At 63.2% G+C, this 228,935-nt stretch carries 207 protein-coding genes, 2 pseudogenes and 1 riboswitch (2 of these 210 running past the window's edge); of the genes and pseudogenes, 104 read left to right on the top strand and 105 right to left on the bottom strand.

Annotation, left to right across the window (positions count from 1 at the left end):
- The 3 genes from EV686_RS01310 to EV686_RS01300 form a co-directional block, all read left to right on the top strand.
- Positions 1–159 carry the end of a peroxiredoxin family protein gene (locus EV686_RS01310; protein ID WP_132472682.1) on the top strand. Its footprint begins 339 nt before the window's first position, so the window shows 159 of its 498 coding nt (coding positions 340–498); its start codon lies off the left edge, out of view; its stop codon occupies positions 157–159.
- A 48-nt stretch (positions 160–207) separates the two neighbouring features.
- A complete protein-coding gene (argB, locus tag EV686_RS01305; RefSeq protein WP_132472680.1) occupies positions 208–1,104 on the top strand; it encodes an acetylglutamate kinase in 897 nt (298 codons plus the stop codon).
- A gap of 76 nt (positions 1,105–1,180) precedes the next feature.
- A complete protein-coding gene (locus EV686_RS01300; RefSeq protein ID WP_132473608.1) occupies positions 1,181–1,903 on the top strand; it encodes a pyrimidine 5'-nucleotidase in 723 nt (240 codons plus the stop codon).
- A gap of 46 nt (positions 1,904–1,949) precedes the next feature.
- Here EV686_RS01300 and EV686_RS01295 read toward each other — a convergent pair whose 3' ends face one another.
- The 7 genes from EV686_RS01295 to glmS form a co-directional block, all read right to left on the bottom strand.
- A complete protein-coding gene (locus tag EV686_RS01295) occupies positions 1,950–2,426 on the bottom strand; it encodes a MarR family winged helix-turn-helix transcriptional regulator (RefSeq protein WP_132472678.1) in 477 nt (158 codons plus the stop codon).
- A gap of 122 nt (positions 2,427–2,548) precedes the next feature.
- Positions 2,549–3,049, bottom strand: a complete 501-nt coding sequence (locus tag EV686_RS01290; RefSeq protein ID WP_132472676.1) for a cupredoxin domain-containing protein — start codon at positions 3,047–3,049, stop codon at positions 2,549–2,551.
- A gap of 250 nt (positions 3,050–3,299) precedes the next feature.
- Entirely contained in the window at positions 3,300–3,632 is a 333-nt protein-coding gene (soxZ, locus tag EV686_RS01285; RefSeq protein ID WP_132472674.1) for a thiosulfate oxidation carrier complex protein SoxZ, read from the bottom strand.
- 21 nt (positions 3,633–3,653) lie between these two features.
- Entirely contained in the window at positions 3,654–4,166 is a 513-nt protein-coding gene (locus tag EV686_RS01280) for a thiosulfate oxidation carrier protein SoxY (protein WP_132472672.1), read from the bottom strand.
- Positions 4,153–5,481 carry an FAD-dependent oxidoreductase gene (locus tag EV686_RS01275; protein ID WP_132472670.1) on the bottom strand — a complete coding sequence of 443 codons (1,329 nt, stop codon included), beginning with the start codon at positions 5,479–5,481 and terminating at the stop codon, positions 4,153–4,155. The genes EV686_RS01280 and EV686_RS01275 overlap by 14 nt, the downstream gene beginning before the upstream one ends.
- Before the next feature lie 114 nt (positions 5,482–5,595).
- Entirely contained in the window at positions 5,596–6,063 is a 468-nt protein-coding gene (locus EV686_RS01270) for an anti-virulence regulator CigR family protein (RefSeq protein ID WP_132472668.1), read from the bottom strand.
- Positions 6,064–6,204: 141 nt separating this feature from the next.
- Positions 6,205–8,037: a glutamine--fructose-6-phosphate transaminase (isomerizing) gene (gene glmS / locus EV686_RS01265; protein WP_132472666.1), complete on the bottom strand. Its 1,833-nt coding sequence runs from the start codon at positions 8,035–8,037 to the stop codon at positions 6,205–6,207.
- Between the two features lie 227 nt (positions 8,038–8,264).
- On the opposite strand from glmS, the gene EV686_RS01260 reads away from it, so the two are divergent.
- The gene (locus EV686_RS01260; RefSeq protein ID WP_132472665.1) at positions 8,265–8,753 is read left to right on the top strand and encodes an Lrp/AsnC family transcriptional regulator; all 489 of its coding nucleotides are present in this window, start codon (positions 8,265–8,267) and stop codon (positions 8,751–8,753) included.
- 34 nt (positions 8,754–8,787) lie between these two features.
- On the opposite strand, the gene EV686_RS01255 is transcribed toward EV686_RS01260, so the two are convergent.
- The 6 genes from EV686_RS01255 to EV686_RS01230 all read right to left on the bottom strand — a co-directional run bounded on the left by EV686_RS01255 (position 8,788) and on the right by EV686_RS01230 (position 15,307).
- A complete protein-coding gene (locus EV686_RS01255; protein WP_207901660.1) occupies positions 8,788–9,897 on the bottom strand; it encodes a glycosyltransferase family 9 protein in 1,110 nt (369 codons plus the stop codon).
- The gene (locus EV686_RS01250) at positions 9,894–10,652 is read right to left on the bottom strand and encodes a glycosyltransferase family 2 protein (RefSeq protein WP_132472663.1); all 759 of its coding nucleotides are present in this window, start codon (positions 10,650–10,652) and stop codon (positions 9,894–9,896) included. The genes EV686_RS01255 and EV686_RS01250 overlap by 4 nt, the downstream gene beginning before the upstream one ends.
- Before the next feature lie 143 nt (positions 10,653–10,795).
- The gene (locus tag EV686_RS01245) at positions 10,796–12,241 is read right to left on the bottom strand and encodes an MFS transporter (protein ID WP_132472661.1); all 1,446 of its coding nucleotides are present in this window, start codon (positions 12,239–12,241) and stop codon (positions 10,796–10,798) included.
- A 13-nt stretch (positions 12,242–12,254) separates the two neighbouring features.
- Positions 12,255–13,622 carry a bifunctional UDP-N-acetylglucosamine diphosphorylase/glucosamine-1-phosphate N-acetyltransferase GlmU gene (glmU, locus tag EV686_RS01240; RefSeq protein WP_132472659.1) on the bottom strand — a complete coding sequence of 456 codons (1,368 nt, stop codon included), beginning with the start codon at positions 13,620–13,622 and terminating at the stop codon, positions 12,255–12,257.
- A gap of 91 nt (positions 13,623–13,713) precedes the next feature.
- Positions 13,714–14,430, bottom strand: a complete 717-nt coding sequence (locus tag EV686_RS01235) for a PhaM family polyhydroxyalkanoate granule multifunctional regulatory protein (protein WP_132472657.1) — start codon at positions 14,428–14,430, stop codon at positions 13,714–13,716.
- Positions 14,431–14,479: 49 nt separating this feature from the next.
- The gene (locus EV686_RS01230) at positions 14,480–15,307 is read right to left on the bottom strand and encodes an NUDIX hydrolase (RefSeq protein WP_132472655.1); all 828 of its coding nucleotides are present in this window, start codon (positions 15,305–15,307) and stop codon (positions 14,480–14,482) included.
- Positions 15,308–15,561: 254 nt separating this feature from the next.
- Here EV686_RS01230 and coxB point away from each other — a divergent pair, with 254 nt between their 5' ends.
- The 5 genes from coxB (at position 15,562) to EV686_RS01210 (ending at position 19,722) form a co-directional block, all read left to right on the top strand.
- Complete coding sequence (coxB, locus tag EV686_RS01225; RefSeq protein ID WP_132472653.1) at positions 15,562–16,722, top strand: cytochrome c oxidase subunit II; 1,161 nt, start codon at positions 15,562–15,564, stop codon at positions 16,720–16,722.
- Positions 16,723–16,810: 88 nt separating this feature from the next.
- On the top strand, positions 16,811–18,418 hold the full coding sequence (ctaD, locus tag EV686_RS01220) for a cytochrome c oxidase subunit I (protein ID WP_132472651.1): 1,608 nt from the start codon (positions 16,811–16,813) through the stop codon (positions 18,416–18,418).
- A gap of 46 nt (positions 18,419–18,464) precedes the next feature.
- Entirely contained in the window at positions 18,465–18,584 is a 120-nt protein-coding gene (locus EV686_RS18770; protein ID WP_243650692.1) for a cytochrome oxidase small assembly protein, read from the top strand.
- A 3-nt stretch (positions 18,585–18,587) separates the two neighbouring features.
- A complete protein-coding gene (locus EV686_RS01215; RefSeq protein WP_132472649.1) occupies positions 18,588–18,812 on the top strand; it encodes a DUF2970 domain-containing protein in 225 nt (74 codons plus the stop codon).
- 34 nt (positions 18,813–18,846) lie between these two features.
- Entirely contained in the window at positions 18,847–19,722 is an 876-nt protein-coding gene (locus EV686_RS01210; RefSeq protein ID WP_132472647.1) for a cytochrome c oxidase subunit 3, read from the top strand.
- 84 nt (positions 19,723–19,806) lie between these two features.
- On the opposite strand, the gene EV686_RS01205 is transcribed toward EV686_RS01210, so the two are convergent.
- Positions 19,807–20,013 (bottom strand): twin transmembrane helix small protein, encoded by a 207-nt coding sequence (locus tag EV686_RS01205; RefSeq protein WP_132472645.1) that lies wholly within the window; start codon positions 20,011–20,013, stop codon positions 19,807–19,809.
- Positions 20,014–20,058: 45 nt separating this feature from the next.
- On the opposite strand from EV686_RS01205, the gene EV686_RS01200 reads away from it, so the two are divergent.
- The 5 genes from EV686_RS01200 to EV686_RS01180 all read left to right on the top strand — a co-directional run bounded on the left by EV686_RS01200 (position 20,059) and on the right by EV686_RS01180 (position 24,868).
- On the top strand, positions 20,059–20,865 hold the full coding sequence (locus tag EV686_RS01200; protein ID WP_132472643.1) for an SURF1 family protein: 807 nt from the start codon (positions 20,059–20,061) through the stop codon (positions 20,863–20,865).
- A gap of 52 nt (positions 20,866–20,917) precedes the next feature.
- The gene (locus EV686_RS01195; protein ID WP_132472641.1) at positions 20,918–21,553 is read left to right on the top strand and encodes an SCO family protein; all 636 of its coding nucleotides are present in this window, start codon (positions 20,918–20,920) and stop codon (positions 21,551–21,553) included.
- 87 nt (positions 21,554–21,640) lie between these two features.
- A complete protein-coding gene (locus EV686_RS01190; protein WP_132472639.1) occupies positions 21,641–22,735 on the top strand; it encodes a COX15/CtaA family protein in 1,095 nt (364 codons plus the stop codon).
- Entirely contained in the window at positions 22,732–23,622 is an 891-nt protein-coding gene (cyoE, locus tag EV686_RS01185; RefSeq protein ID WP_132472637.1) for a heme o synthase, read from the top strand. The genes EV686_RS01190 and cyoE overlap by 4 nt, the downstream gene beginning before the upstream one ends.
- 472 nt (positions 23,623–24,094) lie before the next feature.
- On the top strand, positions 24,095–24,868 hold the full coding sequence (locus tag EV686_RS01180) for a TorF family putative porin (RefSeq protein WP_132472635.1): 774 nt from the start codon (positions 24,095–24,097) through the stop codon (positions 24,866–24,868).
- A 33-nt stretch (positions 24,869–24,901) separates the two neighbouring features.
- Here the strand turns inward: EV686_RS01180 and EV686_RS01175 are convergent, their stop codons facing one another.
- Positions 24,902–25,138 carry a hypothetical protein gene (locus tag EV686_RS01175; protein ID WP_132472633.1) on the bottom strand — a complete coding sequence of 79 codons (237 nt, stop codon included), beginning with the start codon at positions 25,136–25,138 and terminating at the stop codon, positions 24,902–24,904.
- Positions 25,139–25,336: 198 nt separating this feature from the next.
- On the opposite strand from EV686_RS01175, the gene EV686_RS01170 reads away from it, so the two are divergent.
- Positions 25,337–25,780, top strand: coding sequence for a DUF488 domain-containing protein (locus EV686_RS01170; RefSeq protein ID WP_132472631.1), 444 nt, complete (start codon positions 25,337–25,339; stop codon positions 25,778–25,780).
- 133 nt (positions 25,781–25,913) lie between these two features.
- On the top strand, positions 25,914–27,299 hold the full coding sequence (locus EV686_RS01165) for a CoA transferase (protein WP_132473604.1): 1,386 nt from the start codon (positions 25,914–25,916) through the stop codon (positions 27,297–27,299).
- A gap of 206 nt (positions 27,300–27,505) precedes the next feature.
- Here the strand turns inward: EV686_RS01165 and rpoH are convergent, their stop codons facing one another.
- Both rpoH and EV686_RS01155 read right to left on the bottom strand, forming a co-directional pair.
- Positions 27,506–28,390: an RNA polymerase sigma factor RpoH gene (rpoH, locus tag EV686_RS01160; RefSeq protein WP_132472629.1), complete on the bottom strand. Its 885-nt coding sequence runs from the start codon at positions 28,388–28,390 to the stop codon at positions 27,506–27,508.
- Positions 28,391–28,590: 200 nt separating this feature from the next.
- Positions 28,591–29,433 (bottom strand): ComF family protein, encoded by an 843-nt coding sequence (locus EV686_RS01155; protein ID WP_132472627.1) that lies wholly within the window; start codon positions 29,431–29,433, stop codon positions 28,591–28,593.
- Positions 29,434–29,519: 86 nt separating this feature from the next.
- Here EV686_RS01155 and EV686_RS01150 point away from each other — a divergent pair, with 86 nt between their 5' ends.
- The 6 genes from EV686_RS01150 to EV686_RS01125 all read left to right on the top strand — a co-directional run bounded on the left by EV686_RS01150 (position 29,520) and on the right by EV686_RS01125 (position 34,739).
- Positions 29,520–30,440, top strand: a complete 921-nt coding sequence (locus EV686_RS01150; protein ID WP_132472625.1) for a methyltransferase domain-containing protein — start codon at positions 29,520–29,522, stop codon at positions 30,438–30,440.
- A 175-nt stretch (positions 30,441–30,615) separates the two neighbouring features.
- Positions 30,616–31,599 (top strand): tripartite tricarboxylate transporter substrate binding protein, encoded by a 984-nt coding sequence (locus EV686_RS01145; RefSeq protein WP_132472623.1) that lies wholly within the window; start codon positions 30,616–30,618, stop codon positions 31,597–31,599.
- A 210-nt stretch (positions 31,600–31,809) separates the two neighbouring features.
- Positions 31,810–32,178, top strand: coding sequence for a Rieske (2Fe-2S) protein (locus EV686_RS01140; protein ID WP_132472621.1), 369 nt, complete (start codon positions 31,810–31,812; stop codon positions 32,176–32,178).
- Positions 32,162–32,512 (top strand): hypothetical protein, encoded by a 351-nt coding sequence (locus EV686_RS01135; RefSeq protein WP_132472619.1) that lies wholly within the window; start codon positions 32,162–32,164, stop codon positions 32,510–32,512. Before EV686_RS01140 ends, EV686_RS01135 begins: the two co-directional genes overlap by 17 nt.
- Positions 32,513–32,524: 12 nt before the next feature.
- A complete protein-coding gene (locus tag EV686_RS01130; protein ID WP_132472617.1) occupies positions 32,525–33,757 on the top strand; it encodes an amidohydrolase family protein in 1,233 nt (410 codons plus the stop codon).
- Between the two features lie 13 nt (positions 33,758–33,770).
- Positions 33,771–34,739, top strand: a complete 969-nt coding sequence (locus tag EV686_RS01125; protein ID WP_165972456.1) for a LysR substrate-binding domain-containing protein — start codon at positions 33,771–33,773, stop codon at positions 34,737–34,739.
- 9 nt (positions 34,740–34,748) lie between these two features.
- On the opposite strand, the gene EV686_RS01120 is transcribed toward EV686_RS01125, so the two are convergent.
- From EV686_RS01120 to def, 6 genes are read right to left on the bottom strand one after another with little or no spacing between them, the layout of a single operon-like run.
- The gene (locus EV686_RS01120) at positions 34,749–35,435 is read right to left on the bottom strand and encodes a response regulator (RefSeq protein ID WP_132472613.1); all 687 of its coding nucleotides are present in this window, start codon (positions 35,433–35,435) and stop codon (positions 34,749–34,751) included.
- 12 nt (positions 35,436–35,447) lie between these two features.
- Positions 35,448–37,835 (bottom strand): sensor histidine kinase, encoded by a 2,388-nt coding sequence (locus tag EV686_RS01115; protein ID WP_132472611.1) that lies wholly within the window; start codon positions 37,833–37,835, stop codon positions 35,448–35,450.
- The gene (locus tag EV686_RS01110) at positions 37,784–38,365 is read right to left on the bottom strand and encodes a DUF4390 domain-containing protein (protein WP_132472609.1); all 582 of its coding nucleotides are present in this window, start codon (positions 38,363–38,365) and stop codon (positions 37,784–37,786) included. The genes EV686_RS01115 and EV686_RS01110 overlap by 52 nt, the downstream gene beginning before the upstream one ends.
- A gap of 53 nt (positions 38,366–38,418) precedes the next feature.
- On the bottom strand, positions 38,419–39,804 hold the full coding sequence (gene rsmB, locus EV686_RS01105; RefSeq protein ID WP_132472607.1) for a 16S rRNA (cytosine(967)-C(5))-methyltransferase RsmB: 1,386 nt from the start codon (positions 39,802–39,804) through the stop codon (positions 38,419–38,421).
- 27 nt (positions 39,805–39,831) lie between these two features.
- Positions 39,832–40,785, bottom strand: coding sequence for a methionyl-tRNA formyltransferase (gene fmt, locus EV686_RS01100; protein WP_132472605.1), 954 nt, complete (start codon positions 40,783–40,785; stop codon positions 39,832–39,834).
- 11 nt (positions 40,786–40,796) lie between these two features.
- The gene (gene def / locus EV686_RS01095; RefSeq protein ID WP_132472603.1) at positions 40,797–41,309 is read right to left on the bottom strand and encodes a peptide deformylase; all 513 of its coding nucleotides are present in this window, start codon (positions 41,307–41,309) and stop codon (positions 40,797–40,799) included.
- A gap of 154 nt (positions 41,310–41,463) precedes the next feature.
- Here def and dprA point away from each other — a divergent pair, with 154 nt between their 5' ends.
- Positions 41,464–42,621, top strand: a complete 1,158-nt coding sequence (gene dprA, locus EV686_RS01090; RefSeq protein WP_132472601.1) for a DNA-processing protein DprA — start codon at positions 41,464–41,466, stop codon at positions 42,619–42,621.
- Positions 42,622–42,802: 181 nt separating this feature from the next.
- Positions 42,803–43,714, top strand: a complete 912-nt coding sequence (locus tag EV686_RS01085) for a hydroxymethylglutaryl-CoA lyase (RefSeq protein WP_132472599.1) — start codon at positions 42,803–42,805, stop codon at positions 43,712–43,714.
- Between the two features lie 15 nt (positions 43,715–43,729).
- Here EV686_RS01085 and EV686_RS01080 read toward each other — a convergent pair whose 3' ends face one another.
- Entirely contained in the window at positions 43,730–44,731 is a 1,002-nt protein-coding gene (locus tag EV686_RS01080) for a LysR family transcriptional regulator (RefSeq protein WP_243650690.1), read from the bottom strand.
- A 107-nt stretch (positions 44,732–44,838) separates the two neighbouring features.
- Here EV686_RS01080 and EV686_RS01075 point away from each other — a divergent pair, with 107 nt between their 5' ends.
- The 6 genes from EV686_RS01075 (at position 44,839) to EV686_RS01050 (ending at position 51,111) form a co-directional block, all read left to right on the top strand.
- Complete coding sequence (locus EV686_RS01075) at positions 44,839–46,674, top strand: gamma-glutamyltransferase family protein (RefSeq protein ID WP_132472597.1); 1,836 nt, start codon at positions 44,839–44,841, stop codon at positions 46,672–46,674.
- A 77-nt stretch (positions 46,675–46,751) separates the two neighbouring features.
- Positions 46,752–47,726 (top strand): Bug family tripartite tricarboxylate transporter substrate binding protein, encoded by a 975-nt coding sequence (locus EV686_RS01070; RefSeq protein WP_132472595.1) that lies wholly within the window; start codon positions 46,752–46,754, stop codon positions 47,724–47,726.
- A 21-nt stretch (positions 47,727–47,747) separates the two neighbouring features.
- Positions 47,748–48,248, top strand: coding sequence for a GAF domain-containing protein (locus tag EV686_RS01065; protein WP_243650689.1), 501 nt, complete (start codon positions 47,748–47,750; stop codon positions 48,246–48,248).
- A gap of 235 nt (positions 48,249–48,483) precedes the next feature.
- Entirely contained in the window at positions 48,484–49,350 is an 867-nt protein-coding gene (locus EV686_RS01060) for an isocitrate lyase/PEP mutase family protein (RefSeq protein ID WP_132472591.1), read from the top strand.
- A gap of 58 nt (positions 49,351–49,408) precedes the next feature.
- Positions 49,409–50,398: a Bug family tripartite tricarboxylate transporter substrate binding protein gene (locus EV686_RS01055; RefSeq protein WP_132472589.1), complete on the top strand. Its 990-nt coding sequence runs from the start codon at positions 49,409–49,411 to the stop codon at positions 50,396–50,398.
- Positions 50,399–50,400: 2 nt separating this feature from the next.
- Positions 50,401–51,111, top strand: coding sequence for an enoyl-CoA hydratase/isomerase family protein (locus EV686_RS01050; protein WP_165972455.1), 711 nt, complete (start codon positions 50,401–50,403; stop codon positions 51,109–51,111).
- A gap of 34 nt (positions 51,112–51,145) precedes the next feature.
- Here EV686_RS01050 and EV686_RS01045 read toward each other — a convergent pair whose 3' ends face one another.
- The 3 genes and pseudogenes from EV686_RS01045 to EV686_RS01035 form a co-directional block, all read right to left on the bottom strand.
- Entirely contained in the window at positions 51,146–51,943 is a 798-nt protein-coding gene (locus EV686_RS01045) for a GntR family transcriptional regulator (protein ID WP_132472585.1), read from the bottom strand.
- 446 nt (positions 51,944–52,389) lie between these two features.
- Positions 52,390–53,556 carry a PDDEXK nuclease domain-containing protein gene (locus tag EV686_RS01040; protein ID WP_132472582.1) on the bottom strand — a complete coding sequence of 389 codons (1,167 nt, stop codon included), beginning with the start codon at positions 53,554–53,556 and terminating at the stop codon, positions 52,390–52,392.
- Positions 53,553–53,947 (bottom strand): annotated as a pseudogene (locus tag EV686_RS01035) (site-specific integrase); the annotation flags it as partial. The gene EV686_RS01040 and the pseudogene EV686_RS01035, both read right to left, overlap by 4 nt.
- Positions 53,948–54,131: 184 nt before the next feature.
- Between EV686_RS01035 and EV686_RS01030 the strand changes: the two are divergent.
- From EV686_RS01030 to EV686_RS01010, 5 genes are all read left to right on the top strand, one after another.
- Positions 54,132–54,743, top strand: a complete 612-nt coding sequence (locus EV686_RS01030) for a 2OG-Fe(II) oxygenase (protein ID WP_132472580.1) — start codon at positions 54,132–54,134, stop codon at positions 54,741–54,743.
- A 78-nt stretch (positions 54,744–54,821) separates the two neighbouring features.
- Positions 54,822–55,106, top strand: coding sequence for an Rdx family protein (locus EV686_RS01025; protein WP_132472578.1), 285 nt, complete (start codon positions 54,822–54,824; stop codon positions 55,104–55,106).
- Positions 55,107–55,181: 75 nt separating this feature from the next.
- A complete protein-coding gene (locus tag EV686_RS01020) occupies positions 55,182–56,378 on the top strand; it encodes a CaiB/BaiF CoA transferase family protein (protein WP_132472576.1) in 1,197 nt (398 codons plus the stop codon).
- A 76-nt stretch (positions 56,379–56,454) separates the two neighbouring features.
- Positions 56,455–56,826 (top strand): MbcA/ParS/Xre antitoxin family protein, encoded by a 372-nt coding sequence (locus tag EV686_RS01015; RefSeq protein ID WP_132472574.1) that lies wholly within the window; start codon positions 56,455–56,457, stop codon positions 56,824–56,826.
- Positions 56,823–57,593: an RES family NAD+ phosphorylase gene (locus EV686_RS01010; protein WP_132472572.1), complete on the top strand. Its 771-nt coding sequence runs from the start codon at positions 56,823–56,825 to the stop codon at positions 57,591–57,593. Before EV686_RS01015 ends, EV686_RS01010 begins: the two co-directional genes overlap by 4 nt.
- Positions 57,594–57,606: 13 nt before the next feature.
- Here the strand turns inward: EV686_RS01010 and EV686_RS01005 are convergent, their stop codons facing one another.
- Both EV686_RS01005 and EV686_RS01000 read right to left on the bottom strand, forming a co-directional pair.
- Positions 57,607–59,058, bottom strand: coding sequence for an N-acyl-D-amino-acid deacylase family protein (locus EV686_RS01005; RefSeq protein WP_132472570.1), 1,452 nt, complete (start codon positions 59,056–59,058; stop codon positions 57,607–57,609).
- Between the two features lie 13 nt (positions 59,059–59,071).
- Positions 59,072–60,178, bottom strand: coding sequence for an alanine racemase (locus EV686_RS01000; protein ID WP_132472568.1), 1,107 nt, complete (start codon positions 60,176–60,178; stop codon positions 59,072–59,074).
- Positions 60,179–60,411: 233 nt separating this feature from the next.
- Between EV686_RS01000 and EV686_RS00995 the strand changes: the two genes are divergently transcribed.
- From EV686_RS00995 to EV686_RS00980, 4 genes are all read left to right on the top strand, one after another.
- Positions 60,412–61,392, top strand: coding sequence for a Bug family tripartite tricarboxylate transporter substrate binding protein (locus EV686_RS00995; RefSeq protein WP_132472566.1), 981 nt, complete (start codon positions 60,412–60,414; stop codon positions 61,390–61,392).
- Between the two features lie 212 nt (positions 61,393–61,604).
- Entirely contained in the window at positions 61,605–62,528 is a 924-nt protein-coding gene (locus EV686_RS00990; protein WP_132472564.1) for a MurR/RpiR family transcriptional regulator, read from the top strand.
- Positions 62,529–62,602: 74 nt separating this feature from the next.
- Positions 62,603–63,643, top strand: coding sequence for a Dyp-type peroxidase (locus EV686_RS00985; RefSeq protein ID WP_132472562.1), 1,041 nt, complete (start codon positions 62,603–62,605; stop codon positions 63,641–63,643).
- Positions 63,624–64,433: a family 1 encapsulin nanocompartment shell protein gene (locus EV686_RS00980; RefSeq protein ID WP_132472559.1), complete on the top strand. Its 810-nt coding sequence runs from the start codon at positions 63,624–63,626 to the stop codon at positions 64,431–64,433. Before EV686_RS00985 ends, EV686_RS00980 begins: the two co-directional genes overlap by 20 nt.
- A 93-nt stretch (positions 64,434–64,526) precedes the next feature.
- Here EV686_RS00980 and ssb read toward each other — a convergent pair whose 3' ends face one another.
- Positions 64,527–65,033 carry a single-stranded DNA-binding protein gene (gene ssb / locus EV686_RS00975; RefSeq protein ID WP_132472557.1) on the bottom strand — a complete coding sequence of 169 codons (507 nt, stop codon included), beginning with the start codon at positions 65,031–65,033 and terminating at the stop codon, positions 64,527–64,529.
- Between the two features lie 95 nt (positions 65,034–65,128).
- The gene (locus tag EV686_RS00970) at positions 65,129–66,346 is read right to left on the bottom strand and encodes an MFS transporter (RefSeq protein WP_132472555.1); all 1,218 of its coding nucleotides are present in this window, start codon (positions 66,344–66,346) and stop codon (positions 65,129–65,131) included.
- Positions 66,347–66,495: 149 nt separating this feature from the next.
- On the opposite strand from EV686_RS00970, the gene uvrA reads away from it, so the two are divergent.
- From uvrA to EV686_RS00955, 3 genes are all read left to right on the top strand, one after another.
- The gene (gene uvrA / locus EV686_RS00965) at positions 66,496–69,345 is read left to right on the top strand and encodes an excinuclease ABC subunit UvrA (protein ID WP_132472553.1); all 2,850 of its coding nucleotides are present in this window, start codon (positions 66,496–66,498) and stop codon (positions 69,343–69,345) included.
- A gap of 188 nt (positions 69,346–69,533) precedes the next feature.
- Positions 69,534–70,208 carry an RraA family protein gene (locus tag EV686_RS00960; protein ID WP_132472551.1) on the top strand — a complete coding sequence of 225 codons (675 nt, stop codon included), beginning with the start codon at positions 69,534–69,536 and terminating at the stop codon, positions 70,206–70,208.
- A gap of 101 nt (positions 70,209–70,309) precedes the next feature.
- Complete coding sequence (locus EV686_RS00955; RefSeq protein WP_132472549.1) at positions 70,310–71,302, top strand: Bug family tripartite tricarboxylate transporter substrate binding protein; 993 nt, start codon at positions 70,310–70,312, stop codon at positions 71,300–71,302.
- A gap of 70 nt (positions 71,303–71,372) precedes the next feature.
- Here the strand turns inward: EV686_RS00955 and EV686_RS00950 are convergent, their stop codons facing one another.
- From EV686_RS00950 to EV686_RS00925, 6 genes are all read right to left on the bottom strand, one after another.
- Positions 71,373–72,158 (bottom strand): SDR family oxidoreductase, encoded by a 786-nt coding sequence (locus EV686_RS00950; RefSeq protein WP_132472547.1) that lies wholly within the window; start codon positions 72,156–72,158, stop codon positions 71,373–71,375.
- A 47-nt stretch (positions 72,159–72,205) separates the two neighbouring features.
- Entirely contained in the window at positions 72,206–73,009 is an 804-nt protein-coding gene (locus EV686_RS00945; RefSeq protein ID WP_132472545.1) for an aspartate dehydrogenase, read from the bottom strand.
- A 52-nt stretch (positions 73,010–73,061) separates the two neighbouring features.
- Positions 73,062–74,078: a LysR substrate-binding domain-containing protein gene (locus EV686_RS00940; protein WP_132472543.1), complete on the bottom strand. Its 1,017-nt coding sequence runs from the start codon at positions 74,076–74,078 to the stop codon at positions 73,062–73,064.
- A gap of 184 nt (positions 74,079–74,262) precedes the next feature.
- Positions 74,263–75,384, bottom strand: coding sequence for a deoxyguanosinetriphosphate triphosphohydrolase (locus EV686_RS00935; protein WP_132472541.1), 1,122 nt, complete (start codon positions 75,382–75,384; stop codon positions 74,263–74,265).
- Between the two features lie 4 nt (positions 75,385–75,388).
- Positions 75,389–76,483, bottom strand: a complete 1,095-nt coding sequence (aroB, locus tag EV686_RS00930) for a 3-dehydroquinate synthase (RefSeq protein WP_132472539.1) — start codon at positions 76,481–76,483, stop codon at positions 75,389–75,391.
- Entirely contained in the window at positions 76,480–77,088 is a 609-nt protein-coding gene (locus tag EV686_RS00925; protein WP_132472537.1) for a shikimate kinase, read from the bottom strand. The genes aroB and EV686_RS00925 overlap by 4 nt, the downstream gene beginning before the upstream one ends.
- A 114-nt stretch (positions 77,089–77,202) precedes the next feature.
- Between EV686_RS00925 and EV686_RS00920 the strand changes: the two genes are divergently transcribed.
- The 4 genes from EV686_RS00920 to EV686_RS00905 all read left to right on the top strand — a co-directional run bounded on the left by EV686_RS00920 (position 77,203) and on the right by EV686_RS00905 (position 84,446).
- On the top strand, positions 77,203–79,638 hold the full coding sequence (locus EV686_RS00920; RefSeq protein WP_132472535.1) for a penicillin-binding protein 1A: 2,436 nt from the start codon (positions 77,203–77,205) through the stop codon (positions 79,636–79,638).
- Positions 79,639–79,661: 23 nt separating this feature from the next.
- Positions 79,662–79,862, top strand: a complete 201-nt coding sequence (gene lptM, locus EV686_RS00915; RefSeq protein ID WP_132472533.1) for an LPS translocon maturation chaperone LptM — start codon at positions 79,662–79,664, stop codon at positions 79,860–79,862.
- Positions 79,863–79,898: 36 nt separating this feature from the next.
- Positions 79,899–81,179, top strand: coding sequence for a diaminopimelate decarboxylase (gene lysA, locus EV686_RS00910; RefSeq protein WP_132472531.1), 1,281 nt, complete (start codon positions 79,899–79,901; stop codon positions 81,177–81,179).
- A gap of 342 nt (positions 81,180–81,521) precedes the next feature.
- Positions 81,522–84,446, top strand: coding sequence for a putative bifunctional diguanylate cyclase/phosphodiesterase (locus EV686_RS00905; protein WP_132472529.1), 2,925 nt, complete (start codon positions 81,522–81,524; stop codon positions 84,444–84,446).
- Between the two features lie 67 nt (positions 84,447–84,513).
- Here EV686_RS00905 and ccsB read toward each other — a convergent pair whose 3' ends face one another.
- From ccsB to EV686_RS00890, 3 genes are all read right to left on the bottom strand, one after another.
- Positions 84,514–85,875: a c-type cytochrome biogenesis protein CcsB gene (gene ccsB, locus EV686_RS00900; RefSeq protein ID WP_132472527.1), complete on the bottom strand. Its 1,362-nt coding sequence runs from the start codon at positions 85,873–85,875 to the stop codon at positions 84,514–84,516.
- A gap of 12 nt (positions 85,876–85,887) precedes the next feature.
- The gene (locus tag EV686_RS00895; RefSeq protein ID WP_132473600.1) at positions 85,888–87,873 is read right to left on the bottom strand and encodes a cytochrome c biogenesis protein ResB; all 1,986 of its coding nucleotides are present in this window, start codon (positions 87,871–87,873) and stop codon (positions 85,888–85,890) included.
- A 166-nt stretch (positions 87,874–88,039) separates the two neighbouring features.
- Positions 88,040–88,738 carry a c-type cytochrome gene (locus EV686_RS00890; protein ID WP_132472525.1) on the bottom strand — a complete coding sequence of 233 codons (699 nt, stop codon included), beginning with the start codon at positions 88,736–88,738 and terminating at the stop codon, positions 88,040–88,042.
- A 165-nt stretch (positions 88,739–88,903) separates the two neighbouring features.
- Here EV686_RS00890 and yihA point away from each other — a divergent pair, with 165 nt between their 5' ends.
- Together yihA and hemB are read left to right on the top strand one after the other, a co-directional pair.
- Positions 88,904–89,527 (top strand): ribosome biogenesis GTP-binding protein YihA/YsxC, encoded by a 624-nt coding sequence (gene yihA / locus EV686_RS00885; RefSeq protein WP_132472523.1) that lies wholly within the window; start codon positions 88,904–88,906, stop codon positions 89,525–89,527.
- Positions 89,524–90,537 (top strand): porphobilinogen synthase, encoded by a 1,014-nt coding sequence (gene hemB, locus EV686_RS00880; RefSeq protein ID WP_132472521.1) that lies wholly within the window; start codon positions 89,524–89,526, stop codon positions 90,535–90,537. The genes yihA and hemB overlap by 4 nt, the downstream gene beginning before the upstream one ends.
- Before the next feature lie 75 nt (positions 90,538–90,612).
- Here the strand turns inward: hemB and dsbD are convergent, their stop codons facing one another.
- From dsbD to EV686_RS00775, 21 genes are all read right to left on the bottom strand, one after another.
- A complete protein-coding gene (gene dsbD, locus EV686_RS00875) occupies positions 90,613–92,547 on the bottom strand; it encodes a protein-disulfide reductase DsbD (RefSeq protein WP_132472519.1) in 1,935 nt (644 codons plus the stop codon).
- An 81-nt stretch (positions 92,548–92,628) separates the two neighbouring features.
- A complete protein-coding gene (gene cutA / locus EV686_RS00870; protein WP_243650688.1) occupies positions 92,629–92,991 on the bottom strand; it encodes a divalent-cation tolerance protein CutA in 363 nt (120 codons plus the stop codon).
- A 143-nt stretch (positions 92,992–93,134) separates the two neighbouring features.
- Positions 93,135–93,524, bottom strand: a complete 390-nt coding sequence (gene rplQ, locus EV686_RS00865) for a 50S ribosomal protein L17 (protein WP_132472517.1) — start codon at positions 93,522–93,524, stop codon at positions 93,135–93,137.
- A 184-nt stretch (positions 93,525–93,708) separates the two neighbouring features.
- Positions 93,709–94,710: a DNA-directed RNA polymerase subunit alpha gene (locus tag EV686_RS00860; protein WP_132472515.1), complete on the bottom strand. Its 1,002-nt coding sequence runs from the start codon at positions 94,708–94,710 to the stop codon at positions 93,709–93,711.
- 157 nt (positions 94,711–94,867) lie between these two features.
- On the bottom strand, positions 94,868–95,491 hold the full coding sequence (gene rpsD, locus EV686_RS00855; RefSeq protein WP_132472513.1) for a 30S ribosomal protein S4: 624 nt from the start codon (positions 95,489–95,491) through the stop codon (positions 94,868–94,870).
- A gap of 11 nt (positions 95,492–95,502) precedes the next feature.
- The gene (gene rpsK, locus EV686_RS00850; RefSeq protein ID WP_132472511.1) at positions 95,503–95,901 is read right to left on the bottom strand and encodes a 30S ribosomal protein S11; all 399 of its coding nucleotides are present in this window, start codon (positions 95,899–95,901) and stop codon (positions 95,503–95,505) included.
- Between the two features lie 14 nt (positions 95,902–95,915).
- Positions 95,916–96,281: a 30S ribosomal protein S13 gene (gene rpsM / locus EV686_RS00845; protein WP_132472509.1), complete on the bottom strand. Its 366-nt coding sequence runs from the start codon at positions 96,279–96,281 to the stop codon at positions 95,916–95,918.
- Positions 96,282–96,311: 30 nt separating this feature from the next.
- Positions 96,312–96,425: a 50S ribosomal protein L36 gene (gene rpmJ / locus EV686_RS00840; protein ID WP_014752488.1), complete on the bottom strand. Its 114-nt coding sequence runs from the start codon at positions 96,423–96,425 to the stop codon at positions 96,312–96,314.
- A gap of 33 nt (positions 96,426–96,458) precedes the next feature.
- Positions 96,459–96,677: a translation initiation factor IF-1 gene (gene infA, locus EV686_RS00835; RefSeq protein WP_009523889.1), complete on the bottom strand. Its 219-nt coding sequence runs from the start codon at positions 96,675–96,677 to the stop codon at positions 96,459–96,461.
- Positions 96,678–96,688: 11 nt separating this feature from the next.
- Entirely contained in the window at positions 96,689–98,014 is a 1,326-nt protein-coding gene (gene secY, locus EV686_RS00830) for a preprotein translocase subunit SecY (RefSeq protein WP_132472507.1), read from the bottom strand.
- Positions 98,015–98,027: 13 nt separating this feature from the next.
- Positions 98,028–98,468, bottom strand: a complete 441-nt coding sequence (rplO, locus tag EV686_RS00825) for a 50S ribosomal protein L15 (RefSeq protein WP_132472505.1) — start codon at positions 98,466–98,468, stop codon at positions 98,028–98,030.
- A gap of 11 nt (positions 98,469–98,479) precedes the next feature.
- A complete protein-coding gene (rpmD, locus tag EV686_RS00820) occupies positions 98,480–98,668 on the bottom strand; it encodes a 50S ribosomal protein L30 (protein ID WP_132472503.1) in 189 nt (62 codons plus the stop codon).
- A gap of 3 nt (positions 98,669–98,671) precedes the next feature.
- Positions 98,672–99,193 (bottom strand): 30S ribosomal protein S5, encoded by a 522-nt coding sequence (rpsE, locus tag EV686_RS00815; RefSeq protein ID WP_132472501.1) that lies wholly within the window; start codon positions 99,191–99,193, stop codon positions 98,672–98,674.
- Between the two features lie 15 nt (positions 99,194–99,208).
- Positions 99,209–99,562 (bottom strand): 50S ribosomal protein L18, encoded by a 354-nt coding sequence (rplR, locus tag EV686_RS00810; protein WP_132472499.1) that lies wholly within the window; start codon positions 99,560–99,562, stop codon positions 99,209–99,211.
- Between the two features lie 21 nt (positions 99,563–99,583).
- Positions 99,584–100,117 carry a 50S ribosomal protein L6 gene (gene rplF, locus EV686_RS00805; RefSeq protein ID WP_132472497.1) on the bottom strand — a complete coding sequence of 178 codons (534 nt, stop codon included), beginning with the start codon at positions 100,115–100,117 and terminating at the stop codon, positions 99,584–99,586.
- Between the two features lie 12 nt (positions 100,118–100,129).
- Positions 100,130–100,525, bottom strand: coding sequence for a 30S ribosomal protein S8 (gene rpsH / locus EV686_RS00800; protein WP_132472495.1), 396 nt, complete (start codon positions 100,523–100,525; stop codon positions 100,130–100,132).
- Positions 100,526–100,535: 10 nt separating this feature from the next.
- Positions 100,536–100,841, bottom strand: coding sequence for a 30S ribosomal protein S14 (gene rpsN, locus EV686_RS00795; protein ID WP_132472493.1), 306 nt, complete (start codon positions 100,839–100,841; stop codon positions 100,536–100,538).
- Between the two features lie 11 nt (positions 100,842–100,852).
- Positions 100,853–101,392, bottom strand: a complete 540-nt coding sequence (rplE, locus tag EV686_RS00790; protein ID WP_132472491.1) for a 50S ribosomal protein L5 — start codon at positions 101,390–101,392, stop codon at positions 100,853–100,855.
- A gap of 12 nt (positions 101,393–101,404) precedes the next feature.
- Positions 101,405–101,725 (bottom strand): 50S ribosomal protein L24, encoded by a 321-nt coding sequence (gene rplX / locus EV686_RS00785; RefSeq protein ID WP_132472489.1) that lies wholly within the window; start codon positions 101,723–101,725, stop codon positions 101,405–101,407.
- A gap of 12 nt (positions 101,726–101,737) precedes the next feature.
- Positions 101,738–102,106, bottom strand: coding sequence for a 50S ribosomal protein L14 (gene rplN / locus EV686_RS00780; protein WP_132472487.1), 369 nt, complete (start codon positions 102,104–102,106; stop codon positions 101,738–101,740).
- Positions 102,107–102,331: 225 nt separating this feature from the next.
- Positions 102,332–102,523, bottom strand: a complete 192-nt coding sequence (locus tag EV686_RS00775) for a hypothetical protein (protein WP_132472485.1) — start codon at positions 102,521–102,523, stop codon at positions 102,332–102,334.
- Between the two features lie 152 nt (positions 102,524–102,675).
- On the opposite strand from EV686_RS00775, the gene EV686_RS00770 reads away from it, so the two are divergent.
- The 6 genes from EV686_RS00770 (at position 102,676) to EV686_RS00745 (ending at position 110,152) form a co-directional block, all read left to right on the top strand.
- Positions 102,676–103,602, top strand: coding sequence for a Bug family tripartite tricarboxylate transporter substrate binding protein (locus EV686_RS00770; RefSeq protein WP_243650726.1), 927 nt, complete (start codon positions 102,676–102,678; stop codon positions 103,600–103,602).
- Positions 103,602–105,206, top strand: a complete 1,605-nt coding sequence (locus EV686_RS00765; RefSeq protein ID WP_132472481.1) for a gamma-glutamyltransferase family protein — start codon at positions 103,602–103,604, stop codon at positions 105,204–105,206. The genes EV686_RS00770 and EV686_RS00765 overlap by 1 nt, the downstream gene beginning before the upstream one ends.
- A gap of 320 nt (positions 105,207–105,526) precedes the next feature.
- On the top strand, positions 105,527–106,906 hold the full coding sequence (locus tag EV686_RS00760; RefSeq protein ID WP_132472479.1) for a DEAD/DEAH box helicase: 1,380 nt from the start codon (positions 105,527–105,529) through the stop codon (positions 106,904–106,906).
- 130 nt (positions 106,907–107,036) lie between these two features.
- The gene (locus tag EV686_RS00755) at positions 107,037–107,666 is read left to right on the top strand and encodes a LysE family translocator (protein WP_132472477.1); all 630 of its coding nucleotides are present in this window, start codon (positions 107,037–107,039) and stop codon (positions 107,664–107,666) included.
- A 65-nt stretch (positions 107,667–107,731) separates the two neighbouring features.
- Positions 107,732–109,339, top strand: coding sequence for a peptide chain release factor 3 (locus EV686_RS00750; protein WP_132472475.1), 1,608 nt, complete (start codon positions 107,732–107,734; stop codon positions 109,337–109,339).
- Positions 109,340–109,489: 150 nt separating this feature from the next.
- The gene (locus EV686_RS00745; RefSeq protein ID WP_132472473.1) at positions 109,490–110,152 is read left to right on the top strand and encodes a hypothetical protein; all 663 of its coding nucleotides are present in this window, start codon (positions 109,490–109,492) and stop codon (positions 110,150–110,152) included.
- Positions 110,153–110,236: 84 nt separating this feature from the next.
- Here EV686_RS00745 and bfr read toward each other — a convergent pair whose 3' ends face one another.
- Both bfr and EV686_RS00735 read right to left on the bottom strand, forming a co-directional pair.
- Positions 110,237–110,710 (bottom strand): bacterioferritin, encoded by a 474-nt coding sequence (bfr, locus tag EV686_RS00740; RefSeq protein ID WP_132472471.1) that lies wholly within the window; start codon positions 110,708–110,710, stop codon positions 110,237–110,239.
- Positions 110,711–111,130: 420 nt separating this feature from the next.
- Positions 111,131–111,352, bottom strand: a complete 222-nt coding sequence (locus EV686_RS00735) for a DUF3820 family protein (RefSeq protein WP_132472469.1) — start codon at positions 111,350–111,352, stop codon at positions 111,131–111,133.
- Between the two features lie 348 nt (positions 111,353–111,700).
- Between EV686_RS00735 and ggt the strand changes: the two genes are divergently transcribed.
- Positions 111,701–113,458 carry a gamma-glutamyltransferase gene (gene ggt, locus EV686_RS00730; RefSeq protein ID WP_132472467.1) on the top strand — a complete coding sequence of 586 codons (1,758 nt, stop codon included), beginning with the start codon at positions 111,701–111,703 and terminating at the stop codon, positions 113,456–113,458.
- Positions 113,459–113,784: 326 nt separating this feature from the next.
- Here ggt and EV686_RS00725 read toward each other — a convergent pair whose 3' ends face one another.
- Both EV686_RS00725 and rpoN read right to left on the bottom strand, forming a co-directional pair.
- Positions 113,785–114,063 carry a (2Fe-2S)-binding protein gene (locus EV686_RS00725; RefSeq protein WP_132472465.1) on the bottom strand — a complete coding sequence of 93 codons (279 nt, stop codon included), beginning with the start codon at positions 114,061–114,063 and terminating at the stop codon, positions 113,785–113,787.
- 170 nt (positions 114,064–114,233) lie between these two features.
- Positions 114,234–115,619, bottom strand: a complete 1,386-nt coding sequence (gene rpoN, locus EV686_RS00720) for an RNA polymerase factor sigma-54 (RefSeq protein ID WP_132472463.1) — start codon at positions 115,617–115,619, stop codon at positions 114,234–114,236.
- 15 nt (positions 115,620–115,634) lie between these two features.
- Between rpoN and EV686_RS00715 the strand changes: the two genes are divergently transcribed.
- Positions 115,635–116,246: a hypothetical protein gene (locus EV686_RS00715; RefSeq protein WP_207901656.1), complete on the top strand. Its 612-nt coding sequence runs from the start codon at positions 115,635–115,637 to the stop codon at positions 116,244–116,246.
- Positions 116,247–116,277: 31 nt separating this feature from the next.
- On the opposite strand, the gene EV686_RS00710 is transcribed toward EV686_RS00715, so the two are convergent.
- The 4 genes from EV686_RS00710 to EV686_RS00695 all read right to left on the bottom strand — a co-directional run bounded on the left by EV686_RS00710 (position 116,278) and on the right by EV686_RS00695 (position 120,739).
- Positions 116,278–117,075 carry an SDR family NAD(P)-dependent oxidoreductase gene (locus EV686_RS00710; RefSeq protein ID WP_132472461.1) on the bottom strand — a complete coding sequence of 266 codons (798 nt, stop codon included), beginning with the start codon at positions 117,073–117,075 and terminating at the stop codon, positions 116,278–116,280.
- 1 nt (position 117,076) lies between these two features.
- The gene (locus tag EV686_RS00705; protein ID WP_243650686.1) at positions 117,077–118,078 is read right to left on the bottom strand and encodes a Bug family tripartite tricarboxylate transporter substrate binding protein; all 1,002 of its coding nucleotides are present in this window, start codon (positions 118,076–118,078) and stop codon (positions 117,077–117,079) included.
- A 103-nt stretch (positions 118,079–118,181) separates the two neighbouring features.
- Positions 118,182–119,909: a thiamine pyrophosphate-binding protein gene (locus EV686_RS00700; protein WP_132472459.1), complete on the bottom strand. Its 1,728-nt coding sequence runs from the start codon at positions 119,907–119,909 to the stop codon at positions 118,182–118,184.
- A complete protein-coding gene (locus tag EV686_RS00695; protein WP_207901654.1) occupies positions 119,906–120,739 on the bottom strand; it encodes a hypothetical protein in 834 nt (277 codons plus the stop codon). The genes EV686_RS00700 and EV686_RS00695 overlap by 4 nt, the downstream gene beginning before the upstream one ends.
- 187 nt (positions 120,740–120,926) lie before the next feature.
- Here EV686_RS00695 and EV686_RS00690 point away from each other — a divergent pair, with 187 nt between their 5' ends.
- The 6 genes from EV686_RS00690 (at position 120,927) to EV686_RS00665 (ending at position 128,194) form a co-directional block, all read left to right on the top strand.
- Positions 120,927–121,706, top strand: a complete 780-nt coding sequence (locus tag EV686_RS00690; RefSeq protein ID WP_243650685.1) for an IclR family transcriptional regulator — start codon at positions 120,927–120,929, stop codon at positions 121,704–121,706.
- A gap of 400 nt (positions 121,707–122,106) precedes the next feature.
- Entirely contained in the window at positions 122,107–123,804 is a 1,698-nt protein-coding gene (leuA, locus tag EV686_RS00685; protein WP_132472455.1) for a 2-isopropylmalate synthase, read from the top strand.
- A 294-nt stretch (positions 123,805–124,098) separates the two neighbouring features.
- Positions 124,099–125,133 (top strand): ABC transporter ATP-binding protein, encoded by a 1,035-nt coding sequence (locus tag EV686_RS00680; protein ID WP_132472453.1) that lies wholly within the window; start codon positions 124,099–124,101, stop codon positions 125,131–125,133.
- 34 nt (positions 125,134–125,167) lie between these two features.
- Positions 125,168–126,463 carry an ABC transporter substrate-binding protein gene (locus EV686_RS00675; protein WP_132472451.1) on the top strand — a complete coding sequence of 432 codons (1,296 nt, stop codon included), beginning with the start codon at positions 125,168–125,170 and terminating at the stop codon, positions 126,461–126,463.
- A 25-nt stretch (positions 126,464–126,488) separates the two neighbouring features.
- On the top strand, positions 126,489–127,388 hold the full coding sequence (locus EV686_RS00670; RefSeq protein ID WP_132472449.1) for a carbohydrate ABC transporter permease: 900 nt from the start codon (positions 126,489–126,491) through the stop codon (positions 127,386–127,388).
- Positions 127,385–128,194, top strand: coding sequence for a carbohydrate ABC transporter permease (locus EV686_RS00665; protein WP_132472447.1), 810 nt, complete (start codon positions 127,385–127,387; stop codon positions 128,192–128,194). The genes EV686_RS00670 and EV686_RS00665 overlap by 4 nt, the downstream gene beginning before the upstream one ends.
- 92 nt (positions 128,195–128,286) lie before the next feature.
- On the opposite strand, the gene EV686_RS00660 is transcribed toward EV686_RS00665, so the two are convergent.
- The 3 genes from EV686_RS00660 to EV686_RS00650 form a co-directional block, all read right to left on the bottom strand.
- Positions 128,287–128,631, bottom strand: coding sequence for a DUF1840 domain-containing protein (locus tag EV686_RS00660; RefSeq protein ID WP_132472445.1), 345 nt, complete (start codon positions 128,629–128,631; stop codon positions 128,287–128,289).
- 177 nt (positions 128,632–128,808) lie between these two features.
- Positions 128,809–129,792: a Bug family tripartite tricarboxylate transporter substrate binding protein gene (locus EV686_RS00655; RefSeq protein WP_132472443.1), complete on the bottom strand. Its 984-nt coding sequence runs from the start codon at positions 129,790–129,792 to the stop codon at positions 128,809–128,811.
- A gap of 65 nt (positions 129,793–129,857) precedes the next feature.
- Positions 129,858–130,466 (bottom strand): RraA family protein, encoded by a 609-nt coding sequence (locus EV686_RS00650; RefSeq protein ID WP_132472441.1) that lies wholly within the window; start codon positions 130,464–130,466, stop codon positions 129,858–129,860.
- A 139-nt stretch (positions 130,467–130,605) separates the two neighbouring features.
- Here EV686_RS00650 and EV686_RS00645 point away from each other — a divergent pair, with 139 nt between their 5' ends.
- Complete coding sequence (locus EV686_RS00645) at positions 130,606–131,511, top strand: LysR family transcriptional regulator (protein WP_165972454.1); 906 nt, start codon at positions 130,606–130,608, stop codon at positions 131,509–131,511.
- A 90-nt stretch (positions 131,512–131,601) separates the two neighbouring features.
- Positions 131,602–135,321: a DUF6531 domain-containing protein gene (locus EV686_RS00640; protein WP_132472437.1), complete on the top strand. Its 3,720-nt coding sequence runs from the start codon at positions 131,602–131,604 to the stop codon at positions 135,319–135,321.
- Here EV686_RS00640 and EV686_RS00635 read toward each other — a convergent pair.
- Positions 135,318–135,728 carry a hemerythrin domain-containing protein gene (locus EV686_RS00635; protein WP_132472435.1) on the bottom strand — a complete coding sequence of 137 codons (411 nt, stop codon included), beginning with the start codon at positions 135,726–135,728 and terminating at the stop codon, positions 135,318–135,320. The genes EV686_RS00640 and EV686_RS00635 overlap by 4 nt on opposite strands.
- Before the next feature lie 193 nt (positions 135,729–135,921).
- Here EV686_RS00635 and argS point away from each other — a divergent pair, with 193 nt between their 5' ends.
- From argS to EV686_RS00620, 3 genes are all read left to right on the top strand, one after another.
- The gene (argS, locus tag EV686_RS00630) at positions 135,922–137,607 is read left to right on the top strand and encodes an arginine--tRNA ligase (protein ID WP_132472433.1); all 1,686 of its coding nucleotides are present in this window, start codon (positions 135,922–135,924) and stop codon (positions 137,605–137,607) included.
- Positions 137,608–137,613: 6 nt separating this feature from the next.
- On the top strand, positions 137,614–138,249 hold the full coding sequence (locus EV686_RS00625) for an SPOR domain-containing protein (protein ID WP_132472431.1): 636 nt from the start codon (positions 137,614–137,616) through the stop codon (positions 138,247–138,249).
- A 69-nt stretch (positions 138,250–138,318) separates the two neighbouring features.
- On the top strand, positions 138,319–138,948 hold the full coding sequence (locus EV686_RS00620) for a thiol:disulfide interchange protein DsbA/DsbL (RefSeq protein WP_132472429.1): 630 nt from the start codon (positions 138,319–138,321) through the stop codon (positions 138,946–138,948).
- Positions 138,949–139,191: 243 nt separating this feature from the next.
- Here the strand turns inward: EV686_RS00620 and EV686_RS00615 are convergent, their stop codons facing one another.
- From EV686_RS00615 to metC, 3 genes are all read right to left on the bottom strand, one after another.
- On the bottom strand, positions 139,192–139,776 hold the full coding sequence (locus tag EV686_RS00615; RefSeq protein ID WP_132472427.1) for an HdeD family acid-resistance protein: 585 nt from the start codon (positions 139,774–139,776) through the stop codon (positions 139,192–139,194).
- Complete coding sequence (locus EV686_RS00610) at positions 139,773–140,192, bottom strand: DUF6491 family protein (protein WP_132472425.1); 420 nt, start codon at positions 140,190–140,192, stop codon at positions 139,773–139,775. Before EV686_RS00610 ends, EV686_RS00615 begins: the two co-directional genes overlap by 4 nt.
- Before the next feature lie 104 nt (positions 140,193–140,296).
- On the bottom strand, positions 140,297–141,499 hold the full coding sequence (gene metC, locus EV686_RS00605; protein ID WP_132472423.1) for a cystathionine beta-lyase: 1,203 nt from the start codon (positions 141,497–141,499) through the stop codon (positions 140,297–140,299).
- Positions 141,500–141,560: 61 nt separating this feature from the next.
- On the opposite strand from metC, the gene EV686_RS00600 reads away from it, so the two are divergent.
- Complete coding sequence (locus tag EV686_RS00600) at positions 141,561–142,187, top strand: LysE family translocator (RefSeq protein WP_132472421.1); 627 nt, start codon at positions 141,561–141,563, stop codon at positions 142,185–142,187.
- Between the two features lie 8 nt (positions 142,188–142,195).
- Here EV686_RS00600 and EV686_RS00595 read toward each other — a convergent pair whose 3' ends face one another.
- Positions 142,196–143,263, bottom strand: coding sequence for an MBL fold metallo-hydrolase (locus EV686_RS00595; protein ID WP_132473594.1), 1,068 nt, complete (start codon positions 143,261–143,263; stop codon positions 142,196–142,198).
- Between the two features lie 251 nt (positions 143,264–143,514).
- Between EV686_RS00595 and EV686_RS00590 the strand changes: the two genes are divergently transcribed.
- On the top strand, positions 143,515–144,696 hold the full coding sequence (locus tag EV686_RS00590; RefSeq protein ID WP_132472419.1) for an acetyl-CoA C-acyltransferase: 1,182 nt from the start codon (positions 143,515–143,517) through the stop codon (positions 144,694–144,696).
- Between the two features lie 349 nt (positions 144,697–145,045).
- On the opposite strand, the gene EV686_RS00585 is transcribed toward EV686_RS00590, so the two are convergent.
- Positions 145,046–146,221, bottom strand: a complete 1,176-nt coding sequence (locus EV686_RS00585) for an MFS transporter (RefSeq protein ID WP_165972453.1) — start codon at positions 146,219–146,221, stop codon at positions 145,046–145,048.
- Between the two features lie 167 nt (positions 146,222–146,388).
- On the opposite strand from EV686_RS00585, the gene EV686_RS00580 reads away from it, so the two are divergent.
- Both EV686_RS00580 and gluQRS read left to right on the top strand, forming a co-directional pair.
- The gene (locus EV686_RS00580) at positions 146,389–146,850 is read left to right on the top strand and encodes a Smg family protein (RefSeq protein ID WP_132472415.1); all 462 of its coding nucleotides are present in this window, start codon (positions 146,389–146,391) and stop codon (positions 146,848–146,850) included.
- 32 nt (positions 146,851–146,882) lie between these two features.
- Positions 146,883–147,782, top strand: a complete 900-nt coding sequence (gene gluQRS / locus EV686_RS00575; RefSeq protein ID WP_132472413.1) for a tRNA glutamyl-Q(34) synthetase GluQRS — start codon at positions 146,883–146,885, stop codon at positions 147,780–147,782.
- Positions 147,783–147,797: 15 nt separating this feature from the next.
- Here the strand turns inward: gluQRS and EV686_RS00570 are convergent, their stop codons facing one another.
- Positions 147,798–150,461 (bottom strand): GDYXXLXY domain-containing protein, encoded by a 2,664-nt coding sequence (locus tag EV686_RS00570; protein WP_165972452.1) that lies wholly within the window; start codon positions 150,459–150,461, stop codon positions 147,798–147,800.
- A gap of 62 nt (positions 150,462–150,523) precedes the next feature.
- Here EV686_RS00570 and EV686_RS00565 point away from each other — a divergent pair, with 62 nt between their 5' ends.
- Positions 150,524–153,190 (top strand): DNA topoisomerase III, encoded by a 2,667-nt coding sequence (locus EV686_RS00565; protein WP_132472409.1) that lies wholly within the window; start codon positions 150,524–150,526, stop codon positions 153,188–153,190.
- A 43-nt stretch (positions 153,191–153,233) separates the two neighbouring features.
- Here EV686_RS00565 and EV686_RS00560 read toward each other — a convergent pair whose 3' ends face one another.
- The 3 genes from EV686_RS00560 to EV686_RS00550 are packed head-to-tail and all read right to left on the bottom strand — an operon-like array spanning position 153,234 to position 155,828.
- On the bottom strand, positions 153,234–154,055 hold the full coding sequence (locus tag EV686_RS00560) for a hydroxypyruvate isomerase family protein (RefSeq protein ID WP_132472407.1): 822 nt from the start codon (positions 154,053–154,055) through the stop codon (positions 153,234–153,236).
- Between the two features lie 7 nt (positions 154,056–154,062).
- Complete coding sequence (locus tag EV686_RS00555; RefSeq protein WP_132472405.1) at positions 154,063–155,022, bottom strand: Bug family tripartite tricarboxylate transporter substrate binding protein; 960 nt, start codon at positions 155,020–155,022, stop codon at positions 154,063–154,065.
- Positions 155,019–155,828 (bottom strand): alpha/beta fold hydrolase, encoded by an 810-nt coding sequence (locus EV686_RS00550; RefSeq protein WP_165972451.1) that lies wholly within the window; start codon positions 155,826–155,828, stop codon positions 155,019–155,021. The genes EV686_RS00555 and EV686_RS00550 overlap by 4 nt, the downstream gene beginning before the upstream one ends.
- 156 nt (positions 155,829–155,984) lie before the next feature.
- Between EV686_RS00550 and EV686_RS00545 the strand changes: the two genes are divergently transcribed.
- Positions 155,985–156,902 carry a LysR family transcriptional regulator gene (locus tag EV686_RS00545; RefSeq protein WP_132472401.1) on the top strand — a complete coding sequence of 306 codons (918 nt, stop codon included), beginning with the start codon at positions 155,985–155,987 and terminating at the stop codon, positions 156,900–156,902.
- A gap of 16 nt (positions 156,903–156,918) precedes the next feature.
- Here the strand turns inward: EV686_RS00545 and EV686_RS00540 are convergent, their stop codons facing one another.
- From EV686_RS00540 to EV686_RS00520, 5 genes are all read right to left on the bottom strand, one after another.
- Positions 156,919–157,224 carry a DUF202 domain-containing protein gene (locus tag EV686_RS00540; protein WP_132472399.1) on the bottom strand — a complete coding sequence of 102 codons (306 nt, stop codon included), beginning with the start codon at positions 157,222–157,224 and terminating at the stop codon, positions 156,919–156,921.
- Complete coding sequence (locus tag EV686_RS00535) at positions 157,221–157,583, bottom strand: YidH family protein (RefSeq protein ID WP_132472397.1); 363 nt, start codon at positions 157,581–157,583, stop codon at positions 157,221–157,223. The genes EV686_RS00540 and EV686_RS00535 overlap by 4 nt, the downstream gene beginning before the upstream one ends.
- A 99-nt stretch (positions 157,584–157,682) precedes the next feature.
- Positions 157,683–158,960 (bottom strand): TRAP transporter large permease, encoded by a 1,278-nt coding sequence (locus EV686_RS00530; RefSeq protein ID WP_132472395.1) that lies wholly within the window; start codon positions 158,958–158,960, stop codon positions 157,683–157,685.
- Positions 158,961–159,002: 42 nt separating this feature from the next.
- Entirely contained in the window at positions 159,003–159,500 is a 498-nt protein-coding gene (locus EV686_RS00525; protein ID WP_132472393.1) for a TRAP transporter small permease, read from the bottom strand.
- Between the two features lie 194 nt (positions 159,501–159,694).
- Positions 159,695–160,675 (bottom strand): TRAP transporter substrate-binding protein, encoded by a 981-nt coding sequence (locus EV686_RS00520; RefSeq protein ID WP_132472391.1) that lies wholly within the window; start codon positions 160,673–160,675, stop codon positions 159,695–159,697.
- A gap of 294 nt (positions 160,676–160,969) precedes the next feature.
- Between EV686_RS00520 and EV686_RS00515 the strand changes: the two genes are divergently transcribed.
- From EV686_RS00515 to EV686_RS00500, 4 genes are all read left to right on the top strand, one after another.
- A complete protein-coding gene (locus EV686_RS00515; protein ID WP_132473592.1) occupies positions 160,970–161,461 on the top strand; it encodes an SET domain-containing protein in 492 nt (163 codons plus the stop codon).
- 79 nt (positions 161,462–161,540) lie between these two features.
- Positions 161,541–162,083, top strand: a complete 543-nt coding sequence (locus EV686_RS00510; protein ID WP_132472389.1) for a TRAP transporter small permease — start codon at positions 161,541–161,543, stop codon at positions 162,081–162,083.
- A complete protein-coding gene (locus EV686_RS00505) occupies positions 162,080–163,378 on the top strand; it encodes a TRAP transporter large permease (protein ID WP_132472387.1) in 1,299 nt (432 codons plus the stop codon). Before EV686_RS00510 ends, EV686_RS00505 begins: the two co-directional genes overlap by 4 nt.
- 46 nt (positions 163,379–163,424) lie before the next feature.
- A complete protein-coding gene (locus EV686_RS00500) occupies positions 163,425–164,456 on the top strand; it encodes a DctP family TRAP transporter solute-binding subunit (protein WP_132472385.1) in 1,032 nt (343 codons plus the stop codon).
- 79 nt (positions 164,457–164,535) lie between these two features.
- Here the strand turns inward: EV686_RS00500 and EV686_RS00495 are convergent, their stop codons facing one another.
- Positions 164,536–166,038 (bottom strand): AMP nucleosidase, encoded by a 1,503-nt coding sequence (locus EV686_RS00495; RefSeq protein WP_132472383.1) that lies wholly within the window; start codon positions 166,036–166,038, stop codon positions 164,536–164,538.
- 116 nt (positions 166,039–166,154) lie between these two features.
- Here EV686_RS00495 and EV686_RS00490 point away from each other — a divergent pair, with 116 nt between their 5' ends.
- Both EV686_RS00490 and EV686_RS00485 read left to right on the top strand, forming a co-directional pair.
- A complete protein-coding gene (locus tag EV686_RS00490; RefSeq protein WP_132472381.1) occupies positions 166,155–167,084 on the top strand; it encodes an AEC family transporter in 930 nt (309 codons plus the stop codon).
- A 153-nt stretch (positions 167,085–167,237) separates the two neighbouring features.
- Positions 167,238–169,403: a malate synthase G gene (locus EV686_RS00485; protein WP_132472379.1), complete on the top strand. Its 2,166-nt coding sequence runs from the start codon at positions 167,238–167,240 to the stop codon at positions 169,401–169,403.
- Positions 169,404–169,513: 110 nt separating this feature from the next.
- Here the strand turns inward: EV686_RS00485 and EV686_RS00480 are convergent, their stop codons facing one another.
- Together EV686_RS00480 and EV686_RS00475 are read right to left on the bottom strand one after the other, a co-directional pair.
- Positions 169,514–169,924, bottom strand: a complete 411-nt coding sequence (locus EV686_RS00480) for a DoxX family protein (RefSeq protein ID WP_132472377.1) — start codon at positions 169,922–169,924, stop codon at positions 169,514–169,516.
- A 126-nt stretch (positions 169,925–170,050) separates the two neighbouring features.
- Positions 170,051–170,851 carry a dioxygenase family protein gene (locus tag EV686_RS00475; protein ID WP_132472375.1) on the bottom strand — a complete coding sequence of 267 codons (801 nt, stop codon included), beginning with the start codon at positions 170,849–170,851 and terminating at the stop codon, positions 170,051–170,053.
- 147 nt (positions 170,852–170,998) lie between these two features.
- Between EV686_RS00475 and EV686_RS00470 the strand changes: the two genes are divergently transcribed.
- The gene (locus tag EV686_RS00470) at positions 170,999–171,889 is read left to right on the top strand and encodes a LysR family transcriptional regulator (protein ID WP_132472373.1); all 891 of its coding nucleotides are present in this window, start codon (positions 170,999–171,001) and stop codon (positions 171,887–171,889) included.
- A 39-nt stretch (positions 171,890–171,928) separates the two neighbouring features.
- Here the strand turns inward: EV686_RS00470 and dinB are convergent, their stop codons facing one another.
- From dinB to EV686_RS00455, 3 genes are all read right to left on the bottom strand, one after another.
- Positions 171,929–173,092, bottom strand: coding sequence for a DNA polymerase IV (gene dinB / locus EV686_RS00465; RefSeq protein WP_132472371.1), 1,164 nt, complete (start codon positions 173,090–173,092; stop codon positions 171,929–171,931).
- Positions 173,093–173,188: 96 nt separating this feature from the next.
- A complete protein-coding gene (gene sigJ / locus EV686_RS00460; RefSeq protein ID WP_132472369.1) occupies positions 173,189–174,070 on the bottom strand; it encodes an RNA polymerase sigma factor SigJ in 882 nt (293 codons plus the stop codon).
- Complete coding sequence (locus tag EV686_RS00455; protein ID WP_132472367.1) at positions 174,067–174,504, bottom strand: carboxymuconolactone decarboxylase family protein; 438 nt, start codon at positions 174,502–174,504, stop codon at positions 174,067–174,069. The genes sigJ and EV686_RS00455 overlap by 4 nt, the downstream gene beginning before the upstream one ends.
- A gap of 135 nt (positions 174,505–174,639) precedes the next feature.
- Here EV686_RS00455 and EV686_RS00450 point away from each other — a divergent pair, with 135 nt between their 5' ends.
- The 5 genes from EV686_RS00450 to EV686_RS00430 all read left to right on the top strand — a co-directional run bounded on the left by EV686_RS00450 (position 174,640) and on the right by EV686_RS00430 (position 181,096).
- Positions 174,640–175,572, top strand: a complete 933-nt coding sequence (locus EV686_RS00450; protein WP_132472365.1) for a LysR family transcriptional regulator — start codon at positions 174,640–174,642, stop codon at positions 175,570–175,572.
- A gap of 185 nt (positions 175,573–175,757) precedes the next feature.
- Positions 175,758–177,155 (top strand): FAD-dependent tricarballylate dehydrogenase TcuA, encoded by a 1,398-nt coding sequence (tcuA, locus tag EV686_RS00445; protein ID WP_132472363.1) that lies wholly within the window; start codon positions 175,758–175,760, stop codon positions 177,153–177,155.
- A gap of 33 nt (positions 177,156–177,188) precedes the next feature.
- Entirely contained in the window at positions 177,189–178,370 is a 1,182-nt protein-coding gene (tcuB, locus tag EV686_RS00440) for a tricarballylate utilization 4Fe-4S protein TcuB (RefSeq protein WP_132472361.1), read from the top strand.
- Between the two features lie 86 nt (positions 178,371–178,456).
- Entirely contained in the window at positions 178,457–179,437 is a 981-nt protein-coding gene (locus EV686_RS00435; RefSeq protein ID WP_132472359.1) for a Bug family tripartite tricarboxylate transporter substrate binding protein, read from the top strand.
- 181 nt (positions 179,438–179,618) lie between these two features.
- Positions 179,619–179,707, top strand: a riboswitch (glycine riboswitch).
- Between the two features lie 147 nt (positions 179,708–179,854).
- Positions 179,855–181,096, top strand: coding sequence for a D-amino acid dehydrogenase (locus tag EV686_RS00430; protein WP_132472357.1), 1,242 nt, complete (start codon positions 179,855–179,857; stop codon positions 181,094–181,096).
- A 75-nt stretch (positions 181,097–181,171) separates the two neighbouring features.
- On the opposite strand, the gene EV686_RS00425 is transcribed toward EV686_RS00430, so the two are convergent.
- From EV686_RS00425 to EV686_RS00415, 3 genes are all read right to left on the bottom strand, one after another.
- Entirely contained in the window at positions 181,172–181,510 is a 339-nt protein-coding gene (locus EV686_RS00425; protein WP_132473590.1) for a YegP family protein, read from the bottom strand.
- A 221-nt stretch (positions 181,511–181,731) separates the two neighbouring features.
- Complete coding sequence (locus EV686_RS00420) at positions 181,732–182,706, bottom strand: Bug family tripartite tricarboxylate transporter substrate binding protein (protein ID WP_132472355.1); 975 nt, start codon at positions 182,704–182,706, stop codon at positions 181,732–181,734.
- A gap of 99 nt (positions 182,707–182,805) precedes the next feature.
- Positions 182,806–183,816 carry a LysR family transcriptional regulator gene (locus EV686_RS00415; protein WP_132472353.1) on the bottom strand — a complete coding sequence of 337 codons (1,011 nt, stop codon included), beginning with the start codon at positions 183,814–183,816 and terminating at the stop codon, positions 182,806–182,808.
- A 167-nt stretch (positions 183,817–183,983) separates the two neighbouring features.
- Here EV686_RS00415 and EV686_RS00410 point away from each other — a divergent pair, with 167 nt between their 5' ends.
- Genes EV686_RS00410 through EV686_RS00400 form a run of 3 tightly spaced genes read left to right on the top strand, consistent with a single transcriptional unit; the run spans position 183,984 to position 187,369 of the window.
- Positions 183,984–185,354: an MmgE/PrpD family protein gene (locus EV686_RS00410; RefSeq protein WP_165972450.1), complete on the top strand. Its 1,371-nt coding sequence runs from the start codon at positions 183,984–183,986 to the stop codon at positions 185,352–185,354.
- 45 nt (positions 185,355–185,399) lie between these two features.
- Complete coding sequence (locus EV686_RS00405) at positions 185,400–186,179, top strand: enoyl-CoA hydratase/isomerase family protein (protein ID WP_132472349.1); 780 nt, start codon at positions 185,400–185,402, stop codon at positions 186,177–186,179.
- Between the two features lie 2 nt (positions 186,180–186,181).
- Positions 186,182–187,369 carry a CaiB/BaiF CoA transferase family protein gene (locus EV686_RS00400; RefSeq protein ID WP_132472347.1) on the top strand — a complete coding sequence of 396 codons (1,188 nt, stop codon included), beginning with the start codon at positions 186,182–186,184 and terminating at the stop codon, positions 187,367–187,369.
- Positions 187,370–187,532: 163 nt separating this feature from the next.
- Here EV686_RS00400 and EV686_RS00395 read toward each other — a convergent pair whose 3' ends face one another.
- Entirely contained in the window at positions 187,533–188,297 is a 765-nt protein-coding gene (locus EV686_RS00395; protein ID WP_132472345.1) for an SDR family NAD(P)-dependent oxidoreductase, read from the bottom strand.
- A 484-nt stretch (positions 188,298–188,781) separates the two neighbouring features.
- On the opposite strand from EV686_RS00395, the gene EV686_RS00390 reads away from it, so the two are divergent.
- Positions 188,782–189,885 carry an SMP-30/gluconolactonase/LRE family protein gene (locus EV686_RS00390; RefSeq protein WP_132472343.1) on the top strand — a complete coding sequence of 368 codons (1,104 nt, stop codon included), beginning with the start codon at positions 188,782–188,784 and terminating at the stop codon, positions 189,883–189,885.
- A gap of 153 nt (positions 189,886–190,038) precedes the next feature.
- Here EV686_RS00390 and gyrB read toward each other — a convergent pair whose 3' ends face one another.
- The 3 genes from gyrB to dnaA all read right to left on the bottom strand — a co-directional run bounded on the left by gyrB (position 190,039) and on the right by dnaA (position 195,093).
- The gene (gene gyrB / locus EV686_RS00385) at positions 190,039–192,489 is read right to left on the bottom strand and encodes a DNA topoisomerase (ATP-hydrolyzing) subunit B (protein ID WP_132472341.1); all 2,451 of its coding nucleotides are present in this window, start codon (positions 192,487–192,489) and stop codon (positions 190,039–190,041) included.
- An 82-nt stretch (positions 192,490–192,571) separates the two neighbouring features.
- Complete coding sequence (dnaN, locus tag EV686_RS00380) at positions 192,572–193,681, bottom strand: DNA polymerase III subunit beta (protein ID WP_132472339.1); 1,110 nt, start codon at positions 193,679–193,681, stop codon at positions 192,572–192,574.
- Positions 193,682–193,683: 2 nt separating this feature from the next.
- Entirely contained in the window at positions 193,684–195,093 is a 1,410-nt protein-coding gene (gene dnaA / locus EV686_RS00375) for a chromosomal replication initiator protein DnaA (protein ID WP_132472337.1), read from the bottom strand.
- A 274-nt stretch (positions 195,094–195,367) separates the two neighbouring features.
- Here dnaA and rpmH point away from each other — a divergent pair, with 274 nt between their 5' ends.
- The 15 genes from rpmH to EV686_RS00300 all read left to right on the top strand — a co-directional run bounded on the left by rpmH (position 195,368) and on the right by EV686_RS00300 (position 222,853).
- Positions 195,368–195,502 carry a 50S ribosomal protein L34 gene (gene rpmH / locus EV686_RS00370; RefSeq protein ID WP_132472335.1) on the top strand — a complete coding sequence of 45 codons (135 nt, stop codon included), beginning with the start codon at positions 195,368–195,370 and terminating at the stop codon, positions 195,500–195,502.
- 115 nt (positions 195,503–195,617) lie between these two features.
- Positions 195,618–195,935, top strand: coding sequence for a ribonuclease P protein component (gene rnpA / locus EV686_RS00365; protein ID WP_243650684.1), 318 nt, complete (start codon positions 195,618–195,620; stop codon positions 195,933–195,935).
- Positions 195,932–196,204: a membrane protein insertion efficiency factor YidD gene (yidD, locus tag EV686_RS00360; RefSeq protein WP_132472331.1), complete on the top strand. Its 273-nt coding sequence runs from the start codon at positions 195,932–195,934 to the stop codon at positions 196,202–196,204. Before rnpA ends, yidD begins: the two co-directional genes overlap by 4 nt.
- 186 nt (positions 196,205–196,390) lie before the next feature.
- On the top strand, positions 196,391–198,073 hold the full coding sequence (gene yidC / locus EV686_RS00355; RefSeq protein WP_132472329.1) for a membrane protein insertase YidC: 1,683 nt from the start codon (positions 196,391–196,393) through the stop codon (positions 198,071–198,073).
- Positions 198,074–198,155: 82 nt separating this feature from the next.
- The gene (locus EV686_RS00350) at positions 198,156–199,133 is read left to right on the top strand and encodes a GGDEF domain-containing protein (RefSeq protein ID WP_132472327.1); all 978 of its coding nucleotides are present in this window, start codon (positions 198,156–198,158) and stop codon (positions 199,131–199,133) included.
- A gap of 186 nt (positions 199,134–199,319) precedes the next feature.
- On the top strand, positions 199,320–200,081 hold the full coding sequence (locus EV686_RS00345; RefSeq protein ID WP_132472325.1) for an SDR family oxidoreductase: 762 nt from the start codon (positions 199,320–199,322) through the stop codon (positions 200,079–200,081).
- A gap of 12 nt (positions 200,082–200,093) precedes the next feature.
- Positions 200,094–201,509 carry a tRNA uridine-5-carboxymethylaminomethyl(34) synthesis GTPase MnmE gene (gene mnmE, locus EV686_RS00340; protein WP_132472323.1) on the top strand — a complete coding sequence of 472 codons (1,416 nt, stop codon included), beginning with the start codon at positions 200,094–200,096 and terminating at the stop codon, positions 201,507–201,509.
- A 183-nt stretch (positions 201,510–201,692) separates the two neighbouring features.
- Positions 201,693–202,883, top strand: coding sequence for a tyrosine-type recombinase/integrase (locus EV686_RS00335; protein WP_132472321.1), 1,191 nt, complete (start codon positions 201,693–201,695; stop codon positions 202,881–202,883).
- Between the two features lie 210 nt (positions 202,884–203,093).
- Positions 203,094–203,285, top strand: a complete 192-nt coding sequence (locus EV686_RS00330; RefSeq protein WP_132472319.1) for a type II toxin -antitoxin system TacA 1-like antitoxin — start codon at positions 203,094–203,096, stop codon at positions 203,283–203,285.
- 65 nt (positions 203,286–203,350) lie between these two features.
- The gene (locus tag EV686_RS00325; protein ID WP_132472317.1) at positions 203,351–206,269 is read left to right on the top strand and encodes a DEAD/DEAH box helicase; all 2,919 of its coding nucleotides are present in this window, start codon (positions 203,351–203,353) and stop codon (positions 206,267–206,269) included.
- Entirely contained in the window at positions 206,266–211,215 is a 4,950-nt protein-coding gene (locus EV686_RS00320; RefSeq protein ID WP_132472315.1) for an Eco57I restriction-modification methylase domain-containing protein, read from the top strand. The genes EV686_RS00325 and EV686_RS00320 overlap by 4 nt, the downstream gene beginning before the upstream one ends.
- A 4-nt stretch (positions 211,216–211,219) precedes the next feature.
- Positions 211,220–212,500: a DUF4209 domain-containing protein gene (locus EV686_RS00315; protein ID WP_132472313.1), complete on the top strand. Its 1,281-nt coding sequence runs from the start codon at positions 211,220–211,222 to the stop codon at positions 212,498–212,500.
- The gene (locus EV686_RS00310) at positions 212,493–214,376 is read left to right on the top strand and encodes an ATP-binding protein (RefSeq protein WP_132472311.1); all 1,884 of its coding nucleotides are present in this window, start codon (positions 212,493–212,495) and stop codon (positions 214,374–214,376) included. Before EV686_RS00315 ends, EV686_RS00310 begins: the two co-directional genes overlap by 8 nt.
- A gap of 1 nt (position 214,377) precedes the next feature.
- Entirely contained in the window at positions 214,378–220,743 is a 6,366-nt protein-coding gene (locus EV686_RS00305; protein WP_132472309.1) for a DEAD/DEAH box helicase, read from the top strand.
- Between the two features lies 1 nt (position 220,744).
- Positions 220,745–222,853 (top strand): UvrD-helicase domain-containing protein, encoded by a 2,109-nt coding sequence (locus EV686_RS00300; protein ID WP_132472307.1) that lies wholly within the window; start codon positions 220,745–220,747, stop codon positions 222,851–222,853.
- A gap of 54 nt (positions 222,854–222,907) precedes the next feature.
- On the opposite strand, the gene EV686_RS00295 is transcribed toward EV686_RS00300, so the two are convergent.
- The 5 genes and pseudogenes from EV686_RS00295 to EV686_RS00275 form a co-directional block, all read right to left on the bottom strand.
- Positions 222,908–223,771, bottom strand: a complete 864-nt coding sequence (locus EV686_RS00295; protein ID WP_132472305.1) for a phage integrase N-terminal domain-containing protein — start codon at positions 223,769–223,771, stop codon at positions 222,908–222,910.
- Between the two features lie 746 nt (positions 223,772–224,517).
- Positions 224,518–224,792, bottom strand: a pseudogene (locus EV686_RS18765) (HigA family addiction module antitoxin).
- Between the two features lie 69 nt (positions 224,793–224,861).
- A complete protein-coding gene (locus tag EV686_RS00285; protein ID WP_165972449.1) occupies positions 224,862–226,046 on the bottom strand; it encodes an STY4528 family pathogenicity island replication protein in 1,185 nt (394 codons plus the stop codon).
- A gap of 129 nt (positions 226,047–226,175) precedes the next feature.
- The gene (locus EV686_RS00280; protein WP_132472301.1) at positions 226,176–228,542 is read right to left on the bottom strand and encodes a TOTE conflict system archaeo-eukaryotic primase domain-containing protein; all 2,367 of its coding nucleotides are present in this window, start codon (positions 228,540–228,542) and stop codon (positions 226,176–226,178) included.
- Between the two features lie 10 nt (positions 228,543–228,552).
- A protein-coding gene (locus tag EV686_RS00275; protein ID WP_132472299.1) for a hypothetical protein crosses the window boundary here: on the bottom strand, positions 228,553–228,935 show its 3' end. 763 nt of this gene lie beyond the right edge of the window; only the last 383 of its 1,146 coding nucleotides appear in the window; its start codon lies beyond the right edge, outside the window; its stop codon occupies positions 228,553–228,555.

Here is a 228,935-nt window from a genome sequence, read left to right as displayed (position 1 = left end):
ATCGATGTCAACGGCGAGATCGCCAAGGCGTTCGACAATGTCCGCCTGACGCCGACGGCATTCCTGGTCGACAAGCAGGGCAACATCATCCGCCGCTATGTCGGCAACTACGACAAGACGGCGTTCGTCGCCACCCTGGAAAAAGCGCTGGCCGGTTAAGGCCTGTCAACACCCGGCCGCGCCGCAGCTCACCCTTTCATACCCGCCATGACAACGACATCAGACAAAGACTACTCCGCGACCATCAAGGCAGACGTACTCTCCGAAGCCCTGCCCTATATCCGGCGCTTCCACGGCAAGACCGTCGTCATCAAGTACGGCGGCAACGCCATGACCGAAGAAGCGCTGCAGCGCAGCTTTGCGCACGACGTGGTACTGCTCAAGCTGGTCGGCCTGAATCCCGTGGTGGTGCATGGCGGCGGCCCGCAGATCAACGCCGCCCTGAAGCGCGTGGGCAAGGAAGGCGTGTTCATCCAGGGCATGCGCGTCACCGATGCCGAAACCATGGAAGTGGTCGAATGGGTGCTGGGCGGCCAGGTCCAGCAGGATATCGTCATGATGATCAACGAAGCCGGAGGCAAGGCTGTCGGGCTGACCGGCAAGGACGGTTGCCTGATCCAGACGCGCAAGAAGCTGGTCGAAGATGAGCAGAATCCCGGCCAGTGGCTGGACATCGGCTACGTGGGCGACATCGAGCGCGTCGAGCCTGCCGTCGTCAAGGCGCTGCAGGATGACCAGTTCATTCCCGTGATCTCCTCCATCGGCTACGGCGAAGACGGCATGGCCTATAACATCAACGCCGACCTGGTGGCCGGCAAGATGGCCGAAGTGCTGGGCGCCGAAAAGCTCATCATGATGACCAACACCCCAGGCGTGCTCGACAAGAGCGGTCAGTTGCTGCAACAGTTGTCAGCCCAGACCATCGACGAACTCTTCGCCGATGGCACCATTTCCGGCGGCATGCTGCCCAAGATATCCTCGGCGCTGGATGCCGCGCGCAACGGCGTGAACTCCGTGCACATCGTCGACGGTCGGGTGCCGCACTGCCTGCTGCTGGAAATCCTGACCAACCGCGGCGTAGGCACCATGATCAGCTCGCACTGAAGTGCAGAACGCCCGCACCCGCGTCCCTCAGGCTGCCGCCCACGTCGTGCGCGACAGCCTCTCGTCTCCCGGCCGGATGTATCGCCTGCCCATACTGCGCCACCCCAGCGCCAGGCCGGCGGCCGGAAACGATCCCGCGTGGCTGTTCGACCTGGACAACACGCTGCACGACACCTCGCACGCCATATTCAAGCGCATCGACACCAGCATGGCGCTGGCCGTGCAGCGGATGCTGGACGTGGACGAGGACACGGCGCATGCATTGCGCCAGAAATACTGGCGGCGCTACGGCGCCACCATGATAGGTCTGGTTCGGCATCACGGCGTGGATCCCCGCAAGTTCCTGGCGCTCAGCCACGACTTCGACATCGCCCCCCTGGTGAGGTCGGAATCCGCCATGGCGCACAAGCTGCAGCAGTTGCGCGGCCGGAAGATCCTGCTGACCAATGCTCCGCTGGACTATGCCTGCGCCGTACTGGATCACATGAACTGCCTGCATCTGTTCGACAGCCTGTGGGGCATAGAGGAAATGCGGCTGTTCGGCCAGTTCCGCCCCAAGCCTTCGCGCAGCATGCTGCGGCATATCCTGGTGCGGGAAGGGCTGAAGGCCGACCGGACGATCCTGGTGGAAGACACGCTGGAAAACCTGACGGCCGCGCGCGCCGTCGGCCTGCGCACTGCCTATATCTATCATCCCGGCACGCCGTTTTCGCGCAGGAACAATGGCCGTCCCGCATTCGTGGACGTACGCGTGCGCAAATTCGGTCAGCTGTTGCGGGAGCAGCAGCGCCTGCGCTGATCGCAGCGCCCCTGTTTTCCCACCGTTTGCCGCGGAGAAGGCCGGACTACAAGGGCATGATATTGCCCAGCAATCCTTCCCTGAGTTTTTTCAGCTGGCGCGACAGGCCTGCCAGCTTTCCCGTCGGACGCTGCGTGGCGCACATCGCAGCCTGAGGGATATGCCGAGCCCGTTCGCGCAACGCATTGCCTTGGCCCGTCAAGGAAATGATGACCTGCCTTTCGTCCGAAGGATCCCGCTGCCTGGAGACCAGTTGCAAGGCCTCCAGGCGCTTGAGCAGCGGTGTCAGCGTGGCGGAATCCAGGTAGAGCCGCTGGCCTATGCTGGAAACCGTCTGCCCGTCCTGCTCCCACAGCACAAGCATCACCAGATACTGGGGATAGGTCAGTCCCAGGTCCTTCAGCAAGCCACGGTACACCCTGTTCATGGCCAGGCTGGCGGAATACAGGGCGAAACAAAGCTGATTGTCCAGCCTCAGGCTGTCATCGTCCGGCTTCGACGTGTTCTTGACGGCAGGATCCATGCTTCGCATCATTAAAAGAAGTCAACCCAGCAGGCACTTTAGCATGCCGGCGGAATCCTGAAGCCATGAAGGAAAGTGGCGAAGACAACGTCCAGTCTCGTATCGACGCCTTGCCGCACCGTCTATCGCACCGTGATCTGGCCGACCATGCCGGCTTCGGAGTGCCCAGGCAGCAGACAGGCAAAATCAACGACTCCCATCTCTCCGAACTGCCAGATGAGTTCACCCTTTTCTCCGGCCTCGAGGCTGATGGCGTTGGGTTCATCGTGCGGCATGCCGGGATCCTGGCGCATTTGTTCTGCGTGCGCCAGCAAATCCGCCATTTTCCCCAAGACCAGTTCATGCTCGATCACGCCTTCGTTGTGCACGATGAAGCGTACCGTTTCTCCCTGGGCCACCTGTATGCTGGCGGGCGTGAAGCGCATGACGTCCTGCATACCTATTTCGATGGTGCGCGTCACCTTGGCGGCATCGCCGGGCTGCCCGGCGGCATGCGCCTCGGGCAAGGCGCCGGCTCCATGCGCATGATGCGCGTGATCCGCATGCGCCCACGGCATGCCGGGCACGCCCAGCGCAATCGCGCCGGCCGATGCCAGCGCCAGAAAACCAGAATTCAATTTCATAAAAGCATCCTCTATTCATTGCCTCAGCGGCTTTCGGTCGGGCTGCATGATTGATTTTATGGATTTTATGCGGCCGGAAATGGATAGAGGAGAAATTGCGCCGAGAGTTTCATCGCGCATGCGGGATGGATGAGATAGATCAAATGGCGGGGTATCCCGCACGCCATGGCGCCTGCGGCGCCGTATGCACACAGCCGCGCTTGACCCCGTCGTGAACGGCGAGGCTTGCGCTTGAGAGCGTGGTCAAGGTCTACGACGCCAGCGTCAGCGTGCTGCTGCCTGTCGTGACCGCGCCCTCGTCATCCACCCATTTCAGCTGCAGCTCGCCCGACTTGCGAGCCGTAAAGGTGAATTCGATGTACGGATTCTGGCCGATGGCGGTCTCGGGGTTCCAGGTGAACAGCAGATCGCCATCCAGCCTGACCTCGAATTCGTTGACGATGTTGCGCGCGATAAGATTGCCGTCCTGGTCTTTGCGAAAGCCGCTTTCCATGCGATGCAGGATCAGGGCGCGCATGCGCACGATTTCGCCAGCCTTGGGGTTGGCGTTGCTGAGCCAGATGCGCGGAGGTTTGTTGCTCATGATCGAACCTTTGAATCCTGATTACATGCCGCAGCCGCCGGCGGTGACGGCCACGTCCCGGCGTGCCGTCAGTACGCGTCCGTCGTTCATGCGCGCCAGCACCCGGATGGACTGGGTGCCGATCAGCCGCAGGCGCACCGCCACTTCCGTCGTACCGGCCAGCGGCGTGAACTTGAAACGGCAGGCCAGCGGCTTGGGGTTGCCTTCGGCCAGAATGATCAGTTCTTCGCAATACGCTTCGGGCGTGACCGGGGCTTCGAGAACGGCCTTGACTGGCACCGCCGCCGGATTGTCGGCCAGCACCGGCATTTCGAGCAGAAGCCCCTGGCCCAGGGGCTTGGCCCCCTGCAGAAAATCATCGATGACCGCCTGGACTTCCGCTTTTGTCGCTGGTTCGAGCAACTGCTGCAGCGCTTGCGCCCGCAGCGTGGCCGGCAACAGGGACGAACCCAGCCCGACGGCCGCCCCTGCGGTCAGCAGTTGGCGGCGCCGGTCAAAGCGCCGTCCTGTGGTGGAGGCATCAAAGAAAGTCATTGAAACGGCTCTCTATCCATGCAAAGTCTTCTTTCACCAGGTCGGCGGTGCGGACATCCATGTCGATCTGGGTCTGCAGCACCTTGCCGTTGGCGTCCAGCTCGTATTCGAACACCACCGAGATCTCTTCTTGCGGATCCCCGTTGACCATCATGTAGCACAGATTGTCCGGCAGTACGGGCACGACATCCTTGCCTGCGACACGCTCGGCGATATTCTGCGCGACGATCTTGGCGACGGCATGCGCGACGTGGGCGCTCTTCGGGTAATGGCCGAACTGGTCCGAAATGAAGCCCATGGAGTCGCCCACCACATACACATCCTCGTCCGCCCTGGCCGTGAACAGCCGCGGATGAATATCGGCCCAGCCCGTGGGCTTGCCGTCCGCGCCCGTGCCGATCAGGTCGGCGTACCAGACCATGTCGGCGGCCTGGTGCGGCGGCATCAGCACGGCATCGTCGAAATCGAAATCGCCAGCAGCCGTCTTGATGCGCTTGTTGAAGGGATCGACTTCGGTCACCTTGGCATTGGGCACGTGCGTGATGATGTCTGGATACAGCTCCTCGAATGCAGCCTTGTAGCCTTCGCCGATCGGCGCGATCTTGGGCTTGGGGTCGAGGATGATGATCTTGCCGGGGATCTTGTTGGTCTTGATGTGCCAGGCCATCAGACAGGCGCGTTCGTACGGCGACGGCGGACAGCGATGCGGCGGCGGCGGCAGGGTCATCACGATCGTGCCGCCCTTGAACGACTTGAGCTTGTTCTTGAGCGCGAACATTTCGGCATTGGGAATATACGCGTTCGGAAAGTGCTGGCGCGTGTACTCCGCCGCCCGGACATCATTGCCGAACCACGCCTCATAGGCATTGCGTATGCCGCCCGACAGAATCAGATAGTCGTAATCGATGGCGCCATGCGTCGTGCGCACGGTTTTCTTGTCGCGCTCGATCGCCGTGACTTCGGTATTGATAAGCGTGTAGCCGTATTTGTTGGCCGGACTGAGCATGTCGTGATTGAGAAAATCGGTATCGACGATATCGATCAACCACTTGTTGCTCATGGGGCCGGACCAAAACGTAGGATTGCGTTCCAGCAGAACGACCTCGGCATCGGGGATGAGCTTGCGCAGGTAGCGCGCCGAGGTCATGCCTCCCCAGCCGCCTCCGCATATGACGATCCGGGGCCCTTTGCCGCTGCGGGCCAGCAGCTGCGTCTTGCTATGGATCGCGATCGACGCCGAGAGGCTGGTTGAAGGGAGGGCCAGGGAGCCCAGTGCCAAAGAGGGAGGCACCAACAGGAAGTGTCGTCGATCCATTTCGTCCTCGCAATCAAGACTTGACATACGGCCCGGGGTTGTCTGCCCCGGGATTTGGCCGCAAGTATAGCCGAGAAGCGAGAAAAGGATCGGATTATGCTTTCATATCGGCATCTAATCGAACACGTCGTACAGGATATCCGCCACCAACGCCGTCGCAAGAGATATCAAGATCAGATCGCTGCCCGCAATCCGCCACTCATAGCCGGGATACCGCGGCAAGCGACCGAGCAGGGACGCAGGCGCCATTTTCTTGGCGATTCCTGGAGGCAATGGCTTGCCGCGCGCCAAATTCCTGCGTATTCCCGGCGGCAAGGCAGAGTATCCTCCAAGGCCCAGATCGATCGCATATCTGCGCGCCAATACTGCCGTAATGCCCGCATACAAAAGATCTGCATGGACATCGCCATCCCTCCGCCTGCCGCGCTCGGACTTGTTATTGCCTCCGGCATTTCCTTTTCCTGAATTGCCCTTGCTCCCATTGCCATTTCCTCTGCCTTCCGGCGGCGCCGCCAGAGAGCCAAAAGCCCAAGCGCTGCCGGCAAGCATCGACGCAATCAAAATCGCACGCCTTTTCATCATCCCACCCATATCCTGCAGTGACTCGCGGAGCATACTCCCGCCTAAAAGAAAATCATCGTCAATTGCGTATCATTTGCTACTAAATATGGCCAACCGACGAACCCGGCAAGCCATGGCAACAATTTGCCCTTCCGGTAGAGCTCACTCCACCGTCACACTCTTGGCCAGATTCCGCGGCTTGTCCACGTCGGTGCCGCGCACGCAGGCCGTATGGTAGGCCAGCAGTTGCAGCGGGATCGTGTGCAGCAGCGGCGACAGGCGGCCGTAGTGCTCCGGCATGCGGATGACATGGATGCCGTCGCCGCCGGAAATGCGTGTGTCGGCGTCCGCGAATACATACAACTCGCCTCCTCGCGCATGCACTTCCTGCATGTTGGATTTGAGCTTTTCCAGCAACTCGTCGTTGGGCGCGATGGTCACGACCGGCATGTGCTCCGTCACCAGCGCCAGCGGCCCGTGCTTCAGTTCTCCCGCGGGATAGGCCTCGGCGTGGATGTAGCTGATCTCCTTGAGCTTCAGCGCGCCTTCCAGGGCGATCGGATAATGCAGGCCGCGCCCCAGGAACAGCGCGTTTTCCTTGGTGGCGAAGCGGTCCGCCCAGGCCATGATCTGCGGCTCCAGCGCCAATACGGCGGAGATGGCCGACGGCAGGTGGCGCAGGGCTTTCAGGTGCTTGGCCTCCTGTTCGGGCGTCAGGCGTCCGCGCACATCGGCCAGAGCGAGAGACAGCAGGAACAGGCCGGCCAGCTGCGTGGTGAATGCCTTGGTCGAGGCTACGCCGATCTCGGCGCCAGCGCGCGTGATATAGGCCAAGCGGCATTCACGCACCATGTCGCTGGTCGCCACGTTGCAGATCGTGAGCGTGTTCTCCATGCCCAGCTTGCGGGCGTGCTTCAGCGCCGCCAGCGTATCGGCGGTTTCGCCCGACTGCGAGATGGTTACGACCAGGGAACGCGGATCGGGCACGCTGTCGCGATAGCGATATTCGCTGGCGATTTCTACGTTGACCGGGATGCCCGCGATGGACTCGATCCAGTAGCGCGCCGTCAGGCCCGCGTAATAGCTGGTGCCGCAGGCCAGGATCAGGATGCGGTCGATCGATTTGAAGATGCCGAAGGCCTCGTCGCCGAACAGTTCCGGCGTGATGCTCTCGATATCCTGCAGCGTATCGCTGACCGCGCGCGGCTGCTCGAAGATTTCCTTCTGCATGTAATGGCGGTAGGGGCCGAGTTCGGCGGCCGCCGTATGCGCCTGCACGGTATGCACTTTGCGCTCCATCGCACGGCCTTCGCCGTCCGTGATCCAGACGCGCGACTGCTGCAGGTCGACGATATCGCCGTCTTCCAGATAGATGATCTGGTCCGTCGTGCCGGCCAGCGCCAGGGCGTCGGACGCCAGGAAGTTCTCGCCTTCGCCGCAGCCCACCACCAGCGGCGAACCCAGGCGAGCGCCCACGACGCGATGCGGCTCGTCATGCGCGAACACGGCAATGGCGAACGCCCCCGTCAGGCGCTGGGTCGCCTGGCGCACCGCCTCGAACAGGTCGCCGGCGTACAGGTGATCGACCAGATGAGCGATGACTTCCGTATCCGTCTGGCTCTCGAAGACATAGCCCGCGTCCTGCAGTTCCTTGCGCAGTTCGTCATGGTTCTCGATGATGCCGTTGTGCACCAGCGCAATGCGCGCCGATCCGCGTGTCTGCCCGGAGAAATGCGGATGCGCGTTGTGCGTGGCAGGCGCGCCATGCGTGGCCCAGCGGGTGTGCGCAATGCCGGTGAACCCAGCGATGCCGTCTTTTTCCACCTGCGCCTCCAGTTCGGCCACTCGTTCGGTGCTGCGCGCACGGCGCAACTGGCCGTTGTCGTGCACGGCAACACCGCACGAGTCGTAGCCGCGATATTCCAGGCGCTTCAGTCCTTCCAGCAGGACGGGCACAATATTTCTCTGGGCGACGGCGCCAACGATTCCGCACATAGGTCAATCCTCGTCTGATAGGTGTAGATGCAGTTCAGGCGCCCATTCTCATGCCTAGACTATAAAATAGGATTTCTTTTTTTATACTTATATGAAATAAAAATTCACCACCAACTGATTTTTTATATAAATTTCATATTAGATATATAAATGAATTATTATTTCCTGACAGACAGGAAACAGTGTCTCTCATCGCTGTAACAGACAGCAAGATCCACGGAATCGGCATGAATGACTCATCCATCGCACTGGACGACCTGGACCTGCGCATTCTGGACCAGTTGCAACAGGACAGCTCGCTGACCAACGAAGCGCTGGCCGAACGCGTCCACGCTTCAGCGCCTACAAGCCTGCGCCGCGTGCGCCGCCTGACCGAAGCCGGCATCATTCAGCGCCAGGTGGCGCTGCTCGACGCCGCCCAGCTCGGACGCGGCCTGACCGCCGTGATCGAAATCACGCTGGACCGGCAGGACGCGGAGCGCATGCAGGCGTTCGAGCAGCACATCACGCAGGAAAGCGCCATCCAGCAGTGCTATCGCGTATCGCCCGGCCCGGATTTCATACTGATCGCGCAGGTCATGGACATGCCCGCCTATCACGCGCTGGCGCACCGCGCCTTCACCACGCAGGCCAATGTGCGCAATGTGCGCGCCTTTTTCTCCATCCATTGCGCAAAGTTCGAGACGCGGCTGCCGCTGCCTTCCCGGCAGGCCTGAAAGCCCGAAGCGGCGACCTCGCTCAAAGCGTACGTCAGTTGCCGGCGCGCAGGCCGGGAATCAGTCCGGGATCCTGCCGCAGCCACTCGACGATGGTCTTCGCGGCATCCGCCACATCGATATCCAGCCGTTCGGGCGACTTATCGTCCATGCCTCCGGCATGCGAGAACGCCAGTGTGCGTCCCGGCCCATTGCAGGGCCGCCAGCGCAGGGACGTGGCCGAGCGCCGAGCGGGGAAGAAGCCTACGGTGGGAACATCCAGCGCCGCTGCAATATGCAAAGGCCCCGTCGAACCAGCCATGAACAGATTCGCGGCGGACAACGACAAGGCAAAATCCCCCAGCCCGCCCTCGCCGCCATGGCAGCGCACGATATCGGCAACGCCATCAAGCTCCCGCTGTATCAGCAAGGCCTGCTCGTGTTCGCCCGGCCCCGCGGTCAACACCCACGCCGGCGCGTCCTGGAACGGCCATCGCGCATGCAGCTCGCGAATAAGCGCCGTGTATTGCCGCGCGTCCAGATTCACGGCGGATCCGCCCGAGCCCGCATGCAGGAATATCCAGGGCCGGTCCAAAGGCAACCGCAGCTTCCCGGCCAATTCGCAGCGCAGGGATTCCCGCTGCGCCTGCGGCACGGGCCAATAAGGCGCCGGATTGTCGGCGGGCGCCTGGCCCAGTTCCCGCAACAGATGCGCGGCCAGGTCCAGGTTGTATTCATATTCCGGCTTGAGCGAGCGCGACCGGCGCTGCGTGAGGCGCCGGTTATGCAGCACCTGAAACCACTTGGTGGCTGGCGCGACCCGAATGGGGATGCGTCCGCGCCAGCCGGCCCAGGCAATGCGCGACGTGGAGAACAGCGTCAGCATGGCGTCGAAATGGCGCGCATCCAGGCGTCCGATATCCTCGGGATCCAGCAGCACCTGGTCGATCCAGGGACAGCGCTGCGCCAATGCGCGGGTATAGCCCGGCACCAGCACGCTGATGTGCGCGTCCGGCAGTGAGCGTCGCAGCAAGGCCAGGGCCGGCCAGGCCAGCATGAAGTCGCCGATCTTGTCGTTGCGCACCACCAGGATGCGCGGCCCGCTGCGCTGCTGCCCGGTGTTCGTCTTCAGTTCCGCGAGGCCGCCGCCCGATTGCCCCATCATGAAGATCTGGTCCGCGTCCTGACCCAGAGGTCGGCATACTTGGCGAAAGTGGAATGCGCCGACAGCAAGGCCAGCAGCAGCCCTTGCCGGCCGTCGAGCATGCCCAGCCTGAGCACGTACATGCGCAGGAAGCAGCCGACACCGTGCAGCAGGCCGGCGGCCAGGCTGCCTTTCCTTCCTTTCGCCTCTTTCGACTGCGCCCATGCCTGGGCGTACTGCGCCGACTTCTCCAGATAGTGGCGCAAGTCCCGATAGGTGTAGTGCAGCAGGTCTCCCTGGAGCCTTTTCACCGGCAGGCTGGAAGGATATTCCAGCTTCTCGTGCACCAGCGCATCGTTGTAGGCCGCCTGTTGCCTGGGGTAGAGGCGCGCGATCCGGTCGGGGTACCAGCCGCTGTGGCGGATATAGCGGCCAAAGCACCAGCTCAATCGATTAAGCATGCCGATGGCAGGCCCATCAGCGACGCAAGCCCGAATGCTGTCGCGCAGCTCTGGCGTCACCCGCTCGTCGGCATCGATCATCAATATCCAGTCGCAAGAGGCATGCCGCTGCGCCCGCTGCCGCTGCACGCCGAAGCCCGGCCAGTCTTCGCTGGAAAACACTTTGGCGCCATGACGCGCGGCGACATCCAGCGTGGCATCGGTGCTGCCGGAGTCGAGAATCACGATTTCATCAGCCCAGTCCAGCGTGGCCAGGCATTCGTCGAGGTTTGCGGCCTCGTTCTTCACGATGAGAACGGCGGAAATCGTATGCAAAGCTGGCAACCTCGAAAAAGGAAAGGGAAAGCGCCCGATGTCGCTTCCGCCCGTGATGTGCGCATGCGCGAATTATAGCGACGGCGTCCAGGCATGCCCGTGTCCGTCGCCGCCCGCGACGAACTGCGATCGGCAGGCCCCGGCTAGGAGGATTTCCTGTGCTGTGCGATACGCACCCCGCAGCCGCGCCGCGCATCGTTGCGCACGCGGATGACATTGACGACCACTGCCAGGAGCGCGCAGAGAATGGCGACCCCCAGCGCAAGATACGGCCCGACGGTGTCGCTCAGGCCGAACGCCACTCCCACGCCTGCAATGCCCACGCTCTGCCCGAATACCCGTGTCGTCGCCTGCAGGCCGCCCGCGGCGCCGCTGCGCTCGCGCGGTGCGGCCGACAGCATGGCCCGGTTGTTCGGCGTCTGGAAAAAACCGAAACCGACGCCCGCGAACGCGGTCCACAACAGCAGCCAGGCGCTGTGCGTCTGCGCCGTCGTCAACAACAGCGCCGTCATCGCCAGCCCCATGACAGCGGCGCCGATGGCGCACAGCAAGGCCGCGGAGTAGCGATCCGACAAACGCGCCGCCACGGGCGCCATCAAGGCGCCGCCTATGGGCCAGCCGCCCAGCAGGACGCCGATTTCCAAATACTGCCGCTCCAGCACATGCAGGAAGAAAAACGGCAGGGCGACCGCCGTTCCCATCTGCGCGGCGAACATCAGCGCCGATGCCAGCACGGCAAACCCAATGACCGGCCTGGCCAGCAAGTCGACAGGCACCAATGGCGCCGGCTGCGCCCGCGATCGCCGCACCACGAACACGCCCAGAACGAACGCGGCCAGCATCAGCGCCGCCGCCCGGCCAGGCGCGGCGGCAAGGCTATCCAGACCCACGACGAACATGCCCAGCGTCGTCATGCTCAACACGGCGCCCGGCAGATCGAAGCGCGAGCGTATCGTCGGCGGTATCGGCAGGTAGCGCACGCCCAGCATGGCGATCAGCCCTACCGGCAGGTTCATCAGGAAAAGCCAGCGCCACGACGCCACCGACAGCACGGCGGCGCCGATCACCGGCCCCAGCACGGCGGCGAACCCGATGACCATGGCATTGATGCTGATGCCGCGCGCCAGCAGATGCGCCGGATAGATATTGCGCACCAGGCCGCCGAACAGGCAGGAGACCGTGGCCGCGCCTATGCCCTGGCCGATACGCGCCAGCATCAGCATGGCCATGTTGGTCGAAGCGGCCGCCACGCAGGCGGCCAGCAGGAAAAGCACGATCCCGGCCACGAACATGCGCGTAAAGCCGATGCGCTCCGCCGCCGCGGACAAGGGCAGCAGCAGCGTCAGCACCGTCAGGCTGTAGACGTTGGCGATCCAGACGATCTCGGCCGCGCTGGCCTCGAGGCTGGCGGCAATGGCCGGCAAGCCCACATTGACGCTGCTTGCGTCCAGCACCGTCAGGCCGATGGCGCCGATCACGGTAGCCGCCGCATAGCTGCGCCGCGGCGCGGGCAGGCCGTCCGGCGCGGCCTTTGGCTTGCCCTGCTGCTCTTGTATCGGTATCTCTTTCTCTATAGACGATGGCGCCATATTGCGAATCAGCTCAACCCTTCACGGGACGCTTCCAGTTCTCGCTGGTCGTCTGCTTCACCCTGGAAAGCGTCAGCCGCCCGGCGGGCGCATCCTTGGTCAGCGTGGTGCCGGCGGCCAGCGTGGCCCCGCGACCGACGCGCACCGGCGCCACCAGTTGCGTATCGGAACCGATGAACGCCTCGTCCTCGATGACGGTCTCGTACTTGTTGACGCCGTCATAATTGCATGTGATCGTGCCCGCGCCGATATTCACCCGGTCGCCGACCTGGGCATCGCCGATATAGGACAGATGGTTGGCCTTGGAGCCCTCGCCTAGACGGCTTTTCTTGATTTCGACGAAATTGCCGACGTGGGCGTGCGCGCCGATATCCGCGCCCGGACGCAGCCTGGCGTAGGGGCCGATGGCGGCCTGCTCGGCCACCGTCGCCTGCTGTATATGGCTGAATGCCTCGACCTTTGTGCCCGCGCCCAGCGTCGCATCGCGAATCACGCAGTGCGGGCCGATCCGCACGCCGTCGGCCAGCACGACATTGCCCTCGAACACGCAGCCGACATCGATGAATACGTCGCGCCCGCATGTCAGCGTGCCGCGCAGGTCGAAGCGCGCCGGGTCCATCAGCGTCACACCCTGCTCCAGCAGCCGGCGGGCCTGCTCCGCCTGCCAGGCCCGCTCCAGTTCCGCCTGCTGCAGGCGGCTGTTCACGCCCAGCGTTTCCCAATCATGCGCGGGCTGGGCGGCGCTGACCGGCACGCCGTCGGCCACGGCCAGGCCGATGATGTCCGTCAGGTAGTACTCGCCCTGGGCGTTGTCGTTGCGGATCCGGCCCAGCCACTCTTTCAGTTTCCCGGTCGGCGCAACCAGGATGCCGGTGTTGACTTCGTTGATGGCCAATTCATCCGGCGAGGCATCCTTGTGCTCTACGATGCGCTCGATGCCGCCATCGGCGCCGCGCACGATCCGGCCATAGCCGGACGGGTCTTCCATGAATTGCGTCAGCACCGCCACGCCGTCGCCGCGCGCCTGAAGCAGGCGGGAGAGCGTATCCGGCTGCACCAGCGGCACATCGCCGTACAGGACCACCGTTGCGCCGGCCTCGTCGCCATCCAGCAGGAACGGCGCCGCCTGCTGCACGGCATGGCCAGTACCCTGCTGCGGCTGCTGCAGCGCAAATGCAATATCCTGCGCCTGCTCAAACGCAGACTGGACTTGGTCCGCGCCATGCCCAACAACGACCACAATGCGTTCTGGCTGCTGTTCGCGTGCATTATCCAGCACGTGCGCCAGCATGGGCTTGCCGGCCAGAGGATGCAGTACCTTGGGCAGCGAGGACTGCATGCGTTTGCCGAGACCCGCCGCCAGAACAACGATATTCAACATGGAAATACCCTATAGATTCCTTACAAGGTGAAGTTTAGTCCACCTGATACTGGCGGACGGCCTCCCGCCCGCGGAATCATGCAACGATTCTTTAATGCCTTGCGGGTTTTCCTGTCTTTGCCGTTTTCCTGGCGCCGGCGCCAGGTGTTTTCCGGGCCGTCTTCTTGGCCGGCGCGGCGGCCGCCTTGGTCCGGCGAGCCGCTGCTTCCTTGGGCGCGCTCTTTTTGCCGGCCTCTTCCGCAGGCGCTACCGATGCCGCAACGCCCTGCATGGTAGCCGTCGTTGCCGCAGCCAGCGTGTTGAACTGTTCCTGCAGCAGGCTCCACCATGCCTGCGTCGCCTCCGTCGCGGCTGCCGCATCGAATGCGGCAGCGCCATCCGCAGGCTTCTCTTCAGCGGCCGGCGCATGGCCGGCGGAAGACGCGGCTGCGTCCGGACGCATGCCCAACACGACCTCCAGCGGAGACGCGGCTTGCGAAGCCGGGCCGGCGCCAGCGGCGGAAGCAGCAAACGTCTTGAGCGTCGCGATCGTGGCGCGCTGCACCTCCATGCCCTGTATGGTATTGGACAGCACGGCCAGATTCATTCTCAGCCAGTTTTCCACCGCACGCAGATCGGAGATGCGGCGGGCCAGCTCATCCTCGGACAGCGAGGGCGCCATCGCCGATGCGCCGAACCCGCCCTGCCCGGCCAGGCTTTCCCAGGCCTGCCGCATCATTTCCATGCTGGCCAGCAAGGGATTCTGGCCGATTTCGCCGCTTTGCCCAAAGCCCGGCAGCACAAAGGGATTGCCGCTGTTCCTGTCCATGAGGAGTCTCCTTTCAACTGGCTTGTCGTGGCCGCGAGGCCGGAATTCCTTAGAGTCTCTGCCTGTGCAGCCGCAGCAGGCTGTCGATGATGACCAGCTCGGCTTCGAGCGTGATGACGCCATCCTGCATCATTTGCCACAGCTCATTCAATGTCACGGCGCTGATCTCGCTGACCTCGCCATCCAGATTGCGCGGCGCGACCGACTCGGGCAATACGCACTCGCTGACCAGAATGTCCTCGACCTGGAATCCCTCCGGCAACTGCTTGTGCATGCGCAGAATCGTATGCAGGGGCGAGCGCGTTTCGATATCCTGCGGGTTCAGTCCAGCCTCCTCGTTGCTTTCCCGCAACAAGGATTCCTCCAGTTTTTCTCCACTGCCAGACAAGCCGCCGACCAGCGTATCCCATAGTCCGGGATCAGTGGACTTGCTCTCCGAACGCCTTGCCACCCACAGCCGCCCGTCGGGCGTCCAGGCATTCAGGTGCACCGCATGCGTCAGCAGGCCCAGCGGCCTGACCGCCGCCCGTTCGATCGCCGCAAGGCGCCGGCCCTCGCCGATGACATCCAGCAGTTCATTGCGCCAGCCTCGCAGACAGCCCTCGGCTTTCATGGCTTCAGCTATCTGCGCCAGACGCCGGCTCAATACGGCGCGCGACACGGACGCATGCCCAACGTGGACAGCCTCGTCGCAGACACGCACGCCATCGATGCCGCGCACGCAGTCAGTGGCCTTGGGGGTGATCCAGCCCGCGACACGCCCACCCACCGTCAAAGGGCGGGAGCCGTGATGGGGCAATTGCTGAACACGCAGCAACAGCGCCTGCAAGCGCTGTTCGAGACCTTGCGCGGACAAGCTTGGTAAGGGATGTGTCATGCATACATTGTAGAGCAGGACGCTTCGAACTCCCGGTCGAATACTCGACATGTACGAGTTTGTTCTATGTCGGATTCAACTTTAGTTCGCTATAATCCCCGAGAATTAGATATAACCAGAACAGGAAGTTGGAAGAGGCTCGCCGAATTTTAATCCTGTCGCCCATTAGAATTGATCGCACACGCGGGTCTTTAGTTTCGTACGCTTGATAAAAATCAACAATAGCGTGTGCGCACACCGGATTTGAGGTCTGTATGAAAAAATCTCGCGGTTTGCTGGGCTTTACCATGCTTTTCACGCTCGGTTCCGCCTGGGCGCAGGTGCAGGACATGCCCGGCGGTCCCAGGGTAAGGCAGTTGAACATGCCGGAGGGCGTGACGCAGATTGCCCAGGACATCGCTTGGCTGCACTGGATGGTGATGATTGTCTGTGCGGTCATCTTCGTCGGCGTGTTCGGGGTCATGTTCTATTCGATCCTGATGCACCGCAAATCGCGCGGCGCGGTTCCGGCCAAGTTCCATGAGCATGTGGGCGTCGAGGTCGCCTGGACCGTCATTCCCTTCATCATCGTGATCGCCATGGCTCTGCCGGCCACGCGCACGGTCGTCGAAATGAAGGACACCTCCAACGCGGGCCTCACCGTTAAGGCCACCGGCTACCAATGGCGCTGGGGCTACGAATACGTCGACGGTCCGGCCCAGGGCGTGAAGTTCATGTCCAGCCTTTCCACGCCGCGCGCCCAGATCGACGGCACCGAACCGCGCAGCCCCACTTACCTGATGGAAGTCGACAACCCGCTGGTCGTCCCCGTGAACACCAAGGTTCGCGTCGTGCTGACGGCCAACGACGTCATCCACTCCTGGATGGTGCCCGACTTCGGCGTCAAGCAGGACGCCATTCCCCACTTCCTGCGCGACGCATGGTTCCGCGCCGAGAAGGTCGGCACCTATCGCGGCCAGTGCGCTGAGCTCTGTGGCAAGGACCACGCCTTCATGCCCATCGTTGTCGACGTCCTGTCCCAGGAAGACTATGCTGAGTGGTCCAAGGAGCAGCAGCGCCTGCTCGCCGAAGCCGCCGACGATCCCGGCAAGGAATGGAGCAAGGACGAGCTGATCGCCCGTGGCGAGAAGGTCTACGCGACTTACTGCGTCGCCTGTCACCAGGCGAACGGCAAGGGCCTGCCCGGCACGTTCCCCGCCCTGGATGGCGACGAGAAATACGTGCTGGCGCCCATGAAGGACCAGATCCTGACCGTGCTCAACGGACACCCCGGCACGGCAATGGCAGCATGGCGCGACATCCTGAACGACGTCGAAATCGGCGCCGTCATTACCTATACACGCCATGCCTGGAGCAACCAGGGCAAGGGCGCGGACCCCATTGTCCAGCCCTCCGATGTCCAGGCCTTGCGCTGAGACACTGCGCGGCAACACGAAGACTGTCATCCAAATTTAACCGCGCCGCCCCTGGCGGCGGCGCCGGTACCGCAGGAAGGAGTTCCATATGAGCAGCGTTACTGCCGATCACATCGCACCAGCCGGAACAGGCCACGCCGACCACGGCCACCATCATGTTCCAACCGGATGGCGCCGGTGGCTCTTCGCCACCAACCACAAGGACATCGGAACGATGTACCTGATCTTTTCCTTTGTGATGCTGCTGGAGGGCGGGGCGCTGGCATTGCTGCTGCGCCTGGAGCTGTTCTCGCCCGGCCTGCAGTTCTTCCAGCCCGAGCTGTTCAACCAGTTCACGACCATGCACGGCCTGATCATGATCTTCGGCGCGATCATGCCCGCATTCGTAGGCTTCGCCAACTGGATGATCCCGCTGCAGATCGGCGCGTCCGACATGGCGTTCGCCCGCATGAACAACTTCAGCTTCTGGCTGCTGCCCGTGGGCGGCATCCTGCTTACCGCGTCATTCTTCGTGCCCGGCGGCGCCAATGCCGCGGGCTGGACCATGTACGCTCCGCTGTCGCTGCAGATGGGCCCCGGCATGGATTTCGCCATCTTCGCCGTGCACATCCTAGGCGCATCGTCCATCATGGGCGCCATCAATATCGTCGTCACCATCCTGAACATGCGCGCCCCCGGCATGACGCTGATGAAGATGCCGATGTTCTGCTGGACCTGGCTGATCACCGCCTACCTGCTGATCGCCGTCATGCCTGTTCTGGCCGCAGCGGTCACCATGCTGCTGACCGACCGCCACTTCGGCACGCACTTCTTCAATGCCGCCGGCGGCGGCGACCCGGTGCTGTACCAGCACGTGTTCTGGTTCTTCGGCCACCCCGAGGTCTACATCATGATCCTGCCGGCGTTCGGCATCGTCTCGCAGATCGTGCCGGCCTTCGCCCGCAAGAAACTGTTCGGCTATGCCTCGATGGTCTACGCCACCGCCGCCATCGCCATCCTGTCGTTCCTGGTGTGGGCTCACCACATGTTCACCACCGGCATGCCCACGACCGGACAGCTGTACTTCATGTACGCCACCATGCTGATCTCGATCCCGACCGGCGTGAAGGTCTTCAACTGGGTCGCCACGATGTGGCGCGGGTCCATGACCTTCGAAACCCCCATGCTGTTCGCCATCGGGTTCATCTTCGTGTTCACGATCGGCGGCTTCACTGGCCTGATCGTCGCAGTCGCTCCCGTCGACATCCAGTTGCATGACACTTACTACGTGATCGCGCACTTCCATTACGTGCTGGTCGCCGGCTCGCTGTTCGCCCTGTTCGCCGGAGCCTACTACTGGCTGCCGAAATGGACGGGCCGCATGTACAACGAAAAACTCGGCAAGCTGCACTTCTGGAGCACGATGCTTTCGTTCAACCTCACGTTCTTCCCCATGCACTGGCTGGGCCTGGCCGGCATGCCACGCCGCTACGCGGACTATGCCGCCCAGTTCACCGACTTCCACCAGGTAGCGACCATCGGCGCCATCTGGTTCGGCTTCTCGCAGCTGATCTTCCTGTACGTGGCCATCAATGCATGGCGCGGCAAGGGCGAGCCGGCGCCCGCCAATCCCTGGGAAGGCGCCGAAGGGCTGGAATGGACTGTGCCGTCGCCCGCCCCCTTCCATACATTCGAAACCCCGCCCACGGTCAAATGACCGTAGGCCTGGTCCAGATCACACCCGATACGGAAGAGAGACAGCCATGACGCCGGAACAACGCCGCCGCAACCGCAATCTGGGCCTGGTACTGGCCGTGATAGTCGTTGCCATCATGGCCTGGGCGTTCTTCCGCATGGGCCTGACTCCGCCCGGCACGAGGTAATGCATGACGGACGATATCCGCAACCTGTCCAAGCGCAACCTGAACTTCCTGCAGACGATGAAAGCCGTCGCCTGGGGTTTCTTCGGGGTGCGCAAGAACAAGGGGTATAACGAGGATATCGCCCAGCTCAACCCGGTGCACCTGATCATCGCGGGTGTCCTGGCCGCTATTCTATTCGTCGTCGTTCTGGTGCTGGCGGCCAAGTGGCTGACGGCCAGCATCGTATAAGAAAGAACTATTCCATGATTCACAGGAGAACACCATGAGTGCAAGCCGCTCAGATCAGGGCAAGGAAGCTCCCTATTATTATGTCCCTGCCGACTCTGCACATCCGGTACGCGCCAGCGCATCCGCGCTTCTGACGCTGCTCGGCGCCGCGCTGTGGCTGAACGGCTCCCAGACCGGACACTGGATGTTCCTCGTCGGCATCTTCTGTTTCCTGTTCGTCATCTACCGCTGGTTCAGCGACGCCATCCGCGAATCCGAACAGGGCCTGAACAGCCGCCGCGTCGACCACTCCTACCGCTGGGCCATGGGCTGGTTCATCTTCTCGGAAGTGATGTTCTTCGCCGCGTTCTTCGGCGCCCTGTGGTACGCCCGCTCCGTCACCACGCCCTGGCTGGGAGACTTCGATCATCAGCGGCTGCTGTGGCCCGGCTTCACCGGCACCTGGCCCAACTTCGGCCCCGGCGGCGCCATAGCGCCCTTCGAGACCATGGGTCCGCTGTGGCTGCCCACGATCAACACCGCCCTGCTGCTGACCTCCGGCCTGACCCTGACGCTGTCCCACCACGCCGTGCGCGCGGCGCAGCGCGGCAAGGCCATCTTCTGGCTGGCAGTCACCGTCATCCTGGGCTTCACCTTCGTGGCCTGCCAGGCCTATGAATACTTCCACGCCTACGCCGACCTGAACCTGCGCTTCGATTCGGGCATCTACGGCGCGCTGTTCTATATGCTGACAGGCTTCCACGGCTTCCACGTGATCCTGGGCGCCTCGATCCTGACGGTAATCCTGTTCCGCATGATACGAGGCCACTTCACCGCCGATAACCACTTCGGCTTCGAAGGCGCCGCCTGGTACTGGCACTTCGTGGACGTAGTGTGGCTGGGCCTGTATTTCTTCGTATACTGGTTCTGACGCAGGCAAGCGCCCTTACCCCGCACGCAGAAAAAAGGCTGGCCGTGCCAGCCTTTTTTACTATGAGTACGATGGATTCGGCATTCAGCGGAATACCAGGCCGGTGCTTTCGATCCAGCCCATCGAATGTGCGAACAGGACGAACAGGAACAGTGCGATCGAGAGGCCGATGCGTACCGTCAGCGCATTCACTGTGCGATTGGTGCGGCCCTTGTCGCGCATCAGGTAGAACCAGGCCGAACCCAGGCTGGCGAAAATCCCCAGGAACGCCAGGATGACGATGATCCGCATGCTTTAAATCCTCCGTTGTCGTTATTCAGGCATTATCGCACTTAGATGAACTCCTCTAAACCACGCACACGCAGCACGATCGCAGCCCTGGTTCTCCTGGGCCTGGTTGCCACAGTCTGCGTATCGCTGGGGAACTGGCAGTTGGAGCGCGCCGAACAGCGCCGCGAAACGCAGCGCGTCATGGAGCAGGGCCGCGCCAGCCCGCCGCTGGAGCTGACCGCCAGCACCTCCGCGCGCGAGCTGCGCGACTGGCGCCCCGCCAGCCTGCAAGGCCATTGGCGCAACGACCTGACCGTGCTGCTCGACAACCGCAATCACGCAGGCCGGCCCGGCTATTGGGTCGCCACGCCGCTGGTGCTGTCGTCGCAACCCGAGCGCGCCGTTCTGGTCCTGCGCGGCTGGCTCCCACGTGTCTTTTCCGACCAGGGGCAGCCCGGCGCCGGACATCCACCCGCGGACGATCTGCTAGCGCCTCAAGGCCTCCAGCGCATCCAGGGACAACTACTGTCGCGCATTCCCCGCATGTACGAACTCTGGTCCGTTTCCGACAGGAGAAGCACCAACCCGCTGCCCTCCACCCTGCCCGATCCGGCATCACCCCTGCCGGTCGTGACCAATCTGGCGCTGGACGACTATGCCGCGGCGACAGGACTTGCACTGCTGCCCGCCATCGTGCAACAGGCGCAGGAGGCCTCTCTGCCGGACGACAAGCTGGTACGGGAATGGGCCGAACCGACGCTGGACGCGGACAAGAATACCGGCTATGCCTTACAGTGGTTCGGTTTCGCAGCCATTGCCGCCGGTGCCTTCCTGGTGATCGCCTGGCGCGCGCTGCGCCGGCGCCGCCCATGAAACACAGACCCGCCAGACGAATATACACATCGAGACTCATAGGATATCCATCGTGCCATCAAGCCGCCCCAACCCTTCAGGCAAGCCTCGTTCGATACGCCCGCTGATAGTGCTGGCGCTTGCCTGCCTGGCGCCCCTGATCTTTGCCTTGCTGGCCTATTACGTGCCCGCGCTGGGCTTGCGCCCCACGGAAAACACCAACTACGGCGCGATCCTGCAGCCGCAGCGCCCCGTTCCCGCCGCCAGCCAGCTGAAGCTGACCACGCTGGACGGCGAGCCGTTCGACCTGCAATCCTTGCGCGGACAATGGCTGCTGGTCAGCGCCGACCAGGCCGCCTGCCCGGAAGCCTGCGCCCGCAAGCTGTTCATCCTGCGCAATTCGCACGCCAGCCAGGGCAAGAACGTCGAAAGGATCAAGCGCGTCTGGTTCATCACCGACGATGCGGTCGTCCCGGAGAACGTACTCGAAGCCTACCGGGGCAATCTCTTCCTGCGCGCGGATCCCGCCCAGCTCGCCGAATTCCTCGCGCCGGGAACGCCAGCCGACAAGCAGGACGCCGCGCTGCAAGCCCCCATGTGGATCATCGACCCCCTGGGCAATCTGATGCTGGAATTCCCTCCCGACGCCGACCCGATCAAAGTGCGCAAGGATCTCTCCAAGCTGCTGTTCAGTTCCCGTATCGGTTGAGTCCTTGCGCATCCAACCCCGTTTCCTGACTTACACTGTGCCATTACGCCGTCTCGGCAAGGCCGGCCAAACCATCACTGAAGCAGCATGAGTGCCCGTACCATTTCCCGCTACCGCCGCCTGGTTTTCCTGACGTGGTTCCTGACGCTGGACCTGATCATGTTCGGCGCATTCGTACGCCTGACCGATTCGGGCCTGGGCTGCCCGGACTGGCCCGGCTGCTACGGCAAGCTCTCTCCTTTCGGCGCCAGCTCCCACATTTCCCAGGCCCTGGCCGAGATGCCCTATGGGCCCGTCAGCTTCTCCAAGGCCTGGATCGAGATGATCCACCGCTATGCGGGGTCGCTGCTGGGCATGATGATCATCGGCATCACCTACATGGCCTGGCGATACCGGGGTGTCCTGGGCAACACGCCGCGGCTCGCAACCGTCACCCTGATCGCCGTCTGCATCCAGGGAGCGTTCGGCGCGTGGACCGTCACACACAAGCTCATGCCCATCATCGTGACGACGCACCTGCTGGGCGGCATGCTGCTGCTGGCGCTGATGACCTGGCTGGCGGCGCGCGAGCAAATACCTCCACGCTGCGCCTCCGGCTTGCTGCCTCCCGAGGAGGCGCTTTCCACCTTGGGGCGGCCCGGCGGTGGAAAACAGCACGCGCCGCTGGACAAAAGCGCGGCAAGCCTGAAGCCATGGACCGCCATCGGCCTGCTGCTGCTGTTCACGCAGATTGCGCTGGGCGGCTGGGTCAGCACCAATTACGCAGCGCTGGCCTGCATGGATTTCCCCACCTGCCACGGCCAGTGGGTGCCCCAGATGGATTTTCACGGCGGCTTCTCGCTGATCCGCGCGCTCGGAGAACTGCCCACGGGCGAGATGATTTCCCAGCAGGCCCTGACCGCTATCCACTGGGTGCATCGCAACTTCGCCTTTTTCGTCTTCGCCTGGCTCGGCCTGCTGGCCTGGAGGCTGCGCCGGCACGAAGGCCTGCGCGGCCCGGCCAACCTGCTGCTGGCGCTGCTGCTGGCGCAACTGTTCACAGGCCTGACGACCATTTTCTTCCAGTGGCCTCTATTGATCGCAGTGCTGCATAATGGAGGCGCGGCCGGCCTGGTGCTGGCCTGCACGACATTGCTGGTGCGCCTTGCCCGCATCGACGATACATCCAGGAAGCCATCATGACCACCGCACACGCAAGCCAGGCGCCCCTGCTGCGCCAGTATCTGGTCCTGACCAAGCCGCGCGTCACGCAGCTTGCCGTCTTCTGCGCCGTCATCGGCATGTTTCTTGCCAGTCCCGGCCTGCCCGACCTGCGCATCGTCGCCGCCGCGACGCTCGGCATCTGGCTGCTGGCCGCCGCCGCTTTCGCGGTGAACTGCCTGATCGAGCAGGAAATCGACGCCCGCATGCTGCGCACGGCGCGCCGCGCCACGGCGCGAGGCACCATTACCAATACACAGGTCATCCTGATGTCGGGCCTGCTGGGCGGCCTGGGCATGCTGGTGCTGTACTACTGGGTCAATCCGCTGACCATGTGGCTGACCTTCGCCACCTTCATCGGCTATGCCATCATCTATACGATGATCCTGAAGCCGCTGACGCCGCAGAACATCGTCATCGGCGGCCTGTCGGGCGCCATGCCGCCCGCCCTGGGCTGGGCTGCCATCGCCAACGCGGTCACGGCGGAGGCCTGGATCCTGGTGCTGATCATCTTCATCTGGACGCCGCCTCACTTCTGGGCGCTTGCCCTGTACCGCAGCCACGACTACGTCAAATCCGGCCTGCCCATGCTGCCGGTCACGCACGGCAAGCAGTTTACCCGCCTGCATATCCTGCTGTATTCATTCGCCCTGCTGGCGGCATCCCTGCTGCCGTTCGTCATACGCATGAGCGGGCCGCTGTACCTTGCGGCCGCCCTGGCGCTCAACGGGCGCTTCATCTGGCATTCGTGGCTGCTCTACCGCGCCTATTCCGACGAGCAGTCGCGCAGGCTGTTCCGGTTCTCCATCATCTATCTGGCGCTGCTGTTCCTGGCCCTGCTGGTGGATCACTGGACGCAGCTGATCTGAGATAGATTCAGGCTGGTTCAGACGATCGCCCAGCTCCCAAACGGATGCATCAAGGCCCTTGCACAGCAAGGGCCTTTTTGTTCCGACCGCCCGTCGATATGCCCATGCGGGCCGGGCGAGACTGGCCCTGATCGCGCCACGGTATGGCGACACATTCCGCCCCGCAGCTGTGCGGCCCGCACCACCATAGACCATGTCTGCGCTCCGGAACGGCAACATTCCCGGGCGGCAGCGCCGGACCGGCCTTCGACTCGGCCGGAAAAAGCTGGCCCGCATTTTGCCTAACACCGAATGATGAGTCGCAATGCGTTGATGGCAGCCCATTGCGGCGCCCCTGCCGCAACTCATCGCTGGTAGTTACAGGCCGGGGCGACACCCAATACTTCGTTCAGGAGCCTGATCCATGTGTACGCATTTCGCCGGTTCTATACCTTTCACGACCACCTCCCACATAGCAAAGCGTGCGGGAGGCATGATGAACAAGCGCCATGCCGCGGCCGGCGTGTTCGCCTTGATGATGAGTGCATCGATTCCAGCGCCCGCCGTCGCGCAAAGCACCGATGAGGCCCAGGCCTCCGACTTCACGGCCAGCGCGAATCTGTCCCTGGTCAGCCAGTATCGTTATCGCGGCATCATGCAAACCAATAATAAGCCGGCCGTGCAAGGCGGCTTCGATCTCGTGCATTCAAGCGGCTTTTATATCGGCAACTGGAATTCAAGCATCAGTTGGCTGGATGATTCCGACCCCGATGTATCGGCGGCGGTCGAAATGGATTTTTATGCGGGGTATGCCGGCACGCTTTGGCGAGACCTGACCTATGACATCGGCGTGCTGGAATACTACTATCCAGGCAGCTATCCGGGCGGGTACACACGCCCATATACGACCGAAGCCTATCTGGGCCTGGGATACGGCCCCTTCAGCTTCAAATACTCCCATGCGTTCACCAATCTGTTCGGCGTTCCCGACAGCAAGAACAGTCAATACTATGACTTGTCAGCTAGTTTTGAAACCGGCGTCTGGGGCACCACGCTCGACGCGCATGTGGGCTACCAGAAAGTCAGGAATCTGGACGACGGCTCGTACACCGACTGGTCGCTGGGCATCAGCAAGGACTGGGGTCACGGATTCAGCACAACCCTGGCCTACATCGATACCAATGCCGATCGCGACGTCTACAGCAATACGAAAGGGAAATACACAGGACGATCCACCGTCTTGCTATCGCTGAGCAAGAGTTTCTAGCAGAGGGCGCAGGGCGGGATGCCCTGCCATGCTTCAGTGCGAATGGGAAGACGCCGTGGCCGCGTAGTCGTCCCGCTGCACGGCTTGCGTCGCAAAATACACCGCGGCGCCCACGACCAGGGGCCACCATGCATGCGTAGCGATCGTGATCGCCGCGCATACAACGGATATCAGCGAAGCGATCAAGATGCCTGTACGCCGATCGCCGGCATAGGCGGCAACCGAAACGGCAATCAGGATCACCGCCAGGACCTGGTAGATATAGAACATGCCTCTTCTCCTTATGTGCTGTTTTTGCTTTCCATCTTCACGGCTGCTACATCGTACCCCAAAGCGCCTGCCATACAAATGCCCTGTGCTTCCGGACAACGGTATTCGGGACTAAACTCGACTTATCCGTAGACGCAAAACGCCGGTGCATCGGCGCTTCCGTTCCCTGGCGCGTCATCATTGCAAGGGAGTACAGCCATGCCTTATTCCGTTTCAATCGGCGGCATCCGCGAAGCCGTCGACGAACCGTCTTCGCGCGGAACCCGCGTGCTGGCAGATCGCCTGTGGCCACGCGGGCTGCGCAAGACAGACCTGGGCGACATCGTCTGGTACCGCGATGCCAGTCCGGAGCCGGCGCTGCGCAAGGCTTTCCACGATGGCACGCTGAAGCGCGACCCCTTCTTCAAGAAATACCTGAAGCAGCTGCAGGCCGACCCGGACTGCCTGATACCTTTGATGAAATACGCCAGATCCGGCCCGCTGCAGCTGCTGACAGCCACGCACGATCCACAAAGCTCATATCTGAATGTGCTGGTACAGGCCATACAGAACGCGCTGCAGGCCGAAGACGAGGCATGCGCGGACCGCGAACCCAGCTCGCCGGCCTGCCATGCCCATCTGGACCACAAGCATTTGCGCTAGCCTTCGAAGCCTTAGCCGGCGTACAGCACATACCCTTCCTCCCACACGCCGTTCAGAAACAACGATGACAACAGACGCCGCAACAGACAAGCTGGATCTCGAACACGCCGGATTCAAGGAGGAAGGCGCCGCCATGCTGCGCGAAATCCTGTCCTCCCTGGATCTGCCGGTCGATGCATCGGCCGATATCCAGGTGACCGGCGCAGGCGAACTGCCTTCCGTTTTCGCCGTGACGGACCTCGCGACCGCCAGTATCGGCGCCGCATCATTGGCCGTCGGCACATTGCGGTCCAGGCGCACCGGCGCCCCATCCCGCATACGGATCGATCGGGAGCTGGCTTCCCTGTGGTTCGACCGGTCGATCTATCCGGTAGGCTGGAACCTGCCCCCGGTCAGGGACCCGATCGCCGGCGACTACGCAACCAGCGATGGCTGGATCAGGCTGCATACCAACGCTCCCCTGCACAGGCAGGCCGCCCTCAGGGCGCTGGGATTCGCCCAGCCGGAGGCCGTGACCAGGGAAATGGTCGCTGCCCGGGTGCGGGAAACCCGCGCCCGTGAACTTGAGGCGCGCGTCATCGCCGAAGGCGGATGTGCCGCGGAAATGCGCAGCCAGGAGGCCTGGGCAAATCATCCGCAGGGCCAGGCGGTCCAGGCCGAACCGCTGCTTGCCATCCACTCGTTCGAAAAGACGTCAAAGCCAGTTCCATGGGTGCCGCAGGCGGATCGCCCATTGGCAGGCGTGCGCGTACTGGACCTGACGCGCATTCTTGCAGGACCGATCGCAACCCGCTTCCTGGCCAGCTTCGGCGCCGAGGTACTGCGCATCGATCCCATCGACTGGGACGAGCCCGCCGCGGCCCCTGAAGTGACCCCAGGCAAACGGCGGGCGCGGCTGGATCTGCGCTCGCCCGACGGTCGATGCGCATTTGAAAGCCTGCTGCGACAGGCCGACGTGCTGGTCCACGGCTATCGATCCGACGCCCTGGAAAGGCTGGGCCTGGGCGAGGCGCGGCGGCGCGAACTCAACCCCGGGCTTGTCGACGCATGCCTGGACGCCTACGGCTGGACCGGCGAGTGGCGTACGCGCCGCGGCTTCGACAGCCTGGTGCAAATGAGCTCGGGAATAGCGCACGCGGGCATGGAGATACTGGGCAAGCCCATTCCGACTCCATTGCCGGTACAGGCGCTGGACCACGCCACCGGCTATATGCTGGCGGCCGCCGTCGTTCGCGGCCTCGTACGCCGGCTCGACGAAGGCAGGGGCAGCTCGACAAGGGCGTCGCTGGCCCGGACGGCAGCGATGCTTACAACTCTGGGCCCCTCCAGACTGCGGGAGGCTGCTCTGGTCCGCCAAGCGCATGAGGGCGATTTCCTTGCCAGCATCGAGCAAACCGTCTGGGGGCCGGCACGCCGCCTGCGGCCGCCTTACGACATCGAAGGAGCGCCCGCCTGCTGGACGCTTGCCGCGGGTAATCTGGGGGATGGCGATCCTGTCTGGCTAAGTGATCGGGAATAATAGCTTTATCCTTCCCTAAAAAAAAATGGCACCCTTGCCGGGTGCCTGTAAACGTCCGCTTCAATAGGGAGGGGGAAGAGGAGAAGCCGAAGCGGACGGGCAGGAAGCGCGACGTTGCGTCTGCTGCCTGCACTACGTTCGACGAACCCTGAAGCCAGAAGTTCAATCATTTCGATACAAGGAAGTGTATCTTTGTGTTTCCTGCTTCAGGCGGCCAGCGCCGTGCGCATTTTCTTCAGCGCGGCGGCTTCAATCTGGCGGATGCGTTCGGCCGAAACGCCGAATTCCGCAGCCAGTTCGTGCAGCGTGGACCCACCATCGTCCTGCAGCCAGCGGGCCTCGACAATGCGGCGGGAGCGGTCATCCAGCACATCCAGCGCAGCCACCAGCCCTTCGCCCTGCATGGCGTCCTGCGCCCGGCGCTCGAGCACGCGCGAGGGCTCGCTGGCCTCGTCGGACAGGTAGGAAATGGGCGCGAACGAATCTTCGTCGTCGTCCTGCGCTTCCAGCGCCATTTCGCGGCCGGACATGCGCACTTCCATTTCGCTGACGTCTTCGCGGCGCACGTTCAGCTCGCGGGCGATCTCATCGACCTGCGCGGTATCGAGCGTCTGCCCGTCCGGGCGCATGCGCCGCAGGTTGAAGAACAGCTTGCGCTGCGCCTTGGTCGTGGCCACCTTGACCAGGCGCCAGTTGCGCACGATGAACTCATGGATCTCGGCCTTGATCCAGTGCACGGCGAACGACACCAGGCGCACACCACGGTCGGGATCGAAACGCTTGACGGCCTTCATCAAGCCTACATTGCCTTCCTGGATCAGGTCGGCGTGCGGCAGGCCATAGCCCAGGTACTGGCGGGCCACGGACACCACCAGCCGCAGGTGCGACAGCACCAGTTGCCGAGCTGCGTCGAGATCGTCGTGATCCCGCAGGCGGCAGGCCAGTTCGGTTTCCTGCTCCTGCGTCAGTATGGGCAGACGATTGACGGCGCTGATGTATGCCTCGATGGTTCCCAGCGCACCAGGATTCGAGATGGCCATGGCCATCTGCTGGTTGCTGAGAGCCACGGCATGCGAGCGAGCATCATTCATCGATAGTGTTCCTTTCAAATTCCTGCACACAAGAGAGACTTTGCCTCATCTTGATCCACTTATATTAGCACTCTACAAACCAGAGTGCTAACCACTGACAGTAAGAGCGGAAAATCGGAGAAAAGTTCTGTTTCGGAGAGGAAAAAGGCCCCCACGCTACACCTTCGACTTGCGCTCCACCGCACGGCAGCAAAAATCCCTCATATCGGCGGAAAACCGCCCAAAGGCGTGCGAGCCAGCACGACAGCCATCACATCCACCGCGCCAGCCTGGCGCAAGGCGGTCGCAGCCTGATGCAGCGTACTGCCAGTCGTCATGACGTCGTCGACCAGGATGATCCTGGCCCCACCCGGAAGCGCCTTGCAATCGTAGGCATCGATATCCGCCAGCGCAAGACGCCCGCGCCGCGTCAGCCCGGTCTGCCGCGGACCGTCATTGCGACGCGCCAGCCAGCCCAGCCGGCACGGCAGGCCCAGGTCCCTGGCCAGATACCGCGCCAGCTCCGCCGCAGGGCTGAATCCGCGCTCGCGCACGGAGATCCTGCGCGAGGGGACCGGGACCAGCACATGCCCCGCGACGGACTCCAGCCGGTCATCGTGCCGGCGCACCTCCGCAGTCATCAACCGCGCCAAGGCCCTCGACAAGAGGAACTGCCTTCCCTGCTTGAAACGGCTGACCAGGGCTTTCCCCGTGGCGTCGTAATCGAATGCGGCAAGCACGCGCGACACCGCCAGCGGCAGCAATGTGCAGTCCGGGCACAGCTGCTGCGCCCGCAGACGCAAGGCGCAGCGCGCACAGCGATAGACCAGATCCGGCTCGCTCCCGCCGTCATGACGCGCCCCGACAGCCATCGACACACTGCCGCGCATGCTGCGCACTGCCGCCCCTTCGCACACGCCGCACAGCATGCCGCCCATCTCGCGTACGCCGCATACCGGACAATTGCCTGGCACGATCCGCAGCAAGCCCTGCAGGCCGCGCCCGAGCACATGCAACCCTGGCGCCCGCCCGGGGAATCCGCCCGCTTCCGGTTCATGCGTCATAATAGACCCCGCTGCCGCGCGCCTGTGCGTTCATGCGGCAATCAGACCATACGCCTCTTTCCCGTACCAGCCCTCGTACGACAAACATGTCACAGCTTCCCTCGCTACGCCTCGACTCCCGCCACGTCAACCAGCAATTCACCCGGCGCAGTCCGCTGGATTCCGCGCAGTTCCTGTATGGCGAAGTGGCGCAGCGCATGCTGCAGCGCCTGAGCTATATCCGCATTGCGCCCACGGACATCCTGGATGCCGGCTGCGGCGCCGCGCATGCGCTGGAACCGCTGCGTTTCCGGTTTCCGCAACTGCGCTACATCGGCCTGGACGCGAACGCCTCGCTGCTGGAGACCGCCAGGCAGCGCTATGCCGCCCGCCCCGGCTTCTGGCAGAAGCTGCGCAACAAGCCGACTCCGGAGCTGCAATTCCTGCAGGCGGACATGGCTGCCTCGGGCCTGCTGCCGGAAAGCCTGGACCTGGTCTGGTCCAACATGGCGCTGCACTGGCATCCCGAGCCCCACAACGTGCTGGCCGAGTGGCGGCGTACGCTGAGGCCCGGCGCGCTGGTCATGTTTTCCTGCCTGGGTCCGGGATCCCTGCCCGAAATACGCCAGGCCATCGCGCAGGCCGACCTGCAAACCGCCGCCCCCGAATTCGTCGACATGCACGATCTTGGCGACCTGCTGCTGCAGAACGGGTTCTCCGACCCGGTCATGGACCAGGAACTGCTGACACTGACCTACCGCACCGCTGAAAAGCTGCTCGACGACCTGCGGATCATGGGCGGCAACCCCAGCACCGACCGGCGCGCCTCCCTGCCGGGGCGCCGCTGGCGCGAGCGGCTGCTGGCGGCGCTGGAATCGCAACGCCACATGGACGGCACTATTCACCTGACGCTGGAACTGGCCTACGGCCATGCATGGCGCACCGCGGCGCACCGCAACACGGCATCCGGCGAAACACGGATTTCGATCTCTTCCATCGGTGGAAGGCGCAAGACCGGCGGAGAGTAAAACGACGCATGCCCTGCTCATCGGGCGTGCCGCCCCGGCTGGAACCAAGTCCTTACCAAATATATTGCATCTCAAATTGACTTAATCGGTCAGGTCTACCTAAAATGTCCCAAAAATATAACAAATACCAAAAAACATACTAATTTGAGATTTAAACCAAAATAAGGAGGATGCAATGGAGACAGGCAAAATCATCAAAGCAGCTGGCGCCTGTATGCTGATCGGCATGGGGCTTGCCGGCACGGCGCAGGCGAAGGACGACAAATATCCTTCACAGCCCATCAACATCGTCGTGCCGTTCGCTCCCGGAGGCGGCAACGACCTGCTTGCGCGTGAAATCGGCATGCGCCTGACCAAAACGATGGGCCAGACCGTGGTGGTCGAGAATCAGCCGGGCGCGGGTGGCGAACTCGGCGCCCGCTCGGTTGCCCGGGCCAAGCCCGATGGCTACACCCTGCTGATGATGTCCAACTCCGCCGTCAGCGGCGCCGCGTTCAATCCCAACACGCCCTATGACGTAGTGAAGGACTTCGCCAGCGTCGCCCTGGTGGCCAGGATCCCCCTGGCGCTGGCGATATCCAACGAAGTCCCCGCCAAGACGGTACCTGAATTCATCAAGTTGCTGAAGGAAGCCCCGGACAAGTACAACTACGGCTCGCCTGGTCAAGGCACGGTACTGCATGCCTCCGCGCTGCTGTTCCTGGGCACGACCGGCACGAATATGGAACACATCCCGTTCAAGGGCGCGGCGCCCATCGTGACCGAGATCATCGCCGGGCGGCTTGAGGCCACGTTCGGCGCTGTCAACTCCATGCTGCCGGCCATGAAGGCGGGCCAACTCCGGTTACTCGCGATCGGCAGCAAGGAACGCTCCGCGCAGCTGCCCGAAGTGCCCACCATGAGCGAATCCGGCGTCGAGGGCTACGACGTGGACGTCTGGTACGGTATCACGGCTCCGGCAGGCACGCCGCCCGAAATCCTCAAGCGCCTGAACACGGAGATCGCAGCCGTCATGCGGGATCCGGAACTCAAGGAAAAGCTGGCCGGCATGGGCATGGAAACCTTCGACATCGAACCGCCCGAGCAGATGGACAAGATCGTGGCGCAGGACTTCGCCCTCTGGTCCAAGGTGCTCAAGGACGAACGTCCCGCTCCCTGATCCAGGCGTCCGCGCTTCGGCCTGCGGCCGGGGCGATCCGCGCAAACGCTACGGCGGGATGGTGGCTATCGCCGTCGTCCCGCCTTTTCTTTTTTTCCGTCATCTCGTCCATGAAATTCATTCATGCGCTACGGGACGAAATCATTTGATGCCCCTTGGACCGTCTGATTGAATGATGACTGTTCCAATTTTTAAACAAGGAGCCATTTCATGAACGAACTGTTCGTTGCCGAATCGGACCAGATAGCGGAAGGTCAGCGGCAATTCATCGAACACGAAGGCCAGCAGATCGCTGTGTTGCGCGTGCAGGGTGAGCTGGTGGCCTATTTGAACATCTGCCCCCATCAAGGCGGACCTGTCTGCGAAGGGATGCTGATCCACAAGGTCGTCGATGTGCTGGACGCCGACCGGTGCCATCAGGGGATGCGCTTCGATGAGAACACGCTGCACATCGTCTGTCCGTGGCATGGCTGGGAATTCAATGCCAGAACGGGAGTCAGCGCCGGCGCGGGCAACTGGAAGCTGCGCTCGTTTCCTGTGCAGGAACGCGAGGGGAAGATCTATGTACGCATCCTCTGAACCTGCCGCGCCGAGCCGCGCCGCCAATCTGCCGCCACAAGGGCCCCTGGAACTTGACGATCAGGTACGCGCGTGCGCGGCAGCCCTGCGGGAAGCCGTGGCGACGAACGGCTCTCAGTCCGTCGTATCGTCCGAAGCCATCAGCGAGCTTTGCGCGGCACTCTGCAAGCTGATCGGCGCCGATGCTCACGAGCGGGGAGCCGTGCCTCCGCTGACGCTCGGACGCCAAGTCGAAGCCACGGCGGTGCTAGTCACGGTCACAGCCTTGCTGAAAAGCGCCAATCTGGAATTATTCGAACTGGGAATGTGGCAATCCTGGTCGGGCATGAAATAAGCGGAGAACCTCATGTTGATTCATTCGAGCGAAGCCACCTATCATCAGGAAATTCAGAACTATCGCACCAGCGATCACCTGCGCAACGCCCGCCGGCAGGCGGATGAACGCGGGCTGGACGACGTGCTGATCGTGGACGTGGACGCCCACCATTACGAAACCGACAACCTGCTGCCCATCATCGAGTACATCGAAGATCCCGCGCTGCGGCAACTGATCCGCAATACCTACCAGTACAAAGGCCCCACGGCGGTATTGATGGACCAGCCCGGCTACCAGGACATCGGCGGTCGCGTGCCGCGCTACATGGCGCGCCGCACCGAACAGATCGAGGGCAAGACCGGCACGGAACGCGACATCGGCCAGGCCATGCGCTGGATGGACGCGCTGAGCGTGGACTACGCGTGCCTGTTCCCCACTCCGATGCTGCTGCTGGGCATGCACCCGCAAGTCGAAATCGAGGTGCAGATGGCCCGTGCCTACAACCGCTGGATGGTGGAGGACGTCCTGCCGAAAAACGACCGGCTGCGCTCCATGCTGTACCTGCCGTTCAACGACCCCAAGGCGACCTACGACATGATCAAGAGGTATGCCGGACGCAAGGGCGTCATGGGATTCATGGTGGTATCCACGCGCTATCGGCCCGTCTACCACAACGACTACATGCCTTCCTATGCGCTGCTGGAAGAGGCTGGCCTGCCCCTGTCGTTTCACGCGTCCTACCACTGGAACGACCCGATGGCCTCCACGGCCAACCGGTTCATTACGGCCCATGCCGTGGGCTTTACCTTCTTCAATGCCATCCACTGTGCGAACTGGATCACCAACGGCTTGCCGGAACGCTTCCCCAGGCTGAAGGTCATATGGATCGAGTCGGGTCTCGCGTGGGTCCCCTGGCTGATGCAGCGGCTGGACAACGATTTCCAGATGCGCACCTCCGAGTGCCCGTCCCTCAAGCGCCTGCCCAGCGACTATATGCGGGAGATGTACTATACGAGTCAACCCATGGAAATGGTCAACAACCGGGAAGCGCTTGAGCTGACGTTCAAGATGATCAACGCACCTACCCAGTTGCTCTATTCATCCGATTATCCGCACTGGGACATGGATCTGCCATCGGTCATCTGGGATCTGCCTTTCCTTTCTGAGCAGGAGAAACGGCAGATCCTCGGCCTGAATGCGCAGAAGCTGTTCAATATCGATATCAGCAGCCGTTTCCCCGGCCTTCAGGCCAAGACCGCCTGACAAGGATCCGCCCATGAGCCGAACGCCCGAGACAACGCGCGAAACGTCCTCCGGCATTCAACTCGACGGCCGCGCGCGCTACGGCATGCAACGCATGCTGCCCAGTTCGCTGAGCAGCATGCGCAGCTTCGAAGCGGTTGCGCGGCTGCGAAGCTTCACCAAGGCCGCCTGCGAGCTCAACATCACCCAGACGGCGGTCAGCCACCAGATCCGCAAGCTCGAAGCGTTCCTGGGCGTGCAACTGTTCGTGCGCGACCGCGACGGCGTGCGTTTGTCCGAGCCCGGCCGGGAGTACGTGAACGCCGTCACCGACGCTCTCAACATTCTGTCCTTCGCCACCCAGCAGGCCCGCGACTACGGCAACGAGGAATCGCTGTCCATCGTGGCGGTCGCAGCCTTCGGCCTGAAATGCCTGATGCCGATACTGCCGGCATTCCGCAGCGCATACCCCGACATATCTGTGCGATTCGAGACTATCGTCTCCTATGCGGGGGCCGCCGGGTACGGCCACGACATATCCATCCGCTACGGCTCGGGTCGCTGGCAGGGCGTGGTGGCGCACCGCATCTGCCCGGAAGAAGGCTTCCCCGTCTGCAGCCCGGACTACCTGGCGGACAAGGTGCTGCGCACGCCCGAAGATCTCTTCGATCACGCCATCATCATCACCAGCTCGCTGTCGTTCCGGGACAATTGGCCCGAGTGGCTGGCGCGTTTCGGCCATACGCCGGACGATTTCAGGGAGGTCATCGTCTGCGACACCATGTCGTCTGCATTGCAGGCCGCCATCGATGGCGTGGGCATAGCCATGAGCCGCACACCCCTGGTCGACAAAGACCTGAAGGCCGGCAGGCTGGTAGAGCCGTTCTCCGAACGCATCCAGTCCGATCTGGCCTACTATCTCACCTATTCGCCCGACCGTGGCGAGCGCAAGGCCGTGCGCCTGTTCACCGACTGGCTGCTGGCGCAGTTCGGCGACAGGTAGGAATCGAGATCAGTTATTGTTGTTCTTGCGCCGAGACGCGTCTATGCCCAGCTGCTTGAGCTTGCGGTACAGGTGCGTGCGCTCCAGGCCCGTCTTTTCGGACACCCGCGTCATGCTGTGATTTTCGCGTACCAGGTGATATTCGAAATAAATGCGCTCGAACGCATCGCGCGCATCGCGCAAGGGCTGGTCGAGCGCAATACTGCCCAGGTGCGACGGATCCTGCTGCGCGACGGTGGAGACGGGCTCGGCCGCGACCGGCGGCATGCCCGGCGAATCGGGCCTGCGCTCGGCCGCCGGACGCGCCGCAGCCTGCTGGATCCCGGGGACGACTGGACGCGCCAGGCCCGCGGCAACCGCCTTCAGCAGCTTCTGCAGCGTGATGGGCTTTTCCAGGAAATCGATCGCGCCGATGCGCGTCGCCTCGACCGCCGTGTCGATGGTGGCGTGGCCGCTCATCATCAGCACCGGCATGTCCAGCAAACCTTGCGAGGCCCACTCCTTGAGCAGACTGACGCCATCGGTGTCGGGCATCCAGATATCCAGCAACACCAGATCCGGACGCGCGCGCAGGCGTGCGGCGCGAGCCTGCGCCGCATTTTCCGCCAGCTCTACCGTGTGGCCTTCGTCGTAGAGAATCTCCGACAAAAGTTCACGAATACCGATTTCATCATCAACAACCAGAATTCTGGCCATAGTCCGTCCCTATCATTTTTCCGCATTATCGTTGCGTTGCGCGCCGTCGTCCAGCACTGACTGCGGTTCCGCAAGCTTAGCAAACAGAATGGAAATGCGCGCTCCCCCATCCTTACGGTTGGACACATCGATGCGTCCGCCGTGTTCTTCCACTATCTTCTTCACGATGGCCAATCCCAGGCCCGTGCCCGTGGCCTTCGTCGTCACATAGGGCTCGAACACCCGGTTCAGCACCTGCGGGGCAAAGCCCGGCCCGTTGTCGCTGACGACCAGCCTGACCACCGAGCGCCCCGATGCCTCGTCATGCCTGAGCCGCGTCTGCACCCAGATCACCGCCTGCGAGAGCGCCTGCTCCTGGCTGGCCGCATCGCGCGCGTTCGCAAGCAGATTATGCATGACCTGGCGCAATTGCGTTGGATCTCCTTCCACTGGCGGCAGGCCGTCTTCCAGGCTGACATCGATGCACACGTGCTGATCGTCGCCGCGCAGCGAGCCGTCGTGCGGATCCCAGCCATACAGCGTCAGCACGTCCTCGATCAGCCCGTTCAGGTCGACCTCCTGCATCTGGGCGGGCGGCGTGCGCGCATATTCGCGGAAATCGTCCACCATCTGCTTGAGCGACGCCACCTGGTTCACGATGGTATTGGTCGACCGCAGAAGGAATGCCGCATCGACGGGCTCCAGCTTGTCCTCCAGCTTCATGGCCAGACGCTCTGCCGACAACTGGATCGGCGTCAGGGGATTCTTGATCTCGTGCGCCAGGCGCCGCGCCACTTCGCCCCACGCCACCACGCGGCTGGCGGAAACGACTTCGCTGACATCGTCGAAGACGACAAGATAGCCGTTACCGCGCCCGTCCACGCTCAGGTGAGTGCCCCGCGCCAGCAGCGTCACGATGTGCGCCTTGCTCTCATTGTCGGTGGCTCCGCCCTGGGAGATCTCGAACTGCTGCTGCCAGTAGGCTTTTTCGGAGGCCACGGCGCGGTGCTCGGCAAAGGCCTGCCGGATCAGTTGCGACAATTCGAACGCCCCGTCCACGGTCTCCAGCGGCCTGCCCTTGCTGGAACGCAGGTCCACATTCAGGATGCTTTGCGCCCCCTGGTTGAACATGGTGATGCGGAAGCCCTCGTCGAACACCAGCACGCCGGCAGACAGGTGGCTGAGCACCGACTCCAGGTAGACATTGGAGCGCTCCAGCTGCTGCCGGTTGCGCTCCACCATATGCCGCGCCTCGTCCAGCTGCCGCGTCATGGCATTGAAGGAGCGCGTCAGCTGGCCGATCTCGTCCTTGGCGGGAAGTTCCGGCAAGGGACGGTAGTCGCCCACGCCGACCGCCTGCGTGCCCGCCGCCAGCCGCAGCAAAGGCCGCACCAGCCGCCGCGACAACGCCAGCGCAACGACGATGGCCGCGAACACGGCAAGAATCAGCGCCAGCGTCAGCGTAATGCCGTACAGCTTGCGCAGCCCCAGGCGCGACAGGGCCAGTTCCTGGTAGTCGCGGAACCCCTGCTGCACCAGGTTTGCATTGCGCGCGATCTGGTCCGGCACGGGCTGCACCAGTTGCAGCCAGCGGTTTTCCTGCTGCGACGCGCTCAGCATCGATCCGAAGATATCCGCGGAGCCCAGCGGCACGACCACCCTGAGCTGCAGATGCTGCCCCGAGCCCAGCGGCTCGCCGTCGGGCTGCCCCGGCTCGGTCCAGTCTTCGGTCTCGGCGGCGGAGTACTTGCGCGCCACCCGCAACTGATTCAGCACATGCGGCGGCGGCATCTGCGGCATCAACTGCCCATAGGCGGCAGAAGAGAAGGCAATGACGCGGCCATTGCCCGAGAAGACCATGGCTTCGGCAACGCCCGCATTCTCCCTCAGCCGGTTGATGGACAGGCCCACTTCGGCATCAGAGGAATTGTTCAGCAGCAGCACCATCTCGCGCGCTCGCGCGTTGACGTCGTCCAGTTGGGAATCCAGCGCGGCGCGCCCAAGATTCAGGCCTGCCTCCAGCGCCGAGTCGACCCGTACGTTGAACCAGGACTCGATGGACTTGGACATGAACTGCACGGACAGCAGATAGATCAGCGCTCCCGGCAACACGCCGATCAGCGCGAACGACAAGGCGAACCTGGCGGTCAGCCTGGCGCCGAACTGACGCCGCCGTATCTGGCGCAACAACTTGCCGGCCAGCACCAGCCCCCAGACGATGAACGTGACGGCCAGGATGACATTGAGCAGCAGCAGCGTGTCGTACTGCTGCGCATAGCGCGATGCGTTTCCGGTAGACCAGACCAGCAGCGCCAACAGGCCCAGGGCGCTTCCCACGCCCGCGACCAGCAGCACGAGCCTGCCCCACTTCAAGAGGGATCGGAGGCTCCAGCGGAAACCGAAAAGGTGAAATTCTTCCATGGTGTCGCCAGGCCCCAGGCCCGGCTGTTGAGTGCATCAATCTGAAAAGGCCTGGCCAGCAACGACGTATCCAGCCGCAAGCGCAGGCGACCGTACAGCGTCGTATCCACTTCGAAATCTTTCACAGGGGCCACGCTCCAGCCCCGGATGGCGCGCACGAGCGACAGCGCATCATCCAGCGAGGATTCCGGCAAGGTCAGGTCGCCGGTGCCGATGCGCCACTGCCGGGTCAGCGCGTTGTAGACCACGCGCCAGGTTCTCTGGGTATCGACGACCGTTTTGTCGAACCACCACCAGCGCTTCTCGACGATCTGGAGATCGGCCGTGAAATAGATGGGAACGCCCTTCTGCGCGGCATCGCGCAACTCATCGCTCAGCGTGAAATCGATATCGGCATCGATGTGGATCCAGCCATCGCGTATCACGGGCTCGATACGCGTGATCTGGTCCGACGCAAAGGTTTGCGCCATCGATGGCTGCAGCGTCGTCGTCAATGCCAGAAACAAGGCAAGCACAAGACGAAAAATCATTGCGGGGATCCATATACGTGGGCGGCTGCTGGATAAGCGCCATTGTTCACGACTCAGGCGTTCTTGGCAAACAGGGCATAGAAAAAGCCATCGTACGCGCCCGCCTGTCGCCCCTCTTCCGGCAACGGCAGAATCTGTCCCGGGGCCTCCAGCCGCGTGGCGTCAGGCCAGCGCTGCGCGAACGCCCGCGCCTGCTGCTCGCCCTCCTGCGGGAAGACGGAACATGTGGCATACAGCAGCTTGCCGCCGGGCTTGACGGTTTGCCACAATGCATCGGCGATGCGCCGCTGCAATTCGGCGGTTTTGCGCAGATCGGATTCGCGCCGCAGCCAGCGTATATCGGGATGGCGCCGGACGATGCCGGACGCCGTGCAAGGCACGTCGGCCAGGACCAGGTCGAACGGCTCGCCATCCCACCATGCTCCCACGTCCGCGGCATCCGCCGCGGCCAGCTTCACATGACCGCCATCCAGCCCCAGCCGCGCCAGGGTCTGGCGAATGCGCTCCAGGCGCACCGGATCGGCATCCAGCGCCTGCAGATGGATGTCCGCGAGCTCCAGCAGATGCGCTGTCTTCCCGCCGGGCGCCGCGCATGCGTCCAGCACGCGCATGCCAGGCTCCGGCGCCAGCAGCAGCGCCGCCTGCTGCGCGGAAGCATCCTGCACGGACCACCACCCCTCCTCGAAACCCGGAATGGCCTGCACCGGCCGCGGCGTTTCGAGCACCAGGCCCTGCGCACCCAGCGGACTGGAGGCGATGCCCGCCTCGGCCAGCGCCGCCTGCAACGCCGCCACCGTCTTGCGCCGGATATTCACGCGCAATGTCATGGGACCGGGATGATCGGATGCGGACAGGACTTGCCGCCATTGCCCGGGATACGCCTTCCGGATCGTATTCACCCACCACTCGGGATGATTCCAGCAAGCCTCCGGCTGCTGCCGCGCCTCGGCCAGCAGCGCCTCGCGCCCGCGCAGGAAATTGCGCAGCACGGCATTGACCATGCCCTTGAAATTGCGCAGCCGCCGATGGCCGGCAGCCGCATTGACGGCCTGGTCCACGACAGTGTGCACGGCGTAGACAGGCTCGCCGCGCGGCGATTGCGCCGCGTCCTGCTCATGATCCATCTCATGCCGCTGCTCGCCGCCTTCCTCGCCATGGCGCGTCGCCGTTTCCAGCAACGCCAGCGCAACCAGCAGCAACGCATCCAGCAAAGGCTCGGGCGGCTTGCGCGGCACCAGGGCGGTCTTCAGCGCGCGCGCCAGCCCCAGCCTGCGCATGACATGGAACGTGACGGACTGGACCGCCGGCCTGGACTGGGCAGGCACGCCGGGCATCAGATCGGACAGGGAGCCGCCCTTCTGCACATCCCGCACCAGCGCCGCGCTGGCCAGGATGATGTCGGAAAGGGCGATCTGCTTGGAATGGGTCGGTTCGGCCACGAGGGTTCGCTGGTTTCGAGAGCGGTTCTATGGTTTCTGGTCGTGCGGCTTCCAGCCCTGCACGAATGACGCAACCGGCTGGCGCTTGCCGCCGGCTTTCTGCAGCTCCAGGATACGCAGCACACCGTTCGCCGTTGCAATATCGATGCCCTGAGCATCGGCGCGCAGCACGGTTCCCGGCGCCTTGTCCGCAGCGCCATTCAGCACCTGCGCCCGCCAGACCTTCACGGGCTGCTCCAGGTCCGGCAGCGGCATGACGGCTCCAGGGAATGGATTGAATGCGCGGATGCGCCGCTCCAGCACAGCGGCCGGCAGCGTGAAGTCCAGCTGCGCTTCCGCCTTTTCCAGCTTGGCGGCGTAGGTCACGCCATGCTCCGGCTGCGGAACCGCCCGCGCGGTTCCCGCCGCGACCTCGCCCAGCGTTTCCAGGATGCTCTCGGCGCCCAGGCCGGCCAGCGCGTCGTGCAGGCTGGCAGCCGTATGGTCCGGCAGGATCTCCAGTTCTTTGCGCAGCAGCATGTCGCCTGTGTCCAGGCCGGCGTCCATCTGCATGATGGTGATGCCGGTATGCGTATCGCCCGCCTCGATGGCACGCTGGATCGGCGCCGCGCCGCGCCAGCGCGGCAGCAGGCTGGCATGGATATTGAGGCAGCCGTGGCGCGGCAGGTCCAGCACCCATTGCGGCAGAATCAGTCCATAGGCGGCCACGACCATCACGTCCGGCCTGGCGTCCAGCAGCGCCTGGCGCGCGGCGGCGGCCTCTTCGGGATAGCGTCCGTCCAGCTTCAGGCCATGCGGCTGCGCCACGGGGATGCCGGCATCCAGCGCCACCTGCTTGACGGCGCTGGGCAGCAGCTTCATGCCGCGCCCGGCCGGGCGATCCGGCTGCGTCAGCACCAGCGGCACCTCGTGTCCCGCCTGGAGCATGGCTTTCAGCGCCTGTGAGGCGAATTCCGGGGTTCCTGCAAAAACGACGCGCATCCGGCCTTCCATCAGACCTTGCTCAGCTCGCGCTCCTGCTTGCGCAGGCGGTTGCGGATGCGGTCCTGCTTCAGGCGCGACAGATACTCGACGAACACCTTGCCATCCAGGTGGTCGATCTCGTGCTGGACGCACACCGCCAGCAGGCCGTCGGCCTCGAACTCGTAGGACTTGCCGTCGCGGTCCAGCGCTCGCGCGCGGATCTGCGCGGCGCGCTCGACCTTGTCGTAGATGCCGGGCACGGACAGGCAGCCCTCTTCGTAGACCTGGCGCTCTTCGCTGGCCCAGAGGATTTCCGGATTGATGAGCACGCGCAGGTCGTCGCCGTCTTCGGAAACATCGATCACGATGACGCGCTCGTGCACATCGACCTGCGTCGCAGCCAGCCCCACGCCGGGCGCGTCGTACATGGTTTCGGCCATATCGCTCACCAGTTGGCGGATACGGTCGTCGACCACGGCGACCGGGGCGGCAACCTTGTGCAGCCTGGGATCGGGATAACGGAGAATGGGGAGCAATGCCATGGCTAAGTATCAGCTTTTGTCTGCAAACCTCTATGATAATTCAATCCCCCGAAGAGGGACGTTTTCCGCCTGCCCCAAGGCGCGGAAAACAGCGGCCTGTGTCACACTAGGAAAATTCGCCATCCGCCGCTCTTGCAGCGACACCGACTCCGACATGCAGAATCACGTCCCGTCCACCGATGAACTGATTGCCTGGCTGCGGCTTTCGCAAGAACCCGATCTGGGCGCGGCGCAGGCGCGCAACCTGCTGGCTGCCTGCGGATTGCCGCAGGACATCTACGCCATGTCCGTCCCGGCCCTGTCCAGACTGCTGCCGGAAGCCATGGCCCGCCAGCTGCGCCAGGCGCCGGACGAAACACAGCAGAAACAGATCGATGCCGCCCTCGCCTGGCTGGAACAGCCCGGCCATCACCTGCTGACGCTGGCCGATCCCGCCTATCCGCAAAAACTGCTCGACATCCACGATCCTCCCCTGGTGCTGTACGTCAACGGCGACGTTTCGCTGCTCAACCGTCCCGCCCTGGGCATCGTAGGCTCGCGCAACCCGACCGCCGGCGGCGCGGACAACGCCAGCGCCTTCGCCCGCCACCTGGCAAGCCAGGGCTGGTGCATCGTCAGCGGCCTGGCGCTCGGCATCGACGCGGCGGCACACCGGGGCGCGCTGCAGGCCGGAGATGCGGGCGGACGCACCGTTGCCGTCATGGGCACCGGCATCGACATCGTGTATCCCGCCTCACACCGCGAGCTGGCGCACCAGATCGCCGCCTGCGGAGCCCTGGTGTCGGAATTTCCGCTCGGCATGCGATCGCTGCCGCATCACTTTCCCAAGCGCAACCGCATCGTCGCCGGACTGAGCCAGGGCGTGCTGGTCGTAGAGGCGGCGCGCCAGAGCGGGTCGCTGATCACCGCCAGGCTGGCGGGCGAATCGGGCCGCGAGGTCTTCGCCATTCCCGGATCCATCCACTCTCCCCTGTCGCGCGGCTGCCATGCGCTGATCCGCCAGGGCGCGAAGCTGGTCGAGTCGGCGGACGACATCCTGGAAGACCTGGGAAACCTCGTCCCCGACGGGCCGAAGCCGGCGGCGGGCCCAGCGAAGCCTGCCTCATCGCGCATGAGTAAGATATCGCGGCCGGAGCCCGAACACCCCGACAGCCGGCGCGTACTCGACGCCATGGGATACGACCCCGTGGACACCGATACCTTGCTGGTCCGCACCGGCATGGACATCGCCGCCCTCAGCCAGCACCTGCTGGAGCTGGAGATGCAGGACTGCATCGTGCGCCAGGACGACGGCCGCTTCGTGCGCCGCTGACGGGCTCCAAGAGGTGGGCGTGGCTACCCGGCTATCAAGCCGTCTATCGCCCGCCATCCGTCGCCGGCACTGATCCCATCCTCCAACACGAGCCGCGCCTCCCATTGCCGGGCCACGCTCCCTTTCCGACGTTCGCGCTATCATCGCAAGAATTGCGAAACACACGCCTCCGGAGCCATCCATGTCCCTGCCGACCGCCGTCAAGATCGTCGAAGTCGCTCCCCGCGACGGGCTGCAGAACGAATCCGCCTTCGTCCCCACCGACGTCAAGATCGAACTGGTGAACCGATTGTCGCAAGCGGGCTTCCAGAACATCGAGTCCGCCTCCTTCGTATCGCCGAAGTGGGTGCCGCAAATGGCGGACGGGGCCGACGTCATGGCGGGCATAGCCCGCAGGCCCGGCACGATCTACTCCGCCCTGACGCCCAATCTGCGCGGCTTCGAAGCCGCGCAGGCCGCAAAGGTCGACGAAGTGGCCATCTTCGGCTCGGCCAGCGAGGCCTTTTGCCAGCGCAATATCAATTGCTCCATCGAGGAATCCATCGCCCGCTTCGAGCCGGTGGCGCAAGCGGCCAAGGTCGCCGGACTGCGCCTGCGCGGCAGCATCAGTTGCGCCTTCCACTGCCCCTACCAGGGCGAGGTTTCCGTGGAATCCACCGTCAACGTGGCCAGGCGGATGCTGGCGCTGGGCTGCGTGGAAATCGACATATGCGACACCATCGGCGCGGCCAGCGCGACGCAAGTCGGCCGGGTGATGCGCGCCGTCGCGGAGCACGTGGATCCCGCCATGCTCTCCGGACACTTCCACGACACCTATGGCCAGGGTGTCGCCAACGTGCTGGCGGCGCTGCAGGCCGGCATTTCCATTATCCACGCCTCGACCGCCGGACTGGGCGGCTGCCCCTACGCCAAAGGCGCCACCGGCAACGTCGCCACCGAGGACGTGTTGTACCTGCTGCACGGCATGGGCATAGAAACCGGCATCGACCTGGACAGCGTCGTCGATACCGGACAATGGATTTCCTCGCACCTGGGGCGCAAGGCCAGCAGCAATGCGGGGAATGCGCTGGCGGCCAGGAAGCAGCTAGCATAATCCGCCGCCACACAACTACCCGCACAGCTCCCTCAAAATCCCGGCGAACTTCTCTTCCGCATCCAGAGGGACGTCCCTTACACGGCGTATCAGGCTCAGCGGCGGCAGCTCCCAATCCATCTTCCAGGGCAGGATGCCGATTCCGCCGCGCCGGGACATCTCCACGGCGATGTCCTCCGGCACCATCGAGATGACGCTTTCGTCCTTGCTGAGCACACCGTGCATGACGTCGATGGAATAGGTTTCGATGATGGGCACCGGGACGGGTACCTGCGCTTGCGTGAAAAGCTCGACAATCCTCGCGCCTATGGGCGTCGCCGGAGAAGGAAGGATCCAGTTCATGGAAGCCAGCGAACGCCAGTCGAGCCTGCGGCCTTCCAGGCGCTTCAGCAGCTTGCTGTGTCCGACGAGCACCGGGCGCTGCGCGTACAGCACTTCGTGCCAGAGATTGTCGCGGCCGGCCACCGCCGAGGCTCGGCCCAGGACGCAGTCCAGCTCGTGGTCGCACAAGGCCTGCACCAGGTGATCGGTGGTGGCTTGCCGGATCACGATAATGATATTGTGACGCTCACGCAGCGCCATGATGGCTTGCGTCAGCAAAGAACCCGGCACGTACGGGACGGCGCCGATGAGCAGGCGCGCCCGGTAGCCTTTGCGCACGGCTTCCATTTCAGACGCCCAGTGATCCAGCTCCTGCAGCATATGGCTGGCCCTGAGCATGGCGAGTTCGCCCATTTCGGTCGGCTTCAGGCCCCGTCCCGAGCGGTGAAACAAGGGAGCGCCGAACAGTGACTCGATTTCGGCCAGGGTCTTGGTGACCGCAGGCTGGCTGATTCCGGTCTCCCGCGCGACGCGCGTCAGCGATCCATGCCGCTCGATGTTTTTCAGCATGGACAGGTGGCGCATTTTCAGCCGCGACATGAGGCGGAAAGCGGCTGCCGTCACATCCGCATTCCGATCGGCCGGATCGGCTTCGAGGCCGCCTGCCATCGTCTTTGCGTCGTCGCTTTCGCTCATACCGCCTTCCTTAATAACCATATGGTTATTGGTTTATCACAAATCTCGCAATCAAGGTTATTTTCTGTCGATATACTTTTCAAGACACCTCTGCTGCGGGATTCGCCATGAATGCATTCACCACCAGACCTGAAATACTTGGCACATTCGGCGTGGCATCGTCCACGCATTGGCTGGCTTCACAGGTCGCCATGAGCGTGCTGGAGCGCGGAGGCAACGCATTCGATGCCGCAGTGGCGGGCGGATTCGTGCTGCAGATCGTCGAACCGCATTTGAACGGCCCCGGGGGCGAAGCCCCCATCATGCTGTGGAGCGAGAACGAGAAGCGCATGCGGGTCATTTGCGGGCAAGGCCCCGCCCCCGCGCTGGCAACACCTGCATTCTTTCGCGAGCAAGGGTTGGCGCTCGTACCCGGCGTGGGCCTGCTCCCGGCCACCGTGCCGGGCGCTTTCGGCGCCTGGCTCGCCATGCTGCGGGATTACGGCACCTGGGAGCTGGAAGAGGTATTGCGGCCCGCCATCGAATATGCCAACAATGGCTTTCCACTAGTGCCGCGCATCGTGCAGGCCATCGCGGCCGTCGAAGGCCTGTTCCGCAGCGAGTGGACTTCATCCGCAGCCGTCTGGCTGCCCGACGGCCGCCTGCCGCGCCCGGGCTCGCTTTTCCGCACCCCGGCGATCGGCAAGACCTATGCGCGCATCGCCGCCGAGGCGGCAAGCCTCGGAACGGACCGAAAATCACGCATCGACGCTGCATTATCGCTGTGGCACCAGGGATTCGTCGCCCGCGCCATCGACGATTTCTATCGAAACGAAACTGTGCTGGACTGCACCGGCCGGCGCAACGGCGGCCTGCTCAGGCTGTCCGACATGGCCGACTGGCGCGCCGGCTACGAAGAGCCTGTCATGCTGGATTACGGCCGGTACACCGTGGCCAAGTGCGGCCCCTGGTCCCAGGGGCCGATGTTCCTGCAACAGCTCGCCATGCTGAAACACACCGACGTCGCTGCGCACGCGCATGACTCGGCAGCTTTCGTCCATAACATTGCGGAAGTCGCCAAGCTGGCGATGGCGGACCGGCTGGCCTGGTACGGCGATCCCGCCCACGTCGACGTTCCGCTGGAAGCCCTATTGTCCGATGAGTATGCGCAGGCTCGCGTCCGATCGCTGGCGGCACAGGCCTCCCGGGATCTGTGTCCGGGCCGCCCGTCTGGCAGGGAGCCTTTGCTGCCCGATTTGCAGACCTCGGTCCGCGCGCTGGCGGGAACGGATGTCCGCTTCGGTATCGGCGAGCCCACGTTTGCGCAATTGCCGCCGGTGGACACATGGCTGGAACGCGAGATTTTCGTCGGAGACACCTGCCATCTCGATGTCATCGACCGGCACGGGAACATGGTGGCCGCCACGCCGTCGGGCGGTTGGCTGTCGTCCAGCCCCACGATCCCGGAATTGGGCTTTTCCCTCAACACCCGCTTGCAGATGACCTGGCTGGACGAGAATGTCCCCGGCGCCTTGCAGGCCGGCAAACGCCCGAACACCACCCTGTCGCCCGGCATGGCGCTGCGCGACGGCCAGCCGTACATGGCTTTCGGCACGCCCGGCGGCGACCAGCAGGATCAATGGACGCTGGCGTTCTTCATCCGACATGCGGTATTGGGCATGAACCTGCAGGAAGCGATCGACTCGCCCTCCTGGCATGTGGAGCATTATCCGGCTTCGTTCTGGCCTCGCAGCCTGAAGACCAACCGTCTCGTGGCCGAATCCCGTTTCCCGCCCGAAACGCTGGCCAAGCTGAGCGAGGCCGGGCATGAAGTCGTTGTTGGAGGCCCGTGGTCGGAAGGCAGGATCAGCGCCTGCACCCGTGAAACCGTCAAAGGAGGCGGCCTGCTGCTGCGCGCCGCCGCCAATCCTCGCGGCATGCAAGGCTATGCAGTAGGACGCTGACCGCAACGCCGTTTTCGTTGCCGCCGCGTCATATCATCAACCGTCAGTCACTCATATAGAACCATCAGGAGACAACCATGTCATCCTCTCTGCGCAATATCGCAGGCGCCGCCAGCCTGGCGCTGCTCGCGGCATTTTCCACCCCTGCCAGTGCCGCCTGGCCCGAAAAGCCCGTTACCCTGATCGTGCCATGGGCTGCGGGGGGATCCACCGATATTCTCGCGCGCGTCCTGTCGGAGCATCTGGGCAAGAGCCTGGGCCAGCCCTTCGTGGTCGAGAACCGCGCGGGCGCATCGGGCAATGTCGGGTCCAACCTTGTTGCGAAAGCCAAGCCCGACGGCTATACCCTGCTGGTCGGCTCCATGAGCACGCACACCATGAACCAGGCCCTGTATTCCAGCATGCCCTTCGACGGCGTCAAGGACTTCACCCCCATCGCCAAGCTGGCGCTGGTCACGAACACCATGGTGATCAACCCATCTGTACCCGTCAATAGCGTGGCCGAGTTCATCGATTACGCCAAGGCGCGGCCCGGCGAGATCGCCTACGCTTCGGCGGGCCCCGGCTCGACCAATCACTTGAGCGCCGCCATGTTCGAGAAAGCCACCGGCATCACGATGCTGCACGTCCCCTATCGCGGCGGCGCGCCTGCCGTGCTCGATACCGTCGGCAACCAGACCCAGCTCTTGTTCACCGCCGGCACGCAGTCGCTGCCCTTCGTCAAGGACAACAAGCTCAAGCTGCTGGCCGTTACCGAGGAACAGCGCGCACCCACGCTGCCCGACGTTCCCACCGTCGCGGAAACCATTCCAGGCTACGAGCTTGCTGTCTGGTACGGCGCGTTCGGCCCGGCCGGCTTGCCGGCGGATATCGTGAAGCGTCTGAACGCCGAGATCAATCAGGCGCTGAAGGATCCCGAAGTCATCAAGAGAATGGAAGGCATGGCGGTGCAGGTTCTGGAAAGCTCGCCCGAGCAGTTCGCCGCCGATCTGGCTCGCGATGCCGAAAAGTACGACAAGGTGGTGCGTGAACTGGGCATACGCATCGAGTAAGGCGGGAAAATGCCGGACATCATGGAAACACGCTGTACCCCTTTGGATGCAATAAGCGATGTCGCCCTGGCCTGCGCGTCGGGAAATCCGCAGGCCTTGTTCGCCGCCGTCGATGACTGCGTGGGACGGGTCTTGCGGCAGGCGCTCTGCACAGTAAATCGTTACGATGCCCGGAATGAGCGCCTGACCCGGCTTTATAGCTCGGATCCTTCGTCCTACCCGGTCGGCGGCAGCAAGGAGAAAGCGGGTACGGCCTGGGGGCGCCATGTGCTGCACGAGCGCCGGCTGTTCGTGGGCGAAGGCGTTGAAGCCATTCGCGAGTCATTCGACGATCACGCCACCATCCAGGCCCTGGGCCTGCGCTCGGTCATCAATGTACCCATCGTCGCCCACGACACCTGCCTTGGCACATTGAACCTGCTGATGCAGACCGAAGCCGTCGACGCTTCCATGGTGCAATGGGCGCAATTGGCCGGCCTGCTGGCAACCCCGGGCTTTCTTTCGGTGTCAAGCGACCGTTGACGACGCCGTCCTTTTCGGCTCGATCCTGCCCAATCCAGTTACCCACGCATCTCACGCTTGCCCGGGGATTTTCTTGTTCTCCCGGCATTGCGCCGCGAGCCCGGCGTGTGCCGCCTGAGCTCGCATCCGACCTCCTTATGAGCTTTACGGGCTAGGGTTTTCCAGCAATTGATGCCAGCTGCCATCATGTTAGTATATAAACATACCAACATTACAAGTAAAGGCTGCATCCCGTATGTCCCTCCGAGATCTGATTGCTCAACGCATGGTCGTCGCCCCCGGCGTCTATGACGGTTTTTCGGCGAAGGTAGCCGACCGCTCGACGTTCGAGGCGCTCTACATGTCGGGCTATTTCGTCGCAGGCTCGCGCTATGGAGTGCCCGACGCGGGACTGATCGGCCTGCACGAAATGCTGGACGCGCTATCGATGATCGTGCGCTGCAGCAGCAAGCCGGTGATCGCCGATGCCGATACGGGCTATGGGGGCCTGCTGAATGTGCAGCATACGGTCCGCTGCTATGAAGCCGCAGGCGCCGCGGCCCTGCATATCGAAGATCAGGCAATACCGAAAAAATGCGGCCACACGCAAGGCAAGGTAGTCGTGCCGACACAGGACATGGTGCAGAAGATCCATGTCGCCGCTGAAGCCAGACGCACCGACGACTTCGTCATTATTGCGCGCACCGACAGCCTGGCCAGCGAAGGCTTCGACAGCGCCATGAAGCGATCAGAGGCCTATTTGCGTGCCGGGGCCGACCTGGTTTTCATGGATGCCATTCAAACCTATGACCAGATGCGCGCATTCGCCGATGCCTTCCCGCGTCGATGCATGATCAATATTGTGCCTTTCCGCCATTTCGTGACTCCAGAGATCACGACCCGGGAGCTGGATGCCATGGGATACGCCCTGGCCATTTTCCCGGGATCCCTGGGCATTCCCGCAATGGGCGCCATGCGCAACGCGCTGCATCGCCTGGCTGCTGGAGAACCCTCCGACCACGACGCCCTGGATATTTCCCCCCACGAGTTGATTGGCTTCGATCAGGTATGGGCCGACGAAGCCCGATGGGCGCAGACCTTGGGCGCGTCGAAGGAAGGCTGAGGAGAGCCGGCCGGTACTGCGCCTATCCATTCATCCGCTTTTACACTAGGAGTGAGACATGTCCATACTTTCATTCGCCGCTAAATGGCGGCATGCCGCCTCGGCTGCGCTGGCCGCCGGCCTGCTGGCGTCGTCGTTTGCCGCGCAATCCCAGCCTGCCGACTATCCAAAGCGCGCCATCACCATCGTGGTGCCGTTTGCCGTGGGGCTGGCTCCCGATATCCAGGGCCGCTTGATCGCCGAAGCGCTCTCCAAGCGGATCGGTGTACCGGTACTGGTGGAGAACCGGCCCGGCGCCAACGGCAATATCGGCACTGAGGCGGTGGCCCGGGCCAAACCCGATGGCTATACCCTGCTGGTCTGCGGCCTGACATGCTCGATCGCCAAATCGATCTACAAGGATATACGCTTCGATGTGAAGCGCGACCTGGCGCCGTTGATCAACATCGGCACCATTCCCAGCGTGCTGGTGGTGGCGAAGGATTCGCCGTTCCAGAATATCGGCGAACTGATCGCGCATGCCAAGGCGCATCCGGGCGAACTCACGTTTGCCTCGGTGGGCATCGGCGGCTCGCCGCATCTGGCGGGAGAGCTGCTCAAGCGTAGCGCTGGCGTCGATCTCATGCACATCCCGTTCGGCTCGGGCGACCCGCTGGTCGAAGTCGGCAGCGGTCGCGTTACCATGATGTTCATCCCGGGCGTTGCGGCGCAGAACCAGCAGAAACTGTTCCGTCTGCTTGGAGTGGCCAGCGCGCAGCGCGATCCGGCCTTGCCGGATGTGCCCACCTTCGCCGAGAGCGGCATTGCCAACTTCGAGGTGGAACCCTGGAACGGCATCTGGGCGCCGGCCGGTACGCCGGAACCGGTGCTGGATTATCTGAATGAACATCTTCAGGCTGTCCTGGCCCAGCCGGATGTCGCCAAGCGCCTCCAGCAACTGGGCTTGAAAGTGGTTGGAGGAACCCGCGCCGCAATGGCGGAATACTTCGACGCCGACGCAAAGAAATGGGCAGAGGTGGTCGAAGCCAACGGAATCGTTCTGGAGTAGGCATGTCACCCATTATGGTCGTCCACCGTGGTCCGGCAGCAATCCTGGAATTCCGGGGGCTGGATGCCAAAGGCATGTTCGACACTGCTTTCCTGGAGCAGCTGGCGGACCTGGTGGCTCGCCTGGGAGAGGATGACAATGTCCGCGCCCTGGTGCTGACCGGCCGTGACGACGTGTTCTGCACAGGCGGCAACTTCGGTGCGGAGGCGGGCGGACGGGAGGCTTTCGTCAAGGGATTCTTTGACGTGCTTGCCGCCTGCCGCCAGTGCGCAGTGCCTGTGATCGCCGCAGTCAATGGCCGCTGTACCGGCGGCGGCATGACGTTCCTGGCAGCCGCCGACTATGCATTCGCCGTGGACCAGGCCGGGTTCGGCTACCCGGAACTCGCATTCGGCGCCTTCCCCATGCTGGCGGCCGTCACGCAGCCGTCGCATCTGCCCAAGAAGCTGTTCTTCGAAATGGCGTACACCGGCCGGCTGCTGACTGCAGCCGAAGCGCTGGAGCTGGGGCTGATCAACAAAGTGGTGGCATCGGGCCGATTGTGGCAGGAAGTGCAGGCATTCACCGACGATCTGGCCGCCCGCAGCAGGTCCGCGATCGCCACGGGCAGGCGCCTGTATTACGCGACATTGGGCAAGCTGCCCGAAGATGCCATGCGCGCGGCGGGCGACGTGGTCCGGGGCTATCCTGTGGTGGAACACTTTCGCCGATAGCCAACTGGCGACGCGCCACGGCCGCCCCTCGACGTCAGGAACGCGCCGTGCTCCCGACAACGTCGTGCAGCAGATAGCCAGCGGCCAGCGTGCTTATTTCCTGGCCCGGCACTTGCATGACCAGCCGGGTGTGTTCTGGAGAGACCCGATAGATCTGGTAGAAGATGGGCGTATCCTGTTCGTTGTGTACCAGGCGGTTCATGCGCAGCAAGGGAGAGTTCACGGGCACTCTCAGCGCTTCGGCAATATGCGGTTCGGCGGCCTCAGCCGTGATTTCCTGGATAACCGGCCCTACCGGCATGTCGTCGCTGGCAATCAATTCCAGGATCGGCGTACGCGAGAGCGAGCGAGGATTGATGCGTCCGGCATAGTTTGCCGGAATCCAGGCGTCCAGGTATGACAGATGGACATCGTTCCGGTGGTTGATGCGAACCACGTGCAGCGCTTGCGCGTCTAGGGGAAGGTGCAACAGCTTGGCGATGTCGACGGGGGGCCGCTGCATCTCTACCTTCAAGACTTTGGGCCGCGTTTCCTGGGCAATGCGCCGCAAGCCTTCCACGAATGGCATGTTTACGCTGGGGGTCGTACGCTGCCCGACCGGCAGCACGAACGAGCCTACGCCTTGCTCGCTGCGGATCAAGCCCTCTTTCTGCAACTCCGTGACGGCACGGCGCACAGTGATGCGGGAAACGCCGTACTGCCGGCACAATGCATCCTGCGTCGGCAACTTTTCACCCTCGCGGAAGGTCCCGTTCAGGATCTGGTGCTTGATGGCAGTAAACAGCTGGTGATGCAGCAGGATGCCATTGGACTTGATGGGGAGTTGGGTCATCAGCGGCTACGGGCGGTACAAGCCCCCGAAAGGTAGGTGTCCTAGTTTAACCCGGCGGAATCCATGTCATCCCCGGAAAAAAATGCCCCCACGCTGCGCCTTCGGCTTGCTGCCCCCCAAGGGGGCGCTTTTTGCCTTGGGAGCGGCCCGGCGGCAAAAAATGCCTCCCACGCTGCGCCTTCGGCTTGCGCTCCACCTTACGGCTTGCATACCGCTCGGATTCGCCGGGCGTGAGCCCCCCACACTGGTCGCATCAGACCCGCCGGCGCGGCGCCATCAGCGTCACTTGCAGCGCCATCAGAGGTAGGTCCCGCACCCAGCGCACGGATTAGGAAAAGCGTCGGCGCCGATGGCACTGATGTCCTAATGCACGTCCTGTAATTTTTTGTCGGGAAAACTTCCTGTACATCACCCAAAATATTGATCGGTCATCTAGAAAATCCGGGCTACGGCTTATCTCGTTTCGGGGACAGCATTCCGCGAGATTCGAGCAGACGCCGCGTGTTCTCCAGCTCTTTTTGCAGCAACTCGGCATCTGGCAGCACCGTCCGGTAGTTCGCTGCCATCACCTTGGTCGGCAAGCCATCCAGCGCATACCGCACCAGGGCATGGCCCTTGTCAGCGCACAGGATCAAGCCCACCGGCGGATTCTCATCCGGGTAGGCCCAGTGCTCCTTGGCATAGTTGCAATACATGTGCATCTGTCCCACGTCGGCATGGGTCAGGCTGCCCAGCTTAAGGTCGATGATGACCAGGCAGCGCAGCTTGCGATGGAAGAACAGCAGATCGACCCGATACCAGGTCTGGTCGATGCGTAACCGACGTTGCCGCCCGACGAAGGTGAAGCCTTCACCCAGTTCCAACAGGAAGTCTTCCAGCCGCTGAATCAAGGCCGCTTCCAGATCGGATTCTGAATACTCGTCCTTGAGGTCGAGGAACTCCAGCACATACGGGTCTTTGATCTCGTCATTTGGCGTGACAGCATCCTCAGGCGTGACCACCGAACCCTTGACCAACATCGCCGCCTTGTCCTTGGACAAGGCCATGCGTTCGTAGAACTGGCTTCCAATCTGCCGGTCGAGCTGGCGCACGGACCAGCCTCCACGCAGCGCCTCGGCCTCGTAGAACTGGCGGGCATGGTCATCCTTGACCGACAACAGCCGGACATAGGCTGACCACGGCAGGGTGAATACCTGGGCCAGTTCGGAGAGGTCGAATTTCCGAGACACTGTCTCGGAATTCTCAGCGGGCGGCTCGTTTCCCAATTTCCCAGACAGTGTCTGGGAAATTGGGGGCTGTGGGTACGCGAGGTAGAAACGCCGCATGCTTTCCAGGTTGTTGACGCCGAACCCACGCCCAAATCGTGCCGTCAGGTCGGCGGACAACCGCGCCATCAACTGCTCACCGTAACCGGCCCGTCGTCTGCCTTTCTGCTCGGCCTCGACGATCCGGCGGCCAATCTCCCAATAGCTGGCCGTCATCAGCGCATTGACACTGCGCGCCGCTGCCTGGCGCGCCGCATCCAGCAGTTCCACGATGCCGCCGTGGATGCCAGCATAGCCAGCCGGTAAGGCGGCGCGTTTCCCTGCCGCCGCAGGCATCTTCCTTGTCATGCTGTTGCCTCCATAGAACAGGATGCCCCGGTAATCGCCAGCCGCCGGCTCGCCACCAGTTCGGCCGCATCCCGCACCAGCTTGTCCTCGGTACGAACATAATGCATAAACATCGCCACCGTCTTGTGTCCTGTGAGCATCATGTCCACCTTGGCCGGCACGCCTGAATTGGCAATGTCGGTCGTCGCTCGATGGCAGATGCCATACGTGCCGACATGCGGCACGCCAGCGGCCTTGAATACGCGTGTCCAGCCCCCATAGTGCTCGCCGTGGATCATGTGTCAGATGGGATCTTGCGGCGATGGCAGCAGTCTTCCCCACGCGGCGTGATGGAAAGCAGCCGGTAGGCTTCCTCGCTCATGGGCTTGAAGACGCCGCCGGTCTTGCTGTCAGCTTTCGGAAAGCCCCGGCATATGTTGAACTCGCCTAAGTAATTGACAAAACTGCTCCCGGCGGCAAAAAAACTACCGGAATTTCCCGTTTTTCCGATAAAATCGCGCAGCTATTTTTCGCGAACCTTCCGGAGACTTCGATTCGCGTAGACGCAGTTGCCCTTCTTTCCGGTCCCGCCCATCGTGCACATCCCCGATAGGCTGCTCGAGGACCTGGAACATGACGGCTGGACCATGTCGGACGACATCATTCCAGCAGGACTGGCACATCGTTTACTTTCCGAAGGCCGGCAGCGCTGGCAGCAAGGCCAGTTTCATGCAGCCACCATCGGCCGCACATCGACACAGCAACACAATGCCGCCATACGTGGCGACACCATCTGCTGGATCGACGAACCCTCGCCCTACCCCGACAGCGCCGAATTCCTGCAATGCGCGGCGCTGCTGCGGCAAACCCTGAACCGCCACTTCTTTCTCGGGCTGCGGCACCTGGAATGCCACTTCGCCCGCTATGAGCCCGGCGCAGGCTACGCCCGCCACATCGACCAGCACAAGAACACCGGCTTTCGCAAGATTTCCATGGTGCTCTACCTGAATCAGGACTGGCAGCCCGGCGACGGCGGAGAGCTGTGCATCTACGACCCCGATGAACCGGACAGGGAAGTCAGGCGCATCATTCCGAAAATGGGCCGCATCGCCCTGTTCCGCAGCGATACCATCCCCCATGCCGTCCTGCCCAGCGGCAAGACCCGCTGGTCGCTGACCGGTTGGTTCCGCAACGACACCCCTTTCTGAAAGAAGCCTCCGGGACGGCCGCGGCGCTAAAATCGTGGCGAACACCGCCACGGACCACTCCCGCATAGAGGCGACATCATGACGGAACCCGCAGCCCCCATCATCACCATCCACTATTGCAGCCAATGCCAGTGGCTGCTGCGCGCAGCATGGATGGCCCAGGAACTGCTCTCGACGTTCTCCACCGACCTGGGCGGCGTCACGCTCGCGCCAGGCACCGGAGGCGTCTTCCGCATCCACTGCAACGACACCCTGATCTGGGATCGCGCAATCGATGGCGGATTTCCCGACGCCAAGACCCTGAAGCAGCGCGTACGCGATATCATCTTCCCCGACCGCTCCCTGGGGCATATCGACCGCTGAGCAGTCCGTCGTCCATAGACCCACAAGTGCGCGCGCCATGAGGCGGCGCGCCGCAACCGCTATACAGGAGCATGCATGGCACGCCAGGTCCTTTCCGGCATCAAGGTTCTCGAACTGGGCCAGTTGATCGCCGGCCCGTTCGCCGCCAAGACACTGGCGGACTTCGGCGCCACCATCATCAAGGTCGAACCGCCAGTCAACGGCGACCCCTTGCGCAAATGGCGCATGCTGCACGAAGGCACGTCGGTCTGGTGGGAGGCGCAATCGCGCGGCAAGCAGTCCATCTGCATCGACCTGCGCCAGAAAGAGGGGCAGGACATGGTGCGCACGCTGGCCGCCCAGGCCGATATGCTGATCGAGAATTTCCGTCCCGGCACCATGGAAAAGTGGGGGCTTTCCCCGGAGGAACTGCATGCCCTGAATCCGGGCCTGATCATGGTGCGCGTTTCCGGCTACGGCCAGACCGGTCCGCGCAGCCAGGAACCGGGCTTCGCCGCCATTGCGGAAGCCATGAGCGGGCTGCGCTACCTGAACGGCGAGCCGGGCCGCGCTCCCGTGCGCGCCGGGCTGTCCCTGGGCGACACGCTGGCCGGGCTGCATGGCGCCCTGGGCGTCCTGCTGGCGCTTTACGAGCGCGACGCCAGGGGCGGTAAAGGCCAGGTGATCGACGTATCCCTGTTCGAAAGCATCTTCAACCTGACCGAAAGCCTGCTGCCGGAATACTCCGTCTTCGGCGCCGTGCGCGAACCCGCCGGCGCAGCGCTGCCCGGCATCGCACCATCCAATGCCTACCGCTGCGCCACCGGGGAGTACGTCCTGATCTCGGGCAATGGCGACGGCATCTTCCAGCGTCTGATGCACAGCATCGGCCGCCCTGACCTGGCGGAGGACCCCGGCCTTGCGCAGAACGACGGACGCGCCGCGCGCGCCCAGGAACTGGACGATGCCATCGGACTATGGACGCAGCAGCGCACGCCAGACGAGATCCTTCCGGCCATGAAAGACGCCAATGTCCCCGCCGGCCGCATCTACTCCGTGCGCGACATCGCCAATGACGAGCACTACCGCGCGCGCAACGCCATCGCGACCCTGCGCGCGGCCAGCGGCATCGACGTGGAGATGCCGAACGTGGCACCCCTGCTGTCGGAAACCCCTGGCGCGATCCAGGCGCGCGCCCCGCTGCTCGGCGAACATACCGACCAGGTCCTGAAGGATGCCGGGCTGGATGAAGCCACCATCCGCACCTTGCGTGAGAAGGGCGTGATCGCCTGATTCGGGGGAAGCCCTTGTTCCTATTGCACAAATCATATATGATTTGTGCAATAGGAACATCATTGCCATCATCGCCATGACAGCTCGCCTGAAACCCACGCCTGCTCCAGATGCCGTACTGGCCAAGGCCATACTGCGCGCCGGGTCGCAGTTGGGGCTGAAACAGGCCGATCTGGCTGCGGTGCTGGGCGTGCATCGCACCGCCATCAGCCGCCTGAAGAACGCCCCATCGCTCGACCCCGAATCCAAGCCCGGAGAACTGGCGTTGTTGCTGATCCGCCTGGCGCGCGCCCTGTTCGCCCTGACCGGCGGCGACCAGGACTGGATCCGCCACTTCATGCATTCCCCCAACCAGGTCACCGGAGGCGTGCCCGCGCAGCAGATCACCAGCATCCAGGGCCTGATGCGCGTGCTGCAGTTCGTCGACGGCATCCGGGGCAAGGTATGATCGCGGCGCCCGCCGGCTCCGATATCTGGGAACGCTGCCAGGGCGGGCAATACATCCAGCCGTTGTCCGGCACCCTGTACCGCCTGGTGGAAAGCCAGGAACAGGTGGCCACGCTGCATTACGTCGACACCCTGGAAGAACAGGCGTTGCTCGAAGACCTGCTGGAACAGGTCAAGCCGGATCATCCCTTGCCTGTCGAAGGCCTGCACTACCTGCTCAAGACGCCCTTCCGCTATCCTCCGCTGGCATGGGGATCCCGCTTTGGGCGCACGCACGAATCCGGCATTTTCTATGGCGGCTGCGCCATTGCCACCACACTGGCGGAAGCAGCCTACTACCGTTTCGTATTCTGGTATTCGATGCAGGGCGAGCCGATCAAGGACCACCTGCGCTCGGAGCACACCCTGTTTTCCGCCGGCTATCGTTGCGCGCGCGGCATCCGGCTGCAGGAACCTCCGTTCCAGGCCCATGAGAACCTTCTGCGGCATCCGCAGGCATATGCTCCCACGCAGCAACTGGGATCGGCCATGCGCGCCGCAGAGGTCGAAGCCTTCGAATACCGCTCCGCCCGCGATCCCGGCCAGGGCATCTGCGTAGGGCTGTTCACGCCCCGCGCGCTGCGCAACAAGAAACCGTCTGCCATGCACCAGTGGCTGTGTGAAATCACGGCGGATACCGTGCAGTTCCGGCGCTTCGGAGACAAGGAAACGCTGGCCTTCCCGTTACCGACTTTCCTGGTGGATGGGAAGTTGCCGCTGCCGGCGTGATACTCCGGCTCCATCACTCACGCATAACGCTGCGACGCACCTGTCGGCCGCTGTATACGCCGGTTGACGCGCCATCCGTCCACGCAAGCGCGCCATTGACCATGACATGGACGATGCCGCGCGCCGGCTGCATCGGCTCGCTGTACCCGAACCCGGGGTCAATCGTGAGCGCGTCAAAGACCGTAATGTCCGCGTATGTTCCCGGCGCGATCACTCCCCGATCTTCGAAGCCGAAATTGCCTGCTGTCAGCCCGGTCATCTTGTGGACCGCGGTTTCCAGCGGAAACAGCCCCTTGCCGCGCGCATAATGGCCCAGCACCCTTGGAAACGCCCCCCACAGCCGAGGATGAGGCTGATTATCGTGAGGCAGGCCATCCGAGCCGATCATGGAAGGAGGAAACGCCAGGATGCGCTCCACATCTTGCTCATCCATGGAAAAATAGATTGCCCCAGCTGGCATCAAGCGTGCCGTCGCCTCATAACGATCGACGCCAAGGGCTTCCGCGATATCGTCGAGATCATATCCCGCGAACTCCGGGTAAGGCGTGGACCACGTGACAATGATGCGCTCGCAACGGCGCGCGCGCCAAACCTCCAGCACGGTCGAGCCCGCATGGTAGGGGTAGCAGTCCAGGCAGACGGGCTGCTGGCTCATGGCCTGCTCGATGTAGGGCAGTGTTTCGCGAGAACGGCCGAAATTGCGCGCGCCGCTCAGCTTGTGATGCGAGATCACGACCGGCACGCCCAGCCGGCGTCCGATTTCGAACGTCTCGTCCATGGCGTCCATGATGCCTTCCGACTCGTCACGCATATGAGTGCAATAGATGCCGCCGTATTCGCGCAGGTCCTCGCACACGCGAATCACCTCTTCCGTGGTGGCCGGCATGGCCGTGGTGTAGGCCAGCCCTGTCGAAACGCCGATGGCTCCAGCCTGCAGCGCCTGCGCGGCAAGCTCCCGCATACGCGTGATCTCGGCATCGGACGCAGGCATGCCAAGATCCTCCATAGTCGCCACACGCAGAGTCGTATGCCCAACGAGCGCGGCAAAGTTGGTGGCTGGCGGCTGTCGACGCAGCGCATCGAGATAACCGGCGAACGATGGATACTGAAACCAGTCGCCGCTGCGGTCGAGCAGGTCCAGCGGCGGCGTGACCGGCTGCGGTACGCCTCTTGGCATAGGCGCCAGGGATATGCCGCAGTTGCCGGCCACCACTGTCGTCACTCCCTGGGATATCTTGGGGCTCATGTCGGGGCTGGACAGCAGCATCCTGTCATCATGGGCATGCGCATCGATGAAGCCCGGCGCTACAATCAGGCCGGTGACGTCGATCACCTGGCGCGCCGGCTCGCCGGACAGATCGCCGATGGCCTCGATACGCTGCCCCACGATACCGACGTCCGCGTCCCGGCGTGGCGCGCCGGTGCCATCGATGACGGTTCCGTGCTTGAAAATCAAATCGAACATGCTTGCTCCTTTCTCAGCGCGTGCTGCCCAGTTGTTCGCGGATTTCCCAGCCTCCGCCCTCTGTCCGTACAAGCGCCTCGCTGTAAAGATAGGCAGTTGTACAGGCATGCCGAGGCAGCAGCATCACGCGATCGCCGACATCCAGGCCGCCGGCGTCGACCACGACATGCTCTTCATTCATCAGCACGATCGGGCTGTCCCAGCGAAAGCGGTCGGCCATTGGCTTGTCCGGAGCAATGGCCTTTGATCCCGCATCGAGCGTAATGCGCGAGCCATGCCGTGAAATGACTGTCGCAAGCACGAAAGCCGCAGGCTTCCATTGCAGATGCGGCAAATCGGCGTCATGCTGGGAACTGGAGTAGGCCCAGCTGCCGGGTCCGACATAGGTCGCCAGATCCCCTGGCCAGAGATCGAAACTGTAGCTGGTGCCTGCAATTACCTCAGAAGCAAGGCCGGCGGCGGCGCCCCGTGCCACGAGAGGACGCAGCCGATCGGCAAGCGCAGCTACCTGGCTGCGGCGCAGCTTGATATCACGATCGTGGATATGTCCGTCATAGACATGCCATCCGCCAAAGGATCCCAGCTCGTGCGCGCCCAGCGCCAGCTCCAGCGTCTCTGCCTCGATGGGCGCGCCCGTACGACCCAGCCCTGGATCAAGGTCGATGTGCAGATGCAGGTTGTCCGGCCAGAATCCCGGCTGTACCGCAGACCTCCATGCATCCAGGCCCTGCCTGGAATCGACGAGAGCCCCCAGCGATGCCTGCGGGTGCTGTCGGGCCAGCCCGAGAAAAGAGGCAAGATGCCGTGCATTTACGGTGGGATAGGCCCACAGCACTCTGGAGGCGCCGGCCGCCAGGACCATGCTCGCCTCTGCGACGGTAGCGACCTTGAACGCCGCTACGCCCTCTTCGACCAGCCGGGAAACGATCCAGCCGGCCCTGTGCGTTTTGACGTGCGGCATCAGGCGCCCAATGCCGCCGCAGCGGTCGGCTGTCATCCGAAGGTTATGCAGCACGGCGCCTTCAAAGACGACGAAACACGGCGTAGCGGCGCTTGCGGGCGGACAGTCGCGCTGCTCCAGGGCATCCGCCCTATGCGAAGAGGACAAGGTGGTAATCATGATATCCAGACGGCAGGCTTGCAGGTGATGAAAGTGTGTCCTAGGGTTTGTACGGGCATAAAAACACCAGATCAAGTAATATCATTACACAACAATTTGAGGTTTCGCGCTATCGATATCCGTATCATGCCTAAAAATCCCTTTAATTTCCATTAATTTGTAAAAAAATACCAAATCGAGTGATGCTATTTTATTCTGATAAGTAATTTTATTACATAACGGAGACAAGCAACATGAAAAGATCTTTGCTAGCTATTGCTTCCCTGGTTGGCTGTATTGCCTTGCCTGTGCAAGCGGCCAGTCCCGCCGACTCATGGCCAGACAAGCCCGTTACCGTGATCATGCCTTATGCGGCCGGCGGTTCGGCCGATGTGCTCACCCGCATCGTCTTCAACGAATTGGCCAAAGAACTGGATGCCTCATTCGTAATCGAGAACCGGCCCGGCGCAGGCGGAACCATTGCCACGACAGTACTCAAGCGCCAGAAGCCCGACGGCTACACATTGGGTTACGCCAACGTCAACACACTGAGCGTGAATCCGTCGCTGTTCAAGCAACTGCCATACGATCCCAATGAGGATTTCGAGCCTGTCGGCATGATGTTCAATCTTTACAACGTACTTGCCGTGCGCGCCGATCATCCCGCAAAAACAGCGGCCGATCTGCTGAAACTCATCAAGGACAACCCCGGGAAATTCTCATATGGCGCTTCGGGCATAGGCACCAGCGGCCATATTGGCGGCGAACAGCTCAGGGTCATGGCGGGTCTCGACGTGCAATTTGTGCCGTACCAGGGCGACCCGCAATCCCTGCAGGATCTGGTCGGAGGCCGTATCGAATACAGCGTGAACAACTCCTCCGTGGTGATGCCGCTGGTTGAAACCGGAAAGCTGCGCGCCCTGGCGATAACCGCCTTGAAGCGTGTTCCACTTTTTCCGGATATCCCCACCTTCGACGAATCCGGAATCAAGGGCTATGAAAATGTGTCCTGGGGAGGGATCGTCGTTCCCAAGGGGACCCCTCAGCCCATCATCGACAAGCTCAATGCAGCGCTGAACAATGCCTTGCGTACGGATTCCGCGCGAGAAACCATGAGCAAGCTTGGAGCTGTCGCCGCTCCCGGCACACCGGCGGACTTCCGCACGCTGATCCGCAACGAGCAGATCAAGTATCGCGACCTCATCGAATCCGCCAACATTCCAAAACTCGACTGATCAGCTTGTTTGCGACACAGCGATGATGCGCCGATCGGTTGCGGCCACAACAGGCTTGAAGGCAGATGAGGCGGCTTTCGATCCGAGCGGCTCAACGGCAACGTGCCTGCTATAGTTGGATATTTACGCCATGCCGCATGCGCGGAGGCTGAACATCCGGCTGCATCGGCGAAACCTTGCGGGGGCTGGCATGGCCAGCGCCCGTTTTCATCATGCCAATCAGCACAAACAATCTCCTGCAGGAACTCCAGGAACGCTTGCCCAGCCTATCCCCTTCCCAGGGTCTCGTGGCTCGCGTCATTTTGTCCGATCCCCAGGCAGCAGCCGTCGCCACTGTCGAGGAACTGGCCAAAAAAGCCGGCGTCTCGATGCCAACGATCGTCCGGACCTGCCGCAGCTTCGGCTACATGTCGGTACGCGATTTCATGGTCGCCCTGGCGCAAAGCTATGCAGCCAGCGGGTCGCACCTGCACCGCAGCGTACTCGCCACGGACAGCACCTCGGACGTCGCCAGCAAAGTCATTTACAGCGCAATTTCATCGCTACGGGAACTGGTCCAGAACATGGACGCGGAGATAATCGACAAGGTCACAGACCGCATGGCGGCCGCAGAGCGCATTGACTGCTATTCGGTCGGGGCGTCCTCAACCTTCATTGCCAACGAATTGCAAAGCCGGCTATTTCGATTGCGCGTACCTTCGAACTCGATCTTCGATGCCAACCAGCAGTTGGTATCGGCCAGCACGCTCGGCCCCAAGGGAATCGCATTCATTATCTCGCATCTCGGGCGCATGCCATACACACTCGATGCCGCACGCTATGCGCGCGCCCATGGAGCGACGGTCATTGCCCTGACCCAGCCCGGAACGCCGCTTGCCGAAATCTCGGACTTGGTGCTGGCCGTATCGCCTCCGCAAGATCCTCTGCGCTCGGTAGGGACCGAAACCTATCTCGCCCATCTCGTTCTCATCGAGATCCTGATGGTGCGCCTGGCGCAGAAACTGGGGCCCGTCGCCGTGCACGATCTGCAGCGATTCAAGCGGTTGATGCACGAGTATGGATTCGACAGCTCCGCATACGTAAACGCGATCGACAGCCGGAACGAACCGGATGGCAGTTCGCAAGACGCGACATAATGCCCTCCTCGCGACATCATCATCACGGGGGTAAACTGTCTGCTTGGACTCCCTGAGCCTGGAAGGAGAAAGTTTTGCCATCTGCAACGCACCAACCTGTCGATTCATCGCTGACGCAAGCGGCGATGTATCTGGTTCTGACCATCAATCCCGGAGCCGCTCCCCTGGATGCCGTGCGCGACTTCTGCGCGGATCTGTCGGGACTGCTGCGTTCTGTCGGCTTTCGTGATCTCGATGGACGCCTGTCCTGTATCCTGGGAATCGGCTCCGAGGCCTGGGATCGCCTGTTCGGATCGCCCAAGCCCAAGGAACTGCACCCCTTCAAGGAAATTCAAGGCGTACACCACGCCGTATCCACGCCAGGCGACATCCTGCTGCACATCCGCGCCACGCGCATGGATCTGTGCTTCGAGCTGGCCGCACAGATCACGTCGCGTCTGGGCGAGGCGGTTGCCGTTGTGGATGAAGTGCATGGATTCCAGTATTTCGACAACCGTGATCTGCTGGGCTTCGTAGACGGCACCGAAAACCCCACTGGCGGGGAAGCGGTCGACGCCACCGTCATCGGTGACGAAGACGACGATTTCGCCGGCGGCAGCTACGTGATCGTGCAGAAGTACCTGCACGACATGGCCGGCTGGAACAGGCTGCCCGTCGAAATGCAGGAAAAAATCATCGGCCGCAGCAAGCAGACCAACATCGAACTGGACGACGACGTAAAGCCGACCTGGGCGCATAACGCGCTGACCGTGATCGAGGAAGACGGCGAAGAGCTGGACATCGTACGCAGCAACATGCCCTTCGGCGACATTGGCAAGGGCGAATTCGGCACTTACTTCATCGGCTATGCCAAGTCCCCGAGCCGTATCGAGCAGATGCTGGAGAACATGTTCATCGGCCGCCCGCCAGGCAACTACGACCGATTGCTGGACTTCAGCCGCGCCGTCACGGGCTCGCTGTTCTTCGTCCCCTCGGTCGATTTCCTGGACAATGTACCGGAAATCAGCACGCCGCAATCCCTCATTGAAACCTCACCGGGCAACAGTGTGACCGATAGTTCACTGGGCATCGGCTCACTCAAAGGAGAACCCTCGCATGAACAACCTGCATCGTAAACTTGCTCCGATATCAGATGCCGCCTGGGAGCAGATCGAGGAAGAGGCCTCCCGCACGCTCAAGCGCTACCTCGCGGCCCGGCGAGTCGTGGATGTCGCCGACCCTCAAGGGGCGGCTCTTGCCGCCATCGGTACCGGCCATCTCAACGACATCCAGGCTCCGGATGACGGCATCCGCGCCGGGCAGCATCAGGTTCAGGCATTGGTGGAATTGCGCGTGCCATTCGAGCTGTCGCGCCGGACGCTCGACGATGTCGAGCGCGGCTCCGATGACCCTGACCTGCAACCGCTGAAAGATGCCGCGCGCAAGATCGCCTACGCGGAAGACCGGGCCGTGTTCGACGGCTACGCCGCAGCCGGCATCCAGGGCATGCGCCCAGGCTCTGACAATCCGGCGACGACGCTGCCGTCCGATATCACCCGCTATCCCGCCGTCGTGGCGCAAGCGCTGAGCCAGCTTCGCCTGGCTGGCGTCAACGGTCCTTATATCCTGGTGCTCGGAGAGAAGGCCTTTGCCGCCGTCAGCGGCGCTTCCGACGACGGCTATCCGCTGTTAAAGCATATCCGTCCTCTGCTGGACGGCGACATCGTCTGGGCGCCCGGCATCGAAGGCGGCGTGCTGCTCAGCACCCGCGGCGGAGACTTCTCGCTGCATCTGGGGCAGGACATATCGATCGGCTACCAGTCGCACACAGACAGCGTCGTGAACCTGTACCTGCAGGAAAGCTTCACCTTCCGCCTGCTGTCTCCCGAAGCCGCCGTGGCGCTGATGCCGTCAGCGGGGAAATAATACAGGCACCGGCTTGCCGGTTCGCGTATAAAAAGGGCCAAGTGAGACACAATCACTTGGCCCTTTTTTCGGTAAAACCGACGGAAGCGCACCTTAGAACGGAATATCGTCGTCCATATCAGCCAGATTCGCCGCCGCGGGCGCCTGCGGCGCCGCCGGGCGCGGCTGCGCGGGCTGCTGCTGCGGACGGGATTGCGGAGCCGGCGCGCCGCCGTATTCCGTGCCGCCGTAGCTGCTGCCGCTGCCACCTTCGCCGCCGCCCTCGCGGCCGCCCAGCATCTGCATCTGGTCCGCCACGATTTCGGTGGCGTAGCGGTCCTGGCCGGTGTCCTTGTCCTGCCACTTGCGGGTCTTCAGCCGGCCCTCGACGTAGACCGAGCGGCCCTTGCGCAGGTATTCGCCGGCGATTTCGGCCAGGCGGTTGTAGAACACCACGCGGTGCCATTCGGTTTCTTCTCGGCGCTCGCCGGAATTGCGGTCCTTCCAGGCGCTGGTAGTGGCGATGGAAACGTTGCAGATGGCCGCGCCGTCCGGGCTGTAGCGCACTTCGGGATCACGGCCCAGATTACCAACGAGGATGACTTTGTTTACGGATGCCATGACGGAGCCCCTTTAACCAATTCTTGAGGATATTCGATAAGGCGATATGCTAACAGACGCCGCCGTCCGCTGTACGCACCGGGGATGTTTCTGTCTCAGGCGGATACATTGTCCTGCCTTCCCGCCCGGGCCACCAGGAACCAGCAGAATGCCAGCGCGGACGAGGCCAGGAATACCGTCTGCATGCTGGCGTAGGCGGCCAGCATGCCCCCTACCGCTCCGCCGGCGAATACGCCCAGCGACTGCGCCGTGTTGTAGACCCCCAGGGCCAGCCCCTTGAGATCGGACGGCGACGTGCGCGACACCAGCGAAGGCTGCAAGGCCTCGAGTATGTTGAACGAAATGAAAAAACCCACCAGCAGCACGGCGACGGCGGCGAAACTCTGGCTGGCCAGCGGCATGAGCGCCAGCACCACCACCAGCCCGGCGACCGCCACCTGCAGCGAAGTATGGTGGATATGCCGGGTTTCGGTATAGAACACCGCCGGCACCATCAGCACGAACGACAGCAGGATGATGGGCAGGTAGATTTCCCAGAGGCTGTCCGACGCATAGCCGCCCAGGCGCATCAGCATGGCGGGCGCCACGATGAAGATCGACATCAGGATGAAATGCAGACAGAACACGCCGAAATTCAGCCGCAGCAGCCCCGCATGCCCCAGCACCTCGCGGGGACGGGCCTGCATGGCGGCCACCGGCCCCTGGGGAGCGTCCGGCACCACGAACAGCGCAATGAGCAGGCAAAGCAGTCCGAGCGCGCTGATGACCCAGAACAGGCCAGACAGGCCGTAGCTGCCCACCAGCAGCGGCGACGCCACCAGGGAAATGGCGAACGACACGCCGATCGACCCGCCCACCATGGCCATGGCCCTGGTGCGGACCTCCGGCCGGGTGACATCCGCCACCCAGGCCGTGATGGCGGCGGAGATGGCGCCCAGCCCCTGCATGGTGCGTCCGATGATCACGCCGTTGATGTCGTCGGTCAGCGCACAGACCACGCCGCCGGCGATGAACAGCAGCAGGCCGCCCACGATGACGGGCCTGCGCCCGAAGCGGTCGGACGCCATGCCCAGCGGAATCTGCATGATGGCCTGCGTCAGCCCGTAGGCGCCCAGCGCGATGCCTACCTTTGCCGCGTTGCTGCCGCCCGCCAGCGCCTGCGCGGCCACGGCGAACACGGGCGTCAGCAGGAACAGGCCCAGCATGCGCACGGCGAACAGCAGGGCAAGCGCGATGCTGGCCTTGCGCTCGACAGGTGTCAGGCGCAGCTTGGCGCGAGGTTTTCTGCCTGCGGGTACGGAAGAATGGGACATAGGGAGAACGCTCGGATTCGTATGACTGATATTACTGAAACAGCAGGAACGCCGCCCGGGAAAGCACTGATTGCCTCATGGGGATTCGCGCGACGGATGACTGCGCGTTATAGTAACAAGTTAACCTCCGGAAACAGACCAATTCCCTGATGCAAGCCATACGAATCCGTGGTGCCCGCACGCATAACCTGAAGAACATCTCGGTCGACCTGCCTCGCCACAAGCTGGTGGTGGTGACCGGGCTGTCGGGCTCCGGGAAATCCTCCCTGGCCTTCGATACGCTGTATGCCGAAGGCCAGCGCCGCTATGTGGAAAGCCTGTCGGCCTACGCCCGCCAGTTCCTGCAACTGATGGACAAGCCCGATGTCGATCTGATCGAAGGCCTGTCGCCCGCCATTTCCATCGAGCAGAAATCCGCCGGGCACAACCCGCGCTCCACGGTCGGCACCATCACCGAGATCCACGACTACCTGCGGCTGCTGTACGCCCGCGTCGGCACGCCCTACTGCCCTGAGCACGGCCTGCCGCTGCAGGCGCAGAGTGTGGCGCAGATGGTGGACAAAGTGCTGTCCTGGGAGGACAGCACCCGCATGGCCATCCTGGCGCCAGTGGCGCGCGCGCGCAAAGGCACGTTCGAGGACGAGCTCGTCAGCCTGCAGGCGCAAGGCTTCGTGCGCGTGCGCATCAATGGAGAAATGCTGGATATCGATGCCGTCGAGGCCCTGCCCAAGTCGGGACGCCACGATATCGATGTCGTGATCGACCGGCTGCGCATCCGCCAGGACAACCGCCAGCGCCTGGCCGAAAGCTTCGAGACCGCGCTGCGCCTGGCCGATGGCCGCGCCCTGGCGCTGAACATGGACACGGAGGAAGAGCAGGTCTTCTCCAGCCACTACGCCTGTCCGGTCTGCAGCTACAGCCTGGCAGAGCTGGAGCCGCGCCTGTTCAGCTTCAACAATCCGGCCGGCGCCTGCCCCTCCTGCGACGGCCTGGGACATGTGGATTTCTTCGACCCCAGGCGGGTCGTGGCCTTTCCGGAGATCAGCCTGGCCTCCGGCGCCATTCCCGGCTGGGACCGGCGCAACGCATTCGCCCACACGCTGCTGTCCAGCCTGGCCGCGCATTACCAGTTCGACCTCGAGACCCCGTTCGAGCAGTTGCCGGAACCGGTGCGCAACATCCTGCTGCATGGCTCGGGCGAAGAGAAGATTTCTTTTCTGTACTTGGGCGAGAAAGGCCGGACCACCGTCAAGACGCATGCCTTCGAGGGCATACTGCCCAATCTGGAACGGCGCTGGCGCGAAACGGACTCCAGCGCGGTGCGCGAAGAGCTGTCCAAATACCGAGCCACCCAGGTCTGCCCGGACTGCCAGGGCTCGCGCCTGCGCAGGGAAGCCCGCAATGTCCTGATCGGCAACGACCGGGGCGAAGGCGAGCGCCTGGGACTGCCCATCTATGCCGTGGAAGCGCTGGCGCTGTCCGATTGCCTGGCATGGTTCCAGCAGCTCGAGCTGAGCGGTGCGAAGAAAGACATCGCGGAACGCATCATCCGCGAAATCGAGTCCCGCCTGCAGTTCCTGAACAATGTCGGCCTGAACTACCTGTCGCTGGACCGCAGCGCCGATACTATTTCCGGCGGAGAAGCCCAGCGCATCCGCCTGGCCAGCCAGATCGGCTCGGGACTGACCGGCGTCATGTATGTGCTGGACGAACCTTCCATCGGCCTGCACCAGCGCGACAACCATCGCCTGATCCAGACGCTGCAACACCTGCGCGACCTGGGCAACAGCGTGATCGTCGTGGAGCACGACGAAGACATGATCCGCGCCGCCGACTACGTTGTGGACATGGGGCCGGGCGCTGGCGAAAGCGGTGGACGGATCACCGCGCAAGGGGATCCCGCCAGCCTGCAGGACAATCCAGACTCGCTCACCGGCAAGTACCTGAGCGGCGCCCTGAAAATCTCCATCCCCCAGCCCGCCCCCATCACCGGGGATACGCCCTGGCTGCGCCTGGAGGGCTGTCGCGGCAATAACCTGCAATCGGTGAATCTCGCCATTCCCACCGGCAGCTTCGTCTGCGTCAGCGGCGTATCGGGCTCCGGCAAATCCACGCTCATCAACGACACCCTGGCCGCAATCGCCGCGCGAGACCTGAACCGCGCGCAGACGGAGCCCGCGCCATTCGACCGCATCGAAGGGCTGGAGCATTTCGATAAAGTCATCACTGTGGACCAGAGCCCCATCGGCCGGACGCCGCGCAGCAACCCAGCCACCTATACGGGGTTGTTTGCTCCCATACGCGAACTGTTCGCCGGCGTGCCCGAAGCGCGCACGCGCGGATACGACCCCGGCCGCTTCTCGTTCAATGTCAAGGGCGGCCGCTGCGAGGCCTGCCAGGGCGATGGCGTGGTCAAGGTGGAAATGCACTTCCTGCCCGACATGTACGTGCCCTGCGACGTGTGCCACGGCAAGCGCTACAACCGCGAGACGCTGGACATCCGCTATCGCGGCCACAACATCAGCGAAGTACTGGATCTGACCGTGGCGCAGGCCATGCCTTATTTCGAGGCGGTGCCCGTCATATCGCGCAAGCTGCAGACACTGATGGACGTGGGGCTGTCCTATCTGCGGCTGGGGCAAAGCGCCACCACGCTGTCGGGCGGCGAGGCGCAGCGCGTGAAGCTGTCGCTGGAGCTGTCCAAGCGCAGCACGGGCCGCACCCTGTACATCCTGGACGAGCCCACCACCGGCCTGCATTTCCAGGACATCGCGCTGCTGCTGGAAGTGCTGCGCAAGCTGGTCGCAGCCGGCAACACGGTCGTCGTCATCGAGCACAACCTGGATGTCATCAAGACCGCCGACTGGATCGTGGACATGGGTCCGGAAGGCGGCAAGGGCGGCGGACGCATCGTGGCGCAGGGCCGGCCGCGGGATATCGCCGACAACCCGGAAAGCCATACGGGGCGCTATCTGAAGCCGCTGCTCGACAACGCCTGACGGCTGCCCTTGCCCAAGGCTACGATTAGCGCAACTCATCCACTACGACAGTATTAATCGTTTGTCGCAATAAGCTGCACTACTTAACATGAATCGACCATGCGGCCCAGCGCTTCCAGCGCCGGCGCAGCGTGGCCGGCCCGCCTCCTGCGGCCGGAGACTCCATCATTCACGTTTAGGGTTGCACAATGAACGATCAAGAACTGCGGGAATCGATCCGTCGACGATTTCTGGAAGTCGATACCTCCAACGTCGCTGATGTGCTGGACGAAATGGGCTATCCCGACCAGGGCCTTGCCGCTCAGTTCCAGCAACAGACAGGCAGCCAGCGCCTGGCAGGCTGGGCCTATACCATCCGTGGCCAGATGACCCCCTTCCCCCTGGGAGGCGACGCAGACAAGATGAAAGCCTGCCAGGGCCTGCGGGCGGGAGATGTGTCCGTCTGGTCCGGCGACGGCGACGGCATCTGCTATTTCGGCGAGCTCATCACTATCGGCATGCAGGAGCGCGGCAGCGTCGGCGCCATCGTCGATGGCGGATTGCGCGATACGCGCTGGATCGGCAAGCTGGACTTCCCCGTGTTCGGCCGCTTCAAGACGCCGGTACAGTCCATCGGACGCTGGAAGGTCAACGCCTGGAACGTGCCTGTCTATATGGAAGGCGCAACCGGCCGCCGCGTCGTCGTCAATCCCGGAGACTTCATTCTTGGCGACGACGATGGCGCCATCGTCATCCCCCAGGCCATCGTCCAGGAAGTGCTGGAGCGTTCTGAGGCCCTGACCCGGAAAGAAATGGAGATACGCGCCAGCCTGCAGAAAGGCATGACGCTCGCCCAGGCCCTGGAGCAATTCGGCCACGTTTGAAACCAGTCCCGCCCGCAAGGGATGAGGCGACACCGTCCCTTGCCAGCTGCCTCAGGCAAACATGCAGTCCGATTCAGTCCCAGCTACTAACGGAGCATAAAATGTCCACCAAGAAGATTCGCAGAACATGGCAGTGTCTCGCTTTTTCCCTTCCTCTCATGCTCGTCGGCATGTCGGCGCATGCCGCCACTGACGCCTGGCCCGAACGCCCCGTGCGCGTCATCGTTCCCTTCCCCGCCGGAGGCATCAACGATACCGTGGCCCGCATTGCGCTGAACCACCTTGGCACCACGATGAATACCGGTATCGTCGTGGAAAACCGTCCGGGCGCGGGAGGCACCATCGGCACGCTGGCCGCGGTCCAGAGCCCTGCCGACGGCTACACCTTCCTGCTGGGGGCGGCCAGCACCATTGCCGTAGCGCCGCAGCTGTACCGTGACGCCGCCTACAAGCCGGAGACGGATCTCACTGCGATCGGAGGCATTGCATCGGTTGCCAGCGTGGCGGTCGCGGCGGCGGATACTCCCTGGAAAAGCCTGGACGACCTGATCAGGCACGACAAGGAAAAGCCCGCCACGCTGCACTATGGCTCCGCAGGCGCGGGTACGAGCCATCATGTGCAGACCGAGCTGCTGAAGCTCAAGACCGGCGCCAAGTGGATCCATGTGCCCTACCGGGGCGGCGCGCCCGCCATGACGGACCTTATCGGCAAGCAGATCGAACTGATGCTCGAACCCCTGCCTACGGCATTGAGCCACATCCAGTCCGGCCGGGTCGTTGCGCTTGGCGTGACCAGCGCCCAACGCTCCCCCACATTGCCGGATGTCCCGACCTTCCAGGAACTGGGTATCCAGGACTACGAGGCCACGACATGGTTCGGGCTGTTTGCGCCAAAAGGGCTGGCGCAGGACATCGCCGGCAAGATGTCGGCAGCCTTGCAGAAGACCTTGCAAAGCGACGCACTGAAACAGGATTTCGCTTCGCGTGGCATCGATGTCTATACGGGAGATCGCCAGGCATTCGAGCAATTCGTCGGGACGGAAACCAGGCTCTGGGGGGATGTCATCAGGGACGCCGGCATTACCGTCGAATAGAAGGCCTGCCGGCCAAAAACAAAGCTCCATTACAGCTTGCCTGTAATGGAGCTTTTCCGCTTTTCGAGCGCTACACCGAAGCGATCAGCCCGCCGTCCACGCGCACGATGCTTCCGGTAATGTAGGACGCCTGGCGACTTGCCAGGAATGCCGCCACGGCGCCGTATTCCTGCGGCTCGCCATATCGCTTCACGGGGATCGAACTCGTACTCTCCTGTACGACGCTTTCGTAGCTGCGGCTCTCCCGCTCCGCGCGCGCTTTGTCCAGGGCAACGATGCGGCGTGTGGCGATACGGCCGGGAATGATCAGGTTGCTGGTAATGCCGTCGCCGCCGACTTCGCGCGCCAGGGTCTTGGACCAGCCTGCCAGCGTGCTGCGCAATGCATTCGACAGGCCCAGACTGGGAATCGGCGCGACAACGCCAGAAGAAGCGCTGGTGATGATGCGCCCCCAGCCGCGCTCCTTCATCGATGGCAGCACCAGGTCCGTCATGCCGATGACCGACATTACCATCGATGTGAAATGCGACTCCCACAGCTTCCGGTCCACTCCTTGCACCGTACCGGGCGGGGGCCCTCCCGTATTGTTGAACAGGATGTCCACCGGTCCGAGTTCACGCACCAGCTCCCCATGCCATTCCCGGAACTGGTCCACCTTCGCCAGATCCCATGTTCTGCAGACGACGCGGCCGCCCTCCCGCGCAATGGCCGCCTTGGTCGCCTCCAGGCTGGACGCATCGATATCGCACGCCACAACCGTCGCGCCTTCGCGTGCCAGCGCCAACGCCACCGCGCCGCCCAATCCGCCGCCCGCCCCATGTACCAGGGCAATCCTGCCTTCCAAGCCAAAGTCCATCTTTCTTCCTCCTGTTTCTTGCCGGGTGTGTCTTCACACATGAAATCTCAGGTGCCCACGCACAGCGGAGCCCGCATCTTGCGCAGCAATGCAATGACACTCTGCGCCGTGATGCGGCCGGTCTTGGGGTTCTCCGACGGGATATTCTGGATTTCCATCGACAGGACGGCCGAATCGGAATCGACCTCTATCCTGTGCACATTGCGCGTCAGCGCCGGATCGGCCCAGATTTCCAGCGTGGTCCGATCCGGCCCTATGCCCGCCATCGACAGGCTGACAGCCACATTCAGGTTGGCCGGAAATCCAATCGCCGCTTCGCGCGGCGTTCCCCTGAAGATCATCGTCGCTTCAGTGATTCCCGAAATATCGATATTGTTCTGTTCCAGGTACGGAGCGCCCAGCAGGCCGCGTACGGGCTTGCGCGTAATCATGCGCACGGAATGGATCTCCCCTTCCGCAGCTGCCGTCAATGCATCCAGGCCCAGGATGGCGCCGGACGGCACGAGAATCTGTCCGCCATGCTCGGAGGCCAGATCGATCAATTCCGGATGGGAGAGGATAGCGCCACTGCTGAGCACCACGACTTTCTTGCCCGCCTTGAGCACATCTCTTGCTATCACAGGCAATAACGCGGCGGGAGCGCATTCCACCACGATATCGCACAAGGGCTCAAGCGCATCGATGGCAACGACGGCCGGATTGGCATGCGCCAATGATATGGGCAGCGGCCCGTCCGGATTGCGCACCCCTACCGCGGCAAGCTCCAGGCCATGAACGCCCTTATCCAATGCCTGCGCCAGCGATCTGCCTATGGCGCCCATTCCGGCAATGCCGACACGTATCGTACTCATGCAGCTGTCCTTCGTTATCTGGTAGCGGGCGGAATTGCCCGGTACCAGCATACTAGGAAGCTGCGGCAGTCCCGACAAACGATTTGTTGTGCGCAGTGGCATTAGCCTGGCTAATGCCAGGCGACAAAGCCGCCTGCTCCAGTATCCACTCGCGGAACAATCGCATGGATGGCCGTTGCGCCGACGCCCTGCTGGTGAGGAAGTAATAAGCGCCGGCGCTGGCGACGGGTTCGATATCGGGCAGCAGGACCTGCAGCTCATTACGGCCCGGATAGCCGTCCAGCAGGACATCGGGCACCAGTGCGATACCTCGCTGCTCGTGCGCGGCGCGCAGGGCAAAGTAGAAATGCCCGAATTCCGCCCTGGGCGCGGCAGGATCCAGCTCGATACCGTACGCAGCCAGCCAATCGCGCCAGGCATTCGGCCGCGATGCTGTATGCACGAGTTCCCGATGCGCGAATTCGGCAACGGACCTCACCTTGCCATGCTGCCGCACCCAGGCCTTGGATGCGACCGGCACCATGACATCGGGAAATATCAGATCGGCCTGTATGTCGTCCCAGCGCTCCAGCATCACGAGATCGATCGCCGGAGCATGCGGAGGATACTGCCGGCCCGGAAAAGCGCCGACGCGCAAGGCCACGTCGATACCCTGGGCCTGCATGTCGACTGGGCGGATATCGGACACGACACGCACCTCGATCGTCGGATGCAGGGCCGTAAACGCATCCAGTCGCGGCATCAGCCAGAGCATGCTGAGCGTAGGAATGCTGCTGAGGATCAGTACTTCGTGACGCCCCTGGTTGACGATGCGCTCGGTGGCCTTCTCCAGGTCCTCCAGCAGGCGGCGGCAAACCTCGTAGTACAGCATGCCGTCATCCGTCAACGCCACCTTGCGCGTCTGGCGCAAAAACAGCGGCTTTTCCAGGAAGCCCTCCAGCTTCCTTACCTGAAGGCTGACGGCTCCCTGCGTCACGCACAGCTCCTGCGCAGCCAACGTGAAGGAACGATGCCGCGCCGCTGCCTCAAAGGCGCGTATGGCCACCAGCGGCGGTAGATACCGTTTCATTGATTCATGCCTCCTGCAAGTTCCGCATCGGAATGGTTGCACGCAACCTTATCATGCACCCGCCCGGCAAGTGGAAACCGCGGGAGATGCCGCCCAGGCAGGCTTGTGAGTCACTCCCGACTGAAGTCGGGAGCTTCCTCGCTTGTCCCCGACCTGAAGCCCGGGCTCGCGCTTTGGCCCGTGGTCAATCCATACGGAACAGCTGCTTGTGCTCCCGGATGGCGTAGCGATCGGTCATGCCGGCGATGTAGTCTGCGATCGCCCTGGCCTGGGTCACCTTGTCGTTCCTGCGGTATTCATCCGGCAGCAGGCGCGGATCCTCCAGGAAGGCGGAGAACAGCTCGCGCACGATGCGCCTGGCCTTGCCGGTCATGCGCATGACGCGGTAGTGCCGGTACAGGTTATGCATGAGAAAGCGCTTGAGGTCATCGGCCTGTGCGCGCAGCTCCGGCGAGAACGCCACCAGCATGGGAAGCGCGCGCACGTCATCCGCCGATTGCGGGCCGTGCTTGCGGATGTTTTCCTGCGTGGTCTGCGTCAGGTCGGTGACCAGCGTGTTGATCATGGCGCGGATGATTTCCGACACCAGGCGGCGCTTGTCCGCGGAGGGATAGCGCCTGGCGGCCTGCTCGTAGTGGCTGGCGAAGATTTCCACCGACTGCAACTGGTCCATCGTGATCAGGCCCGAGCGCAGGCCGTCGTCGATATCATGGTTGTTGTAGGCGATCTCGTCGGCCAGATTGGCCAGTTGCGCCTCGAGGGAGGGGCGCATGCGCTTCAGGAAGCGCTCGCCCACGTCGCCCAGCAGACGGGCATGGCTGGCGGAGCAATGCTTGAGTATGCCTTCGCGCGTTTCGAAGCAAAGGTTCAGGCCGTTGAACGCCGCATAGCGCTCTTCGAGCTCATCGACGATGCGCAGGCTCTGCAGGTTGTGCTCGAATCCGCCTGCTTCGGGCGCGAGGTCGCGCATGCAATCGTTGAGTTCATCCTGTCCCGCATGCCCGAACGGCGTATGGCCCAGGTCGTGCGCCAGGGAAATGGCTTCGGTCAGCTCTTCGTGCAATTGCAGGTTGCGCGCCAGGGTGCGGCCGATCTGCGCCACTTCCAGGCTGTGCGTCAGGCGCGTACGGAACAGATCGCCTTCGTGGTTGACGAACACCTGAGTCTTGTATTCCAGGCGCCGGAAAGCGCTGCAATGAATGATGCGGTCGCGGTCGCGCTGGAAGGCGCTGCGTCCGACAGGCGGCGGCTCCTGATGCCGGCGGCCGCGCGATTGTTCCGGATGACTCGCGTATGGCGCCAGCATGGCTTCAGCCCTGTTCCGTCGCCGGCTGCGCGGCTTGCGCCAGCACCTGCCGCAGATCCGCGTCCGGCACGGCTTGCGAACGCGCCTCGCCGATGCGCGGCAGCAGCACAAAGCGCAGTTGCCCGCCCTCCGTCTTCTTGTCGACCTGCATCAGGTCGATCCAGCGGTCCGTGCCGAGGTCCGGCGGCGCTACGGGGCAGCCGATGGCCTCGACCAGCGAACGCACCCGCGCCACGCTGTCCGCCGGCAGCCCCAGCACGCGCGCCGAGAGTTCCGCCGCCTGTATCATGCCGCAGCCCACGGCCTCGCCGTGCAGCCACTGGCCATAGCCCAGGCCCGCCTCGATGGCGTGACCGAAAGTATGGCCGAAATTCAGGATGGCGCGCAGGCCCGACTCGCGCTCGTCCGCCGACACCACCTGCGCCTTGAGCTCGCACGAGCGCACGATGGCATGGGCCATGGCCTGCGGGTCGCGCCGGCGCAGTGCGTCGGCATTGGCCTCGCACCATTCGAAGAAGGCCGGATCCATGATCAGGCCGTATTTGATGACCTCGGCCAGGCCGGCGGATACTTCGCGGTCCGGCAGAGTATTCAGGACGTCGGTGTCGATCTCGACGGCGACCGGCTGGTAGAACGCGCCGATCATGTTCTTGCCCAGCGGATGGTTGACGGCCGTCTTGCCGCCCACCGAGGAATCCACCTGCGCCAGCACCGTGGTCGGCACCTGGACGAAGCGCACGCCGCGCATGTAGCAGGCCGCGGCGAAGCCTACGATATCGCCGATGACGCCGCCGCCCAGCGCAACCAGCACCGCCTTGCGATCGAGCCGGTTCTGCAGCAGGGCATCGAAAATGAGGTTCAGCGTCTGCCAGTCCTTGTACTGCTCGCCGTCCGGCAGTTCGACGCGGATGACACGCTTGCCGGTGGACTCCAGCGCGGCGATGGCGCGCGAGGCATAGTGCGCGGCGACCGTGGGATTCGTGATCAGCGCAATGGCGGTGGCATCGGCGGGAATGCTGTCGCCCAGGCGGTCCAGGCGTCCCGGCGCCACATGGATGGGATAGCGTCCGCCCGGCGTATTGACTTCTACGGTATTCATGACAGCGTCTCGGTAGTTTCAAGTTTGTTGACCAGCGCCCTGGCGGCCTGCGCCGCCGTCATGGTGCCGGAGTCCAGGACCAGGTCGGCGGCTTCCTCGTAGAGCGGCTCGCGCAGCGCCAGCAATTCGCGGATGCGCGCGCGGGGATCCGGCGTCTGCAGCAGCGGGCGCGTGCGGTCGCGCTCCAGCCTGCGGAACAGTTCGTCGGCGTCGGCCCGCAGATAGATGACGGTGCCGCGCTCTTTCAGGAGCCTGCGGTTCTCCGGGGCCAGCACGGCGCCTCCGCCCGTGGCCAGCACGATGCCTGGCTTCAGGGAACATTCGTCGAGTTGCGCGGTCTCACGGCGGCGGAACCCTTCTTCGCCCTCGATTTCGAAGATCAGGGCGATACGGACGCCGCACTTGGCCTCCAGCGCATGATCCAGATCCACGAATTCGCGCCCGAGACACCGTGCCAGGATCCGCCCGATGGTCGTTTTCCCGGCCCCCATCATGCCGATCAGGAAAATCGGCCTGCCGTCCCGGCGCGCGGACGCCGGATGCGCGGCATCCGCCGTGCTGTCCGGCTCCTCGAAATCGTCCTGGCAATGCGAAGATTCACTCATAGTTGTGTATTATCCCATTTGTATCCTTGGGACGGGTGGCGGATCGCACCATCCTGTTACAAGAACCTGCATCCTACCTCACTGCCCCGGCACCATTGGCCTTAAAATCGCCCAATGACATCTTCCTCCACAGATACCCAAAGCGCTCCCGCCGGTTCCTGGCTCAAGCGCTTCATCCTGAAATCCGCCGTATTCCTGGCTGGCCTGGGGCTTTGCGGCGCATTATTGGGCACGCTTGCGCTCGCGCTGGCATGGCCCAACCTGCCCGACCTTTCCGCCATGATCGACTACCGCCCGCGCGTACCGCTGCGGGTATATACGTCGGACAACGTCCTGATCGGCGAATTCGGCGAGGAACGCCGCAATGTGTTGCGTTTCCACGAAATCCCGGATGTCATGAAATCGGCCATTCTATCAGCCGAGGACGACCGTTTTTACCAGCACGGCGGCATCGACTGGATGGGTGTCGCGCGCGCGATGCTGGCCAACCTGTCGAACATGTCCAAGAGCCAGGGCGCCAGCACCATCACCATGCAGGTGGCGCGAAACTTCTACCTGTCCTCCGAAAAAACCTATACCCGCAAGTTCTATGAGCTGCTGCTGACCTTCAAGATCGAGGCAACCCTGACCAAGGACCAGATCCTGGATCTCTACATGAACCAGATCTACCTCGGCCACCGCGCCTACGGCTTCGCGGCGGCATCGCGCACCTACTTCGGCAAGCCGCTGGCGGAAATCACGCCGGCCGAGGCCGCCATGCTGGCCGGCATCCCCAAGGCCCCCTCGCGCTTCAACCCCATCGCCAACTTCCAGCGCGCTACGACTCGCCAGCAGTACGTGCTGGCGCGCATGCGCAACCTGGGCTACCTGACCGAAGAAGAGTACCAAGAAGCCCTCAAACAGCCGATCGAACTGCGCTCGGCCACAGGCACGCCCTCCGGCGGCTACGCCATCCATGGCCAATACGTCGCGGAGCTGGCGCGCCAGTTGCTGTACGGTGTCTACCAGGACAACATCTATTCGCGCGGATTCAATATCTACACCACCGTCCACTCCCAGGACCAGGAGGCCGCCTATCGCGCCGTGCGCAACGGCATCCTCGACTACACCCGCCGCGCCCCCTTCCCTGGCCCTCAGGACAATATCGACCTTCCGAACGGCATCGAGAACGATCACGCGCGCCTGGACGCCCTGCTCGACGAACTGCAGGACAAGCATCCCGACCACGACGACATGCTGACCGGTCTGGTGCTCGATGCCAGCCCGACCAAGGTCACGGTGGCGCGCACGGCCCAGGAAATCATCGAAGTCACCAATCCCTCGGCGCTGAAGGTCGTCGCGCGCGGACTGGTCAAGAACGCCAACGACAAGGTGCGCATCCGCCGCGGTTCCGTGGTCTATGTGCGCAAGCACGGCGACTACTGGGAAATCATCAACATGCCCAGCGTCCAGGCGGCCTTCGTCTCCCTGCGCTCGCAGGATGGCGCCATCCAGGCCATGGTCGGCGGCTTCGAGTTCGGCGAGGGCAAATTCAACCGCGTCACCCAGGCATGGCGCCAGCCGGGCTCCAGCTTCAAGCCCTTCCTGTACGCGGCGGCGCTCGAGCGCGGGCTGACCCCATCCACGCAGATTTCCGACGAGCCGTTCCACCTGACCGCTGCGCAGACCGGATCGCGCCCCTGGAGCCCCAAGAACTACGGCAATACCTACGAGCCCATGCTCACCATGCGCCAAGCGCTGTACAAGTCCAAGAACATGGTGTCCATCCGCATCATGCAGGCGATCGGCGTCAACTACGTCCAGGACTACATCACGCGCTTCGGCTTCGACCGAGCCCGCAACCCCGCCGTGCTTCCCCTGGCGCTGGGTTCCGGCAACGTCACGCCCCTGCAGCTGGCCGGCGCGTACTCGGTATTCTCCAATGGCGGCTATCGCGTGGCGCCCTACCTGATCGACCGGGTCACCGACAGCTCGGGCAAGGTCATCATGCAGGCCCGCCCCACCGTGGCGGGAGACGTCAAGGCCAGGGTCATCGACGAACGCACGGCCTACGTCATGAACGACATGCTGCGCGGCGTCGCCCAGGCGGGCACGGGCGCGCGCGCCAGCCGCGAACTCAAGCGCACGGACATCGGCGGCAAGACCGGCACCACCAACGACTCCCACGATGCCTGGTTCGCCGGCTTCACGCCCAAGCTGGTGGGCATCGCATGGATGGGCTTCGACCAGCCCCGCTCGCTGGGTTCGCGCGAAACCGGCGGCGGCGCCTCGCTGCCCATCTGGCTGGAGTACATGCGGACCGCGCTGAAGGATCAGCCGCAAATCCCTCCCGGCCCCATGCCCGGAGGGCTGGAGCGCACCGGAGGCGATTTCTATTTCACCGAGTTTCCTCCCGGCAAGGCCGTGGCCAGGGTGGGGCTGCCCACCATGGAAGACATGGTGCTCGGCGGCTCTCCCGCCAACGACGGCATCGGCGACCTGCTCAACCAATTGGACAATGGGCCCGGCTCCGGCCAGAACTCCACCGGGTCCTCGCTGCTGCCCTTCTGACAACCTTCTTCGACGCTTCGCAAATGCCAGCTTCCTTCCGTTCCTCTTCGCCCGCGCGGGCACACCGCGCAGCCACTGCGGCAATACTGCTGGCATTGCTGGCCGGCTGCGGCTACAAGGGCCCGCTATACTTACCGCCGCCTCCGGCCGCGGCGGACCCCGCGCTGACCGAACCGCCGCAGCAAGCCGCGCAGCAGCCGGCAGCCGAGCCCGCACCGCAATGACCACGCCACTTTAAAGACCTTCTCATACAGGCCATCATGACCGTAGCCCCCCACTTTTCCCATCGCAACGATACATTGCATGCCGAACAGGTCCCGCTGACCCAGCTCGCCCAGGAATTCGGCACACCTCTGTATGTCTACTCGCGCCAGGCGCTGCGGGATGCCTGGGAAAACTACCGGACGGCTACCGAGGGCCGCAACGCACTGGTCTGCTTCGGAATGAAGGCCAACTCCAATCTGTCGGTCCTGCGCGAGTTCATGGAGCTCGGAGCAGGCTTCGACATCGTGTCCGGCGGCGAGCTGGCCCGCGTGCTTGCCATTGGCGGCGATGCCGGCAAGGTCGTGTTCTCCGGCGTCGGCAAGCAGGAATGGGAGCTGCGCGCCGCCCTGGAGGCAGGCGTCAAGTGCTTCAACGTCGAGTCCGAGGCCGAGCTGGAAGAACTGGCCCGCGTGGCCGCCGACATGGGCAAGGTGGCCCCGGTTTCGCTGCGCGTCAATCCCGACGTCGATGCCCACACCCATCCCTATATTTCCACTGGCCTCAAGGAAAACAAGTTCGGCATCGACATCAATACCGCGCTGAGCGTCTATGCGCGCGCAGCCGCGCTGGACAGCCTGAAGGTCGTCGGCGTCGATTGTCACATCGGCTCCCAGATCACCGAAGTGGATCCCTACCTCGATGCGCTGGACAAGCTCTGCCACCTGATCCATGCACTGCAGGACAGCGGCATCCGCCTGCACCACCTGGATCTGGGCGGCGGCATCGGCATCCGCTACACCGACGAAACGCCGCTGCTGCCCGTGGACCTGGTGTCCCGCGTTTTCGAGACGCTGGAGCGCAACAAGCTCGGCCACCTGCAGCTCGTGCTGGAGCCCGGGCGCTCCCTGGTCGGCAATGCCGGCGTTTTGCTGACCAGCGTCGTGTACCTCAAGCATGCCGAGGCCAAGAACTTCGCCATTGTGGACGCGGCCATGAACGACCTGATCCGCCCCACCCTGTACGATGCCTGGCACGATGTAGAGGCCGTGCAGCCTGCGGATCCCGATACGCCGCCGCAGTCCTATGACATTGTCGGCCCCATCTGCGAGAGCGGCGACTGGCTGGCGCGCAACCGGACGCTGGCCCTGCGGCAGGGCGACCTGCTCGCCATCATGTCGGCCGGCGCCTATGCTTTCACCATGGCCAGCCAGTACAACACGCGCCCGCGCCCTGCGGAGATCATGGTCGACGGCGACAGCTACCGCGTCGTCCGCCCCCGCGAATCGCTGCAATCGCTGTTCGCGCCGGAGCTGGAGGCCCTGCAGGGCAGGACCTGAGCACAGGCCAGGCTTGCGCCCGCCCGCGGGCGGGCGCAAGCTGCAGCGTACAAAACGCGCAGACGCAGATCCCATTAAAGAAAATCCGCAAGCGGCCGTTATCTCATCGTACGCTGGCATGGCCTGCGCGCACACATCGCGAATCCACACAAACGCACCAAAAGTGCATCCCTCGGATCAATTGTGCACCTTACTTCTTTGCACTGCACACAAGCGGCGTTACACTGGCGGCTGCTTACCGAACGCAATGCCACTGTATATAGCGGCCGTCATGGCAGACCATGCAGCCGCATCGATATTCCGGCATACATGACACACAAAAATCATTACATACGGTAAATCATGGGACTGCTGGATGTGCTGCGATCCAATGGCAGAAAAAACGATGCTTCCGCGCTGGATCGGCTGATTTATGTATTTGCCATCTATGCCGTTCCCCTGGTCATCGTCCTGTTTTCCCTGGTAGCGCTGCTTTCCTTCAACAGCATTTACGATACCAAGCAAGGCTCGCCCCTTGCCTTCCGGCTGGCCACTGATCCCCTGAAAACACAAACGCCGGGACAGGCCCTCGACCTCCTGGGCGCCTCGGGCGCCAATGTGCTTTCCTTCCCCCTGGAAAAGGCGTTGCCGTACTGGATGATCGTCAACGTGCCGCCGCGCGAGCACGACAGCCGCATCGCCGTCGAAGTCCCATCCCGGCAGGTGCGGTCGCTCCAGTGCTGGGATGCCGACCACCTGACCCTCATCGGCAGCGCGAACCGCAATGTCGTCGACGGCATGGTGCGGCACGCAAAGGCCGGCTTCATCTTCCAGCTAGACAGCAGCACTCTCACCACGCGCGTGCTGTGCGAGGTCACTGCGCAACGGAACATGCAGCTGACGGCAAGCCTCTGGCCCATGGAAGACATGATCCGCTCCATCAACCAGTTCCACCGCATCACGGGGCTGCTGGAAGGCGGGTTGCTGACGGTCGCGGCCTTCATTCTCATCATCGCCTTCATCAACCGCGAATGGGTCTATGTCCTGTTCGCCGCCTGGATGATCGGCAACCTGCGGCTGGGCGCCATGGCCATGGGCTGGGACGACCAGTGGCTGGGCAACAGCATTCCGCAGGAATGGCTGCCCAGACTGCGCCAGATCACGGTCGCCATCCATTTCCTGCTGACCTACACCCTGTTCACGCGCATATTCCACCGCAGCCTGCTGCCGCTGCTGCAGTCGCGCGCGCTGTTGCTGGTGCAGGGCACCGGCCTGCTGCTGCTGCTGGCGGCCCTGGTATTGTCCGAGCAGGCATTCCTGCCCGTCATGTGGGCGGCTACGTCGCTGGGCATCGTCACGATCGCCCTGCTGCTGGGCCATAGCATCTACATGACCCACTCCCGCGTCGAGACGCTGCACGTCGTATCCCTGAGCATGGCATTGTGCGTCATGCTTTCCGGCGTCATGCTGTTCGCATTCGGCGGCTCGCGCTTCATCGACACCCTCAATGCCGTCATCACGCTGCTGCTGTCCAACCTGATGGTGGCCGTCGCCATCGCCGAGCGCCTGCGCCGCGAAAGCCGGGACAAGGAGCACGCCCAGTCCGAACTGATCGGCAACTTCGCTGTCACGCCCATCGGCATGTTCACGCTGGACGCCAGCCGCCACATTACGCGGGCCAACCCCGTGTTCGAACGCATCCTGGGCCTGTCCCTGGCGGACCAGGCCTCCTCCCCTCTGTGGACGGATCTGCTGCCCGACGTCGACTGGGAAGAACTCGACCAGAAGACCCGGCGGGGAGACGGCGTGGAAATCCGCTGGCCCGACGAACTCTCGGACAACCACAAGACCCTGCTCGTCAAGGCCGCCATCGTGGATGAGAAGATCGAGGGCTCGATCCAGGACATTTCGTCGCATACCGCCACAATCCAGCACCTGCGCCAGCTGGCCGACAACGATCCGCTGACGGACGCGCTGAACCGGCGCGGCATAGAAAAGGCCCTGGACGCCTCGCTTCAGGCCTTGACCAAAGGCCAGCCATGCGCGCTGGCCTATCTGGACCTGGATCACTTCAAGCGCGTCAACAGCCTGTTCGGGCACACCACGGGCGACGAAGTGCTGAAGCAGGTATGCCAGCGCGTCATGCAGGCCATTTCCGAGCAGGACCAGATGGGCCGGCTCAGCGACAACGAGTTCATCGTCCTGTTCCCCAACACCACCATCGGCGATGCCAGGGTAGGCGCGCAACGCATCATCGATGCGCTGCATGCGGCGCCGTTCCAGATCGGCCCGCGCTCCATACAGGTCAAGGGTACGGTGGGCGTGATCGAAGTCACGGAAAGCATGCAGGCCAAGGACGCCATCTCCGCCGCCAGCCGCGCCTGCCGCGACGCCCAGAAGATCCACCAGGACATCATCAGCTACGATCACAATGCCAACGAGCTGCTGGAGCACTCCGAGGAACTGCGCCTGTTCAGCGAACTGGAGGGTGGCCTGTCTCCCAAGGGCCTGTATCTGGAAATGCAGCCCATCGTATCCCTGCGCAACCCCTTCGGCGCCATGGACTTCGAGGCCTTGCTGCGCGTGCGCGATTCCGCCGGCAAGCTGATTCCCACCGGGAAGATCATCGCCTCCGCCGAAGAAAGCGGCACGATCTCCATTATCGACAAGTGGGTGTTTTCCGCCACGCTGGAATGGCTGGACAAGCACCGCGGCCAGCTGTCGCAGACCAGCTTCGTCTGCATCAACATGAGCGGCGTGTCGCTGAATGACCAGCGCTTCATCGAGGCCTTCTTCGACATCCTGGCGCAGTACGAGCACCTGACCCATCTAGTGTGCGTCGAAATCACCGAGGGCGTGGCCCTGCACGACCTTGAAAAAACGCGCGTGTTCATGCACAGGCTGCAGCAGAAGGGCGTGCGCATCGCGCTGGACGACTTCGGCGCAGGCTATTCGTCCTTCTCCTACCTGGCCAGCCTGCCCGCCGACGCCATCAAGATCGATGGAGCCCTCATTCGCGGCATGACCAACAACCCCGCCAACGTCGCCGTGGTGCGCACCATCATCGAACTGGCGCGCAACCTGGGCATGAAGAGCATCGTCGAATGGGTCGAGGACAACGCAACGCTGTCGATGCTGTGGGATATGGAAGTCGACTACGTGCAGGGCTATGGCGTCGTCCGCCCGCAGCCGCCCAGCAACCTGCTGAAGGCGAGCACCATGGCGGACCTGATCGCGAACCCCGACACCCTGACCTTGATGCAGGAGCGCATCAAGCGGCGCCCCTAGGGCAGCCTGCCGCCCGATAACCGGCCAGCCAGTGCGAGGCTTCTTTTAGTGTTAACGGGCCCCAGGCCTATAGTTCCCCGTACGAGTGCAGGCCCGACAGGAACATGTTCACGCCCAGGAAGGCGAAGCTGGTGACCAGAAGTCCGCCCAGCGCCCAATAGGCGGCGAGACTGCCGCGCAAGCCCTTGAGCAGGCGCATGTGCAGCCAGGCGGCGTAGTTCAGCCAGACGATCAGGGCCCAGGTCTCCTTGGGGTCCCATTGCCAGTAGGCGCCCCAGGCATCCGCGGCCCATAGCGCCCCCAGCACCGTGGCGACGGTAAAGAAGGCGAATCCGACCGCAATGGCGCGATACATGATGTCGTCCAGCACCTGCAGCGAAGGCAGCTGGCGCGAAATCGGGCCGCGCAGCGCCAGGATGGCGCCCACGATCAGCGCCCCGATGCCGAAATACAGCATCCAGGTCGGGGACAGCTCTTTGGAGCTGAACACCATGGGCTCGGCGCACAGCACGGCGCCCAGCACGAAGACGGGAGCCAGCTTGCGCCAGGAGCGCGTTTCGCCGTTTTCCTTGACCAGATAGGCGAAGCCCACCATGGCCGCCAGGGAGAATGTGCCGTAGCCGATGAAGTTGGCCGGCACATGCAGCTTCATCCACCAGCTTTTCAGCGCGGGAACCAGCGGCTGGATCTGGAAGGCGTCGCGCGTGAAGGAATACCACAGCAGGAACACGACGGCCGAGCTGATGACCAGCAGCACGAAGCCGCCCAGGGCGCGCGTGGCGTAGCGGCGCTCGTAGTACAGGTAGAACAATGCCGTGATCAGCGCGAACAGCACGAACACCTCGTACAGATTGCTGACCGGGATGTGGCCGATGTCGGGCCCCAGCAGGTGGCCTTCGCGCCAGCGCACCAGCATGCCGGTGGTGCCGGCGTACACGCCCGCCCAGGTCAGCACGCTGCCCAGCCAGGCGGCCGTGGCGCTGACGTAGCCGATCCAGTAACAGGCCGTCGCCAGCACGAACAGCGCGCACATCCAGAGTATGGCCGACTGCGAGGAAATCAGGTACTTGAGCAGGAACACGGTCTCGGAGCGCGTGATATCGCCCTGGGCCAGCCCCTGCCCGCCGCTGTAGAGCCAGATGGCGAACAAGGCCGTGACGCCGCTAAGGACCATGAGCACGCGCAAGGGGCGCCACAGCCATCCCATCCAGGCCAGGCCGGGCACGGCGCCGACAAGGATGGCTTTTTCGTAGATATCCATGGCTTCGCCATGGAACATCAAGGCATAGGCGGCTCCCGCGCTCAACAGCAGGAAAAAGGCCAGGTCCGTCCAGTCTGGCTTGCCGCGCAAGCCGCGCGAGTCTCCGCTGGCGTTGCCGGTCAGCGCGACCGGAGAAGCGAGGTTCGCCGAAAGTACGGTTTCAGACATTGCAAAGCCTCATCAAGTGGATAGCGCGCCGAACGCCGCCTTGTGGCGCTCGAATTCCTGTTCGAAATCCAGCGTGCGGCGCTGCGAAGTCATGGCCGCCATGACGCTGCTGCGCCCGGATTCCGGCTGTATCCAGACCCAGATGCGGCGGTCGTGGATATAGAACATGGCGAAAATGCCGATCATCAGGAACAGGCAGCCCAGATACACGATACTCGTTCCGGGGCTGCGCGTCACCTGGAATACGCTGGCCTGCACATGATCGAAGTCCTGCAACTGCAGGAAAACCGGGGCGGGATATTCCGGCAGATTGGCGAACGCCAGCAGGGCCAGCTGCAGCCAGCGCTCGGCGGCCTGCGCCTCGGGTCCGTCAGCAGGTAGCGGGCCCAGGCCGTCCTTTTCGCGCTGCAAGGCGCGCAATTCGCCCAGCGACAACTGGATCATGGGGACGGCGAACTCCAGGATCTTGCCGCGCTCCTGCTCGGGAGCCTGCTTGATCAGCGCCTCGAATCCGCCGCTCCCGAAGGTTTCCAGCGCGCCCTGGGCTGCGCGGCGCATCATGTCGGGAGGCAGGTTGCCGGCGGCATGCCGCTGGGAAAAGCGCTCGGCGGCCTGCGCCACCATGGCGGGATCAGCCAGCGCGGACCGCAACGCCATGAATTCGTTGACGGAATAATTGGCATCGGCCGGAATGCGCAGGTAACGGTACGGCTGGGCCGCCGTCTCGCGCACGCCCGCAAGAAACACCGGGCTGCCATCCAGCGTGATGGGGGCCATGTAGTTCACGAACTCGTGGGACTGCCCGTCCCGTCCCGTCAGCTTGTATTCGACGCTGGGACCGACGTTGACCAGGTTGTCCTTGCCGCCCCCGATGGCGCTGCCGGTAACGGCAGCAACATGCTCGATGACCTGCTTGGGCTGCGGCAATTCGTCCACGGCCAGGTTTTCCACATTGATCGGCCGCAGGCCGGAGAACTCCACCTGCAGCGATTCGGTCCGGCCGCTCTCGCCGAAGCTGAGTTCCATCGCCTTGCCCACTTCGCCCGACAGCTCGAACGACCTGGAAGCGGTACCCTGCAACGGATAACCCACGAGCTTGAGCCGGCTGCCGCCATCGTCGAAACTGGACTGGTAGACGGTCAGGCCCTTGAAGCGCAAGGGCTCATTGACCTCGATCGTCTGTTCGAACGTCTCGCCCGTATCGGGATCCGTGACCTCGACTTCGCTCTTGAAGCTGCTGGGCATGCCGGTGGAATAGTATTCCACCAGGAAGCGCTTCAGGCGCAGGCTGAACGGCATAGGCTGGACGAGCACGCCGTCGTCGACGGCCACGATGGCGTTGCGGCTCTGCGAGCCTTCCGGCAGCGCCATATTGCCCCTGAAGCTGACGTTGCCCATGGCCAGCCGGCCCGATGCCGGCACTTCGGAAATCAGCATGTTTTCAGTGACGGGCTGCTTGCCCGCGAACCATACCTGCACCCTGACCGGCAATTCGCTGTCCAGCAGCCCGCCGATACAGATCACGACGATGGCGACGTGGGCGAAGATATAGCCCAGCCTGTTGGCTGCGCCCTTCTTGGCCGCCAGCATGACGCTGTCGCCGTCTTCCCTGGCCTTGACCGCATAGCCCTGCGACTGCAGGTACTGGCGGATGCGTTCGCCGCCTTTCTGCACAGGCATGGGCAGGCTGGCCTCGACCCGGTGCGGAAACGCCCGCAGGCTCGATGCGCGGACGTGCTCGCGGAACGAGCGCATGTCGCGCACCATTTTCGGGGTATTGCGCAGCAGGCAGAGCGTCGTGGACACCACCAGGAACGCCATGATGACCAAGAACCACCAGCTGTTGTACACGTGCCAGATGGCGAAAACGTCGAACAGCGACACCCAGAACGGCCCGAACTGGTCGACATAGCTGCCGGCGGCCTGGTTCTGCGGCAGCACCGTACCGATGACGCTGGCGACGCAGATGAACACCAGCAGACTGACGGCAAAACGCATCGAACCCAGGAGTTCGACCAGTTCCGCCCCCAGGCGCTGTTGAGAAGGAGGAGAAGTCACGGGCACTCAAATAGAAAAAAAGGGGCCGCAAGACAATTGCGCGCCCCCTGTTCGAGCCGGCGTGGCGGGATTGGTTCCCGCCGGATTCTCACCGGCGTTGTCCTGCTTAGCGCAAGCCTGCTGCGTAATCCGCCACCGCGGCGATATCGGCATCGGACATGCGATCGGCGATGTCGTGCATCTCGGCATTGTTGGCGCGATCGCCGCTGCGGAACATGCGCAGTTGCTCGGCGATATAAGACGGGTGCTGGCCGGCCAGGCGAGGGTAGTCGCCGGGGATGCCTGCGCCGTTGGGCGCGTGACAGGCGGCACAGGCCGGGACACGGCGATCGGGCAGGCCGGCGCGCCAGATCAGTTGGCCGCGCTCCATGGTGGCCTCGTTGCTTGCCGTGGCGGCCAATTCGGGATCGACGGCCTGCCTGGACAGGTACAGCGATACATTCTGGATGTCGTCCTGCGTCATGGAGACGACCATGGGCGCCATGACGGAAGGCGCGCCATCGGGGCCGCCGCGCTTGGGGCTGGCGCCGTCCCTGGACTGGAAGTCGGCCAATTGCTTGCTCAGATACTCGTGGGCCTGGCCGGCCAGACTGGGGTTGACGGGAATCGTACTGTTGCCTCCCGTCCCGTGACAGGTCACACAGGCAATGATGCCGCGATTCATATCGCCATTGACATAGAGCTCTTCGCCCTTGGCAATGTCGGGACGTGGGAGACCTTCGCCGGCGGCGTAACCGACCGATACGATAGACGAACCCAGCAACAGGCCGCTAACGACAAATGCCCTGGAAAGCATATGCTTCATGTAAACCCTCGATTATCGCTGTTCGTATGGGAAACGAGCCCCGACGCACATTGACTGACAATAGCCATTTCGCCCGCAAACCGGCCTGCTGACGAAAACGCAACAGTTGAAACCTCGCAATTATACAATAGGGCTTGTCCACCAATAATTATGCAAGATCAAACCGTGTCTATATTACATCGCGCCACGTTCACCACCTCCGCTGCCCGTCTGGATCAGCTTCCGCCGCCGACGACAGCCGAAGTCTGTTTCGTCGGCCGATCGAACTCGGGCAAGTCGTCCGCCATCAATGTGCTGACCAACCAGCGCCGCCTGGCTTTTTCCAGCAAGACGCCCGGCCGCACCCGGCTGATCAACATGTTCGGCATCCCCGACCCGCTGGATCCGGCCGGACACCTGGGGTTCCTGGTCGACCTGCCCGGCTACGGCTATGCGTCCATCGCCCGCGAGGCCAAGGAAGAATGGGCCGAAGTGCTGGGCGAGTACCTCCGCCAGCGCGAATCGCTGGCCGGGGTCGTGCTGCTCATCGACATCCGCCGCGGCGTTACCGAGCTGGACCGCCGCCTGGCGCACTGGATCGCCCCCTCCGGCCGCCCCGTGCTGGCACTGCTGACCAAGGCCGACAAACTGCCGTACGGCCAGCGCATGAATGCCGTATTCGCCGTCAAAAAGGCGCTGGCCGAGCTCGGCACCCTGCACGCCATCCCTTTCTCGGCCACGCATCGCATCGGCCTGGAAGAGACCGCCCAATTCATCGAAAACTGGATTTCTCCAAAGGTAGTTCCATGACATCGTTCCTGCTGTCCCCCGAATTTCCCGATTCACGCCCCCGCCGCAACCGCCGCGACGACTTCTCCCGCCGCCTGGTGCGCGAGAACAGCCTCAGCGCCAATGACTTCATCTACCCGGTCTTCGTTCGCGAAGGCAAAGGCGTGGAACAGGCAGTCCCCTCCATGCCCGGCGTCTCCCGCTACTCTCCCGACACGCTGCTGCGCGTCGCCGAAGAATGCATGGAGCTCGGCGTGCCCGTACTGGCGCTGTTTCCGGTCATCGAATCCGAACTGAAAACGCCCGATGGCGCAGAAGCCGCCAATCCCGACGGCCTGATTCCCCGCACGGTCGCCCTGCTCAAGCAGCATTTCCCCGAACTGGGCGTGCTGACCGACGTGGCCCTGGACCCCTACACCAGCCACGGCCAGGACGGCATCATCGACGACAACGGCTACGTGCTGAACGAACCCACCGTCGAAATGCTGACCCGCCAGGCCCTGGCCCAAGCGCAGGCCGGCGTCGACATCGTTGCTCCCAGCGACATGATGGACGGCCGCATCGGCACAATCCGCAAGGCCCTGGAAGCCAACCAGTTCATCTACACGCGCATCATGGCCTATTCCGCCAAATACGCCAGCGCCTTCTATGGTCCCTTCCGCGATGCCGTCGGCTCCGCCGCCAACCTGGGCAAGTCCAACAAGTTCACGTACCAGATGGATCCCGCCAATCGCAACGAAGCGCTGCGCGAAGTCGCAGCCGATATCCGCGAAGGCGCCGACATGGTCATGGTCAAGCCCGGCATGCCATACCTGGATATCCTGCGCGATGTGAAGAACGCGTTCGGCATGCCCACCTTCGCCTACCAGGTGAGCGGCGAGTACGCCATGATCCGCGCCGCCGCCGACAATGGCTGGCTGGACCTGGACGCCATCGTGCTGGAATCGCTGCTGGGCTTCAAGCGTGCCGGCGGCGACGGCATCCTGACCTATTTCGCCCTGCATGCGGCGCGCTTGCTGAAGAACGGATAAGCGCATATCGGGCGCGGCCTCTTTGCCGCCAGGCGGGAGGCCGCGGCCCCATCCCGCCCGGCCCAAACAGCCCCCTTATTGCAGGAACGACAACGGCGCGCGCGCCGTCAGCACTTTGTCCAGCACCCGCCCGAAGCGCTCGGCGTTCTGGAATCCGATCACGCGTTCATTGGCCAGCAGCCGCCCGTCCGCATCGAAGAACATGATGCCCGGCGGCCCGAACAGCTTGAAGCGCTTGAGCAGCGCGCGGTCTTCCTGCGTATTGGCTGTGACATCCACCTGCAGCAGCAGGAATTGCGACATGAGCTGCGCTACGGCCGGATCACTGAACGTGAAACGCTCCATCTCGATGCAGGACACGCACCAGTCGGCATAGAAATCCAGCATCACGGGACGGGTCGTCTGCGCCAGTTGCGCCTCCAGTTCCGCTTCGCTGCTGACGCGCACGAACGGCGGATGGGTCACGGCGCCCAACGGCGCTGCGGCGCCCCGCACAGGCCCCGCATCGGCAATGCCGGCCTGGCCGCCCGCTATTCCCAGGCCGCCCAGCGGGCGCAAGGGATCGGTATTGCCCGCGGCCAGCCCGAATACAATCGCCGCGCCCCAGATGGCCAGCATCCATGCCACTGCCTTGCCCAGCAAGCCCCATGGGCCGGCATCCGCCGCAGCAACCCGGAACGCACCGAACAGTTGCGCGCCCCACAGCGCCAGCAAGGCCCAACCAAATGTCAGGACACCCGCGGGCAGCACGGGCATGAGCATCCACCAGGCGGTAGCCAGCAACAGCAGCCCGAACACATGCTTGACGCGCTCCATCCAGGCTCCCGCGCGCGGGAGCAGCGCGCCCGATGAGGCTCCCACCACCAGCAGCAGCACACCCTGTCCCCAGGCCAGCGCAAACAGCGCCAGTCCGCCCAGCACGACGTCGCCGCTCTGGGAAATGAACAGCAGCACGCCGGCCAGCGGCGCAGCCACGCACGGCCCGACGATCAGCGCCGACACCATGCCCATCAGGAACGCGCCGCCATGCCTGCCGCCCGGCACGCGCGCCAGCCATGTGTTCATGCGCGACTGCAATGCCGTGGGAGCCTGGAAAGTAAACACGTCGAACATCGCCAGCGCCAGCAATGCCAGCAGCAGCGCGAACAGCACCAGCACCCAGGGCGTCTGCAGCCAAGCCGCCAGGCTCGCGCCCAGCAGCCCCGCCGCCACGCCCAGCAAGGTATACACCAGCGACATGCCGAGCACATAGGCGAGCGACAGGGAAAGCCCGCGCGAACGCGGCACCGCCTTGCCCTGGGCGCTGCCTGCGATCACCGTCAGGAGGATGGGCACCATGGGCAGCACGCAGGGCGTGAACGAAAGCAGCAGCCCCAGCAGCAGGCAAATGAGCACGATATTCCAGACGCCCGCGCTTGCCAGGTAATCGGCAAAGCCCATATCGCCCAGTTCCAGCAGTCCGCCCACGCCTGCGCCGGACGCGGCGTCCTGCCGCTCCAATACCGACAAGGGCCCCGCGCCCTGGCCCGTCACATCGTAGCCCGATGCCGTCGGCAACAGTTGCAGTTCGCTCTCCATGGGGGCGTAGCACAGGCCGGCGTCGGCGCAGCCCTGGCTGGTGACCGTCAGGGTCTGGGGCGCTTCCGCGCCCGCACGCAACGGCAGGCGGATCCGCACCTGGCGCAGATAGACTTCTAGCTCCTTGTCGAAGGTAGGGTCGTACTTGACGATGCCGGCGGGGTATTGTGGTTCGCCCAGCAGAGAGGCATCGGGTGATAGCTCAAAGCGGAACTGCTCGCGGTACATGTAGTAGTCGGGCGCCACCGTGAACTGCACCACAAGCTCAGTCGGCGTCGCCATGGCCGCGGCGATGCGGAATGCCTGCTCGGGTTCGAGGAAATCTTCCTGCGCATGCGCCTGCGGCGCCATGGCCAGCGCGAGGGCCAGCAGCAGCGCAAGCGGCCACCACAGTATGGCGCGCGCCGTCGCGGCGACCTGGTTCATACGCATAGATGGAAAAACTTGCATGCCGCCAACCGCCTTTTCAGCAAAAGAACCGCTCATTATTTCGCCCGCATCCCGCACCGGGCATTACCGCGGCGCCGTCTGGCCGCGGACCCACGCCAGGTATTCGGGACTGCCGCCAACCACCGGAAGCACCAGGAACTCCGGCACCTCGTAAGGATGCAGCTGCGCCAGCCTGTCGTGCAGGGCGGGCACCCTGCCCGCCGTGGTCTTGAACGTGAGGGGGACTTCATCCGCCCCTTCCAGCTCTCCGTTCCACTCGTACATGGAAACGCCCTGCGTGCCGACATGGGCGCATGCCGCCAGATGCTCCTCGACCAGTACATGCGCGATCCGCTTGGCCAGCAGGAGATCGGGCGCATTGCTGAGCACGATGACGACAACGGAAGCATCCTGGCCATCGGGCATGGACTGTGCAGCGGTATTCATGGCATGGCTTCCACAATGAACGAGAGGCCCAGGGGATTCTAGCACCCGCACCCGGAGCAATATATTGCTTAAACGCAAAACGGACCCGAAGGTCCGTTTTCAAGACACCACGGCAAAAGGCGAGACCTTTGCCGCCAAGTGGCTTATTCCTGCTCTTCGGCAACCTCTTCGACTTCAGGACGGTCGACGAGTTCCATGAATGCCATGGGAGCGTTGTCGCCCTGGCGGAAACCCATCTTCAGGACGCGCGTGTAGCCGCCGTTGCGCTCTTGGTAGCGGGGGCCGATGACTTCGAACAGCTTGGTCACTGCATCGCGGTCGCGCAGGCGGGCGAATGCCAGGCGGCGGTTGGCCAGCGTGGGCTCTTTGCCCAGCGTGATCAGAGGCTCGACGACGCGGCGCAGTTCTTTGGCCTTGGGCAGCGTGGTCTTGATGGCTTCGTGGGTGAGCAGCGATACGGCCATGTTGCGGAACATGGCGAGACGATGGCTGCTGGTACGGTTCAGTTTGCGGAGACCGGAACGGTGACGCATGATTGACTTCCTTTGAATCTATAGGCGCCAGTGGCGCGATTGACCGGCTCTTCTATCGGCAATGCCGCGGGCCGGGAGGGAAAAACGCCGATAGCTGGATTGGCTATCGGCAGCCAGAGATTATAGAACAACTTTGCGGGAGAGCATGTCCTGCCGGGCATGCCCGCCTGCGGTTTTACAACGATCAGGGACGCTCGAGACCCAGGGGAGGCCAGTTTTCCAGCTTCATGCCCAGCGTCAGGCCGCGTGCGGCCAGGACTTCCTTGATTTCGTTAAGGGACTTGCGGCCCAGGTTCGGCGTCTTGAGCAGCTCGTTTTCGGTACGCTGGATCAGGTCGCCGATGTAGTAGATGTTTTCGGCCTTCAGGCAGTTGGCCGAACGCACCGTCAGCTCCAGATCGTCGACCGGACGCAGAAGGACGGGGTCGATCTGCGGCGCGCTGCCGCGAGCACCCGCGCCCACGGCGCCGTAGGACTCTTCGCCAGCGCCTTCCAGGGCGGCGAATACGGAGATCTGGTCCATCAGGATGCGGGCCGACTGGCGCACGGCTTCTTCAGGCGAGATCACGCCATCGGTTTCGATGTCGAGGATCAGCTTGTCCAGGTCGGTGCGCTGTTCCACACGGGCGCTTTCCACGGTGTAGCTGACGCGGCGGATGGGGCTGAACGAAGCGTCCAACACGATGCGGCCGATCGTATGCGTGCGATCGTCGCTCAGGGCGCGCACGTTGCCGGGAACATAGCCGCGGCCTTGCTCGACCTTGATCTGCATTTCCAGCTTGCCGGCATCGGTCAGCGTGGCGATGACGTGGTCAGGGTTGATGATCTCGACGTCGTGCGGCAACTCGATATCGCTGGCCAGCACGGTGCCGGCGCCCTGCTTGCGCAGCGTCAGCGAAACTTCCTCGCGGTTATGCAGCTTGAACACGACACCCTTCAGGTTCAGCAGGATGTCGACGACGTCCTCGCGCACGCCAGGCAGCGTCGAGTATTCGTGCACGACACCGGTGATCTGCACTTCGGTCGGTGCATAGCCCGTCATGGAGGACAGCAGGATGCGGCGCAGGGCGTTGCCCAGCGTGTGGCCATAGCCGCGCTCGAACGGTTCCATGACGACTTTGGCATGGTTGCGGCCGACGGACTCGACCTCGATGGAGCGTGGCTTGAGGAAAGCTTGTGACGACATGGATATTCCTTTTCAATACCCTCGGCTCGTTACACCGATAAGGCTGATGGAAGAGTGAACCGGCGCTGCCGGCGGTGCAGACACTGCAACGCCCACTACCCGGAAAGGTTCCGGAAAGCGGGCGAAGGCAGAAAACGTAACCGGTAATTTTACCTGATTAACGCGAATAAAGTTCGACGACCATCGATTCGTTGATGTCGCGTGCGACGTCGGCGCGGTCGGGAGCCTGCTTGAACGTGCCAACCAGCTTGGAAGTGTCGACTTCCACCCACTGTGGCAGGCCCTGGCTGCTTGCCAGATCCAGCGACTCGCGAATGCGGGACTGGCTCTTGGCCTTTTCGCGCACGGCAACCACGTCGCCGGACTTGACCAGCATGGAAGCGATGTCGGCGGTGCGGCCATTGACTTCGATGGCGCGGTGGTTCACCAGTTGGCGGGCTTCTGCGCGCGTGGAGCCGAAGCCCATGCGGTAGACGACGTTGTCCAGGCGCGACTCGAGCAGCTGGATCAGCGTTTCACCCGTGTTGCCGCGACGGCGCTCGGCTTCGGCGAAGTAGCCGCGGAACTGCTTTTCCAGAACGCCGTACATGCGCTTGAGCTTCTGCTTTTCGCGCAGCTGGTTGCCGTAGTCGGACGTGCGGGCGCCGGACGTGCGGCCGTGCTGGCCGGGCTTGGATTCCAGCTTGCACTTGGAATCCAGCGAGCGGCGCGCGCTCTTCAGGAACAGGTCAGTACCCTCGCGACGCGAGAGCTTGCATTTGGGTCCAATATAACGTGCCATGACGCTTCCTCTTAGATACGACGACGCTTGGGCGGACGGCAGCCGTTATGCGGCACCGGCGTGATGTCGGAAATGCTGGTGATCTTGATGCCCAGCGCGTTGAGCGCGCGCACCGAGGATTCGCGGCCGGGACCGGGACCCTTGATGCGGACTTCCAGCGTCTTGATGCCGTATTCCTGCGCGACGCGACCGGCCGATTCGGCTGCAACCTGCGCAGCGAACGGCGTGGATTTGCGCGAGCCCTTGAAGCCGGCGCCACCGGAGGTCGCCCATGCCAGAGCGTTGCCCTGGCGGTCGGTGATCGTGATGATCGTGTTATTGAAGGACGCGTGAACGTGCGCGATGCCGTCCGATACGTTCTTCTTGACTTTCTTGCGCACGCGCGATGCGCTGTTGGATGCTTTCGCCATCGTCTAGTCCTCGATTATTTCTTCAGGGATGCCGCTGCACGACGCGGGCCCTTGCGGGTGCGGGCATTGGTGCGGGTACGTTGACCGCGCACGGGCAGACCACGCTTGTGACGCATGCCACGATAGGTGCCCAGATCGACCAGACGCTTGATGGACAGCTGCACTTCACGGCGCAGGTCGCCCTCGATGGAGAACTCGCCCAGCTGTTCGCGAATGCGTTCGAGTTCTGCGTCGGTCAGATCCTTGACCTTCTTGGAATATTCAATACCAGCACCTTCGCAAAGTTTGCGAGCGCGCGTGCGGCCCACGCCATAGATGGCGGTGAGTCCGATCTCAGCGTGCTGATGCGGCGGGATGTTAATGCCAGCAATACGAGCCATGACTGTTCCTTATGTGTCGTTGCGCTGGGCTTAGCCCTGACGCTGCTTGTGACGCGGGTCGGTGCAGATGACACGCACCACGCCGTGACGTTTGATGATCTTGCAATTGCGGCAAATCTTCTTTACCGATGCCATTACCTTCATGATGTGACTCCTGGTTTCCTTTAGCCGACCGCTTTATTTCGAGCGGAAAACGATTCTGGCGCGTGACAAGTCGTACGGGGTGAGCTCGACCGTTACCTTGTCGCCCGGCAGAATCCGGATGTAGTGCATCCGCATCTTGCCCGAGATATGTCCAAGTACTACATGGCCATTTTCGAGTTTGACGCGAAATGTCGCGTTAGGGAGGTTCTCCAGAACCTCGCCCTGCATTTGGATGACGTCGTCTTTTGCCATTGTTGTCCCGATTACCGCATTGGCAGACCCGCGCCCTTGAAGTTTGCCTTCTTGAGCAGCGATTCGTACTGGTTAGACATCAGAGCGGCTTGCGCCTGCGCCATGAAGTCCATCGCCACCACGACAATGATCAGCAGCGAGGTGCCTCCGAAATAAAACGGCACGTTCCAGCGCATCTGCATGAATTCGGGCAACAGGCACACCAGTGTGATGTAGATGGCACCCGCGAGCGTCAGACGCATCAGGATCTTGTCGATATAGCGCGCAGTCTGGTCGCCGGGACGGATGCCGGGAACAAACGCGCCGCTCTTCTTCAGGTTGTCCGCCGTTTCCCTGCTGTTGAACACGAGCGCCGTGTAGAAGAAGCAGAAGAAAATGATCAGCGCGGCAAACAGCGTGACATACAGCGGCTGCTGCGGAGACAGAGCCGCGGCCAGGTCGCCCAGCCAGCGCATGTTCGGGTTGGCCGAGAACCAGCTGGTCACCGTGGCGGGCAGCAGGATGATCGACGAAGCGAAGATGGGCGGAATAACGCCGGACATGTTCAGCTTCAGGGGCAGGTGCGAACTCTGCCCGCCGTAGATCTTGTTGCCTACCTGGCGCTTGGCGTAGTTGACCGTGATGCGCCTCTGGCCGCGCTCGACGAACACGACGAAGTACGTCACCGCAACGACCAATGCCACGATGAACAGGGCCGACAGGATCGACATGGAGTCGGTACGCACCAGATCCAGCATGCCACCCAGCGCACTGGGCAGGCCGGCCACGATACCAGCGAAGATCAGGATGGAAATGCCGTTGCCAATGCCGCGTTCGGTGATCTGCTCGCCCAGCCACATGAGGAACATGGTGCCGGTCACCAGCGTGACGATCGCGGTAAAGCGGAACAGCATGCCGGGGTCGATGACCAGGCCAGGCTGCGATTCCAGTGCAACAGAGATCCCCACTGCCTGGAACAGTGCCAGAAAGACCGTGCCGTAGCGCGTGTACTGCGTGATCTTGCGACGCCCCGCCTCGCCTTCCTTCTTGATGGCTTCCAGGGTGGGAACCACAACCGACATCAGCTGCATGATGATGGATGCAGAGATGTAGGGCATGATGCCCAGCGCGAACACGGAGAAACGCTCGAGAGCGCCGCCCGAGAACATGTTGAACAGCCCCAGAATGCCGCCCGAGTTCTGCTGGAATAGCTCCGACAGTGCATCAGGGTTGATTCCGGGCACCGGAATATGCGTACCCAGTCGATAAACGGCCAGGGCAAGCAGCAGGAACACGATACGGCGACGAAGATCGCCGAAACGTGCGCCCGATTGCTTCTGTGCCTGAGCTTTAGCCACCGTTACCCCTCGGTCAGACCAGCGAGCCGCCAGCCGCTTCGATGGCGGCGCGCGCACCTGCCGTCGCGGAAATGCCCTTGAGCACGACCTTGCGCGACAGCTCGCCCGACTTGATCACTTTGGCGTAGCGAACGGCCTGGCCGACAATGCCGGCCTGCTTGAGCGACTGCACATCGACTTCGTCGATAGGCAGAGACTGCAGATCCGACAAGCGGACTTCGGCGTACAGGTGACGACCCAGGGGCGTGAAGCCGCGCTTGGGCAGACGACGCTGCAGCGGCATCTGGCCGCCCTCGAAACCGACCTTGTGGAAACCGCCTGCGCGGGACTTCTGGCCCTTGTGACCGCGGCCGGCAGTCTTGCCGAGCCCGGAGCCGATGCCGCGGCCGACACGGCGGCGCGCGTGCTTGCTGCCTTCAGCGGGTGCGATCGTATTCAGTTGAGTGATGGACATCACGATTCCTTTCAGACTTCCGAGACCGTGACGAGATAATCCACCTTGCGGATCATCCCACGGACTTCAGGCGTATCGACCAGCACGCGGCTGCTGTTGACCTTGCGCAGACCCAGGCCGCGAACGGTGTCGCGATGGGACTGGAGCGTGCCAATGACAGAGCGTACAAGAGTTACCTTGATTTGTTTCTGTTGCGTCATGATTTACCCCAGAATCTCTTCGACGGTCTTGCCACGCTTGGCGGCAATCTCGGCGGGTGTGGAGCTGGCACGCAGACCATTGAGCGTTGCCCGAACCAGGTTGTAAGGGTTGCTGGAACCCAGGCTCTTGGCCACGACGTTGCGCACGCCCATGACTTCGAAGATGGCGCGCATCGGGCCGCCGGCGATCACGCCGGTACCTTCGGCCGCCGGCGAGATCAGTACGGTCGAGGCGCCGTGCTTGCCAACGACAGTGTGATGCAGGGTGCCGTTCTTCAGGGAGACCTTCAGCAGGCCGCGGCGGGCCTGTTCCATTGCCTTCTGCACGGCGACCGGCACTTCACGCGCCTTGCCCTTGCCCATGCCGATGCGGCCGTCGCCGTCGCCAACCACTGTCAGGGCTGCGAAGCTCATGGTGCGACCACCCTTCACAACCTTGCTGACGCGGTTGACCGCGATCATTTTTTCGCGCAGGCCGTCGTCATTTTCCTTTTCGGCAGCTTGCCTACCTTGTGCTTTAGCCATTTGACAATTCCTTGCTTAGAATTTCAAGCCAGCTTCACGAGCGGCTTCTGCCAGCGCCTTGACGCGGCCATGATAACGGAAGCCCGAGCGATCGAATGCAACCGTCTCGATGCCAGCGGCCTTGGCCTTTTCGGCCACGCGCTTGCCCACCAGACCGGCAGCGGCGACGTTGCCGCCATTGTCCAGTTCCTTGCGGACTTCGGCTTCGAGCGTGGAAGCGCTGACCAGCACACGGTCGCCTTCCGGCGAGATGATGCTTGCGTAGATGTGCTGATTCGAACGGTGCACTGACAGACGGTGCACGCGGAGTTCGTGAATCTTGCGGCGGGTAGCCACAGCACGACGCAAACGGGAAGTTTTCTTGTCCATGATTCGTCCTTGCCTGCGCGCTTACTTCTTCTTGGTTTCTTTGATGATGACGGTCTCGTCGGAGTACCGCACGCCCTTGCCCTTGTAGGGTTCGGGTTCGCGATAACCGCGGATTTCCGCCGCCACCTGGCCTACGGCCTGCTTGTCGGAGCCCTTGACCACGATTTCAGTCTGGGAAGGGCACTCGATCTTGATGCCTTCGGGCATCGGGTGCAGGATGTCGTGCGAGTAACCAAGCTGCAGCTTCAGCGCCTTGCCTTCGACCTGTGCGCGGAAACCCACGCCGACCAGGTTCAGTTTGCGCTCGAAGCCCTTGCTCACGCCGGTGACCATGTTGTTGACCAGTGCGCGCACTGTGCCGGACATGGCGTTGGCGTGGCGGCTGTCGTTCGCCGGAACGAAAGTCAGCTGGCCGTCTTCGAGCTTGATCTCGACGTCGCCGGTCAGGGGCTGCGTCAGGGTGCCCAGCGGGCCCTTGACGGTGATCTGATCGGCAGCGATGTTCGCCTCGACCCCAGCGGGGACGGCGACAGGATATTTAGCTATACGTGACATGCGAGTCTCTCCTTAGGCCACGTAGCACAACACTTCGCCGCCCACGCCATTGGCGCGCGCCTTGCGATCTGTCATGACGCCGCGAGGGGTCGAAACAATAGCCACACCCAGTCCATTCATGACTTGGGGGATGTTGCTGCTGCCCTTGTAGACACGCAGGCCGGGACGCGAAACGCGGTCGATGCGCTCGATCACGGGACGGCCGGCGTAGTACTTCAGGGTGATTTCCAGCGTAGGCTTGGCGGCATCGCCGGTAACCTGGTAGCTGTCAATGTAGCCTTCGTCCTTCAGCACGGCAGCAATGGCTGCCTTCAGCTTCGAGGAGGGCATGCTTACCGATGTCTTGTTTACCATCTGCGCGTTGCGCACACGGGTCAACATATCGGCGATGGGATCGCTCATGCTCATGTATTTTCTCCTACCAGCTGGCTTTGGTCATGCCGGGCACTTCGCCGCGCATCGTCATTTCGCGAAGTTTGTGGCGCGTGAGGCCGAACTTGCTGAAGACGCCGCGGGGACGGCCGGTAACGATGCAGCGATTGCGCTGGCGAGTCGGGTTCGAATTGCGGGGCAGCTTCTGCAGTTGCAGGCGTGCCTGGTAGCGTTCTTCGTCGGTCTTCGACTGATCGTCGATGATCGCCTTGAGCGCTGCGCGCTTGGCGGCGAATTTTTCCGCCAGCTTGGCGCGCTTGATGTCGCGATTGATGAGTGAGAGTTTAGCCATGCTCAGGCCCCTTAATTGCGGAACGGGAAGCTGAACGCGCTGAGCAGCGCCTTGGCTTCTTCGTCAGTTTTCGCCGTCGTGGTGATGCTGATGTTCAGACCACGCAACACGTCGATCTTGTCGTATTCGATTTCGGGGAAAATGATCTGCTCTTTCACACCGATGTTGTAGTTGCCGCGACCGTCGAATGCACGGCCGGACACGCCACGGAAATCGCGCACGCGCGGCAGGGCCACGGCGATCAGGCGATCCAGGAACTCGTACATGCGCTGGCCGCGCAGCGTGACCATGCAGCCGATGGGATAGTTTTCGCGGATCTTGAAGCCAGCGATAGCCTTGCGCGACTTGGTGATGACCGGCTTCTGACCTGCGATCTTGCTCAGGTCGGAAGTTGCATGCTCGATGACCTTCTTGTCGGCCACGGCTTCGGACACACCCATGTTCAGCGTGATCTTGGTGATGCGGGGAACCTGCATCACGCTTTCGTAGCCGAACTTGGCTTTCAGGTCGGCGACGACCTTGTTGTTGTAGAACTCTTGCAAACGTGCCATGTTCTCGATTCCTTAAGCCTTGGCGCCGACTTCGGCACCGTTGGAGCGGAAGACGCGAACCTTCTTGCCATCAACAACCTGAACACCAACCCGATCGCCCTTGCCGGTCGCGGGGTTGAACAATGCCACGTTGGAAATATGGATGGGCAGGGTCTTGTCGACGATACCGCCTTGCGCACCAGTCATGGGATTGGCACGAACGTGTTTCTTGACCACGTTGATGCCTTCGACCAGGACATGCTCCTCGCCGACGCGAGCCAGCACGGTGCCGCGACGCTTCTTGTCGCGACCCGTCAGAACGATGACCTCGTCACCTTTACGAATATTTTGCATGATCCGTTCTCCTTACAGCACTTCAGGCGCAAGGGACACGATCTTCATGAACTTTTCCGTGCGCAGTTCGCGCGTCACGGGTCCGAAGATACGGGTACCGATGGGCTCAAGCTTGGCGTTGAGCAATACGGCGGCATTGCCACCGAAACGAATCAGGGAGCCGTCCTTGCGGCGAACGCCCTTGGCGGTACGAACCACCACGGCATTGTAGATTTCGCCCTTTTTGACGCGCCCGCGAGGTGCCGCGTCTTTCACGGTAACCTTGATGATGTCGCCGATGGCGGCATAGCGGCGCTTGGAGCCGCCCAACACCTTGATGCACATGACTGAACGCGCACCAGTGTTGTCGGCCACGTCCAGCGTGGTCTGCATTTGAATCATGATTTTTCCTGTTCCAACTTAACCGCACCCCCACCCTGAGGTGGACTGCACAGCCAGTTTTGGCCCCGTCAGACCCGTTGCGGATTGCCCGAATGGCGCCCGCGCAACGAATCCTGAGTTGAAATCGTGCTAACTATGTTTGAGTACTGCCATGCCGGCTTTCCCTGCAATATCAAGCCAGAAGCAAACGCTTCGGCCAGAACCCACAAGAAATTGCCAGGCAAGTCAGTCATAATAGCCTAAATATGTAGCCAAAGCAAGAGCAGAATCAAGAGAAAAGGTTTGGCCTGCATTTTTTTGTGGCCTGGCGGCCACCCTTCCGGCCGCCAGGCCGACATCGGAATCTCGCATGGGGAAATCCTGGCGACGCGCCCGCACCCCTGCGCCGATATCGCTAATATCAATAATATGCGCCATCTGTCTCGTCGCTCCGCGACACTTCCACCCGGCCGCATTCCACGGCAAAACCATTTATCATAGCGTCTTCCGACGACAAAACCACGGGTAACTCCATGCACTCCACACGCATCTCACGATTTCTGCGCAGCTCCGGCCTGCTGGCGCTGCTCATGACCTGCTCGCTCGCCGGCGCGCAGTCCTGGCCCGACAAGCCCATTCGCATGGTGGTGCCCTTCCCCGCAGGCGGCGCCACCGATGTCGTGGCGCGCCTGATAGCCCAGGAAGCCTCCAGCCAGCTCGGGCAGCAGATCGTGGTGGAAAACAAATCGGGAGCCGGCGGCACGATCGGCGCCGGCGAGGCGGCCCGAGCCGCCCCCGACGGCTACACCATCCTGCTGACCACCAGCAGTACGCACGCCATTTCCCCGCACCTGTTCAAGTCGCTGCCGTACGACCCCGCCAGCTTCACCCCCATCGCCCACCTGGCCGATGCGGCCAGCATCCTGCTGGTGACGCCGTCCCTGCCCGCCAACAGCGTGCAGGAACTGATCGACCTGGCCAGACAGAAGCCGGACGAGCTGAACTACGCCAGCAGCGGCAACGGCACCATTCCGCATCTGACCTGCGCATCCTTTCTCGCCCGTGCCGGCGTGAGCATGACGCACGTTCCCTACCGCGGCACAGGTCCGGGCCTGAACGACCTGATCGCCGGCAACATCCAGGTATTGTGCGACTCCCTTCCCACCGGGCTGCCGCACGTCAGGTCCGGCAAGGCGCGCGCCCTGGCCGTCACCGGTCCCGAGCGCTCTCCGCTGGCTCCCGAGCTGCCCACCGTTGCGGAGAGCGGGCTGCCGGGCTACTCTTCCGTTACGTGGTTCGGCCTGTACGGGCCCGCCGGCCTGCCCCAGGACATCGCAGTCAAGCTCAACGAGGTCTTCACGAAGAGCGTCCATCAGCCCGACGTCACGAAGCGCCTGCGCGATCTCGGCATAGAGCCCGCCAAGGCCGGCAGCCCCCGGCAGTTTGCCGACATGGTCAGCGCGGACAGCGAGCGCTGGGGACGCATCATCACAGAATCCAACATCACGATCCAATAATGACGCACTCACTTCCTTCCGACTGGACCAATCCCTATCCCTCCGCCCGCTCGGCCGTGCTGGGCCGCAATGTGGTCAGCACATCCCAGCCCCTGGCCGCCCAGGCCGGGCTGCGCATGCTGCTGGCCGGCGGCAATGCCGTCGACGCCGCCCTGGCCGCCGCCATGGCCCTGACCGTGGTCGAGCCTTCCGGCTGCGGCCTCGGCAGCGACGGCTTCGCCATCGTCTGGGACGGCAAGGAGCTGCATGGGCTGAACGCATCCGGTCGCTCTCCCCAGGGCTGGACGCCCGACCGCTATGCGGGGCGCGACGTCATGCCGGAAAAAGGCTGGGAAGCCGTGACCGTGCCCGGAGCCGTGTCGGCCTGGGCGGAACTGTCCCGCCGCTTTGGCAAGCTGCCGCTGTCCACCGTGGCCGCGCCCGCTGTCCAGTATGCGCGCGACGGCTTCCCGGTATCGCCCGTCATCGCCACGCTCTGGGAACTGGGCAGGCAGCGCCTGGGCGACCAGCCCGGTTTCGCCGAGGCCTTCCTGCCGGGAGGCGCGGCCCCCAAGGCCGGCGAAATCTTCCGCAATCCGGCCCAGGCCAGCACGCTGGAACAGATCGCGGACACCCAGGGGGAATCCTTCTACCGCGGCGAACTGGCGCGCAAGATCGCCGCCTTTGCCAGGGAGCACGGTGGCGCGATGACGGAAGACGATCTGGCCGCGCACCAGGCCGACTGGTGCGGCACCATCGCCCAGCCTTTCTCGCGCTCGGTCATCCATGAAATCCCGCCCAACGGCCAGGGCATCGCCGCCCTGATGGCATTGGGCATCCTGGAGGCCGCCGGCATCGGCAGCGCGCCGCTGGACCATGTGGATACGGTCCACCTGTCCATCGAAGCCATGAAGCTGGCCCTGGCCGACGTCTACCAGTACAACGCCGACATCGACGCCATGCGCGTCACGCCGGACGACCTGCTGAACCCCGCCTATCTGGCTGAACGCGCCAAGTTGATTGACCCGAAACGCGCTGGCGACCCGGGCTATGGCGCGCCGAAGCCAGGCGGCACGGTCTATGTGACCGCCGCCGACGCATCCGGCATGATGGTGTCCTTCATCCAGTCCAACTACATGGGCTTCGGCTCGGGCGTGGTCGTGCCCGGCACGGGCATCAGCCTGCAGAACCGCGGCGCGGGCTTCTCGCTCGCCCCGGGCCACGCCAATCAGGTCGGCCCGCGCAAGCGTCCTTCGCACACGATCATCCCCGCCTTCGCCATGAACGCCGACGGCACGCCGCAGATGTCGTTCGGCGTCATGGGAGGCCCCATGCAGCACCAGGGCCATGTACAGATGTCGCTGCGCGTGCTGCTGTACGGCCAGAACCCCCAGGCCGCCGCCGACGCCCCGCGCTGGCGCGTGACCGGCGGGCGCGGCGTGGCGCTCGAGCCGGGCTTCGCTCCCGAAGTCGTGCAGGAGCTGAAGGCGCGCGGGCACGAAGTCAGCGTGGAAAGCGGCAATGGCGTATTCGCCTTCGGAGGCGCTCAGTTGATTCTGCGCAAGGGCGATCATTACATCGCCGGATCGGATCCCCGGAAGGACGGGCAGGCCGTGGCGTTCTGACCACGCGCCCAAGCGCAAGCCTCGCCGTTCACGGCGAGGTCAAGCGAGGCAGTATTCATACTGCGCCGCAGGCGCCCCCCGTATTGTTGTGGCGGGGAAGCTCCCGGCTTCAGCCGGGAGTGACTCACGCACCAACCCCGGCCGGGCGCGGATAAAAACGCCCCCGGCCGGACGATAAACGCTATAATTCTTTTCTTTCCGGTGCGCCGCAGCCAGTCAGCGTGCCGTCTCCGCGGATCTTTTTCCGCGGCAATCCGGGCGGTCCCGCCCGTTCAACTCCTTTTCACGCCTGCCTGGACTGGTATCCCTCGACTCGAGCGATGGGCTGTCGCTGGAGTCTTGTTTTGTCCGATACGAATACCTTTGCCGCGCTCGGCCTGGCCGAGCCGTTGCTGCGAGCTGTTGCCGAAACCGGCTACACCCAACCCACCCCCATCCAGGCCCAGGCCATTCCGCATGTGCTCAAGGGCAGCGACCTGCTGGCCGCCGCGCAGACCGGCACCGGCAAGACGGCGGGCTTCACCCTGCCGCTGCTGCACCTGCTGCTGCAGTCCCCCTTGCAGGGCAAGCGCCAGCCCGGCAGGCCGCGCTGCCTGATCCTGACGCCCACGCGCGAGCTCGCCGCACAGGTGGAAGAGTCCGTGCAGACCTACGGCAAGCACACCAGCATCCGTTCCATGGTGATGTTCGGCGGCGTCAACATCAACCCGCAGATCACCGCCCTGCGCAAGCCGCTGGATATCCTGGTGGCCACGCCCGGCCGCCTGCTGGACCACGTCCAGCAAAAGACCATCGACCTGTCGGGCGTGGAAGTCCTGGTGCTGGACGAAGCCGACCGCATGCTGGACATGGGCTTCATCCGCGACATCCGCAAAGTCCTGGCCCTGCTGCCCAGGCAGCGCCAGAACCTGCTGTTCTCCGCCACATTCTCGGATGAAATCCGCGACCTGGCGCGCGGCGTCCTGAACAACCCCACGGAAGTCTCCGTGGCGCGCCGCAATACGGCGTCCGAACTGGTCGAGCAGAAGGTCGTCATGACCGAGCAGTCACACAAGCGCGACCTGGTCAGCCATGTCATCCGCGAAAGCGGCTGGCACCAGGTGCTGGTCTTCACGCGTACCAAGCACGGCGCCAACCGCCTGGCCGAGAAGCTGACCAAGGACGGCCTGTCGGCCGCCGCCATCCACGGCAACAAGAGCCAGTCGGCGCGCACCCGCGCGCTGGCCGGCTTCAAGTCGGGCGAAGTCGCGGTGCTCGTCGCCACCGATATCGCCGCGCGCGGGCTGGACATCGACCAGTTGCCGCAAGTGGTCAATTTCGAACTGCCCAATGTGCCGGAAGACTATGTGCACCGCATCGGCCGTACCGGCCGCGCGGGCAGCGCGGGCTCGGCGCTGTCGCTGGTCGACAACACGGAAGTGAAGTTGCTGACGGCTATCGAACGGCTGCTGGGCCGCAAGATCGAACGCACCGTGGTCGAAGGCTGGTCCGCCGACATGGTCAAGCCCTCGACTACGCCGGAACGCCCGCCCCTGCCGCATCGCCAGCACACCGCCCCGCGCGGCGGCAACGGCAACCGCGGTCGCGGCAATGGCTCTCAGCCCGGCGGCAGGCCGTCCGGCCAGGGTCAGCGCCGCGGCAACGGCGGCCGCCGCAACGCTTCCGGCACGGCGCAAGGACAACGCGGCGCGCTGAACTGACAACGGCACGCCTTCGCGCCGCCATGGGCGGAGCGAAGGCGCAACACATCCGGATGCGGTTTCCTGTCGCCGGCATGCCGCATTCCAATCCCGCAACCCTGCGCCGGCATCCGATTTTTCGCCAACGATCATGTCACTTTCCACTTGGCTTGCCTTCTTTGCCGCTTGCTGGGCCATCTCTTTCTCCCCCGGGCCGGGCGCCATCGCCGCCATGGCCTCCGGACTGAGGCACGGATTCCGGCGCGGCTACTGGACGACCGTGGGCCTGATCATGGGCATTCTGTGCCAGGTGCTGATCGTCAGCATCGGACTGGGCGCCCTGCTGGCCACGTCGGAAACCGCATTCGCCATCGTTAAGTGGCTGGGCGTGATCTATTTGGTCTATCTGGGCTGGAAGCAGTTCCGCACCGATGCGCCCCCCGTCTCGGTGGAAGCGGGAACGCTGGAACCGTTCCGCCCCCGCGACCTGGTGATGCGCGGCCTGCTGATCAATCTGACGAATCCCAAGGGCACGGTGTTCCTGCTGGCCGTGATGCCGCAGTTCCTGAATCCGGCCGCGCCGCTGCCCATGCAGTATGTGATCATCGGCCTCACGCTGGCCTTTACCGACCTGGTGGTCATGGGGATCTACACCAGCCTGGCTTCCAGCATCCTGAAGCAATTGCGCAAGCCGCGCCAGATCCGCTGGATGAACCGCGCCTTCGGTACACTGTTCATCCTGGCGGGCACCGCCCTGGCAACCCTCAGCCAGCAGAAATAGGAACAGCCGCCCGCGCCATCGCCGCGGAAAAGCCTAGACGCAACGAAACGACATACCATTCGACCATGAGCATTCCCGACGAAGTCAAACGACGCCGCACCTTCGCCATCATCTCCCACCCCGACGCGGGCAAGACCACGCTGACGGAAAAGCTGCTGCTGTTCGCAGGCGCGATCCAGATCGCCGGCAGCGTCAAGGCGCGCAAGGCCAGCCGGCACGCCGCCTCGGACTGGATGGAGATCGAAAAGCAGCGCGGCATTTCGGTGGCGTCCTCGGTCATGCAGATGGAATACCGCGACTGCGTCATCAACCTGCTCGACACCCCCGGACACCAGGACTTCTCGGAAGACACTTACCGCGTGCTGACTGCGGTCGACGCCGCGCTCATGGTCATCGACGCCGCCAACGGCGTCGAGCCCCAGACCATCCGCCTGCTGCAGGTCTGCCGCGCGCGCAACACGCCCATCATTACCTTCGTCAACAAGCTGGACCGCGAGGTGCGCGAGCCGCTGGACCTGGTATCGGAGATCGAAGACCACCTGGGGATGGAAGTCATTCCATTTTCCTGGCCGGTGGGCATGGGCCGCTCCTTCGGCGGCGTATTCGACATCCGCCGCGACCAGATGCGCGTATTCCGCGCGGGTGAAGCCAGGCACAGCAACGAGAACGACGAACTGATCCCGGGTCTGGAAAACCCCGAAATCGCCAAGCGCTTCGGTTCCGCCTTCACCAAGGCGCACGAAGAAATCGAGCTGATCAAGGAGGCATCGCCGGAATTCGACCATGCCGCCTTCCTCGCCGGCAAGCAAACGCCCATGTTCTTCGGCTCCGCCATCAATAACTTCGGCGTGCAGGAAGTGCTCGACGCTCTGGTGGACCTGGCCCCCAGCCCGGGGCCGCGCACCGCGCTGCAGCGCGAAGTCCAGCCCGACGAACCCAAGTTCAGCGGCGTCGTGTTCAAGGTGCAGGCCAACATGGATCCGGCCCATCGCGATCGCGTGGCCTTCGTGCGTGTCAGCTCGGGCCGCTTCGAGCGCGGCATGCGCCTGAAAGTCGCGCGCACCGGCAAGGAGATCCGCCCGAACAACGTGGTGTCCTTCCTGTCGCAGCGCCGCGAACTGCTGGACGAAGCCTATGCCGGCGACATCATCGGCATTCCCAACCACGGCGTGCTGCAGTTGGGCGACGTGCTGACCGAAGGAGAATCCCTGCAATTCACCGGCCTGCCGTTCTTCGCGCCCGAGCTGTTCCAGGCAGTGGAAGTGAAGGATCCTCTGCGCACCAAGCAGTTGCGCATCGGCCTGACGCAGTTGGGCGAAGAAGGCGCCATCCAGGTATTCCGCCCCCAGGCGGCCGGCGGCGCACTGCTGCTGGGCGCCGTGGGCCAGTTGCAGTTCGAAGTGGTGGCGCACCGCCTGAAGACAGAGTACGGTGTGGAAGCCCGGCTGATGCCGTCGCGCTACACCATGGCGCGCTGGTTCACTGCGGAAGACCCGAAGGCCATGCGCAAGTTCATGGACTCCAATGCAGCCAACATCGCGCACGACGTCGTGGACGCTCCCGCTTTCCTCGCCAGTTCGCCGGCGCAGCTGCGAGTGGCGCAGGAACTCTACCCCGGCATCACCTTCCATGCCATGCGCGAGCACGGCGGCCAGGTATTCGGAAGCCACTGAGCCGCTTCGCAAGGGCAGGCATGGCCGCCTGCCCTGATACCGCAAGGCACATTGGTTACGCCTTGTTTTGTATGAAAGCAGCGCGGCTTATATACTGACGCTTCCGGCTGCACTGCGCAGTCCTCAACCCTTTTCCGTGATTCAGCCCTCATGTCCTGGCGTGTACTGTTTGCCATACTGATCATTGCCGCAGGCGCTTCCGCCTGGGGCGGTTTTCGCCTGGGCGATTGGCTGGTTGCCCATACCCCGGAAAGCCCCGTCATTCCCGAATATCCGGAGCTCGACGGAGAGCAGATTCTGGGAGCCGACGGACGCCCATTCTTCGCGCAAGCTCCCCAGCCGCTGGTCAATGGGCGCCAGGCAGTCCCCGAGCCTCCCGAGCCCCTGGACTGGAAGATCGAACCGGATGTCGTGGACAGGATCCTGTCCAACCCCCTGATCAGCGTCGCCACGACCCATATCACGCTGGATGAAGCCATACAGATCGCAGGACGGCAGTCAGGCGGCTCCGCGCAACTCGACGGGCTGGCCGATCTTTCGGGGCTGGGCCTGTTCGGCGGCCGGACCAACGCCAATGGCCAGCCCCTGCAATCCATCGACGGCGGCCCGATTCCGCCTCCGCCGGACATCGGCATATCGCCCGAAGTCCAGCAAGCCGCGGGCGACTGGCAGGCCGCCCTGGCCCGCGATCTGGAAGCCTGCAAGAGCGAAGGCTTCTTCGCCCGGCCCAGTTGCGCCTGGAATGCCCGCAACAAATACTGCGGCCCGAACAATGCCTGGGGACGGGCGCCCAACTGCCCGGCGAAGAACTAGCGTCCGCAAAGCAAAAAGCGGATACAGGTCCCAAGCCTGTATCCGCTTTTTGCCTTGCGGGCCTGCGGCTTTGCGCTTTCCCGCTTATTCGCTTTCCATCTGCGTCTGCAGGTAATTCGGCAGGCCGACCTTTTCCACCAGCTCGATCTGCGTTTCCAGCCAGTCGATGTGCTCTTCGGTTTCGTCGAGCAGACGCTGCAGCAGATCGCGCGAGACGAAATCCTGCGCCGTCTCGCAATATGCAATGGCTTCCTTCAGCGTTGCCTGAGCGCCGACTTCCAACTGCAGGTCACAGGACAGGATTTCCGGCACGTCTTCGCCGATGCGCAGCTTGTGCAGGTCCTGCAGATTGGGCAGCCCGTCCAGCATGAAGATACGCTCGATCAGGCGATCGGCATGCTTCATTTCCTCGATGGATTCTTCGTACTCGTGCTTGCCCAGGCGATTCAGCCCCCAGTGGCGCAGCATGCGGGCATGCAGAAAATACTGATTGATGGCGGTCAGCTCGTTCTTGAGCTGCTTGTTCAAGTATTGGATGACAGTCTTATCGCCTTTCATGCGTATGCTCCTGTGAAAAATGCCCCCACGTCGCGCAGGCTCGTGCCTGCTTGCGCTCCACCTCGCGGCCAGCATGGTGTCCCGATGATCGGGACACCTCTATGGACGATAGACTACCACGCACGATCACCCTCAAACAGCCCATAAATCCTGCGAATACAAGCCAATCTCATCTCAAAAACAAATGCGCATGCAAATAGGAACAGATTCATGTATTACTGCGGATTGCACCGGAATGCCGATTTGATGCAACCGTGGCGACGTGGACAGGCCAAATCCACCGGCATCAAATCGCATTTCATGCAACGAAATACATGCCCTTCCGCATTGGAAAAGCCGATCCGGCATTCACACTCAAATTTGAAACAATTTGTATGCACGTTGCTCGCAGGCGGACGGCAGTGCCGGAAACGGCGGGCATCAGCCGTCCCCGGGTATGCGCAACGGATCAAGCAACCCGCGCAGGTTGTTGTGATCCAGCTCGAACATCAATGCCAGCAGTCGCCCCAGATCGCCATCCGGAAAACCATTGCGGGCGAACCAGGCCAGATAATGGCCGGGCAGGTCGGCCAGATACCTGCCTTCATACTTGCCATAGGGCATGCGCCACCGCACCAGTTTCTCCAGATCCTGCGCTTCCATTTCCTTGACTCCATATTGTTTGCCGCCGGGCCGCCCCCAAGACAAACAAGCCCTCTTGGAGGGCAGCAAGCAGACGCAAGCCTGCGTAGCGTGGGGGCATTTGTTTGCCGCCGGGCCGCCCCAAGGCAAACAAGCCCCCTTGGGGGGCAGCAAGCAGGCGCAAGCCTGCGCAGCGTGGGGGCATTTGTTGATCGCCGGGCCTCTCCCTTAACAACCCGTAGCACGCGACATGCCTGGCAAGGCTATCATGTCCAGGGTGTATCGGCCTCGCCCGCCAAAGCCGTCAAGCCTCCAAGCAGGGCCTTCCGGGCAGGAAAAACCAAAAACAGACCTCAGGGAGACACGCTCATGCGAATGCAACGTTCACTCTTGGCGGCCAGTCTTGCACTGCTTCTTGCCGCCTGCGGCACGCCAACCCCGACCTCCAACGTACAGCAGACAGCGGCTGCCCAGGCGGCCAGCGCAGCTTACGACTATACGCTGGACGTCTTCCATCCCGTCATCGGGCATCGCGGCATGGTGGCGTCCGAGCAGGCGCTGGCTTCACAGATCGGCCTGGACATCCTGAAGTCGGGCGGCAACGCCATCGACGCTGCCGTCGGCATGGGCTTCGCGCTGGCCGTGACACTGCCCAATGCGGGCAACCTGGGCGGCGGCGGCTTCATGGTCGTGCATGACGCCGCCAGCGGCCAGGACATCACCCTGGACTTCCGGGAAATGGCTCCCTCGGGCGCGTCCCGCAATATGTACCTGGACGAGCAGGGCAACGTCGTCGACGGCAAGTCGCTCTACACGCATTACGCGGTAGGCGTGCCCGGCACGCCGGTCGGCCTGGAGTACGCATTGCAAAAATGGGGAACCAAGCCGCTGACGCAGGTCATGGCGCCAGCCATCGCTCTGGCCGAAAACGGTTTCCCGGTCAGCGAAACTCTGGCTACCGTGCTGCAGCGCGAGAAAACCAATATGGGCAAGTGGCCGGCGACCACCGCCATCTTCTGGCGCAATGGCGAGCCGCTGAAGGCGGGCGACCTGCTGGTGCAGAAAGACCTGGCCCAATCGCTGCGGCTGATCGCGGCCGAAGGCTCCGGCGCCTTCTATCGCGGCGAGATCGCCAGGAAGATCGCGGCGGAAATGGCGCCCTATCCCGGCGCCATCACGATGGCGGACCTGAACAACTACAAGCTGCTGCTGCGCGAGCCTATCCGCGGCACTTATCGCGGCTATGAGATCGTCACCATGCCGCCCCCCTCGTCCGGCGGCATCCACCTGGTGCAGATGCTGAACATGCTCGAGCGCTGGCCTCTGGCGCAATGGGGCCACAACAGCGACCAGACCATCCACCACATGACGGAAGTCATGAAGCTGGCTTATGCCGACCGCTCGGAATACCTGGGAGACCCGGAATTCGTGCGCGTTCCCTCCAAGGGGCTGACCTCGCGAGCCTACGCCGATCATCTGGCCGCCGGCATCACCAAGAAAGCCCGCCCGGCTTCCGACATCAAGCCGGGCAAGCCGATGCCTTATGAAAGCGATCAGACCACGCACTTCTCGGTCATGGACAGCCAGGGCAACGCAGTCGCCGTCACCTACACGCTGAACACCAACTTCGGCAGCGGCATCGTGGCGGCCGGCACCGGCATCCTGCTGAACAACGAAATGGATGATTTCGCGGCCAAGCCCGGCGTTGCCAACGCCTATGGCCTGGTGGGCGGCGATGCCAATGCCGTGCAGCCCGGCAAGCGCCCGCTGTCGTCCATGACACCGACCATGGTGCTGAAGGACGGCAAGCCGTTCCTGATCACCGGCAGCCCGGGCGGTTCGCGCATTATCACGACAGTGCTGCAGACCATCGTCAATACTATCGACTTCCGCATGAATCCGGCCGAGGCCGCATCCGCGACGCGCTTCCATCACCAGTGGACGCCGGATGAGCTGCAGGTGGAAAAAGGGCTGAACATCGATACCCGGACACTGCTGGTCAAGCGCGGCCACAATGTCGCCACCAAGGCGTCCATGGGCCGTACGCAGACCATCATGGCGCACGACGGCGTGCTGCGCGGCTACTCCGACCCGCGCAATCCGGATGGGAAGACGCTGGGATATTGATGAGGGGAGTGCCGGGTGCTTGCGGGTGCCCGGTGATCGCGCACCTAAGCACAAGTTGAAGGCGTGGCTTGGGAAGTGTGTCTGGCGCGACAGGCTAGGGGTGTATGTGTTTCCGCGCCTGTCGGTCCGGTTCGGCTCCCTGCGGAGCCGAACTGCCCCTGCGCCGGCTCGTACGCGCCTTCGCGCTTCCTTCACCTGCGCGCGGGCGGCCCTCAAACGGCGCGGAAACACATACACCCCTAGCCTGCCAGACCTCTTGGCATGTTCCGTTGGGAAGCGGGGATAAGATGGTGAGAAAGTAGCGGAAAAGTACGGGGAAATGCAGCTCAGAAGCGGCTGACGGCTACGGCCACGAAGGCCGTTTCTTCAGCGGCGGCGTCGTTGGCGGCATCGGAAACCAATGCGCCTTGCGGCTGGGCCGAGGCCGACACTACCTGCGCGGCATAGCGGCCGCCCGGCAGGTATTCGGTTGCCGTATCCGCGCAACAGCCACAGCACGACGCGACGCCCAGTTGCCCTTGAAGATCGGACAACGTCTGGGCGCCTTCGGCAACAGCCGTCTTTACCTGACGCTCGGTGATGGCATTACAGACACAAATAAACATGAGAATAATTATTATCTGTGTACTGAATTTGCGCAATTATTTTTATGCATCCGCTTCAGGATCGCGATAGTTTTTTGCAAAGCATCGGCCGGTCTTTCATCGCTCCCATGGCAGCGCACACACTGCAGGGTCGGGCAGACCACACCTGCCTGAAGCCTGCCCGGCCCGTTTCAGGCCGTGACGGCCGCGCGCGCCTTGCGCCGCTGCGCCGTCTCGATGCCTTCCATCTCCCGGTATTTGGCAACGGTGCGCCGGGCGATGCGGATGCCCTCGGCCTCCAGCAGTTCCGCGATCCGGCCATCCGACAGTGGGGAGCCGACCGGCTCTTCGGCGATCATCCGGGCGATGCGGCCGCGTACGCTGCGGGCCGAGGCGGCGTCGTCGCCATCGGAACCCACCGCCGTATCGAAGAAGGTGTTCAACTCCACTACGCCCCAGGGGGTCTGGGCATACTTGCGCTTGGTCGCGCGCGAGATGGTGGACTCGTGCATTTCCAGCGCCCCGGCGATATCGCGCAGGCGCATGGGACGCAGCCTGTCCATTCCGTATTCGAAGACCTCGGGCTGGCGCAGGACGATTTCCCGGGCCACCCGCAAAATGGTGGATCCGCGCTGCTGCAGGCTGCGGATCAGGCCATGCGCCTGCTGCAGTTGCTGGCGCATGGCCTGGTCTGCCCCCGCCTGGTCCAGCCAGGCTTCGTACTGGCGATTGACCGACAGCCTGGGCAAGGCCGCGGAATTGAGCAGCGCCTCCCAGCGCCCCCTCACCTTGCGCACAAGAATATCCGGCCGTATGTATTCCGCCACATTGGAGGACCAGTTGCGCGCAGGCTTGGGCTCCAGGCGCAGGATCAGGGCATGCGCCGCCTGCACCAACTCGCGGCCGCACCCCAGCGACGCGGCCAATCGGGCGGTATTGCCGCTGGCCAGCATATCCAGGTGGCTGGCCACGATCTGGTGCGCGCAGGCCAGCACCTCCGTCGGCGCGTCGGCCTGCCGCAACTGCAACGCCAGGCACTCGGACAGGGTCCGCGCGCCGACGCCGAGGGGATCGAAGGACTGCAGCAGGCGCAGGGCGCACAGCATATCGTCCGCCTCGATGCCGAGTTCGGGCGGCAGCCAATCCACGATTTCTTCCATCGACATGGACAGGTAGCCGTTGTCGTCCAGGTCATCGATCAGCAATGTGACGAGCGCGCGCTCCTGCGCCTGCGCGTGCGTGGCATGCAACTGTCGCAACAGGTGGTCACGCAGCGTATCTTCCTGGGGGGCCTCGAGGCGGGTATCATCATCCTCACGCAACGGCGACCGGCTGGGCCACTCCATGAGCGAGGGGAGGGCATCCTGCTCCGGCACCTCCGTTGCCTGTGGCACGGACTCCCCTTCGGCGGCAAAGTCGTCCTCACGCTCCAGCAGCGGATTTTCCATCAGCGCCTGGGAAATCTCCTGGTCCAGGTCGTGCGTCGACAACTGCAGGAACCGGATCGATTGCTGCAATTGTGGTGTCAATGCCAGCGACTGCTGCTGGCGTATTTCCAGTGACTGACGCGCCTGCATGGATAAAATACCTGTATGAACTCCGAGACCAGACCAACCATTCGCCAAGACCGTACCTTACTGCGTTCCACGCTGCTGCGCCTGACGGCAACGCAGAAACTCCTGTGCGCCGTGGGCGTGCTGGCCGTGGCATGGCTGTGGTATGTCGTTGCCGGACGCATCCTGGCATTCGGCCGCTCGCTGGACTATGACGGCCTGCAGGCTTTCGGCCCGCAGGCGACGGCACTGCTGAAGCAGTACAGTCCATTCTTCTGGTGGGCGCTGGTCATCGCCCTGACGCTTATTATTGCGTATTTTCTGTACGGACTCGTCCAAAGTTCGCAGCGCGCCATCCGGCTGCGCATCGTCGGCACCGATACGGTGCGTGCGCTGGCGCGGCAGTTGAGCCCCGAAGGGCGCGAAGTCCTGCTATGGGCCTGGCGCGACCGGCGCGAGCCCTTGCGTATCGGCGATCTGCAGCGCGCCCATGCGGAACTCGGCGCGGGACGCCATGGCAAGATCGTGCAGGCCAGGGAGCACGCCGCCTTGCTGGAATCGCCCGATGCCGCCCCGGCATCCATGCAGGAACCGGCGACGGACGCGGGCACGCTGCTGCGCCCCCGGCAAGAACCCGAGCTGCGCTCGTAAGCCGACCGGTGGCGCGGCCCTCATTGATGGCCTATCGGCCCGCGCAGCTCTTGCCACCGTCGACGGGCAGGCATACGCCGGTGATATAGGCCGCTTCGTCCGACGCAAGAAACAACGCCGCATGCGCAACATCCCATGCTGTTCCCATGCGGCCCATCGGGCTTGCTGCATTGCGCTTCGCCCGCATGGCTTCGACATCCTGGAACTGCCCTGATATCTGCTTGTAGATCAGGGGCGTGTCCATGACGCCCGGCAACACTGCGTTGACCCGGATGCCATGCGGCGCATAATGGACCGCCATGGCTTTCGTCAATTGATTCAGTCCCCCTTTCGCCGCGTAGTACGACGTGTAGGGGTAATGGTTCACCTGGATGGACGCGAGCGACGAAATATTGATGATCGCCCCCGCCTTCTGCTCCAGCATGACGGGCAATACATGCTTGCAGGCCAGGAACACGCCGGTCAGGTTGGTATCGATCACGCGGTGCCAGCTTTCCTCCGAAGCCTCGACCGGATCGCCCATTTCGGTGATGCCTACATTGTTGTGCAGCACATCGATGCGCTGGCTGCGCTCCATCACGCTGGCGACAACGGCCTCGATATCCCCGGAGCGCGTAACGTCCGCCCGCAGGGCAATGCCTTGCCCTCCTTCGGCCGCAATCAGGTCCGCCGTTTCCCGAGCCGCATCGAGATCGCGGTCCACCGCGTAGACGACGGCCCCTTCCCGGGCGTACAGCACCGCGGCCGCCTTGCCGTTGCTCCAGCCGGGGCCGGACGAGCCGGCCCCCATGACGAGCACAACCTTTCCTTCTAAACGCTGCTTGACCATATCATTCAATGGAAATGTTCGCGAAATCGGCAACCTTCTTCCACTTCTCGATATCTCCGCGAATCATGCTGCCGAACTCTTCCGGCGTATCCGCAATGACATAGGCTCCCAGCGCCTCATATCGCTTCCTGACGTCGGGACGGCCCAACGCCTTGACCGCCGCGGCATGCAGTTTTTCCAGCACATCAGCCGGCAACCCGGCAGGCGCCAGCAGCCCATTCCACATTTCCGCGTCGTAATCCGGCAGGCCCACTTCCGCGGCGATCGGAACATCTGGCAGATTTTCGAGGCGCGACTTGCCGGCAATCACCAGCGGGATCAGGTTGCCGGCCTGGATATGCGGCATCGACGACGCGGCAGTATCCCAGATCATGTCGACCTGCCCGCCGATGACGTCATTGAGCGCGGGTCCGGTGCCGCGATACGGAATATGCAGGATATTCAGCCCGGTCATGGACTTGTAGTATTCCATCGCCATGTGCGTCGCCCCGCCATTTCCCGACGAGGCATAGGAATACTTGCCCGGCGACTTCTTGATGAGTTCGACGAATTCCGCGTAGGTTTTGGCCGGGAACGTCTTGGTCGCCGCAATGACGCCCGGTACGCGGATGATTTGCGTTACCGGCGTGAAATCGGTGGCCGCATCGTAGGGCAGGGACTTGTACACGGCGGAGTTCGTGCCGTTGGTGCTGGACGTCGCCAGCAGCAGCGTATAGCCGTCGGGCGCCGCGGCCGCCACTGTTCTCGTCCCTATCGTTCCGCCCGCGCCGCCGCGATTGTCCACCAGCACGGTCTGCCCCAGTTCCTGGGAAAGCGCTTCGGCCAGGATGCGGCCTACGACATCCGATGTTCCGCCAGGGGGAAACGGCACGACTAGAGTGACTGGTTTTTCAGGATAGGCGCCGCCTGCCATGGCGGGCTGCGCAAGCCCGGCCAAGGCAACCCCCGCCAGCATCGACATGAACATGCGCCGCGCCGTTTTCGTATGTTTTGTGGTTTTCATGATTGTCTCCTCCGTTAAGGATCAGGTATCTGCGAAGACCTCCGGCCATCAGGCGAAGAGTCTTGCGCAGCGACTTATGGCGAATCAGGATCGACGGGCAGCATCAGGCAATGCGGTCTCCCGGCTTGATCTTGGCTGCACGGCTATCCACTCCCGGCAGCATATGCGCCGGATCCCGCGTTACGACGATATCGATCACCGTGGGACGATCCTGGCAGGCGGCCCCCGCCTCCAGCGCGGCCCGCAGTTCCGACGGATCCTCCACCCGGATACCCTGGCATCCCAGGGTCTGGGCGACCTGCGCGTAATTCGTATCCGCCAGGTCGGACGATTGATAAGCGCCGGCGCCGTACATCAAATGCTGCAGCGCCTTGATGTACCCGGAGGCCGCATTGTTCACGACCAGCAGCGTGAACGGCAGCTTCAGCCGCACCGCGGTCTCCAGCTCTCCCAGCGACATGTTGCAGCCGCCGTCTCCCGTCAGGCTCAGCACGCGGCTTCCCGGCGCGGCAAGCGCGGCGCCGATCGCACCGGGAATGCCGTAGCCGATGGAAGCAAAGCCGCGATCGGGCACGAACGAGCGGCCGGCGCGGCGCGAATCGAACAGCAGTCCGCCCCAGTGCGCCGCGAACCCGCCATCGGCGATCAGCAGGCCGTCTTCCGGCAGAAAGTCGTTGATTTCCTGCATCAGCCGCGCCATTGCCACGGGCTTCTCGCTCGACTGCAGCTTTGTCTTGACCGACTCGCGCCAGGCGATCATCCGCCGCTGTGTGTCGTCGGGCAGGCCGCTGCGATCCGCGCCATCCGGGCAGGCGAGCGCCAGGGCCTGCAATTCGGGCAGGGTGGCGCCGACATCTCCCCAGAGCCTGACTGTGGCGGGCGTGGTGCGGTCGAACTCTTCCGCCAGGATATCCAGATGGATCAGCGGCACGCCCGCCGGAATCAGGTCGAACCGGCGCGTGGCCACTTCGCCCAGCTTGCAGCCGACGACGAACAGGCAGTCCGCTTCGGAGATCAGCGTATTGGCGATGCGGCTGTAGCGGCCGAACAGCCCGGCGCTCAAGGGGTGGCGGCAGGATATCGCGCCTTTTCCGGTCAGGGTGTGCGCCACGGGAATATGCAATGCGGTGGCAAAGCCCTCGACGATATCCGCAGCCCTGCTGAGGTGGACGCCGCCGCCGCACAGCATCACGGGCCGCCGCGCCTTCGCCAGCAACTCCGCCGCCTTTGCGAGGGAAGCCGCATCGGGCCGGATGCGCGCCGCCGGAATCTGCCTGCAGCTCTCGTCCGCCCGGAACTCCTCAGGCGGGAAGGCATGCACGCCATGCGAAATGTCTTCGGGCACGTCCACCACGACGGGGCCGGGCCTGCCATGCGTCGCAACCGCGAACGCGCGGCGCACCAGCTCCGGTATGCGCTCGATGCATTCGACCCTGATGACCTCTTTGCACACCGGCCGCAGGACCTCCAGCTGCCGGGCTTCCTGCGTCATGTTCTTCCAGGCGTGCGCGCGATGCGCATCTCCCACCAGAACGACCAGCGGCGTACCGGCATTCAGCGCCTCGGCCAGCCCGGTCGCCAGGTTCGTCGCTCCCGGCCCCAGGGTTGCATCGCAGACGCCCGGCCTGCCCGTGATTTTCGCGTAGGCGTCCGCCGCGAAAATGCCGCAGCGCTCGTCATTGATGAGATAGTGCCGCATCTCCAGGCGGCGCACCGCATCATAAAAAGGCAATAACTGGAATCCGCCCATGCCGAACATCGGCCCGACATCATGCGCGGCGAACATGCGCGCCAAGGCTTCTCCGCCAGTCATCTCCAAACGATCCGTCATAATGACTCCTCTTCTTTCATTCCAAAATCCCGATCCGACAGCCATGACGCGTAGCACAGCCGCAGCGGCTGCCCCACAGCGGCCCCCAGCTCCGCAGCGCAGGCATTCACGCGGGAAATGATGCCGCTCTGGTAGCACGAGCGCGCATCCCCGATGCGCGCACTGCCCGCGCTTACCGTCACAGCGGCGATTCCCTTTTCCTGGAGCGGGGCCAAGCGACCGAACCCGGCATCGTTCTTTCCTCCGCCCGCGTCATGGAATGAAATCGCGGCCACCCCGAACGGAACACCGTCGCTTTGCGAGGCGGCCAGCACGCCTCCATGGGAAGCCGCCACGACCAGTGCGCCCGCATCTTCGGGCAGCAATAGCGATACCGAATCGATCCCGATGACCGGAATACGGGCATTCGGCTCCAGGATCTGCCGCGCCTCACGCACCGGCAGCACCGCATACGACTCGACGGAGGGAAGCCGGCGCAGCAGTGTCACGGCCTCCTCCACATACATACCCTGTCGACACCCCGCGTCCCGCGCCAGCGGATTAACGTGGCTCAGCACGCCGCTGCGCCGCATATCCTCGCCATCGCCGATCCTGGCCGACGCATGATCCACGGCAGCGGCGCAAACGCCCAGCGCCTGCAGATACGCCAGGGCGCCGATCCCCGCCTCGTCCTTTCCCACGCCGGCATCGTTCAGGATCACCGCCGCGACATTGGCGCGAGCGGCCAGATAACCCGCGTACACCCCTCCATGGGAAGCCGCGACGACCACGGCGCCCCTGTGCCTGGCCTCAAGCACCGTCACGCTGTCCAGCACATACGATTGCAGCATCCATACTCCATATTATGGAAATCATTTTTCTAACAGGCTTTCAAGGAATATCCATTGTTTAAACGAAAGTATGATTTTTATTCTATTGTCCAGGAAATTTCATCTCAACCTTTAATCCATATTATGGAATAATGTTGATTAGGGCTTTCCCCGAAAACCGCATCGAATGCCGCACAGCGAGGCTTGCATGACTCTGACCCAGAACACATCCGTGCCCGGCGCCCAAAGCGTGACGCGCGTCCTGCGCCTGCTCAAACTGATAGGGTCGGCGCCGGCCCGCGGCGCGGGTCTCAGCGACCTGGCCCGCGACGCCGGACTGACACAGCCCACGACCCATCGCATGCTCGCCGCGCTGCAGCAGGAAGGCTTCGTCAGCCTGCACCCCACGCTCAAGACATATACGTTGGGTCGCGAAGCCTACGTACTGGGCCTGGCCGCTGAGCGCAGGCACGGCCTGAAGGAAATCGCCGAAGCAGGACTTCAGCGCATCGCAATGGAAACCGGGGATACGGCTTTTCTGTCGATCCGCTCGGGGGACGACGCCGTCTGCATCGACCGCAAGGTCGGGGACTTCCCCATCAAGATCCTGACGCTCGACGCCGGCCACCGCCGGCCCCTGGGGATCGGCGCTGGCAGCCTGGCCCTTCTGTCCAGCCTGAGCGACCCCGAGATCGAACAGATATTGCAGCGGCACCAGCAACTGCCCTCGCCCCTGCGCATTGATCTGGATACGTTGCGCCAGGACATCGCCCTTACCCGCCGGAACGGCTACGCTACGAACCCTGGCCGCATCATCAGCGACATGGCCGGCATCGGCATCGCCGTGTTCGACAGGAAGCAGAATCTCTGCGCCTCGCTCAGCGTGGCGGCCATTCGCTCCCGGCTGAGCGGCCAGCAACTACAGCACGCGCTCTCGATCCTCAAACGGGAAGCCCTGCAACTAAGCCAGGATCTTTCACGCTCCTGAAACCCGGACGCCGCCAGCAGGCCGTTTTTGCATCGACGCATCACCTGAGGCCCGGAATGCCAGCCTGCGCTTCGACTTTCTTGCCTTTCTCTTCAAAATGTGTTTGACTATCAAATATGAACTCTGAGCACGCACCTTCCACCGACATTTGCGCAGGCATCCCCGCCAGCGCCGTCGTGCGTGTTTCTTTCGCTTTCGCGACCCTCTCCAGCGCTCTGTCGCTATCCCTGCTGCTACCGACCGGTTGCCGAGCCTAGCGCCTCGTGGCAGTTCGGTAGCCGTGCACACGCCACACCCCCCAATTCCGCTTTTCCATTTTTGTCTGTCATCGCGATATGCCGTTCCGGCGCGGACCCGAACCCGCCTGGCGTAGCGCGCCCCCGTTACAGGTAAGCAAGCCATGATGCATCCGAATCCTTCCGAAAAATACATCCCGTTCTCGCCCTTCGCCCGAGACTTCTCCGAGCGCACGTGGCCCGGCAAGCGCATCACCACGCCTCCCATATGGATGAGCACCGACCTGCGCGACGGCAACCAGGCGCTGATCGAGCCCATGAGCGTGGAGCGCAAGCTGCGCTTCTTCAAGCAATTGCTCAAGATCGGCCTGAAGGAAATCGAAGTCGGGTTCCCCTCCGCCTCCCAGACCGACTTCGACTTCGTGCGCAAGCTGATCGACGACAAGCTGATTCCCGACGACGTGACCATCATCGTGCTGACGCAGGCTCGCGACGACCTGATCCAGCGCACGGTGGAATCCGCCATCGGCGCCAAGCGCGCCATCATCCACATGTACAACGCATGTGCGCCGGCGTTCCGCAAGATCGTCTTCAACATGAGCAAGGACGAGATCAAGCAGATCGCCGTCAACGGCACGCGCCTGATCAAGGAGCTGACCTCGCGGCATCCCGAAACGCACTGGCGCTACCAGTACTCTCCGGAGGTATTCAGCACGACTGAGCCCGAGTTCGCACTGGACGTCTGCAATGCCGTCTCCGAAGTCTGGCAGCCCACCGCCGACGCCAAGATGATCTTCAACCTGCCGGCCACTATCGAGGCGACCACGCCCAACCTGTACGCCGATCAGATCGAATGGATGCACAAGAACCTGAACCAGCGCGACAAGATCGTGCTCAGCGTGCACCCGCACAATGACCGCGGCACCGCCGTGGCCGCCGCCGAATTCGCCGTCATGGCCGGCGCCGACCGCATCGAAGGCTGCCTGTTCGGCCACGGCGAGCGCACCGGCAACGTTGACCTGGTCACGCTGGCGCTGAACCTGTACACGCAGGGCGTGCATCCCGGCCTGGACTTCTCCGACATCGACGAAATCCGCCGCTGTGTCGAATACTGCACCCAGTTGCCGGTGCACCCGCGCCATCCTTATGCCGGCGATCTGGTGTTCACCGCCTTCTCCGGCTCGCACCAGGACGCCATCAAGAAAGGCTTCGCGCAGCAACAGGCCGATGCGCCCTGGGAAATCCCCTACCTGCCCATCGACCCGGCTGACCTGGGCCGCAGCTACGACGCCGTCATCCGCGTCAACAGCCAGTCGGGCAAGGGCGGCGTCTCCTACCTGCTGGAACAGGAATACGGCCTGGCATTGCCGCGCCGCCTGCAGATCGAGTTCAGCCGCGCCATCCAGCGCGTCACGGACGAAACGGGTGCGGAAGTCAGGGCATCGGACGTGTATGGCGTCTTCTCGCAGGAATACCTGGAGCGCCACACCCCGCTGAAGCTGATTCGCCACCAGATTTCCGGCACCGCAGGAGAGCAGGAAGGCAAGCAGTTCTCCATCGAGGTCGAACTGGAGCAGGATGGCGAAGTCCGCCATTTGACAGGCTCCGGAGACGGCGCCATTTCCGCCTTTGTCGATGCGCTGGACGTGCCGATCCGCATCATGGACTATCACGAACACGCCATCGGCTCGGGCACGGATACGCGCGCCGCCTCTTATGTCGAACTGCGTGTCGGCGACTCGGCCACGGGCTTCGGCGTGGGCATCCATCGCGACATCGTGACGGCTTCCTTCCTGGCCGTGCTCAGCGCAGTGAACCGGCACTATGCGCAGCAAAAGGAAGAGGAGCAGGTTGCCGCCTGAACAAGATAAGGCCTCCAGCCAGACCCAGCATGATGCCGCCCACGAGGCGGCATCATTGCGTTGGAACACCGCGCCCTCCAGGACTTGATCCATATGGATCACCCCCCTCTTTCCGCCATCCGCAACGACGCATGCGCCTTGGCGCAGGTTCATATTCCCGCAAAGAATCGTTCATACCGCTGACATATCGGCTGCATAAGATTCCGTTTTCTCATGCCGGTCCGCATCCACACGATGCCGGCCGCGCCTTGGCTGCGGCGCCTGCCCGCGGCAGCCTTTGCACAAGCGGAATCCATGTCCACTATCGTCCTGGAAAACATCAGCAAGTTCTATGGCGCCTCCAGCGCAATCGAAGACCTGTCCCTGGCCATTCCGGCCGGCTCGTTCGCCGTACTGCTCGGCCCCTCCGGTTGCGGAAAATCCACCGCACTGCGCATGATCGCCGGACTGGAGCGGCCCACTTCCGGCCGCATCCTGATCGACGGCAATGACGTAACCTCGATGTCCCCGGCCAAGCGCAGGCTGTCCATGGTCTTCCAGTCCTATGCCCTGTTCCCGCACCTGAGCGTGCGCGAGAACATCCTGTTCGGACTGCGCGCCCGGCGCGAGCCATCGCAGCACTTCGGGGAGCGCCTGGCGCGCGTGGCGAACCTGCTGGGCCTGCAGGCGCTGCTGGACCGCAAGCCCTCGCAGTTGTCCGGCGGCCAGCAACAACGCGTGGCATTGGGACGCGCCGTCATTTCCGAAGCGCCGATCTGCCTGATGGACGAACCGCTCTCCAACCTGGATGCCAAGCTGCGCCAGGAAATGCGGCGCGAGATCCGGCAGTTGCAGCAGTCGCTGGGCATCACCATGGTGTATGTCACCCACGACCAGACTGAAGCCATGACCATGGCCGATCAGGTCATCCTGATGAACAAAGGGCGCGTGGAGCAGAACGACACGCCGACGGCGCTATACACCCGGCCGGGCACCGCCTTCGCCGCGCAATTCATCGGCACGCCGCCCATGAACCTCCTGGGCCTGCATCAGATCGGCACCCCTCTGCCGCAAGGCGCGATGCCTCCGCCGGCCGCACGCAGCATCGGCGTGCGACCGGAGCACATCGTGCTGCATCGCGAAGCCGGCGTCCCCGCCACTGTCATGCAGACAGAATATCTCGGCGCGCAGACGCTCGTCACTTGCCAGCTCCGCGACGGCACGCCTGTCGTCGTCAGCACGGACACCGTCGCGCGCCCCGCCTCGGGCGCCGCCGTCCACCTGGACTGGCCGCCCGATCACAACCATTTCTTCGATGCCTCCGGCCTGGCCGTTTCGACCCAGGCCTGAACTATTCCACTCCCACCGTCACACAGGAATCCTCATGCGACGCACATTATTGAAAACCATTGCCCTCGGCCTGTCCGGCGCCCTGATCTCGCTTCCCGCGCTGGCGCAGAAAACACCCGTCGAACTGGAGTTCTACTACCCCGTCGCCGTCGGCGGCCCCATCACGAAAATCGTCGACGATCTGGTCGACCGCTTCCACCGGGCCAATCCGGACATCCGCGTCAAGTCCGTCTATTCCGGCTCCTACCAGGACTCCATCGCCAAGGCGCTGACGGCGCAGAAGGGCGGCACGCCGCCCCAGGTGGCGGTGCTGCTGTCGACGGACATGTTCACGCTGATCGACGAAGACGCCATCGTTCCTTTCGATTCTTTCGTCAAGACGGACGAGGACAAGGCATGGTTCCAGGGCTTCTATCCCGCGTTCATGGCAAACAGCCGGACCGGCGGCCAGACCTGGGGCATTCCGTTCCAGCGCTCGACCATCGTCATGTACTACAACAAGGGCCTGTTCAAGACTGCCGGACTCGATCCGGAGCGCGCACCGGGCACATGGGACGAACTGCTGGACTACGCCGGCAAACTGACGAAAAAGGACGCCGGCGGCCGCGTCACGCAATGGGGCCTGCAGATTCCGTCCGGCGGCGCATTCCCCTACTGGCTGTTCCAGGCGCTGACCACGCCCAACGATACATTGCTGATGAACGAAGCGGGCAACGAAGTCTATTTCGACAAACCAGCAGTGATCGAGGCCCTGCAGTACTGGAAGGATCTGGCCTACAAGCATGAGGTCATGCCCAAGGGCACGATCGAATGGGGCACCACGCCCAAAGACTTCCTGGAAGGCAAGACCGCCATCATGTGGACGACGACGGGCAATCTGAGCAATGTGCTGAACAATGCCGTCTTCGACTTCGGCGTTGCTCCCATGCCCAAGGCCAGGCGCGGCGGTAGCCCGACCGGCGGCGGCAACTTCTACATCTTCAAGAACGCCACGCCGGAACAACAGCAGGCCGCCTACACCTTCGCCAAATGGATGACGCAGCCTGAAAACGCGGCATCCTGGGGCATAGCCACCGGCTATGTCGCCGTCAGCCCCGCCGCATGGGAAACGCCGGCCATGAAGGCCTATGTGGAAAAAGTCCCCGCGGCGGCCGTGGCGCGCGACCAGTTGGCCGTCAGCGTCGCAGAGTTTTCCACGCACGAAAACCAGCGCGTCACCAAGCTGCTGAACGACAATCTGCAGGCCGTGCTGACCGGCACGAAGGAAGCGGAGCAGGCCATGCGCGACGCACAGCGCGAGGCCGACCGCATCCTGCGTCCGTACAAGTAGTACGCCTCACGTGCAACGGCTGACAATGCGGCAATACTCTTCGAGCACGCGTACGGGTTTCTTCACAGCAGTCCATGGCTGGCTGATGCTGTTGCCAGCCATGGTATTGCTGGTCGCCTTCACGCATTACCCGGCGCTGGCCACCTTGTGGAGCAGCCTGTTCTCCACGCCGCGCGGCGCGCGCCCCGCCGTGTTCGTCGGCCTGGATAACTATGCTGTGCTGCGCGATGACCCGGTGTTCTGGCAAGCGATGTGGAACAACTTGGTCTATGCGTTCTGGACCATTCCCGTATCCATCGCCATCGCGCTGCTGATGGCGTTATGGGTCAACCGCAACATGGCCGGGCGAGGCTTCCTGCGCCTGGCCTACTTCACGCCGACCATACTGCCCATGGTTGCGGTCGCCAACATATGGCTGTTCTTCTACACGCCGCAATATGGCCTGCTGGCCCAGATAGGCCAATGGTTCGGGCTGGGCAACGTGAACTGGCTGGGCAGCCCCGACACCGCCCTGCCCGCGCTGATCGTGGTCGCCATCTGGAAGGAAGCCGGCTTCTTCATGATCTTCTATCTGGCTGCGCTGCAGCAGGTTCCGCCCTCCTTGCGCGAGGCTGCCATGCTGGAAGGCTCGTCGCGCTGGAACTACTTCCGCCGCATTCTGTTCCCGTTGCTGATGCCCACCACGCTGTTCGTGCTGGTCAACGCCCTGATCAATGCATTCCGGTTGGTCGACCATGTGGTCGTCATGACCAAGGGCGGCCCCGACAACGCCAGCACACTGCTGCTTTACTACATCTACCAGGTCGGCTTCAGCTTCTGGGATACCTCCTATGCCGCGACGCTGTCCGTCGTGCTGCTGACCATTCTTGCGCTGGCAGCGTTGATCAAGTTCCGCTGGCTCGACAAGCAGGTGCACTACCAATGACGCAAGACACGAACAAGCTGGAAACCCTGGGCGCCTGGCTGCTGGGCCTGCTGTGGATACTGCCGCTTGCCTACGCTGTCTGGGCTGCGTTCCACCCGTCCGCCTACGCCACGCGCTTCGAACTGTTCGCACCGCTGACACTGGATAACTTCCGCGCAGCCTGGGATGCCGCGCCGTTCGCGCGCTATTTCCTGAATACGTTCCTGCTGGTCACCATGATCCTGGCGGCGCAGTTCGTCCTGTCCACCATGGCGGCATATGCGTTCGCGCGCATGGCGTTTCCCGGCCGGGAGCTCATGTTCTTCCTGGTGCTGCTGCAGCTGATGATCATGCCCGACGTGCTGATCGTGGAAAACTATCGGCTGATGTCCTGGCTGGGCGTGCGCGACACTATATTCGCCATCGGCCTGCCGTACTTCGCATCCTCCTTCGGTATTTTCCTGCTGCGCCAAACGTTCAAGACCGTTCCGCGCGAGCTGGAAGAAGCCGCCCTGGTCGAAGGCGCCAGCCGCTGGCGGATATTGCTGAAAGTATATGTGCCGCTGGCCAGGCCCGTGTATATCGCCTACGGCCTGGTATCGGTCAGCCACCACTGGAACAATTTCCTGTGGCCGCTCATCATCACCAACTCGGTCGAGTCGCGCCCGCTGACCGTGGGCCTGCAGGTGTTCGCTTCGACCGACCAGGGCATCGACTGGTCCATCATCACAGCCGCCACCCTGCTCAGCTCGGCGCCATTGCTGGTGGCGTTCCTGCTGTTCCAGCGCCAGTTCGTGCAATCGTTCATGCGGGCCGGCATACGCTGACCGCGCATTGCGGAAAAACACCCGCGCCGATACGGCGAATACGTACCGTTAGGAGCGCCGGCCTTCAGGCCGGCGCTTGCGCATGGGCGCGATCACCAGTTCGAGGCGGGTTCCCACATGACGCTCTTTCCCTGGGCCAGCGCCAGGCGCATCATGTCCAGCAGAGGATAGGCGCGCTGGTGGAAGTTGACCGCCTGGTCCATGGCCGCAGGCTTGTGATCGGCGTCATGCTCATCGCCGAAAGGCGTAACAGGCTCTCCTTCAGCGATGGCCCGCTCGATGCCGGCAATGGCTGCGGGCAACTGCTCGGCGGAAAACGCGCCGCGCTCCGGCACGCCGTCGGAGTAATCCCTGCCCGTGGCCTGCAAGACGGGCAACGCATGCGAAGACAGCATCATGACATCCTGTGCTGGTTCGGAATGAAAAACTAGCAGCATTGCGTATCTCCCGAGATGGACATTTCCATACATTAATGCAACTACGGAATGCTGCCAAGCTGCTTTGCGCGCGAAACCGGCTGCAAGCGCCAAATCGTCGCACCCGGATGCCCGAAGACCCGTCTTATCTCTGACAAGACGGGTCCGTTTCATGAGCAGCCTATCGCAAGAACCAGGCTATTCGAGCTTGGCTCCGGACATCTCCACCAACGACTTGAACCGCTTGATTTCCGACAGCACGAACGCATCCAGTTGCGCGGGAGTGAACGGCTCCCCGATCTGCACGCCCATCTTTTCCAGCTGTTCTACGATGGCGGGCTCCTTCAGGATCTTCAGGATCTCCTGGTTCAGTCGCTCTACCACTGGCGCAGGCGTCGCGGCATGCGCCGCCACGCCATACCAGGCAGCGGCATACATGTCCTTCAGTCCGATCTCATCAAACGTCGGCACTTCGGGCAGTACACTCAGGCGCGTCTTCGAGGCCACGGCCAAAGCGCGCAATGCACCCGCCCTGACCTGGGCCAAAGACCCCGTATCCAGCATCAGATCCAGATTGGCGCCCAACAGATCGGCTACCGCCGGACCGCTGCCTTTGTATGGGATATGCGTGATGTCGATTCCTGCGCTCTGTATCAGCTGGGCGGCAGCCAGGTGCTGGGACGAGCCTACGCCCGCCGATCCGTAGTTCAGCTTTCCAGGATTCGCCTTCGCATAGTCCAGCAACTGGGATGCCGTTTCAAACCGGGACTTGGCAGGAACCTCCAGCACATTGGGGATGGAGCCGACCAGCGCGACATGCGCAAAATCCTTTTCCGCGTCATAGCCTGTCTGGGCATAGAGGTGCGGATTGATTGCGTTGGTCGAACTGGTCGTCATCAACAGCGTATAGCCGTCCGGCTTTTCCCTGACAAACGATGCCGTGCCGATATTGCCGCCCGCACCTCCCTTGTTCTCGACCACCACGGTCTGGCCCAACTCCTCTCCCAGGCGCTTTCCGATAATGCGGGCGATCACATCCGTTGCTCCCCCTGGAGCCCACGGCACGACCAGTTTGATCGGCTTCTCCGGATATGCAGCGTCTTGCGCCTGCGCAGGCGACAGGCCGACAAGCGCGGCAACTGCCAGGAACGGAACAATTCGTGTTTTGACTTTGAATGACATGTCGTCTCCTATGCTTCATTCATCACGGCGTGGCGCCGATCTTTTTTCGCCTGGGCTGATAAGTTTTACTTGATGATGGCATCCAGCCATGTGTCGTCGTAGGCGCCCGCGGCAATATCCGCCAATATGCGCTGCTCTTTTGCATGCAGGCTGCGCGCTTGCCGGGCGACCTGCCCGGCCTGGTCCGCCGGGATGAAGACCAGGCCATCGGCATCACCCAGGACGATGTCGCCGGGCGACACCAGGTTGCCATCGATACTCACCGTGCCGTTGATGCTTCCAGGCCCATTTTTGTATGGACCGCGTGGCGTGACATTCCTCCCATAGCAGGGAAACCCTTCACGGATGAACGCATCCACATCGCGGACTGCGCCATCCACGACAAATCCGAGCACGCCCCGAGCACGCGCTGCGCTCAACAATATCTCTCCGACCAGCGCGCGCTCCGTATTGCCGGCGCCATCGACCACCATCACGTCGCCGGGTTTAGCCTGGCGCAGCGCGGCATGGATGTACAGGTTGTCTCCCGGCGCGACCTGCACAGTCAAGGCGCGACCGAGCAGGGGCTGCGCTCCATGCATCGGCCTCAACCCATGCGTCCCGCGCAACCGGTCGAGGCTATCGGACACCAACGACGCGGAAAGCCCCGCAAACCACTCATGAAATTCCGCCATGCGATCCCACCATTCTCTATGCTTTCAATGCTCCGGCAGCAAGACTCAAGCAACCGGAGAGCCTCGCATTGTGGGCTTTCGAAACATTCCTGTATATTGAATAAACAGCCACTTAATGTTTTCCAAACAGGAAAGTCTCATGCCAAGCCACAGGCAAATGGAAGCCTTCTACTGGACAGCCACGCTCGGTACGCTGAATGCCTGTTCCGAAAAGCTCTGCACAACACAATCCGCAGTGATCAAACGCATACGCCAGTTGGAGCAGACATTGGACGTACGGCTGTTCACGCGCACGGGCAGACACAATGTGCTGACGGATGACGGGCATGCCGTGCTGCGCATGGTCGAACCTCTGTTGCAGCAGCACGATGCGCTGCTGCAAAGGTTCCGCGCCCCCAGGGCGCCTGCGCAGAGACTGGCCATCGGCGTCACTGAAATCACCGCCATCACCTGGCTGTCCCTGATGATCGAACAGTTGAAGGCCTGCTATCCGGGCATTCAACTGAAAATCGTCATCGGCATGCGTGCGGAGCTGCAGCAAATGCTGCTGAACAATACGATTCAACTCAGCATCCAGCAGCGTCCGCCTGCGCACCCGCTGCTGCATTGCGTCGATCTGAGAGAGTTGCGGCTGATGTGGGTAGGCGGCCCGGAGATGAACAATACGCGCAGCCATTGCCTGCGCGATCTCGCCGAGATGCCGATCATCCGCCAGAACCATGAGTCCGCATTGAGCCAGGTGTATGACGACTGGCTGCATCCCCATAAGGCGGATACTGCCGTCTTTACCATCAACAGCCTCATTGCCACGGCCAGCCTGGTTTCGGCGGGACAAGGCATCAGTTGCCTGCCTGAGGAGTATTTTGCTCCCATGGTTGCCAGCGGCCGGCTGGTGCGCCTGCTGACACGCAAGCAACAGCCGCGCCTGATGTACTCCGCCCTGTTCCGCAAGCATGACGAGCACACGGCGTTCTACCGAGAGGTCGCCCATATTGCGCGCGCCGTCTGCAGCTTCGCTCCTACCCAGTGGGTGTCCGCTGCGTAGTTTCCGTAGCGGATATTTTCAGCCCGACAAGCTGCTGGAAACCGTATTCGCCATGCATGATGGAACGACAGCCGGACTCATCGTTCCATCATGCGCCACCATCCCATTCTCACCCGTCCGCCGCTGGCGTTTTTCGCTGCGGCCCTGCTATCGGCGAACGCCTTTGCCCAGATGTGCACGCCCAATCAGCCGCTGCCTCCATGCGCGCAAGGCGGTGCGGCATCGCAGGCCGGCGACGGCCCCGTGCTGCCCATGGGCATCGGCAATCCCGTGCATATTGCCACCGGCAACAAACACCAGAAGGAAACCGATCTGCCCGAGCCGATGCTGGCTCCAGGCCTTGAGCTGGTGCGCTACTACAACGCGCTGGATCCTTCATCCGGCTCCGGCCTCGGCACAGGCTGGCGCATGGGATACGACACCAGGCTGCAGCGCAGGCAGGACGGCATCCATATCCACCAGGCGGACGGAAGCCATCGCCGGCTTCCCCACCCCTCTCCGGTTGAGCCGGCAAAGGATGGCATGACGGAAACCGTCGATGGCTGGCAATGGCGCTGGCCATCCGGTCGACGGCTGCGCTTCGACAAGGGCGGTCGCCTGATCGGCATCGTGCTGGAGTCCGGCGCAAGCATTCAGTTGGCGCGCCATGACAGCGGTCCGCTTGAGGGGCTATTGGCGGAAGTGCGGCAGGCCGGGCTTTTGCTGCGGTTCCATTACACAATGCACGGACAGGCCGCCCTTCTGCACGCCGTGGATACACCGCGCGGACGCTTCCGGTACGTATTCGAGCACTTGCCTGCCGATCCCGCGCAGGGACTGGCGGCGCTGTCGCGCCTGTCGCTCGTCCATCTGCCCGATGGCTCCCGTCGCCGTTATCTGTACGAAGCCAGGCATCAGTCCGGAAACCGCAGTCTCGTCACCGGCATCGTGCAGGAATCGCCCAATGGATCCGCGCGGCGGCTGAACGCCTGGGACTACGACAAATATGGCCGCGCCACAGGCGTCGCCACGGGAGAACGCAGCGCAGCAGACGGCTACAGCCGCATACGCTATCTCCGGGCGGCAACGGAGACAGCGCCGGGCCTGACCGAAGTCCGTTCCGCCCAAGGCATCACGCAGCTGCGCTTCCTCCAGCGCCGGGGGCAATACCTGATATCTTCCGTGCACGGCGACGGCTGCGGCGGCTGTCCGCCTCCCGGCACGTCCGCCGCCTACGATGCACAAGGACGGTTGCAGGCCGTCAATGAAGCACAGCTGCTACGCAATGCCGATGGCGGCATCGTCGCCATCTCGCCCGCAAGCGCCGGCTGGCCCGGACTGATGCTGCACTATCACCCATCCTCCGGGGATTCCGCCGGCTGGCAGTCCGCGCTGACCGGCCGGGAAACGCTGCGCCACCTCTCGGATACCCGAAGCCTGGTCCGCCGATTCGCCAATGGCGATACCGCCACACTGCGCTACGACGCGGCAGGCCTGCCGGTATCTCTCATTCAAACCGGCAAAGGACGGTCGCAGCAAACAATGCTGGGCTGGAACAACCACCGGCAACCGATCTTCATCGCACACCCTGCCGAAAACGAATTCCGGCAATACGACGGCCACGGCCGGATGATCCTGCGCCGAACCGAACGGCCCTTGCCCGACGACGCAATCTGGCGCATGGAAGAACGCTTCCATTACGATGCGCAGCACCGCCTGCTCCGGCACGAACTGCCGGAAGGCGGCATACTGCATTACCGCTGGGGAAACGGCGGGCGCCTGCTGGGCCTGATCTGGGAAAACCGCCGCGGAGAACGGCAAACCGTCATCGCCTCGGATGCGGGGCGGCCCGGTTATCGATATGGCAACGGCCTCCGGCTCCAGGTCAGCCTGAGCGGCGGACACCGCCGGACACTGCAAGTCTTTCGGGACACGCCGCCGACATCGAAGCCGCTATGGCGGCTGACGCAAACCCTGAATCCGGACGGCAGCGTACTCCGGCAGCATCAGCGGATAGCGCAATACGCGGCATCGCCCCGCCAGCCACGGAGGCCAAGCAACCGCTGGCATTACCTGCACGACGCGCAACGACGCCTGATCATGGCGAAAAATCCGCGCGCGGCCACAATGCACTGGTATGCCTGGGACGACAGCGGCGCCCTGGCATCCTCCCTGAAGCTACGGGAAAATGCTCCGCCCGAGCGCACGCTGCCTGCCATCCCGCGCGATCCGTCCGGCCTGCCCTTGAGCCTGGACGGCTACGAGCTTTCCTATGGGCCATCCCGCAGACTGGAGCATATCAGCCGTGATGGCGTACGCGTTGCCAACCATACGCATAATGCCTTCGGCCATCGGATCCGCCTTCTCTCCGCCGCCCGTGATACGCACTTTCTCTACACCGGCAACCGCCTGACCGCCGAGGCGGCATCGCACGGGACGGACGGCGCTCCCCGCGTCAGGCGCAGGTATCTTTATGCGGGACACGTCCCGGTCGGCCTCATCGATTACGCCGCCGATAGCCTTTCAACCTCCGCCGGCGAAAGCCAGGATGCGCTGTACTCCATCCATGCCGACCTGACCGGCACCCCGCACCTGGTCACCGATGCCCGGCAGCAAGTCCGCTGGCATGCCGCCTATTCGCCGCTGGGACAGCTGCAGGCGCAGAGCGGCGACCTGGATTTCCCGCTGCGCCAGCCCGGCCACTACGCTGATGCGGACACCGGCTGGCACGACAACCTCCTGCGCACCTACCATCCTGGCCTGGGCCAATACCTGGAGCCCGACCCCATCGGCCCCGTGCCCGGCAGCCAGGCGCTGGGCTATGCCGCCCAGCAGCCACAGCGCTTCGTCGATCCCATGGGGCTGCTGCTGTTCGCCTTCGACGGAACGCGCCACAATCACCGTACCGGCAGCAATATCTGGCTGCTGAGCCAAGCCTACCAGGGCGGCGCGGCCTACTATCACAGCGGTCCCGGCAATCCCTACTATCCGGACCTGGATGCGGCCATCGGCCACAGCGCGCCGCAAATCATCGAAACCCAATGGCAGCATCTCCTCAATGCCTTGCACGCCAGTCCTTCGTCACCCGCTCCCACGCCGATCGACATCATCGGCTTCTCTCGTGGGGCCGCGCTGGCCCTGCACTTCGGCAACCTGATCTCCAGCCACACGGACCAGAGGCTGTTCAGCTACGAAGATCCTCTACGCGGCGCCATCCGCGCCTGCGTCGATCTGCGCTTCATGGGGCTGCTGGATACCGTCACGCAGTTCGGGCCGGGCGGCGCGCACAACGACCGCTACTCCCTTGCGGTCGCCGACGCCTGGCGGTGGGTCGCCCACGCCGTGGCGCTGAACGAGCACCGCAGCCTGTTCCCGCTGACCAGCCTGGAAAACAGCGAGAACCTCGGTATCGTGCAGCAACCCTTCATCGGGGCCCATGCCGACCTCGGCGGCGGCAACACGCTGGACGAACCGGAAGCCCGGCAGGGCGACCTGTCCGACCTGGCATTGCGCTGGCTATGGTCGCAGGCGCGTGCAATGTCCGTGCCATTCGCGGAACTGGCAACCGCGCTGCGCCAGGTCACGGAACCGCTGCTGAACGATAACCGCTCCACGCTGCAACGCCAGGCGGATACGGACAGGCGCGTCGACCAGGAAGACGGCAGGACGGCCTATGCCAGGCAGGACCTGGCCCCCCTGTTCGGCCGGCTGCCACGTACAGCCGTGGAAGCATTCATCGAGCGCGCCGCCAACTGGCGCAACAACGCGTCGTCTGTGGTCGGCCTGGTGGACATGGCGCTGTACGAGGCCTGGCTGCGCCTGTCCTCCTAGGCCGCCTCGATCGCAGGATAGAACTCGGTGTTTTCTCGGCACATGCGCAAATACAGTGTCTTCAGCACGGCATTGGCTTCCTTGCGAAACGCTTCGGCATGCGCCTGCAGGGCAGCCACGTTGCTCCAGCGGCGCGAAAAGGCAATGTATTCGCTGGCGATCCCTTTCATGTCTTCCTGGTACGCGTGGCCCATCGCCGCCAGATGCGGATCGCCGCCTTTCTGCAAAGAGGGGTACAGGATGCGGTCCTCGACCGCCAGGTGCAGCTTGACCGTCGAGCTCAAGGCGCTGACAAGCCTGGCAATCTCATGGGCATGCTCCTGGACGCCCGCATGGGCATAGCGCCTCAGGCCGGCAATGCCATCCAGGATTTCCACATGCTGTTGCTTGAAGCGTTCGATATCCATATCACTTCCTTTTTCCTTTGCCGGCTTGCGCTTGGGCGTTTGGTCAATTAAAGATACATATTATGCATATCTTTACGAACTACAAGCCAAAAACCCTGTCTGATATGATTCAATTCTTTCGCACCCTGGCGCGCGCACGCGCCAGGCCTGCCTCCCGGCCATGCGCCGCGCCATCCCGTCTATTTCGATTCCTATGCTTCCTGGGCAACAGCAACAACTGATCTCCTTCCTGCGCAGCGCCGTCGCCAGCCTGGTCCCCGACGCAAACCCCGTCATCGCCCTGGAACGGCCCAAGGTCGCGGCCCATGGCGATATCGCCAGCAACGTCGCCATGCAGCTCGCCAAACCGGCTCGCCGCAACCCGCGCGAACTGGCGCAACAGATCGTCGACGCACTGCTGGCGCAGCCCGAAGCAGCCGCCCTGGTGGCCTCGGCCGAAATTGCCGGCCCGGGATTCATCAACCTGCGCCTGACGCCTGCGGCGCGCCAGGCCGTCCTGAAGGAAATCCAGGATGCCGGCGCCCAATACGGCATCAAGCCCCGCACCGGCGACAAGGTCATGGTCGAGTTCGTATCGGCCAACCCGACTGGCCCGCTGCACGTGGGCCACGCTCGCCAGGCCGCTCTTGGCGATGCCCTGTGCCGCCTGTTCTCCAGCCAGGGCTACGACGTCACGCGCGAGTTCTACTACAACGACGCGGGCAACCAGATCGACAACCTGGCCATCAGCGTGCAGGCGCGCGCGCGCGGCATCCCGCCGGATTCCGCAGACTTCCCCGCCGACGGCTACAAGGGCGACTACATCCTTGAAATCGCCAACGACTTCATCGCCAGGAAATCCGTGCAGGCCGCCGACGGCGAATCCGTGACGGCCTCAGGCAACATCGACAGCCTGGACGACATCCGCCGCTTCGCCGTGGCCTACCTGCGCAGGGAGCAGGACCTGGACCTGCAGGCGTTCGGCCTGAAGTTCGACAACTTCTACCTGGAAAGCTCGCTCTATACCAGCGGCCGCGTGGAAAAGACCGTGCAGGCCCTGATCGCCGCCGGACATACCTACGAGCAGGACGGCGCGCTATGGCTGCGCACGACCGAGCTCGGCACCGGCGACGACAAGGACCGCGTCATGCGCAAGTCCGAGGGCGGCTACACCTATTTCGTGCCGGACGTCGCCTACCACGTCTCCAAATGGGAGCGCGGTTTCCACAAGGCCATCAACATCCAGGGCAGCGACCACCACGGCACCGTCGCGCGTGTGCGCGCCGGCCTGCAGGGCCTGGATATCGGCATCCCCAAGGACTTCCCCTCCTACGTCCTGCACAAGATGGTCAAGGTGGTGCGCAATGGCGCGGAGGTCAAGATCTCCAAGCGCGCCGGCAGCTACGTCACGCTGCGCGACCTGATCGACTGGGTCGGGCGCGATGCGGTGCGCTATTTCCTCATCCAGCGCAAGGCCGACGCCGAATTCGTGTTCGACATCGACCTGGCGCTGTCCAAGAGCGAGGAAAATCCGGTTTACTATGTGCAGTATGCCCATGCGCGCATCTGCTCCATATTGGCCCAGTCCGCGGAGCTTGCCGGCCAGTTGGCCGGCGCGGACGTCACCCGCCTGTCGGCTCCGACGGAATTCGCCCTGATGCAGCGCCTGGCCGAATACCCCGACACCCTGTCGCAGGCCGCCCGCGAACTGGCGCCGCACCACCTGGCATTCTGGCTGCGCGACTGCGCCGCCGACTTCCATGCCTGGTACAACGCGGAACGCGTCCTGGTCGACGACGCCGATCTGAAACTGGCGCGGCTGCGCCTGGCGCAGGCTACCGCGCAAGTGCTGGCCGGCGGCCTGGCGCTGCTGGGAGTCAGCGCCCCCGAAAGGATGTAAAGCACCATGGCCCGAAACGCACGCAAATCCACCCGTTCGAAGTCCGGCGGCAGCACCCTGTTCGGGCTGCTGGCCGGCCTGATCATCGGGCTTGCGGCAGCCGTGGCCGTCGCCCTGTTCGTCACCAAGGCCCCCATGCCGTTCGCCGACAAAGCCAGCCGCGACCCTGCCAAGACGCTGCTGCCCGATGTGCGCGACGCGCCCGACCCCAACAATGCGCTGTACCGCTCCGGCAATCAGCCGCCGGACAGCCCGGTCGACACCCGCATCACGCCGCCTCCGGTACCGGATTCCGGCGTGGCATCCATGGCGGACGATATGGATCGCCTGATCGCCAGCCTGAGCAAGGAACAGCAGACGACCAAGCCTCCCGCACCGCCTCCGCCTCCCGCCGCACCGCCCGCCTCGGCCCAGACCACGTATTACCTGCAGGCTGGTGCGTTCCGCTCCGAAAACGATGCGGAGGCCATGAAGGCGCGCATCCTGATGCTGGGCATGGCCACCCAGGTGCAGAAGGCCCAGGTCAACGGCGGCACCATCTATCGCGTGCGTGTAGGCCCATTCAAAGGCATCGATGAGATGAACCGCTCCCGCGCGCAGCTGGGCGAGGAAAAGATCGAGTCCGCGGTCGTGCGCCCCTGATCCGTTTGAACCAAAACGGTTCCGCCCTGTCTATTGCATGCATTACGTCAACGTAGGAATCCTGTCACCATGCAGCTGAATCAATTGCTGTCCCGCGCTTTTTCCATTCTGGCGCTCTCGGCCGCCGGCCTGCTCGCCGCTTCCGCCTCCGCCCAGACGCAGAACTACATCGAGCTGACTCCCCCGCAGCCGTCCGACACCGCCGGCAAGGTCGAAGTCCTGGAATTCTTCGCCTATACCTGCCCGCACTGCAAGACCATGGAGCCCCTGGTGGCGAACTGGGCCAAGACGCTGCCCGACAACGTGGTCGTGCGCCCGGTTCCCGTGGCGTTCAACGCCAGCATGGCGGACCTGCAGCGCATGTACTACACGCTTGAATCCCTCGACCGTCTGGATCTGCACAACGCCTTCTTCCGCGCCATCCACGACGAACGCAAGCGCCTGTTCGACGCCAAGGCCATGGCCGCCTGGGCGGCGGAGCAAGGCATCGACAACCAGACCTTCGAAGGCGTTTTCAAATCCTTCGGCGTCAACACCAAAGTCTCCCGCGCCAACGAGCTGGCCAAGGCCTACAAGGTGGAAGGCACGCCCACGCTTGCCATCGGCGGGCGCTACGTCACTTCGCCATCCATGAACAGTTCGTACGAAGCCACGATCACGCAGGCGCAGGCGCTGCTGGACCGCGTGCTGAAGAACTGAGCGCCGGCAAGCCGACCGCGTCAAAAACAGAAAGGCCTGGGTTCCGGATGGAGCCCAGGCCTTTTTGACCACGCGCCAAGCGCAAGCCTCGGACTTCAGTCCGAGGTCAAGCGAGGCAGTGTTCATATGGCGCCGCAGGCGCCCCCGTATCGTGGCGGGGAAGCTCCCGGCTTCAGCCGGGAGTGACTCACATCGCGCCTTGCGCGGGTTTCCTGAAGCCTGAACCCGCATCCGGCCTGGGCCTCAGCCCTCCTTGCCGCGACGCAGCGCGAGGCCCAGCAGCGTCAGCGTGATTCCCTGGAACAGCAGGTCGAAGGACAGCAGCAGGCCGAGAATCCACAGGCTGTTTTCCGGCCAGCCGACAGCGATCAGGATACCGGCCAGCAGCGTAACGATCCCGGACAGCGCAAGCCATTGCCAGCCCCGCTGCGTGCGGTTGTTGAACCATATCCACAGGCGCAGCGCGCCGACGGCGATCAGCAGGGCGCCCAGCAACAGCGTCAGTATGGCGGCGCCCGTCAACGGATCGTACAGCGCCAGCAGGCCGGCCAGCGTATAGAACACGCCGCTGAGCATCCACATGAGAAAGCTGCGCCACTCGCGGACGCGCCAGGCGTGGATCAGCTGGGAAATCCCGCCGGCCAGCATGACGATGCCGATGAACAGCACGCTGACCAGCGTCATGACCAGCACATACAGCGCGCCGGCCAGTCCCAGCAGCGACAGCAGAATCCCTAGGCCGACGAACCAGCCCCAGCGGGCGCCCAGCGCGCGCAGGTTTTCCGCCAGCCCGGTCGTGGGTGTGGGAGGTGTGGGCAGTTGGTTCATGAGTGTTCTCCTTGCGGGTCAGTCTTGGAAATCGGCTCCAGCGCGTGGATGTCGCGTATGGAACAATTCACGGGCATGCCCGCGCTGCGGGCAAGTATGCGGTCGTGGCGGCTGAGCGCGCCTACGGTGCTGGTGTGGGCGATGGCATCGGCCGTCTGCAACCCCCAGCACGGCATATGGAAAGTAATGAGGTAGTCGTCGCCGATCGCGCTGGAGACCTGGATATGGGTTTCATCCAGATAAGTCCAGCTGGACAGGCGAAAGCCCCGTATGACGGATACGCTTTCCCCTTGCCTCAGCCCGCTGGACTGCAGGCGCTGCTCCAGCGTCAGGGGCGGCTCGCCGCTGCCCGGCCCGGCGCAGGCCGCAAGCAGGAACGCAAGCACGACGGTCGAATGGCATGTCGAAATACGCATGATGTGTCTCCTTTACAGGATACCTCCGGCATTTTCCGCATCGATTCACTCCTTGCAAATACATGGTCCGGCAAACCGCTTCTCTGCGCCGCGCACGCCGCGACTCAGGCTGCCGCATCCAGCGCGCGCGCAATATCCGCAATCACGTCCTGCGTCGATTCCAGACCAATGTGCAGGCGCACGACCGCATTGTCGCCCGCTTCGCAATAACCATGGCAGGCGATGGAAGACGGCTCCACCCATTGCACCAGGCTTTCATAGCCGCCCCAGGAAAAACCGATGCCGAACAGCTGCAGGGCATCCACGAAGCGGCGCGCCTGCTCCTGATCGAATTTCAGTTCGACCGACAGCATGCCGTTCGATCCCGTGCAGTCCCGCTGCCAGAGCGCATGCCCCGGGTCCTGCGGCCAGGCCGGATGATGGATGCGCGCCACCTCGGGGCGGCTCGCCAGGAAGCGGCAGACTTCCAGCGCGTTGGCCGCATGCTGTTTCAGGCGGATGGGCAGCGTGCGCACGCCGCGCAGCGCCAGCCAGGCGTCATCCGCGCTGACGGCGTAGCCCATGGCATAGTGCGTATCGTTGATGCGCCTGGCGATGGCGGGATCGCTCGCCATGACGGCACCCAGCATCAGATCGGAATGCCCGCCCACATACTTGGTGCCGGCCACGACGGACACGTCAGCCCCCAGCGCCAGCGGACGGTAGATGTAGCCGGCGCCCCAGGTATTGTCCACTACCAGCACCAGATTGTGCTCCCTGGCGAACCGGGAAAGCGCGGGAAGGTCCAGCATTTCGAACAGCAGCGAACCGGGCGATTCGACATAAAGCATGCGGGTGTTCGGCTTCAGCTGGGCGCGCAGCGCCTCCGGCTGGGCGCGGCAGTAGCTCAGCTCCACACCCATGCGGGAAAGCACGATCTTGTCCAGGTAGCGCACGGGGCCGTAGGCGCAATCGGCGACCAGTGCGTGATCTCCGGCGCTCAGCAGCGCCATCAGTGCCAGCGTGATGGCGGACAGTCCGGACGGCGCCAGGAAGCTGCGCTGTGCGCCCTCCAACTCGCAGAACACCTTCTCCAGGGCCGCATGGGTATCCAGGCCGACGCGCCCATAGGTGACGCCGCGCTCGCCTTGCGACTTCAACGCCTGAGCCTTGTCCAGCGCGGCCAGATCGCGGAAACGGACGGTGCTGGTGCGCACGGACGGCTGGGCGACGGGGCCCGCGCCTGTCCCGGGGTCGAGATCCGCCAGGCCGAGATGCTGCAGGCGGGTATCGAGCTGGGCGTCGGAAAGGGAAGAAGGATGGCTCATGAAAATCGCTGCTGAATGAAAAACAATATACTTCCGATGATACTGCAAGCCACCGACTTTCATGCTGACCACGGAAATCATCCTGTCGTTCTACGGCATCGCCACGCTGCTGGCCCTGGCTCCCGGCCCCGACAACCTATTCGTACTGATGCAGTCCGCGCTATGGGGCTGGCGTTCCGGCATGATCGTCATCCTGGGTCTTTGCACCGGAGTGCTGGGCCATACGCTGCTGGTCGCCGCCGGCCTGGCGGCCCTATTGGCGGCATCGCAGACGGCGTTTTTCGTGCTGAAGCTGATCGGAGCGGCCTATCTTCTATATCTCGCCTGGGGAGCGTTTCGCGCCACACCGCAACGCAGCGCCGGCCAGGAACCGCCCCGGCTCAGTACTGGGCAGCTGTACCGCCGCGGCGTCATCATGAGCCTGAGCAATCCTAAGCTGTCGCTGTTCTTCCTGGCATTCCTTCCCCAGTTCGCCTCGCCATCCCGCGGTCCGATCTGGCCACAGATCCTCAGCCTGGGGCTGCTGTTCATCCTGGCGTCGTTCCTGGTTTTCAGCTTGATCGCTTTCTTTGCGGGATCGATCGGCGAACGCCTGCAGCGCTCAGAACGCGCGCAGTGGCTGTTGAACAGGGCCGCGGGCACGGTCTTTTTGGGCCTGGCGCTGCGCCTGCTGACGGCGCAGCGCTGACTCCGCGCTCAGGCGGCCACGAACCGTATAGTGCCGTCTTCGCCTTCGGTGCGGCGCAGCTTTCCCTCGAAGTACAGCGAATGCAGGTGGGCGATCGCCTCGCCCATGGCGAACGTGAGCTGGTGGTAGTCCAGTTCGCGGTGGAACAGGATGGGCAGGATGTCGGCGGCCGTCCGGGGTTCGGCGCAGGCCTGCAGGACGGCCTCCAGCCTGTCGGCATGGTGCGCGTACTGTTGCGCGATGCGCTCATGCAGGCCGCGGAACGGGCGGCCGTGCGACGGCAGGACCAGCGTATCCTCGGGCAAGGGGTCGTAGCTGCGCAGCGAATCCAGGTACAGGCGCAGCGGGTTGGCCATGGGCTCGGAGGAAAACACGCTGACGTTGGTGGAAATGCGCGGCAGCACCATGTCTCCGGCAATCAGCAGTTGCAGGGCTTCGCTGTAGAGCGAGATATGCTCGGGCGCATGGCCGTAGCCGATGATGACTTGCCAGTCGCGGCCTCCGATTTCGACGGTATCGCCATGCACGAGGCGATGGAAGACGGACGGCATGCCTGGCACCATGGAGGAGTAGTAATCGGCCCGGCGCCGTATCTTCTCCAGGGCGTCTTTATTCGAAAGTCCGTGCCTGATGTAGTGCGCGGCGGCTTCCTCGCCCCCGGCGCCGCCTTCGGAGCCCTGCTCGGATTGCGACGACCACAGCCTGGCCACCACGTAATCCGTCATGCTCATCCACAGCGGCGCATTCCAACGCTCGCACATCCATTGCGCCAGGCCGACGTGGTCGGGATGCATGTGCGTCACCAGCACGCGCAGGACCGGCAAGCCGTCGAGCGCATTGGCGAACACTTGCTCCCAGATGCCCCGGACCTCCGGCTTGTCGATGCCGCAGTCGATCACGGTCCAGCCGTCCCGTCCGTCAATGCGGTCGCGCATCAGCCAGACGTTGACGTGGTCCAGCGCAAACGGCAGCGGCAGGCGCACCCAGCGGATGCCGTCGGCCACGTCCAGCGCCGTACCGGTGGAGGGCAGCGTATCCCCAAAGGGATAGCCGAGCTTCTTCTCATTGGGATTCATCAATTATTTCTCCTTCTCCGTGCGCAGCCGCACGGCGTGATACCTTACCTCAATAGAGCGCCTGACACCATTTTCATGCAGAAAACTGCCCCCGCCCTGCGCAGGCTGGCGTTGGTTTGCCGTTTCCGCTATCTGGCGTCCACAGGAAAAACCTATTCTCGTTTATCCTGATAATACGCTGCCCCATGGCACAAGCCGGCAATCCGGCGGCATAATGGCAGCAGAACCCATTCATCTGGAAGGAGCCTCCCATGTCTGATCCGATCGTCATTGTTTCCGTCGCACGCACGCCCATGGGCGGTATGATGGGCAGCCTGTCCGGCCTCGCCGCCCATGAGCTGGGCTCCATCGCCATCAAGGCCGCCGTCGAGCGCGCCGGCATCGACTCATCGACAGTGAACGAAGTCATCATGGGCAACGTTCTGCAGGCCGGCCAGGGCCAGGCGCCCGCGCGCCAGGCCGCGCTGGGAGCCGGTCTGCCGCTGGGCACCGCGTGCACCACGATCCACAAGGTCTGCGGATCGGGCATGAAGGCCGCCATGTTCGCCCACGATCTGCTGCTGGCGGGCAGCGCCGACGTCGTGGTGGCCGGCGGCCAGGAAAGCATGAGCAATGCGCCGTACCTGCTGCTGCGCGGCCGCCAGGGCTATCGCTACGGACACTCCACTGTGTATGACCACATGGCGCTGGACGGCCTTGAAGACGCCTACAAGCGCGGCACCCCTATGGGCGTGTTCGCGGAAGACTGCGCCGACAAGTATTCTTTCTCGCGCGAAGACCAGGATGCATTCTCGCTGGAGTCGCTGCGCAGGGCGCGCGCCGCCACCGAGGACGGCAGCTTCGCATGGGAGATCGCACCGGTCACGATCGCCGGCCGCAAGGGCGATACAGTGATCAGTACCGACGAGTCTCCGGCCAAGGCCATGCCCGAGAAAATCCCCAGCCTGAAGCCGGCCTTCAAGAAGGACGGCACGGTCACCGCAGCCAACGCGTCCTCGATTTCCGATGGCGCGGCTGCCCTGGTGCTGATGCGTGAATCCACGGCGAAGAAGCTGGGCGCCACGCCGCTGGCGCGCATTGTGGGCCATGCGCAGCATTCGCATGAGCCTCAGTGGTTCACCACGGCTCCCGTAGGCGCCATCCAGAAGCTGCTGGACAAGGCGGGCTGGTCCGCCGGCGACGTGGATCTGTACGAGATCAACGAAGCCTTTGCCGTGGTGACGATGGCCGCGATGAAGGACCTGAATCTGCCGCACGAGAAGGTGAACATCCATGGCGGCGCAACGGCGCTCGGCCACCCGATCGGGGCTTCGGGCGCGCGTCTGCTGGTCACGCTGGTGGGCGCGCTGCGCAAGACCGGCGGCAAGCGCGGCGTGGCTTCGCTTTGCATCGGCGGCGGCGAAGCCGTGGCCGTGGCGCTGGAAATGGCCTGAACTAAGCGCTGAGTTTCCAAGCCTGCGTTTCCAGGCTTTTAAAGCCCATCGATCTGTTGATCGATGGGCTTTTCGTCTTTGGGAGGCTGCCGGGTTCTTTTGACGCGAAGAAGGGGGTGTGTCTGCCTGGCGCGGCCTATCGGCTGCGGTTCGGCTCCCTCCGGAGCCGAACGTCCCCTGCCCTCGCTCGTCCGGCGCATGCGCGCCTCCCTTCGCTTCCGGGCGGGCGCGCCTCAACGGCCACGCCAGGCAGACACACCCCCTTCTTCACTGCGCCGATGCAAGCTTGGAAAACCGCATTGACAGGGTTCTATTTCCTGTGCTGCCCAAGGTCAACGTGAAGTGCTGCTCAGGCTCCAATGCGGCGATTCCGTCCGGACAGGATGCCCATGCCCATGGCGGCCAGCGCCAGGGCGGTGCATAGCGCCAGCGGGGCCTGCCAGCCGCCCGTGAAATCGTGCAATGCGCCTATCGCTATAGGTCCCGTTGCCGCCAGCAAGTAGCCCAGGCATTGCGACATGCCGGACAGCGTGGCGGCCTGGTGCGCATTTGACGTGCGCAGGGCGATGAAACTCAGGCCGAGGATGATGTTCGCTCCGGAGCCGAGCCCGAACAGAATGGACCATGCCAGGGCCAGTTGCGGCGCTAGCAGCAGGCCCAGCAGGGCCGTGGCGGAAAACAGGCTCACCACGGCGGCGGCCAGGCGCTGGTCACGCATGCGGCCGAGGATGGGGCCGATCACAAGCCCGGGCACCGCGCTCGCCAGCTGCAGTATGCCGTGCAGGGATCCGGCTCGCGCGGGAGTCATGCCAGCATCGACCAGAATGGCCGGCAGCCAGCCGATGACGATGTAGTAGATCGTTGAGTTGAGTCCGAAGAAGAGCGTGACCTGCCATGCCAGCACCGAATGCCAGACCTTGCCGCCATCCTGTTGCGGCGTCGCCGTGTCGGTACTTGCCTGCGAAGCGCGGTTGCCGAGCTGGGTCATCCATACGGCCAGCGCCGCCAGCGGCAACAGCAGGAATGTGCCCAGCGATACGCGCCATCCCCAGGCCTGCGCCAGCGGAATGACGACTGCCGAACCCACTGCGGCGGCCACGCCCATCGTCAGGGCATAGGCGCCGGTCAACGATGCGATTCTCTGCGGAAAGTCGCGCTTGACCAGGCTGGGCAGCAAGACATTGCCGCATGCGATTCCCATGCCGATGATCGCTGTGCCGAGATACAGGGTCCAGACCCCATCCGCCGAGCGCAGCGCGATTCCCAGCGCAATGGCGGCCAATGCATAGAACAATGTCCGTTCCAGACCAAAGGCGCGGGCAAACAGCGCGCCGAACGGCGATATCAGGGCGAACGCCAGCAACGGCAGAGTGGTCAGCGCTCCGGTCGCCAGGGTGTTCAGGCCGAAGTCTTCTGCTATCGGCCCGAGCAGCGGCGGCAACCCGGTGAAGGGCGCGCGCAACGCGGCTGCGATCAATAGAATACCGGCCACAAGGACTGCCTGGCCTGCAATTGCTCGTTTCATCGGGTGATTCATGACTGGCTTTGCTGGGGATTTCCCGAACTATACACTCCATTCCCGGCCTCTCGGGTCAAGTTGCCCAGCCACAAGAATCAGCGTACAGTCAACCCTGCAAGTCACGGCTTTATCCATTCGTTTCTTGCGATTTCACTGAAGGGCGCTGCTACAGCATGCTAGACATACTGGTTTATCTTTTCGAGAACTACTACACCCCGCAAGCTTGTCCCGATGCCGACGTATTGGCGCACAAGCTGGCCGCGGTAGGTTTCGAGGATGACGACATCAACGACGCGCTGGGCTGGCTTCACCGTCTGGCCCAGACCACCGAGCAATGCAGTCCTCTTTCCGCCCTCAGCACCAGCGACAGCCATCGCGTGTTCGCCGACCATGAGTATCAGATGCTGGGTTCGCAGGCCATCGGCTTCATCCAGTTCCTGGAATCCTCGGGCACATTGCCGCCCGCGCTGCGCGAAATCATGATCGAGCAGGCGCTGGCCACCGACGATAGCCCGGTATCGCTGCAGACCATCAAGGTCATCGCCCTGATGGTGCTCTGGAGCCAGCAGGCCGAAATCGATCATCTCGTGTTCGAAGAGCTGCTGACGGACGATCGCATCCGCATGTCGCATTAGGGCCCGCCAAGCCCGAACGGGATTCGCAGCATATGCCTGCCCTGCCTTACCGCGGCCGTTTCGCCCCCAGCCCCAGCGGCCCGCTGCATGCGGGCTCTCTCGTCGCAGCCATGGCGAGTTGGCTGGATGCGAGGGCGCACAAGGGCGCCTGGTTGCTGCGCATCGAGGATATCGATGCCCCCCGCGCCGTGCCCGGCGCCGACCGCATCATCATGCAGCAGTTGCAGGCGCTGCGCATGCACTGGGACGAGCCGCCCGTCTGGCAGCAGCAGCGGCTGGGCCGCTATCAGGAAGTCTTCGATCGTCTGCTTGCGCTGGGGCTGGTGTACGGTTGCGGCTGCACGCGGCAGGAGATCGCCATGGCCAGCCCGCCGCCGGCCGAGGGCTCGCATGAACGTCCCTACCCCGGCACCTGCCGCAATGGCATTCCCTCCGGCCGATCCGCCCGCGCCTGGCGACTGAGGGTGCCGGAAGGCGTGGAGCACTTCCAGGATCGCTGGATGGACGCCCAGCAGCAGGATGTGGCGCATGCCGTGGGTGATTTCACGCTGAAGCGGGCCGACGGCCTGTGGGCCTATCAACTGGTCGTGGTCGTGGACGACGCGGACCAGGGCATTACGGATATCGTGCGCGGCGCGGACCTGCTGGACTCGACGCCGAGGCAGCGCGTGCTGCAGCGCCTTCTCGGCGTGCCGATGCCCGATACGCTGCACGTGCCGCTGGCGCTGGACGAGCAGGGACGCAAGCTGTCCAAGCAGAACCACGCTCCCGCCCTGGATCTGGGCGATCCCGTACGCACGCTGAACGCGGCCTGGACTTTCCTGGGCTTTCCCGCCATTGCCGCACCGGATGTTCCCGGTTTCTGGGCCGAAGCCACGGCGCAATGGGCCCGGCGGTTCGTGCAGGCAGGCCGGCGGCGCGGGTGCGCGTGAGGACGCGCAAGCCCGCTACAGCGGCCGCCGCCTGACGTCCAGCAGACGCACCAGCAGGAAGCCGCCGCTATCCGACACGCGGAATTCGCCATATTTGGCCCGCTCGAAACGCACGGCATCGCCCTCGGTGAAGAAGAAGGCGTTCACGCCGACTTCCGGCCTGCCGTACTCTCCCATGCGGAAACGCATGGCCACTTCCGTCGGGGCATCGCCCAACGGCTCGGCCGCATCACGCGCGCCAGCCGTATCGTCCGTGGGCTCATCGGTAGATTCATCCCGGTTTGCATCGCCCTCCAGACGCATGTGCCCATCGCGCGAGGCGGAAATCGCCGCCACGCGATGCACGCCATCCGCATCCGGGCGCAACAGCATATAGCCGCCGGAACGGGAAATGCCCCCCGCTTCGGTCGACTCCTCGGCTTGACTCAGGATTTGCCGGACATCTGCGGTAGCCTGGAAATCCAGGGCCATGTAGTCACCCTGCATCAAGGAGCGCGGATCCACCGGAGCCAGTTCGAGAATCACCGTCCTGCCATCAGCCAGCAGCGCTTCCTTGCGGTAGATGTCCGTATTCACGACTGCCAGCACGGCGATCAGGCCGGCGGCCAGCCAGCCCAGCGTGCGCCTGGGCGGCAATGTCCTGCCGTCCTCGGAGGATTCGCGCAGCAGCCATCCGCCCGCCAGGAACCACAGCCCCATGGCGGCCAGCACGCCGGATTTGTCCAGCAGACTGATGTCCAGGTCGAAATAGAAGCGGCACAGGTAAACGAGCAAGCCTGCCGCGCCCAGGACGATCCAGGGGCGCCCCGCCTCGCGGCCCGCATGCCGCCAGGACACTCCTTGGGCAAAGGCTCCCAGCAACAGCCACACCAGCGCCAGCACGATGCCCGGCGCTCCCAGCCAGCCGAAGCCCGCCACGACCAGCACGACAATGGCTCCGATGCCTGTGCGCACCGGCAGGATATCCGGCTGGCGCTTCCAGAAGATACCCAGCAGCATGGCCGGCAGCAGAGCAAACATTATCCGCAGCAGTTGGGCATTGAAGGCTGCGGGCGAAGCCCATGGCTCCATCGCCATCCAGTGCGATGGAGCCAGCCATGCCATCGTCTGGGCCAGGATCGCCAGCGCCCATGCCATGGGCCTCAACGCCGTCCATTTCCCGCCACGCAGCGACAGGGACAGGCACAGTACCGCGCCCAATGCCAGCAGCCAGAGCCGCCAATATACCGCCGACAGGTAATAAGGAGTCGCCGTGACATCCTCTCTCATCCACGCAGAATCGAAGAACCAGTCTCCGAACGTTCCCCACGTCAGATTCAGGAGAAGGAAGGTAACCATGCCCGCGCAGAAGAATCGGAACAGCGCATGACGCCCGATCCCATAGGCGATCCCTCCAACAGCGGCGAGCGCCAGCAGCGCCCCTGTTCCGACGCCCGTCCACCGAGCGTCCAGCTCCAGCCATTGCCAGCACACCAGGACAAGCCCCACGCTGGCCAGCGCCGCCGCCGCCTCGCGCAGCATGGCCGACGCCAGGAAACGCATGCCCAGGCATCCGCCCGCCAGCAACAGGCCCCACACCCAGACATCCTCGATATCCAGCTGGAGCACCAGGAACATCAGCGCCAGCAGCAGCAACGTCAGCAGCCACATTACGCCAAGACGGAAATGGCTGATATACCAGGGATCCTCCGATTCCTCGTCTGCCGCGCCTGGCGCGGGGCCGCGCTGCGGCTCGCCGCCCGCCGCCCCGCCCGCATTGCGGTGCTCGCGATACAGGCGGCGCAGCCAATGCAGGATCAGTCCCGACAGCACAGCCACAGTCAGGATGAGCGGAACCAGCACCCACTCTGACTGTGCATGGACGATGAACTGCATAACTACCACGCCAAGGACGAACAGCCCGGCCTGACTCAGCATGGCCAGATCGAAGCGCCGCTCGTCCCGGTAGACCGCCGCCATGAGCGCGCAAACCAGCAGCCCTCCCAGCACCACGGCCCACGCCAGGCCATCGTTGCCGCTATCGAAATGCAGCAGCAACAGTGTCCAGAACAGCCAGCCCAGCATGGCCAGGGCCGCCAGGCGCGGCGCAATGCGCCAACGGTCCTCCAGCCTGTGCACATACCGTTCGGCCAGCAACAGCATCACGCCGTTGACCAGCGCCAGAAGCAGCGCCCGCTCCGCAGAGCCGAAGCCGCTCGACCACAAGGCGACCAGCATGCCATCATCGAATGCCAGAATCGCGGCGATATTCAGCAATCCGCCGGACAGCACAGCCAGGAACACCGTATGAAGCCCGAACAGCCAGGGCAATAACAGCACGGCCCAGAGGGCAAACAGTTGCCAGGCATCCGCCCCAGTCTGATATATTTGCCCCTGCAATGCCAGCATGGCTCCGACGCACACGCAGGCAAGGGCCAGCAACTGCGCGAATGCCGTCAGGTTGCGGTTGCCGGAAGCCGTCTTGCCGGCCGTCCATCCAGCAGCCAGGACAATCAGCGCCAGCAGCACCTGCGCCCCGGCCAGCTTCTGGAATTTGTCGGCATATGCCCAATTGGCAGCCACCCAGCAGACCATGGCGCTGGCCACCAGCGCAGCCCCCAGCAGCAAGGCGGACCTGCGCAGGAAATCCGGCCCCGAAACACCTGCAGGCAGGTTGCCGTTAATATGCTCGACTTGCATGGTGCGATTCTCCACCCGTATCATCCGCGCTATTGCTGCAAATAGGCAGTTACTGGAAACACATGACTAAAACGCTCATTATTGCCGAGAAACCTTCCGTCGCACTGGACATCTCCCGGGCCCTGGGAGGATTCTCACGAGAAGGCGACTATTTCGAAAGCGAGCAATACGTCCTGGCGTCGAGCATCGGGCATTTGCTCAGCCTGGTCGCGCCCAACGATCCGGTTCGCGGCAAATGGAGCTTCGCCCATCTTCCCGTCATTCCGCCCGAGTTCGAGCTCGGCCCGACCGACAAGCGCTCGTCCGAACGCCTGAAGCTGCTGGTCAAGCTCCTCAAGCGCAAAGACGTGTCGGCCATTATCAATGCATGCGACGCGGGACGGGAAGGGGAACTGATCTTTCGTTACATCATCCAATACGCTGGCGTAAAGAAGCCCATCAGGCGCCTCTGGCTGCGCTCCATGACGCAGACCGCCATCCGCGAGGCCTTTGCCAACCTGCGCGACGACGACGATCTCAAGCCGCTGGAAGCCGCAGCCCGGTCGCGCGCCGAGGCCGATTGGCTGGTCGGCATCAACGGCACGCGCGCCATGACGGCCTTCAACAGCAAGGACGGCGGCTTCTTCAAGACCCCCGTGGGACGCGTCCAGACCCCCACGCTGGCCATCGTCAACGAACGCGAAGAACGCATCCGCCGCTTCCAGCCGCGCGACTACTGGGAAGTGCATGCCACCTTCGTGGCCGCCGCGGGCTTCTACAACGGCCGCTGGTTCGATCCCAAATTCGTCAAGGACGAGCTCGATCCGGAAAAGCGCGACTCGCGCCTGTGGTCCAAGACGGCGGCGCAGACCATCGTGGCCGCCTGCCGCGACCAGCCGGGCGAATTCACGGAAGAGTCCAAGCCGTCAACGCAGCTGTCTCCGGCGCTGTTCGACCTGACATCCCTGCAACGCGAGGCGAACTCGCGCTTCGGCTTCTCCGCCAAGACCACGCTGGCGCTGGCGCAGACGCTTTATGAGCGCCACAAGGCGCTGACCTACCCGCGTACCGATTCCCGCTATCTGCCGGAAGACTACCTGAACACCGTCAAGCAGGTCTCCCAGGCCCTGGCCGAGGGGGGCTCCAGCGCGGCGGCCAGCGTCAGGCCCTTTGCCGAGAAGCTGAACAAAGAAGGCTGGATCAAGCCCAATCGCCGCATTTTCGACGACAAAAAGGTCTCCGATCACTTCGCCATCATCCCGACGCAGCAGGTTCCCAAGGACCTCAGCGAAGCCGAAGGCAAGGTCTACGAACTGGTGGCCCGCCGCTTCCTGGCCGTGTTCTATCCAGCGGCTGAGTTCCGCGTGACGACCCGCATCACCAAGGTTTCCGGCCATCACTTCAAGACGGAAGGCAAGGTGCTGGTGTCGCCGGGCTGGCTTGCCATCTACGGCCGCGACGCCCAGGGCGACGATACCAGCCTGGTGCCCGTCGCCGACGGCGAAACCGTACAGACGGACGACGTCCAGCTGAAAGACATGGTCACCAAGCCGCCGGCGCGCTTCACCGAAGCCACGCTGCTGTCGGCCATGGAAAGCGCCGGCAAGCTGGTCAGCGACGAAGAACTGCGCGAAGCCATGTCCGAGCGCGGCCTGGGCACGCCGGCGACCCGCGCCGCCATCATCGAAGGCCTGATCAACGAAGGCTATCTGCGCCGCGAAGGCCGCGAGCTGTCGCCCAGCGCCAAGGCGCGGCAACTGATGACGCTGCTCTCCGGACTGGGCGTCAGCGAACTGACCTCGCCCGAGCTGACCGGCGAATGGGAGCACCAGCTCAAGCAGATCGAGCAGCGCCAGCTGGACCGCGACAGCTTCATGCGGGAAATCGCCCGCATGACCCAGGTCATCGTCAAGCGCGCCAAGGAATACGACCGCGATACCGTGCCGGGCGATTACGCCACGCTGGCAACGCCGTGTCCGAAGTGCGGCGGCGTGGTCAAGGAAAACTATCGCCGCTACGCCTGCACCAGTTGCGACTTCTCCATTGGCAAGCATCCGGGCGGGCGCACCTTCGAAATTCCCGAGGTCGAAGAATTGCTGCAGAAGCGCGAAATCGGCCCTCTGTCCGGCTTCATCAGCAAGATGGGACGCCCCTTCGCCGCATTGCTGCGCATCACCGACGAATACAAGCTCGAATTCGATTTCGGCCAGAACAACGACGACGACAACGAGCCTGTCGATTTCTCGGGCCACACGCCGCTGGGCGCCTGCCCGAAATGCAATGCACGGGTGTTCGAGCACGGCATGAACTACGTGTGCGAGAAATCGGTCGGCCCGGAGAAAAGCTGCGACTTCCGTACCGGCAAGGTCATCCTGCAGAAAGAAATCCAGGCGGAACAGATCGAAAAGCTGCTGTCCAGCGGCAAGACCGATCTGCTCGACGGTTTCGTCTCCAGCCGCACCAACCGCAAGTTCAAGGCATTCCTGGTGCGCCAGCCGGACGGCAAGGTAGGCTTCGAGTTCGAGCCGCGTCCTGAAAAGCCCGGCGCAAAGAAGGCGACGAAAACCGCAGCCAAGACAGCAGCCAAGACGGCAGCGAAAACAGCGACCAAGACAGCGGCCAAGAAAGCCGCGGTGAAGAAGACGGCCGCCAAGAAAACAGCCGCCAAAACGGCTGCGAAGAAAACCGCAGCGAAAACCGCCGGCAAGACCGTACCCTCCCCGGCCGAGGACGACGGCCCGGCATTCTGAGTCTGCCAGCCCAATGAAGGCGCCCTCGGGGCGCCTTCGTTTTTCAGGCATTCGCCAGGCACTTCTCCGGACGTTTCAGCAAGCCCCAGTCCCGCGCCCAGGCCAGCCCGGCATCGGTTGCATGCATGGGTACATACTCGCATCCGACCCAGCCCGAGAAGCGGTGCTCCCGCAACAGATCGAGCAGATAGCGATAGTTGATTTCGCCGATGGTCGGCTCGTGCCTGCCCGGCACGCCCGCGATCTGTATGTAGCTGATTTCAGGCAGATACCGCCGCAGAAGCGCCGCCAGATTCCCTTGCTCCATCTGTGTGTGATACAGATCCACTTGCAGGCTGACGTTATCATGCCCTTCCGCTTTCAGGACCTGCAGCCACCGCGAAGCCTCCTCGACTCTCGTCAGGGAATAGTCCGGCAACATCTGCCGGCTCAACGGTTCCAGCAGCAGCGTCAGCCCATGCTGGGCAAACAGTGCGGCGGCGTGCGACAGATTGCGATGGATGGTGGCTTCCAGCAGCGCCTCATCCAGCCCCGCCTGAACATTCCCGGTCAGCACATGGATATTGCCGCACTGCGTCGTCAAGGCATAGTGGACGGCTGTCTCAAGACTCTCCCTGAAATCCGCTTCGCGCCCCGGCAATGCCGCAAGCCCGCGCTCTCCGCCCTGGTAATCGCCTGGCGGCGCATTCAGCACCGAAAGTGTGGCGCCGCTGCAATCCAGCGCCTCCTTCAGCTCCCGCGCGTCGAACGCGTAGGGATACATGACTTCCACTGCGCCAAATCCCGACCGCACGGCGGCATCCACACGGTCAAGGAAAGGAAGCTCAGGGTATAGCAAGGAAATATTGGCGGACAGCTTCAGCATGCTGACTTCAATCCATCTTTACGCCGGCATCCTTGGCAATGGAATGCCATTTTTCGAGCTCGGCCGCCGTGAATTTCCTGCCATCCTCAAAGGAAAATGCAGATACATCCGCGCCCAGTTGCTGAACACGGGCCTTGATTTCCGAATTTTGCAGTGCTTGCTGCGCAGCATCGTACAACTGCTTCGCCGTAGCCTCCGGCGTACCGTTCGGCGCCAGGATGGCCCACCAGGATGTGGTTACGAAATCGGGAAAGCCTTGCTCCACAACCGTCGGCACATCGGGCAGCTGGCTCCAGCGATCCTGGGAAGTCACCGCCAGCACTTTGAGCTTGCCTTCCTTGATCAAAGCCATGGATGACAAGGGCTGGTCAACCATGTACTCGACACGCCCGGAAACCAGGTCGGGATACGCGGCGGCGCTGCCCTTGTAAGGAACGCTGACCATCTGGGTCTTCGACATCGATTCCAGCCATTTGGCATTGAGCAGGTGCATGGTGGCGCCCGTTGCATAGCTGATATTGTCAGGCTTCACGCCGGCCGACTTGACCAGATCTCCAATCGAGCCCAGAGCGGAATCCGCAGGCGCAAGGAATACGTTCGGCGATGAAGCCACCATGGATATGGTGGAAAAATCCTCAGAGGGCTTGTACGGAATATTGGTGAAAATTGCGGGATTGATCGCATAAACGCTGGTTGTCACCATCATGATGGTGCGTCCATCCGGCGCCGCGTTCTTCAAGTCGCGGGCGGCAATGAATCCTTCAGCGCCGGGTTTGTTCTCCACGACGATCGTCCTGCCCAGGGCATCGCCCATCTCTTTCGCCATGAGGCGCGCCAGGATATCCGTCGAGCCGCCGGCGGAGAACGGCACCAGCATGCGCAATGGCCCATCCGGCAAGGCTTGTGCCGTCGCTGCTCCCAGGCAGGCGCCGGACATCAGAAAGACACCGAACAATTTCCTGATCATGATTTGTCTCCTTTGGATTCGTATTGGGTAATGTGCTGACGGAGCGCATCCGTACACTCTTCAGGCACGATGTGTTGAATCATGTGATAGGTCGTGCTCACATGACGGACAGTCAGATCACGGACATGGAGCTCCAGCGTCCGCCTCTGTTCGTCGTTGGCGATTGCTCCCTGTTGCGGATACAGGCAAAGCGTGGGAGCGTTAATACCGGACAGATAAGGCGTGGCATCCGAGTCGAGCGCAAATTGCGCCAGCGCAGCCAATACTTCCGTTCCAGTCTGTGCGACGGTATCCGTGTACCAGGCAAGAAATCCCGGACTCATGTCTGGCGGAAAACGCGTGGATGCATTCGTCCGCTCGATCCATTCCCTGGGGCCCAGCTTGCGCACGGCCTCCGGCCACGACGCCTGTCCCAGCGCGTATGCCGTGCGGGCTCCCTGCGAAATGAATACCGGCCCCGAGACGTTCGTCAATGTCGCCACCCGTTCCGGGTAGCGGCCCGCCGTTGCCAAGCCCACCAATCCTCCGATGGACTCGCCCGCGTAGTGAAACGTCTTGGCGCCCAGTGCATCGGCAATGGCAATGACATCGTCGCTCAAGGTTTCCAAAGTAAAACCATGTTCGAGATCGAACTCCCTGCCGGAACCGCCATGCCCGCGAAGATCCGCGCACACGATCCGAAAATGACGGCAAAGCCGGGGTACCCACTGGAACCAGAAATCCCCGCTGCGGCCATAGCCATGCTGCAGGAAAAGATAGGGCGCATCTGTCCATGGGTCGGTGTAATCGCACACTGTGTAGTGCAACGAAGGAAATCCTGGGCGTAGCAGAGTAGGCATAACGATCCGATGAAGTTGAAATCCCGCCGCAACGCGTCATTGCGCCGAATCAGGATGCCCATACTACGTTGCGCGGTATGATTCGTCTAATATATTGAAAAGATAGAAAGATATTTAATAAATATGGAACTGAGGCATCTGAGGTACTTCCTCGCTGTAGCACATGAACTGCACTTCACGCGCGCAGCTGAAAAACTCGGCATCGGACAACCACCGCTCAGCCAGCAGATCCAGCAACTGGAGCGCGAACTCGGCGTCACTCTGCTGCTGCGCGGACGCCGCGGCGTCGAACTGACCGAAGCCGGCCACGCTTTTCGTGAAGAAGCGCTGCGCACGCTCGGCGCGGCGGATCGCGCCATGGAAACGGCACGACGCGTCGGCAACAGCGAAATCGACAAACTTGCCATCGGGTTCACCGTGTCCGCCAGCATTCACCCATTTGTTCCTCGCGTGATCCGGGCCTCCAGGGAGCGCTTGCCTCAAGTGGAGATCATGCTGCAGCAACATACGACAAACGAACTTATCGCCGCCGTCAAAGACCGGCAGATCGATGTCGCCTTCATCCGGGCCCCAGCCCCCGAAGCTGCCGGAGTCCAGGTCGAGACTCTGCTGCACGAACCTCTGGTCGCTGTACTGTCCACTGCGCATCCTCTCGCCAGACGCAAAACCATTCGTCTGAAGGACTTGGCCGGCGAGCCTTTCATTTTTTATCCGCGCAAAGTCGGCACGGGCATCTACGATGCTGTTGTACAGGCCTGCCAAAGCTGCGGATTTTCGCCGGAGGTCCGGTTCGAAGTGCCGCAGATGACTTCAGTCATCACATTCGTCGCCGCCGGGATGGGCGTTTCCCTCGTTCCCCAGACCATGCGCCAACTACGCGCCGAAGGCGTCAAATATATCTCTATCGCCGATGCCGACGTACCGCAGGCCCACTTGGCGCTGGCATTCAATCGGCGAGCGCTTTCCCTGGCCTTGAGCCGCTTCATTACCCAAGTCAGGGAGTTCGCCGTGCGTTATGAGGGTCGGAACAGCGGCGTATGAGTGCCGCCCGCCCTGCTCACTGCATCAGCATCGCCCACATCCCCAGAATCGCGCTGAGCGCGCAAACAGCGGACAGCGCCATGGGGATGCAGGGCGAAACCTGCCTGGGCACGCTTGCGAGCTTCAGATACCTTGCCCTCGACAGGCACAGCATGGTCATCGGAATGGCGCCCGCGGCCAGCAGATAGACCGCCCACAGGATCGCAGGTTCGTCTGTAAGCCAGACCAGCCGGAACAACAGAATAAGGCTGGCGCACCAGGTCAGCAGAGTACGGAACCATGCCAGCGCGGTACGTTCCGGCTGCAGGCCCTTGTCTCTCATTTCAGCACCACATACAGAATGCAGGAGATGGCGGCCGCGATCAGCATGCTGGTCAGCGGCAGGAGCATGGGGGAACGGGGCAGAGGCGCCGACCTGCGCATGGCTTTCTGCACCCGCGACCAATGCTTGTAGCCCAGGAACGACATCGATACCGTCATGCACATCATCAACACGCTCAGGCCTTCGATCAGCTTGCTGCCGCCGAAATAATCGGAAAGCTGGTCAAACACCAGCCCGGCGGCCAACGTCGCCAGCGCGGTACGCATCCACGCCAGGAACGTGCGTTCGTTGGCCAGGGTGAAGCGGTAATCCGGCTCTTCGTCTTTTTCAGGTGCGGTTGCTGGTGGCTGGGAGCTCATGGTCTTTCGTATCACTGGGAATCGAAGAAGAAATATCCGATGACGATGGCGGCGCGCCCGCCCGGCCCCGGCGGGAACGGGCGAGACGGCCAGCAGGCATTAACGATACACCAGATCCCTGAAGAACAGGCTCAGGTCCGGCACATAGGTGATGATCATCAGGCAGGCCACGATCACCAGCACGAACGGCACCAGCGGCCGCATCAGGGTTTCCAGCCGGATGTTCGCCACCGTGCAGGCGGCGAACAGGTTCACGCCGAACGGCGGCGTGACCATGCCCAGCGCCAGGTTGACCACCATGATGATGCCGAAATGCGAGGGATCCACGCCGAAATGCATGGCTACGGGCAACAGCAGCGGCGCCAGCACCACGATGGAGGCCGAGGTCTCGATGAACATGCCCACGAGGAACAGCGCCGCGTTGACGCCCAGCAGGAACATATACTTGTCGGTGAACAGCTGGCCCAGCCACTCGCCCAGCGCGGCCGGTATGCCGGCGCGGTTCAGCAGGAAGCCGAAGATGCCCGCATTGGCGATGATGAACATGATGACCGCGGTCGAAATCACGGTCCTGTGCAGGGTTTTCGACAATACGCTGTAGGACAGGCGGCGATAGACGAACGTGCCGACGAGCCAGGCATAGACGACCGCCACGGCGGAGGCCTCCGTCGGCGTGAAGATGCCGCCGTAGATACCGCCCAGGATGATGATCGGCATCAGCAGCGCCAGCCATGCGCGCTTGAACGACTGCCACAGCGGCAGGCGGTCGGCGCCATCGTTCTTGCCCAGGCCTTTGCGGCGGGCATAGAGCCACACATACAGCATTAGCGCCCCGCCGATCAGCAGGCCCGGCCCGACGCCAGTGATGAACAGCTCGCCGACGGAGGTATCCGTGGAGACCGCGAACAGGATCATGGGGATCGACGGTGGAAGGATCACCCCGAATTCCGCCGACGTGGCCTGCAGCGACGCCGCGAACGGCTTGGGATAGCCATGCTTGACCATGGCGGGAATCAGGATGGCGCCCACGGCGAACGTAGTGGCGACGCTGGATCCCGCCACGGCGGAAAAAATCATGCAGGTGAGCACGCAGCTGACGGCCAGGCCGCCCTGCACGCCCCCGACCACGCTCTTGGCGAAATCCACCATGCGCTCGGAGATGCCACCGTCCTGCATCAGGTTGCCGGCCAGGATGAAGAACGGCACGGCCACGAGGGGGTATTTGTCCAGCGCCGCGTACAACTGCTGCGCGATCACCAGCCACGTCATGTGACCGTCGTAGAGCACCCCAAAGAAACTGCTGATCCCGACCGCCACCGCCACCGGCAGCGACAGAATCAGGAAAATCAGCATCGATAAAAGCATCAGCTGCGACATGGCAGACCTTGTATGAACGGAATAACAGTAGGTTGCGGTGGCTTACAGGGCGTTGGATTCGTCCAGCGGCGCTTCACCGGAGCCTTCCAGCCAGCGCGCCAGGATCGCCACGATCGCCAGCGTCGCTCCCACCGGAATCGCCAGGTAGACCCACGAAATGGAAACCTCCAGGCTGGGCATGGTCTGGAAACGCACACGCCACGCCATGGAACCGCCGATCCAGGCCAGGAAGCCCATGAACAGCGCGCAGGTCGCCATGATGAAGAATTCCAGGACCCGCTGACTTGCGCCCCTGAGCCTGCTGCGCAGCATCTCCACGCTGAGCATGGCGCCTTGCCGGAAGGCGAGCGCAACACCCAGCAGCACCGCCCATATCAGCGATGCGCGCGACCAGGCCTCGCTCCAGTCGGCGGGCGACTGCAGGACGAATCTGGCCAGGACTTGATAGAACGCGGCGGCAACGGACGATACGATCAGCAATTGCGCCAGGATCGAGACCAGGCGAAACAAGCCACGATCCAGAAAGCGAACGATGTGCATGAGACTCTCTGTAGAAAAACGTCCGGCAGCCGCATGGCCACGAACCGATATCTATAGTATGGGCATGCGGCTGCCGTGATTGCATCCACGAAGGACTCCGGCCATGGAACCGGAGTCCTTCGCCTCACAGCGTTGCGTGCTGCTCGGACTTCCCGGGCGCCCGGCCATCCATCAGGACAGCCGGGTATCCGGACTTACTGGAAATTGCGGATGGAATCCACCAGTTCCTGGCCGAACTGCTTGTAGTACTGCGGATAGACCGGCTCGACCGCCTTGGCGAAGGCGGCGTAGTCGACCTCGTCGACCTGCATGCCCTGGGACTTGACCTCTTCGACACCGCTGACCTCGACATTGTCGACGAAGGCGCGCATGGCCTTGGCGCCATCCAGCGCGGCGGCCTTCAGCTTCTCTTTGTCTTCATCGGACAGGGGGCCCCATACGCTGGGCGACACCATGACGACGGCCGGCGCGTACACGTGGGACGTCAACGACAGGTATTTCTGCAATTGCGGCAGCTTGGCCGACACGATCACGGACAGGGGATTTTCCTGGCCGTCGATGGTGCCCTGCTGCAGGGCCGTGCTCACTTCGGGCCAGGCCATGGGAGTCGCGAGAACTCCGAGGTGGCGGAACGCCGCGATGTGAATCGGGTTTTCCGTCGTACGGATCTTCAGGCCCTTGATGTCTTCAGGTGTTTTCACCGCGCGAGTGTTGTTCGTCAGGTGGCGGAAACCCTGCTCGCCCCAGGCCAGGGCTACCAGGCCGCGCTTGTTGAATTCACCCAGCAGATCCTGGCCGATCTTGCTGTCCAGCACGCTGCGCGCGTGGGGCAGGTCACGGAACAGGAAGGGGATATCGAATACGCCCGTCTTGGGGACGAAGTTCAGGGTCGCGCCCGTGGAAACGATGGCCAGGTCGATCGTACCCAGTTGCAGGCCCTCGATGACCTCGCGCTCGCCGCCCAATGCGCTGTTGGCGAACTGCTGAACCTTGATGCGGCCGTCGGTCGAAGCCTCGATGGACTTGGCGAACGCTTCGCCGCCCGCGCCGTAGTGCGAGTTGGCCGACAGCGCGTAAGCCATTTTCAGAGAAGTCTGCGCCATGGCAGGAGCCGCCGACATCACACCGGCAACGGCCGCCGCCAAAAGCCACGAAGGCAGTCGTACTTTTTTCATTTATCTGTCATCCTGAAACATGAAGGAGGAGGAACCGGGCCTCTGCTTCCCAAGCGTCCGAAAACCATTCCCCCTGCTTCCGGCAGCCTGCGGCCCGTTGCTGCAAGCCGGTTATTGTAAACCTCGCAGACCATTCCAGGCCGGCCGGAGCGCGGTTGATCGGAGGAAGGAGCGGAATCCATTTTTCCCGTGGCGGCGCGACGCTGCTGTACGGACCGTGCAAATATTGCCTAAGATAGCGCCTGCAGCATGATGCAGCCCCTTGCAAAACCACGCCATATCAAAGTCATCACGATGAAGAAAAGCCGCCCCGTCTGGCATATCGTCAAACGCTCCAACCTGCATGGCAATGGCGTCTTTGCCGCGCAGGACATCCCCGCCGGCACCCGCATCCTGAACTACGCCGGCAAGCGCATTACGCCGGAACAGGCCGACGACATGCACCCGGTCAACCCGGACGACCCCTTCCATACCTTCTTCTTCGCGCTCAGCTCAGGAAAGGTCATCGACGGCGGCAACAAGGGCAATGACGCGCGCTGGATCAACCATGCCTGTTCCCCCAACTGCCAGGCCGAGGAAAACGCCGACGGCACCAAAGTGCGTATCGTCGCGCTGCGCGACATCAAGAAGGGAGAGGAGTTGTTCTACGACTACGGCCTGGTCATCGACGGCAAGATCACCAAGACTCTGCGCAAGCAATACGAATGCCTGTGCGGCTCCCCAAAATGCCGCGGCACCATGCTGACGCTGCCGTCGGAGCGCAAAAAACGTAAAAATCAAGGGTAAACCCCGGAACCCGCGCGCCCCCGGGCGGGGGCGCATCTCGTTATCATGCTGTTTTAGTTCCTGCCGATCCCCGTCGCACATGCCGTCGCACCACACCAACACGCCTGCCGGAGGCAAAGAGGCCGATCCCGTCCCGACCGAACCCGCCGATCCCCCCGTCAGGGTGCCGCTAAAGCTCGAAGACACCGTTTCCGTTGCAACAATCGCCGCGCTGGCGCTGATCACGTTCTGCAACGTCCTCGTGCGCTACCTGACCAACGCCTCGTTTGCCTGGACCGAGGAAATCTCGATCTTCCTGCTCATCGTCCTGACGCTGACGGCCAGCGCCACCGGATTCGTGCGCAACCAGCATATCCGCATCGAGGCCTATGCCGACAGCGGATCCGCGCAGAAGCAGCGCCGTCTGGCCATCGCCAGCCACACCATCGTCCTGCTGTTCTTCATTCTGCTGACCATCCTGTCCGCCCGCATCGTCTACGACGACTACACCTGGGGCGACACCTCGCCCGCAATCGGCGTGCCGACCTGGTGGTATTCGGTCTGGATGCCGCTGCTGGGCGCCGTCATCACCCTGCGTGTGGCCGGCAGCCTGCAGCGCGCCTTGCGGAGCGGCCGGACATGATCGCCGCCCTGCTGTTCGTCGTATTCATCGTGCTGATGGTGATCGGCGTCCCCGTCGCTATTGCGCTGGGCGTTTCAGGCACACTCGCCATCGTGCTGTCCAACCTGGACACGCAGTGGTTCGGCCTGCTGGCCGTGCCGCAGAACTTCTATGCGGGCCTGGCCAAGTACCCCTTGCTGGCCATTCCGATGTTTGTCCTGGTAGGCTCCATCTTCGACCGCTCCGGCGTGGCTCGCCGCCTGGTCGATTTCGCCATCGCCATCGTCGGGCGCGGCCCCGGCATGCTGCCGCTCGTGGCCATTGCCGTCGCCATGTTCCTGGGCGGCATTTCCGGCTCCGGCCCAGCCTGTGCCGCCGCCGTCGGCGCCGTCATGATCGGCGCCATGCGCCAGGCCGGCTATCCGTCGCCATTCTCCGCCAGCGTCGTGGCGGCGGGCGCGGCCACCGACATCCTGATCCCGCCCTCCATCGCCTTCATCGTCTACTCCGTGCTGGTGCCCCAGGCCTCGGTGCCCGCGCTCTTCGCGGCCGGCATGGTGCCTGGCATCCTGGCCGGCATCGCCCTCATCATCCCTGCCGTATGGCTGTCGCGCAGGCACAATATGGGAGAGCAGGAGCGCAACCTGCCGCGTCCGCCTTTCTGGGCCAGCCTGCGCCAGGCCGTCTGGGGACTGGCCGCTCCCGTCCTCATCCTGGGCGGCATGCGGCTGGGTCTGTTCACTCCGACGGAGGCCGCCGTCGTCGCCGTGTTCTACGGCCTGTTCGTCGGCATGTGCATCCACCGCACGATCAAGGTGCGCGATCTCTTCCTCATCCTGCGCGAGGCGGCCGAGCTGTCCGCCGTCATCATGCTGGTGGTCTCGCTGGCAGGCATCTTCGCCTGGGCGCTTTCCACCCTGAGCATCATCGACCCCGTCACGAACGCCATCGTCAATTCCGGACTGGGCGAGTATGGCGTGCTGGCGTTGCTGGTCATGCTGCTGATGACGCTCGGCATGTTCCTCGACGGCATTTCGATCTTCCTGATTTTCGTGCCGCTGCTGATCCCCATTGCCCAGGCCTACAACTGGGACCTGGTCTGGTTCGGCGTCCTGCTGACGCTGAAGGTCGCCCTCGGCCAGTTCACGCCTCCCCTGGCGGTGAACCTGATGGTGGCCTGCCGCATCGCCCATGTCCCCATGGAAAGCACGTTCCGCTGGGTGCTGTGGCTGCTCTGCTCCATGTTCACAGTGCTGGTGCTGGTCATCGTCTTCCCCGAACTGGCGCTGTGGCTGCCGCGTGCACTGGGATACTGATGAATACACAGAATAACCTTCATATACCAACCCACGAGGAGATCGCATGAAACTTCGCACCCTGCTTGCCGCAGCCGCCTGCTCCGTCGCAGCCCTGACAGCCATCCCCACGGCCATGGCCGCCAACTACAAGTCCGAATACAAGGTTTCCCTGGTGCTGGGCACCGCCTTCCCCTGGGGCAAGGGCGCCGAAATCTGGGCCGACAAGGTACGCGAACGCACCGATGGCCGCATCAACTTCAAGCTCTATCCCGGCGTATCCCTGGTACAGGGCGATCAGACGCGTGAGTTCACCGCCATCCGCCAGGGCCTGATCGACGTGGCGGTCGGCTCCACCATCAACTGGTCGCCGCAGATCCGCCAGATGAATCTGTTCTCGCTACCCTTCCTGCTGCCCGACTACGCCGCCATCGACGCCCTGATCCACGGCGAAGTCGGCAAGCAACTGCTCGAAGTCGTGGAAAAGGCCGGCGTCGTGCCCCTGGCCTGGGGTGAAAACGGCTACCGCCAGCTGAGCAATTCCAAGCACGAAATCAAGAGCCCGGAAGATCTCAAGGGCCTGAAGCTGCGCGTGGTCGGCTCGCCGCTGTTCATGGATGTCTTCAACACGCTGGGCGCCAACCCCACGCAAATGAGCTGGGCCGACACCCAGCCTGCACTGGCCAGCGGCGCCGTCGACGGCCAGGAAAACCCCCTGTCCATCTTCACCGCGGCCAAGCTGCACACGGTCAGCCAGAAGTACCTGACGCTGTGGAACTACGTTGCCGATCCGCTGATCTTCGTGGTCAACCGCCAGGTATGGGAATCCTGGACCAAGGAAGACCAGGAAATCGTGCGCCAGGCCGCCATCGATGCCGCCAAGGAGCAGATCGTGCTCGCCCGCAAAGGCGTGACCGACGAAGACTCCTCGCTGCTGAAGGAAATTTCCGACCTGGGCGTGACCGTGACGCAACTGACGCCCGAGCAGCACAAGGCCTTCGTCGACGCCACCCGCCCGGTCTTCGAGAAATGGCGCAAGACCGTCGGCGAAGACCTGGTCGACCAGGCGCTGAAGGACATCGAGAACCGCAAGAAATAAGGTCCTGGCGCGTGCAGGCGCCTGAACAAAATGGGCGGCCCGGCTTCATTCCGGGCCGCCCATTTTGCCCTGTGCTCTTCTACTGGAACGCCGTCTCGATAAAGCTGCGCAGCTTGCGCGAATGCAGGCGCTCCCTCGGCATTTCGCGCAGCAGTTCCAGCGCGCGGATGCCAATATGCAGGTGCTGGCCGACCTGGGTGCGGTAGAACTCGCTGGCCATGCCGGGCAACTTCAGTTCGCCGTGCAGCGGCTTGTCCGACACGCACAGCAGCGTGCCGTAGGGCACGCGGAAGCGGAAGCCGTTGGCCGCGATCGTGGCCGACTCCATGTCCAGCGCGATGGCCCGCGACTGAGAGAAGCGGCGCACAGGCTCGTCGTGATCGCGCAGCTCCCAGTTGCGGTTGTCGATGGTGGCCACGGTGCCGGTGCGCATGATGCGCTTGAGCTCCCAGCCCGACAGCCCGGCCACCTCGGCCACGGCCTGCTCCAGGGCCACCTGTACCTCGGCCAGCGGCGGCACCGGCACCCAGGTCGGCAGGTCGTCGTCCAGCACGTGGTCCTGCCTCACGTAGCCGTGCGCCAGCACGTAATCGCCCAGGCGCTGCGTGACGCGTAGCCCGGCGCAATGCCCCAGCATCAGCCATGCCGAGGGCCGCAGCACGGCCACATGATCCGTGATGGTCTTGGCATTCGACGGCCCCACGCCGATATTGATCAGCGTGATGCCCGTATGCCCCTCGCGCAACAGGTGATAGGAAGGCATCTGCGGCAGGCGGGCGGCCTCGCCGCCCTCGGTGACCAGTTCTCCCGTGCCGGCGCGCCTCGTGATCCGGTTGCCCGGCTCGACCAGCGCCGTATAGCCGCCTTCTCCTTTGGCCAGGGTGTCCCTGGCCCAGCGGCAGAACTCGTCCACATAGAACTGGTAGTTCGTGAACAGCACGAAATTCTGGAAATGCCGGGGCGCCGTCGCCGTGTAGTGCTGAAGCCGGTGCAGTGAATAATCCACGCGCGGCGCGGTGAACGGCGCCAGCGGACGGGGCTCGTCCAGCCTGCCCAGCCATGTGCCGTTGACGATGGTGTCATCGGTGACGGCAAGGTCCGGCACATCGAAATGATCGCGCAAGGCGCTGCCGACCGCGTCGGCATACACCCCCTGCACATACTGGCCTTCGGCAAAGGCGAAATGCAGCGGAATGGGCGTATCGGACTCTCCTACCTCCACGCGCACCTTGTGATTGCGGACCAGCAACGCCACCTGTTCGCACAGGTATTCGAAATACAGCTTGGGCTGAGTGACCGAGGTCACATAAACGCCCGGCTCGACGACATACCCGTAGGACAGGCGGCTGTCCACTTCCTGGTAGGTCCCGACCCGGATGCGCAGCGCCGGGTAATAGGCGCGGGCGCGCGTGCCCTCAGGCATGCGCCCCGCCGCATACTCCTCGAACGCCGCCCGTATGAATGCCGTATTGCGGTCGTAAAGCCGCACCAGGCACTCCACCGCCTGCCTGGCATCGTCGAAGCCTGTGAACGGCACCGCCTCGGGCAAGCTGAGGTTTTCCACGATCTCTGCCGGATTCAACGTTCATCACTCCTGCTGTATAGTTTCAGGCATTATACGAATGGACTATGACAGCAGTTCGCGCACCCGCGCCCGGCATGCCCCGGCGCTTCCGGATTGCCAGTGGACGGGACATCTTGGACACGATTCTCAATGCCGTGCTGCCCTTGTTCGGGCTGATTCTTCTGGGTTACGTCAGCGCGAAGCGGCGCATTCTCGGCGGCGAGGCCGTGGACGTGCTCAACCGCTTCGTCGTATGGCTGGCGCTGCCGGCGCTGCTGTTCCAGGCCATGGCCCAGGCCACGATGGAACAGCTCAACCAGCCCGGCTACATAGGCGCTTCGCTCGGCGCCATCTCCATCGTTTTCCTGGCCGCGTGGGCCTGGGGCCGGCGCCGCAAGCGCCGCCTGGCGGACATCAGCATGGAAGGCCTGTGCGCCTCGTACGCCAACACCGGCTACATGGGCATCCCGCTGTGCGTCATGTTGCTGGGCGACGCCAGCCTGCCCATCGTCGTCATCAACATCCTGATGACCGCCTGCGTGCTGTTCGCCTTTTCCATCGTGCTGATCGAAATCGACCGCAACGGCAAGGGAAATCTGCGCCGCACCACGGCCAGCGTCGGCATGTCCCTGCTGAAGAATCCGCTGGTCATGGCGCCCGTCGCAGGCGCCGCAGTGGCGGCCAGTCAGATTCCGCTGCCCCCCTTCGTGTTCCAGTTCACCGGCCTGCTGAGCGCGGCCGCCAGCCCCTGCGCCCTGGTCACCATCGGGCTGTTCCTGGCCCAGGACCAGCCATCGGGCAACACCAGGCTCGTCAACCGCATCGTCCTGATGAAGCTGGTGCTGCACCCCCTGGTCGCCTTCGCCCTGGTGCGCTGGGTGTTCGACATGCCTCCCATGTGGGCCACCGCCGCCGTCCTGCTGGCGGCGCTGCCCATCGGAACGGGGCCGTTCATGCTGGCCAAGCTGTACGACCTGGAACCGGCAATGTCGTCGCGCGCCATCCTGATCTCGACGGTAGTGTCGGTTGTAACGCTGTCGCTGCTGGTTTCGGTACTGGTATGAAATACGAGCGTTCCGCCGTTGATTACATCACTTTTTGTATAAAGTCCTTTAACCATAATTTGTATTGAGCGCACTGGATGCACAAGACATAATGGTAGCCATCCGGCGGCCGGAAGGCCGCCTCATCATGAGACAACAGCAAAAGGAACTCCCATGAGCGACCGCGTTACCCGCCACCGGCTGCAGGTTGCACCGGTACTTGCCGATTTCATCGAACAGGAAGCCCTGCCCGGCACCGGCGTATCGGCCGAAGCCTTCTGGCAGGGATTCGACGCGCTGGTCCACGACCTGGCGCCGGAAAACCGCCTGCTGCTAGCCGAACGCGACCGCATCCAGGCTTCGCTGGACGACTGGCATCGCGCCAATCCAGGCCCGGTCCGTGACATGCAAGCCTACCAGACATTCCTGAAGGCGATCGGCTATCTGGCCGAAGAACCCGGCGCAGTTCAGGTCAACACCAGCAATGTCGACACCGAGATCACGCAGCAGGCCGGCCCGCAGCTGGTCGTGCCCGTCATGAATGCGCGCTACGCCCTGAACGCCGCCAATGCGCGCTGGGGCAGCCTGTACGATGCGCTCTACGGCACCGACGCCATCCCCGAAGACGATGGCGCGGCACGCTCGGGCGGCTACAACCCCAAGCGCGGCGCCAAGGTCATCGCCTTCGCCCGTACCGTGCTGGACGACAGCATAGCGCTGGTAAAGGGCTCGCATGCCGATGCCACGAATTACATCGTTCGCGATGGAAAGCTGCAGGTCACGCTGCAGGACGGACAGGTGACGACACTTGCAGACGCTGGCCAGTTCCTGGGATACCGCGGCGCGCAGGACAAGCCGGAGGCTCTGGTATTCCTGCACAATGGCCTGCACATGGAAGTCCAGATCGATCCGCAGCATCCCATCGGCTCCCAGGATCCCGCCGGCATCAAGGATGTCGTGCTCGAATCCGCGCTGACCACCATCATGGACTGCGAAGACTCCGTGGCCGCCGTGGATGCCGACGACAAGGTACTGGCCTATCGCAACTGGCTGGGCCTGATGAACGGCACCCTGTCTGAAGAGGTGGCCAAGGGCGGCAAGACCTTCACGCGCGTCCTGAACCCGGACCGCACCTACACCGCCCTGAACGGCGAAACCCGCACGCTGCACGGCCGCTCGCTGCTGTTCGTGCGCAACGTCGGCCATCTGATGAGCAATCCCGCCATCCTGTGCGACGGCGGCCGCGAGATTCCCGAAGGCATCCTCGATGCCGTCCTGACATCCCTGATCGCCATCCACGACATCAAGGGCCGCCGCGGCAACTCGCGCACTGGTTCGGTCTACATCGTCAAGCCCAAGATGCACGGCCCCGACGAAGTGGCCTTCGCCAGCAAGCTGTTCGCGCGCACCGAAGCCCTGCTGGGCCTCGCGCCAAACACGCTGAAGATGGGCATCATGGACGAAGAGCGCCGCACCAGCGTCAATCTGAAGGCCTGCATCGCGCAAGCCGCGGAACGCGTCGTCTTCATCAACACCGGCTTCCTGGACCGCACCGGCGACGAAATGCATACGTCCATGCATGCTGGACCCATGGTGCGCAAGGGAGACATGAAGCGCAGCACCTGGATCGACGCCTACGAGCGCAACAACGTCCAGGTCGGCCTGGCCTGCGGCCTGCGCGGCCGCGCGCAGATCGGCAAGGGCATGTGGGCCATGCCCGACCTGATGGCCGACATGCTGGCACAGAAAGGCGCGCAACTGAAGGCCGGCGGCAACACGGCCTGGGTGCCGTCCCCCACGGCGGCCACGCTGCATGCCCTGCACTACCATCAGATCGACGTGCAGGAAGTCCAGCGCAAGCTCGAGGCCGGCAAGGCCGAGCCTCTGCTGGACAAGCTGCTGACCTTCCCCGTGGCCGAGACGCCCGACTGGTCGCCGGAAGACCGCCAGCAGGAGCTGGACAACAATGCGCAGGGCATCCTGGGCTATGTTGTGCGCTGGGTGGACCAGGGCGTGGGCTGCTCCAAGGTGCCGGACATCCACAACGTCGGCCTGATGGAAGACCGGGCGACGCTGCGCATTTCCAGCCAGCACATGGCCAACTGGCTGCTGCACGGCGTGGTCACCAGGGAACAGGTGCAGGAAACGCTGCAGCGCATGGCGGCCGTCGTCGACCAGCAGAACGCCGGCGATCCGCTGTACAAGCCCATGGCGCCGGACTTCGAAAAATCGGTCGCCTTCAAGGCAGCCTGCGACCTGGTGTTCAAGGGCCTGGAACAGCCCAACGGCTATACGGAACCCCTGCTGCACCAGTGGCGACTGGTCGCCAAGGCGCAGTAAGCGCCATGAAGTCCTCTCCCTCAGGGGGAGGACTTCATGCACATGCGGAAGCACCAATTCCGGCTGCGCGCCTCGCCCGCGGCCGGAATGCATTCGAACCAGCGCCGATATTACCGCTGCCCGGCGCCCTTTCCGGGCCTGAGCGCCAGCGCTCCTTCACCCAGCAATGCCAGCGCCAGTGCCGACACCGTCAGGAAGATGGGGTATTCCCAGCCGCCGCCCTGGTTGCCGAAAGCCCAGCCATTGCCGAAGTGCACCGTCGATGCCACGAACAGCTGCACCACGGCCAACGCCGCGATCGGGCGCGTGAACACGCCCAGGACCAGCAGCAGGCCGCCCAGCACCTCGAAGGCGATGACCGGATAGGCCAGGAAGCCGGGGAAGCCGATGGACTGGAAGAAGCCGGCAGTCCCCGCCGGTGTAAAGACGAACACCTTGGTCAGGCCATGCGCCAGAAACATGACTCCGAGCGCAATCCGTAATACCAATGCGGCATACGGCGCAGTGCGGGAATCGATCATTTGTTTTCTCCTGAAAAATAGAAATGCAGCAAGATCCGGGAACCATTCCCGGGATTGAAAAGACAGTGCATCCCGACCCTGTCCACCGGACCAGGATGACGCCGCCGGAACGCGGCAGGGCCGCACTCAGGCCGCCCGCGCCAGCTCGCCGAAGACATAGGTGTCCATGGACAGCACGCCATAGTCCACGCCTCCATCCACCAGCCCGACCGGGTCGCCGTCGCAGGAAGCGCCCATGGCTACCAGCAAGGGCAGGAAATGCTCTTCCGTCGGATGGGCACGCGCGGCAGCCGGAGCCAGCCTGCGGTAATCCTTGAGCGCAGCGTGATCCAGCGCCGCTACATGCGAACGCACCCATCCGGTGAACTCCTGGACGTAAAGCTCCGCATCGCTGCCCGGATGCCGGACTTCATACAGATTGTGCGTCAGGCTGCCGGAACCCACGATCAGCACGCCCTGGTCGCGCAGCGGTGCCAGCGCGCGTCCCAGCTCCCAGGCCCGCTGCGTATCGCAAGGATCAGGCAGCGATACCTGAATGACCGGAATGTCCGCATCCGGCAGCAGATGCATCAAGGGCACCCAGGCGCCGTGATCCAGCCCGCGCACCGGATCTTCATCCGCATCCCAGCCCTGGGCGCGCAATTGCCGCACCAATTGCGCGGCAAGCAGCGGGGCGCCCGGCGCCGGGTAGCGCAAGGCATACAGCGCTGATGGAAAGCCACGGAAATCATGGATGGTTTCCGGATGCTCGGCGGCCGTTACCCTGACGCCTGCGCGGCTGATCCAGTGCGCGGACACGATGAGCACAGCAGCCGGGCGCGCCAGATGGCGTCCGAGGCGAGTCAATTCGGGCCCGGCCACGCCGGGCTCCAGCGCAAACGTAGGCGCGCCGTGCGAAACGAACAGGACAGGCATGCGATGACCCATGATGCACTCCATTGAAAAACCGGGGATATCCGGCCTGCAAAAGCAGGGGCGCGGCTATATCGAACCAATGGGATATAGTTTATTGACTCATAAACCATCAATAAACTACGATTCATAAGAATAAATGTTTCAATAATCGGAACAATCATGAATCGCTCCCTGGAAATGGCGGTATTCGCCGGCATCGTCGATGCCGGCAGTTTCGTCGCCGCAGCCGATGCGCTCGGCATGTCCAAGGCTGCCGTCTCGCGCCACATGAGCGCGCTCGAGTCCCGCCTGGGCGTGCGCCTGCTGCACCGTACGACACGCAAGCTGTCGCTGACGGAAGAAGGGCAGATCTTCCTGCACCGGGCCAGGGAAATCCTGGCAACGATGGAAGAGGCCGAATCCATCGTCTCCGACCGAGCACTGCTGCCAACCGGCAAGCTGCGCATCAACGCGCCCGTTTCGTTCGGCATCAGCCACTTGGCGGGCCTGTGGGCGGAGTTTCTCGAACGCTATCCCGATATCGAGCTGGATATCTCACTGAACGACCGCGTCGTCGACCTGGTGGAAGAAGGCTACGATCTGGCCATCCGCATCAGCACCCTGCCCAGTTCCAGCCTGGTGTGCCGCCGCCTGTCGAGCACACGCATGACGCTGTGCGCTTCTCCGGACTACCTGGCGCGCCACGGCATGCCTTCCGCCCCCCAGGACCTGGCGCGGCATCGCCTGCTGGCCTATGCCCTGTGGCAGGGCCAGGAAGAATGGCCGTTCCACGGCCCCGAAGGCCCCGTGCATGTGCGCGTCAAGGCCCGCGTCCACTCCAACAACGGCAATACCTGCCGCATGATCGCCCTGGATGGCGGCGGCATCGCGCTGGAGCCCAGCTTCATCGTGCGCGACGATATCGCATCGGGCGCGCTGGTGGCGCTGCTACCGGAATACCGCTCGCTGGAGCTGGGCATCTACGCGGTCTATCCGACGCGACGCCAGTTGTCGCCCAAAGTCCGCGCCATGATCGACTACCTGGCCGCATCGCTGCTGCCGGAATACTGAGCGCCAGGAACTGGTCGCGCCCGCGCGGCGCGGCACCGCTCAATACAGGGTCAACTGCCGCGATCCGGCATCCTGCCCGCCCTCAGCTTCCCCATGGCTGATCGAGCCGACACGCACGCCCAGCAGGCGGATGCGCCGCTCCAGCGGCACCCGCTTCAGGCACAGCCCCGCCGCATGGCGTATGCGTCCGGCATCGCAGGTGGGTTCCGGCAAGGTCATGTCGCGCGTGACCGTGCGGAAATCCGCAAACCGCAGCTTGATGCCGATCGTGCGGCCGACGTAAGACCTGCGCTGCAAGTCGTCGGCGACCTGTTCGCACAATGCCGTGAATATCCCGGAAAGCTCCTGGCGGTCCCGCACGGCATGCAGATCGCGATCGAAGGTGGTTTCCCGGCTGAAGGACTTGCGCTCGGACTCGGTCTGCACGACTCTGTCGTCGCGGCCATGCGCAACCGCCAGCAGCCAGCGGGCATAGCTCAGGCTGAAATGCTCTTGCAGCAGATCGGGCGGGGCCTTGGCCAGTTCGCCCACCGTCAGTATCCCCAGGTTTTTCAGGCGCTGCTCCGACTTGGGGCCGATGCCGTTGATCTTGCGCACCGGCAGCGGCCAGATGCGTTCCGGCACGCTGTCGTAGTCCAGCAGGGTGAAGCCGCTCGGCTTGTCCAGATCGGAACCGATCTTCGCCAGCAGTTTGTTGGGCGCAAGCCCGATGGAGCAGGTCAGGCCCGTCGCTTCTTGGACGGCTGCCTTGATCCTGCGCGCCACCTCGGGCGCCTGCGGTCCGAATTCCGACAGATCGATGTAGATCTCGTCGATGCCCCGGTCTTCCATGCGCGGGGCGATCGCCGTCACGGCCTCCTTGAACAGCCGGGAATACTTGCGGTACTGGGTGAAATCGGCGGGCAACAGCAGGGCGTCCGGCGCCAGCTGCGCCGCCTTCATCAGCCCCATGGCGGAAAAAACGCCCAACGCGCGCGCCTCGTAGGTGGATGTGGTTGCCACGCCCCTGCCGGCATAGCCCCGCAGGCGGCGGAACTCGCGCGTGCCGTCGGGCCGGACGATAGGAGCGACCGCGCTGCCGCCCCCGACCACCACCGGCAGGCCGCGCAGTTCGGGATAGCGCAACAGCTCCACGGATGCATAGAAGGCATCCATGTCCAAATGCGCGACCCAGCGCTCCGCCTGCTGCAGTGAAGAATCCATTCCGGTGCCTTTGCGCCTCCCCGGGCATTGTAAGCCTTGGCATCGGCCGGAATCACCCATCAGCCGCCCTTCCCTTTGCCGGCCCTGCGCGCCCCGCTACAGCCGGGCCAGTTTCTCCGGATTGCGCATAATGTAGATATGCGCGAGCATGCCGTTTTCGTCGAAGGCGAATGACACCGACGCAGTGGTGCGGTCGACCTCGCGCAGGATGGCGCCGCTGCCGCCGTTGATCCGCGCGCGGGTCCATTCGCAATCGCGCCAGAACCGGAACAGGCCCTGCTCGATGAAGCGCAGCACTTCCTGCTTGCCGGCCAGCTCGCGGCGCACCGCGGTCGCCCGCCCGCCGCCGTCGGCGGACAGCCTGACATCGTCCGCCAGCAGGGCCGCCAATACCGAGGCATCCGCGTTCTGGATGGCGGACTGGAAAGCGGACAGCAGCATTTCCTGGCGCTCGATGGGCAGGACATGGCGGGATTCGTCCCTGCCGACGGCGCTGCCGGCTCGCGAAACCAGCTTGCGGCAGGCGCTTTCGCTCATGCCCAGCGTCTCCGCAATGTCCGGATAAGGCGTGTCGAAAATCTCGCGCAGAAGGTACGCGGCGCGTTCCCTGGGCGTCAGGCGTTCGAGCAGCAGCAGGAAGGCAGTGCTCAGTGACGAGGCCAGTTCCGCCTCCGTTTCCGGCGTGCCCTCGGCGGGTGTATGGATGGGCTCGGGCAGCCAGGCGCCCACGTAATCGACCCGGCTCCGGTACGCTGCGCGCAGCATGTCGATGCACAGGTTGGTGCAGACGCCGGTCAGCCATGCGGCCGGGGCGGCAATGGCGGAGCGATCGGCGCGCAGCCATTTGACGAAAGTCTCCTGCACCGCGTCCTCGGCGTCGGCATGCGTCCCGAGCATGCGGTATGCCAGCCAGAACAGGGGTCGGCGCCGCGACTCGAAGAGGGCGGCGTCAGCGGCGGAAAGCGTGCTGTCGTTCATTCGTGCTGGGATACCTGCAGTCGGTTCCATACGTTGATCATGGCCACGGTCGCGGTCAAGGCGGCGATTTCCTCCTCAGTGTAGTGCTTCCGCAACCGGGCGCGCAGCGGGCCGTATTCGGTGTCTTCCTTCAGCGTGGTCAGGGCCTCCGTCCAGGCGAACGCAGCTTTTTCCGCATCGCTGAAATCGTCAACGTGCCGCCACACGATCAGCCGGTCCAGCCGCTCGTCGGTTTCGTGATCCTGGCGGGCTTCCTTCGTATGCATTTTGACGCAGAACGCGCAGCCGTTCATCTGCGAGGCGCGCAGGACCACGAGGTGATGCAGGCGGCGGTCCAGTCCGGCCGCCAGGATGGTGTCCTGGGCGTTGCGCAGCGCCTGGTAGATGGCGGGGGTGCGGGTGGCGAAGTTGACGGGGGCGGTATCGTGCGGCATGTCGGTCTCCATGAAAAAACAGGGCATGTTTCCCCTAATGACGATCCAGCCTCCGGGTTTGTGACCACGCGCCAAAGCGCCAGCCGGAATCGTCTATTATCGGTATTCCGATTTCTCTCTTTGCGAACCGCCGTCATGGAGCTCCGCCAGCTGCGTTATTTCCTGCGTGTTGTCGAGCTCGGCAGCATGGGCAAGGCCGCCCAGGAGCTGGGCATCGTCACTTCCGCGCTCAGCCAGCAGATCAGCCGGCTGGAGGGCGAACTGTCCGTGCGGCTGCTGCAGCGCACATCCACGGGCGTCATCCCCACCGCGGCGGGCCAGGCCTTCCGCCAGGAAGCGCAGCTCGCCCTGCGCCATGCCGAGAACGCCACGCTGGCGGCGCAGGCCGCCAGGCTGTCGGGCCACGTCAGCGTCGGCCTGGCCCCCACCACAGGCTCCGTCCTGGCCGTGCCATTCCTGAGCGCCATGCAGGAGCGCTACCCTGATGTCCGCGTACACCTGGTCGAAAGCCTGTCGGGAAACCTGGAGCAGATGCTGAGCCGCCGCCAGATCGACCTGGCGGTGGTGTTCCATACCGGCGGGCAGCAACCCTGGAGCGCACGGCCCATCCTGGACGAACACCTGTTCGTCATCATCCACCCGGATCTCCAGCACCTTCTTCCCCAGCACACGCCCCTGCAGCTGGAAGACATCATCGACCTGCCCCTGGTCATGCCCAGCGCGCCGCACGGTCTGCGCGCGCTGGTCAATGCCGCATTTTTCCGGCAGGGCCGGGAGCCCAGCATCGTTGCGCAAATCGACGGCCTGGCGCTGCTGATGGATGTCGTGCGGGCGGGCCGCGCCGCCACCGTGCAGCCGGGCGCCGCAGCCGTGCGCAGCCATGACCACCAGTTGCTGCGCCTGCCGCTGGCCCACGACACGCTGAAGCGCCGCAACCTCATCGCCAGCCTGCCGGACGACGAATTGGCCCCCGCCGGCCTTGCCGCGCGCATCGTGCTGACGGACGTCATGCGTGAGCTGGTACGGCAGTCGCAATGGCCGGGCGCGGCATTGCTGCAGCCCCAATAATCCAGTAGCCGCCGCGCCGCTCGGCTTTCCGGGAAATGCAAGGCTTTAGATAAAGTCTTCATTTTTTATGAACACCTCTGGCGCATTGCCTGCTGGCGGGCGACGGCGCACTCGCCTAAAGTTGCAGGCTGAACCGCTCGCGGCGCACCCATTGCCCGTGAACCGCACGTAGGGAAACCAAACACATGCACGACGTACTTGTCATCGGAGGCGGCAATGCCGCGCTCTGCGCTGCGCTGACCGCTCGCGAAGGCGGGGCCAGCGTCCTGCTGCTGGAAGCCTCGCCGCGCGAATGGCGCGGCGGCAACTCCCAGCACACCCGCAACCTGCGCTGCATGCATGACGCGCCACAGGATGTGCTCGTCGACGCCTACCCGGAAGAAGAGTTCTGGCAGGACCTGCTGAAAGTCACTGCAGGAAAGACAAACGAACACCTGGCGCGCTTGGTCATACGCACCACATCCACCTGTAGGGGCTGGATGCGCAAGCACGGCGTCAACTTCCAGCCGCCGCTGTCCGGCGCCCTGCACGTGGCCCGGACCAACGCCTTTTTCATGGGCGGCGGCAAGGCGCTGGTCAATGCCTACTACCGCAGCGCGGAAGCGCTGGGCGTGGAGATCCGCTACAACGCCCCCGTCGACCGCCTGGAAATCGAAAACGGCGAATTCGTCGCGGCCTGGATCGGCGACGAGCGCATCACGGCGCGCGCCTGCGTGCTGGCCGCCGGCGGCTTCGAATCGAACCGCGACTGGCTGCGCGAAGCCTGGGGGCAGAACGAACGGGGCGAATGGCCGTCGGACAACTTCCTGATCCGCGGCACCCGCTTCAACCAGGGCGTGCTGCTGCGCCACATGATCGAAGACCACAAGGCCGATCAGATCGGCGACCCGACGCAGGCCCACATGGTAGCCATCGATGCGCGCGCGCCGCTGTACGACGGCGGCATCTGCACGCGCATCGACTGCGTTTCGCTGGGCGTCGTCGTCAACCGCGACGCCGAACGCTTCTACGATGAAGGCGAGGACTTCTGGCCCAAGCGCTACGCCATCTGGGGCCGCCTGGTGGCGAAACAGCCGGGCCAGATTGCATACTCGATCACCGACAGCAAGGCCATTGGTCGCTTCATGCCGCCGGTATTCCCCGGGCAGACGGCCAATACCCTGGAAGAGCTGGCCGGCAAGCTCGGCCTGGACAAAGACACATTCCTGAAAACGCTGAACGACTACAACCAGTCCTGTCGGGTCGGTACCTTCGACCACACGACACTGGACGACTGCCATACAGAAGGCATCGAGCCCGCCAAGACGCACTGGGCGCTGCCCATCGACAAGCCGCCGTTCTATGGCTACGCCCTGAAGCCCGGCATTACGTTCACCTATCTCGGCCTGCACACCGACGATACCGCCGCCGTGCGCTTCAACGGCCAGCCCAGCCGCAACCTGTTCGTCGCCGGCGAAATGATGGCGGGCAACGTGCTCGGCCAGGGCTATACCGCCGGGGTAGGCATGTCGATCGGCACCACATTCGGCCTCATCGCCGGCACCCAGGCTGCCAAGTCCGTCGCCACTGCCGCCGCACACTGAACACGCCATCGCGCCACCGATCCCGAGAAGCCAATGAAATCACTTGAAGCCCTGGTGCAAGACGCCAGCAACCCCGAAGCCTTCCACAGCCCCGCTGTCAGGTATACGCCGCAGGAGCAGGAAGTCGACCGCGTCATGACGATCTGCAACGGCTGCCGCTACTGCGAAGGCTTCTGCGCCGTCTTCCCCGCCATGACACGCCGGCTGATGTTCGAGCCGGCCGACATCCACTACATGGCCAACCTGTGCCACAACTGCGGCGCTTGTCTGCATTCCTGTCAGTACGCGCCCCCGCACGAGTTCGCGGTGAACGTCCCGCAGGCCATGGCGAAGGTCCGCGCGCAAACATACACGCAATATGCCTGGCCCCCCGCGCTCGGCAAGCTGTACTCGCGCAACGGCCTGACATTGTCCATCGCGCTGGCCGCGGCGCTGGCCCTGTTCCTGATCCTGGCCGTCGCCCTGAAGGGCAATCTGTGGCGCACGGACCTGGCCGGGGACTTCTACAACCTGTTTCCGCACAATCTGCTGGTGGGCATGTTCGCTCCCGTGTTCCTGTTCGCCATCCTGGCGCTGGGCCTGGGCGTGCGGAAGTTCTGGCGGGAGATCACTCCCGCCACCAGCGGCGTATCCGTCAACGCGCCGGCGGCGACCGAAGCCACGAGCTCGGTCCTGACGCTGAAATACCTGGATGGCGGCCACGGCAAGGGCTGCAACAACGAAGACGACGCCTATACCCTGTCGCGACGCAGGTTCCACCACCTGACGTTCTATGGTTTCCTGCTGTGCTTCGCCGCCACCAGCCTCGCCACGATCTATCACTACGTATTCGGCTGGGTCGCGCCGTACGACCTCCCCAGCCTGCCCAAGGTGCTGGGCGTGCTCGGCGGCGTCAGCCTGACCATCGGCACGGCGGGCCTGTGGCACCTGAACCGGACCCGCCATCCCGCCCACGGAGACCAAGATCAGAAACCCATGGACCTGGGCTTCATCGCCCTGCTGTTCCTGATCAGCGTCAGCGGGCTGGCGCTCTGGCTGGGTCGCAGCACGCCGGCGCTGGCGCTGCTGCTCTGCCTGCACCTGGGCGCGGTCATGGCGCTGTTCGCCACCTTGCCCTACGGCAAGTTCGCCCACGGCATCTTCCGCACTGCGGCGCTGCTGCGCCATGCCGTCGAAAAACGCCAGCCCAATCCCGTCAGCCCCGCAGCCGATTGAATCGACGAAATCCAGACATCCATCAAACCTTCACAGCCACACAACAATACCTATGGCTATAACGTAACGTTCTCACGAGGAGCATCATGAACTTCCGTCTCTTTTCCTGTGCAGCCGCCTTGTCGGCCTGCGCTCTCCTGACATCCGCCCCGGCCCAGGCCCAGACATTCCCGCCGGAAAAACCCATCAGTCTGATCGTCGGATTCGTCCCCGGCGGCGCAGCCGATGCCGCAGCCCGCATGATCGCCACCAAGCTGAGCGAAAACATCGGCAAGACCATCGTCGTCCAGAACAAGCCCGGCGCAGGCGGCAACATCGCCCACCAATGGGTTGCCAACGCCGACAGCGACGGCTCGGTCCTGCTGTTCGGCTCCGTCGGTCCCCTGACCATCGCCCCGCACATGATGAAGCTGAACTACGATCCCTTCAAGGATCTGGCAGCGGTTTCGGGAGGCGTGCATTTCCCCAACATCCTGGTCGTCCATAAAGGCGTCGGTGTAAAGACGCTTGCCGAGTTCGTGGATCTGTCGCGCAAGAAACCCGGCAGTGTCGACTTTGCCTCGACCGGCACCGGTTCCGCCTCCCACCTGGCCGGCGAGTTGCTGAACCAGCGCGCGGGCATCGACATGGTCCACGTCCCCTACAAGGGCGGTGGCCAGGCGATGCAGGACCTGCTTGGCGGGCGCGTCGCCTCCTACTTCTCCGCGCCCCCCACCGCCATGCAGCACATTCTGGCCGGCAACCTGATTCCGCTGGCAACCACGGGCCTGGAACGCCCGTCCTTCCTGCCGGCCGACATCCCGACGGTGGCCGAGTCCGGCTACCCCGGCTTCGAAGCCTTGAACTGGTACGCCTTCGTGGCGCCGGGCGCGACACCCGAGCCGATCCTGGACCGCTGGAACGAAGAAATCGTCAAGGTGCTCAACGACGAGGAAATCAAGAAAGCGCTCAACGAGCACGGCCTGGCGCCCCAGCCGACGACTCGCGCCGGGCTGACGGAGTTCATGCAAAAAGAATCGAAGCAGTGGGCGGAAATCATCCGCGAACGCAACCTGGCCGACAAGTAAGCCCCTAATCTCAAGCGCGGTCCGGACATCCTGGACCGCGCTTGCGCAGCAGTTGCCCCGGGGCGTTGCCGCTTCTTCGTGGATGGGGAAAGGCAACGCCCCGTTTTTCACCCATTGCCAAAATGCGGGACAGGCACCATAATGCCCGCACTTCCCGAACAAGGGCGGCCTGCGCCGCCCCCAGGATGTCGCAGGAGAGACCACGCCAGGCGTGGCGCCGATGGAGCAACCGCCCCGGAAACTCTCAGGCAAAAGGACTGCGACAGCCAACACCAATCTGGAGAGCAGCCTTTGGCAACAAAGGCTCACCGAAGGGGAATGACGCCTACGGGAAGCGCGTCAAAACTCTCAGGTATCCGTGACAGATGGGGCGCACGCCGAAGCGTTCGGCCGCAACCCTTGATTTACGGAACCATCATGACCCATATCGCCGTCATCGGCGCCGGCATTACCGGCGTCACCACAGCCTATGCCCTTGCAACGCAGGGCTATCGCGTCACCGTCCTCGACCGCAACCGCTATCCCGCCATGGAGACCTCGTTCGCCAACGGCGGCCAATTGTCGGCCAGCAACGCCGAGGTCTGGAACAGCACCGCCACCATTCTCAAAGGCCTGAAATGGATGACGCAGCGCGATGCGCCGCTGCTGCTCAACCCCAAGCCCGGCTGGCACAAATACAGCTGGCTGGCCGAGTTCGTCGGCCAGATCCGCAACTACCGCGCCAACACCATCGAAACCACGCGCCTGGCCATCGCCGCCCGCCAGCATCTGTTCGACATGGCGAAGAAGGAAGGCATAGACTTCGACCTGGAAAAGCGCGGCATCCTGCACGTCTACTACGACCGGGCCTCGTTCGAGACCGCGGGAAAGGCCAACCGGCTGATGGTGGAAGGCGGGCTGGAACGCCATGCCGTCACGCCCGAAGAGATCCGCACCATCGAGCCCTCGCTGCGCGGCAGCTATCACGCGGGCTTCTATACGCCGTCGGACTCCACCGGCGACATCCACAAGTTCACACGCGGGCTGGCCGAGGCCTGCAAACGCCACGGCGTCACGTTCCTGCAGGACGCCGCCATCCGCCGCGTGGCGGCCGACGCCACGGGCGCCCGCATCGAGTGGAGCGACACCTCCGGCGACAAGGACAACAGCGCCACCGAACTGCTGCAGGCCGATGGCGTCGTCGTCTGCGCGGGAGTCGGCAGCCGCGCCATCGCCGCGCAGCTTGGCGACAGGGTCAACGTCTATCCGGTCAAGGGCTATTCCATCACCGTTCACCTGGACGACGAAGACAGCAAGAGAAACGCCCCCTGGGTCAGCCTGCTGGACGAACAGGCCAAGATCGTCACCAGCCGGCTGGGCCAGCACAGGTTCCGCGTCGCGGGCACTGCGGAATACAACGGAGAGAACCGCAACATCAGGGCCGACCGCATCGAGCCGCTGGTGCGATGGACGCGCCATCACTTCGATGTCGACACCTCGCGCGTCGTGCCCTGGGCCGGCCTGCGCCCCATGATGCCCGACATGATGCCGCGCGTCGGCCGCGGCCGGCTGCCCGGGGTGTTCTACAACACGGGACACGGACACCTGGGCTGGACATTGTCGGCGGCGACAGCGGACTTGCTGGCGCGCGAAGTAGGAAAATCGCTGCCGGCGGGCTGATTGCCGCCGGATGAAAGAACAGAGGCCGCGCCTAATACCGGCGCGGCCCCGCACTCCTGGGGCGGTCCAGGAGACTCAGGTACCGGTATTGTCCTTGACGGTCTTTGTCAGCCCGTTGGTTTTGACGGACGCGATGCCGCTGTCGCGCGACTGCTCGGTCGCGTACATCTGGCTGGTCCCGATGACCTGGGAATTTGCCGCCTTCAGGTTGAAGTAGGCCTTGCCGCTGGACGATGTTTTCTTCTCGTAGCGCTCATCGAGCGGACTGTTCGTCTGGACCGAGGCGATGCCGTTCTCGGCGGAGGCCCTCGCCTTGTACAGCTCGCTTGTCAGAATGGTTTCGCCGTTGCCCGCTTTCAGGACAAAGCGGAACTGGCCATCCGAACTCTTGCTCAACTCATACCATCCGGCCATCATGATTCTCCTTTGATCAGTGGCTGATTCGCCCGTTGCAGAGTCGGCATTGCCGGCCGGGCCGGCAATGTCCTCTTCGCCAAGTATGACACCGAATCATGCCGCCTTGCCATCTATTGCGGCAACCCTACCAAGCTTGACAATTGCCCGCTCTGGAACGAATGCCGGCGCGCGGCCGGGGAAGCCGCGCGCCGGTGTGCATCAAGCCTGACCAGGCTGGATCATTCGGCCTTGATATTGTTTTCCTTGATCACGACCGCCCACTTGGCATACTCCTTCGTCAGGCGCTCCTTGGCTTCGCCGAGGGTGGTCGGCTGGGGCTGGACGCCCATGAAACCGAAGGTTTCCACCGTCTTGGGCGTCTTCAACGCTTTGACGACCGCGGCATTCAGCGCTTCCACCACGTCCTTGGGCGTTGCGGCGGGCACCAGCATGCTATAGGTGGAGACGACATCGAAACCTTTCAGGCCCGCTTCCGCCGGCGTGGGCAGGTTGGGCAAGGCCGGATTGCGCTCGGCGGTGGTGACCATCAGGCCCTTGATCCGGCCGCTGTCCTTGTTGGACACGACTGTGGGCGCCGTTGCGAACAGGACGTCGATCTGGCCTCCCATCAGGTCGACGATGGCCGGGCCGTTGCCGCGATAGGGAACGTGCACGGCGCCTCCCGGAACATTCTTGAAGAACAATTCCGCGGCAATATGCTCCAGTGAACCGACGCCGGTGGAACCATAGTCCAGCTTATGCGATTTGGCGTACTCCAGCAGTTCGGCCACATTGTTGACCGGAAGGTGCGGATTCACCATGAGCACCATGGGCTGCACGCCAAGCAGGCTCACCGGCGTGAAATCCTTCTCCAGATCGTAGCCGACCTTGTCGCCGTAAAGAATGCCGTTGATGCGATACGTGGTCGTAGGCGCAACCAGCACGGTATAGCCGTCCGCCGCGCCCTTTGCCACGGATGCCGCGCCGATATTGCCGGAAAAACCGCCGCGGTTGTCGACGATCACGCTCTGTCCGGTTACCTGGGACAGTTGCGAGCCCACCAGGCGGGCGATCGCGTCGGCGCCGCCGCCCGGGGGATAGCCGATGACGATGGTGATCGGCTTGGAAGGATAGGCCTGGGCCTGGACGGCTGGCGCAGCCGCGAATGCAAACGCAACCCCCAGCAGCATATGGAATACGGTGGATAGTTTCATGACTGAACCCTCTTGGGTAATGTGTTCGGAAGCACCGCTATTGCGATGCCTGCGCCAGTCTACACTTATCCAGCTTATTCTAACAATAAGTAAAATTAATCATTTAGGGTTATCCATAATCTCCGCCCATGGCGCCAGGCGCTTGATCTGCGGCACCCACTGGTGCTTGAGGATGGTCCTGGCCGTGGCGGAGACCCGCTCCCACAGGGCGACATGCTCATCGTTGTGCGCCACCACGCGCAAGGTCCGATATGCCCCCTCTCCGGGCAGGGGAAGATACTGGTACTCATCGGCCGCCGCCCGGGTTCTCAGCACGCACAGCGGAGTGGTGATCGTCCAGCCCAGGCCGGCGCGCACCATCGCCAGCACGGCATCAGACGTATCGAATTCGTACTCGCGCGGCAGGGACAATCCGTGCTGCCGGAAATAGAAATCGACTTTCCGGCCCAGGAACGTGCCCGCGCTGTACCGGATGAACGGCAACGTCTGGCCAAGCGCCTCCAGATCGTCGCTCCGGCCGGAAAATCCTTTGGGAACGATGATGAAGAGCGGCTCCCTGAGCAGGGGAAGATCCAGCAGCCGGGGGGCGTCGCCGATCTCGTCCGAAGTGATGATCAGGTCGATGCGCTGCTCCACAAGGCCGCGCACATCGGTGCCCGACACGCCGGACGTCACCGACCAGCGTGACGCCATGCCCGTGATCTCGCGCAGCAGCACAGGCCCCACCGTACTGGCGAAGGAGTCGACCATGCCCATGCGCAACAGCGGCAGCCTGGCGTTCTGCTGCAGTCCGACCAGTTGCTCCAGCTCGCGCGAACGATGCAGCAGCTCGATGGCCCGCTCGTAGAACGTGGTGCCGAACAGCGTCAGCTGGATCTGCCGCTTCGACCGGATGATCAACTGCGTCCCCAGGCCGGCCTCTATGGTGCCGATGGCCTGGGAAACCGCGGACTGCGTCATGCCCAGGCGCTTTGCCGCGTGCGTCATGCCGTCCTCCTGGACGACCGCCACGAAGATCTCGATCAGGCGCAGGTTCAGCCACCCCCTGCCGGTGGGCTGCCCCTTGGAGGCGGAGGAGGATGTGGTTTTTTTCGTCGAAGTTTTCTGCATATTTTTCGCCACAGGCTTGTGCGTTTTATATCAAATCACTAATATATAAAATAATTAAATCTAATTATAAGGAGGCATGCCCCACGCATCCCTCCTTACCGTTTCCAACCGCCAGCATACGCCTTGCCGGCATTTACAAGCTTGTCATTCTGCACCCAGGAACCCACATGCAAACCAATCCTACTCTACCAGTGACGAAAACTCTCGCTGAATTTGTCGCCAACCTGACTTGGGACAAGCTGCCCAGCGCCGTACGGGAAGAAGGCCGCCTGGCCATTGCAGACACCATCGGCGGCGCAATCGCCGCCGTAAACGAGCCGGCGACCCATGCCGTGCTCGCCATCAGCGAGGACGATCAGGGCACGACCAGCGCGGTCTGGGGCTCGACGCGGCGCGCAACGCCTCGCAGCGCCGCCCTGATCAACGGCACCATGGCGCACGCGCACGACATCGACGACACCAACCCTTCCATGCGCGGCCACCCCTCGTGCCCGGTCGTCCCGGCTATTTTCGCACTTGCCGCCAAATTCGGCGCCACCGGCCAGGATCTGGTCACAGCCTATGTCGCTGGCGTGGAAATCGCCACCAAGCTCGGCCGCGCCGTCAACATGACGCACTACAACAAAGGCTGGCATACCACACTGACGCTGGGAACGCTGGGCGCGGCCGCCGCCTGCGCCAGGCTGCTCAAGCTGGATGCCGAACAGACCGCCGTCGCCCTGGCCATCGCCGGCTCGCGCGCGGGCGGCCTGGTCGCCAACTTCGGCACCATGACCAAGCCCATCCACTCCGGTTTCGCCGCGGAAAGCGGCGTGACGGCGGCGCTGCTGGCGCGCGCCGGCGCCTCGGCGAACCCCGATGCGCTGGAAGCGAAGAACGGCTTCTTCGACCTGTTCGTCGGCCTGGACAAAGTGCAGCCCGCCCTGGCGCTGGAAGCCCTGAACGAGCGTTTCGACCTCGTGGACCCCGGCAATATCTACAAGCAGTACCCGACCTGCTCGCTGACGCACTGCGCCATCGACATGCTGCTCGACGGCCAGGCCGACGGCACGATCAAGCCGGACCAGATCGAATCCATCGAGTGCGCGGTCGGCTACCGCTGCGAAAGCACGCTGCCCTACCACAACGCCCGCACAGGCCTGGAAGGCAAGTTCAGCATGGAATACTGCCTGGCCGCCGCGCTGGTCTACGGCCAGGTCACGTTCGCCGAATTCCAGGACGACAAGGTGACGGCTCCCGCCATCGCCGACATGCACAAGAAGATCCACCTTTACACCCATCCGGACCTGACCACGCCGGAATCCGTGCCGTACGACTTCACCGACATCGTCATCAAGCACCGCGACGGCTCGACATTCCACGGCCGCGAACAGAAGGCCAAGGGGGATCCCGCCAAGCGCTGGTCCGTGGAGCAGTTCAAGGGCAAGTTCGTCCAGTGCGCGGGCCCCGTCCTGGGGGCCGAACAGGCAGGCAAGCTGTGGGACGACCTGTACCGCCTGGATACGCTGCCCGCAAGCGAGCTGAAGGCCCTGATCTGACGGCCCGGCCGCCGCACTCCCGCATCACCGAAAGGAAGAATCATCATGTCATATGCAGTCGAAGGCGTCACCGAGCTCCTGGAGATCAATGTCCAGGACAAGATCGCCACCCTTACGCTGAACCGCCCCCAGGTACTGAACGCACTCAACCATGAACAGCGCGCCAACCTGGAAGCCGCCTTCCGCGCGCTGGATGCCGACGAAAACGTTCGCGTCATCGTCCTGAGGGGCAATGGCCGCGCTTTCTGCGCCGGTCAGGACCAGAAGGAAAGCGCCTCCATGGACGCGGACGGCGCGCACCGCCGCATCGAGGGTTATGCCTCGCTCTATACCCTGATGCGCAGCCTGAGCAAGCCCATCATCGCCCGCATCCACGGCTACGCCACAGGCGCCGGCCTGCAGCTCGCACTGCTGTCCGACCTGCGCATCGCGTCGGACGACGCCAAGATCGGCATGACCGAACTCAACGTTGGCTCCGCCGCCATCATGGGCAGCGCCTTCCTGCTGCCGCTGATCGGCGAAGCGGAAATGCGCCGCCTGGTCATGCTGTCGGAATTCGTTCCCGCCGAGAAAGCCATGACGATGAAGCTGCTGCACGAAGTCCTGCCCGCGGATGCGCTGGACGCGCGGGTAGCGGAAATCGCCACCAGAATGGCCGGCTGGCCCCCGCTGGGCATCGCGCTGACCAAAGAATGGTGGCGCAAGATGGGCGACGAGCTGTTCTTCGCCGCCATGGACCAGGCCCGCGAATCGCATGCCAGAAACTTCGCCGCCGGCGGCCTTTCCCACGGCGCCAAGAAATTCCTCGAACGCGAAAGGAGTTGAGCATGGCACAGCTTCCTTTGAGCGGCGTCCGCATCCTGGACCTGACGCAAGCGCTGGCCGGCCCGTTCGCCACGATGATCCTGGCGGACCTGGGCGCCGAAGTCATCAAGATCGAATCGCCCTCGGGCGACCTGACGCGCACGACTCCGCCGCACATCATCCAGGGCACGTCGCTGTACTTCCTGACCAACAACCGCAACAAGCGCGGCATGATGCTCGACCTGAAGGACGCCAACGCGCTGGAAGCCTTCTATGACTTGTGCAAGGTCGCGGACGTGGTCATCTACAACTTCAGCGAAGGCGTGGTCGACCGGCTGAAGATCGACGCCGACACCCTGCGCGCCATCAATCCGGAACTGATTGTCTGCAACATGACCGGTTACGGACGCAAAGGCCCGGATGCGCGCCGCCGCGCTGTCGACCCCATCGTCCAGTCGCTCGCGGGCGCCGTCAGCATCACCGGCGTCCCCGGGGGCGAGCCGGTGCGCGCCGGCGTCGCGACGGCCGACCTGTCCACCGGCCTGTATGCCGCCATCGGCGTGCTTGCCGCGCTGCATGGCCGCTCCCAGACCGGCAAGGGCAGCAGCGTGGAGGCCAGCCTGTTCCACTCGCAGCTGAGCCTGCTCAACTACGTGGCCACTTACTGCGCCCATTCCGGCGAAATCCCGCAGCCCGTCGGTTCCGGCCACCCCGGCACGGTACCGTCGCAAGTCTTCAGGACGGCGGACGGCTGGGTCACGATCGACGCGGGATTCGACCGCCACTTCCAGACGCTGTGCCGCATCCTGGACAAGGAGCACTTGTCCAAGGATCCCCGCTTCATCACGCGCCAGATGCGCGCCCGGAATCGCGGCGAACTGCTGCCCACCCTCGTTGCGGAAATCGAAAAGCGCACGACGGGCGAATGGGTGCGCATCCTGGACGAGGCCGGCATTCCCTGCGGCAAGGTGAACAACGTCAAGGAAGCGCTGGAATCCCCGCAAAGCGAGGCCTACCATTCACTGCGCGACGTGGAATACCGGGGCGAGCGCGTCAAGGTCCTGGCCACGCCCGTCTGGTTCGAAGGCGACAGCCTGCACCCCGTCAATCCTCCGCCCGAGCTCGGCGAGCACACGGCAGAAATCCTGCAGTCCCTGCTGGGCTACGACGAAGCGCGCATCAACGCTCTGACGTCGTCCGCCACGGCCTGAGGCCGTTCGACGTAACCCCCCGCCCGAGGCCGGCGCGAAGAAGACGAGACGAGCCCTTCGCGCCGCATCTTTGGCCGGCCACGATCCGATATACGCCGGAACCGCCGGACGAGGGGCCTCGTCCTGAGAAACGAAACCTGCGCTTCGTCCCCAGGCTCATACATCAATACAGCGACTCTCCGCCATTCAGGTGGATCAGCTGGCCCGTCACATAGCTCGTTCCGGCCGCCAGGAACAGACAGCAGTCCGCCGCGTCTTCCGCAGTGCCCAGGCGCCGCAGGGGCATGGTCTTGACCGCTTCCGCCCACAGCTCGCGATAATTGGGATAGTGGGTCTCGTCGCGTATCGTATCCATCTTGCCCGGGGCGATCGTGTTCGCCGTAATGTTGTATTCGCCGAACTCCACGGCAATCGCCTTGGCCAGCGCATGCAGGCCCGCCTTGGCCGTGACATTGTGCGCGCGGTTGGCGTATGTGAAGAAACCGTCCCGGCCGGACATATGGATGATCCGGCCCCATCTCCTGTCGCGCATGGACGGCAGCACGGCGCGCGCCAGATAGAAGGCGGAGCTGAGGCTGGTCTCGATCACGCGCCGCCAGTCCTCGACCGAAATGTCCAGGAACGCCTGGCGCGGGCGCAGGCCGACGTTGGACACGGCGATATCCACGGAGCCGAAACGCTGCAATGCCTCATCCACCATAGCCTGCACCTGATCGGGCTGTGTCACGTCCGCCTGGACGCACATGGCCTGCACGCCAAGCGCCTCGGCCTCCTCGGCCACGCTGCGCAGCGCATCCATGTCGCTGCGGCCATTGAGCACGACATTGGCTCCCGCCCGAGCAAACCCCAGCGCAATCCCGCGCCCGAGGTTGCGCCCCGAACCGGTCACAAGCGCAGTGCGACCCTCCAACGACAAACTCACCGCCATGACGTCCTCCTGTGACCACGCGCCTATGCGCAAGCCTCGCCCTTCAGGGCGAGGTCAAGCGAGGCAAATTTAAATACGGCACCGCAGGTGCCCCCGTATTGTGGCGGAGAAGCTCCGGCCGATATGGCCGGAGTTCTTCACTGTTGCATGGCAGATTCCGGATGGATGCGACGCGCCTGCCATGGGTAAAACCATGGCATCAATAATAACTAATGATAGATATTATTAAAACTAATTTATTTCCATTGTTGCGCTGCCCATTGCCCAAGCTCCAGCCTGAGAAAAGGGATTCGGGCCGCTGCAAACCGAAAGAAAATCGGCCAACTCTCGGCCATATTTCTTTCTGTCATATGTTGTCATACAACAATGCTGTCCAAGCCCGAACGCTGGAGGTAACATTCCATGATACGAAAAGCGCGGCGGCACAGTCACGCATTGGGCAGGGCAGCATTCCGTCGCGATCCATCCAAGCGAGGAGACCACGATGCAAGCAGGAAGAACCAACACCCGCCGGGAGTTCTTGAAGCTGGCGGCAGGCACGGGCGCCGCGGCCATGGGGGGCAGCGTCTTTGCACAAGCGTTCGACTTCAAGCCGAACCAGCGCTATCCCGATCCCGCCGTACAGGTGCTCGATCCGAGCTTTGCGAAATACCGCATCTACAGCAGCACCATCGAACAGCTCGCCACGGGGATGCGCTGGGCCGAAGGGCCGGTATATTTCCCCGAGGACGGGGGCTATGTGCTGGTCAGCGACATCCCCAACAACCGCATCATGCAATACAGCGAAAAAGACGGCAGTTTCAGCGTCTTCCGGCAGCCGGCCAATTGGGCCAACGGCAATACGCGCGACCGCCAGGGCAGGCTCATCACCTGCGAACACTCCGAAACCCGCCGTGTGGTGCGTACCGAAAAGGACGGCTCGCAAACCGTCCTGGCCGACAAGTTCGAAGGCAAGCGGCTCAACGCGCCCAACGACGTCGTCGTCAAATCAGACGATACGATCTGGTTTACGGATCCCTTGTTCGGCATCAATGGCGAATGGGAGGGCTTTCGCGCCACGCCCGAGCAAGCGACGACGAATGTCTATCGCATTGCCTCCGACGGCAACCTGACCGCCGTCATCACCGATCTCGTCAATCCCAACGGCCTCGCCTTCTCGCCTGACGAGAAGAAACTGTACGTGGTGGAATGGAAAGGCACGCCCAACCGCAGCATCTGGAGCTACGATGTCAACGACGATGGCACGGTCGCCAACAAGACCAAGCTGATCGACGCCTCCGACCATGGAGCTCTCGATGGCTTCAAGGTTGATCGCGACGGCAATCTGTGGTGCGGCTGGGGCAGCAACGGCGCCCTGCAGGACAAGCCTGCCGACCAGGGCGGCCGCAAGGTCTATCAGCTGAAAGGCAAGTCCGAAGAACTCGACGGCGTCATGGTGTTCAACGCCGAAGGCAAGGCGCTGGCCCACATCGCCCTGCCCGAGCGCTGCGCCAACCTGTGCTTCGGCGGCCCCAAGAACAACCGCCTGTACATGGCCAGTTGCCATTCGCTGTATGCGTTCTACGTGGAGGCGTTCGGGGCGGTGTGAAACCAGGCTAGCATTCCCGCATTGCGGCACGGAAGCCCCGAATGGAAAACGGGCTCCGGCAATATCCGGAGCCCGTTTCGTTTTCCCGTGTTGCTGCGGAATGCCTCAGCTAGAGGGCGAATCGGTTTTCATGCATGATGAAAACCAGCGCGATCACACGTCGATATTGGCCGCCTGCAGCGCATGCGATTCGATGAAGGCGCGGCGCGGTTCGACGTTGTCGCCCATGAGCGTGGCGAAGATCTGGTCGGCTTCGATCATGTCTTCGATTTCCACGCGCAGCAGACGGCGCACCTTGGGATCCATGGTGGTCTCCCACAACTGCTCGGGGTTCATCTCGCCCAGGCCCTTGTAGCGCTGCTTGCTGACGCCGCGATCGGCCTCGGCACGCAGCCACTGCATGGCTTCTCGGAAGTCGCTCACCGGCTTTTCCTTGCGCTTGTCGCCTTCGCCGCGCGTCACGACCGCGCCTTCGCCGATCAGGCCAAGGAAGGTCTTCGCAGCGCGCGAAAGGGTGGCGTAGTCTCCGCCACGCACGAAAGTGCGATCCAGCACCGTCACGCGCACATTGCCGTGATGCATGCGGCGGATCGTCACGCGCCAGCTTTCGGTTGCTTCGTCGTGCTCGGGCACGACCGTCACGCGTCCGGGGTCAAGCGGATCGCACAATGCATCGGCCAGCCGCTGCGCGCTGGCAGCGGCCTGCGCCTCGTCGTCGAGATTGATCTCCACGCCCTCGGCCAGGGCGGACAGCGCCTGCGGATCCATCATGCGCGACAGGCGGTTGATCACGCCGTCGGCCAGCACATAGTTGCGCGCCAGTTCCGCCAACGTTTCTCCGTCGATGGGCGCGGCGCCCTCGCGCGGCAAGAGGGCGGCATCCTTCAGGGCCAATTGGAGCATGTACTGCGCTTCTTCCTGCTCATCCTTGAGATAGCGCTCATCACGACCGACCTTGACCTTGAACAGCGGCGGTTGCGCAATGTAGACATGGCCGCGCTCCACCAGTTGCGGCATCTGGCGGTACAGCAGGGTCAGCAGCAGCGTGCGAATGTGCGCGCCGTCGACGTCCGCGTCGGTCATGATGATGATGCGGTGGTAGCGCAGCTTGTCGATGTTGAAGTCCGGACCGATGCTGGTTCCCAGCGCCGTGATCAGCGTGGCGATCTGCTCGCTGGCGATCAGGCGGTCGAAACGCGCCTTTTCCACGTTGAGCACCTTGCCGCGCAGCGGCAGGATGGCCTGGAACTTGCGGTCGCGGCCCTGCTTGGCCGAACCGCCCGCCGAGTCGCCCTCGACGATGTACAGCTCGCACAGGGCGGGATCCTTTTCCTGGCAGTCCGCCAGCTTGCCCGGCAGGCCGGCGCCTTCCAGCACGCTCTTGCGGCGCGTCATTTCGCGCGCCTTGCGCGCGGCTTCGCGGGCGCGGGCGGCTTCGATGATCTTGCCGCAAAGCGCCTTGGCGTCGTTGGGATTTTCGAGCAGCCAGGTTTCCAGCGTGCGGCTGACGGCCTCTTCGACCGCGGGACGCACTTCGCTGGACACCAGCTTGTCCTTGGTCTGGCTGCTGAACTTGGGCTCGGGCACCTTGACCGACAGCACGCAGGCCAGGCCTTCGCGCATGTCGTCGCCCGTGGTTTCCACCTTGGCCTTCTTGGCCAGCTCGTTGTCGGCGATGTACTTGTTCAGCACGCGCGTCATGGCCGCGCGCAGGCCCGTCAGGTGCGTGCCGCCGTCGCGCTGCGGAATGTTGTTGGTGAAGCACAGCACGGTTTCCGCGTAGCTGTCGTTCCATTGCATGGCGACTTCGACGCCGACCTGGACGCCGCCGGCGCTGGAGTCCGTCGTGACCGAGAACACGTTCGGGTGCAGCACCGTCTTGCCGCGATTGATGTACTCGACGAAGCCCTTCACGCCGCCCAGGAATGCGAAGTTTTCTTCCTTGCCCTGGCGCTCGTCGAGCAGGCGGATCTTCACGCCATTGTTCAGGAACGAGAGCTCGCGCAGGCGCTTGGCCAGGATCTCGTAGTGGTATTCGATATTATTGAAGATTTCCGCATCGGCCAGATAGCGCACCTGCGTGCCGGTCTTGTCGGCATCGCCTGTGACCGCCAGCGGCTCCTTGCGCTCGCCCCGGTTGAACACGATCTCGTGCGTCTTGCCGTTGCGCCAGATGGTCAGTTGCAGCCATTCCGACAGCGCGTTCACGCAGGACACGCCCACGCCGTGCAGGCCGCCGGACACTTTGTAGGAGTTCTGGTCGAACTTGCCGCCGGCGTGCAGCTCCGTCATGACGATTTCCGCGGCGCTGCGCTGGTACTCATCGTCCTTGTGGATGTCGGTGGGAATGCCTCGGCCATTGTCCGTCACCGAGATGCTGTTGTCGGCGTGGATGGTCACGACGATGTCATCGCAATGGCCCGCCAGCGCTTCGTCGATGGCGTTGTCCACCACCTCGAATACCATGTGGTGCAGGCCTGTGCCGTCGGACGTGTCGCCGATGTACATGCCCGGACGCTTGCGCACGGCCTCCAGGCCCTTGAGCATCTTGATGGAATCCGCACCGTAGCCTGTGTTGGCCGTGCTCGTGGTTTGTTCTGACATGGTTGGAACCTTTAATGGGCCTCGCGGCCATCTGCAGGCGGCGCATGGCGCCGGCCTGTTTTACTGGAATGCCCCCTGCGTATCAGATACGCATCGGCATGACGACGTACTTGAAGTTATCGTCGTCGGGCAGGGTAATGAGCGCCGAAGCATTGGCGTCGGGCTGGACCGACCAGCGCACCGTCTCGACCTTGACGTTCGCCAGGGCGTCGAGAAGGTAGCTGACGTTGAATCCGACATCCAGCGCCTCGTGGCTGTAGTCGACATCGATCTCTTCCTGCGCCTCTTCCTGCTCGGCGTTGGAGGACGAGATCTTCAGCAGGTTTTCGCCCAGTTGCAGGCGCACGCCCTTGAGCTTGTCCGTGGTCAGGATGGCGGCGCGCTGCAGGCTGCCCTGCAGGGTTTCGCGATTGACCAGGAAATGGCGCGTGTAGTTCGTGGGAATGACGCGCGTGAAATCGGGGAACTTGCCTTCGACCAGCTTGGAGATGAGCTCCACCTCGCCGAAGCGGAAGCGAATCTGGCCGGCGGCCACGTCGATGGAGACGGGCTCTTCGGTTTCCGCCAGCAGACGCTGCATCTCGAGGACCGTCTTGCGCGGCACGATGATTTCATGACGCTCGGACACGCCTTCGACCGCCGTGCCGGCATGCGCCAGGCGATGGCCGTCGGTGGCCACGGCGCGCACATAGCCGGGCTCGAACACGAACAGCAGGCCGTTCAGGTAATAGCGGATATCCTGCTGCGCCATGGCGAAGTGCACCATGTTGAACAGGTGGCGCAGCGTCTTCTGCGGCAGGGTCAGCGACACCGTCCATTGCTCGGGCTGCGACAGCGTGGGAAACTCGGCCGCATCGAGAGTCTGCAGCGCGAAACGGCTCTTGCCCGACTGCACTGACAGCTTGCCGCTCGCCAGGCCCAGGCGCACGTCGTCGGAATCGGGCAGCGCGCGGAGAATATCCAGCAGCTTGCGTGCCGCAACCGTCGTGGACTCAGTGCTGTCGCCCACGCCGAACTGCGCGTGCGTGGTGATCTGCACTTCGAGGTCGGTGGCGACGAACGCGACACTGTCAGCCTGCTTGCGCACCAGGATGTTCGCAAGAATGGGCATCGTGTTACGGCGTTCTACGATCCCGGCTACCGTCGACAGCGGCTTGAGCAGCGCATCACGAGTCGTTTGTACGAGTTGCATGGTTATCCTTTCAAGGTTTGTTCTAGCACGTGAAGGGCGTGATTTAGTTCGGTCTGCTTCAGGCGCGCATCGGATATCTTGCGCACCGCATGCAGCACCGTGGTGTGGTCCCGCCCTCCGAACAAATCACCAATTTCGGGAAGGCTTTTCTGGGTAAGCTCCTTGGCCAGGTACATGGCGATCTGGCGCGGCAAGGCAATATTGGCAGGCCTGCGTTTCGAGTACATGTCCGCCACTTTGATCTTGTAGAAATCTGCCACCGTCTTCTGGATGTTTTCCACGGTGATCTGCCCGTTGGAAACCGACAGCAGGTCTTTCAACGCCTCTTTGCAGACATCGACGCTCAGCACCTCGCGGCCGTGGAAGCGCGCATAGGCCGATACCTTGCGCAATGCGCCTTCCAGCTCGCGCACGTTGCTGCGCAGGTGCTTGGCGATGAAGAACGCCACTTCCTCCGGCATGGTGATGCCTTCGGTCTTCGACTTGCGCAGCAGAATGGCGACGCGCATCTCCAGCTCGGGCGGCTCGATGGCCACCGTCAGGCCGGAATCGAAGCGCGAAATAAGGCGGCTGTCGATATTGGCCAGTTCCTTGGGGTAGGTGTCGGATGTGATGATGATCTGCTTGCGCTGCGCCACCATGGCCTCGAACGCATAGAAGAACTCTTCCTGCGTGCGGTTCTTGCCCGCGAAAAACTGGATATCGTCGATCAGCAGCAGATCGAGCGAATGATAGTAGCGCTTGAAATCGTCGAACGCCTTGCGCTGATAGGCCTTGACCACGTCGGACACATACTGGTCGGCATGCACGTAGCGCACGCGCGCATTGGCATTGGAAGCCAGCAGCGCATTGCCGATGGCATGGATCAGGTGCGTCTTGCCCAGGCCGACGCCGCCGTACAGGAACAGCGGGTTGTAGGAAACGCCGGGGTTCTCGGCCACCTGCAGCGCGGCGGCGCGAGCCAGTTGGTTGGCCTTGCCGGTGACGAAGTTGTCGAACGTCAGGTCGGTATGCAGGCGGGAACGGTCGTGCACGGCCTCGGCAGCCACGGCGGCAGGCCCGGGAGCAGGGGCCGAAGCCGCCATGTGCGGCCTCTCGGACAGGGGAATGGCCGGGACTGCGGGAGCGGGCGCCGCCGACGGCGCGCCGCGCATCGCGCTTCCGGTGCTGCCGGCCAGCTCGAACGACACCTGGACCGGCCTCTCGTAGTATTCCGTCGCCAGGGATTCGATTTGATGCAGGAAATTCTTGCGTACCCAGTCCAGCTTGAAGCGGTTCGGCGCGGACACGCGCAACAACGCCTGCGTTTCATCGAACGCAAGCGGCACGAGGGGTTTGATCCAGGCGCTGATCTGCTGCGGAGGAAGCTCCTGCTCCAGACGCCGGACGCAAGTCTGCCAAAATTCGTTCATGCTCGTCACAAGGCTAAACCTCGATTCTACCCTGTCCGGCGGCATGTTATCCACATGCCCGTCACCCCGAAATGCGGGGAAAACACGATAACCATTTGACTAATCACCAATAATTTGATGAAATGATGGGCTTTTCCCAAGAATTACCCTGACGCTTGGCCTTTGTACCTGCTGAAATGACTCGGGCCGCAGGCCCAGTTCGCCGACAAGTACAGAGCATGCAGCCGAGTTTACCTGGCTGCGCCCGGCGTATTTTTTATTTTCGGATCCTTCCATGAAACGCACCTTCCAGCCTTCCGTTACCCGCCGCAAGCGCACTCACGGCTTTCGCGTTCGCATGAAAACGCGCGCTGGCCGCGCCGTCATCAATGCACGCCGCGCCAAGGGCCGCAAGCGCCTGGCCGTCTAAGGTCTTGACCGAGGCCAGGTCTGCCACAGACACGGCGCAGGAGGCCGAACCGCTTCCTGCAGGTACTGCGCATTCCTTTCCTCCTTCGGCCCGACTGCATCGCCCCTCGGAATTCATGCATGCCCTCAAAGGCATGCGTGTCGCCAGGGGCGATTTGTTTGTCCTGAACACGCCCGGAACCATCGCCCAGGCAGGCGAGGCTTCCGCTCGCCTGGGTCTGGTCATCGCCAAGCGCTTTGCTCCGCATGCGGTCACGCGCAATACGATCAAGCGCGTACTGCGCGAAGCATTCCGCCACCAGGCGGCGCAACTGCCTCCACGGGACTATGTATTCCGACTGCACTCCCGCGTCGGGGAAGCCTCGCTGACCCAACTGCGGCGACAGGTGCGCCAGGAGGCCGACCGGCTGCTGCGCAAGGCGCGACAGCGATGATCAGCGCCTTTTTCATCGGCCTGATCCGGCTGTACCGCTACCTGCTCAGCCCCTGGGTAGGCCAGAACTGCCGCTTCACGCCCACCTGTTCAGCCTACACCATCGAGGCCATCCAGACCCACGGGGCCTTTCGCGGCGTGTTTCTCGGCATCTGGCGCATCCTGCGGTGCAACCCTCTGTGCAAAGGCGGACACGACCCGGTTCCTCCGCCACGCGGCGGGCAGTCCAACGGCGACAAACCTCGCTGCGACGGCCATCACCACCACTGACGCGCCGCCATGCCCCTGAACCATACCTACCCGTGCAACGCCAGGCGGACCAGCCCGGGCATTCCGGCAAGCCGGGGCTCCAGGCATCCGGCACCCTCAACCGTCGTCAGGACCATACGCAGAATGCCAAGCTGCGTTAAACTGATCGGCTTTTCCCGCTTCGCTTCTGCTTCTTGATAAGGCGCCATGGATATCCGACGCACCCTTCTCTGGATGATTCTCTCGTTTTCACTGCTGCTGCTGTGGAACAACTGGCAGGTCTACAACGGCAAGCCGTCTTTGTTCGGCGCGCCTGCCCAGACAACGGAAGAATCCGCCCCCGCACAAACCGCTGCCCCTTCGGACAATAGTATTCCTTCCGCAGCACCGGTCTCCACGCCTCCCACAAGCGCGCCCGAGCTGTCCCAGTCGGCTCCCGCCGCCACGGAAGCCAGCGAGAAAATCACCGTCGCCAGCGACGTGCTCAAGCTGACGTTCGACACCCAGGGCGCGCAGATCGTACGCGCCGAGCTGCCGAAGTTCGCCTCCGAGGACAACAAAGACCAGCCCATGGTGCTGCTGGACAACTCCGCCACATCGGTCTACCTTGCGCAGACCGGCATTGTCGGCGCCCCCCAGGGCCAGAGCTTCCCCACGCACCTGACGCCTTTCCGCCTGATTTCCCCATCGACGGAATTCACGGACGATACGCTGGACCTGGCCTTCGAGGCCCAGGCAGGCGGCCTGCGCGTGGTCAAGACCTATACCCTGCACCGCAACCGCTACGACATCACCGTGCGCCACGAGCTGCAAAACACCGGCGACACGGCGCTGAGTCCGGCGCTCTACCTGCAACTGACGCGCGACGGCCATGATCCGTCCAGCGGCTCCTATTTCTACAAGACCTTTACCGGCCCGGTCGTCTATTCGGAGCAGGACCGTTTCCAGAAGGTCGCCTTCTCCGACGTCGACAAGAACAAGGCCAGCTATATCCGCCAGACCAGCGACGGCTGGATCGGCATGGTGCAGCATTATTTCGCCAGCGCCTGGATCCCGACCCAGGGCGTCCAGCGCAACAACGAAATCCTGCGCATTTCCGACAATCTGTATGCCGTGCGCGCCATTGAATCCGCGGGCTCGCTCGCGCCCGGCGCCAGCACCACCCTCACCTCCAATCTGTGGGTCGGTCCGCAGGACCAGAAAGCCATGAGCGAGCTGGCCCCCGGCCTGGAACTGGTGGTCGACTACGGCTGGCTGACCATCATTTCCAAGCCGCTGTTCAAGCTGCTGACCTGGCTGCATTCCTTGCTGGGCAACTGGGGCTGGGCCATCGTCGTGCTGACCCTGCTGATCAAGGCGGTGTTCTATCCGCTGTCCGCCGCCAGCTACCGCTCCATGGCCAAGATGAAGCAGGTCACGCCCCGCATGCAGGCCTTGCGCGAGAAATTCGGCGACGACAAGGCCAAGCTGAACCAGGCCATGATGGAGATGTACCGCACCGAGAAGATCAATCCGCTGGGCGGCTGCCTGCCCATGGTGGTGCAGATCCCGGTGTTCATCGCGCTGTACTGGGTTCTGCTGGGCAGTGTGGAAATGCGCGGCGCCCCCTGGATCCTGTGGGTGCAGGACCTGTCGGTGCGCGATCCCTGGTTCATCCTGCCCGCCATCATGATGGCCACGATGTTCCTGCAGATCAAGCTGAACCCCACGCCTCCCGATCCCATGCAGGCGCGCATCATGATGATGATGCCCCTGATCTTCGGTGGCATGATGTTCTTCTTCCCCGCCGGCCTCGTACTGTACTGGTGCGTGAACAACGCCGTATCGATCGCGCAGCAGCGCTACATCATGAAAAAGCTGGACAAGGAAACGGCGGCGGCGGCGCGCTGACCCCGCTTCCAAAAGACCGCAGGTGCGCGTGGCGTTTGCGCACCTGTGTCCCAGGTGATCTGTTTTCAGGCCGGAACACTCCATGACCGACCCGTTGCACAGTCCGACCAATACAGGCAGCAGTACCGCGCCAACGCCGGAATTGCTGCAGCAATTGGGCCAGCGGATCTTGTCCAGCGACATGGCCCTGGCGATTTTCTCCCCGGAAGACACGCTGTATTTCGCGTCCGGGGAGTTTTGCCGACTGTACGGCATACAACCGGGCCGGCAGACCTTCGACAGCATGGTCCGGCACTGCTTCCATACGGGAGTCGGACCACGCTTCAATACGGATGACATCGACGCCTGGCTCGCGGATATACACTCCCTCCGCCGCAAGACGAACCGGCGACTGTTTGAAGCCGATTTCATCGATGGCCGCTGGATGCTGATCTCGGAATTCGTGCAAGACGACGGCTGGCTGGTGCTTTCGGCCACCGACATCACTCCCATCAAGACGGAAGAACAAACGCTTCGCCGTGCGCGCGACACCGCCATCATTGCATCCGAAACCGACCATCTCACCCGCTTGCTGAACCGCGGCGCCATCATGGCCCGCCTCGATGCACTGATCGTCAATCCGACAGCCGCGAACCAGCCCCTCCTGATCGCCCTGATGGATATCGACCATTTCAAATCCATCAACGACAATTTCGGCCATACCATCGGCGATGCCGTCCTGCAGCACTTCTGCGACACCATGCGGGCAACCGTCCGCGATTCCGACTGGCTCGGGCGTGTCGGAGGAGAAGAGTTTCTGCTGGTCATGCGTGATACGACGGAAGACCAGGCCAGGAAAATTCTGCTGCGGATGCGCGACTATCTGCAGCAGAATCCCTTCCAGAACCAGGAAGCCGAGATCTACTACACATTCTCCGCCGGCATCGCAAACTGGCAGGCGCAGCAGACGCTGTCGGACCTGTACAAAGCGGCGGACAGGGCGCTGTACGCGGCCAAGCTCGACGGTCGCAACCTTATCCGCCTGGCGAAGAGCGAAAACGTCGTCTCCAGCGCCGCCTGATACCCTCTCCCTCCCGCGCAGCCCTCGCGGGCAAATATTGACCGCGAACCCGGCCATCGCCTACAGTACCAGCCGGCTCGCCCGGATTGGAGACAATTCTTGCCGATGTGTGCCATCCCAGGCACTTCCTGTTCCGACATCCATGGCCGGACAGCCCCACACAACCTCTCTTCCATACTGACTACCATGACGACATCCTTCAAAAAAACCGCGTTGGTCACAGGTGCGGGCTCCGGCATCGGCAGGTCCGTTTCCCGGGCGCTTCTGGCTCATGGCTACAACGTCGTGCTGGCCGGCCGCCGCGAGGAGCAGCTGCGCGAAACCGCGCAAGCCTGCGATGTCTCGCCGGATTCCTGGCTCGCCGTCCCCACAGACGTCAGCCAGCCCGAATCCGTCGACAGGCTGTTCCAGGCCGTGCGCGACACCTATGGCCGCCTGGACCTGTTGTTCAACAACGCGGGCGTCTTCACCGCCAAGAAGTCGCTGGAAGAGATCGACCTCGACCACTGGCGCGCCTCGGTCGACGTCAACCTGACGGGCGCCTTCCTGTGCACGCGCGCCGCCTTCCTGATCATGAAAGACCAGAAACCGCAGGGCGGGCGCATCATCAATAACGGCTCCATTTCGGCGCACAGCCCCAGACCGAACTCCGCCGGCTATACCTCCACCAAGCACGCCATCACCGGCCTGACCAAATCCGCCTCGCTGGACGGCAGGAAATACAACATCGCCTGCGGCCAGATCGACATCGGCAACGCGGCGACAGACATGGCGCAAGCCATGAAGGGCGGCATCCTGCAGGCAGACGGCAGCATCCGGGTCGAGCCCACCATGTCCATCGAGGCCGTCGCCAACGCCATCCTGTACATGGACAGCCTGCCGCTGGACGCCAATGTGCAGTTCATGACGGTCATGGCCACCAATATGCCCTACATTGGCCGGGGCTGAGCCGACACCGCCATGTCCGCCTTCACCTCCGACGCCATCGTCGCCATCGCCACCGCCCCCGGCCGGGGCGGTATCGGCATCGTGCGCATTTCCGGGCCCGACCTGCTGCCCCTGGCGCAAGCCCTGCTGCCCATTACGCCGACGCCGCGCCATGCGCACTACACGCCGTTTCCCGACGCCGACGGCGCGCCGATCGACGAAGGCATCGCGCTGTACTTCCGCGCCCCGCATTCCTACACCGGCGAAGACGTGCTGGAGCTGCAGGGCCATGGCGGACCCGCGGTACTGCAGCGCCTGCTCAAGCGCTGCCTTGCCGTCGGCAAGGACTTCGGGCTGCGCCATGCCGAGCCCGGAGAGTTCACGCGCCGCGCCTTCCTGAATGATCGCCTGGACCTGGCGCAGGCCGAGGCCGTGGCCGACCTGATCGACGCCACGTCCGAAGCCGCGGCGCGCAGCGCCATGACCTCGCTCAGCGGCGAATTCTCGCGCAAGGTGAATGCGCTGGCCGACGGCATCGTGCACCTGCGCATGCTGGTGGAAGCCACGCTGGACTTCCCCGAAGAGGAAATCGAGTTCCTGGAGAAATACCAGGTCGGCCCCATGCTGGACGGCCTGTCCTCGCAGCTGGACGAACTGGTGCGCCAGGCGGGGCAGGGCATGATCCTGCGCGAGGGCCTGCACGTCGTGCTGGCGGGCCAGCCCAATGTGGGCAAGTCCAGCCTGCTCAACGCGCTGGCCGGCGACGACGTGGCCATCGTCACGCCCATCGCCGGCACGACCCGCGACCGCGTCATCCAGCAGATCCATATCGACGGCGTGCCACTGCACATCGTCGACACCGCGGGGCTGCGCGAAACTGAAGATACCGTGGAGCGCATCGGCATCGAACGCACCTGGGCGGAAATCGCCAGGGCCGACGTGATCCTGCACTTGCAGGACGCCCGCAGGCCGGAAGACACGCTGGACAGCGAGATCACCAGCCGGCTGCCCAGGGGCACGCCTGTGATTACGCTGTTCAACAAGTGCGATCTGCTGGAAGGGGCAGGAAAGAGCGATCCCGTTGTTTCACCAGGGCCCGACGGATCAGTTGGCGGCAAGTCGAATGCGCAGCCGCCATTGCGCCTGTGGATTTCCGCCAAGGCCGGCACCGGGCTGGATACACTGCGCCAGCGGCTGCTCGCCATCGCCGGCTGGATCCCCGGATCGGAATCCCCCTGGCTGGCGCGCGAGCGCCACGTGCAGGCTCTGAGAGAGGCTCAGGAACATCTGGATCTTGCGATGGGCCATGCCTCGCAGAGCGATCAGGTGCTGGATCTGTTCGCCGAGGAACTGCGCCTGGCGCATACGGCGCTGACTTCGATCACCGGAGAGTTCACCAGCGATGATCTGCTGGGGGAGATTTTCTCGCGGTTTTGCATCGGGAAGTGATTTGGTGTCCAGGGACGTCCACTGATGTCTGCAGAAACGGCTGAAAGCCTCGTAAATAAAGGGATTTTTGTCTGCTGAATGATTTGGTGATACAGTCAAAGCCACTTACTTTTATGTCCAAGTTTGGCTCCAAGTAGCCGAATTATTTCTTTTTTCCTCCTACTTGGACATACGGAGGATGAGATGGCACTGACCGATACCGCACTCAAGGCACTCAAGCCCAGGGACAAGACCTACACGGTCACCGACGACCGGGGGCTTTATGTGGAAGTGTTCCCGACCGGGGGCATCGTCTGGCGCTACCGTTACCGGCTGAACGGCAAGTACGAGAAGCTCACGCTGGGCAAATACCCCGCGCTGACGCTGAAGAACGCTCGCCTGAAACGGGATGAAGCGGCACAGCAAGTAGCAATGGGCGAATCGCCAGCAAAGAAGAAACAGCAAGCCAAGGTGGCTGGTGCAGAAGACGCCACCGTGGCCGACTTCGCCGAACGCTTCTTCAAGGACATCCAGTCGCGCGACCGCAAGGACGTGACCATGCCCCGGCGCTACCTGGAAAAGGACATCCTGCCGCACATCGGCAGCAAGCCGATCCGGGACATCACTGCCGAGGATGTGCGCAGCGTCATCTGGCGCAAGAAGGCGCAAGGTTTCGACGCCGCCACCGGCCAGGTGCGCGGGCTGCTCAAACGCATGTTCGACTACGCGCTGACCTGCGGCCTGATCCAGGCCAACCCGGTCATGGCCCTGCCGATGCGGCACGTCTACCGCGCAGCAGCCCGCGACCGGGCGCTGACGCCGAACGAAATCCGGCAGTTCCTGCGCGCCATGCAGGCCTCCAACATCCGCCGCCAGTTCAAGATCGCCTTCCAGTTGATCCTGATGACCCTGGTGCGCAAGTCCGAGTTGATGCTGGCGCAATGGAAAGACGTGCATCTGAACGAAGGCGAATGGCACATCCCGGTCGAGAACTCCAAGACCGGCAAGCCGCACATCGTCTACCTGTCCACCCAGGCACAGACCTTGTTCAAGGAACTCAAGCCGCTGGCCAGCAGCAGCGACTGGGTGTTGCCGGGACGCGGCACCCTGGCCAAGCCCTTCGCCAACAATGCGCTGAACCAGGCGCTGAAGGTGTCCTTGCAGGGGCAGGAGATCCCGGCCTTCACCATCCATGACCTTCGGCGCACTGCTTCGACCCTGTTGCATGAGCAGGGCTGGCCTTCGGATGTGGTGGAAAAAGCGCTAAATCACACCATCGGTGGAGTGCGCGGGGTCTACAACCGGGCGGAGTACGCCGAGCAGCGGCGGGAGATGTTGCAGGCGTGGTCGAACTACATCGACGGACTGGCACCGTCTGCCAATTTGGTGGTGTGAGTCCGTCCGGGACGCTGGTGGCCTTTTCCCTTTTTGGGTAGGGCCGTTGCCCCTTGATTGCCATTCCCTTTCGGCTAACTACCCTTGCCCCCTTTCGTAATAGACGTTACCCAACCGTCGAGTCGCATGTGTTTAACACATGGCACTTCCCGTGCCATGCAAAGTGCAGTACATTTGCAATGTAAATATGACTTGTCCAAAGGCCCTGCAATGACGCGCTTGAAGGTTGAAACACTCTCCATTCGAACGTCGCCAAACGTCAAACAACTGTTGCGTGCCGCAGCGGAACGTGAACACCGCTCCGTGGCCTCGATGGTGGAGGTGCTGGTGCTCGAATACGCACGCAAGCACGGATTACAGGTACCTGCGCAGGATGGACGGCCGTCGGAGTCGTCGGCGTGATGGGGTGTTCGTTGGCTTGCTTCCCTGTGTCCCGTCCATTCACCCGAGCGTAGCGTAGAAACTTCATGTCCCTTTCCCAGCCTCCCGCCCCCGGTTCCCGAGCCCTGATCCGCGACGAAGAATGGCTCGTCCAGCATGCCGATCAATGCGCCCAGGGTGGTTGGCAACTGTCCTGCATCGGTGTGTCGGAAACCGTGCGCAATCGCCACGTCCTGTTCCTGACGGCGCTTGATGACGTCACCCTAATCGACCCGGCACAGACCGAGCTGGTGTTTGACGACTCTCCCGGATTCATGGCCTCACGGCTGGCCATCGAAGCCCGCCTGCGCCAATCTGCCGTGCAGGGCGATGCCTTGGTGCTGGGGCAACAGGCCGTGATGGACACCTTGCCCTTCCAGCTCGACCCGGCCCACCATGTGCTACAGCAACTGCGACCACGCCTGCTCATTGCCGATACCGTCGGCCTGGGCAAGACCCTTGAAGCAGGCATCCTCAGCGCAGAACTGATCCGCCGCGGCCGTGCCCGGCGCATCCTCGTGGTCACCACCAAAAGCATGATGCGCCAGTTCCAGCAGGAATTCTGGAACCGCTTCACCATCGCCCTGACGCGCCTGGATTCGGCGGGCATCCAGCGCATCCGCCGCCAGATACCGGCTAACCATAACCCTTTCAGCTACTACGACCGCACCATCATCTCGGTCGATACGCTCAAACGCGACAGCGAATACCGCCACTACCTGGAAAGCGCGTGGTGGGATCTCATCATCATCGACGAGGCCCACAACGTCTCCTACAAGGGCAATCGCACCCAGAGCAACCGTCTGGCCGACCTGCTGGCCCAACGCTCCGACGCGCTCATCCTGCTCACCGCCACACCGCACAACGGCAAGAAGGAAAGCTTCGCCAGCCTGATGCGTATGCTCGACCCCACGGTGCTGCCACCCAGGGCCGACTACACCCGCAGCGACGTGGAACACCTGTTCATCCGCCGCTTCAAGAGCGACGTGCGCGAGCAGATGAAGCAGGATTTCCCCGAGCGCCAGGTCTTCAAGCTGGCCGCCCAGGCCAGCGCCGCCGAGAACCTCGCCTTCGATACCCTGACTGAACTCAGGCTCGCCAGCGATGGCAGCGGCGCGCGCGATGGCGCCATGCTGTTTCGCACCGTGCTGGAAAAGGCACTGTTCTCCTCGCCCGCCGCCTGCCTGCAAACGCTCAAGGAGCGCATCCGCCGCCTGGAAGCCTGCGATGCAGCGCATCCCGACCTGGCTCCGCTGCGTGATTTACAGACCCTTGTGCGGCAGATCGAACCCGCGCAGTTCAGCAAGCTGCAATATCTCATTGCCGAACTCAAGGACGACCCACACTGGCGCTGGGATGGCCGTGCCGCCGATGACCGCCTAGTGCTCTTCACCGAGCGCATCGAAACCCTGAAATTCCTGCAACAACACCTGCCTGCCGCGCTGGGCCTGAAGGCAGACGCTGTTGCCATCCTGCACGGCCAGTTGCCCGATCAGGACATCCAGCAGACGGTTGAGGATTTCGGCCGCAGCCATTCGCCGCTGCGCCTGCTCATTGCTTCCGATGTGGCTTCCGAAGGCCTGAACCTGCACTACCAGTCGCACCGGCTGATTCACTTCGACATCCCCTGGTCGCTGATGGTGTTCCAGCAGCGCAACGGCCGTGTGGACCGCTATGGCCAGACGCAAGCGCCCAAGATCGGCTATCTCTACACCCAGCCGCGCAACGAGCGGGTTCGTGGTGACCTGCGCTACCTGGAAATCCTCATCGAAAAGGACGAACAGGCCGCGAAGAACATTGGCGACCCTTCCGCCTTCATGGGTCTGTACGACGAAGACGCCGAAACTTTAGAAGTGGCCAAGGCCATCGAAGGCAACACCACCGCCGAAACTTTCGCCCAACAACTGGCAGGCGGCGATGTCGATCCCTTCGAACTGCTCTGGGGCGACGCCGCCAGCAGCGTGACGCCACCTGTAGGCGAACCTGCGCCCTCCACCGCGCCATCCCCCACCGCCATACTGCCCAGCCTGTTCGCCAGCCATTACCACTACGCCCGCGACGGCCTGCGCTGGCTGCGCCAGCACCAACCCGAGCAGCAACCTGCCGTGCAAGCCGACGACGCCACCCGTACCCTCAGCTTCCAGCCCGGGCGCGACCTGACGCAAATTCTGGAGCGCGACCTCGCCCCGGAAATGTGGCCTACCGACAATACTTTTGCGCTCTGCGCGGACACGCGCACGGTCGAGGCAGCCATCGCCCAATCCCGTGACGGCAGCGACTGGCCGCAACTGCACTACCTTTGGCCGCTGCACCCCATCGCCCAGTGGCTGGACTACAAGCTGATGGCCGCCTTCGGCCGCCAGCGCGCTCCGCTGCTGCGCGTGCCGCAAGGCCTGCAAGCGGGCGAAGCCATCATCCTGGTGCTGGCCCAGGTGCCCAACCGGCGCGGCCAGGCCATGCTGGCCGAATGGCTGGGCGTGCAACTTGATGCGCAAGGCCAGGTGCAGGGCGTGCTGAGCCTGCCCGATACTCTGCACCGCACAGGGTTGGACGGCAGCCAGAATCCGGCTCCGGCCAACGATGGCCGTGCCCCCGACAGCCGCCTATGGCAGCAAGCCCTGCCTGCCGCCATTCGCGCCGCCGAAGCGCATCTGCGCCCCATCAAGCGGGCATTCGATACCGACTGCCACCAGCGCCTGGAACGAGAGCTGGACAAACTCGCCGTCTTGCAAGGCAAGCACTTGGAACAGATGGAACTGGAACTGGCCCAGGGCGGCATCGAACAGGTCCGCGCCGCCCAGCGCCAGCAGCGTGAAAACGCCACCGCCGATCTGTTCGGCCAATACCAGCAATGGGTGCGCGACACCCTGCAACTGGACGACCGCGCCCAGTTCACCGTTGTTGCCGCCCTGGTTTCCCAACAGGACGCAGCACGACAGGACGTGGCGCAAGGAGCGGCCCAATGAGTTTCACCATCAACGGCTTGAGCAACGCTAACGAGTTCTACAGCCAGCACTACCTGGACGACATCCTGGTCAAGGATCTCAAGCCGCTGTTCGATCAGTGGAAGGAGCAGGGCGCGGGCAGCCCCGTCGCCCGCCTCCGAAGCGCCAGCGGTGCCAACGGCTATTTCCGCGACCGCGAGCGTTTTCTGGCCGAAAAACGCCCCGAAGCCCGCGCCCGGCTGCTGCATGAATTGGCCCAGCCGCTGCTGGCCGCGCTCGGCTACGAATTGCAGCCGCACACCCTAGCCCTGGCCGACTCCGGCCGCGAAGGTGAACTGCCCTTACTGGCGCTGTACCGCGATAGCAAGGGCCACCCGCTGCTGGCCATCGCCGCTGCGCTGGCCCTGCCGGGCGACGAAGACACCGCGCCGCTGCAACTGCCCCCGCGTGACGGCAAAGGCGCCAAGGCCGGCCGTCACCACGCGGACTGGGAAGAAACCCTGTCTCGCCGCCTGTTCGCCGACGACAGCCCGCCCCGCTGGGTACTGCTGGTTCACCACGAACAATGGTTGCTGATCGAGCGCGCCAAATGGGGTCGCAAGGCCCTGTTGCGCTTCGACTTGCCGGAACTGTTCGGCCCGCGCGACGACCACAGCCTGCGCGCCTTCGCCGCCCTGCTGGGCAAACAATCCGTGCTGCCTGCCGAAGGCGGCGCAGCCCTGCTCGACAGCCTGGACGACAGCTCCCACAAGCACGCCTTCGAGGTCTCCACCGACCTCAAGTACGCCCTGCGCGAGTGCATCGAACTGATCGCCAACGAGGCCATCCGCTACAAGCGCGAAGTCAGCAAGGAAAAGCTCTTTGAGCGCACCGACACCGACCTGGCCGACCAGCTCAGCCGCGAAAGCCTGCGCTACATGTACCGGCTGCTGTTCCTGTTCTACATCGAGGCCCGCCCCGAACTGGGCTATGCCCCGATCCAGGCCGAAGCCTATCTGAAGGGCTACAGCGTCGAGCACCTGCGCGAGCTGGAACAGACCCCGCTCACCACCGACGAAGCCCGCAACGGTTTCTACTTCCACGACAGCCTGCAACAACTGTTCGGCCTGATCTGGCAGGGCTTCCCGCGTCGTGATGCCACCGACCCACAACAGGATGTGCTCGCCCCCCCATCTGCTGCCGACCTCGTGCAGGACAGTGGCTTCACCATCGCTCCGCTGCAAGGCCACCTGTTCGACCCGGAACGCACCCGGCTGCTGAACAGCGTCAAGCTACGCAACCACGTCTTGCAACGCGTCATCGAGCTGATGTCGCTCTCGCGTGGCAGCAGCGGCAACGGTTTTTCCAAAAACAGCCGCCGTGGCCGCATCAGCTACGCCACCCTGGGCATCAACCAGCTCGGTGCCGTGTACGAGGCGCTGCTCTCCTTCCGCGGCTTCTTCGCCGAAGAAGACCTGTACGAAGTGCGCCGCGACCCCAAGGCCAAAAAAGCCAGCAGCACCGAAGACGACGAAGCCGAGCTCCCCGATGACAGCGACGCCACGGATGACGACGACACCCCGCCCGCCAGCGCCCGCGAAAAACACAAGGACGCCGAACTCGACCCGCTGGAAGCCGCCTATTTCGTACCCGCCAGTGCCATCGGCCAGTACACCGATGCCGAACGCCTGTTCGGCGGCGAACCCCGTCTGTATCCCAAGGGCCGCTTCATCTACCGCCTGGCTGGCCGCGCCCGCGAAAAATCCGCCAGCTACTACACCCCGGAAATCCTCACCCGTTGCCTGGTGGAACACGCCCTGCGCGAAATCCTGCCCGGCAAGTCCGCCGACGACATCCTGCGCCTGACCCTCTGCGAACCCGCCATGGGCAGCGCGGCCTTTCTGAACGAAGCCGTCAGCCAGCTTGCCGAAGTCTATTTGCAGGCCAAGCAGAAGGAGCTGGGCCAGAGCATTCCCCACGATGACTACGCGGCGGAAAAACAGCGCGTGAAGATGTATATCGCCGACACCAACGTGTTCGGCGTCGATCTCAACCCCGTGGCGGTGGAACTGGCCGAAGTCTCGCTCTGGCTCAACGCCATCTTCAAGGGCGGCCATGTGCCCTGGTTCGGCATGCAACTGGTGGCCGGCAATTCCCTGGTCGGCGCACGGCGAGACGTCTTCAGCACCGCGCAGCTTTCGCCTGGCCGGGGTGAGAAGGACATGCCCGAGCGCGACTGGCGCTGCGCTGCGCCACGCGCCCTCGCACTCTCGGAAACACCCTCCGCCACCGATATCTTCCACTTCCTGCTGCCCGCCGATGGTATGGGTGCAGTCACCGACAAGGTGGTCAAGGCACTGGAACCCTCCGCCTTCGAACGCTTCAAGCAATGGCGCAAAACCTTCACGGCTCCGCTGGAACGCAACGAAATCACCCGCTTGCAGGCCATCACCCAGGCCGCCGAAGCGCTCTGGCAACAGCACTCCCAGGAACTGGCCCGCGTGCGCCGTGCCACCAGCGACGAACTGCACGTCTGGCCCAGTACCGACGCCAACCGTACACCCACCACCACCGCGCAGAAGGACGCCACCTTCCAGCGCGAAATGCTCAGCGAGGCGCAGAAGAACGCCAGCCCCTACCGGCGCCTGAAACTGGTGATGGACTACTGGTGCGCACTCTGGTTCTGGCCGCTGGACGAGGCTGACGACCTGCCCAGCCGCGAGGAATGGTGGTTCGTGTTGGAAACCGTGCTGCTTGGTAATGCCAGCCTCGCCGCCAACCCAGGTGGCAGCGACCTGTTCCCGGAAACCGTCCCGCAATCCACGCTGGACTTCACCCCCGAACGCGACCGCTACGGTCACGTGGACATCGAAGCCTTAGTCGATACCTTGCCGCAACTGAAGGTGGCCCAACAGGTGGCCAAGCAGCAGCGTTTTTTGCACTGGGAACTGGAATTCGCCGACATCTTCCGGCAGCGCGGCGGTTTCGACGTGGTACTGGGCAACCCGCCCTGGATCAAGGTGGAATGGAACGAGCAAAGCCTGCTGTCGGACTTCGATCCGCGCTTTGCCATCCGCAAGCTCAGCGCCAAGCAGACCGCCGACCAGCGTGAGGCGGTGTTTGCCGCCACCGCACAGGCGCGGGCCGACTACCTGGCCGAATGCGTGGCTACCGAGGGTTTGGGCAAGTTTCTCAACGCGGTGCAGAACTATCCGTTGCTCAAGGGCCAGCAGAGCAATCTGTACAAGTGCTTTCTGCCGCTGGTGTGGCGCGTGGGCAGTGGTGTGCAGGCGCTGCTGCATCCGGAAGGGCCTTATGACGATCCGAAGGGTGGGGAGTTACGGGCGGCGCTGTATCCGCGTTTGCGGGCGCATTACCAATTCCAAAACGAGCTGTCGTTGTTTGCTGAAGTGGATCACCACATGAAATTCAGCATCAACATCTATGGCACAAGACAGGACGCCGTACATTTCCGCCAACTCGCCAATCTGTACGCACCGCAAACCGTACAGGCCAGCTTGGCCCACTCTAGCGCCGGTCCCGTGCCCGGAATCAAGCGTGACAAAGGAGGCTGGAACACCGAAGGCCACGCCCACCGCATCATCGAGGTGGACGCGGCCCTGCTCGCTACCTTCGCCAAGCTCTACGACGCTCCCGGCACGCCTGCCGTACAGGCACGCCTGCCCGCTGTGCACAGTCGAGAGCTGGTTTCGGTGCTGGAAAAGTTCGCCCGCGTCCCGCGCCGCCTGGGCGACCTGAAGGACAACTACTTCACGCTGGAAATGTGGCACGAAACCGGCGCACAGAAAGACGGCACCATCTGCCGCGAAACCGGCTTCGTCAGCCGCCCCGAGGACTTCGTTCTCTCCGGCCCGCACTTCTACGTCGGCAACCCGCTCAACAAGACCCCGCGTGCAGTCTGCACCCAGAACAGCCACTACGATGTGGTAGACCTCGAAACCCTACCCGACCACTACCTGCCGCGCAGCAACTACCGCCCGGCATGCAGCCCCGAAGAATACTCCCGCCGCGTGCCGCGTGTGAGTTGGGTGGAGGAAGGGGGGGACGAGGCGAAGCCGGTGACAGCGTATTACCGCCTCTTTTTCCGAAACATGCTTTCTCATAGTGGAGAAAGAACGTTGATATCAGCAATATTCCCTAAAGGGGTCGCAAATATTCACCCTGTTCAATGCGCTGTCATCAGATATGAGCAGGACTTGGTTGCTGCGGCTAGCATAACGTTCAGCCTTGTCGGTGATTTTTTTGTCAAAGCAACGGGAAAAGCCATGCTTTATGGAGCATGGACGCAATTGCCATATGTCGATAGTTCAGCCATAAGGTTGAGGGCTCTTGCGTCGTCGTGCCTCACCACCCACTACGCCGACCTCTGGCAGTCCTGCTGGCAACCCGAATTCACTCAAGACCGCTGGGCCAGCACCGACCCGCGCCTGCCTCTGGACTTCTTCGCTAACCTAACCCCGCAATGGCAGCTCCACAATGCCCTGCGCAGCGACTACGCCCGCCGCCAGGTGCTAGTGGAAACCGACGTCCTCGCCGCCCAGGCCCTGGGCCTGACGCTCGACGAACTGCTGACTATCTACCGCGTGCAGTTTCCCGTCATGCGCCAGTACGAACGCGACACCTGGTACGACGCCAACGGTCGCATCGTCTTCACCGCCAGCAAGGGCCTGGTCGGCGTCGGTCTGCCCCGCAAGGCCGCTCGCCGCGACCCCGAATGCACCGTCATCCACCCTGACGAAAAACGGGAAACCCGACGCCTCGGCTGGGAAGACATCCAGCCCAAGCGCCAGCCCGACGGCACCCTGCGCCCCCAAGTCCCTGACGGCACCGTCATCGAGCGCCTTATCACCGACACCAACCAACCCGGCGGCCCCATCGACCGTACGATCCGTTACGTCGCACCCTTCACCCTGGCAGACAGGGAATCGGATTACCGCATAGCGTGGGAATATTTCGAACGGAGGTAAGGAAATGAATGACTCCTGCAATATATCCACATCCAAATCGAATGTGAAGGAACCCATTGAATTGGAGTTACAGCGCATCGAGGAAGATTGCGTCCATTCTGGCAAGGCACAATTCAACGCGGGAGCGCGTTGGGCTTGCTATCACTACTGGCTGGGCATTCCTTCTGTCGTATTAAGTGCATTGGCTGGTGCCGCATTCCTTAAAAACCATGCAGACATTGCGGCTGGCCTCTCTACGTTTGCGGCAGTTTTCATGATCGCAAACAGCCTGTACGAAAAGGCGATACAAATCTATCGGGATGTCCCTCGGAAGATGCGGGCAGCCCATCGGGTCGAGGAACGCGTCGTGGAGTTGCGAGCACTACAGACCCAAACCGGCGAACAAACATTGACCGAGATGGGGGTAATACGCAGCCCCGGTGTCGACATCACTGAACTGATCGAACAAGCGCGCAAGGTCACCGCTTGCAAGGAGCCTATCGAAGCGCTCCATTCGCTCGCCAATATTCATCCTGGCGAACAGGTCGATAGATTGCGGGACAACGTGATTGAACGGATACAGCAGTTTCCGCTGCAATGGATATTCGCCAGCACGACCTACAGCCGTGATGGCAGGGTCATCGCCAAGCGCCCCGCAATGAACATGCTGGGCGCCGAGCTTTCCGAGAGCAATGAGAGAACCATCCAAGCCTCCATGATCCGTGACTATGGAATGTTTCTTGGCATCACGGTTCAGAGTGCCATTCTTCCCGCTCTGGAAGTCTTGCGGCAGGAGCATCGGCTACGGGAAGCCGATTTCGTCGAACTATCTCGGCATTCGCCGATCGTGCCGAATGGTCGGGCTATGTTGTTCGGGAAGGCGCTGTTTTCCGGCTATGACGGCGATTTCGTAACAGCGCTGCATCTGCTTGTTCCCCAGATCGAACATATGGTGCGCACCCATTTGAAGCAGACAGGAGCCCTGACGACGACGCTCGATGCCGAAGGGATAGAAACCGAAAATGGTCTGAGCACCCTTATGGCATTGCCAGAGACTGAGGACGTCTTTGGCAAGGATCTCGTGTTCGAATTCAAAGCGCTCTTCTGCGACCCGTTCGGCCACAACTTGCGCAATGAACTCGCTCACGGCTTGCTCGACGATGGAGATTGCCGATCCGCAGCTTCCATTTATGCATGGTGGCTGAGCTTGAAGCTGGTGTTCAATACATGGTGGAACACCCGGGCTGCCAGTGTTCAGGACGAGGAGAAGGTTGACAAGGAAGGCGAGGGAGAAAGCCATGCGTAGCGCCATCGATCTCTTCGAGGAACTCAACTCGGTCGATGAATCCACCCGTATCGAGGCCAAGCGCGCCAGCGAACTGGGCAAATCCGTGATGCAGACGGTCATCGCCTTCGCCAACGAGCCCGGGCTGGAAGGCGGCTACCTGCTGCTGGGCGCGGACTGGTTCGTCAACGACAAGGGCGATACGGTGTACCGGGCTGCCGGCCTGCCCGACCCCGACAAGGTGCAGCGCGACCTGGCCAGCCAGTGCGCGTCCATGCTCAATGTCGCCTTGCGGCCGGAGATGCAGACTGAGACCGTGGACGGCAAGACAGTGCTGGTGGTGTACGTACCCGAGGCCGATGTCACGCAGAAGCCGGTCTATCTCAAGGCTACCGGTTTGCCGCGCGGAGCCTATCGCCGCATCGGCTCCAGCGACCAGCATTGCGTGGATGAAGACCTGTGGGTGCTGCGCGGCGAAAGCCAGCCGCTACACGGGCCGGATTCCAGCATCCTGCCCGATGCCCGGTTGGACGACTTCGACCAGACAGCGGTGGCCGCCTATCGGCGCGAACGTGCCCGCATCAACCCCCAGGCTGAGGAGCTGGATTACGGCGACGAGGACCTGCTCGAAGCCCTGGGCGCGTTGCGCCGCGTGGACGGTCGATTGCAGCCAACGCTTGCTGGCATCGTGCTGTTCGGTAAGCCACTGGCGCTGCGCCGATTGTTGCCCATGGTGCGCATCGACTACATCCGCGTGCCCGGCAACGAATGGGTGGAAGACCCTGAAAACCGCTTCCAGTCCATCGACATCCGCAAGCCGCTGTTGCTAGCGTTGCCACAGGCCGAGGCTAGCATCATCGACGAGTTGCCCAAGGGCTTTCGTCTGCCCGAAGGGCAATTGCACAGCGTGCAGGAGCCGATCCTGCCGCGCAAGGTGATCCGCGAGGCGCTGGCCAATGCCGCCATGCACCGCAGCTACACCGTGCACAGCCCAACCCAGATCATCCGCTACAGCAACCGCATCGAAATCCGCAATGTCGGCTATTCGCTCAAGGAGCCCGCGCAGTTGGGTACGCCGGGCTCGCGCCTGCGCAACCCGGCAATTGCCGCCGTGCTGCACGACCTGCACCTGGCCGAAGCCAAGGGCACCGGCATCCGCGCCATGCGACGCCTGGCCGCCGAGGCGGGCTTGCCCTTGCCGGAATTTCACTCCGACCGGCAGGCCAACGAGTTCCGGCTCACCCTGTTCCTGCATAACCTGCTGACCGAGGACGACCATGCCTGGCTGCGTGATTTCGCCGGCCCGGCAGTCAGCGCCGACGAAGCCAAGGTGTTGATCTACGTTCGCGCCACGGGCGCGGTGGACAACACGGCCTGCCGGGATTTTTGCGGACTGGATACGCTGGCGGCTAGCCTGGTCCTACGCCGGCTGCGCGACCGGGGACTGCTGGAAAAGCAAGGTGCCGGCAGCCGCACCTACTACACCCTGTCGGCTTCCGAGCGCCAGGCAAGCGTCCATTCCGACCAGACTGAACTGCCGCTGGATGTTCCGCCCCATGCCGATACCCGTCACAGTCGCTCAGCCAAGCATGCCACCCAAACCGATGAAGCTTGCAACCTTGAGCTTGCAACCTTGCCGCCTGAGCTTGCAACCTTTCTTGCAACCCTGAAAGGACGCACAACGGAGGCCGCCCTGCGCGACGCTATTTGCCGCCTGTGCGACTGGAAGCCGCTGACGGTGGATCAGCTTGCAACCTTCCTGGGCAAAAGTCGGCAATATCTGCGTAACAAGCATCTGATTCCGATGGTGCGCGACGGCGAACTGCGCTTCCGTTACCCGGAAAGCGCCAAACACCCGCATCAGGCTTATGTGACGCCCAAAGCGGGGGATCTTTGATATGCAACCCCTAATCGTTTCCCAGCAAATCAGCCAAGGCGTCGCCGACTTTCTGCGCGCGGCCTTCCCGGCTACCACGCCGGGCTTCGATGGTCTGATCCAGCGCTTCCTGGCCGACCGCGACCGGGTGTTCAAGGGGCCGTACCTGACTTTGCCGCTGCCGTTTCGCAAGCAGGCCGATAGGGGCCAGCCCGCGTTCGGCTGGCTATCGCCGGGCTTCGTCCCCCATGCCCACCAGGGCCGGGCGTTCGCCCGCCTGACCGGCGAGCAGGCCCGATCGACCCTGGTGGCCACCGGCACCGGCTCAGGCAAGACCGAGTGCTTTCTTTATCCGATCCTGGAGCACTGCCGCGAACAACGGGAACTGGGCAGGCCGGGCATCAAGGCTATCATCCTATACCCGATGAATGCGCTGGCCTCGGACCAGGCCAGCCGCCTGGCCAAGGAGATCCTGCGCACACCGGCCCTGGCCGGTATCCGCGCGGGCCTGTACGTGGGCGAGGCCCCGGCCGAGGAATCCGCCCGTGTGCAGCAACTGGCCGATGGCGGCTTCTCGATCATCACCGACCGCAACGCCCTGCGCGAAAACCCGCCAGATATTCTGCTGACCAACTACAAGATGCTGGATTTCCTGCTGATCCGTACCGCTGATGCGTCGCTGTGGGCGCGGCAGCAGCCGGATACGCTACGTTATCTGGTGGTCGATGAGTTGCACACCTTCGACGGTGCCCAGGGTACGGATCTGGCCTGCCTGATTCGCCGCCTCAAGGGCCGGCTGGAAACGCCGCCAGGGCAACTGGTGTGCGTGGGCACCTCGGCCACGCTGGGCAGCGATGGCGAACAGGATTTGCTGGCGTTTGCCGGCCAGATCTTTGGCGAGACGCTGGATGACCAGGCTGTGATCGCCGAAGACCGCGAGCCGGTGGCGGACTATCTGGCGGATGCCGTGGTGGAGTTCACCCAATCTCCGCAGCCAGACGCCGTGTCGGTGCTGGATCCGGCAGGCCATGACGACTTGCCGTCCTGGCTGGCGGCCCAGGTGCCGCTATGGTTCGGCACCCCATGCAGCGTCGAACAAGTGAGCGATGCGGGCTGGCGCTGTCGGTTGGGGGAAAGACTGAAAAGCCACTTCGCCTTCCAGAACCTGTTGCGCGATATGGAGCGCCTAGGGCCACGCGCCGTGGCGCTGGACGATCTGCTGGCGGTACTGGCGCGCCGCCTGCCACCCCATGCCGACGCGCGCTATCCGCTGCTGTGGCTGGGCAGCCTGCTGGCGCTGGTGGCGCATGCCCGGCAGCCTCGCGGCGTGTCGCTCAACGCGGTAAGCAGCGAACAGGATGTAACCTTCTTCCTGCAAGTCAAGGTGGAACTCTGGCTGCGCGAGTTGCGCCGCATGGTGGCTTCGTTGGACAACCCGCCTCGACTGACCCATCACGACGATCTGGGCAAGGCCGAGCAGGCGCAGGTCTGGTTGCCGGTGATCCACTGCCGCGACTGCCACGCCACCGGCTGGGGCGCGACCTTGCCCAGGACCAGCCCGAACCAGCTCAACCAGGACATCCAGCAGTTCTACAGCGCCTTCTTCGCCGAGGACGTCAGCACCCGCTTTCTGTTCCCCCATGGCGAAAGCGCGGACCCGAAACAGGGGTTCGAGCACAAGAAGGTCTGCCCGCGCTGCGGCACGCTGCATGCGCTGGGACAGACGCACTGCAACTGCGCTGAGGACCCGGTCGCCTTGGTGGACGTCGATGTGACCGCCAACCTGCGCGAAGGCACGCGCAACGGCGCCCGCTATACCCGCTCCCATCATGACTGCCCATACTGCGGCGGACACAAGACACTGTCCATCGTCGGTTCGCAGGCGGCCAGCTTGGCAGCAGTGATGCTGGCGCAACTGTTCGGTTCACGTTTCAACCCGGACAAGAAGCTGATCGCGTTTTCCGATTCGGTGCAGGACGCGGCACACCGTGCGGGGTTCCTGGCGGCGCGGACCTGGCGCTTGAACTTGCGTCCAGCGGTAGCCCAGGTCATCGCTGCGGCGCAGCAGGCCGGGAAACCGCTGACGCTGGCGCAACTGCCGCAGGCCTTCGAGGACCACTGGCTGCCCGCAATGGGGCAGGGCCATTACCTGGCCAACTTCCTGCCGCCGCAACTGCATTGGCTGCGGGATTTCGAAACGCTGATGAGCGAAGGTACGCTGCCAGCCAATAGCGAGTTGCCGCAGGATTTGCGTCGCATCCTGCCGTGGGTGCTGAATGCCGAGTTCGGGCAGGACGCCCATATCGGCCGCAGCCTGACCGTTACCGGAACCGCCAGCGTGGAACCGCCACCGCAGGCACTGACATCGGCCGTGCAGTGGATGCTACCACGCCTGCAGGCCACGCTGGAGCCGCTGTCTGACGTGCTGGCGGATGATCTGGGGGTATTCCTGCAAGGCATCGTGCAATCCATGCAGCGGCTGGGAGCCTGGCGCGACGCTGGCCTGCATTTTTATGCACAGGTCGGCAACCGGCCGTGGGTCTACAAGCGCAATCCGGTTCAGTTCCAGATGCTGTCCGGCCCGCGTCCGCCACGCTTCGTAAGCCTGGTCGATTACCAGCGCTGCGTCGGGGTGTTGGGCAGCCATGCGAAGTGGTATCGCGCCTGGGCCTTCAAGGCACTGAAGCCGCTGCATGCGTTGGCTCTGGGCGCTGACAATCTGCTGCCGGCGCTATATCAGCTGGCATTCGAGGCGCTGGCCGAAGCAGGGCTGCTGGGGGCCGAGCAAGCCGACGGCAAGCCGGAGATTCGCGTGTGGGGACTGGAGCCTGGCGCTTTTCTCGTTTCCCTAGGCAGTCGCGCCTGGCGGTGCGACACCTGCCGCAGCGAGTGGCGCACCGGGACTGACGTTTCGCTTGCCGGGCAGCCTTGCCGGCATCCCGGCTGCCTAGGGCATCTGGAAGCGCTGGCGGAAGGCGATGCAGACTATTACCGCAGCCTGTATCTGCATGCGGACATCCAGCGCGTGGTCGCCCACGAACACACCGGCCTGCTGCCACGCGGCACGCGCGAGCGGGTGGAGCACAGCTTCAAGTCCGATGCCCAGGTACCCGGCAGCATCAATGTGCTCTCGGCCACGCCGACGCTGGAGATGGGGATCGACATCGGCGACCTGTCGGCCGTGCTGCAATGTTCCGTGCCGCCGCAACAGGCCAACTACATCCAGCGCGCGGGACGGGCGGGACGCAGCACCGGCAATGCCTTGTTGCTGACCATGGCGGCCAGCAAACCGCACGACCTGTATTTCTGGGCCGATCCCAAGGAAATGATCGCCGGCAGCGTGCCGGCACCGGGTGTATTCCTCAATGCCTCAGCGGTGCTGGAGCGCCAGTTGACGGCGTTCACGCTGGATTGCTGGGTGCGCGAACGGGGTCGGAGCGCGTCGATTCCGCAGGAGATCCGCATGGTGCTCAGCGCGGTGGACAACGGTGCGACGACGCGTTTTCCCTTCCCCTGGCTGGAGTATGTGGAGGCAGACCGGGCTAGCTTGCTGGATCGCTTCCTGGCGCTGTTCCAGCAAGGTGGCGGGCAGATCCTGACCGAGGCCACCCGGCAGTGGTTGGCACGTTTCGTCAATGGTCGGCAGGACGAGGAAAGCTCCCTGACCTTCAAGATCGTCAGCAAGCTGCAGGGCATCGCCCGTGACGTGGCGCAGATCAAGCGTCTGCGCGAGAAGACCGCCAAGGAAGTGGAGAAGCTGGAGCAACTTCCGGTGCGCGGCGAGGAACAGGAGGAAGAGCTGAAAACCCTGCGCCAAGAACGTGCGGCGTTGGCGCGCCTGATCGGTGGGATCGAGGGCAAGGCCACCCTGAACGTCTTCACCGACGAAGGCCTGCTGCCCAACTATGCTTTCCCTGAACAAGGCGTGCTGCTGCGCTCGATCATCGTGCGCGACACCCGCCGGGAAGGACCGCCTGCCGAGCCATTGACCTTCGAATACGAGCGCCCCGGCGCAACCGCCATCACCGAGCTGGCGCCCAACAACACCTTCTATGCCGAAGGCCGCCGGGTGGTCATCAACCAGGTGGATGTTTCCCGCGTCAAACCCGAGGCCTGGCGCCTATGCCGCCAGTGCTCCTACGCCGAGCCCTTGTCGGCGGGCGACCGGCACCACCAATGCCCGCGCTGCGGCGACGGCCAGTGGCGCGACACCGGGCGTGTCCATGAAATGCTGCGCCTGACCACGGTGTTCGCGCGCACGCTTGATCGCGAGAGTCGGATCGCCGACGACTCCGACGAGCGCACGCGTGGTTTCTACGTGCGCCAGGCGTTGGTGGATAGCCCGCCGGAAGCGGTGCGTCAGGCGTTCGCCATCGACAACCCAAGTTTCCCGTTCGGATTCGAATTCCTTGACCGGGTGACATTCCGCGAGGTGAACTTCGGCGAGCAGACGGTGGATGCCACGCCGATGACCATCGCGGGCGAAGAACTCAACCGGCCGGGCTTCGCCATTTGCCCTGAGTGCGGCACGCTACAGCGTCGCCGCAAGGCAGAAGAGCTTTATCGCAACCATGCCCCCTGGTGCTCACGCCGCAAAACGCCCGAGGCCAGCGCCCAGCAATGCATCTTCCTGTACCGGGAATTCGCCAGCGAAGGTATCCGGCTGTTCCTGCCCGAGGTCGGATTTGCCGAATCCAAGGAAGCCTTGCTGAGCTTCATTTCCGCGCTGGAACTGGGGCTGAGTAAACGCTTCAAGGGTGCGGTGGCGCACCTGCGCATAGCCACCGATGTGCGGATGGCTGCCGACTCGGAGTCGGCGCGAACCTATCTGGTGATCTACGACAGCGTGCCGGGCGGCACCGGATATTTGAAGGAACTGATGCGCGATCCAGCCCCGCTGTTCGAAGTATTCAGTCTGGCGGCAACCGCATTGAACACCTGCACTTGCAACCAGGACGACACCGCCGACGGCTGCTATCGGTGCATGTACCGCTATCGCAACAGCCATGAACGCCAAGCCATCTCGCGCACGGTGGCACAGAAGCTGTTGGCACAGATCCTGGAGCACCGCACAGACCTGAAGCCTGTCGGCAACCTTTCCCAGCAAACGGACAACAGCCTGCTGGAAAGCACACTGGAGAAACGATTCCTTGAGGCACTGCGGCGCGAGCATGCTGGCGTGACTTTCACACTCAAGGACAAACTCGTCGGCGGCAAGCACGGATATCTGGTCCAGGCAGGAAGTCGCCGCTGGCGTCTGGAGTTGCAGGTAACCCTGGGCGAACGCGATGGTGTCGTCGTGCCATGCAAACCGGACTTCGTCTTCTGGCCCGACGACGGCGTGGACGATGTGCCGGTCGCGGTATTCACGGATGGCTGGCAGTACCACAAGCACATCGTGGCCGAAGACTTGGCCAAGCGCATGGCGGTAGCCAAGAGTGGGCGGTTCGCTGCGTGGACGCTGACTTGGGACGACGTCGACGCAGCCTTGCGTCCCGAAGCAGCCTCGGATTCCACGGCCTGGGACGAATTGCTGCTCGGGCCTGCCGATCAGGTGGTCACACGTCTATGCGAGGCCCAGGGGATCGCCTCGTTGGCCGCCTTCCACCGTTTGTCACCTTTCCTCCAACTGCATCGGCGGCTGGCGGAGGGGCGGCACGATGCCTTACGCCGCCTCGCCGGCGTACTGGGTGCGGCCATGTCAGTGCCACCTGGCGATGACGCCGCCTTGCAAGGCTTCAAGCAAGGTGCCTTCCTCCGTCGGCTCGACGACTATGGCTTATTGCCCGACACCCACCTACACCGCTGGGGTCATCGCTCCTGGAGTACTGTCGCGCAATGGCTGGCAGGCCTGTCGCCGGAACAGTTGCAGCAGTGGATGACCGGCCATGCCGCTGTATCCGCAGAGCCTGTCGTGCTGGTGCAGTGGCAACCGGGCGATGTACCGGAGGTCGATCTGCAACGGCGCTGGCGCCATCTCTGGCAATGCCTGAACCTGCTGTTGTCGTTGCGTCATCTTTGGGCAGGCCATGACGAAATGGCCGGCCTGCCTGGTTTTCAGGCCAGTCCTGCTTTACGTCAGGCAGAACAGACGTTCGACAGTCATTGGCAAACGGTACTGGAGTTGGCCAGCCCGGACATGCAGGCGTGGCTGCTTGCGCTGGCGCACGCGGGAACCCCCCTGCCGGAAGTCGGTTTCGAACTGATCGACGAACGCGGACGGGTACTGGCGGAAGCGGAACTGGCCTGGCCTAGCCTGAAGATCGCTGTATTGCTGCTTGATTACCAGGACGATACGCTCCGTTTCGAGACACAGGGTTGGACCGTGCATATTGCAACCGATGACGCGCCAACCCAGGCGTTTCTGGATAGCTTGAAGGAACATTGAAATGGCCCTTTCACCCAAGATTGCCATGTCGGACGACTTTCTTAAATCGTTCGCCCGGATTCCGCGCCAGAACCAACAGGCGGTGCTGACCTTCGTCGCCAAGTTCCGCCAGAACCCGCTGGCCAGCGGTATCAACTACGAGCGCATCAATGATGCCGCCGATGCCAACATGCGCTCGGTGCGCATCAACGACAACCTGCGCGGCATCATCCTCAAGCCCGAAACAGGCGATGTGTATTGCCTGCTGTGGGTGGATCGCCACGACGATGCCTATCAGTGGGCCAGGCGTCACCGCGTCGCGATTCACCCTGACGTGGGCAGCCTGCAAGTCTATGCTGTACAGGAAGCCCAATCCCTGCCCGACGATGAAGTCGCCCAGACCGAAGCTTCCCAAAGCACGGGTTTGTTTGCGGACTTGCGTGACCGGGAGATTCGCAAGCTAGGTGTGCCGGAAGAACGCCTGGCAGCCGTGCGAGCAGCCTTATCGGAAGCGGACCTGGAGGCCCTCGAAGCTCAATTGCCGGATGAGGCCTTCGAGGCCTTGTATCTGTTTGCCGCCGGCGAACCGCTGGACAAGATATTGGCCGAACGGGTACCTGCCGATGCGGTCGACCCCGAAGATTTCGGCGCCGCTTTGGCGCGCGACAGCACGCGCCGTCACTTCGTGGTGCTCACCGATGACAGTGACCTGGAGGCTCTGCTGGCCGCCCCACTGGAGCGCTGGCGCGTGTTCCTTCATCCGAGCCAACGCAAACTGGTGGAAGGCAACAAGAGTGGCCCCGTCAAGGTCACCGGCGGCGCCGGCACCGGCAAGACGGTGGTAGCTATGCATAGGGCAAGGTGGTTGGCCAAGCAATATGCAGACCTTCCGGGTCGCCCGATCATCTTCACCACCTTTACTCGCACACTGGCCGAAGACATCCGTCATAACCTGTCTCTGCTGTGCTCACCACAGGAATTTGCCAAGATTCAGGTCGTCAACCTGGATCAGTGGGCTTTGGGGCTGCTGCGCCGTTTCAATTGCGCCTACACATTGCTCTACGATGAAAAGCAGCGCCGTGGTTTCTGGCAGGCTGCCTTGTCTGCGCTGCCCACAGGTACTGTCTACAGTGCTGCTTTCCTGAGGGCGGAATACGAGCGCGTGATCCTGCCCCTAGGATGCGAAACAGCGGAAGATTACATGCGCGCCCGTCGCGTCGGGCGTGGCGGACAATTGGGTCGTTTGCAGCGCAAGGCCTTGTGGCCGGTGTTTGCCGAATACCGGGCGCAATTGCATGCCGCCAACCTGCGCGAGCCGGAAGAAGCCTTCCGGGAAGCCAGTCAGTTGATCGAGCAGGAAAAGCCGCAACTGGGCATCCGCGCCATGGTGGTGGATGAGGCGCAGGACATCAGCGCCGCTGCCTACACCCTGATTCGTGCGGCCGTACCCAGGGCCGAGAACGATTTGTTCATCGTGGGTGATGCCCACCAGCGCATCTATCGCCACAAGGTGACGCTTGGACAGGTGGGGATCGAGGTACGGGGCCGCAGCCGTACCCTCAAGGTCAATTACCGAACAACCGATGAGATTCGGCGTTGGGCCTGCGCGCAGTTGGAAGGTATCGAGATCGACGACCTGGATGGAAGCATCGACAGCTTGCGCGGCTATCGCTCATTGACCCACGGCGACTTGCCGGAAGTCTTTCCATCCGCCTCCTTGCCACAGGACGTGGAGCACATTCTGTCCGTAGTTGAACATGGCAAAGCCGATGATATCGAGGCCAGGCGCATCTGCGTCACGGCCCGCACCAATGAAGATCTGGATGCATTGGCACTAGCCTTGCGGCAACGCGGTATAGATTGTCTCAGGCTGGATCACGGCACGACGGATGATCCTGCGGAAACAGGCATCCGACTGGCGACCATGCACCGTATCAAGGGGCTGGAGTTCGACATCGTCATCCTGGCCGGCTATCGCGGTGCCAGGCAGTATGCCGAGCAGTTCAGCCATGACGAAGATGTCGGTGTCACAGACGACACGGAGGTTTCCGAACGTTGTCTATTGCACGTTGCGGCAACACGCGCCAAACGGCATCTGTTTGTGCTCGCCAGGGGTGACTCACAAGATTGATCCGTCAAATTGCTGGGAACAGCTGGTGTTGCAATAGGTGGCCTGATCGGAATTTCACGTTCCCAGGTAGATCGCTGTTACTGTCGCACGCTCATGTCCCAGCTCATGGCTGATCTGCTGTCGAGCATGTTGGTCACTCATTCTCTGACTGCTACTGAGCTGAGTTTTACCAAGACCACCCGCCGCCGGCGCCTTCCACCCCGTCAATACCTCATACCGCATCTGCGCATACCGATGCCGCAACCCATGCATGTTGCTCAACCCAGCCGCCTTGCACTGCCCGTCGTAGAGATTCCGCTGCTGAATGTAAGTCTTATGCGATGGAATCAATGATCCCAGGCCTGCCAGGCGATGAGCCTCATTCAGCACCGCACGCTGTTCCGGCGTCGAGATTGGCACCGTCCGATCACGGCCGCCTTTGGCCCATGATCCCTTGATAGCGATATCGTCGCCACGGTCGGCGTAGCGGGGCTGGAACTTGATGGACTCTTCCCGCCGTAAGCCGAAGGCAGCCTGCAAACGCAGGCTCATGCGGACATGGGGGTCGTTGATCCTGTCCAACCTGTCACCCAGCTCCTTGGCCTTGCTTTCATTGGTCACATAGCGCCGCTCGGGAATGCCCAGCTTGGTGTTGTCTGCCGGCAAGATGCCTGCCTTGCCAACCTTCTCGGCCCACCAGCGTAGATGTGCCATACGGTTCTTCAGCGTGCCGGTCGACAGGCCTTCGGCTTGCCAGCGTTGCAGCAGGGCTTCGACATGCTTGCCCTTCAACGACGTAGCACGCATCTGGCGGAAGCCTGCTTCGCGCAATTGATGAGCAGCCAGGCTCAGCGAGCGCTGCCGGTCGGCTTGGGTGGCGTGGCTGCCGTCGCGGTTGCGCAGGCAGAGTTGTCGCAGGGTATAGGTCAGGTCGTCCATCGGAGCGTCCCTCCATCGGTTGTCGGTTATTGGGGGCTGAGATACAAGGGTCAGTGTTTGTGCCAACTCGCCAAGACGAGATCCCCGTAGGGGCAAGGGCCAGGTGCTCAGTTCACCTGTGGCCTCGAATGAGGCATCCGCCGCGCTTCCTGTAGGAAGACCAGGCGGAGGAGTTGCAAGGGACGACGACGCGATGTGCTGGGATGGATTCCTCCTGTGGAGTGATGGAAAAAGGCGCAAGCATGTCGTGCCAGGTCGGGACGACCGGCAATGCACGCCGTATATGGCAAAGCGCCAACTGGCACTGGACGACTAGGATTAGCGGGATGAACCACGCCGAAGATGAGGAAGGCTCTGCCCGTGGGTAGGGCGGCACACCGAACGAGCCTGGGGTGTGCCTGGGAGGGTTCCTTCCGGCAAACCGGATCAGCGCTTACAGGAACCTGCGCTATCGAGGCCACCGTGTGGGAACGGCATGGAAAGCATGGCGATGCTCCATGTGGCGCTTACTGCCCCGCACCAAGGTTCCGGTGTTCATACCCACCGGCAGGTCATTGCAAGGCCAGTATGCCGGGGCATCATCATGTACGCAGCAATCAATACGGTACCGCGCCAACCCGTATTGTTGCTGCAGTTCGTCGGGCCGTCACTGCGGTAGGCAGTGACGGCCCTATAACCGGAGCCAGGCACGGCAGCAAGCCTCTGTTACCAAGGGCTGGCGCACTCATCCACCACTTTCACTGTGTCTACAGACGCTTGATCGGTGGATGTGGCCGCTGCCGAGCCTGCCACAGGTCATAGACGATCTGCTCATTCAGATACTGGCTCGCACTGCCCAAGCCCGCCAGCTCCAGCCGATAGGCCAGATCAGCGCTGATGGCGGCACGGCCATTCAACACAGTGGAGAGTTGACCACGGGAGTAACCCAGGTGCTCGGCAGGGCAGTGATGCTCAGGCCAGTAGCGGGCAACACATCCTCGCGCAGGGACTCGCCGGGATGCGGTGGATTGTGCATGGACATGGCGTAGTACCCCGAGATAGAAACCTGCGACAGCGTGGTTTAACGAAACATCCAGTGTAAAGTCATACCTTACGTTGCGCCAAGCGATCCAGGCATTCCTGCAACGTGCGCCCCTTTGATCCGAGAGGGCAGCACGCCACTGCCCGCCATGCTCTCAATGATCTGTCCAACCGATTTTGCGGGCGTCTGCAGGATTTGCCGAATCTGCGCCAAGGACTGCTCCACCACCTCGCGAGAGGCCAGTTTGAAGACTGGGACATCAGGCAATGCAGAAGCTGCAGGCGGCGAGACCTGCAATCCACTGGCTGCTGTTGCAGGCGTTTGCTGTGCAGCAGGCTTACGCGCGGCCCACAGCTTGAACATCCCGTTCACCGCCTTCTTGATCAGCCCGTACAGGTAGGCAATGGCGTTATGCACAGCACCCGAGGCGCAGCGCGCATCCCATTCCGCCAGAACAGCTTGGCGTTGTTCAAGCGCCAAGCCCCTGAGACGCGCCATAAGGATTTGCTGTTGATCCTGCGGCAGTTGCCGGAAGCGGATCGGCAAATCTGACCCGGATATTTGCACTTCGGACTGTGACGGGTACGTATGTACGTCTTTTAATACTTCTTTTTCTACAGTACGTACTGTTGCAGTGGATGCCGGTGCGGCCTTCGGAATGTCCTGCCTGGCTTCGACGGGCCTGTTCGTGATGGGACTGCGACCGTCGGGTGGCGTTGACCCACTTGGGCCACCTGGATCATGGTCATCGTCATTGCCCCGCAGCTGTTCGATGCGTTCCCTCGCTGCAGCAGGCAACCTCTCCAAAGCATCAGGCTGACGCATGGCCTCGTCGAGGATGGACCGAGCCAACTGGCGAATCGTCGCACTGCTATGGCTGAGTGCCTGTTCGAGCAACGGCAGGTAATCGTCGTCTTCCAGACATGCCTCGACGAAAGTCAGCGGTTGATTGCGCACGGCATAACGGCTAGCCATGGAGAATCCGGTCATGGGATTGCGACGGTATTCGACCAGGGCAATCCAGGTGGACAGCCGCAGGCACAGCACGGCCCTGGACACGGTTTCAAGGGCAGCCTGCTTGCTGCCCGGCGCGCTGGGCAGGTATTTGCGTAGCGCATCGTAGCTGAGGACCACGGTGCCGTCGCTGCTGGCCAGCGCGCGGAAAGTTAGCCAGGCATTGCGCTCCAGCGGCGTCAGCCGCTCATCCAGCAACAAGGCTTTCGGGGTGATGATGTCTGAAGGTTGATGAGACATGGCAAGGCTCCTGTCGGTATCGGCCACATGGCCAAAGGAGCCGCCATCTCACCCCAGCATTACCGCTGCCGCCGCAAACAATCCGAACTGCGCGCTACCCGTATTTATTGCCAAATCAAGAAACTCGCTCTACACAGGAAATTCCAGGTTCAATTCCCCCGTTGCAACCATCCGATAACCCATTGCCTGGTAACCTCTCTGTCGCCGTTCCCACATGCGCAGCAGCGAAGGATGCCCGGAGTCGATGAAGTCAATGATGCGCACGCACTGCTTGCCTGCCTGCGCTCGGTGCAGGCGACCGGCATACTGTTGCAGCGTACCTTTCCATGAAATAGGCATAGTCAGCACCAGCGTGTCGAGCGGCGGATGGTCGAAGCCTTCTCCCACCAGCTTGCCACTGGCCAGCAACACCCGCGGGCTATCGGCATCCAATGCATTCAAGGCAGTGATCACACTGGCGCGTTGTTTCTTCGACTGACGGCCATGCAGCAGGAACAAGGGCTGGACACGACCGATCAAAGCGGCATGCAGGGCATCAAGATGATCGGTCCTTTCGGACAAGGCCAGTACCTTGCCTCCCTGTGCAAAAACCTTCGCGATCTCGTCGGCGATCGTAGCGGTACGAGTGATATCGCTGGCAAGCTGACGAAAGATGTCCTGGATGGCAGCTTCTTCGGGAAATGCAGTTTGCGCCGACAGGTGGCGTGGCACACACTCCAGCATCTGGGGCGCACCAGTCGGTTTGGCTGCAGTATGTTGGATCGGGCCGCACTGCATGAACAGAATGGGCTGACGGCCATCGCGCCGGATCGGTGTGGCAGTCAATCCTAGGACATAGCGGGCACAGACACGTTTGAGAATGGCTTCAAACGACACTGCCGAGAGGTGATGGCATTCGTCGACAATGACGTGCCCGTAATTTTCCACGATGGGGTTGGTTTCTCCCTGCCGATGTATGGACTGCATGACGGCAATGTCGATGCGGCCGGTCGGCCTGGACTTGCCGCCGCCAATTACGCCGACCATCTCCTTGCCGCAACCCAGGAAAGTCTGCAGCCGTTCCTGCCACTGCCTGAGCAGTTCCGTGCGATGCACCAGTACCAGCGTGTTGACGCCACGCCGGGCGATCAGTGCCGCAGCGGTGACGGTTTTTCCGAAGGCAGTGGGTGCGCACAGGATGCCGGTATCGAAGCGGAGCATCGCTCTGACGGATTGCTCCTGGTCCTCACGGAGTTGGCCTGCGAACTCGACAGCAAGGGCTTGGCCGCCGCAGCGTTCGTCCCGCAGTTCGCAGCCGATAGCATTCTCACGCAGTAGCTCGCGGACGGCATCGAGGCAGCCACGCGGCAGGGCGATATGGTGGGGGAAATTCTCGGCGCAACCAATCAGGCGAGGCTTGTTCCAGACCGGCAGGCGCAGCGCCTGGGCCTGATGGAACTCAGGATTGGCGAAAGCGGCCAGACGGATGAGCCGATTGGCCAACACCTGCGGGAGTGCGTCCTTCTCGATGTAGATGAGATTGGCCATGGTCAACGTGAGCGAGGCCGGCATCGCACCCATCAACCGTTGCCGACTCCCTGCCGAACGCTGCCATGGCTCGTGCTGGTCTTCGTCGGTGGCGAAGGTGACGTCCAGTGGATGAGAGCCGCCGGTGGCGCGCAGGATGACAGGCTCGATGTCGTGCGGCCCTATCGTCTGCAGCGAGGCAAGGAAGGCCCACTGGTCCGGATGCGGTTGCAGGGCGTCGTCCACGAAGACACTTGCCCGACGCTCGCGAGGCATCTTCTGCAAAGGCAGGGCGATCAGGTTGCCGAACCCACCCTTGGGCAGGGTGTCCTGATTCGGAAACAGACGATGGTAAGAGCCCAGCGACAATTGTCGCGTACGGGCACAGGTGTGGCTGATAAGCGCAGCTCCCAAGCGGCGCGCATCGCGGGCGGCGACACGGCCAGCAAAGAAGATCCAGGCATGGGCGCCATTGCCAGAGCGAGAAATTTCCAGCGCGACCGGAACATCCAGTTCACGACAGGAGAGAACGAAGGCTCGGGCATCATCACGCCAGTCCGATTCGTCGAAATCCACGGCAAGCAGATGGCAATCATCGCCTGACAACAGTGGATAAAGGCCGATGGTATGACGTCCCGCCAGGTGATCGAAAAGGACTTGGTCAGTCAACGGCAACAGTTGCCGCTGCTGGCAGTCACCGCACTTGATGCGGGGCTTCTCGCAGACGCCTGGACGCCATTCGTTCGCACATGCCGGCGAGTATCCGCTCTTGCCTGCCTTGCTTTCCCATCGGACTGGATAGACATCGGTGCGGCCCCGGAATAACCGGCCAAAGAGCGCGACTTTCTCGTCTGTGGTCAACGATAAAGTTGCCGGAAACTTGGGAACCGGGGCAGGTGTTTGCCAAACGATGCCGTGCTCTTCAAGCATGGCGATCAAGCGGGCGTTCTCGGCACGAAGGCGGGCGAGTTCGTCGTCGCGGCCAGTCATCGCCTGCGCTTTATCCTGACCACAAGCCCGCTTCGGCCAGGCGACGCAGCAGTGCCGCCCGCTTGGCGTGAGAGACAAGAAAGCGCCGCAACTGGTGATCGAAGGCGTCTGGGCCGGCAACCAACGCATACCCTTCAGCAAGCACCTTCAGCAGACTGACCGTTTTTTCGTAGCCGGATGCACTGCCGCGAGATGCCTGTTCACTTGCCGCTTTCCAGTATTTGTCCGGCGAGTCCATGATCCGGCGTAGTTCGGCCTCGCGTTTCTGGCGCCGTTCCGCCTCGCGTTTTGCATGAGCCTGAGCTTCGCGAGCCCGCCTGGTTGCGGCAGCCGATTGCGCCAGTTCTCGCAGTTCCGCCACTTGGCGTCGGACAGCCCCCGAAGATGCCGGGC

It is taken from the genome of Paracandidimonas soli, assembly GCF_004342005.1.
Classification (GTDB): Bacteria; Pseudomonadota; Gammaproteobacteria; order Burkholderiales; family Burkholderiaceae_B; genus Paracandidimonas; species Paracandidimonas soli.
The sequence above is the reverse complement of the archived record's forward strand: the minus strand, read 5'-3'. Positions and strand labels throughout refer to the sequence as shown.

Excerpts from the sequence above, each read along its gene's own strand:
- argB (WP_132472680.1), top strand. The coding sequence starts at position 208 with ATGACAACGACATCAGACAAAGACTACTCCGCGACCATCAAGGCAGAC.
- EV686_RS01300 (WP_132473608.1), top strand. The coding sequence starts at position 1,181 with ATGTATCGCCTGCCCATACTGCGCCACCCCAGCGCCAGGCCGGCGGCC.
- EV686_RS01295 (WP_132472678.1), bottom strand. The coding sequence starts at position 2,426 with ATGGATCCTGCCGTCAAGAACACGTCGAAGCCGGACGATGACAGCCTG.
- EV686_RS01290 (WP_132472676.1), bottom strand. The coding sequence starts at position 3,049 with ATGAAATTGAATTCTGGTTTTCTGGCGCTGGCATCGGCCGGCGCGATT.
- soxZ (WP_132472674.1), bottom strand. The coding sequence starts at position 3,632 with ATGAGCAACAAACCTCCGCGCATCTGGCTCAGCAACGCCAACCCCAAG.
- EV686_RS01280 (WP_132472672.1), bottom strand. The coding sequence starts at position 4,166 with ATGACTTTCTTTGATGCCTCCACCACAGGACGGCGCTTTGACCGGCGC.
- EV686_RS01275 (WP_132472670.1), bottom strand. The coding sequence starts at position 5,481 with ATGGATCGACGACACTTCCTGTTGGTGCCTCCCTCTTTGGCACTGGGC.
- EV686_RS01270 (WP_132472668.1), bottom strand. The coding sequence starts at position 6,063 with ATGATGAAAAGGCGTGCGATTTTGATTGCGTCGATGCTTGCCGGCAGC.
- glmS (WP_132472666.1), bottom strand. The coding sequence starts at position 8,037 with ATGTGCGGAATCGTTGGCGCCGTCGCCCAGAGAAATATTGTGCCCGTC.
- EV686_RS01260 (WP_132472665.1), top strand. The coding sequence starts at position 8,265 with ATGAATGACTCATCCATCGCACTGGACGACCTGGACCTGCGCATTCTG.
- EV686_RS01255 (WP_207901660.1), bottom strand. The coding sequence starts at position 9,897 with ATGATGGGGCAATCGGGCGGCGGCCTCGCGGAACTGAAGACGAACACC.
- EV686_RS01245 (WP_132472661.1), bottom strand. The coding sequence starts at position 12,241 with ATGGCGCCATCGTCTATAGAGAAAGAGATACCGATACAAGAGCAGCAG.
- glmU (WP_132472659.1), bottom strand. The coding sequence starts at position 13,622 with ATGTTGAATATCGTTGTTCTGGCGGCGGGTCTCGGCAAACGCATGCAG.
- EV686_RS01235 (WP_132472657.1), bottom strand. The coding sequence starts at position 14,430 with ATGGACAGGAACAGCGGCAATCCCTTTGTGCTGCCGGGCTTTGGGCAA.
- EV686_RS01230 (WP_132472655.1), bottom strand. The coding sequence starts at position 15,307 with ATGACACATCCCTTACCAAGCTTGTCCGCGCAAGGTCTCGAACAGCGC.
- coxB (WP_132472653.1), top strand. The coding sequence starts at position 15,562 with ATGAAAAAATCTCGCGGTTTGCTGGGCTTTACCATGCTTTTCACGCTC.
- ctaD (WP_132472651.1), top strand. The coding sequence starts at position 16,811 with ATGAGCAGCGTTACTGCCGATCACATCGCACCAGCCGGAACAGGCCAC.
- EV686_RS18770 (WP_243650692.1), top strand. The coding sequence starts at position 18,465 with ATGACGCCGGAACAACGCCGCCGCAACCGCAATCTGGGCCTGGTACTG.
- EV686_RS01215 (WP_132472649.1), top strand. The coding sequence starts at position 18,588 with ATGACGGACGATATCCGCAACCTGTCCAAGCGCAACCTGAACTTCCTG.
- EV686_RS01210 (WP_132472647.1), top strand. The coding sequence starts at position 18,847 with ATGAGTGCAAGCCGCTCAGATCAGGGCAAGGAAGCTCCCTATTATTAT.
- EV686_RS01205 (WP_132472645.1), bottom strand. The coding sequence starts at position 20,013 with ATGCGGATCATCGTCATCCTGGCGTTCCTGGGGATTTTCGCCAGCCTG.
- EV686_RS01200 (WP_132472643.1), top strand. The coding sequence starts at position 20,059 with ATGAACTCCTCTAAACCACGCACACGCAGCACGATCGCAGCCCTGGTT.
- EV686_RS01190 (WP_132472639.1), top strand. The coding sequence starts at position 21,641 with ATGAGTGCCCGTACCATTTCCCGCTACCGCCGCCTGGTTTTCCTGACG.
- cyoE (WP_132472637.1), top strand. The coding sequence starts at position 22,732 with ATGACCACCGCACACGCAAGCCAGGCGCCCCTGCTGCGCCAGTATCTG.
- EV686_RS01180 (WP_132472635.1), top strand. The coding sequence starts at position 24,095 with ATGATGAACAAGCGCCATGCCGCGGCCGGCGTGTTCGCCTTGATGATG.
- EV686_RS01175 (WP_132472633.1), bottom strand. The coding sequence starts at position 25,138 with ATGTTCTATATCTACCAGGTCCTGGCGGTGATCCTGATTGCCGTTTCG.
- EV686_RS01170 (WP_132472631.1), top strand. The coding sequence starts at position 25,337 with ATGCCTTATTCCGTTTCAATCGGCGGCATCCGCGAAGCCGTCGACGAA.
- EV686_RS01165 (WP_132473604.1), top strand. The coding sequence starts at position 25,914 with ATGCTGCGCGAAATCCTGTCCTCCCTGGATCTGCCGGTCGATGCATCG.
- rpoH (WP_132472629.1), bottom strand. The coding sequence starts at position 28,390 with ATGAATGATGCTCGCTCGCATGCCGTGGCTCTCAGCAACCAGCAGATG.
- EV686_RS01155 (WP_132472627.1), bottom strand. The coding sequence starts at position 29,433 with ATGACGCATGAACCGGAAGCGGGCGGATTCCCCGGGCGGGCGCCAGGG.
- EV686_RS01150 (WP_132472625.1), top strand. The coding sequence starts at position 29,520 with ATGTCACAGCTTCCCTCGCTACGCCTCGACTCCCGCCACGTCAACCAG.
- EV686_RS01145 (WP_132472623.1), top strand. The coding sequence starts at position 30,616 with ATGGAGACAGGCAAAATCATCAAAGCAGCTGGCGCCTGTATGCTGATC.
- EV686_RS01140 (WP_132472621.1), top strand. The coding sequence starts at position 31,810 with ATGAACGAACTGTTCGTTGCCGAATCGGACCAGATAGCGGAAGGTCAG.
- EV686_RS01135 (WP_132472619.1), top strand. The coding sequence starts at position 32,162 with ATGTACGCATCCTCTGAACCTGCCGCGCCGAGCCGCGCCGCCAATCTG.
- EV686_RS01130 (WP_132472617.1), top strand. The coding sequence starts at position 32,525 with ATGTTGATTCATTCGAGCGAAGCCACCTATCATCAGGAAATTCAGAAC.
- EV686_RS01125 (WP_165972456.1), top strand. The coding sequence starts at position 33,771 with ATGAGCCGAACGCCCGAGACAACGCGCGAAACGTCCTCCGGCATTCAA.
- EV686_RS01120 (WP_132472613.1), bottom strand. The coding sequence starts at position 35,435 with ATGGCCAGAATTCTGGTTGTTGATGATGAAATCGGTATTCGTGAACTT.
- EV686_RS01115 (WP_132472611.1), bottom strand. The coding sequence starts at position 37,835 with ATGGAAGAATTTCACCTTTTCGGTTTCCGCTGGAGCCTCCGATCCCTC.
- EV686_RS01110 (WP_132472609.1), bottom strand. The coding sequence starts at position 38,365 with ATGATTTTTCGTCTTGTGCTTGCCTTGTTTCTGGCATTGACGACGACG.
- fmt (WP_132472605.1), bottom strand. The coding sequence starts at position 40,785 with ATGCGCGTCGTTTTTGCAGGAACCCCGGAATTCGCCTCACAGGCGCTG.
- def (WP_132472603.1), bottom strand. The coding sequence starts at position 41,309 with ATGGCATTGCTCCCCATTCTCCGTTATCCCGATCCCAGGCTGCACAAG.
- dprA (WP_132472601.1), top strand. The coding sequence starts at position 41,464 with ATGCAGAATCACGTCCCGTCCACCGATGAACTGATTGCCTGGCTGCGG.
- EV686_RS01085 (WP_132472599.1), top strand. The coding sequence starts at position 42,803 with ATGTCCCTGCCGACCGCCGTCAAGATCGTCGAAGTCGCTCCCCGCGAC.
- EV686_RS01080 (WP_243650690.1), bottom strand. The coding sequence starts at position 44,731 with ATGAGCGAAAGCGACGACGCAAAGACGATGGCAGGCGGCCTCGAAGCC.
- EV686_RS01075 (WP_132472597.1), top strand. The coding sequence starts at position 44,839 with ATGAATGCATTCACCACCAGACCTGAAATACTTGGCACATTCGGCGTG.
- EV686_RS01070 (WP_132472595.1), top strand. The coding sequence starts at position 46,752 with ATGTCATCCTCTCTGCGCAATATCGCAGGCGCCGCCAGCCTGGCGCTG.
- EV686_RS01065 (WP_243650689.1), top strand. The coding sequence starts at position 47,748 with ATGGAAACACGCTGTACCCCTTTGGATGCAATAAGCGATGTCGCCCTG.
- EV686_RS01060 (WP_132472591.1), top strand. The coding sequence starts at position 48,484 with ATGTCCCTCCGAGATCTGATTGCTCAACGCATGGTCGTCGCCCCCGGC.
- EV686_RS01055 (WP_132472589.1), top strand. The coding sequence starts at position 49,409 with ATGTCCATACTTTCATTCGCCGCTAAATGGCGGCATGCCGCCTCGGCT.
- EV686_RS01050 (WP_165972455.1), top strand. The coding sequence starts at position 50,401 with ATGTCACCCATTATGGTCGTCCACCGTGGTCCGGCAGCAATCCTGGAA.
- EV686_RS01045 (WP_132472585.1), bottom strand. The coding sequence starts at position 51,943 with ATGACCCAACTCCCCATCAAGTCCAATGGCATCCTGCTGCATCACCAG.
- EV686_RS01040 (WP_132472582.1), bottom strand. The coding sequence starts at position 53,556 with ATGACAAGGAAGATGCCTGCGGCGGCAGGGAAACGCGCCGCCTTACCG.
- EV686_RS01025 (WP_132472578.1), top strand. The coding sequence starts at position 54,822 with ATGACGGAACCCGCAGCCCCCATCATCACCATCCACTATTGCAGCCAA.
- EV686_RS01020 (WP_132472576.1), top strand. The coding sequence starts at position 55,182 with ATGGCACGCCAGGTCCTTTCCGGCATCAAGGTTCTCGAACTGGGCCAG.
- EV686_RS01015 (WP_132472574.1), top strand. The coding sequence starts at position 56,455 with ATGACAGCTCGCCTGAAACCCACGCCTGCTCCAGATGCCGTACTGGCC.
- EV686_RS01010 (WP_132472572.1), top strand. The coding sequence starts at position 56,823 with ATGATCGCGGCGCCCGCCGGCTCCGATATCTGGGAACGCTGCCAGGGC.
- EV686_RS01005 (WP_132472570.1), bottom strand. The coding sequence starts at position 59,058 with ATGTTCGATTTGATTTTCAAGCACGGAACCGTCATCGATGGCACCGGC.
- EV686_RS01000 (WP_132472568.1), bottom strand. The coding sequence starts at position 60,178 with ATGATTACCACCTTGTCCTCTTCGCATAGGGCGGATGCCCTGGAGCAG.
- EV686_RS00995 (WP_132472566.1), top strand. The coding sequence starts at position 60,412 with ATGAAAAGATCTTTGCTAGCTATTGCTTCCCTGGTTGGCTGTATTGCC.
- EV686_RS00990 (WP_132472564.1), top strand. The coding sequence starts at position 61,605 with ATGCCAATCAGCACAAACAATCTCCTGCAGGAACTCCAGGAACGCTTG.
- EV686_RS00980 (WP_132472559.1), top strand. The coding sequence starts at position 63,624 with ATGAACAACCTGCATCGTAAACTTGCTCCGATATCAGATGCCGCCTGG.
- ssb (WP_132472557.1), bottom strand. The coding sequence starts at position 65,033 with ATGGCATCCGTAAACAAAGTCATCCTCGTTGGTAATCTGGGCCGTGAT.
- EV686_RS00970 (WP_132472555.1), bottom strand. The coding sequence starts at position 66,346 with ATGTCCCATTCTTCCGTACCCGCAGGCAGAAAACCTCGCGCCAAGCTG.
- uvrA (WP_132472553.1), top strand. The coding sequence starts at position 66,496 with ATGCAAGCCATACGAATCCGTGGTGCCCGCACGCATAACCTGAAGAAC.
- EV686_RS00960 (WP_132472551.1), top strand. The coding sequence starts at position 69,534 with ATGAACGATCAAGAACTGCGGGAATCGATCCGTCGACGATTTCTGGAA.
- EV686_RS00955 (WP_132472549.1), top strand. The coding sequence starts at position 70,310 with ATGTCCACCAAGAAGATTCGCAGAACATGGCAGTGTCTCGCTTTTTCC.
- EV686_RS00950 (WP_132472547.1), bottom strand. The coding sequence starts at position 72,158 with ATGGACTTTGGCTTGGAAGGCAGGATTGCCCTGGTACATGGGGCGGGC.
- EV686_RS00945 (WP_132472545.1), bottom strand. The coding sequence starts at position 73,009 with ATGAGTACGATACGTGTCGGCATTGCCGGAATGGGCGCCATAGGCAGA.
- EV686_RS00940 (WP_132472543.1), bottom strand. The coding sequence starts at position 74,078 with ATGAAACGGTATCTACCGCCGCTGGTGGCCATACGCGCCTTTGAGGCA.
- EV686_RS00935 (WP_132472541.1), bottom strand. The coding sequence starts at position 75,384 with ATGCTGGCGCCATACGCGAGTCATCCGGAACAATCGCGCGGCCGCCGG.
- aroB (WP_132472539.1), bottom strand. The coding sequence starts at position 76,483 with ATGAATACCGTAGAAGTCAATACGCCGGGCGGACGCTATCCCATCCAT.
- EV686_RS00925 (WP_132472537.1), bottom strand. The coding sequence starts at position 77,088 with ATGAGTGAATCTTCGCATTGCCAGGACGATTTCGAGGAGCCGGACAGC.
- EV686_RS00920 (WP_132472535.1), top strand. The coding sequence starts at position 77,203 with ATGACATCTTCCTCCACAGATACCCAAAGCGCTCCCGCCGGTTCCTGG.
- lptM (WP_132472533.1), top strand. The coding sequence starts at position 79,662 with ATGCCAGCTTCCTTCCGTTCCTCTTCGCCCGCGCGGGCACACCGCGCA.
- lysA (WP_132472531.1), top strand. The coding sequence starts at position 79,899 with ATGACCGTAGCCCCCCACTTTTCCCATCGCAACGATACATTGCATGCC.
- EV686_RS00905 (WP_132472529.1), top strand. The coding sequence starts at position 81,522 with ATGGGACTGCTGGATGTGCTGCGATCCAATGGCAGAAAAAACGATGCT.
- ccsB (WP_132472527.1), bottom strand. The coding sequence starts at position 85,875 with ATGTCTGAAACCGTACTTTCGGCGAACCTCGCTTCTCCGGTCGCGCTG.
- EV686_RS00895 (WP_132473600.1), bottom strand. The coding sequence starts at position 87,873 with ATGCGTTTTGCCGTCAGTCTGCTGGTGTTCATCTGCGTCGCCAGCGTC.
- EV686_RS00890 (WP_132472525.1), bottom strand. The coding sequence starts at position 88,738 with ATGAAGCATATGCTTTCCAGGGCATTTGTCGTTAGCGGCCTGTTGCTG.
- hemB (WP_132472521.1), top strand. The coding sequence starts at position 89,524 with ATGACATCGTTCCTGCTGTCCCCCGAATTTCCCGATTCACGCCCCCGC.
- dsbD (WP_132472519.1), bottom strand. The coding sequence starts at position 92,547 with ATGCGTATGAACCAGGTCGCCGCGACGGCGCGCGCCATACTGTGGTGG.
- cutA (WP_243650688.1), bottom strand. The coding sequence starts at position 92,991 with ATGAATACCGCTGCACAGTCCATGCCCGATGGCCAGGATGCTTCCGTT.
- rplQ (WP_132472517.1), bottom strand. The coding sequence starts at position 93,524 with ATGCGTCACCGTTCCGGTCTCCGCAAACTGAACCGTACCAGCAGCCAT.
- EV686_RS00860 (WP_132472515.1), bottom strand. The coding sequence starts at position 94,710 with ATGTCGTCACAAGCTTTCCTCAAGCCACGCTCCATCGAGGTCGAGTCC.
- rpsD (WP_132472513.1), bottom strand. The coding sequence starts at position 95,491 with ATGGCACGTTATATTGGACCCAAATGCAAGCTCTCGCGTCGCGAGGGT.
- rpsK (WP_132472511.1), bottom strand. The coding sequence starts at position 95,901 with ATGGCGAAAGCATCCAACAGCGCATCGCGCGTGCGCAAGAAAGTCAAG.
- rpsM (WP_132472509.1), bottom strand. The coding sequence starts at position 96,281 with ATGGCTCGTATTGCTGGCATTAACATCCCGCCGCATCAGCACGCTGAG.
- rpmJ (WP_014752488.1), bottom strand. The coding sequence starts at position 96,425 with ATGAAGGTAATGGCATCGGTAAAGAAGATTTGCCGCAATTGCAAGATC.
- infA (WP_009523889.1), bottom strand. The coding sequence starts at position 96,677 with ATGGCAAAAGACGACGTCATCCAAATGCAGGGCGAGGTTCTGGAGAAC.
- rplO (WP_132472505.1), bottom strand. The coding sequence starts at position 98,468 with ATGTCCATCACTCAACTGAATACGATCGCACCCGCTGAAGGCAGCAAG.
- rpmD (WP_132472503.1), bottom strand. The coding sequence starts at position 98,668 with ATGACGCAACAGAAACAAATCAAGGTAACTCTTGTACGCTCTGTCATT.
- rpsE (WP_132472501.1), bottom strand. The coding sequence starts at position 99,193 with ATGGCTAAAGCACAAGGTAGGCAAGCTGCCGAAAAGGAAAATGACGAC.
- rplR (WP_132472499.1), bottom strand. The coding sequence starts at position 99,562 with ATGGACAAGAAAACTTCCCGTTTGCGTCGTGCTGTGGCTACCCGCCGC.
- rplF (WP_132472497.1), bottom strand. The coding sequence starts at position 100,117 with ATGTCACGTATAGCTAAATATCCTGTCGCCGTCCCCGCTGGGGTCGAG.
- rpsH (WP_132472495.1), bottom strand. The coding sequence starts at position 100,525 with ATGAGCATGAGCGATCCCATCGCCGATATGTTGACCCGTGTGCGCAAC.
- rpsN (WP_132472493.1), bottom strand. The coding sequence starts at position 100,841 with ATGGCTAAACTCTCACTCATCAATCGCGACATCAAGCGCGCCAAGCTG.
- rplE (WP_132472491.1), bottom strand. The coding sequence starts at position 101,392 with ATGGCACGTTTGCAAGAGTTCTACAACAACAAGGTCGTCGCCGACCTG.
- rplX (WP_132472489.1), bottom strand. The coding sequence starts at position 101,725 with ATGCAAAATATTCGTAAAGGTGACGAGGTCATCGTTCTGACGGGTCGC.
- rplN (WP_132472487.1), bottom strand. The coding sequence starts at position 102,106 with ATGATTCAAATGCAGACCACGCTGGACGTGGCCGACAACACTGGTGCG.
- EV686_RS00775 (WP_132472485.1), bottom strand. The coding sequence starts at position 102,523 with ATGGCGCATATTATTGATATTAGCGATATCGGCGCAGGGGTGCGGGCG.
- EV686_RS00770 (WP_243650726.1), top strand. The coding sequence starts at position 102,676 with ATGACCTGCTCGCTCGCCGGCGCGCAGTCCTGGCCCGACAAGCCCATT.
- EV686_RS00765 (WP_132472481.1), top strand. The coding sequence starts at position 103,602 with ATGACGCACTCACTTCCTTCCGACTGGACCAATCCCTATCCCTCCGCC.
- EV686_RS00760 (WP_132472479.1), top strand. The coding sequence starts at position 105,527 with ATGGGCTGTCGCTGGAGTCTTGTTTTGTCCGATACGAATACCTTTGCC.
- EV686_RS00755 (WP_132472477.1), top strand. The coding sequence starts at position 107,037 with ATGTCACTTTCCACTTGGCTTGCCTTCTTTGCCGCTTGCTGGGCCATC.
- EV686_RS00750 (WP_132472475.1), top strand. The coding sequence starts at position 107,732 with ATGAGCATTCCCGACGAAGTCAAACGACGCCGCACCTTCGCCATCATC.
- EV686_RS00745 (WP_132472473.1), top strand. The coding sequence starts at position 109,490 with ATGTCCTGGCGTGTACTGTTTGCCATACTGATCATTGCCGCAGGCGCT.
- bfr (WP_132472471.1), bottom strand. The coding sequence starts at position 110,710 with ATGAAAGGCGATAAGACTGTCATCCAATACTTGAACAAGCAGCTCAAG.
- EV686_RS00735 (WP_132472469.1), bottom strand. The coding sequence starts at position 111,352 with ATGGAAGCGCAGGATCTGGAGAAACTGGTGCGGTGGCGCATGCCCTAT.
- ggt (WP_132472467.1), top strand. The coding sequence starts at position 111,701 with ATGCGAATGCAACGTTCACTCTTGGCGGCCAGTCTTGCACTGCTTCTT.
- EV686_RS00725 (WP_132472465.1), bottom strand. The coding sequence starts at position 114,063 with ATGTTTATTTGTGTCTGTAATGCCATCACCGAGCGTCAGGTAAAGACG.
- rpoN (WP_132472463.1), bottom strand. The coding sequence starts at position 115,619 with ATGCAGGCGCGTCAGTCACTGGAAATACGCCAGCAGCAGTCGCTGGCA.
- EV686_RS00715 (WP_207901656.1), top strand. The coding sequence starts at position 115,635 with ATGAACTCCGAGACCAGACCAACCATTCGCCAAGACCGTACCTTACTG.
- EV686_RS00710 (WP_132472461.1), bottom strand. The coding sequence starts at position 117,075 with ATGGTCAAGCAGCGTTTAGAAGGAAAGGTTGTGCTCGTCATGGGGGCC.
- EV686_RS00705 (WP_243650686.1), bottom strand. The coding sequence starts at position 118,078 with ATGAAAACCACAAAACATACGAAAACGGCGCGGCGCATGTTCATGTCG.
- EV686_RS00700 (WP_132472459.1), bottom strand. The coding sequence starts at position 119,909 with ATGACGGATCGTTTGGAGATGACTGGCGGAGAAGCCTTGGCGCGCATG.
- EV686_RS00695 (WP_207901654.1), bottom strand. The coding sequence starts at position 120,739 with ATGCTGCAATCGTATGTGCTGGACAGCGTGACGGTGCTTGAGGCCAGG.
- EV686_RS00690 (WP_243650685.1), top strand. The coding sequence starts at position 120,927 with ATGACTCTGACCCAGAACACATCCGTGCCCGGCGCCCAAAGCGTGACG.
- leuA (WP_132472455.1), top strand. The coding sequence starts at position 122,107 with ATGATGCATCCGAATCCTTCCGAAAAATACATCCCGTTCTCGCCCTTC.
- EV686_RS00680 (WP_132472453.1), top strand. The coding sequence starts at position 124,099 with ATGTCCACTATCGTCCTGGAAAACATCAGCAAGTTCTATGGCGCCTCC.
- EV686_RS00675 (WP_132472451.1), top strand. The coding sequence starts at position 125,168 with ATGCGACGCACATTATTGAAAACCATTGCCCTCGGCCTGTCCGGCGCC.
- EV686_RS00670 (WP_132472449.1), top strand. The coding sequence starts at position 126,489 with ATGCGGCAATACTCTTCGAGCACGCGTACGGGTTTCTTCACAGCAGTC.
- EV686_RS00665 (WP_132472447.1), top strand. The coding sequence starts at position 127,385 with ATGACGCAAGACACGAACAAGCTGGAAACCCTGGGCGCCTGGCTGCTG.
- EV686_RS00660 (WP_132472445.1), bottom strand. The coding sequence starts at position 128,631 with ATGCTGCTAGTTTTTCATTCCGAACCAGCACAGGATGTCATGATGCTG.
- EV686_RS00655 (WP_132472443.1), bottom strand. The coding sequence starts at position 129,792 with ATGTCATTCAAAGTCAAAACACGAATTGTTCCGTTCCTGGCAGTTGCC.
- EV686_RS00650 (WP_132472441.1), bottom strand. The coding sequence starts at position 130,466 with ATGGCGGAATTTCATGAGTGGTTTGCGGGGCTTTCCGCGTCGTTGGTG.
- EV686_RS00645 (WP_165972454.1), top strand. The coding sequence starts at position 130,606 with ATGCCAAGCCACAGGCAAATGGAAGCCTTCTACTGGACAGCCACGCTC.
- EV686_RS00640 (WP_132472437.1), top strand. The coding sequence starts at position 131,602 with ATGCGCCACCATCCCATTCTCACCCGTCCGCCGCTGGCGTTTTTCGCT.
- EV686_RS00635 (WP_132472435.1), bottom strand. The coding sequence starts at position 135,728 with ATGGATATCGAACGCTTCAAGCAACAGCATGTGGAAATCCTGGATGGC.
- argS (WP_132472433.1), top strand. The coding sequence starts at position 135,922 with ATGCTTCCTGGGCAACAGCAACAACTGATCTCCTTCCTGCGCAGCGCC.
- EV686_RS00625 (WP_132472431.1), top strand. The coding sequence starts at position 137,614 with ATGGCCCGAAACGCACGCAAATCCACCCGTTCGAAGTCCGGCGGCAGC.
- EV686_RS00620 (WP_132472429.1), top strand. The coding sequence starts at position 138,319 with ATGCAGCTGAATCAATTGCTGTCCCGCGCTTTTTCCATTCTGGCGCTC.
- EV686_RS00615 (WP_132472427.1), bottom strand. The coding sequence starts at position 139,776 with ATGAACCAACTGCCCACACCTCCCACACCCACGACCGGGCTGGCGGAA.
- EV686_RS00610 (WP_132472425.1), bottom strand. The coding sequence starts at position 140,192 with ATGCGTATTTCGACATGCCATTCGACCGTCGTGCTTGCGTTCCTGCTT.
- metC (WP_132472423.1), bottom strand. The coding sequence starts at position 141,499 with ATGAGCCATCCTTCTTCCCTTTCCGACGCCCAGCTCGATACCCGCCTG.
- EV686_RS00600 (WP_132472421.1), top strand. The coding sequence starts at position 141,561 with ATGCTGACCACGGAAATCATCCTGTCGTTCTACGGCATCGCCACGCTG.
- EV686_RS00595 (WP_132473594.1), bottom strand. The coding sequence starts at position 143,263 with ATGAATCCCAATGAGAAGAAGCTCGGCTATCCCTTTGGGGATACGCTG.
- EV686_RS00590 (WP_132472419.1), top strand. The coding sequence starts at position 143,515 with ATGTCTGATCCGATCGTCATTGTTTCCGTCGCACGCACGCCCATGGGC.
- EV686_RS00585 (WP_165972453.1), bottom strand. The coding sequence starts at position 146,221 with ATGAAACGAGCAATTGCAGGCCAGGCAGTCCTTGTGGCCGGTATTCTA.
- EV686_RS00580 (WP_132472415.1), top strand. The coding sequence starts at position 146,389 with ATGCTAGACATACTGGTTTATCTTTTCGAGAACTACTACACCCCGCAA.
- gluQRS (WP_132472413.1), top strand. The coding sequence starts at position 146,883 with ATGCCTGCCCTGCCTTACCGCGGCCGTTTCGCCCCCAGCCCCAGCGGC.
- EV686_RS00570 (WP_165972452.1), bottom strand. The coding sequence starts at position 150,461 with ATGCAAGTCGAGCATATTAACGGCAACCTGCCTGCAGGTGTTTCGGGG.
- EV686_RS00565 (WP_132472409.1), top strand. The coding sequence starts at position 150,524 with ATGACTAAAACGCTCATTATTGCCGAGAAACCTTCCGTCGCACTGGAC.
- EV686_RS00560 (WP_132472407.1), bottom strand. The coding sequence starts at position 154,055 with ATGCTGAAGCTGTCCGCCAATATTTCCTTGCTATACCCTGAGCTTCCT.
- EV686_RS00555 (WP_132472405.1), bottom strand. The coding sequence starts at position 155,022 with ATGATCAGGAAATTGTTCGGTGTCTTTCTGATGTCCGGCGCCTGCCTG.
- EV686_RS00545 (WP_132472401.1), top strand. The coding sequence starts at position 155,985 with ATGGAACTGAGGCATCTGAGGTACTTCCTCGCTGTAGCACATGAACTG.
- EV686_RS00540 (WP_132472399.1), bottom strand. The coding sequence starts at position 157,224 with ATGAGAGACAAGGGCCTGCAGCCGGAACGTACCGCGCTGGCATGGTTC.
- EV686_RS00535 (WP_132472397.1), bottom strand. The coding sequence starts at position 157,583 with ATGAGCTCCCAGCCACCAGCAACCGCACCTGAAAAAGACGAAGAGCCG.
- EV686_RS00530 (WP_132472395.1), bottom strand. The coding sequence starts at position 158,960 with ATGTCGCAGCTGATGCTTTTATCGATGCTGATTTTCCTGATTCTGTCG.
- EV686_RS00525 (WP_132472393.1), bottom strand. The coding sequence starts at position 159,500 with ATGCACATCGTTCGCTTTCTGGATCGTGGCTTGTTTCGCCTGGTCTCG.
- EV686_RS00520 (WP_132472391.1), bottom strand. The coding sequence starts at position 160,675 with ATGAAAAAAGTACGACTGCCTTCGTGGCTTTTGGCGGCGGCCGTTGCC.
- EV686_RS00515 (WP_132473592.1), top strand. The coding sequence starts at position 160,970 with ATGAAGAAAAGCCGCCCCGTCTGGCATATCGTCAAACGCTCCAACCTG.
- EV686_RS00510 (WP_132472389.1), top strand. The coding sequence starts at position 161,541 with ATGCCGTCGCACCACACCAACACGCCTGCCGGAGGCAAAGAGGCCGAT.
- EV686_RS00505 (WP_132472387.1), top strand. The coding sequence starts at position 162,080 with ATGATCGCCGCCCTGCTGTTCGTCGTATTCATCGTGCTGATGGTGATC.
- EV686_RS00500 (WP_132472385.1), top strand. The coding sequence starts at position 163,425 with ATGAAACTTCGCACCCTGCTTGCCGCAGCCGCCTGCTCCGTCGCAGCC.
- EV686_RS00485 (WP_132472379.1), top strand. The coding sequence starts at position 167,238 with ATGAGCGACCGCGTTACCCGCCACCGGCTGCAGGTTGCACCGGTACTT.
- EV686_RS00480 (WP_132472377.1), bottom strand. The coding sequence starts at position 169,924 with ATGATCGATTCCCGCACTGCGCCGTATGCCGCATTGGTATTACGGATT.
- EV686_RS00475 (WP_132472375.1), bottom strand. The coding sequence starts at position 170,851 with ATGGGTCATCGCATGCCTGTCCTGTTCGTTTCGCACGGCGCGCCTACG.
- EV686_RS00470 (WP_132472373.1), top strand. The coding sequence starts at position 170,999 with ATGAATCGCTCCCTGGAAATGGCGGTATTCGCCGGCATCGTCGATGCC.
- dinB (WP_132472371.1), bottom strand. The coding sequence starts at position 173,092 with ATGGATTCTTCACTGCAGCAGGCGGAGCGCTGGGTCGCGCATTTGGAC.
- sigJ (WP_132472369.1), bottom strand. The coding sequence starts at position 174,070 with ATGAACGACAGCACGCTTTCCGCCGCTGACGCCGCCCTCTTCGAGTCG.
- EV686_RS00455 (WP_132472367.1), bottom strand. The coding sequence starts at position 174,504 with ATGCCGCACGATACCGCCCCCGTCAACTTCGCCACCCGCACCCCCGCC.
- EV686_RS00450 (WP_132472365.1), top strand. The coding sequence starts at position 174,640 with ATGGAGCTCCGCCAGCTGCGTTATTTCCTGCGTGTTGTCGAGCTCGGC.
- tcuA (WP_132472363.1), top strand. The coding sequence starts at position 175,758 with ATGCACGACGTACTTGTCATCGGAGGCGGCAATGCCGCGCTCTGCGCT.
- tcuB (WP_132472361.1), top strand. The coding sequence starts at position 177,189 with ATGAAATCACTTGAAGCCCTGGTGCAAGACGCCAGCAACCCCGAAGCC.
- EV686_RS00435 (WP_132472359.1), top strand. The coding sequence starts at position 178,457 with ATGAACTTCCGTCTCTTTTCCTGTGCAGCCGCCTTGTCGGCCTGCGCT.
- EV686_RS00430 (WP_132472357.1), top strand. The coding sequence starts at position 179,855 with ATGACCCATATCGCCGTCATCGGCGCCGGCATTACCGGCGTCACCACA.
- EV686_RS00425 (WP_132473590.1), bottom strand. The coding sequence starts at position 181,510 with ATGGCCGGATGGTATGAGTTGAGCAAGAGTTCGGATGGCCAGTTCCGC.
- EV686_RS00420 (WP_132472355.1), bottom strand. The coding sequence starts at position 182,706 with ATGAAACTATCCACCGTATTCCATATGCTGCTGGGGGTTGCGTTTGCA.
- EV686_RS00415 (WP_132472353.1), bottom strand. The coding sequence starts at position 183,816 with ATGCAGAAAACTTCGACGAAAAAAACCACATCCTCCTCCGCCTCCAAG.
- EV686_RS00410 (WP_165972450.1), top strand. The coding sequence starts at position 183,984 with ATGCAAACCAATCCTACTCTACCAGTGACGAAAACTCTCGCTGAATTT.
- EV686_RS00405 (WP_132472349.1), top strand. The coding sequence starts at position 185,400 with ATGTCATATGCAGTCGAAGGCGTCACCGAGCTCCTGGAGATCAATGTC.
- EV686_RS00400 (WP_132472347.1), top strand. The coding sequence starts at position 186,182 with ATGGCACAGCTTCCTTTGAGCGGCGTCCGCATCCTGGACCTGACGCAA.
- EV686_RS00395 (WP_132472345.1), bottom strand. The coding sequence starts at position 188,297 with ATGGCGGTGAGTTTGTCGTTGGAGGGTCGCACTGCGCTTGTGACCGGT.
- EV686_RS00390 (WP_132472343.1), top strand. The coding sequence starts at position 188,782 with ATGCAAGCAGGAAGAACCAACACCCGCCGGGAGTTCTTGAAGCTGGCG.
- gyrB (WP_132472341.1), bottom strand. The coding sequence starts at position 192,489 with ATGTCAGAACAAACCACGAGCACGGCCAACACAGGCTACGGTGCGGAT.
- dnaN (WP_132472339.1), bottom strand. The coding sequence starts at position 193,681 with ATGCAACTCGTACAAACGACTCGTGATGCGCTGCTCAAGCCGCTGTCG.
- dnaA (WP_132472337.1), bottom strand. The coding sequence starts at position 195,093 with ATGAACGAATTTTGGCAGACTTGCGTCCGGCGTCTGGAGCAGGAGCTT.
- rpmH (WP_132472335.1), top strand. The coding sequence starts at position 195,368 with ATGAAACGCACCTTCCAGCCTTCCGTTACCCGCCGCAAGCGCACTCAC.
- rnpA (WP_243650684.1), top strand. The coding sequence starts at position 195,618 with ATGCATGCCCTCAAAGGCATGCGTGTCGCCAGGGGCGATTTGTTTGTC.
- yidD (WP_132472331.1), top strand. The coding sequence starts at position 195,932 with ATGATCAGCGCCTTTTTCATCGGCCTGATCCGGCTGTACCGCTACCTG.
- yidC (WP_132472329.1), top strand. The coding sequence starts at position 196,391 with ATGGATATCCGACGCACCCTTCTCTGGATGATTCTCTCGTTTTCACTG.
- EV686_RS00350 (WP_132472327.1), top strand. The coding sequence starts at position 198,156 with ATGACCGACCCGTTGCACAGTCCGACCAATACAGGCAGCAGTACCGCG.
- EV686_RS00345 (WP_132472325.1), top strand. The coding sequence starts at position 199,320 with ATGACGACATCCTTCAAAAAAACCGCGTTGGTCACAGGTGCGGGCTCC.
- mnmE (WP_132472323.1), top strand. The coding sequence starts at position 200,094 with ATGTCCGCCTTCACCTCCGACGCCATCGTCGCCATCGCCACCGCCCCC.
- EV686_RS00335 (WP_132472321.1), top strand. The coding sequence starts at position 201,693 with ATGGCACTGACCGATACCGCACTCAAGGCACTCAAGCCCAGGGACAAG.
- EV686_RS00330 (WP_132472319.1), top strand. The coding sequence starts at position 203,094 with ATGACGCGCTTGAAGGTTGAAACACTCTCCATTCGAACGTCGCCAAAC.
- EV686_RS00325 (WP_132472317.1), top strand. The coding sequence starts at position 203,351 with ATGTCCCTTTCCCAGCCTCCCGCCCCCGGTTCCCGAGCCCTGATCCGC.
- EV686_RS00320 (WP_132472315.1), top strand. The coding sequence starts at position 206,266 with ATGAGTTTCACCATCAACGGCTTGAGCAACGCTAACGAGTTCTACAGC.
- EV686_RS00315 (WP_132472313.1), top strand. The coding sequence starts at position 211,220 with ATGAATGACTCCTGCAATATATCCACATCCAAATCGAATGTGAAGGAA.
- EV686_RS00310 (WP_132472311.1), top strand. The coding sequence starts at position 212,493 with ATGCGTAGCGCCATCGATCTCTTCGAGGAACTCAACTCGGTCGATGAA.
- EV686_RS00305 (WP_132472309.1), top strand. The coding sequence starts at position 214,378 with ATGCAACCCCTAATCGTTTCCCAGCAAATCAGCCAAGGCGTCGCCGAC.
- EV686_RS00300 (WP_132472307.1), top strand. The coding sequence starts at position 220,745 with ATGGCCCTTTCACCCAAGATTGCCATGTCGGACGACTTTCTTAAATCG.
- EV686_RS00295 (WP_132472305.1), bottom strand. The coding sequence starts at position 223,771 with ATGGACGACCTGACCTATACCCTGCGACAACTCTGCCTGCGCAACCGC.
- EV686_RS00285 (WP_165972449.1), bottom strand. The coding sequence starts at position 226,046 with ATGTCTCATCAACCTTCAGACATCATCACCCCGAAAGCCTTGTTGCTG.
- EV686_RS00280 (WP_132472301.1), bottom strand. The coding sequence starts at position 228,542 with ATGACTGGCCGCGACGACGAACTCGCCCGCCTTCGTGCCGAGAACGCC.